184 protein-coding genes, 2 tRNA genes and 2 riboswitches (1 of these 188 cut by a window edge) are annotated in these 230686 nt (G+C 43.3%); of the genes, 90 read left to right on the top strand and 96 right to left on the bottom strand.

From position 1 onward, the window contains the following. Nucleotides 1-1097: the 3' portion of a TonB-dependent receptor gene (locus tag R8G66_05600; GenBank protein ID MDW3191813.1), read on the top strand. The gene continues 973 nt to the left of window position 1, outside the view; only the last 1097 of its 2070 coding nucleotides appear in the window; its start codon lies beyond the left edge, outside the window; it ends in the stop codon at nucleotides 1095-1097. 550 nt (nucleotides 1098-1647) lie between these two features. Here R8G66_05600 and R8G66_05595 read toward each other — a convergent pair. From R8G66_05595 to R8G66_05560, 8 genes are all read right to left on the bottom strand, one after another. After that, nucleotides 1648-29421 (bottom strand): DUF4347 domain-containing protein, encoded by a 27774-nt coding sequence (locus R8G66_05595; protein MDW3191812.1) that lies wholly within the window; start codon nucleotides 29419-29421, stop codon nucleotides 1648-1650. Between the two features lie 43 nt (nucleotides 29422-29464). After that, a complete protein-coding gene (locus R8G66_05590; protein ID MDW3191811.1) occupies nucleotides 29465-30301 on the bottom strand; it encodes a sulfotransferase in 837 nt (278 codons plus the stop codon). A 315-nt stretch (nucleotides 30302-30616) separates the two neighbouring features. After that, nucleotides 30617-31705: a histidinol-phosphate transaminase gene (locus tag R8G66_05585; GenBank protein ID MDW3191810.1), complete on the bottom strand. Its 1089-nt coding sequence runs from the start codon at nucleotides 31703-31705 to the stop codon at nucleotides 30617-30619. Between the two features lie 95 nt (nucleotides 31706-31800). After that, entirely contained in the window at nucleotides 31801-34020 is a 2220-nt protein-coding gene (locus tag R8G66_05580; protein ID MDW3191809.1) for a M1 family metallopeptidase, read from the bottom strand. Nucleotides 34021-34200: 180 nt separating this feature from the next. Then, nucleotides 34201-34273, bottom strand: a tRNA-Thr gene (locus R8G66_05575). Between the two features lie 104 nt (nucleotides 34274-34377). Next, nucleotides 34378-36612: a DUF349 domain-containing protein gene (locus R8G66_05570; GenBank protein MDW3191808.1), complete on the bottom strand. Its 2235-nt coding sequence runs from the start codon at nucleotides 36610-36612 to the stop codon at nucleotides 34378-34380. A 66-nt stretch (nucleotides 36613-36678) separates the two neighbouring features. Then, nucleotides 36679-37257: a YqgE/AlgH family protein gene (locus tag R8G66_05565; GenBank protein MDW3191807.1), complete on the bottom strand. Its 579-nt coding sequence runs from the start codon at nucleotides 37255-37257 to the stop codon at nucleotides 36679-36681. Nucleotide 37258: 1 nt separating this feature from the next. Beyond that, nucleotides 37259-37843 carry a tRNA-(ms[2]io[6]A)-hydroxylase gene (locus R8G66_05560; GenBank protein MDW3191806.1) on the bottom strand — a complete coding sequence of 195 codons (585 nt, stop codon included), beginning with the start codon at nucleotides 37841-37843 and terminating at the stop codon, nucleotides 37259-37261. A 55-nt stretch (nucleotides 37844-37898) separates the two neighbouring features. On the opposite strand from R8G66_05560, the gene pdxH reads away from it, so the two are divergent. Then, a complete protein-coding gene (gene pdxH / locus R8G66_05555; protein MDW3191805.1) occupies nucleotides 37899-38537 on the top strand; it encodes a pyridoxamine 5'-phosphate oxidase in 639 nt (212 codons plus the stop codon). After that, a complete protein-coding gene (locus R8G66_05550; GenBank protein MDW3191804.1) occupies nucleotides 38534-39757 on the top strand; it encodes a hypothetical protein in 1224 nt (407 codons plus the stop codon). The genes pdxH and R8G66_05550 overlap by 4 nt, the downstream gene beginning before the upstream one ends. A 288-nt stretch (nucleotides 39758-40045) precedes the next feature. On the opposite strand, the gene bshB1 is transcribed toward R8G66_05550, so the two are convergent. From bshB1 to R8G66_05515, 7 genes are all read right to left on the bottom strand, one after another. Further along, nucleotides 40046-40765, bottom strand: a complete 720-nt coding sequence (gene bshB1, locus R8G66_05545) for a bacillithiol biosynthesis deacetylase BshB1 (GenBank protein MDW3191803.1) — start codon at nucleotides 40763-40765, stop codon at nucleotides 40046-40048. Nucleotides 40766-40856: 91 nt separating this feature from the next. Further along, entirely contained in the window at nucleotides 40857-41813 is a 957-nt protein-coding gene (trxB, locus tag R8G66_05540; GenBank protein MDW3191802.1) for a thioredoxin-disulfide reductase, read from the bottom strand. A gap of 82 nt (nucleotides 41814-41895) precedes the next feature. Further along, nucleotides 41896-42759: a sigma-70 family RNA polymerase sigma factor gene (locus R8G66_05535; GenBank protein ID MDW3191801.1), complete on the bottom strand. Its 864-nt coding sequence runs from the start codon at nucleotides 42757-42759 to the stop codon at nucleotides 41896-41898. 85 nt (nucleotides 42760-42844) lie between these two features. Beyond that, on the bottom strand, nucleotides 42845-44986 hold the full coding sequence (locus tag R8G66_05530; GenBank protein ID MDW3191800.1) for a polyribonucleotide nucleotidyltransferase: 2142 nt from the start codon (nucleotides 44984-44986) through the stop codon (nucleotides 42845-42847). 108 nt (nucleotides 44987-45094) lie between these two features. Continuing rightward, complete coding sequence (gene rpsO / locus R8G66_05525; protein MDW3191799.1) at nucleotides 45095-45364, bottom strand: 30S ribosomal protein S15; 270 nt, start codon at nucleotides 45362-45364, stop codon at nucleotides 45095-45097. Nucleotides 45365-45439: 75 nt separating this feature from the next. After that, complete coding sequence (locus R8G66_05520; protein MDW3191798.1) at nucleotides 45440-47236, bottom strand: LptF/LptG family permease; 1797 nt, start codon at nucleotides 47234-47236, stop codon at nucleotides 45440-45442. A gap of 63 nt (nucleotides 47237-47299) precedes the next feature. Continuing rightward, entirely contained in the window at nucleotides 47300-47692 is a 393-nt protein-coding gene (locus R8G66_05515; protein MDW3191797.1) for an START-like domain-containing protein, read from the bottom strand. A 102-nt stretch (nucleotides 47693-47794) separates the two neighbouring features. Here R8G66_05515 and R8G66_05510 point away from each other — a divergent pair. Then, nucleotides 47795-47868, top strand: a tRNA-Met gene (locus R8G66_05510). A gap of 309 nt (nucleotides 47869-48177) precedes the next feature. Here the strand turns inward: R8G66_05510 and R8G66_05505 are convergent. The 4 genes from R8G66_05505 to R8G66_05490 form a co-directional block, all read right to left on the bottom strand. Continuing rightward, nucleotides 48178-48681, bottom strand: coding sequence for a hypothetical protein (locus R8G66_05505; GenBank protein ID MDW3191796.1), 504 nt, complete (start codon nucleotides 48679-48681; stop codon nucleotides 48178-48180). After that, entirely contained in the window at nucleotides 48671-48979 is a 309-nt protein-coding gene (locus R8G66_05500) for a helix-turn-helix transcriptional regulator (protein ID MDW3191795.1), read from the bottom strand. Before R8G66_05500 ends, R8G66_05505 begins: the two co-directional genes overlap by 11 nt. A 293-nt stretch (nucleotides 48980-49272) precedes the next feature. Next, nucleotides 49273-51636 (bottom strand): ABC transporter permease, encoded by a 2364-nt coding sequence (locus tag R8G66_05495; GenBank protein MDW3191794.1) that lies wholly within the window; start codon nucleotides 51634-51636, stop codon nucleotides 49273-49275. 580 nt (nucleotides 51637-52216) lie between these two features. After that, the gene (locus R8G66_05490) at nucleotides 52217-53419 is read right to left on the bottom strand and encodes a thioredoxin family protein (GenBank protein ID MDW3191793.1); all 1203 of its coding nucleotides are present in this window, start codon (nucleotides 53417-53419) and stop codon (nucleotides 52217-52219) included. 182 nt (nucleotides 53420-53601) lie between these two features. Here R8G66_05490 and R8G66_05485 point away from each other — a divergent pair, with 182 nt between their 5' ends. After that, nucleotides 53602-54039 carry a hypothetical protein gene (locus R8G66_05485; GenBank protein ID MDW3191792.1) on the top strand — a complete coding sequence of 146 codons (438 nt, stop codon included), beginning with the start codon at nucleotides 53602-53604 and terminating at the stop codon, nucleotides 54037-54039. Between the two features lie 7 nt (nucleotides 54040-54046). On the opposite strand, the gene R8G66_05480 is transcribed toward R8G66_05485, so the two are convergent. Continuing rightward, complete coding sequence (locus tag R8G66_05480; GenBank protein ID MDW3191791.1) at nucleotides 54047-54658, bottom strand: toxin-antitoxin system YwqK family antitoxin; 612 nt, start codon at nucleotides 54656-54658, stop codon at nucleotides 54047-54049. Nucleotides 54659-54797: 139 nt separating this feature from the next. On the opposite strand from R8G66_05480, the gene R8G66_05475 reads away from it, so the two are divergent. From R8G66_05475 to R8G66_05465, 3 genes are all read left to right on the top strand, one after another. Then, complete coding sequence (locus R8G66_05475) at nucleotides 54798-55235, top strand: response regulator transcription factor (protein MDW3191790.1); 438 nt, start codon at nucleotides 54798-54800, stop codon at nucleotides 55233-55235. Between the two features lie 109 nt (nucleotides 55236-55344). Then, nucleotides 55345-55872 (top strand): DUF4199 domain-containing protein, encoded by a 528-nt coding sequence (locus tag R8G66_05470; GenBank protein MDW3191789.1) that lies wholly within the window; start codon nucleotides 55345-55347, stop codon nucleotides 55870-55872. Between the two features lie 55 nt (nucleotides 55873-55927). After that, nucleotides 55928-57511, top strand: a complete 1584-nt coding sequence (locus R8G66_05465; GenBank protein MDW3191788.1) for a mechanosensitive ion channel family protein — start codon at nucleotides 55928-55930, stop codon at nucleotides 57509-57511. Here R8G66_05465 and R8G66_05460 read toward each other — a convergent pair. Together R8G66_05460 and R8G66_05455 are read right to left on the bottom strand one after the other, a co-directional pair. Next, complete coding sequence (locus R8G66_05460) at nucleotides 57480-57920, bottom strand: hypothetical protein (GenBank protein MDW3191787.1); 441 nt, start codon at nucleotides 57918-57920, stop codon at nucleotides 57480-57482. The two genes, R8G66_05465 and R8G66_05460, sit on opposite strands and share 32 nt — an antisense overlap. After that, nucleotides 57901-58365 (bottom strand): Lrp/AsnC family transcriptional regulator, encoded by a 465-nt coding sequence (locus tag R8G66_05455; GenBank protein ID MDW3191786.1) that lies wholly within the window; start codon nucleotides 58363-58365, stop codon nucleotides 57901-57903. The genes R8G66_05460 and R8G66_05455 overlap by 20 nt, the downstream gene beginning before the upstream one ends. 218 nt (nucleotides 58366-58583) lie before the next feature. Here R8G66_05455 and R8G66_05450 point away from each other — a divergent pair, with 218 nt between their 5' ends. The 5 genes from R8G66_05450 to R8G66_05430 all read left to right on the top strand — a co-directional run bounded on the left by R8G66_05450 (nucleotide 58584) and on the right by R8G66_05430 (nucleotide 62315). Beyond that, nucleotides 58584-59072 carry a hypothetical protein gene (locus R8G66_05450; protein ID MDW3191785.1) on the top strand — a complete coding sequence of 163 codons (489 nt, stop codon included), beginning with the start codon at nucleotides 58584-58586 and terminating at the stop codon, nucleotides 59070-59072. A gap of 118 nt (nucleotides 59073-59190) precedes the next feature. Continuing rightward, on the top strand, nucleotides 59191-59556 hold the full coding sequence (locus R8G66_05445) for a BlaI/MecI/CopY family transcriptional regulator (GenBank protein MDW3191784.1): 366 nt from the start codon (nucleotides 59191-59193) through the stop codon (nucleotides 59554-59556). Then, the gene (locus R8G66_05440) at nucleotides 59553-61007 is read left to right on the top strand and encodes a TonB family protein (protein ID MDW3191783.1); all 1455 of its coding nucleotides are present in this window, start codon (nucleotides 59553-59555) and stop codon (nucleotides 61005-61007) included. Before R8G66_05445 ends, R8G66_05440 begins: the two co-directional genes overlap by 4 nt. A gap of 134 nt (nucleotides 61008-61141) precedes the next feature. Continuing rightward, on the top strand, nucleotides 61142-61591 hold the full coding sequence (locus R8G66_05435) for a hypothetical protein (protein ID MDW3191782.1): 450 nt from the start codon (nucleotides 61142-61144) through the stop codon (nucleotides 61589-61591). A gap of 91 nt (nucleotides 61592-61682) precedes the next feature. Beyond that, nucleotides 61683-62315, top strand: a complete 633-nt coding sequence (locus R8G66_05430; GenBank protein MDW3191781.1) for a thioredoxin family protein — start codon at nucleotides 61683-61685, stop codon at nucleotides 62313-62315. Here the strand turns inward: R8G66_05430 and R8G66_05425 are convergent, their stop codons facing one another. From R8G66_05425 to R8G66_05415, 3 genes are all read right to left on the bottom strand, one after another. Further along, nucleotides 62316-63026 carry an SIMPL domain-containing protein gene (locus tag R8G66_05425; GenBank protein MDW3191780.1) on the bottom strand — a complete coding sequence of 237 codons (711 nt, stop codon included), beginning with the start codon at nucleotides 63024-63026 and terminating at the stop codon, nucleotides 62316-62318. 48 nt (nucleotides 63027-63074) lie between these two features. Then, nucleotides 63075-64532 carry a Gfo/Idh/MocA family oxidoreductase gene (locus R8G66_05420; protein ID MDW3191779.1) on the bottom strand — a complete coding sequence of 486 codons (1458 nt, stop codon included), beginning with the start codon at nucleotides 64530-64532 and terminating at the stop codon, nucleotides 63075-63077. Nucleotides 64533-64596: 64 nt separating this feature from the next. Further along, complete coding sequence (locus R8G66_05415; protein MDW3191778.1) at nucleotides 64597-66993, bottom strand: S8 family peptidase; 2397 nt, start codon at nucleotides 66991-66993, stop codon at nucleotides 64597-64599. 504 nt (nucleotides 66994-67497) lie between these two features. Here R8G66_05415 and R8G66_05410 point away from each other — a divergent pair. Beyond that, a complete protein-coding gene (locus R8G66_05410; GenBank protein MDW3191777.1) occupies nucleotides 67498-68343 on the top strand; it encodes a M57 family metalloprotease in 846 nt (281 codons plus the stop codon). Nucleotides 68344-68419: 76 nt separating this feature from the next. Here the strand turns inward: R8G66_05410 and R8G66_05405 are convergent, their stop codons facing one another. The 9 genes from R8G66_05405 to R8G66_05365 all read right to left on the bottom strand — a co-directional run bounded on the left by R8G66_05405 (nucleotide 68420) and on the right by R8G66_05365 (nucleotide 76942). Next, a complete protein-coding gene (locus tag R8G66_05405; protein MDW3191776.1) occupies nucleotides 68420-69463 on the bottom strand; it encodes an SMP-30/gluconolactonase/LRE family protein in 1044 nt (347 codons plus the stop codon). Nucleotides 69464-69465: 2 nt separating this feature from the next. Beyond that, the gene (locus R8G66_05400; protein ID MDW3191775.1) at nucleotides 69466-71367 is read right to left on the bottom strand and encodes an ATP-dependent DNA helicase RecQ; all 1902 of its coding nucleotides are present in this window, start codon (nucleotides 71365-71367) and stop codon (nucleotides 69466-69468) included. Continuing rightward, nucleotides 71364-73466: a ComEC/Rec2 family competence protein gene (locus tag R8G66_05395; GenBank protein MDW3191774.1), complete on the bottom strand. Its 2103-nt coding sequence runs from the start codon at nucleotides 73464-73466 to the stop codon at nucleotides 71364-71366. The genes R8G66_05400 and R8G66_05395 overlap by 4 nt, the downstream gene beginning before the upstream one ends. A gap of 35 nt (nucleotides 73467-73501) precedes the next feature. Further along, nucleotides 73502-74299 carry a M48 family metallopeptidase gene (locus tag R8G66_05390; protein ID MDW3191773.1) on the bottom strand — a complete coding sequence of 266 codons (798 nt, stop codon included), beginning with the start codon at nucleotides 74297-74299 and terminating at the stop codon, nucleotides 73502-73504. Then, nucleotides 74283-74732, bottom strand: coding sequence for a DUF4870 domain-containing protein (locus tag R8G66_05385; protein MDW3191772.1), 450 nt, complete (start codon nucleotides 74730-74732; stop codon nucleotides 74283-74285). The genes R8G66_05390 and R8G66_05385 overlap by 17 nt, the downstream gene beginning before the upstream one ends. Continuing rightward, entirely contained in the window at nucleotides 74729-75112 is a 384-nt protein-coding gene (locus tag R8G66_05380; protein ID MDW3191771.1) for a DUF2752 domain-containing protein, read from the bottom strand. The genes R8G66_05385 and R8G66_05380 overlap by 4 nt, the downstream gene beginning before the upstream one ends. Before the next feature lie 6 nt (nucleotides 75113-75118). Next, on the bottom strand, nucleotides 75119-75457 hold the full coding sequence (locus R8G66_05375) for a TM2 domain-containing protein (GenBank protein ID MDW3191770.1): 339 nt from the start codon (nucleotides 75455-75457) through the stop codon (nucleotides 75119-75121). A gap of 98 nt (nucleotides 75458-75555) precedes the next feature. After that, complete coding sequence (locus R8G66_05370; protein MDW3191769.1) at nucleotides 75556-75993, bottom strand: GNAT family N-acetyltransferase; 438 nt, start codon at nucleotides 75991-75993, stop codon at nucleotides 75556-75558. After that, nucleotides 75971-76942, bottom strand: a complete 972-nt coding sequence (locus R8G66_05365) for a PhoH family protein (protein ID MDW3191768.1) — start codon at nucleotides 76940-76942, stop codon at nucleotides 75971-75973. The genes R8G66_05370 and R8G66_05365 overlap by 23 nt, the downstream gene beginning before the upstream one ends. A gap of 90 nt (nucleotides 76943-77032) precedes the next feature. Here R8G66_05365 and R8G66_05360 point away from each other — a divergent pair, with 90 nt between their 5' ends. From R8G66_05360 to R8G66_05350, 3 genes are all read left to right on the top strand, one after another. Further along, nucleotides 77033-77815 (top strand): SAM-dependent chlorinase/fluorinase, encoded by a 783-nt coding sequence (locus tag R8G66_05360; protein MDW3191767.1) that lies wholly within the window; start codon nucleotides 77033-77035, stop codon nucleotides 77813-77815. A 2-nt stretch (nucleotides 77816-77817) separates the two neighbouring features. Beyond that, nucleotides 77818-78105 (top strand): antibiotic biosynthesis monooxygenase family protein, encoded by a 288-nt coding sequence (locus tag R8G66_05355; protein ID MDW3191766.1) that lies wholly within the window; start codon nucleotides 77818-77820, stop codon nucleotides 78103-78105. A 257-nt stretch (nucleotides 78106-78362) separates the two neighbouring features. Continuing rightward, nucleotides 78363-79034, top strand: a complete 672-nt coding sequence (locus R8G66_05350) for a metallophosphoesterase (GenBank protein ID MDW3191765.1) — start codon at nucleotides 78363-78365, stop codon at nucleotides 79032-79034. Here the strand turns inward: R8G66_05350 and R8G66_05345 are convergent. Further along, a complete protein-coding gene (locus R8G66_05345; GenBank protein MDW3191764.1) occupies nucleotides 79028-79534 on the bottom strand; it encodes a hypothetical protein in 507 nt (168 codons plus the stop codon). The two genes, R8G66_05350 and R8G66_05345, sit on opposite strands and share 7 nt — an antisense overlap. A 77-nt stretch (nucleotides 79535-79611) precedes the next feature. Then, nucleotides 79612-80679 (bottom strand): AI-2E family transporter, encoded by a 1068-nt coding sequence (locus tag R8G66_05340; protein MDW3191763.1) that lies wholly within the window; start codon nucleotides 80677-80679, stop codon nucleotides 79612-79614. A 123-nt stretch (nucleotides 80680-80802) separates the two neighbouring features. Here R8G66_05340 and R8G66_05335 point away from each other — a divergent pair, with 123 nt between their 5' ends. The 3 genes from R8G66_05335 (at nucleotide 80803) to R8G66_05325 (ending at nucleotide 83874) form a co-directional block, all read left to right on the top strand. Continuing rightward, nucleotides 80803-82107 (top strand): deoxyribodipyrimidine photo-lyase, encoded by a 1305-nt coding sequence (locus R8G66_05335; GenBank protein MDW3191762.1) that lies wholly within the window; start codon nucleotides 80803-80805, stop codon nucleotides 82105-82107. 165 nt (nucleotides 82108-82272) lie between these two features. Continuing rightward, nucleotides 82273-82662, top strand: coding sequence for a hypothetical protein (locus R8G66_05330; GenBank protein MDW3191761.1), 390 nt, complete (start codon nucleotides 82273-82275; stop codon nucleotides 82660-82662). A 99-nt stretch (nucleotides 82663-82761) separates the two neighbouring features. Next, nucleotides 82762-83874, top strand: coding sequence for an acyl-CoA desaturase (locus tag R8G66_05325; GenBank protein MDW3191760.1), 1113 nt, complete (start codon nucleotides 82762-82764; stop codon nucleotides 83872-83874). 172 nt (nucleotides 83875-84046) lie between these two features. Here the strand turns inward: R8G66_05325 and R8G66_05320 are convergent, their stop codons facing one another. Continuing rightward, the gene (locus R8G66_05320; GenBank protein ID MDW3191759.1) at nucleotides 84047-85756 is read right to left on the bottom strand and encodes an amidohydrolase family protein; all 1710 of its coding nucleotides are present in this window, start codon (nucleotides 85754-85756) and stop codon (nucleotides 84047-84049) included. A gap of 75 nt (nucleotides 85757-85831) precedes the next feature. Between R8G66_05320 and R8G66_05315 the strand changes: the two genes are divergently transcribed. The 6 genes from R8G66_05315 (at nucleotide 85832) to R8G66_05290 (ending at nucleotide 92393) form a co-directional block, all read left to right on the top strand. Next, entirely contained in the window at nucleotides 85832-86359 is a 528-nt protein-coding gene (locus tag R8G66_05315) for a DUF4269 domain-containing protein (protein ID MDW3191758.1), read from the top strand. A gap of 159 nt (nucleotides 86360-86518) precedes the next feature. Then, nucleotides 86519-87646: a hypothetical protein gene (locus tag R8G66_05310; protein MDW3191757.1), complete on the top strand. Its 1128-nt coding sequence runs from the start codon at nucleotides 86519-86521 to the stop codon at nucleotides 87644-87646. A 387-nt stretch (nucleotides 87647-88033) separates the two neighbouring features. Continuing rightward, the gene (locus R8G66_05305; protein MDW3191756.1) at nucleotides 88034-89107 is read left to right on the top strand and encodes a helix-turn-helix domain-containing protein; all 1074 of its coding nucleotides are present in this window, start codon (nucleotides 88034-88036) and stop codon (nucleotides 89105-89107) included. A gap of 442 nt (nucleotides 89108-89549) precedes the next feature. Further along, nucleotides 89550-89741 carry a hypothetical protein gene (locus R8G66_05300; protein MDW3191755.1) on the top strand — a complete coding sequence of 64 codons (192 nt, stop codon included), beginning with the start codon at nucleotides 89550-89552 and terminating at the stop codon, nucleotides 89739-89741. 351 nt (nucleotides 89742-90092) lie between these two features. Further along, on the top strand, nucleotides 90093-90908 hold the full coding sequence (locus R8G66_05295; protein MDW3191754.1) for a hypothetical protein: 816 nt from the start codon (nucleotides 90093-90095) through the stop codon (nucleotides 90906-90908). Nucleotides 90909-91082: 174 nt separating this feature from the next. After that, entirely contained in the window at nucleotides 91083-92393 is a 1311-nt protein-coding gene (locus R8G66_05290) for a hypothetical protein (protein ID MDW3191753.1), read from the top strand. Between the two features lie 13 nt (nucleotides 92394-92406). Here the strand turns inward: R8G66_05290 and R8G66_05285 are convergent, their stop codons facing one another. Beyond that, nucleotides 92407-93606 (bottom strand): acetyl-CoA C-acyltransferase, encoded by a 1200-nt coding sequence (locus R8G66_05285; GenBank protein ID MDW3191752.1) that lies wholly within the window; start codon nucleotides 93604-93606, stop codon nucleotides 92407-92409. Between the two features lie 371 nt (nucleotides 93607-93977). On the opposite strand from R8G66_05285, the gene R8G66_05280 reads away from it, so the two are divergent. Continuing rightward, complete coding sequence (locus R8G66_05280) at nucleotides 93978-94391, top strand: nuclear transport factor 2 family protein (protein ID MDW3191751.1); 414 nt, start codon at nucleotides 93978-93980, stop codon at nucleotides 94389-94391. Between the two features lie 72 nt (nucleotides 94392-94463). On the opposite strand, the gene R8G66_05275 is transcribed toward R8G66_05280, so the two are convergent. Beyond that, nucleotides 94464-95447, bottom strand: a complete 984-nt coding sequence (locus R8G66_05275) for a nitrate- and nitrite sensing domain-containing protein (protein MDW3191750.1) — start codon at nucleotides 95445-95447, stop codon at nucleotides 94464-94466. 451 nt (nucleotides 95448-95898) lie between these two features. Between R8G66_05275 and R8G66_05270 the strand changes: the two genes are divergently transcribed. Continuing rightward, nucleotides 95899-96255 (top strand): DoxX family protein, encoded by a 357-nt coding sequence (locus R8G66_05270; protein MDW3191749.1) that lies wholly within the window; start codon nucleotides 95899-95901, stop codon nucleotides 96253-96255. Nucleotides 96256-96667: 412 nt separating this feature from the next. Beyond that, on the top strand, nucleotides 96668-97408 hold the full coding sequence (locus tag R8G66_05265) for a hypothetical protein (protein ID MDW3191748.1): 741 nt from the start codon (nucleotides 96668-96670) through the stop codon (nucleotides 97406-97408). A gap of 123 nt (nucleotides 97409-97531) precedes the next feature. Here R8G66_05265 and R8G66_05260 read toward each other — a convergent pair whose 3' ends face one another. The 5 genes from R8G66_05260 to R8G66_05240 form a co-directional block, all read right to left on the bottom strand. Further along, a complete protein-coding gene (locus tag R8G66_05260; GenBank protein ID MDW3191747.1) occupies nucleotides 97532-97738 on the bottom strand; it encodes a hypothetical protein in 207 nt (68 codons plus the stop codon). A gap of 7 nt (nucleotides 97739-97745) precedes the next feature. Further along, complete coding sequence (locus tag R8G66_05255) at nucleotides 97746-97889, bottom strand: hypothetical protein (protein ID MDW3191746.1); 144 nt, start codon at nucleotides 97887-97889, stop codon at nucleotides 97746-97748. 131 nt (nucleotides 97890-98020) lie between these two features. After that, nucleotides 98021-98803, bottom strand: a complete 783-nt coding sequence (locus tag R8G66_05250) for a prohibitin family protein (GenBank protein ID MDW3191745.1) — start codon at nucleotides 98801-98803, stop codon at nucleotides 98021-98023. 20 nt (nucleotides 98804-98823) lie between these two features. Continuing rightward, on the bottom strand, nucleotides 98824-99228 hold the full coding sequence (locus R8G66_05245) for a hypothetical protein (protein ID MDW3191744.1): 405 nt from the start codon (nucleotides 99226-99228) through the stop codon (nucleotides 98824-98826). Nucleotides 99229-99364: 136 nt separating this feature from the next. Further along, complete coding sequence (locus R8G66_05240) at nucleotides 99365-99679, bottom strand: hypothetical protein (protein MDW3191743.1); 315 nt, start codon at nucleotides 99677-99679, stop codon at nucleotides 99365-99367. Nucleotides 99680-100356: 677 nt separating this feature from the next. On the opposite strand from R8G66_05240, the gene R8G66_05235 reads away from it, so the two are divergent. Continuing rightward, on the top strand, nucleotides 100357-100884 hold the full coding sequence (locus R8G66_05235; protein MDW3191742.1) for a mechanosensitive ion channel: 528 nt from the start codon (nucleotides 100357-100359) through the stop codon (nucleotides 100882-100884). Nucleotides 100885-101092: 208 nt separating this feature from the next. Here R8G66_05235 and R8G66_05230 read toward each other — a convergent pair whose 3' ends face one another. Beyond that, nucleotides 101093-101254, bottom strand: coding sequence for a hypothetical protein (locus R8G66_05230; protein ID MDW3191741.1), 162 nt, complete (start codon nucleotides 101252-101254; stop codon nucleotides 101093-101095). 99 nt (nucleotides 101255-101353) lie between these two features. On the opposite strand from R8G66_05230, the gene R8G66_05225 reads away from it, so the two are divergent. Then, nucleotides 101354-102433 (top strand): phospholipase D-like domain-containing protein, encoded by a 1080-nt coding sequence (locus tag R8G66_05225; GenBank protein ID MDW3191740.1) that lies wholly within the window; start codon nucleotides 101354-101356, stop codon nucleotides 102431-102433. Nucleotides 102434-102484: 51 nt separating this feature from the next. On the opposite strand, the gene R8G66_05220 is transcribed toward R8G66_05225, so the two are convergent. The 3 genes from R8G66_05220 to R8G66_05210 form a co-directional block, all read right to left on the bottom strand. Then, nucleotides 102485-104026, bottom strand: a complete 1542-nt coding sequence (locus tag R8G66_05220) for an amidase (GenBank protein MDW3191739.1) — start codon at nucleotides 104024-104026, stop codon at nucleotides 102485-102487. A 96-nt stretch (nucleotides 104027-104122) separates the two neighbouring features. Continuing rightward, a complete protein-coding gene (locus R8G66_05215; GenBank protein MDW3191738.1) occupies nucleotides 104123-104554 on the bottom strand; it encodes a hypothetical protein in 432 nt (143 codons plus the stop codon). 103 nt (nucleotides 104555-104657) lie between these two features. Beyond that, the gene (locus R8G66_05210; GenBank protein ID MDW3191737.1) at nucleotides 104658-105869 is read right to left on the bottom strand and encodes an NADH:flavin oxidoreductase/NADH oxidase family protein; all 1212 of its coding nucleotides are present in this window, start codon (nucleotides 105867-105869) and stop codon (nucleotides 104658-104660) included. A gap of 181 nt (nucleotides 105870-106050) precedes the next feature. On the opposite strand from R8G66_05210, the gene R8G66_05205 reads away from it, so the two are divergent. Further along, nucleotides 106051-106407 carry a hypothetical protein gene (locus R8G66_05205; GenBank protein MDW3191736.1) on the top strand — a complete coding sequence of 119 codons (357 nt, stop codon included), beginning with the start codon at nucleotides 106051-106053 and terminating at the stop codon, nucleotides 106405-106407. Between the two features lie 105 nt (nucleotides 106408-106512). Here R8G66_05205 and R8G66_05200 read toward each other — a convergent pair whose 3' ends face one another. Together R8G66_05200 and R8G66_05195 are read right to left on the bottom strand one after the other, a co-directional pair. Continuing rightward, nucleotides 106513-107130, bottom strand: coding sequence for a hypothetical protein (locus R8G66_05200; protein MDW3191735.1), 618 nt, complete (start codon nucleotides 107128-107130; stop codon nucleotides 106513-106515). 139 nt (nucleotides 107131-107269) lie between these two features. Continuing rightward, nucleotides 107270-107863: a hypothetical protein gene (locus tag R8G66_05195; protein MDW3191734.1), complete on the bottom strand. Its 594-nt coding sequence runs from the start codon at nucleotides 107861-107863 to the stop codon at nucleotides 107270-107272. 269 nt (nucleotides 107864-108132) lie between these two features. On the opposite strand from R8G66_05195, the gene R8G66_05190 reads away from it, so the two are divergent. The 3 genes from R8G66_05190 to R8G66_05180 are packed head-to-tail and all read left to right on the top strand — an operon-like array spanning nucleotide 108133 to nucleotide 112622. Beyond that, nucleotides 108133-108690: a sigma-70 family RNA polymerase sigma factor gene (locus tag R8G66_05190; GenBank protein ID MDW3191733.1), complete on the top strand. Its 558-nt coding sequence runs from the start codon at nucleotides 108133-108135 to the stop codon at nucleotides 108688-108690. Then, nucleotides 108677-109411, top strand: a complete 735-nt coding sequence (locus R8G66_05185) for a hypothetical protein (GenBank protein MDW3191732.1) — start codon at nucleotides 108677-108679, stop codon at nucleotides 109409-109411. Before R8G66_05190 ends, R8G66_05185 begins: the two co-directional genes overlap by 14 nt. Beyond that, nucleotides 109404-112622 (top strand): CHAT domain-containing tetratricopeptide repeat protein, encoded by a 3219-nt coding sequence (locus R8G66_05180; GenBank protein MDW3191731.1) that lies wholly within the window; start codon nucleotides 109404-109406, stop codon nucleotides 112620-112622. Before R8G66_05185 ends, R8G66_05180 begins: the two co-directional genes overlap by 8 nt. Before the next feature lie 64 nt (nucleotides 112623-112686). Here R8G66_05180 and R8G66_05175 read toward each other — a convergent pair whose 3' ends face one another. Continuing rightward, a complete protein-coding gene (locus R8G66_05175; GenBank protein MDW3191730.1) occupies nucleotides 112687-113031 on the bottom strand; it encodes a 4Fe-4S dicluster domain-containing protein in 345 nt (114 codons plus the stop codon). Between the two features lie 467 nt (nucleotides 113032-113498). On the opposite strand from R8G66_05175, the gene R8G66_05170 reads away from it, so the two are divergent. Together R8G66_05170 and R8G66_05165 are read left to right on the top strand one after the other, a co-directional pair. Next, a complete protein-coding gene (locus tag R8G66_05170) occupies nucleotides 113499-114569 on the top strand; it encodes an acyl-CoA reductase (GenBank protein MDW3191729.1) in 1071 nt (356 codons plus the stop codon). Between the two features lie 170 nt (nucleotides 114570-114739). Next, nucleotides 114740-117517: a bifunctional aconitate hydratase 2/2-methylisocitrate dehydratase gene (locus R8G66_05165; GenBank protein MDW3191728.1), complete on the top strand. Its 2778-nt coding sequence runs from the start codon at nucleotides 114740-114742 to the stop codon at nucleotides 117515-117517. A gap of 128 nt (nucleotides 117518-117645) precedes the next feature. Here R8G66_05165 and R8G66_05160 read toward each other — a convergent pair whose 3' ends face one another. Beyond that, on the bottom strand, nucleotides 117646-117837 hold the full coding sequence (locus tag R8G66_05160; protein ID MDW3191727.1) for a hypothetical protein: 192 nt from the start codon (nucleotides 117835-117837) through the stop codon (nucleotides 117646-117648). A 202-nt stretch (nucleotides 117838-118039) separates the two neighbouring features. Between R8G66_05160 and acnA the strand changes: the two genes are divergently transcribed. The 3 genes from acnA to R8G66_05145 all read left to right on the top strand — a co-directional run bounded on the left by acnA (nucleotide 118040) and on the right by R8G66_05145 (nucleotide 122462). Further along, on the top strand, nucleotides 118040-120745 hold the full coding sequence (gene acnA / locus R8G66_05155; protein ID MDW3191726.1) for an aconitate hydratase AcnA: 2706 nt from the start codon (nucleotides 118040-118042) through the stop codon (nucleotides 120743-120745). A 342-nt stretch (nucleotides 120746-121087) separates the two neighbouring features. Further along, nucleotides 121088-121888, top strand: coding sequence for a hypothetical protein (locus R8G66_05150; protein MDW3191725.1), 801 nt, complete (start codon nucleotides 121088-121090; stop codon nucleotides 121886-121888). 91 nt (nucleotides 121889-121979) lie between these two features. Further along, on the top strand, nucleotides 121980-122462 hold the full coding sequence (locus R8G66_05145; protein ID MDW3191724.1) for a nuclear transport factor 2 family protein: 483 nt from the start codon (nucleotides 121980-121982) through the stop codon (nucleotides 122460-122462). 12 nt (nucleotides 122463-122474) lie between these two features. On the opposite strand, the gene R8G66_05140 is transcribed toward R8G66_05145, so the two are convergent. After that, a complete protein-coding gene (locus R8G66_05140; protein MDW3191723.1) occupies nucleotides 122475-122825 on the bottom strand; it encodes a hypothetical protein in 351 nt (116 codons plus the stop codon). A 180-nt stretch (nucleotides 122826-123005) separates the two neighbouring features. On the opposite strand from R8G66_05140, the gene R8G66_05135 reads away from it, so the two are divergent. From R8G66_05135 to R8G66_05110, 6 genes are all read left to right on the top strand, one after another. Next, nucleotides 123006-123950, top strand: a complete 945-nt coding sequence (locus tag R8G66_05135) for a hypothetical protein (protein MDW3191722.1) — start codon at nucleotides 123006-123008, stop codon at nucleotides 123948-123950. Between the two features lie 173 nt (nucleotides 123951-124123). Further along, nucleotides 124124-125011, top strand: coding sequence for an NAD(P)-dependent oxidoreductase (locus tag R8G66_05130; protein MDW3191721.1), 888 nt, complete (start codon nucleotides 124124-124126; stop codon nucleotides 125009-125011). Between the two features lie 377 nt (nucleotides 125012-125388). After that, nucleotides 125389-127821, top strand: coding sequence for an ABC transporter permease (locus tag R8G66_05125; protein MDW3191720.1), 2433 nt, complete (start codon nucleotides 125389-125391; stop codon nucleotides 127819-127821). 178 nt (nucleotides 127822-127999) lie between these two features. Continuing rightward, nucleotides 128000-130435, top strand: a complete 2436-nt coding sequence (locus R8G66_05120; GenBank protein MDW3191719.1) for an FtsX-like permease family protein — start codon at nucleotides 128000-128002, stop codon at nucleotides 130433-130435. Between the two features lie 482 nt (nucleotides 130436-130917). Continuing rightward, nucleotides 130918-132870 (top strand): DNA topoisomerase (ATP-hydrolyzing) subunit B, encoded by a 1953-nt coding sequence (gene gyrB / locus R8G66_05115; GenBank protein ID MDW3191718.1) that lies wholly within the window; start codon nucleotides 130918-130920, stop codon nucleotides 132868-132870. An 84-nt stretch (nucleotides 132871-132954) separates the two neighbouring features. Beyond that, nucleotides 132955-134784: a M1 family metallopeptidase gene (locus R8G66_05110; GenBank protein ID MDW3191717.1), complete on the top strand. Its 1830-nt coding sequence runs from the start codon at nucleotides 132955-132957 to the stop codon at nucleotides 134782-134784. Nucleotides 134785-135069: 285 nt separating this feature from the next. On the opposite strand, the gene R8G66_05105 is transcribed toward R8G66_05110, so the two are convergent. After that, nucleotides 135070-136152 (bottom strand): DUF1573 domain-containing protein, encoded by a 1083-nt coding sequence (locus tag R8G66_05105; GenBank protein MDW3191716.1) that lies wholly within the window; start codon nucleotides 136150-136152, stop codon nucleotides 135070-135072. Nucleotides 136153-136302: 150 nt separating this feature from the next. On the opposite strand from R8G66_05105, the gene trpS reads away from it, so the two are divergent. Then, the gene (gene trpS / locus R8G66_05100; protein ID MDW3191715.1) at nucleotides 136303-137271 is read left to right on the top strand and encodes a tryptophan--tRNA ligase; all 969 of its coding nucleotides are present in this window, start codon (nucleotides 136303-136305) and stop codon (nucleotides 137269-137271) included. A 151-nt stretch (nucleotides 137272-137422) separates the two neighbouring features. Here trpS and R8G66_05095 read toward each other — a convergent pair whose 3' ends face one another. Then, nucleotides 137423-137905, bottom strand: a complete 483-nt coding sequence (locus tag R8G66_05095) for a hypothetical protein (protein ID MDW3191714.1) — start codon at nucleotides 137903-137905, stop codon at nucleotides 137423-137425. A gap of 71 nt (nucleotides 137906-137976) precedes the next feature. Here R8G66_05095 and R8G66_05090 point away from each other — a divergent pair, with 71 nt between their 5' ends. The 3 genes from R8G66_05090 to pgi all read left to right on the top strand — a co-directional run bounded on the left by R8G66_05090 (nucleotide 137977) and on the right by pgi (nucleotide 142505). Beyond that, on the top strand, nucleotides 137977-139704 hold the full coding sequence (locus R8G66_05090) for a phospho-sugar mutase (protein MDW3191713.1): 1728 nt from the start codon (nucleotides 137977-137979) through the stop codon (nucleotides 139702-139704). 141 nt (nucleotides 139705-139845) lie between these two features. After that, nucleotides 139846-140817, top strand: a complete 972-nt coding sequence (locus R8G66_05085; GenBank protein MDW3191712.1) for a calcium/sodium antiporter — start codon at nucleotides 139846-139848, stop codon at nucleotides 140815-140817. 35 nt (nucleotides 140818-140852) lie between these two features. Continuing rightward, nucleotides 140853-142505 carry a glucose-6-phosphate isomerase gene (gene pgi, locus R8G66_05080; protein MDW3191711.1) on the top strand — a complete coding sequence of 551 codons (1653 nt, stop codon included), beginning with the start codon at nucleotides 140853-140855 and terminating at the stop codon, nucleotides 142503-142505. Here the strand turns inward: pgi and R8G66_05075 are convergent. Beyond that, nucleotides 142492-143232 (bottom strand): RNA methyltransferase, encoded by a 741-nt coding sequence (locus R8G66_05075; protein ID MDW3191710.1) that lies wholly within the window; start codon nucleotides 143230-143232, stop codon nucleotides 142492-142494. The two genes, pgi and R8G66_05075, sit on opposite strands and share 14 nt — an antisense overlap. Nucleotides 143233-143268: 36 nt before the next feature. On the opposite strand from R8G66_05075, the gene R8G66_05070 reads away from it, so the two are divergent. Genes R8G66_05070 through R8G66_05060 form a run of 3 tightly spaced genes read left to right on the top strand, consistent with a single transcriptional unit; the run spans nucleotide 143269 to nucleotide 147202 of the window. After that, the gene (locus R8G66_05070) at nucleotides 143269-145740 is read left to right on the top strand and encodes a BamA/TamA family outer membrane protein (protein MDW3191709.1); all 2472 of its coding nucleotides are present in this window, start codon (nucleotides 143269-143271) and stop codon (nucleotides 145738-145740) included. A 5-nt stretch (nucleotides 145741-145745) separates the two neighbouring features. After that, nucleotides 145746-146642, top strand: coding sequence for an oxygen-dependent coproporphyrinogen oxidase (gene hemF / locus R8G66_05065; GenBank protein MDW3191708.1), 897 nt, complete (start codon nucleotides 145746-145748; stop codon nucleotides 146640-146642). Further along, entirely contained in the window at nucleotides 146642-147202 is a 561-nt protein-coding gene (locus tag R8G66_05060; GenBank protein ID MDW3191707.1) for a phosphatase PAP2 family protein, read from the top strand. Before hemF ends, R8G66_05060 begins: the two co-directional genes overlap by 1 nt. A gap of 4 nt (nucleotides 147203-147206) precedes the next feature. Here the strand turns inward: R8G66_05060 and R8G66_05055 are convergent, their stop codons facing one another. Then, nucleotides 147207-147803 carry a riboflavin synthase gene (locus R8G66_05055; protein MDW3191706.1) on the bottom strand — a complete coding sequence of 199 codons (597 nt, stop codon included), beginning with the start codon at nucleotides 147801-147803 and terminating at the stop codon, nucleotides 147207-147209. A 31-nt stretch (nucleotides 147804-147834) separates the two neighbouring features. Here R8G66_05055 and R8G66_05050 point away from each other — a divergent pair, with 31 nt between their 5' ends. The 3 genes from R8G66_05050 to R8G66_05040 are packed head-to-tail and all read left to right on the top strand — an operon-like array spanning nucleotide 147835 to nucleotide 149517. Next, on the top strand, nucleotides 147835-148503 hold the full coding sequence (locus tag R8G66_05050; protein MDW3191705.1) for a protein-L-isoaspartate(D-aspartate) O-methyltransferase: 669 nt from the start codon (nucleotides 147835-147837) through the stop codon (nucleotides 148501-148503). After that, a complete protein-coding gene (locus R8G66_05045; protein MDW3191704.1) occupies nucleotides 148496-149017 on the top strand; it encodes an acyl-CoA thioesterase in 522 nt (173 codons plus the stop codon). Before R8G66_05050 ends, R8G66_05045 begins: the two co-directional genes overlap by 8 nt. Continuing rightward, a complete protein-coding gene (locus tag R8G66_05040) occupies nucleotides 149017-149517 on the top strand; it encodes a DNA polymerase III subunit psi (protein MDW3191703.1) in 501 nt (166 codons plus the stop codon). The genes R8G66_05045 and R8G66_05040 overlap by 1 nt, the downstream gene beginning before the upstream one ends. Before the next feature lie 3 nt (nucleotides 149518-149520). On the opposite strand, the gene R8G66_05035 is transcribed toward R8G66_05040, so the two are convergent. The 3 genes from R8G66_05035 to alaS are packed head-to-tail and all read right to left on the bottom strand — an operon-like array spanning nucleotide 149521 to nucleotide 154755. Beyond that, nucleotides 149521-150648 carry a TlpA disulfide reductase family protein gene (locus R8G66_05035; GenBank protein MDW3191702.1) on the bottom strand — a complete coding sequence of 376 codons (1128 nt, stop codon included), beginning with the start codon at nucleotides 150646-150648 and terminating at the stop codon, nucleotides 149521-149523. Between the two features lie 24 nt (nucleotides 150649-150672). Continuing rightward, complete coding sequence (gatB, locus tag R8G66_05030) at nucleotides 150673-152118, bottom strand: Asp-tRNA(Asn)/Glu-tRNA(Gln) amidotransferase subunit GatB (GenBank protein MDW3191701.1); 1446 nt, start codon at nucleotides 152116-152118, stop codon at nucleotides 150673-150675. 6 nt (nucleotides 152119-152124) lie between these two features. After that, nucleotides 152125-154755, bottom strand: a complete 2631-nt coding sequence (gene alaS, locus R8G66_05025) for an alanine--tRNA ligase (GenBank protein MDW3191700.1) — start codon at nucleotides 154753-154755, stop codon at nucleotides 152125-152127. A 137-nt stretch (nucleotides 154756-154892) separates the two neighbouring features. Between alaS and R8G66_05020 the strand changes: the two genes are divergently transcribed. The 4 genes from R8G66_05020 to dprA all read left to right on the top strand — a co-directional run bounded on the left by R8G66_05020 (nucleotide 154893) and on the right by dprA (nucleotide 158633). Continuing rightward, nucleotides 154893-155876 carry a M23 family metallopeptidase gene (locus R8G66_05020; protein MDW3191699.1) on the top strand — a complete coding sequence of 328 codons (984 nt, stop codon included), beginning with the start codon at nucleotides 154893-154895 and terminating at the stop codon, nucleotides 155874-155876. A 103-nt stretch (nucleotides 155877-155979) separates the two neighbouring features. After that, nucleotides 155980-157179, top strand: a complete 1200-nt coding sequence (locus tag R8G66_05015; protein MDW3191698.1) for a CapA family protein — start codon at nucleotides 155980-155982, stop codon at nucleotides 157177-157179. Beyond that, the gene (locus tag R8G66_05010) at nucleotides 157180-157518 is read left to right on the top strand and encodes a MerR family transcriptional regulator (GenBank protein ID MDW3191697.1); all 339 of its coding nucleotides are present in this window, start codon (nucleotides 157180-157182) and stop codon (nucleotides 157516-157518) included. After that, entirely contained in the window at nucleotides 157464-158633 is a 1170-nt protein-coding gene (gene dprA / locus R8G66_05005) for a DNA-processing protein DprA (GenBank protein MDW3191696.1), read from the top strand. Before R8G66_05010 ends, dprA begins: the two co-directional genes overlap by 55 nt. A gap of 7 nt (nucleotides 158634-158640) precedes the next feature. Here the strand turns inward: dprA and R8G66_05000 are convergent, their stop codons facing one another. The 8 genes from R8G66_05000 to R8G66_04965 all read right to left on the bottom strand — a co-directional run bounded on the left by R8G66_05000 (nucleotide 158641) and on the right by R8G66_04965 (nucleotide 169380). Next, nucleotides 158641-160437 carry an SLC13 family permease gene (locus R8G66_05000; protein ID MDW3191695.1) on the bottom strand — a complete coding sequence of 599 codons (1797 nt, stop codon included), beginning with the start codon at nucleotides 160435-160437 and terminating at the stop codon, nucleotides 158641-158643. Between the two features lie 4 nt (nucleotides 160438-160441). Further along, nucleotides 160442-161284, bottom strand: a complete 843-nt coding sequence (locus tag R8G66_04995; GenBank protein ID MDW3191694.1) for a hydroxymethylglutaryl-CoA lyase — start codon at nucleotides 161282-161284, stop codon at nucleotides 160442-160444. Between the two features lie 56 nt (nucleotides 161285-161340). Beyond that, on the bottom strand, nucleotides 161341-162294 hold the full coding sequence (gene metF / locus R8G66_04990; GenBank protein ID MDW3191693.1) for a methylenetetrahydrofolate reductase [NAD(P)H]: 954 nt from the start codon (nucleotides 162292-162294) through the stop codon (nucleotides 161341-161343). 7 nt (nucleotides 162295-162301) lie between these two features. Beyond that, complete coding sequence (gene metH / locus R8G66_04985; protein MDW3191692.1) at nucleotides 162302-164950, bottom strand: methionine synthase; 2649 nt, start codon at nucleotides 164948-164950, stop codon at nucleotides 162302-162304. 7 nt (nucleotides 164951-164957) lie between these two features. Further along, entirely contained in the window at nucleotides 164958-165980 is a 1023-nt protein-coding gene (locus R8G66_04980) for a homocysteine S-methyltransferase family protein (protein ID MDW3191691.1), read from the bottom strand. Nucleotides 165981-166035: 55 nt separating this feature from the next. Further along, a riboswitch (SAM riboswitch) is annotated at nucleotides 166036-166144 on the bottom strand. A 102-nt stretch (nucleotides 166145-166246) separates the two neighbouring features. Continuing rightward, nucleotides 166247-166795 carry a hypothetical protein gene (locus tag R8G66_04975; protein ID MDW3191690.1) on the bottom strand — a complete coding sequence of 183 codons (549 nt, stop codon included), beginning with the start codon at nucleotides 166793-166795 and terminating at the stop codon, nucleotides 166247-166249. Between the two features lie 4 nt (nucleotides 166796-166799). Next, nucleotides 166800-167378 carry a sigma-70 family RNA polymerase sigma factor gene (locus tag R8G66_04970; protein MDW3191689.1) on the bottom strand — a complete coding sequence of 193 codons (579 nt, stop codon included), beginning with the start codon at nucleotides 167376-167378 and terminating at the stop codon, nucleotides 166800-166802. After that, nucleotides 167368-169380, bottom strand: coding sequence for an SUMF1/EgtB/PvdO family nonheme iron enzyme (locus tag R8G66_04965; protein ID MDW3191688.1), 2013 nt, complete (start codon nucleotides 169378-169380; stop codon nucleotides 167368-167370). The genes R8G66_04970 and R8G66_04965 overlap by 11 nt, the downstream gene beginning before the upstream one ends. Before the next feature lie 203 nt (nucleotides 169381-169583). Between R8G66_04965 and R8G66_04960 the strand changes: the two genes are divergently transcribed. Then, the gene (locus R8G66_04960; protein MDW3191687.1) at nucleotides 169584-170648 is read left to right on the top strand and encodes a Gfo/Idh/MocA family oxidoreductase; all 1065 of its coding nucleotides are present in this window, start codon (nucleotides 169584-169586) and stop codon (nucleotides 170646-170648) included. On the opposite strand, the gene R8G66_04955 is transcribed toward R8G66_04960, so the two are convergent. Together R8G66_04955 and R8G66_04950 are read right to left on the bottom strand one after the other, a co-directional pair. After that, entirely contained in the window at nucleotides 170640-171338 is a 699-nt protein-coding gene (locus tag R8G66_04955) for a hypothetical protein (protein MDW3191686.1), read from the bottom strand. The genes R8G66_04960 and R8G66_04955 overlap by 9 nt on opposite strands. A 42-nt stretch (nucleotides 171339-171380) precedes the next feature. After that, nucleotides 171381-174200 carry a triple tyrosine motif-containing protein gene (locus tag R8G66_04950; GenBank protein ID MDW3191685.1) on the bottom strand — a complete coding sequence of 940 codons (2820 nt, stop codon included), beginning with the start codon at nucleotides 174198-174200 and terminating at the stop codon, nucleotides 171381-171383. A gap of 270 nt (nucleotides 174201-174470) precedes the next feature. On the opposite strand from R8G66_04950, the gene R8G66_04945 reads away from it, so the two are divergent. The 7 genes from R8G66_04945 to R8G66_04915 all read left to right on the top strand — a co-directional run bounded on the left by R8G66_04945 (nucleotide 174471) and on the right by R8G66_04915 (nucleotide 181303). After that, complete coding sequence (locus tag R8G66_04945; protein ID MDW3191684.1) at nucleotides 174471-175304, top strand: PKD domain-containing protein; 834 nt, start codon at nucleotides 174471-174473, stop codon at nucleotides 175302-175304. A 12-nt stretch (nucleotides 175305-175316) separates the two neighbouring features. Further along, nucleotides 175317-176510, top strand: a complete 1194-nt coding sequence (locus R8G66_04940) for a family 16 glycosylhydrolase (GenBank protein ID MDW3191683.1) — start codon at nucleotides 175317-175319, stop codon at nucleotides 176508-176510. A 139-nt stretch (nucleotides 176511-176649) separates the two neighbouring features. Then, nucleotides 176650-178173: an arylsulfatase gene (locus R8G66_04935; protein MDW3191682.1), complete on the top strand. Its 1524-nt coding sequence runs from the start codon at nucleotides 176650-176652 to the stop codon at nucleotides 178171-178173. 65 nt (nucleotides 178174-178238) lie between these two features. Then, on the top strand, nucleotides 178239-179186 hold the full coding sequence (locus R8G66_04930; GenBank protein MDW3191681.1) for a phosphoribosylaminoimidazolesuccinocarboxamide synthase: 948 nt from the start codon (nucleotides 178239-178241) through the stop codon (nucleotides 179184-179186). A gap of 31 nt (nucleotides 179187-179217) precedes the next feature. Beyond that, nucleotides 179218-179595, top strand: a complete 378-nt coding sequence (locus R8G66_04925; GenBank protein MDW3191680.1) for an STAS domain-containing protein — start codon at nucleotides 179218-179220, stop codon at nucleotides 179593-179595. Nucleotides 179596-179598: 3 nt separating this feature from the next. Next, entirely contained in the window at nucleotides 179599-180519 is a 921-nt protein-coding gene (locus R8G66_04920) for a ribonuclease Z (GenBank protein MDW3191679.1), read from the top strand. Next, on the top strand, nucleotides 180509-181303 hold the full coding sequence (locus R8G66_04915) for a queuosine precursor transporter (protein MDW3191678.1): 795 nt from the start codon (nucleotides 180509-180511) through the stop codon (nucleotides 181301-181303). Before R8G66_04920 ends, R8G66_04915 begins: the two co-directional genes overlap by 11 nt. A 10-nt stretch (nucleotides 181304-181313) precedes the next feature. Here R8G66_04915 and R8G66_04910 read toward each other — a convergent pair whose 3' ends face one another. The 3 genes from R8G66_04910 to R8G66_04900 all read right to left on the bottom strand — a co-directional run bounded on the left by R8G66_04910 (nucleotide 181314) and on the right by R8G66_04900 (nucleotide 185192). Beyond that, a complete protein-coding gene (locus R8G66_04910; protein ID MDW3191677.1) occupies nucleotides 181314-181976 on the bottom strand; it encodes an ABC transporter ATP-binding protein in 663 nt (220 codons plus the stop codon). A 217-nt stretch (nucleotides 181977-182193) separates the two neighbouring features. Continuing rightward, on the bottom strand, nucleotides 182194-184860 hold the full coding sequence (locus R8G66_04905; GenBank protein MDW3191676.1) for an ABC transporter permease: 2667 nt from the start codon (nucleotides 184858-184860) through the stop codon (nucleotides 182194-182196). Continuing rightward, nucleotides 184857-185192 carry a PadR family transcriptional regulator gene (locus tag R8G66_04900; protein MDW3191675.1) on the bottom strand — a complete coding sequence of 112 codons (336 nt, stop codon included), beginning with the start codon at nucleotides 185190-185192 and terminating at the stop codon, nucleotides 184857-184859. The genes R8G66_04905 and R8G66_04900 overlap by 4 nt, the downstream gene beginning before the upstream one ends. A gap of 211 nt (nucleotides 185193-185403) precedes the next feature. On the opposite strand from R8G66_04900, the gene R8G66_04895 reads away from it, so the two are divergent. Continuing rightward, nucleotides 185404-186621: a hypothetical protein gene (locus R8G66_04895; GenBank protein ID MDW3191674.1), complete on the top strand. Its 1218-nt coding sequence runs from the start codon at nucleotides 185404-185406 to the stop codon at nucleotides 186619-186621. Between the two features lie 16 nt (nucleotides 186622-186637). Here the strand turns inward: R8G66_04895 and R8G66_04890 are convergent, their stop codons facing one another. After that, entirely contained in the window at nucleotides 186638-188413 is a 1776-nt protein-coding gene (locus R8G66_04890) for a S41 family peptidase (protein ID MDW3191673.1), read from the bottom strand. A gap of 99 nt (nucleotides 188414-188512) precedes the next feature. On the opposite strand from R8G66_04890, the gene R8G66_04885 reads away from it, so the two are divergent. After that, on the top strand, nucleotides 188513-190063 hold the full coding sequence (locus R8G66_04885; GenBank protein MDW3191672.1) for an L-serine ammonia-lyase, iron-sulfur-dependent, subunit alpha: 1551 nt from the start codon (nucleotides 188513-188515) through the stop codon (nucleotides 190061-190063). A gap of 36 nt (nucleotides 190064-190099) precedes the next feature. Here the strand turns inward: R8G66_04885 and R8G66_04880 are convergent, their stop codons facing one another. The 5 genes from R8G66_04880 to R8G66_04860 form a co-directional block, all read right to left on the bottom strand. Further along, on the bottom strand, nucleotides 190100-190825 hold the full coding sequence (locus tag R8G66_04880) for an alpha/beta fold hydrolase (GenBank protein MDW3191671.1): 726 nt from the start codon (nucleotides 190823-190825) through the stop codon (nucleotides 190100-190102). Between the two features lie 178 nt (nucleotides 190826-191003). Further along, nucleotides 191004-191222: a hypothetical protein gene (locus tag R8G66_04875; GenBank protein ID MDW3191670.1), complete on the bottom strand. Its 219-nt coding sequence runs from the start codon at nucleotides 191220-191222 to the stop codon at nucleotides 191004-191006. A gap of 247 nt (nucleotides 191223-191469) precedes the next feature. Further along, nucleotides 191470-192108 carry an alpha/beta hydrolase gene (locus R8G66_04870; GenBank protein ID MDW3191669.1) on the bottom strand — a complete coding sequence of 213 codons (639 nt, stop codon included), beginning with the start codon at nucleotides 192106-192108 and terminating at the stop codon, nucleotides 191470-191472. Nucleotides 192109-192110: 2 nt separating this feature from the next. Next, nucleotides 192111-193343, bottom strand: coding sequence for a DUF819 family protein (locus R8G66_04865; GenBank protein ID MDW3191668.1), 1233 nt, complete (start codon nucleotides 193341-193343; stop codon nucleotides 192111-192113). Then, nucleotides 193333-193968 (bottom strand): CoA pyrophosphatase, encoded by a 636-nt coding sequence (locus R8G66_04860; protein ID MDW3191667.1) that lies wholly within the window; start codon nucleotides 193966-193968, stop codon nucleotides 193333-193335. The genes R8G66_04865 and R8G66_04860 overlap by 11 nt, the downstream gene beginning before the upstream one ends. A 313-nt stretch (nucleotides 193969-194281) precedes the next feature. Here R8G66_04860 and R8G66_04855 point away from each other — a divergent pair, with 313 nt between their 5' ends. The 3 genes from R8G66_04855 (at nucleotide 194282) to R8G66_04845 (ending at nucleotide 196522) form a co-directional block, all read left to right on the top strand. Next, nucleotides 194282-194992 carry a hypothetical protein gene (locus R8G66_04855; protein MDW3191666.1) on the top strand — a complete coding sequence of 237 codons (711 nt, stop codon included), beginning with the start codon at nucleotides 194282-194284 and terminating at the stop codon, nucleotides 194990-194992. 82 nt (nucleotides 194993-195074) lie between these two features. Beyond that, nucleotides 195075-196019 carry a hypothetical protein gene (locus tag R8G66_04850; protein MDW3191665.1) on the top strand — a complete coding sequence of 315 codons (945 nt, stop codon included), beginning with the start codon at nucleotides 195075-195077 and terminating at the stop codon, nucleotides 196017-196019. A 65-nt stretch (nucleotides 196020-196084) separates the two neighbouring features. Beyond that, on the top strand, nucleotides 196085-196522 hold the full coding sequence (locus R8G66_04845) for a PH domain-containing protein (protein ID MDW3191664.1): 438 nt from the start codon (nucleotides 196085-196087) through the stop codon (nucleotides 196520-196522). Between the two features lie 6 nt (nucleotides 196523-196528). On the opposite strand, the gene R8G66_04840 is transcribed toward R8G66_04845, so the two are convergent. The 4 genes from R8G66_04840 to R8G66_04825 all read right to left on the bottom strand — a co-directional run bounded on the left by R8G66_04840 (nucleotide 196529) and on the right by R8G66_04825 (nucleotide 199602). Next, a complete protein-coding gene (locus R8G66_04840) occupies nucleotides 196529-197551 on the bottom strand; it encodes a tetratricopeptide repeat protein (GenBank protein MDW3191663.1) in 1023 nt (340 codons plus the stop codon). 62 nt (nucleotides 197552-197613) lie between these two features. Continuing rightward, a complete protein-coding gene (locus R8G66_04835) occupies nucleotides 197614-198294 on the bottom strand; it encodes a head GIN domain-containing protein (protein MDW3191662.1) in 681 nt (226 codons plus the stop codon). A 97-nt stretch (nucleotides 198295-198391) separates the two neighbouring features. Then, nucleotides 198392-198955, bottom strand: coding sequence for a DUF255 domain-containing protein (locus R8G66_04830; protein MDW3191661.1), 564 nt, complete (start codon nucleotides 198953-198955; stop codon nucleotides 198392-198394). Nucleotides 198956-199140: 185 nt separating this feature from the next. Further along, complete coding sequence (locus R8G66_04825) at nucleotides 199141-199602, bottom strand: hypothetical protein (GenBank protein ID MDW3191660.1); 462 nt, start codon at nucleotides 199600-199602, stop codon at nucleotides 199141-199143. A gap of 126 nt (nucleotides 199603-199728) precedes the next feature. Between R8G66_04825 and R8G66_04820 the strand changes: the two genes are divergently transcribed. After that, entirely contained in the window at nucleotides 199729-200997 is a 1269-nt protein-coding gene (locus R8G66_04820) for an aminotransferase class V-fold PLP-dependent enzyme (GenBank protein ID MDW3191659.1), read from the top strand. Between the two features lie 47 nt (nucleotides 200998-201044). On the opposite strand, the gene R8G66_04815 is transcribed toward R8G66_04820, so the two are convergent. The 3 genes from R8G66_04815 to R8G66_04805 all read right to left on the bottom strand — a co-directional run bounded on the left by R8G66_04815 (nucleotide 201045) and on the right by R8G66_04805 (nucleotide 203154). After that, nucleotides 201045-201773 carry an alpha/beta hydrolase gene (locus tag R8G66_04815; GenBank protein MDW3191658.1) on the bottom strand — a complete coding sequence of 243 codons (729 nt, stop codon included), beginning with the start codon at nucleotides 201771-201773 and terminating at the stop codon, nucleotides 201045-201047. A gap of 2 nt (nucleotides 201774-201775) precedes the next feature. Further along, nucleotides 201776-202519, bottom strand: a complete 744-nt coding sequence (locus tag R8G66_04810) for a hypothetical protein (protein MDW3191657.1) — start codon at nucleotides 202517-202519, stop codon at nucleotides 201776-201778. 119 nt (nucleotides 202520-202638) lie between these two features. Then, complete coding sequence (locus R8G66_04805) at nucleotides 202639-203154, bottom strand: hypothetical protein (GenBank protein MDW3191656.1); 516 nt, start codon at nucleotides 203152-203154, stop codon at nucleotides 202639-202641. 147 nt (nucleotides 203155-203301) lie between these two features. After that, a riboswitch (TPP riboswitch) is annotated at nucleotides 203302-203393 on the top strand. A gap of 39 nt (nucleotides 203394-203432) precedes the next feature. Here R8G66_04805 and thiS point away from each other — a divergent pair. From thiS to thiH, 6 genes are read left to right on the top strand one after another with little or no spacing between them, the layout of a single operon-like run. Next, the gene (gene thiS, locus R8G66_04800) at nucleotides 203433-203639 is read left to right on the top strand and encodes a sulfur carrier protein ThiS (GenBank protein MDW3191655.1); all 207 of its coding nucleotides are present in this window, start codon (nucleotides 203433-203435) and stop codon (nucleotides 203637-203639) included. 10 nt (nucleotides 203640-203649) lie between these two features. Continuing rightward, entirely contained in the window at nucleotides 203650-205521 is a 1872-nt protein-coding gene (gene thiC, locus R8G66_04795; protein ID MDW3191654.1) for a phosphomethylpyrimidine synthase ThiC, read from the top strand. Continuing rightward, on the top strand, nucleotides 205499-206110 hold the full coding sequence (locus R8G66_04790) for a thiamine phosphate synthase (GenBank protein MDW3191653.1): 612 nt from the start codon (nucleotides 205499-205501) through the stop codon (nucleotides 206108-206110). Before thiC ends, R8G66_04790 begins: the two co-directional genes overlap by 23 nt. Then, on the top strand, nucleotides 206107-206766 hold the full coding sequence (locus tag R8G66_04785; GenBank protein ID MDW3191652.1) for a thiamine phosphate synthase: 660 nt from the start codon (nucleotides 206107-206109) through the stop codon (nucleotides 206764-206766). The genes R8G66_04790 and R8G66_04785 overlap by 4 nt, the downstream gene beginning before the upstream one ends. Next, nucleotides 206763-207533 carry a thiazole synthase gene (locus tag R8G66_04780; GenBank protein MDW3191651.1) on the top strand — a complete coding sequence of 257 codons (771 nt, stop codon included), beginning with the start codon at nucleotides 206763-206765 and terminating at the stop codon, nucleotides 207531-207533. The genes R8G66_04785 and R8G66_04780 overlap by 4 nt, the downstream gene beginning before the upstream one ends. Next, entirely contained in the window at nucleotides 207526-208638 is a 1113-nt protein-coding gene (thiH, locus tag R8G66_04775; protein ID MDW3191650.1) for a 2-iminoacetate synthase ThiH, read from the top strand. Before R8G66_04780 ends, thiH begins: the two co-directional genes overlap by 8 nt. A 3-nt stretch (nucleotides 208639-208641) precedes the next feature. Here the strand turns inward: thiH and R8G66_04770 are convergent, their stop codons facing one another. The 3 genes from R8G66_04770 to R8G66_04760 are packed head-to-tail and all read right to left on the bottom strand — an operon-like array spanning nucleotide 208642 to nucleotide 212310. Beyond that, nucleotides 208642-209340 carry a nucleotide-binding protein gene (locus R8G66_04770; GenBank protein MDW3191649.1) on the bottom strand — a complete coding sequence of 233 codons (699 nt, stop codon included), beginning with the start codon at nucleotides 209338-209340 and terminating at the stop codon, nucleotides 208642-208644. Beyond that, nucleotides 209337-210764, bottom strand: coding sequence for a hypothetical protein (locus tag R8G66_04765; protein MDW3191648.1), 1428 nt, complete (start codon nucleotides 210762-210764; stop codon nucleotides 209337-209339). Before R8G66_04765 ends, R8G66_04770 begins: the two co-directional genes overlap by 4 nt. 1 nt (nucleotide 210765) lies before the next feature. Beyond that, the gene (locus R8G66_04760) at nucleotides 210766-212310 is read right to left on the bottom strand and encodes an asparaginase (protein MDW3191647.1); all 1545 of its coding nucleotides are present in this window, start codon (nucleotides 212308-212310) and stop codon (nucleotides 210766-210768) included. A 174-nt stretch (nucleotides 212311-212484) separates the two neighbouring features. Here R8G66_04760 and R8G66_04755 point away from each other — a divergent pair, with 174 nt between their 5' ends. Continuing rightward, the gene (locus R8G66_04755) at nucleotides 212485-213336 is read left to right on the top strand and encodes a nucleotide-binding protein (protein MDW3191646.1); all 852 of its coding nucleotides are present in this window, start codon (nucleotides 212485-212487) and stop codon (nucleotides 213334-213336) included. On the opposite strand, the gene R8G66_04750 is transcribed toward R8G66_04755, so the two are convergent. From R8G66_04750 to R8G66_04735, 4 genes are read right to left on the bottom strand one after another with little or no spacing between them, the layout of a single operon-like run. Further along, on the bottom strand, nucleotides 213333-214490 hold the full coding sequence (locus R8G66_04750; protein ID MDW3191645.1) for a hypothetical protein: 1158 nt from the start codon (nucleotides 214488-214490) through the stop codon (nucleotides 213333-213335). The genes R8G66_04755 and R8G66_04750 overlap by 4 nt on opposite strands. Next, the gene (locus R8G66_04745; GenBank protein MDW3191644.1) at nucleotides 214465-215574 is read right to left on the bottom strand and encodes a toll/interleukin-1 receptor domain-containing protein; all 1110 of its coding nucleotides are present in this window, start codon (nucleotides 215572-215574) and stop codon (nucleotides 214465-214467) included. Before R8G66_04745 ends, R8G66_04750 begins: the two co-directional genes overlap by 26 nt. 6 nt (nucleotides 215575-215580) lie before the next feature. Next, on the bottom strand, nucleotides 215581-216489 hold the full coding sequence (locus R8G66_04740; protein ID MDW3191643.1) for a 2OG-Fe dioxygenase family protein: 909 nt from the start codon (nucleotides 216487-216489) through the stop codon (nucleotides 215581-215583). Between the two features lie 12 nt (nucleotides 216490-216501). Next, complete coding sequence (locus tag R8G66_04735) at nucleotides 216502-217446, bottom strand: hypothetical protein (GenBank protein MDW3191642.1); 945 nt, start codon at nucleotides 217444-217446, stop codon at nucleotides 216502-216504. A gap of 189 nt (nucleotides 217447-217635) precedes the next feature. Between R8G66_04735 and R8G66_04730 the strand changes: the two genes are divergently transcribed. From R8G66_04730 to R8G66_04700, 7 genes are all read left to right on the top strand, one after another. Then, nucleotides 217636-217773 (top strand): hypothetical protein, encoded by a 138-nt coding sequence (locus R8G66_04730; GenBank protein MDW3191641.1) that lies wholly within the window; start codon nucleotides 217636-217638, stop codon nucleotides 217771-217773. A gap of 67 nt (nucleotides 217774-217840) precedes the next feature. Beyond that, nucleotides 217841-219967, top strand: a complete 2127-nt coding sequence (locus R8G66_04725; GenBank protein ID MDW3191640.1) for a sensor histidine kinase — start codon at nucleotides 217841-217843, stop codon at nucleotides 219965-219967. Further along, nucleotides 219960-220592 carry a response regulator transcription factor gene (locus tag R8G66_04720; protein ID MDW3191639.1) on the top strand — a complete coding sequence of 211 codons (633 nt, stop codon included), beginning with the start codon at nucleotides 219960-219962 and terminating at the stop codon, nucleotides 220590-220592. The genes R8G66_04725 and R8G66_04720 overlap by 8 nt, the downstream gene beginning before the upstream one ends. A 114-nt stretch (nucleotides 220593-220706) precedes the next feature. Continuing rightward, entirely contained in the window at nucleotides 220707-221249 is a 543-nt protein-coding gene (locus tag R8G66_04715; protein MDW3191638.1) for a TIR domain-containing protein, read from the top strand. Between the two features lie 25 nt (nucleotides 221250-221274). Next, on the top strand, nucleotides 221275-222264 hold the full coding sequence (locus tag R8G66_04710) for a caspase family protein (protein MDW3191637.1): 990 nt from the start codon (nucleotides 221275-221277) through the stop codon (nucleotides 222262-222264). Nucleotides 222265-222369: 105 nt separating this feature from the next. Then, nucleotides 222370-223137: a hypothetical protein gene (locus R8G66_04705; protein MDW3191636.1), complete on the top strand. Its 768-nt coding sequence runs from the start codon at nucleotides 222370-222372 to the stop codon at nucleotides 223135-223137. A 93-nt stretch (nucleotides 223138-223230) separates the two neighbouring features. Continuing rightward, on the top strand, nucleotides 223231-223992 hold the full coding sequence (locus R8G66_04700; GenBank protein ID MDW3191635.1) for a hypothetical protein: 762 nt from the start codon (nucleotides 223231-223233) through the stop codon (nucleotides 223990-223992). A gap of 350 nt (nucleotides 223993-224342) precedes the next feature. Here the strand turns inward: R8G66_04700 and R8G66_04695 are convergent, their stop codons facing one another. Then, on the bottom strand, nucleotides 224343-227216 hold the full coding sequence (locus R8G66_04695) for a response regulator (GenBank protein ID MDW3191634.1): 2874 nt from the start codon (nucleotides 227214-227216) through the stop codon (nucleotides 224343-224345). 152 nt (nucleotides 227217-227368) lie between these two features. Between R8G66_04695 and R8G66_04690 the strand changes: the two genes are divergently transcribed. Both R8G66_04690 and R8G66_04685 read left to right on the top strand, forming a co-directional pair. Next, nucleotides 227369-228037 carry an acetyltransferase gene (locus R8G66_04690; GenBank protein ID MDW3191633.1) on the top strand — a complete coding sequence of 223 codons (669 nt, stop codon included), beginning with the start codon at nucleotides 227369-227371 and terminating at the stop codon, nucleotides 228035-228037. Nucleotides 228038-228197: 160 nt separating this feature from the next. Continuing rightward, on the top strand, nucleotides 228198-229706 hold the full coding sequence (locus tag R8G66_04685; GenBank protein MDW3191632.1) for a hypothetical protein: 1509 nt from the start codon (nucleotides 228198-228200) through the stop codon (nucleotides 229704-229706). 196 nt (nucleotides 229707-229902) lie between these two features. Here R8G66_04685 and R8G66_04680 read toward each other — a convergent pair whose 3' ends face one another. Together R8G66_04680 and R8G66_04675 are read right to left on the bottom strand one after the other, a co-directional pair. Continuing rightward, on the bottom strand, nucleotides 229903-230283 hold the full coding sequence (locus R8G66_04680) for a hypothetical protein (GenBank protein ID MDW3191631.1): 381 nt from the start codon (nucleotides 230281-230283) through the stop codon (nucleotides 229903-229905). A 95-nt stretch (nucleotides 230284-230378) separates the two neighbouring features. Then, a complete protein-coding gene (locus R8G66_04675; protein MDW3191630.1) occupies nucleotides 230379-230612 on the bottom strand; it encodes a hypothetical protein in 234 nt (77 codons plus the stop codon). Nucleotides 230613-230686: the final 74 nt, after the last annotated feature.

Below are 230686 nucleotides of genomic sequence, written 5' to 3'. Positions count from 1 at the left end.
GAAACCGATTGATCTTCGACTTTTCTGAAAAAACTACCTGGATGATCGGCACTGAACTGTTCTGGGATCAGCACTCTTTCCAAACACTGGCCAACCTGTACCGGGACTTTCCTGGTATGGGCAGTGTAGCCGGTGATCAATTGTCGGACCTGAAAGAACGCAGGAATTACATCAACGCCTTTACGCAATTGGATCATGAACTGGCGGATGGATTGATCATGACTGCCGGTCTGAATTTCAATAAGACACAATACGTTCTGGAGGACCGGTTTGATGCTGCTTCGGGGCAAAATGGTGATTATGATTATCAAGGGGTGCTATCACCAAGGTTGGCCCTTAACTATCAGATTACTCCACGACTGAGCACCTACTTTGCTGTGAGTCACGGCTTTTCTCCACCTACCCTGGAAGAAACGTTGTTGCCTGATGGTGCGATCAATCCTGATATTGAACCAGAAACGGGATGGAATACGGAAGTTGGGTTAAGGGGTTTCTTTGGCCGGGCTACTTTTGACCTTACCCTCTATCGCATGCAGATAAGCAACTTACTGGTGGCCAGAAGAACGGCTGAAGACCAATTCATTGGCATCAATGCTGGTGAAACGAGCCATCAGGGAGTGGAGCTTTCCTTTCTACTGGAATTCATAAACACACCACGAATAGAATTATCCAACCAGGGATCATACAGTTTCTCGGATTTCACTTTTGATGAGTTTGTGGATGGTGAAAATACTTTTTCTGGTAATCAATTGACGGGTGTGCCGAAACAAACCTTCTTCAATCGTCTACAGTTTCAATTTAAGCCGTTGGTTTATTTGTATCTCGATCAGCAATACACTTCAGCTATCCCGATCACGGATGACAATACCATCTTCTCTAATCAATATTTACTGGTCAATGCCACTATTGGACATGCTGGTGAAATTGGTCCCTGGAAATATGACCTGGGATTCACTGCGAGAAACATCACCGAACAAAAATATGCCTCTATGTTGCTGATCAATGCGACTGGATTCGGGGGGGCTGCTCCAAGGTATTTTTATCCTGGACTCCCATTGAATTGGTTTACACGACTTAGGGTGGCATATACCTTTTAATTGGAGGTCTATCAGCGTTGGAAAACGGAGGAAAATAACCTGAAATAACTCACTGCTGGCCTCTCCCCGATGCTATAAGTAAAGTTTAATACGCTTCCGAGTACAGCCTAAGGGAGTCCTTGCTCAAATCATTAATTAATCATCCAATTATCAAAGATTCTCATTCGGGAATGATTAATTGGGATAGAACGTCAACCTCAACTTATTAGCATTGCTTCTCTCTATCGCGGAAATAGCATATTACTTAACACGATCCGATATTCACTTTTCACTTAGTACCATGACGATTTTCTGTTAAGACTATTGAAGTCATCTCTTCTTCGGCTTATGGATTATTGACAGTATTCCCGTGATCTTTCCCTTATCACACAAATGCACTTCAGCGTTCAATCGTAGCGATTGAACGAATCTGATAAAAGAACTACTCATTGTGGTTTTCCATGCCTTCGGCAGGAAATCCAGAACCCAAAAATCACTTTCTCAGAGGTAGGAAAAGCAAAAAGGCCCATCATAATCGATGGGCCTTTCCTATTTGTTTTTTATTGAATGTTTATCTAGATCCTTTCATGATCATCACTCTTTGGCTATCCCAAACATGATCATTGTTGTAGAGCTGGAAGAAGTATAAGCCGCTGGATAGATGATCGGTGATCACTTCTACCTTCTGAGCCCCTTGTCGGATATCACCAACTACCACCCTCTTACCAGTCTGATCAACCAACACCCAATTTAAATCCATCATGGTAGGTTTCTCCAACTCAACCGTGAAGACACTTTCCGCCGGGTTAGGATAAATCTGATAGGTCTCTTCAGTACTGAAGAAATCCGGATGGATACTGGTGACCGTCTCTGGTACCGCAACCCTTACCGTTTGCTCTACTACTTGCAAAATTTCTCTTGTTACTTCATTCTGAACGAATGCTACAACAACCATCGTCACACTATCTGTTTCCGTATTGGCAAAGATGCCGCTCACTTCCCAGTCATCCGTCCAGCTCACAAATTCAGTCTGATCCGCAATGACCATTCCTGACGTTGATATTCCACTGGAGCCAGTGACAATTTCTCGCAAGACATTGCGGAAAGTAATATCTCCTTCGACATTCTCGAGGACTTCCTGACCTCCCACAGATTCCTGCAGCACCATCACTCTTGTTGACAACTGCGATTCTTCGTCAAACGGTTGCACTCCTTCAGGGTAATCAGCTTGCACCGTCAAATTTAGATCAATGGTATTTTCATTCTCACGAAGCGTTGCTTCCAGCACCATGTCTATCGTAGTAGGACTAAGCAAGTCTGTTGCAAAATCACCTCGTGCAAAACCCAGATCACCAAATATCGCATCTGGATCTATAGGACCAACAGGTTCAAGATTTGTACCAACTTTTCCTCCCAGGACAGCTTTCTCAATTTCGCTGATTCCATAGTAGGTCGATCGGGCGTTCGGGTCAGAAGGATTCTGAGTAAAGATGATATCTTCAATTTCAGGATCAGTATCAACTTCTGGATCCTCCAGGTCCGTAAAATAATTGATCACAACCACATCCCCGGGGAATTCCATCTGAATAGCATCTGTAGCTACAATGGCTCGGGTTGTCCCATTTTGCAGGCTCCGTGTTGAAGTGAAATTCTCCATCAGTGTCGTACGGTCTCTGGAGAAGATCCTAAAATTGTCGAAAGCAAAACCTTCCTGATTATCCTTAGTGGCCGCAGCTCGGCTTCCTAAAGCAAATCTGAATCGTAGTGTGGTCAGGTCATCGCCTGAAATGGCATGTACTGCCTCATCCCACAGGTCTCCTTCATCTCCTTCCCAGGCATAGCGACTAGGATTACCTTCTACACCACCAGGATTCGACGCGATTCCCTCGCCATTGTACCAGGATACTCCGGTAGTTGGCTGCCCAAGGACAGTCCAGGTATTTCCATCATCAGTAGAGATCTGTAAAACAACTCCGTCATTCTCCACAAGGTCCAGGTAATAATCAAAGGAAACTGCCGGACGTTCAATGTCTACATTGAAAGAAGGAGAATAAACGTAAGAGACTTCACTAGGATTATACTCCCCTAATCGATTAGTTACCCACATAATGGATGTTCCTCCGTCTGCATCCTCAATGATGTTAGCCCCTTCTGGAGAATTCAACTCCCAGGAGTTACCCACCAGCTGTCTTACATTTTGCGCGTTTATCGTTCCTGATACGTTACGATCTTCCTCAGCAAACCAACTTTCCAGATTGCCTCTGTCGAAATCAATCAATGTGTCACTTGAGATGGTAACCTGAGGCAGAATGTTGAAGTCAAGGCTTACCGTATCTCTACAACCACTGGTGGAGGTTGTCGACATGGTAGCGGTATATGCTCCAGCATTAAAATCATTATTAAAAATAGATCCCAGGATATCAGAACCGGTACCACCTGCTCTTACCTGATTGAAAATATCCGAGTCATTATCATCTACAATGTCCATGGAAATGGTTTCAACCAGCGCATCAGTCACATCAGGATTATTATCACGCACTCGAATAGCAGTATTATTATTCTCCGTGATGTTGCTAATGGTAAAATCAGAGATTGGAGTGACGCCAATGATCCTGTTTTCACTGATCTCAGCAAAACAAAGGGTTGTCTGATCCTCAACGGTGATATCCAGAGAAACAATATTACCGGCGTTGTAATCCTCATCAATCGACAAATTGAAATCATTTGATTCACTTCTCAACTGATCATCTACTCTCCAATCTACGAAGTAGTTGGATTCGGTAAACGTATTCATGTTCTCAACAGAGATTTCCGCCGTAATACCTACCTCACATGCTTCCGTAATGTTGATCAATGAAGACCCATTGGCGAAAGACCTAAAGTTTGGATTAGGATGTACATCTACCCTGGCCAGAGGACTTTCACAACCTACAAAGTCTACCCCACCTTCACCGGAGAACGAAACTTGCGATATGTAAATCGTTGAGTCCCTTCCTGCGAGATAAGTACTGGATTCCATGTCAAACAAGATGGCACTTTGCGTGGAACTAAGTTCGGAACTGATGGTCGCCTCATCATCTAAATAGATTCTGAACAGATCTGGAGCAGAGACTGCATCTTCTGTGAATCCAATGGACAATTGTGAACTGACATCATCACAATAATCGCGTCCATTACTTGGATCATCCAATACTGGTGCTGCCGGTATTGGTCTCACTCTGATGCTGATTTCGGTCGTATCACTGATAGCGCCAACAAAAGGAAGGTTTACTGAATCCGGAGCAACGGAAGACGAATTCGTAGTTGTACTCACAATGTCACTCACCTGATAAACCTTAATGGTATACAAACTATCCTCCGGTGTGGAACCGATACCCAGATCAGAAGCAATGCCTGCAGTGAATGCGCCTGCTGTATTAGCAGTTTGCTCGAACAACAGGTTGTTATTCACATCCAACCATCGGAAAGTATTGCCTGCTTCTCCATTCATGGTCAAGTCGGCTACTGTTTCTCCTTCACAATAGAAGAAGCTGGTCGTACCAGTCGGTGCGGCTGGTTTCACTTTCACAGAGAATAGAATCACCACTCCATTGGACGTACATCCGTCATACAACTCAGTGGTACCATCTGCTGCCAGCACAATATTTGTCACCTCTTCCAGATAGATGTATCTGTCTGCGTCGGAAGTCAATCCTGTCAACTGCAATTGCTGAGCGGTAACCGTAGCCCCTGAAGTGATCTGGGTTCCTCTCGTACCATCTGCATTGGCCGTATACCATCGGAATTCATTGGTGATTGTATCAGCAGCTGCAACATCTGAAGTACTGGCAACCGGGTTGAAATCAGCTCCGGTAAATCCACCACCACTGGCAGCAGAGAAAGTCACAGATTCAGTCAGGTTAGCGGCATCATAGAACAATGTGAAATCCACATTATTATTATTCCCCGCGCTGACAGCCGTATTACTATCAAATACCGGCTCTGTCGCATCTTCAAATACCGTTATAGCGATAAGTGTCTCATCACTTGTCGTACCCAAGAAGTCATCGGTAGCACCTCTCACATGATGTACCCAGAAATAATAGATACCTGTAGTCCCATTTACGCCATCATCATTGGTATAAGTCATTGTCGTTTGACCAGTACCATCAATGGCCGTGTATGTGGTCGTTTCACCTAAGATATTTGCATTCGTCAGCGTGGTACTTCTTGTGATCTCCGTATCACCGGCATCAAATGTAAGGTCACCATCATCCACATACCATACGTACGTTGCCTCTTCCGCTGCGTCACTGGTCGTTATTGGAGCAACCGCATCCCCTTCACAAGTAAAGTATTCAGTGGCAAACTCTGTTTCCTGTGTCACAATATCATCCACAGGTTCAAATAGATAGAGATTCGTAGTGGTATTTACGGTAAGGTCCGCCGATGAAGTAGCATTGTCATTTGCTGTTATGTAAGCAATGACCAGGGTATCAATTACTTCTCTCCCAGTGGTCACATTCGCATCCAGGAAGGCATCAATTGCCGATGGGTCAATGTCCCAATCCGTATTTGCAGCTCCTGAAGGAGAACCGAATGTCTGGGCGGTACCGCTGTAAATAAGTGCATCACTTATTTCACCACCGGCACTTGAATTCACCCCCGCACTTCCAATGCTTGTCAGAATATTGCCGTCTTGCACATAGTAAATCTCCAGATCGTAGAAGTCTGCGTTTCCTTCGTCTGTGTCAGTCGCTACATCTACACCAGAAGGGTTGCTATTTACTAAGAGGTCTTGCTGTGCTTCATCACGACCGAAATTGATCTTCTGTCCATCATCAAAGAATGGTGAAACTACTGGAGTAATCGCCAGCGTAACAACATCTTCAAACCTGGCTGAAACGCCCGATGTAGCATTGATCCACTGAAAATCCAATGGATACGTACCCTGACCGACAATGCTCGCATTGAAGGTCGCTACTGTTATATTCGTTCCAGCTTCACCAGTAATAAAAGAGTTACTACTATTTGGCGTATCTTCTTCTCTATCCGGTGTACCAATGGCAACTCCGGAAATCTGTAATTCCTGATCTAACACGTTACCTACCCTTAGATCAGTTGTTGCATCTTCACCAACTGAGAAGTTGATCCGATCTTCGGTATTGTCAATGTTATCAAGGAAAGCAAGAGAATAAATCACAGAAGAGCCTTCACTATCCGTTTCATTCACTGCAGTTTCCGTGATATAGAATGTATATACACCGTTGATATCATTCGCATCGGCATCATAATCGCTTGAAGAAGTTCCTCCTAAAGTGAGACCTTCATCCGCCAGGAACACATCAATGGTTGGTGTCCACCCTGAGGCCTTCGTAACATTGATGGACTGAGCTCCAGTAACTGGGTCAGTCAAATCCTCATCACGATAAATGGTGATCGTACTTCCTTCTACAGAAGGTGTAAATGTTACTGGTGTACCAGTAAATAAGTTGATACCATCAGTTGTTGTTCTATACATCGCGACTTCATCATCCGTATCACCATCTGTATTGGTAGCAACCTCCGTCAGGCTTATTTTTCCTGTAAATGTTCTCTCTATAGTCGCAGTTACTGAAGTAGGAGCAGCATTGTTTGCTAAATCAAAAATCTCTCCATTACTATTGGTATAAGTTACTAGAAGGTCACCTTCAGCATTACTGAAATCAGCAACCGTCAATGCGATTTCGTCATCCTCTGCTGTATTATCTACCTGAGCAGAAACCGCGTAGTTATTTGAATCTTCATCAACGACCGTAAAGTCTGTAGGATTCGTACCATTTGTCGCCACATTCTCATTGAAGGTCACGATAATTTCCGTATTACTAGATCCAATCTCCGCAGTAATCGTAGATGTTGGCGCAGTATTGTCTACTACCACACTTGAACCATCTGTAATATCTGACTCAGATACCTGAACGCCTGTATTACCAGCGTCATCATTGTAATCTATCTGGAATGTGATATCACCATCGGTATCTCCCAAGTCTACATTGAAAACAATTGTCCAAATTTCATTCGTCACATCTGTTTCGGTAATCGTTTCTGTGCCAGAAGCTGCCATGGCTACACCGCCACTTTGCAAATTGCTAATGGTCGGGAAGCCACTTGATAGATCATCATTGAAGTTCACTGTGATCGTGACCTCATCTCCGTCCTGAACAAAGTCATCGCTACCAGAGGTGTTGTCAGTACCAGAAGAACGAACGATAGTAAGCGATTCAATTACTGGATCTGAAGCGTCTACTTCGATGGAACTTCCGTCTGTTGTCGCGGTAACCTGTGTTCCCGCGATACCTGCATCATCTATAAAGTTGATAAAGAAGGTCAAAGGTCCATCCGCATCCTTATCTACCCCATCAGAGGTACCATCACCATCTACCGTATAAGTCACGTCGAAATTCTGGAAGTCTGGTGCACCAGGATTATCATGAGCCACTGTAATCGGACCTTGAACATCAATGTTGCCACTTCGAATGGTCACCGTAGGTAAGGCACTCAATACATCAGACGATACGATATCTAGTGTTACAACGTCTCCGTTTGTCGCATGTTGATTATCAGTGGTGTTATTGCTCACTAAAGTTACTGTCGTAAGCGTGGGAGCATTGAAGTCGGCTTCTACAGATGTCGCATCAGTTGTCGTGCTTACCTGAGTTCCAGCAATGCCAGCATCATCGATAAAATCTATGGTGAAGGTAACTGCACCTTCACTTTCTGATCCCAACAGTGTATAAGTAGCACTGTAATTATTGCTGCCCAGGTTATTCAGCGTAGGAGTAACCGGCGTTCCTCCTATCGACATGGTCACAGCTGGATTGGAAGCTGCTGATGAACTTAAATCATCATCCATCGTGAAGGATAAAGTAATCTCATCACCTGTCGTTGCATGTTGATTGTCCGTACTGTTGTTGGTACTCAAACTAACCGTCGATAACGTAGGAGCTATGAAATCCGCTTCTATGGAGCTACCATCACCAGTTGCTGTTACCTGTGTTCCAGCATTACCTGCATCATCGATAAAGTCAATCGTGAAGGTAATTGCTCCATTATTCTCTGTTCCCAATAAGGTATAGATAGCCGTGTAATTTGGCGCTGAACCTGTATTCACCGTTGCAGTAACTGCTGTTCCCCCAATGGAGAGACCCACTACCGGAGTAGCACTAAGGTCATCATCAGCGGTGAATGACAAGGTCACTAGGTTGCCTGTCGTACCATGACTTGCATCTGCAAAGTCTTCCGATGCCGTCTGGCTACTGACTAGCGTAACTCCTGAAAGCGTAGGAGCTGTATTGTCTACTTCAACCGTAGTAGCATCTGTCGTAGCAGTAACTTGTGTTCCCGCAATTCCAGCATCATCTACAAAGTTGATGAAGAAGGTAACATCTCCATCTGCATCCTTATCAACACCATCAGAAGTCCCTACCCCATCTACTGCATAAGTCACATTGAAATTCTGGAAGTCCGGGGCACCTGGATTGTCATGGGCCACGGTTACAGGTCCCTGTACATCAATGTTTCCACTTCGCACGGTCACCGTTGGTATCGCACTCAGTACATCGGAAGAAACAATGTCGATGGTTACTGTATTGCCATCCGCTGCGTGACTGGCATCTACAAAAGTCTCTGATGCTGTCTGGCTACTCGCTATGCTTACTGTTGTCAATGTCGGTGCATTGAAATCTGCCTCTACTGAAGTTGCGTCTGTAGTAGCCGTAACCTGCGTTCCTGAAATACCTGCATCATCAGTGAAATCTATCGTAAACGTTACTGCACCTTCATTCTCCGAACCTAACAGCGTATAAGTCGCACTGTAGTTATTGCTTCCCAGATCATTCAACGTAGGGGTAACTCCTGTTCCTCCTATCGACATGGTTACAGCTGGGTTGGAAGCTGCTGATGAACTTAAATCATCGTCCATCGTGAAGGATAAAGTAATCTCATCACCTGTCGTCGCATGTTGATTGTCCGTACCATTGTTTGTACTCAAACTAACCGTCGATAACGTAGGAGCTATGAAATCCGCTTCCAAAGATGTAACCGTATTGATGGTCGCACCAGCATTGCCTGCATCATCCGTAAAGTCTATGGTGTATTCTATTACTCCATTGTTCTCTGTTCCTGCCAAAGTATAGGTAGCAGTGTAAGTAGGTGCTGACCCTGTATTCAAGGTTGGGGTGACGACTGTTCCTCCTACGGTTATCCCTACTGTCGGATCGACACTCAAATCATCATCTGCTGTGAAAGATAAGGTGATCAGGTTACCTGTCGTACCATGACTCGCATCTGCAAAGTCTTCCGATGCCGTCTGGCTACTGACTAGCGTAACTCCTGAAAGCGTAGGAGCTGTATTGTCTACTTCAACCGTCGTAGCATCTGTCGTAGCTGTAACTTGTGTTCCCGCAATTCCAGCATCATCTACAAAGTTGATGAAGAAGGTAACATCTCCATCTGCATCCTTATCAACACCATCAGAAGTCCCTACCCCATCTACTGCATAAGTCACATTGAAATTCTGGAAGTCCGGGGCGCCTGGATTGTCATGGGCCACGGTTACAGGTCCCTGTACATCAATGTTTCCACTTCGTACCGTCACCGATGGTATCGCACTCAGTACATCGGAAGAAACAATGTCAATGGTTACTGTATTGCCATCCGCTGCGTGACTGGCATCTACAAAAGTCTCTGATGCTGTCTGGCTACTGGCTATACTCACAGTTGTCAATGTCGGTGCATTGAAATCTGCCTCTACTGAAGTAGCATCTGTAGTAGCCGTAACCTGCGTTCCTGAAATACCTGCATCGTCAATGTAATCTATTGTAAACGTTACCGCCCCTTCGTTCTCTGAACCTAGAATGGTATAAGTCGCACTGTAATTGTTACTTCCTAAATCATTGATCGTCGGTGTTACTCCGGTACCTCCTATGGACATGGTGACTGCAGGATTCGAAGCTGCTGATGAACTTAAATCATCGTCCATCGTGAAGGATAAAGTAATCTCATCACCTGTCGTCGCATGTTGATTGTCCGTACCATTGTTTGTACTCAAACTAACCGTCGATAACGTAGGAGCTATGAAATCCGCTTCCAAAGATGTAACCGTATTGATGGTCGCACCAGCATTACCTGCGTCATCGGTAAAGCTTATCGAATAGGCAATTGCTCCATTGTTCTCAGTACCTGCTAAGGTATAGGTTGCCGTATAAGCTGGTGCAGATCCCGTATTCAAGGTTGGGGTGACGACTGTTCCTCCTACGGTTATCCCTACTGTCGGATCGACACTCAAATCATCATCTGCTGTGAAAGATAAGGTGATCAGGTTACCTGTCGTACCATGACTCGCATCTGCAAAGTCTTCCGATGCCGTCTGGCTACTGACTAGCGTAACTCCTGAAAGCGTAGGAGCTGTATTGTCTACTTCAACCGTAGTAGCATCTGTCGTAGCAGTAACTTGTGTTCCCGCAATTCCAGCATCATCTACAAAGTTGATGAAGAAGGTAACATCTCCATCTGCATCCTTATCAACACCATCAGAAGTCCCTACCCCATCTACTGCATAAGTCACATTGAAATTCTGGAAGTCTGGGGCGCCTGGATTGTCATGGGCCACGGTTACAGGTCCCTGTACATCAATGTTTCCACTTCGTACCGTCACCGATGGTATCGCACTCAGTACATCGGAAGAAACAATGTCGATGGTTACTGTATTGCCATCCGCTGCGTGACTGGCATCTACAAAAGTCTCTGATGCTGTCTGGCTACTGGCTATACTCACAGTTGTCAATGTCGGTGCATTGAAATCTGCCTCTACTGAAGTTGCGTCTGTAGTAGCCGTAACCTGCGTTCCTGAAATACCTGCATCATCAGTGAAATCTATCGTAAACGTTACTGCACCTTCATTCTCCGAACCTAACAGCGTATAAGTCGCACTGTAGTTATTGCTTCCCAGATCATTCAACGTAGGGGTAACTCCTGTTCCTCCTATCGACATGGTTACAGCTGGGTTGGAAGCTGCTGATGAACTTAAATCATCGTCCATCGTGAAGGATAAAGTAATCTCATCACCTGTCGTCGCATGTTGATTGTCCGTACCATTGTTTGTACTCAAACTAACCGTCGATAACGTAGGAGCTATGAAATCCGCTTCCAAAGATGTAACCGTATTGATGGTCGCACCAGCATTGCCTGCATCATCCGTAAAGTCTATGGTGTATTCTATTACTCCATTGTTCTCTGTTCCTGCCAAAGTATAGGTAGCAGTGTAAGTAGGTGCTGACCCTGTATTCAAGGTTGGGGTGACGACTGTTCCTCCTACGGTTATCCCTACTGTCGGATCGACACTCAAATCATCATCTGCTGTGAAAGATAAGGTGATCAGGTTACCTGTCGTACCATGACTCGCATCTGCAAAGTCTTCCGATGCCGTCTGGCTACTGACTAGCGTAACTCCTGAAAGCGTAGGAGCTGTATTGTCTACTTCAACCGTCGTAGCATCTGTCGTAGCTGTAACTTGTGTTCCCGCAATTCCAGCATCATCTACAAAGTTGATGAAGAAGGTAACATCTCCATCTGCATCCTTATCAACACCATCAGAAGTCCCTACCCCATCTACTGCATAAGTCACATTGAAATTCTGGAAGTCTGGGGCGCCTGGATTGTCATGGGCCACGGTTACAGGTCCCTGTACATCAATGTTTCCACTTCGTACCGTCACCGTTGGTATCGCACTCAGTACATCGGAAGAAACAATGTCGATGGTTACTGTATTGCCATCCGCTGCGTGACTGGCATCTACAAAAGTCTCTGATGCTGTCTGGCTACTGGCTATACTCACAGTTGTCAATGTCGGTGCATTGAAATCTGCCTCTACTGAAGTAGCATCTGTAGTAGCCGTAACCTGCGTTCCTGAAATACCTGCATCGTCAATGTAATCTATTGTAAACGTTACCGCCCCTTCGTTCTCTGAACCTAGAATGGTATAAGTCGCACTGTAATTGTTACTTCCTAAATCATTGATCGTCGGGGTTACTCCGGTACCTCCTATGGACATGGTGACTGCAGGATTCGAAGCTGCTGATGAACTTAAATCATCGTCCATCGTGAAGGATAAAGTAATCTCATCACCTGTCGTTGCATGTTGATTGTCTGTACTGTTGTTGGTACTCAAACTAACCGTCGATAACGTAGGAGCTATGAAATCCGCTTCCAAAGATGTAACCGTATTGATGGTCGCACCAGCATTACCTGCGTCATCGGTAAAGCTTATCGAATAGGCAATTGCTCCATTGTTCTCAGTACCTGCTAAGGTATAGGTTGCCGTATAAGCTGGTGCAGATCCCGTATTCAAGGTTGGGGTGACGACTGTTCCTCCTACGGTTATCCCTACTGTCGGATCGACACTCAAATCATCATCTGCTGTGAAAGATAAGGTGATCAGGTTACCTGTCGTACCATGACTCGCATCTGCAAAGTCTTCCGATGCCGTCTGGCTACTGACTAGCGTAACTCCTGAAAGCGTAGGAGCTGTATTGTCTACTTCAACCGTAGTAGCATCTGTCGTAGCAGTAACTTGTGTTCCCGCAATTCCAGCATCATCTACAAAGTTGATGAAGAAGGTAACATCTCCATCTGCATCCTTATCAACACCATCAGAAGTCCCTACCCCATCTACTGCATAAGTCACATTGAAATTCTGGAAGTCTGGGGCACCTGGATTGTCATGGGCCACGGTTACAGGTCCCTGTACATCAATGTTTCCACTTCGTACCGTCACCGATGGTATCGCACTCAGTACATCGGAAGAAACAATGTCGATGGTTACTGTATTGCCATCCGCTGCGTGACTGGCATCTACAAAAGTCTCTGATGCCGTCTGGCTACTCGCTATGCTTACTGTTGTCAATGTCGGTGCATTGAAATCTGCCTCTACTGAAGTTGCGTCTGTAGTAGCCGTAACCTGCGTTCCTGAAATACCTGCATCATCAGTGAAATCTATCGTAAACGTTACTGCACCTTCATTCTCCGAACCTAACAGCGTATAAGTCGCACTGTAGTTATTGCTTCCCAGATCATTCAACGTAGGGGTAACTCCTGTTCCTCCTATCGACATGGTTACAGCTGGGTTGGAAGCTGCTGATGAACTTAAATCATCGTCCATCGTGAAGGATAAAGTAATCTCATCACCTGTCGTCGCATGTTGATTGTCCGTGCCATTGTTTGTACTCAAACTAACCGTCGATAACGTAGGAGCTATGAAATCCGCTTCCAAAGATGTAACCGTATTGATGGTCGCACCAGCATTGCCTGCATCATCCGTAAAGTCTATGGTGTATTCTATTACTCCATTGTTCTCTGTTCCTGCCAAAGTATAGGTAGTAGTGTAAGTAGGTGCTGACCCTGTATTCACAGTTGGTGAAACCATCGTTCCTCCTATTTCAAAATCTACTGATGGTGTCGCACTGAGATCATCATCAGCAATGAAAGTTAAGGTGATCAGGTTACCTGTCGTACCATGACTCGCATCTGCAAAGTCTTCCGATGCCGTCTGGCTACTGACTAGCGTAACTCCTGAAAGCGTAGGAGCTGTATTGTCTACTTCAACCGTCGTAGCATCTGTCGTAGCAGTAACTTGTGTTCCCGCAATTCCAGCATCATCTACAAAGTTGATGAAGAAGGTAACATCTCCATCTGCATCCTTATCAACACCATCAGAAGTCCCTACCCCATCTACTGCATAAGTCACATTGAAATTCTGGAAGTCTGGGGCGCCTGGATTGTCATGGGCCACGGTTACAGGTCCCTGTACATCAATGTTTCCACTTCGTACCGTCACCGTTGGTATCGCACTCAGCACATCGGAAGAAACAAGGTCGATGGTCACTGTATTGCCATCTGCTGCGTGGCTGGCATTTACAAAAGTCTCTGATGCCGTCTGGCTACTCGCTATGCTTACTGTTGTCAATGTCGGTGCATTGAAATCCGCTTCTACTGAAGTAGCGTCTGTAGTAGCCGTAACCTGCGTTCCTGAAATCCCTGCATCATCAGTGAAATCTATCGTAAACGTTACTGCACCTTCATTCTCTGAACCTAGGATGGTATAGGTCGCACTGTAGTTATTGCTTCCCAGATCATTCAACGTAGGGGTTACTCCTGTTCCTCCTATCGACATGGTCACACCCGGTGTGGCACTCAAGTCGTCATCAGCAGTGAATGCAAGTGTGATCTCATCTCCGGTTGTGGCATGTTGATTATCTGTACTATTGTCAGTAGTTAGGCTAACCGTCGATAACGTAGGAGCTATGAAATCCGCTTCCAAAGATGTAACCGTATTGATGGTCGCACCAGCATTGCCCGCATCATCCGTAAAGTCTATGGTATATTCAATCGTTCCATTGTTCTCAGTACCTAACAAGGTATAAGTCGCAGTATAATTAGGTGCCGATCCTGTGTTCACAGTTGGTGTAACCATCGTTCCTCCTATTTCAAAATCCACTGATGGTGTCGCACTGAGATCATCGTCTGCAGTGAAAGATAAGGTGATCAGGTTACCAGTGGTACCATGGTTGGCATCTGCAAAGTCTTCCGATGCAGTTTGGCTACTGACTAACGTAACGCCTGACAAAGTTGGAGCAGTCACGTCAACCTCCATAACGCTTCCATTAGTGGTACTAGTCACTTGTGTTCCTACATTTCCCGCATCGTCCTCAAAATCGATAAAGAAGGTCACATCTCCATCTGCATCTTTATCTACTCCGCCAGTAACCCCTGTTCCATCCACTGTATAGGTGATATTGAAATTCTGGAAATCTGGGGCGCCAGGGTTATCATGAGCTACCGTTATGGAGCCTACAAAATTCAGTCCGCCACTCCTCAATACTACTTCGGGTAGTGCGCTTAGTACGTCTGACGCAACAACATCTAAAAGTATCGTATTACCACCTGTTGCGTGTTGATTGTCGGTACCATTATCACTAATCAGTGTGACTGTAGTAAATGTTGGCACAGTAAAATCAACTTCAACAGAAGTCGCATCCGTTGAACTAGTTACCTGTGTACCGGCATTTCCAGCATCGTCAGTAAAATCTATCGTAAAGGTCAAGGCTCCTTGATCGTCAACATCCGTACCTACCATGGTTCCTGTACCGTCGATCGCGTAAGTCGCAGAATACATGTTACTACCCAGGTCATTCACCGATACCGTACCGACAACACCGGTACCGTTGATGAACATATTAACTGTTGGTGTGGTAGACAAAGCATCATCTGAAGTAAAAGACAAGGTTACGATATCTCCAGCCGTAGCGTGTTGATTATCCGTGCTGTTATTGGTACTCAAGGATACAGGTGACAGGCTTGGATCGGTTTGATCAAACGTTACCGTAGTTGAAGAAGCCTCTACTCCAGCTGCACCAGGAAGTGAATTACCTGAAGCATCAATGATTGGAGAGGTTCCATTATTGTTCACATCAATGGATAGAGTACCATCTCCAACAATTTCACTAATGGTAAAGTGCCATACTCCAGCACCCTGGTCAGCAAGGACCGGATCAATGGTTGCACCAAAAGTCACCCCGGAAGTGTTTATCGTAATATCTGTTACATCAACTCCTACATCATAATTGAATTGCCCAACACCTTCGGAGAAAGTGATTACAAACAGGGCTGTATTATCCCCAGTGTTGGAGGTTGAGCCTAAAGTAGGTGTGATGTCTATAGAAGAAATAGTTGGTACATTACTATCTACTGTTACCGTACTGGCATCACCCGTAGCTACCACCTGAGTCGCGGTATTTCCTGCAACATCCGTGAAGTCAAGGGTAATTGAAATTGTTCCAGACTGGTCAGCGACATCCACCTCATATCTCGCTTCCCAATCGTTTCCAGATGGGTTACTATAAGATGTAGTGTTTTGAACATTGGCTCCATCACTTTGGAATACAACCATTGGATTACCTGAAAGGGTCTCGGACGAAGTAAAGCTCAGGATCACATCATCACCAACAGAAGCGCCCGCAGTACTTACCGCATTATTAGATTCAATATGAACCGTCGCTCCGGCATTTGGTGCAGTATTATCAATTTCATAATCACCGGCGTTGGTATTGGTCTGCGTTCCAATCGAATTTCCAGCTGCATCTATTACAGATATCGTCACCAACTCACTCGCATCGTCTCCAGAAGGTACCGTCCAATCGTAAGTCCAAACAAGCGCGTCGGCCGTGGCAGACATGGCAGTGGAGCCAACACTTGAACCAATCACAATTGTTGGAGTTCCATTCAAACCACTACTCTCAGTGAACGTAGCTGTGATGGTAACCACATCGCCCTGTTTAAAGGTATCGTCATTTGCGTCATCTGGATCCTGATGATCATCAGTAACGACCACAGTTGGTGCCAAATTGTCAATGGTCATGCTACTGGAATTGGTCACATCAGTCTCTGATGCAGTAGTTCCTGCATTACCTGAGTCATCCGTAAAATCAATATCAAATGTTAAGGCTCCATCTGTATCTCCAGCGTTCACGACATATGTAAATTGCCAGATATCATTGACCGCATCCGTCTCTGTAGTAGATGGTGATGCATCGTTGATCGCAACTCCCCCACTTTGTACGTTGCTGAACACAGGTGTTGCGCTTAGGTCATCATCAAAATCCACCTGAATGGTTACGGTATTACCTGTTATCCCATATTGATTATTCGTGCCATTAGTAGATGAAATGACTAAAGCTTCAATAGTCGGTGCCGTATTATCAATTTCCACAGTTTGAGAGGCTCCACCCCCATCAAGATCAGTATTATCTGCAGTGGTTCCACCTATCCCAGTATCATCATCGAAATCTAAAGTGAAATTAACCTGACCGTCATTATCAAGAGCCGATACCGTGTAGGTAGCAGTCCAAATGTCATTCACCGCATCTGTTTCCATCACTGTAACGGAGTTATTTACGGCACCACCATTACTGGTAAAGGAGACCACAGGATCTGCAGAAAGATCATCATCAAAATCCATGGTCAAGGTCACTGTATTACCAGTTCTGGCATGTGAGGCATCTGTACCATTATTTGAAGTAATAGACAGTGCTTCCAAAGTCGGCGCAGTAAGATCAACCTCCACAGAATTTCCTGGCAAGTCTGCCTCCGTAATGGCTGCACCTTCGGAATTGCCCGCAGCATCATCAAATGTGAAGGAGAAGGTGACATCACCTTCGGTATCGCCTGCATCCACGGTATAAACTGCAGCCCAAATGTCCTGCGCAGCATCCGTTTCAGTCACCACCGCAGCATTAGCCGTCATTACGCCCCCACTTTGTAAGTTAGCTGGAAGGAGATTTACGGCCTCCATGTCTTCATCAAAGTCCAGGGTGATCGTTACTACATTACCTGAAGTAGCATGTAGGTTATCTGCATTGTCTGAAGCTATTGTAACCGTAGGTGCATTTGGTGTGGTATTATCAATGGTCATCGAACTGGCATCGGTAACATTAGTTTCGGTTGCCGCAGCACCTGCATTGCCAGCCTCATCTGTAAAATTCAGATCAAAGGTCACTGCTCCGTCTGTATCACCTGCATTTACCACGTATGTAAATTGCCATATATCATTTACTGCGTCGGTTTCCATAATCGTAGGTCCTGGATCGGCGAATGCCACACCTCCACTTTCAACGTTGGTGAAACTTGGAACGGCATCTTCATTAAATTCTACCTCAATGGTTACAGTATTTCCCGTAATGCCTCGATCATTATTAGTTGAATTGTCACTGACAATTTCCAGTCGTTCAATCGTCGGAGCAGTATTATCAACTTCCACAGTTTGCGAAGCTCCACCTCCATCAAGATCAGTATTATCTGCAGTAGTACCTGCTAATCCTGCATCATCGTTGAAATCTAAGGTGAAGTCGACCTGACCTTCATTATCAAGCGCTGATACTGTGTAGGTAGCCGTCCAAATATCATTGACCGCATCTGTTTCCATTACCGTCACCGTATTATTGATTGCACCACCATTGCTAGTGAAAGCGACCGTAGGATTTGCAGAAAGATCATCGTCAAAATCCATGGTTAAGGTGACTGTATTACCGATTATGGCATGTGAAGCATCTGTTCCATTATTAGAAGCAATAGACAGTGCTTCCAAAGTCGGCGCAGTAAGATCAACCTCCACAGAATTTCCTGGCAAGTCTGCCTCCGTAATGGCTGCACCTTCGGAATTGCCCGCAGCATCATCAAATGTGATGGAGAAGGTAACATCACCTTCGGTATCGCCTGCATCCACGGAATAAACTGCAGTCCAAATGTCCTGCGCAGCATCTGTTTCAGTCACCACCGCAGCATTAGCCGTCATTACGCCCCCACTTTGTAAGTTAGCTGGAAGGAGACTTACTGCTGAGATGTCTTCATCAAAGTCCAATGTGATCGTTACAACATTACCTGTAGTAGCATGCAGGTTATCCGCATTGTCTGAAGCTATTGTAACCGTAGGAGCATTTGGCGTGGTGTTGTCAATGGTCATCGAACTGGCATCGGTAACATCAGTTTCGGTTGCTGCGGCACCAGAGTTACCTGCCGTATCGTCGAAATTCAGATCAAAGGTCAAAGGTCCATCAGTATCACCAGCATCTACAACGTAGGTAAACTGCCAAATGTCATTTACAGCGTCAATTTCCATGATAGTCGGGCCTGGGTCAGCAAAAGCAGCTCCGCCGCTTTCTATGTTGGTAAACCCTGGAACCGCATCTTCATTAAATTCCACTTCAATGGTTATTGTATTACCCGTAATGCCTCGATCATTATTGGTGGCATTGTCACTGAAGATTTCAAGTCGTTCTATGGTAGGTGCCGTACGATCAACGGTTACTGAACCACTTACAGCGCCATTCGTTTCGTCGGTTGAACCGGCATTTTCAGCAGCATCTGTGAAATTAATATCGTAAGTCACTACTCCATCAGTATCCAGGGCGTCAACCGTATAAGTAGCCGTCCATTCGAATGTACCCGCATTGGTTTCCACTGCGGTAACTGTACCCGAGTTGACGACATCTCCACCGGAAGCAAAATCTACTGTCGGGGCTACATCCTGATCTTCATCGAAATCCAAAATAAGCGTAATGACATTGCCGGTATTGGCCAAGGTATTAGTGCTGTAATCGGAAGTAATGGTGATCGCATCAAAACCACTCGCTGTGTTGTCTATGGTAAAATCTGCGGAAGTGACACTCGCAGCCAATGAATTAGGTATTGCTGCCAGGTCATCAATGTTGGGGCCTACTTCTATACCAATGGTTCCGTCTCCATCTATGTTATTAATGGTGAAAGTGAAGTTCATATCGTCACCGGAATTCACTAGTTCGGTATCATTCCCATTAGCGACATAAAGATCGGCTGTCTGAGATGTACCCACAGCTCCAATAGTGGTACCTGTTAGGGTAATGTCTATATCCGTTTCATCGAAGGTAGCATCATCAATTTCCTCTGAGAACTCCAGGTTAAATACGACTGTTCCTGAATTAGTACCATCTGATGTCCCTGTAGCCGGGTCTTCTCTGGTAATGGTCAAGGTTGGATCTATGTTATCCGTAGCAGTTACAAATGTCCAATCCGTATCCGTGGTAAAGCCTGCAAAATCCAGTGGGGCTGCATTATTAGGTGCATCGGTGAAAGCTCCAGCATCTACTGTTACATAATAGCTACCTGACCCTTTCAATAAAGAAGGTAAGGTAATCGTAGCAACATTATTGAGCACGGAAACATCTCCGACATCAATGGTGATCAATTCAGGAGGAAATACGTCTAATACGATATTGATATCACCTGTACCTACTACCACATCTTCATCGAAGGTCATTGTAAATGTACCGGTAGTCACCACAACTCCTGTTTGACCATCCTGTGGAGAGAGGTCAGCCATGGTGTCATCGATGGTTGGTGCCGTGGTATCGTCAATTACTACAGCGCTAGTTGCATCACCTGTGCTGAGGGTGGTAGCTCCTGTACGGCTACCGGTATTCGCATCATTATCAGCGATACTGAATACCACACTAGTTTCTTCCGAGAATACAGTGAAAGAAGTGGTTACTGTTCCGTTCACGAGCGTTACCACTTCCGTTGTTGTACTAGCCCCATCGAAATCCGTAGGGCCGGTAATGACCAGATCGGATCCTTCATCCAAATCAAGATTTCCATTAACATCCTGAGCTTCCAATGTGATACCAATATTGTCCGTATCTCTTTCATATGGAGATCCGGAAACAACCGCCGCATCATTGGTTACAATGATTCTATCTCCAACTACCTCCACTAGGTTATCACCGGTTTGTTTTACGGTCGTTGCCGGGGTTATTCCTGAGGATGTTCCTGCTACTGGTGTACCATCAGCAAGAGCAAAGCCCGATCTACCTCCACCTGTATCGGCAGTTGTTGAAGTCACTGTGAATGTGATTTGCTCCTGATCAGTAATATCAGCTGGCGCCGAGTTGAAAGAAGCCCTAAGTTCAACCGTCACAAAGCCATCATCTGGAATGTCGAAATCTTCGTTGAGCCCAAAGGTTCCATTAAGCGTAGATTTGTCAAGGTCAAAGGTCAAGATGTTAGATGCTGTAGAAACGTCGAATTCACCAACTTTTGTACCAGCAGTAATATCACTACCATCTGTCGCAGTAACGGTATATAATGCCACACGATCGAGGTTATTAGCACCGGAAGTTACAGTAACTTCAAAGTCCTGCATTCGTGTCACTTTCGTATCACTATCACCGGACTCTCCTCCATCCCGGATATCAAATTGCCCTAGAACAATCTCCGTTGCATCTCCATCAATTTCCCCGTCACCATCTTGGTAACTCAAGTATTCTACATATTCCGGATAATCAAATGAAGCATTTTCAATGACATCTGATCCCGCATCTGACGCTGAGATAACGCTAGATCTTACTGATAAAGGCGTCGCATAAGTAAAACCAGCAATTGTCACAGTATTGTCTGAACCATCAGTATCAATATCAAATTCGTAATCACCTCCGTTATTTACACTTAAACCTGAGAAGGTAAAAACACCAGAACTTGGAGAAATATTGGTTGTGGAAGCTCCATCAAAAGCAGCTCCACCAGGTCCTGAATGAATCGTGATATCAGCGAGTTCATCGAAATCAGTATCAACGTTTCCGTTTGCATCTTCCACTTGAGCAACGATAGAAAATGTCGCTGCTGTTCCTGTACCTCCTGTAGGTTCCGAGGTGATTACAAGAGCAGTACCTCCTACTACTACTGTATTTTCTCTTCCTGAACTAGCTGAATTTGTTCCTGAAAAAGTAACGCCAGAACTACCAGAAGTCGCTGTGGTCACACCTGTTAAATCGAACACGTATTGATCATTATCAACAACAGTATTCTCAAAGGAGACATAAATGGTGTAATTCTCAGTTCCTCCACTAGCCACATCAATGTCTGTGGTCAAAGAAATATTATTGCTTCCAGTGATTGTCCCAGTCTCGAATATGAAACTCATTGCAGTTTCATCATAGATACCGAGGGCTTTTAGATTGCCTTCGGTACCCGACGTAACATCAAGGACCAAATCTGTTATGGTTGTTCCAAGTGGATCCGCTGTAGCCGCATCTGCAACAGAGAAACGGAAAACAGAAACCGCATTTGAAGTGGTTAAAGAACCCGATGTTCCAGTGAAGCTAGTATAATCAATGTCATCCGTTTCCCCTCCCAGGTTGGCAATACTTGAATCTGTATCTTTTGCTACAACATTAACAGTTGCAGCCACTGAAAGACCTGTCACTTCATTGTCATCATCGCCTCCTGTTGCTCCATCGTCTGTAACAGTAGTAATAGTGACGACACGATTAGCCGCAGTTGGTGAACCTGAATTATTATCATAGGTCATTCCATCTATGATAGATTCAAATGATGTTTCTGTCTCCATACCAGCACTGAAGGTAATCGTAGCTGTACCTCCAGGGTTACTTACACTGAAGTTGTAATTACTGGTCGAGCCGGCGTTGGAATTAAGGGCTATTGCTGTACCATCTATGTTCAACTCTTCATCTGAACCACTGGTTCCATCTGTCACATTAGTGACGGTAATGACAAATCCGGCAACATTATCTCCTTCGATGGTATTCACATCAGAAGCGCTAAAAAGACTTACCGCGCCAAAACCTTCAGACCAGGTAGGTGTGGCACCCGTCGCAGTAAAAGTAGGTTCATCATTAGCTGCATCAACTGTTAAGCTGGCAGTAGCAGTTCCTGAACTAAAGGCTGTTGTGGTTCCATTGGTGGAAACATCCACCCCTGTAGATCCCGAACTTCCTGTAGTTTCATCCCAGGCACGGAAGGTCAAATTACCTGAGCCACCATTATAATTTGAATTAGGTACAAATCGGATCATGTTGGCTGCATCATCGTTAAGCAACACCGCACTTGCATCTGATACCGCACCGAAACTTGTCCAGCTCGCTCCTGAATTGGTAGAATATTCCCAGGTTCCGTTCGTAGTTGTTGTTCCTGTTACAGCGATTCCTTCATCTGCACTGGCATCTACGTCAGCAAGGGTGATGCTTCCATCAGCCAAAATTGAAGCGACAGTATTTCCGGCAGGATCCGCATCATCTTCCGTCACATTGGACATAGTCGCTGTTCCGGAAAGTGTGGGCGCATCATTCGCCGCATCAACTGTCAAACTAGCGGTCGCTGTGCCTGTACTAAAGGCGGTTGTGGTTCCATTGGTGGAAACATCCACCCCTGTAGATCCTGAACTTCCTGTAGTTTCATCCCACGCTCGGAAGGTTAAGTTACCTGAGCCACCATTATAATTTGAATTGGGAACAAAGCGAATCATGTTGGCTGCATCATCGTTCAATAATACCGCACTGGCATCCGATACCGCACCGAAGCTTGTCCAGCTCGTTCCTGAATTCGTAGAATATTCCCAGGTTCCGTTCGTGGTTGTAGTTCCTGTCACTGCGATTCCTTCATCGGCACTGGCATCTACGTCAGCAAGCGTGATACTTCCATCGGCTATAATTGAAGCTACTGTATTTCCAGCGGGATCAGTGTCATCCTCTGTCACATTCGACATGGTCGCTGTTCCCGAAAGTGTCGGTGCATCGTTTTCCGCATCAACTGTTAAACTAGCGGTCGCTGTGCCTGTACTAAAGGCGGTTGTGGTTCCATTGGTGGAAACATCCACCCCTGTAGATCCTGAACTTCCTGTAGTTTCATCCCACGCTCGTAAGGTTAAGTTACCTGAGCCACCATTATAATTTGAATTGGGAACAAAGCGAATCATGTTGGCTGCGTCATCGTTCAATAATACCGCACTGGCATCCGATACCGCACCGAAGCTTGTCCAGCTCGTTCCTGAATTCGTAGAATATTCCCAGGTTCCGTTCGTGGTTGTAGTTCCTGTTACCGCGATTCCTTCATCGGCACTGGCATCTACGTCAGCAAGCGTGATACTTCCGTCAGCCAAAATAGAAGCCACTGTATTTCCAGCGGGATCCGCATCATCTTCCGTCACATTGGACATAGTCGCTGTTCCGGAAAGTGTCGGTGCATCGTTTTCCGCATCAACTGTTAAACTAGCGGTCGCTGTGCCTGTACTAAAGGCGGTTGTGGTTCCATTGGTGGAAACATCCACTCCTGTAGATCCTGAACTTCCTGTAGTTTCATCCCACGCTCGGAAGGTTAAGTTACCTGAGCCACCATTATAATTTGAATTGGGAACAAAGCGAATCATGTTGGCTGCGTCATCGTTCAATAATACCGCACTGGCATCCGATACCGCACCGAAGCTTGTCCAGCTCGTTCCTGAATTCGTAGAATATTCCCAGGTTCCGTTCGTGGTTGTAGTTCCTGTCACTGCGATTCCTTCATCGGCACTGGCATCTACGTCAGCAATCGTGATGCTTCCATCGGCTATAATTGAAGCTACTGTATTTCCAGCGGGATCAGTGTCATCCTCTGTCACATTCGACATGGTCGCTGTTCCGGAAAGTGTCGGTGCATCGTTTTCCGCATCAACTGTCAAACTAGCGGTCGCTGTGCCTGTACTAAAGGCGGTTGTGGTTCCATTGGTGGAAACATCCACTCCTGTAGATCCTGAACTTCCTGTAGTTTCATCCCACGCTCGGAAGGTTAAGTTACCTGAGCCACCATTATAATTTGAATTGGGAACAAAGCGAATCATGTTGGCTGCATCATCGTTCAATAATACCGCACTGGCATCCGATACCGCACCGAAGCTTGTCCAGCTCGTTCCTGAATTCGTAGAATATTCCCAGGTTCCGTTCGTGGTTGTAGTTCCTGTCACTGCGATTCCTTCATCGGCACTGGCATCTACGTCAGCAAGCGTGATACTTCCGTCAGCCAAAATAGAAGCCACTGTATTTCCGGTAGGATCCGCATCATCTTCCGTCACATTGGACATAGTCGCTGTTCCCGAAAGTGTCGGTGCATCGTTTTCCGCATCAACTGTTAAACTAGCGGTCGCTGTGCCTGTACTAAAGGCGGTTGTGGTTCCATTGGTGGAAACATCCACTCCTGTAGATCCTGAACTTCCTGTAGTTTCATCCCACGCTCGGAAGGTTAAGTTACCTGAGCCACCATTATAATTTGAATTGGGAACAAAGCGAATCATGTTGGCTGCATCATCGTTCAATAATACCGCACTGGCATCCGATACCGCACCGAAGCTTGTCCAGCTCGTTCCTGAATTCGTAGAATATTCCCAGGTTCCGTTCGTTGTTGTTGTTCCTGTTACCGCGATTCCTTCATCGGCACTGGCATCAACATCCCCTAATGTGATACTTCCATCAGCTAATATTGACGCTACCGTATTTCCTGTGGGATCAGCATCATCTTCAGTGACATTAGACATAGTCGCTGTTCCGGAAAGTGTAGGCGCATCGTTCTCCGCATCAACTGTCAGGCTCACGGTCGCCGTTCCTGAACTGTAGGGTTCTGATCCTCCATTCGTTGAGACATCTACTCCTGTGGACCCTGAAGTTCCAGAGGTTTCATCCCAGGCGCGGAAGGTTAAGTTACCAGAGCCACCATTATAATTTGAATTGGGAACAAAGCGAATCATGTTGGCTGCGTCATCGTTCAATAATACCGCACTGGCATCCGATACCGCACCGAAGCTTGTCCAGCTCGTTCCTGAATTCGTAGAATATTCCCAGGTTCCGTTCGTGGTTGTAGTTCCTGTCACTGCGATTCCTTCATCGGCACTGGCATCTGCATCCGTCAGCGTAATACTTCCATCCGCAAGGATTGATGCTATTGTATTACCGGAAGGATCAGCGTCATCTTCAGTGACATTAGACATAGTTGCTGTACCTGATAGCACAGGCGCATTATTAGCAGCAGCAACGACATCAAGACTTACCGTGGCCGTTCCTGAACTAAATGCTGTAGTTGTTCCATTAGTTGAGACATCTACTCCGGTTGAGCCAGATGCCCCGGTGGTTTCATCCCAGGCACGGAAGGTCAAATTACCTGAAGTTCCAGTATACGATGCATTAGGTACAAACCGGATAAGATTCGCCGGATCATCGGACAACAGCAAGGCACTAGTATTGGTTACAGCACCGATGCTAGCCCAGGTTCCTCCAGTATTAGTGGAATATTCCCAGGTCCCATTTGTAGTAGTGGTACCAATTACAGCAAGACCCTCATCCGCACTCGCATCAACATCTGCCAGGGTGATACTTCCATCAGCCAAAATAGAGGCCACCGTATTTCCAGCGGGATCAGTATCATCCTCTGTCACATCGGACATAGTAGCCGTTCCTGAAAGCGTCGGTGCATCGTTCGCTGCATCTACTGTTAAACTAGCGGTCGCTGTGCCTGTACTAAAGGCGGTTGTGGTTCCATTGGTGGAAACATCCACTCCTGTAGATCCTGAACTTCCTGTAGTTTCATCCCACGCTCGGAAGGTTAAGTTACCTGAGCCACCATTATAATTTGAATTGGGAACAAAGCGAATCATGTTGGCTGCATCATCGTTCAATAATACCGCACTGGCATCCGATACCGCACCGAAGCTTGTCCAGCTCGTTCCTGAATTCGTAGAATATTCCCAGGTTCCGTTCGTGGTTGTAGTTCCTGTCACTGCGATTCCTTCATCGGCACTGGCATCTACGTCAGCAAGCGTGATACTTCCGTCAGCCAAAATAGAAGCCACTGTATTTCCGGTAGGATCCGCATCATCTTCCGTCACATTGGACATAGTCGCTGTTCCGGAAAGTGTCGGTGCATCGTTTTCCGCATCAACTGTTAAACTAGCGGTCGCTGTGCCTGTACTAAAGGCGGTTGTGGTTCCATTGGTGGAAACATCCACTCCTGTAGATCCTGAACTTCCTGTAGTTTCATCCCACGCTCGGAAGGTTAAGTTACCTGAGCCACCATTATAATTTGAATTGGGAACAAAGCGAATCATGTTGGCTGCATCATCGTTCAATAATACCGCACTGGCATCCGATACCGCACCGAAGCTTGTCCAGCTCGTTCCTGAATTCGTAGAATATTCCCAGGTTCCGTTCGTGGTTGTAGTTCCTGTCACTGCGATTCCTTCATCGGCACTGGCATCTACGTCAGCAAGCGTGATACTTCCGTCAGCCAAAATAGAAGCCACTGTATTTCCGGTAGGATCCGCATCATCTTCCGTCACATTGGACATAGTCGCTGTTCCGGAAAGTGTCGGTGCATCGTTTTCCGCATCAACTGTTAAACTAGCGGTCGCTGTGCCTGTACTAAAGGCGGTTGTGGTTCCATTGGTGGAAACATCCACCCCTGTAGATCCTGAACTTCCTGTAGTTTCATCCCACGCTCGGAAGGTTAAGTTACCTGAGCCACCATTATAATTTGAATTGGGAACAAAGCGAATCATGTTGGCTGCATCATCGTTCAATAATACCGCACTGGCATCCGATACCGCACCGAAGCTTGTCCAGCTCGTTCCTGAATTCGTAGAATATTCCCAGGTTCCGTTCGTGGTTGTAGTTCCTGTCACTGCGATTCCTTCATCGGCACTGGCATCTACGTCAGCAAGCGTGATACTTCCGTCAGCCAAAATAGAAGCCACTGTATTTCCGGTAGGATCCGCATCATCTTCCGTCACGTTGGACATAGTCGCTGTTCCCGAAAGTGTCGGTGCATCGTTTTCCGCATCAACTGTTAAACTAGCGGTCGCTGTGCCTGTACTAAAGGCGGTTGTGGTTCCATTGGTGGAAACATCCACTCCTGTAGATCCTGAACTTCCTGTAGTTTCATCCCACGCTCGGAAGGTTAAGTTACCTGAGCCACCATTATAATTTGAATTGGGAACAAAGCGAATCATGTTGGCTGCATCATCGTTCAATAATACCGCACTGGCATCCGATACCGCACCGAAGCTTGTCCAGCTCGTTCCTGAATTCGTAGAATATTCCCAGGTTCCGTTCGTTGTTGTTGTTCCTGTTACCGCGATTCCTTCATCGGCACTGGCATCAACATCCCCTAATGTGATACTTCCATCAGCTAATATTGACGCTACCGTATTTCCTGTGGGATCAGCATCATCTTCAGTGACATTAGACATAGTCGCTGTTCCTGAGAGTGTAGGCGCATCGTTCTCCGCATCAACTGTCAGGCTCACGGTCGCCGTTCCTGAACTGTAGGGTTCTGATCCTCCATTCGTTGAGACATCTACTCCTGTGGACCCTGAAGTTCCAGAGGTTTCATCCCAGGCGCGGAAGGTTAGGTTACCAGAGCCACCATTATAATTTGAATTGGGCACAAAACGAATCATGTTCGCTGCATCATCATTTAAGATGACTGCACTTGCATCGGAAACACTACCAAAACTCGTCCAGCTTGTCCCTGAATTGGTAGAATATTCCCAGGCTCCATTTGTCGTAGTGGTTCCAGTCACTGCGATTCCTTCATCGGCACTGGCATCTGCATCAGTCAGTGTAATACTTCCATCAGCCAGAATAGAGGCTACGGTATTACCTGTAGGATCAGCATCATCTTCGGTCACATTTGACATGGAGGCTGTACCCGATAGCACCGGTGCATTATTACTTGCTGCGGCTGAGACAACCAGATCGGTCAACACAAAATAGGTGGCTGACTTGCCTCCCATCCCATCACTCACGTAGATATCGAGATAGGTGATGTTCGAATTATTGGTGGACAATGGCACCACATTAGCATAGTTCTGGGTGACCGAAGATGTGGCTATAACCCCAAGGCTACTGCTGACTGTAAATGTTCTCGTCGATGAGTAATTACCAATTGAAAGACTGGTCGGTGTAAAAGCCGCATTGTCATCAAATCTCAAGCGGATATTCGTTTCATTGGTGCTCGAGTTTACTACCGTTGTACTTGAAATTCGAGGAGCCATTGGCCCTATCAAAGTGTACGCATAAGTACTGGCTGTAGTACCATCAGCTACCAATGTGTAGTTTGATTCTGGGGCTGACGCACCACCTAAAAATTCTGCATCGGTAGAAGCAGCACCACCAAGCGCACCTAAAACTGAAACTTCGCTAAAATCAAGCGTACCGGAAAACTGCAAAGTTCCTGTGAAATCTTTTAATGCAATTGACTCTGGCAGTGGCGTAGCTTCAATGTCTCCAGTTTGAATTTCCAGATCCCAATTAGCTTTATCCGCATCATTTCCTGTGATGTCGTTTGAAGCGGCAATATCAAAATCATAATCGCCCTTCACTACTTCCAGGAATCGCTGACCTTCAACACCCTTGGCAAGTTCGCATCCATAGAACAATAAGTCTCCACCAGATTTAATTGCTCCATTCAATGCCGCCAACGCACTTACATTTTCTTCAAAGGTTTTGGCATCAATGATGTCATTCCCTAATTGTAACTTACCAGAAGTAGCATGAGAGATCACATGGACCGCTTCCAGATTACGATACCTTGTCAAGGTAGCCAGCAGCTGCACAATACCGCTTTTACCCGATTCGATTTCGATAATATCTACACCTGGTCGATCCTGTGAAAGAAAAATCGACTTATTCTGGACAGCTGCATCCACGATCAGGAGCTCTTTGATCTTCTGCCCTTTTTCGAAATGAAAATCCAGATCAACTTCCGCGTCCATTCCTCCAACAGCGCCTGTTGCCTTATGCACGTCATAGAAATTGATACTTGAAAACGGAGTTAATCCTGGATCAGCCAAATATTGCTTATTCCCGGTATAACCTCCTCTTCGGGTCCGGTAGTAGGACGAAGGTCCTCCAATAACCGACAAGGAGGCTGTTAATGCCACCTGAAGGCAGGCTACCTTTAGGTTTTTAAATATACTGTTGTGCATCGTGTGTATTTATGTCTGGTGGTTTTCTTTAATCCTTAAATAATCAGCGCACTGCTGTCAACATATTTGATTTCGGCGCTATGACACTTGCCGCTGTTCCGGCTTTGTCCGTCCAGAAGGCCATTTCACTATACTTCTGAAAAAGATCAGGAGGTAAGATGGTCCTTCTTCTTTTATATTCTACTTTTCTTTTAACTGTGTGCAACCCTTTCACTCCTAAAGTGTAATCAAATTCATCATGACTGAAATCTACATTGTCAAAGTCATGATTAAATTTCGGCTCACCGATAAACTCATACAATAAGGACATGGTCTTCTCGGGATGCATGGCAAGGAGATCGTAATCAATCAGCAAAAGCTTATCTGAATAATCACCGTAGTAAGCTTCTTTCAAGGCCATCCAGGCTGCTCCGACAACTCCACCATTGATCATGGACTCGCAACGGGAATATACCGTACCCCTGTTTTGGGCGGCAAACATACGGCTATAATTAAAGGGGTTTTTGCGATAAATCTGCTCAAAGCTGTCCATCACCCAGGCTGGGTTCCTGACCAAACAAATGACTTTGAAATCATCAAATAGTTCGACTAACTGATGGAGGCGTGCTGCCCACATGCGATTGGTATCGAAAATCACATCCTTTGCCGGGCTTTCATCATAGTAAGCACGGAAGATGGCATTGCACATCGTCTTACGTTTATCCTCATCAAAAAAGCTGTAAAATTCACTACCAGCCCCTATTTGTTCAAGAATACCATTGACCAAAGAGCCAACAGGACTGCTCATATTTGCACTATATCCTGGGTTTTGACGAAGAATACCTGATAGCAAAGTAGATCCGGAGCGGGGTAAACCAGATATGAAATGAAACTTCGTCATTGAATACAGTCAGGTTGGGTAAGCAGCAATAAAAAACCGGTTGAAGGTACATTGAAAATTACTGCATTCCTAGGATCAGGAGGCAGATTAATGGGACGGTGGTCTAATAGCAGTGTCAAGGTTGAGAGTTTAAGCTTAATCTTCAGCAACGAATTTGCGAAATTCTTTTGGTATTAGAAAGCGTTTGCTGATTTTTTATTCAGAAAAATTATATTTTTTAACGATATAATGCAATTATTCTCCTTTGAATACTTCAATAAGTAATCAAATGAATACAATTAAAAGCATTAAAAGTTGGGTATTATAAGCTCAGAATTAGTCTCTAACCTTCATATAAGCCTGAATAAAGGCTTCGTTGGCTTCTCGATCGCCAATTGTTACCCTGACGCCCCTTGGATCGGACATTCCTTCGGCAGGTCTTACCATAACTTTTTCATCTGCCATTTTTCCTACAAAATCCGTTGAGCTCATTTCAGGTTTGATCAAAATAAAATTGGCCTGCGTCTTCCAAAATTGACATCCTAGTCGAGCTAACTCTTCGTACAAATATTCTCTTCCTTCGTGAACTACTTTCACCGTCTGGTTGATGAAAGCTTCATCTTTTAATGCGGCCATTGCTGCTTTCATGCTCAAAGTATTCACCATGAATGGCCTTCTCAGATTTCTCAGATATCCTGATATCTCCGGCGTACTGTAAGAATAACCCACTCTTAAACCTGCCAGTCCATAGGCTTTGGAAAAGCTATTGATCGCCACCACGTTTTTCCCATCCATTATATAAGGAGTAGCTCGAACATAGTCTTCAGCATCTGCGAATTGATAATAGACCTCATCAAATAGCAGCACAACATGATCAGGAAGCTTGTTGATCAATCCATCAATTTTGGATTTCGGAATGTGAGTTCCTGTAGGGTTATTGGGACTAGTGATCAAAATGAGACGGGTCTTTTCATTGATCGCCTCCAGAATACCATCCACATCCAATTCAAAGTGTTCCCCCACCAAAGGCACATCCACAGCTTCCGCTCCCATTTTCTCGCCAAAACCTCGATACGCGATAAATGCCGGACTTGAATAGATAAATTGTGTTCCTGGCTCCAGAAAGCCGCGCATCACCATCTCGATGTTCGCTACTCCACTATTTGTGGTGATGAATTGTTCTGCCCTGACTTTGCCATTATAAAAACTTTCCAGTGCCTCATGAAATTCCTGATTAGTAGCTTCAGGATATTCGAATGCCGTATGCGCATGTTTAGTTAACGCTTCAATGGCCAGCGGACTGGCCCCTATCGGGTTCTCATTGGAGGATAATTTGTAGATCTTTTGCTTAGAATCCTCATCTCGGGCTTTTCCCCCTTTATAGGTTGCTTGATTAAGTAGGTAAGGTTTAAAATGCAGGGGCATGATTATTATTTGTTAAGGCAACTATTAAATACCAAAACTACATAATCATAATAAAACACCATCAAAGAAGTTGTATTGAACAAACCGAAGAATGGTTATTCATCCTTTGACTTCTTGAATTTGTCAAACTTTGAATTGCCAGGCTCTCGTGGAAACACGTTATCTTCTGCTTCAGCATCACCTGTCATCAAGGACGGATCCAGCACAATCTTTTGTACCTGCTTTTTGAAAGCAAAGACTTTGGTTACCTCTTCTTCATTGTAGCGCCAGATCTCAGCAGGTACTTTTTTGATCTCTGTCGATCCATCCGCAAAATGAAATTCCAGTAAAACAGGCGTAACCAATCCTCCTTTGTTCTGAAGTTTTACCTGATAGAAATTCTTATCGGATAATTTCTTGAATATCGATTTGTCATCGGTTCTACTTCTGAACTCACCGCCATAGGGTGTATTCCTGACGAAAAACTCTTCAGGTTCACTGCCAAAATCATAAGTCTTTTCATTGCTCTCTCCGAGGTTGCCGGTTGCTACTGTAAGGTCTTTTTCTACCGATTTCTTATCATCCTTCAGTCGGTACCATTTCACTTCTTCGATACCCACATCCACAAAGTCCCTGGAATAGAACCAGCCATTCCAGAACCAGTCTAAGTCCACCGCTGAAGCATCTTCCATCGTTCGGAAGAAATCCGCAGGTTGTGGATGCTTAAAGGCCCACCGGACCGAATACTCCTTGAAAGCTGCATCGAACAGTTCAGGCCCCATGACTAACTCTCGCAATACTGTCAAAGCTGCTGAAGGCTTACCGTATGCATTATAACCCAATTGCATGACCTGCTCGGGATTGGTCATGATCGGCCGAATATATTTCTTATCCCCTTTCATGTAGTTCGACAATCCTTTCGGGGTTCCCCAGGTATCGTTCTCATATATCTCCGGATATAAAACCCTTTTCGTCTCTTTCTCCATGAAAGTATTAATCCCTTCATCCATCCACGCCCATTGTCTTTCATCTGAATTCACAATCATTGGGAAAAAGTTGTGACCTACTTCGTGGATGATCACTTCGATCATACCAGCCTTTTTCCTGGGTGAGTAAGTTCCATCATCGTTCGGTCGACCATAATTGAAGCAGATCATCGGATATTCCATACCAATACTGGCTGTATGTACCGAAATCGCCACTGGATAAGGGTAATCGAAGGTTCGTTCTGAATAAAACTCCAGGGTGTTCTTAACGGCCTTTGTGGATTCTTCTTCCCAAAGTGGATTACCTTCTTTCGGATAGAATGACATAGCCAGAGGTGTTTTACCATCAAGCTGCACTGCCTGAGCATCCCAGATGAATTTCCTGGAAGAAGCGAAAGCAAAATCTCTTACATCATCGGCTTTATAACGCCAAGTCTTTTGTTTGGAGGTTCCACTTTTTTCATTTTGACGCGCTTCTTCTTCAGTAACAATGAAGACAGGTTGATCAAAAGTGGTCTTTGCCCTGGTGAAACGCTCCAACTGTTCTTTAGACAATACTTCACTTTCATTTTGCAGGACACCACTGGCGGCCACAATATGATCAGCAGGAACAGTGATTTCTACTTCATAGTCCCCAAAAGGCAAGGCAAACTCACCATCTCCGAGAAACTGTTTGTTTTGCCATCCATTGACATCATCGTATACCGCCATTCTTGGGAAAAATTGAGCAATGGTGTACAGGTTGTTATCATCTTTCGGGAAGTACTCATAACCACTTCTTCCTCCATCGATCTGTCGATCATTGATGATATAAGACCAATCTATTTGTATTGCTACACTTTCACCAGTCTTCAAACCTGATTCCAATACCACTTTCATCATCGTGTAATTGATGATGTACTCCATATCCTTGCCCTGGGCATTTTTCACAAAATCTATCTGGTAGCCCCAATCAAAATCCAGTCCACCAAGGTAACCTTGAGTATACTTTGCCGGAATGGAGTCATAGATTCGGTTGGCTTTAGTCTGATCCGCCAAATTGTCATTTTGACGTACGTTTTGATCCAGCTGTAACCATAGATAAGTCAAGGTATGAGGGGAGTTGTTGGTGTAGGTGATGGTCTCACTTCCCTTGATCTTCTGCGCCTTTTCATCCAAAGACACTTTGATCTTATAATCAGCCTGTTGTTGCCAATATCCCTCACCCGGTGCCCCAGAACCCGAACGGTAGGTATTAGGAGCCGGCAGCATCGGATCGATCTGCTCAAATTTTCCTTTCCATTGATAGTCTTCCTGAGAGAATGCTGATAACGAAAGCACCAACAAAGTGAAGTATAGCGTGAATTTCATACTGCAATTATTTGTCTGACAGCTAAATGTTCTCACTAATGAGATTTAAAGTCTTTCAGATATTTCAGCGAAAGTAATGGATCGATCGGAAAGTTGTTATGCAAAATATATTATTGGTAGTTGATTGTTTTTGCATCTTGCTGAAAACAAAAAAACCCAATATCTCTATCGGGTTTTATGAGCCTCCTATCGGGATCGAACCAATGACCTACTGATTACAAGTCAGTTGCTCTACCAGCTGAGCTAAGGAGGCTTTCCTTACTTTGAAAGGGCTTTTTTGTTTCCCTGTTTTTCAAAGCGAGTGCAAATATAGAAACTCGTTTGAGTTTACCAAATGCTAAAATGAATTTTTATTCATTAAGAATTACGAACCATTCGAAGTTCCTTCTTCAACTCATCCAACTCCTCCGAGGCTTTCACAATTTTAGTCTCAAAATCCTGCTTCAACTGATCCGCAGCCTTGGATGAAGCAAAAAACTCCAGGTTATTTTTCCAGGTGCTGATATCACTTTCCAGGTTCTCAATTTTCCTCTTCAGTGAATTCTCCTTACGGAAGATCTTACGATCAGCATGAGGTCCACCTTTGATCTTGCCAACTTCGATGTTGATCTTCAGGTCCTGACGATCATCTTCTTCCAGAGAATCAATGCTCATCAGCTTTTTGGTCACTTCTGTAAATCGGTTCTGAACCTTCTTCATGCTGTGGCGGGGAACAAACCCTGCTTCATGGAATTGATCCAACAATCCATATACTACATCGAGATCAACCTTACCTTCCCCGGCAATGGCATCAATCGAATCACAAACCTGAAGCTTCACCTTGAGGTTGGCTTCCTGTTCCTGGTTTTGCTCCTGGTTTTGAGCTCGGCGCTGATCAAAGAAATGATCACAAGCGGCTTTGAATTCCTCATAAATACTCGTACGGTATTTCTCAGGAACTGGCCCCACTTCTTTCCAACGTGCCTGTAATCGCTTGTATTTATCGGTAGTCGCTACCCAATCTGTATTGCCCTGTAGTGCCTTGGCCTCTTCTACCAAACCTTGTTTGATCTTCAAATTATCTCCACGCTGGGCTTCAAACTTTTTAAAGAACGCACTCTTGTTAGCAAAGAACCCTTTGAATCCTGCCCAGAAGCGCTTGTTGACTTCCTTGGCTTTTTCACGTGGAATACCTCCTACAGCTTCCCACTTTTTCTGCAACTCCTGGATCTCCTTAGTTTTCTTATTCCAGGCACTGATTCGATCCGAATCAAATTTAATGAACTGCTCAACCTCTTCAACCAGTTGCATTTTCTTTTCAAGATTCTCTACGAAAGCTTTCTTGAGATCGTCCACATATCCCTTACGCTTCACGTAGATCTTATCAGAGGCAGTCTTGAATCTTTGCCAAACCTCCTCTTGTTGCTCACGTGGAATAGGCCCCACATGCTTAAATTCCTCATGCAATTCATTCAACTGAATGACTGCATCTTTCACGCTCTCAACCGCATCCAGCGCTTCTGCTTTGGCGCAAATGTCCAGCTTTAACTGTAGGTTCTTTTTTCGATCAAGGTCTTTTAATTCAAAGTAGATACTGCGAGCATCGTAGAACCTGTCCAGCAAAGCGTTATAATTTGCCCAAAGGGTCTTATTGTGCTGGCCTGGAACCGGACCTACCGTTTTCCACTCATTCTGCAGTTCTCGAACGGCCTTAATACTAATGTCCGTTTCTTCTCCGTCGATCAGCTCCCGGATTTTTTCGAGGATCTCTTCTTTGTGCTTTAGATTATCCTCTTTTCTTTTCTCAAACTCCGCGTGATGCTTATTACGTTTCTCCCTAAGAAGATCATAATAATCCTGAAACTTTCTGGATTCGTCATCTCCTCTGAATTCAAAATCATCGCGTTCGTTACCTTCCGCTACAAAAGCATCCAATGCGGTCTGTCGCTCTTCAATGAATACTTTGTCGAACCTCGCTTTGAGCGGCTTCAGGTATTTATCTAAGCGGCGGATCTGATCATGGTTATTGAGATCAATCGCAAACGCCAATAATTCAGCTTTGGTCTTAGCTGAAAAGTCAATTTCTTCAAGTTCTTCTTCCTCTACTGCTTCTTCGTCGGTTTGGGCCGTAGCTGGATTCTCGGCTGTAACCTCTTCTGCCACAACAGGATCGGTAGCTTCAGTTTGTTCCGAAACTTCTTCCGACTTTACTTCTTCAGTGGAAGTTTCAACTTCAGCTTGTCCCTCTTCCTGAGTTGAATCGGATGTCGTACCCTCTGGCACTGGTTCAACCGCTTCTTCCGCCCCTGAACTTTCAGCGGGAACATCTTCCGGTTGATCAATTTCTTGTGTTTCCGTTGATGAAGACTCCACATTTTCCTGCGGAGTTACCTCTTCAGCGACTAGTGACTGCTCTTCCACCACCGATTCCTGTACATCTCCTTCAGATGCTACAGAGGAATCATCAGACGTAGTGGGCTCCTCCTGAGGAACTTCTTCCGTTGAAGTTTCGGTGTTGTTTGTAATCTCTTCTTGTTTTTCAGCTTCTTGCTGAACGTTTTCCAAATTCTTAGGATTCTCCTCAGAATTCGGCATACCATCTTGCAATTCCATATCTCAAATCTTAATTCAAACCTGCGCAGTTCAAAATTAACATAATTAGCTCCGATCCAAAGCTTATTAATTCAATCGTGGGTCAACCGGGTAGCTTGCGATCATTTTAAACTTCCCTCCCATTCGTTTTAATACCGTACGCCACATGTCTTCGGGAGCCGTATCAAAAACAATCGACTGACCAACTCCCTTACAAACAATCCATGACTTTTGTTCTAATTCCTCCATCAGCTGTCCAGGAGACCATCCGGAATAGCCCAGAAAAAACCGGACATCTTTAGCATGAATCTGTCTGGTGTTGATTTTGAGCAGTAAATCATCGAAATCACCGGCCCAATAAACCCCTGGCAATATTTCTTTTTCTTTGTCTGCCATTTCAGATGCCCGATGAATAAAGTGTAAACTATCTTTTTGTACGGGGCCTCCTACAAAAACATTTGCATCAAACCCCTCGGCCTCCTCTACTAATTCTGAAAGGGTCAATTGGGATTGCTTATTCAACACGTATCCAAATGTTCCATTCTCATCGTGTTCACATATTAAGACAACTGTTCTCTCGAAATTCGGATCAGGTAAATACGGCTCGGAAATGAGCAAATCACCTTTAGTTGGCTCAATAATTTTGTCAGCGGAAAAGAAATCCATATTAATGCAACGCTGGTTTTAACGGTAAGTTTTGAATGACGCCTCCTTCGTATTCTGTCATTTCCTGCAACCTCGCATAAACTGGGGCTTCTTCAAAATAATTTAAAGTCATTTTCACAAAAATCTCACCATGCCTCGCTTCGGAAGCCCAAAGACGATGATAAAAGTCTTTCAACGGACCTGGGTCCAATGCTTCGTAAACCAACCGGAAACGCTCCGCGCCTCGTGTCTCCACCAGTGATGCCAACAACAAACGATCCATGAACCGTTCTTCACGACCTGAACGACAAAATGTGAGTAAGTCCTTGATATAAAAATCCTGTCCCATTTCTGGTGGCAACTGAATTCCACGCTCTTGCATGATCTGGTACACATCCTTGAAATGTTCCAGTTCTTCAATCCCTGTATCAATCAATTCAGGAATAATCTCCAGTCTATCGGGGTATTTTGCCACAAAACTCATGGCCATAGCGGATGCTTTCCTTTCACAATTAGCATGATCGACAAGAAAGGCATCAAAATCATTCATCACTGTATCTACCCACTCCTGACTACTTGGAACAGAAAGGTCAATTCTATACTGCATTCATATATCTTTGAACTTCAAACTTAAATGATTTCCCGTCCATATTGATTGTGAAATGAAGATAGATGTCGCCGCATTGAGAGAGGAATATTCAGGAGCTGATTTAGATATTGATTCTGCGGAACAATCGCCCTTTGCTCAATTCAAAAAATGGTTTGAAGAAGCGGTTTCAGGTGAGTTGTTGGAGCCCAATGCCATGGTGCTTTCCACTCAAGGGGATAGATTCCCGGATCAGCGTACCGTGCTTATGAAAGCCTATGATGAAAAAGGAATTGTTTTCTATACCAATTACAAAAGCAATAAAGCGCAACAAATAGACAAAAAACCTAAGGTGAGTATCCTGTTTCCCTGGTACGGGTTACACAGACAGGTCAAGGTCCTGGGTAAGGCCACCAAAGTATCTACCACTGAATCTCTGGCCTATTTCACTTCCAGGCCTTTTGGAAGTCAATTGGGAGCATGGGTCTCCCATCAAAGTGAGGTGATCTCTTCAAGAAGTATTCTGGAAATGAAGCTGGCTGAAATGAAAGAGAAATTCAAAAGTGGAAAAGTCCCATTGCCTGATTTCTGGGGTGGCTATCGTGTGGAACCTGAAGCCTTCGAGTTTTGGCAAGGTCGACCCAATCGACTCCATGACCGGTTGCTGTATGAAAAGACAGGTGGAGACTGGACCATCAAGCGACTATCTCCATGATCATGGATCAATGGAAGTACTTCGAAAGGTATGCTTACGGGCCTCCCATTTTTCCTGAGATTACCCCTCCTACGGATACTGAGCTTATTGTAGTTCTCCCGAGTTACAAGGAGCCACAATTACTACAAGCTGTTAGGTCGCTCACAGCTTGTAAGGCACCAGGTTTTAAAGTTTGGGTACTGATAGTAGTCAATGAGCCCGAACAGGCCGAAGAAGCAGCTACAGATCTCAATCAACAAGCGATACGGCAACTGGACCAACTAGAAATTCCAGATTTTATGGAATTAGTGGTGTATCATGCAGTACTACCACGAAAAAAAGCCGGAGTCGGCCTGGCCAGGAAACTGGGAATGGATGAAGCCGCGAGGTGGTTCAATGAAATGGGGAAGGATGGCATCATCACCTGTTACGATGCTGATTGCTTATGTGATCCGAGGTTTTTCCAAGTAATCGAGGAAACTTTTCGTCAGCAACAGCTTGGTGCAGGAGTGATTTTCTATGAACATCCCCTATCCAATAACGAGATCATTCAATATGAACTGTTCTTAAGGTATCACATCGATGCACTGCGCTTCGCGGAATTCCCATATGCCTATCAAACCTTAGGGTCGTGCATATCTGTTCGATCCTCTGTCTATCAAAAACATGGTGGCATGAACACTCGAAAGGCAGGAGAAGACTTCTACTTTCTTCACAAAATCATTCCACATTGCAAATTTGGAGAGATCAACAATACAATGATCTATCCCTCTGCTCGAGAATCAGATCGAGTTCCTTTCGGGACAGGAATAGCACTCGCGAAGATTTCACAGCTGGAACAATATGAAGTGTATGCCCCGGAAAGTTTTGTAGACTTGAAAGCGCTTTTTTCACAGGTCGAACAATTACACGAACATCAGGAGGTAAACTTACCTGAGACTATTGTCGCTTTTCATGAGGAACATGGATTTGAAGTTGCGTTAAAGGAAATGCACAGAAATGCATCTAATAGGGAAACTTTTAAGAAGCGGTTCTTCTCCTGGTGGGATGCTTTCAGAGCACTGAAATATGTTCATTTTACCAGAGATCATCATTATCCAAATATTCCTCTGGAAGAGGCCATTCAGTGGTTAGATGTTCAATATTGGAAATTGGGGCTTGAAGGGACGATGGAGGATAAGTTGGTTGAGATAAGGGATTGGGATCAGGGCTTCGATAAACTCAGCCTGACACCCAAATAGGTTCAACCTGACACTTGAATCTGTTCTTTGAAGTGGATTGAAACCATTTGAATTAGAGGATCACCTTATCGTCATAAAAGAATTCCCGTCATTCCGGCGATCACTGAACAATTGCCATCGGCAATAGAAGACCATTGATCTGCCGTAATCTCAATTTAATTTAGAAGATACTCTTTTGATTGAGATTCCGGTATTCCTTCACTACGTTACAGAAACCGGAATAACGATCAAGTTGATATTTAAATTTTTTGAAAGGATGATAGCTTATCGGCCATTTAAAATGCCTCCCTAAGCCAAATCAAAGAGGTTCTTTACTCCGATGAACTGATTTTGTTTGAAGCCTTCGCCGTACTGCACCTGAATTCGGTGACCGTACTCTATAGCGCGTGCTTCGATCATTTTCATGAACTGGGGATTGGAGATGTAAGTCTCCGGTTCCTTACTATTCGGATCAAAAAACTGTGACTTGTAAGCACGAATGGCTTCCAGCTTTTGATTGTGGCTATCGGATATGTCAACAATAAAGTCTGGTTCCAGGGACACGCTCTGGATCATATGATAAAGCTTCTTGGGCCTCCAGGGCTCTTGCTGCTCACCGTCTAACACCGTTTCAATCATCCTTAGGCCGGATTTAAAGAATGAATCCTCTACTAATCGAGAACCACGTCCATGGTCAGGATGTCGGTCATAAGGGGCATTCGTGATCACGATTTCTGGTTGATACTTTCTAATGACTTTGATCACTTCTAGTTGCGTTTCATTGTCATTTATGAAATGAGAATCCCTCAACCCCAGATTTTCTCGTGCCGTAAGGCCCATGGCTTTTGCGGCATCATCCGCTTCTTGCAGGCGTTGTTCGGGCGTTCCTCTGGTTCCCATTTCTCCACGGGTAAGATCCACAATTCCGGCCTTGTATCCACGCTTGATATGTGAGATCAACGTTCCGGCACAGGCTAATTCCACATCATCAGGGTGAGCGGCAATCGCTAACAAATCTAGTTTTTGCATGATCAAAATTTGGCAATAAAAAAGCTGTGAAAACGTCAATAAGACATTTCCACAGCTTGTTTTATGATAACTCTAAAAAGAGATGAATAGTTTACGCAAGTTCAGTTTCCTGAAGTTCGAGTTCTTTTTCAGCGAGGAATTTCTCGGCATCCAACGCACCCATACAGCCACTGCCCGCAGCAGTTACTGCTTGTCGGTAGATCTTATCTTGTGCATCTCCAGTCGCGAAAACCCCAGGAACATTGGTCTTTGAAGAATCTGGCTCTGTAATGATGTAACCACTTTCATCCATCTTTAACCAATCCTTAAAGATATCCGTATTTGGCTGATGACCGATCGCTACAAAGAATCCGGTGGCATCCAGATCTCTCTTCTCTCCCGTTTGGTTGTTAACCACTCGAACACCAGTCAATTCTTCATCTCCCATCAACTCATCAGTCTCAGTATTCCAAAGAATTTCGATGTTCGGTGCGCTTTTCACACGCTGTTGCATGATCTTTGATGCTCGCATCTCATCTCTTCTGACCAACATATAAACTTTGTTAGCCAACTTAGATAAGTAGGTTGCTTCCTCAGCTGCTGTATCACCAGCACCAACAATCACTACATCTTGTCCTTTATAGAAAAAGCCATCGCATACCGCACATGCAGATACACCACGACCATTCAATTTTTCCTCTTTATCGATTCCCAGCCACTTGGCAGAAGCACCGGTAGAAATAATCACAGATTCTGCTTCGATCTCGTTCTTCTCGTCGACAGTGGCCTTCAGTGGCCAGGAAGAGAAATCAACAGAAGTGACCATCCCATATCGAATGTCTGTTCCGAACCTTTCTGCCTGCTTTTGGAAATCTACCATCATTTGAGGTCCCATCACTCCTTCCGGGTATCCCGGATAGTTTTCTACATCTGTAGTGATGGTCAATTGCCCACCAGGCTGACCTCCCTGATAAAGTACAGGTTTCAACCCAGCCCGCGCTGCATAGATAGCTGCCGTAAAACCGGCTGGACCGGACCCGATGATTAATACTTGAACTTTCTCACTCATAACCTTCAATTTTCCTTCCTAACGTGGATAATCACATTTTGGGTCCACGAAAATACTGGAAATTCAAGATTTGTCCGGGTGTTTACCCTAAGTAAGTTTTCAACGACTTGCTTCTTGAGGTCTGGCGCAATCTTCGTATCGCCTTTTCCTTGATCTGACGTACCCTTTCGCGGGTCAAATCGAACTTTTCTCCGATTTCTTCCAGCGTTAAAGGTTCTGCGCCCGTCAATCCAAAATAAAGCTGAATGACGTCTGTCTCACGAGGTGTCAACGTTGAAACTGCGCGATCAACTTCTCGAACCAGGGAATCAGAAATGAGGGCATCATCAGGAATATGGTCCTCTTCGCAACGCATGGTATCTAGTAAGGTCTGGCCATCTTCATCTCCCATAGGTGCATTCATGGAAACATGCCTTCCTGAGATTTTAATGGTGTCCAACACTTCATCCTCGGATACATTCATCATTTCCGCGATTTCCGCTGGAGAAGGTTCGCGTTCGTAACGCTGCTCTAGTTCCGTGAAAGCCTTGGACATTTTGTTCAGCGATCCCACCCGATTGAGCGGAAGGCGAACGATGCGTGATTGTTCGGCAAGCGCCTGTAAAATGGATTGTCGGATCCACCATACGGCGTAAGAAATGAATTTGAAACCTCGGGTTTCATCGAAGCGTTGTGCAGCTTTGATCAAACCCAGGTTACCTTCATTAATCAAATCACCTAAAGTCAATCCCTGGTTCTGGTACTGCTTTGCAACAGATACCACAAACCTGAGGTTTGCTTTGGTCAATTTTTCAAGTGCTAGGGAATCGCCCTCCCGAATACGGCGGGCTAACTCAACTTCGTCCTCGGCAGTGATCAATTCGACTCTACCGATTTCTTGCAAATAACGATCAAGGGAGGCACTCTCCCTATTAGTAATCTGCTTACTAATTTTGAGCTGTCTCATAGTTTGGCGGTGTGTGTAGTAAGTGTGTTTAAATTATGAGTCACCCAAATAAAATTTTTATTTAGGTGACCTACCGCCAATAAATTTAGTCAGCTTTTGGTTTTCTTTCGGGTTTAGGCAATAAAACTTTTCTAGACAGTCTGAATTTTCCGGTTTTCTTATCGACATCCAGCAGCTTGATTTTCAGTTCTTCACCTACTTCAAGCACACCATCCATCTTGTCGATACGCTCCCATTTGATCTCAGAAATGTGCAGCAAACCTTCTTTTCCTGGCAAGAATTCGATAAATGCACCAAATGGCATGATCGATTTTACCTTCCCTTCATAGACCTCTCCTACTTCAGGAACAGCAACGATATTTTTAACCCACTGGTAAGCCGCGTCTAATGGCTCTTTGCCTGAAGCAAAGATGTTCACCAAGCCACCTTCCTTGGTTTCTTCGATCACTACAGTCGCTCCAGTTTCTCTTTGGATCTCCTGAACCACTTTTCCACCAGGCCCGATCACCGCACCGATCATGTCTCTTTCGATCTTGATAGAAACAAGTCTTGGCGCATTTGGCTTCAATTCCGCTCTAGGCTCAGTAATGGTCTCTGAGATCTTCTCAAGGATATGCAATCGTCCTTCTTTAGCTTGCATCAAAGCTTCTGTCAATACTTCGTAAGGCAGGCCATCTACTTTGATGTCCATCTGGCAAGCAGTGATCCCTTCTGTTGTACCAGTTACTTTGAAGTCCATATCACCAAGGTGATCTTCATCACCAAGAATATCCGAAAGAATGGCATATTTACCTGTCTCAGGATCAGAGATCATTCCCATCGCAATACCTGAAACAGGTCGCTTGATGTGAATACCAGCATCCATCAAGGCCATGGTTCCAGCACAAACAGTTGCCATAGAAGAAGAACCATTGGATTCTAAAATATCGGATACTACACGAATGGTGTAAGGATTGTCATCTTCAGAAGGAAGCATTGGTTTCAATGCTCTCATCGCAAGGTTACCGTGCCCTACTTCCCTTCTACCTGGTCCACGATTAGGACGAACCTCTCCAGTAGAGAATCCAGGGAAGTTGTAATGCAAGATAAATTTATTGTACCCTGACTTGGTAGCACCATCGATCATCTGCTCATCGAGCTTAGAACCTAGTGTTACGGTAGTCAACGATTGGGTCTCACCTCTGGTGAACACAGAAGAACCGTGTGCAGAAGGTAAGTAGTTGGTTTCACACCAGATTGGTCGGATCTCAGTCGTTTGACGTCCGTCCAAACGTACTTTGGTATCCAACACGCAGTTTCTTATCGCATCTTTCTCTACATCATGGAAATATTTCCCAATCAGGAAATCGCTGTACTCGTGCTCTTCGCCCAAAGTGGCAACAAACTCTTCTTTAACTCCTTTGAAGAGCTCGCCTCTTTTCTTTTTATCAGCAAGACCTTGCTTCGCAATGTCATATACTTTGTCGTAACAGGCTTCTTTGATTTTTGCCAACAGCTCTTCATCGCTGCTTTCGTGATTGTACTCACGCTTCTCCTGGCTACCTACAGCTTCCGCTAACTCGATTTGGGCCTGGCATTGTACTTTGATCGCATCATGAGCAGTTTTCAGTGCTTCGATCATGTCAGATTCCTGTACTTCTTTCATCTCACCTTCCACCATCATGATGTTGGTCATGTCGGCAGCAACGATCAGATCAAGAACTGCTTCGGCTGCTTCTTCCACGGAAGGGTTGATTTTGTACTCATCCCCTATTTTGATCACACGAACCTCAGAAATAGGTCCGTTGAAAGGAATGTCAGAGACAGCCAGTGCAGCAGAAGCAGCAAAAGCGGCTAGCCCATCAGGAGCTACTTTCTCATCATTGGAAATCAATGAGATCATTACCTGAGTATCCGCGTGGTAATCGCTAGGGAACAAAGGTCGAAGTGCTCGATCAACCAAACGGCAGATCAATACTTCATGATCAGAGAGTTTACCTTCTCTTTTCAGAAATCCACCGGGGATTTTACCGGCAGAGGCAAATTTTTCTTGATAATCAACAGACAGGGGAAGGAAATCAACGTCTTCTCCTGCGTCTTTTTTAGAAACTACGGTCGCTAGCAACATGGCGTCGCCCATTCTGACCATTACTGAACCATCGGCTTGCTTGGCCAACTTGCCGGTTTCTATCGTAATCTCCCGACCATCGGGCAGATTGAATGTCTTTTGCTTAAAATTAGGAAGCATGTAAAATGAATTTTCTTGTAATGAAATAGGTCGTGTAGCAGGGCTGGAAACCCGCCAAGAAGGGAAAAAACAAAAAAGGGAATCATCAGGATTCCCTTTCTTAAATTCTTATTTTCTGATATTCAGCTTAGCAATAATGCTTCTGTACCTTTCGATATCGTTCTTGTACAGATAATCTAGTAATCTTCTTCGCTTTCCTACTAATTTCAGAAGCCCTAGTCTGGAACCGTAATCTTTCTTGTTCGACTTCAGGTGCTGAGTAAGGTGATTGATACGGAAGGTGAACAAAGCAATTTGAGATTCAGGAGATCCTGTATCTTGCTGTGCCTTTCCAAATTGAGTGAAAAGTTCTTCCTTTTTTTCTTTCGTTAAATACATTATTTAGATTCTCGTTCTTCTATTCTTCTAAATCAAAGCGCAAATTTAGAATTATCCTTTATCAAAACCAAAGGTTTATTGCGCTCTCTTTTTCTGGAATTTTGTCTTGAATTTATCAATCACCACATTGTAGAAGTCAGTTTCGAACAATCTGGCATCAATTCTTGCCTGTCTCAGGAAAAATAAACCGATCGGAAGGAGTGTAAAATCAGCAATCCAAACTGAGAAGAATGGATCCGTAACTCCAGCCTTCGCCCACTTCTCGGTAGTAATGGTCAGCACATAGTAAATAATGAAAAAGAAGATAGATACGATCACTGGTACTCCTAACCCTCCCTTTTTGATGATGGCTCCCAGAGGTGCACCAATCAGGAACATCACCACACAGGCGAATGCCATGCTATACTTCTTGTATTTCTCTACCGAAAACTTGTTGTGGTTCAACCACAATCCATTTAGGTTGGAATTAACACTCCCCAATTGTGATTTGATCGAGCGGGCCTGACTCAAGGCATAATCGATCACTCCTTGTTTCTTATAGGTCTGCTTAAATTCTCTATCCAATATCTCATTCGTCAATTCAGGAATAGGAATCATCGCAATGGACTTGACTTTAGGCTTGACTTTAGTTCGTGTACGATTCTTCCGTTGATGCGGCGGCAAACTTTGCAATGCCGCGTTTCGAATCGAATCAACATTCTCCTGCGAAAGATCAAATTCATTTCTCAAGGTGGCTTCATCAAATTCGACATCATCCGCTCTTAGCTCTTCCTGCAATTCCTTCCGATCAAATTTTTTCAGGGTATCCTGCTTCCAAAACCAATCAATGAAAGCCAGGGAAAGTATAGATGCTTGCATCATCCTTGAGGTATCCGCTTGTATGCTATCAGCCGGGATACTGTCCATTGGAGCCTCTTCCGGTATTATTAGTGTGCGATCATAAATGGAAAGATCTACTTCCTCAAACAAATCTGCCACACTGTACCGGAGGCTGTTCCTCATAGAATTGCGGAATCGCATTAATCCCTTATCGTACATTCTTCCAAGGGAATCAATGTCTTCAGTTAGTTCTGCCACATTTTTCATCTGGCGATTATTACGAAACAGCTTTTCATCCGTGTCTTTCAATCCAAATGACGATAGATCAAACACGATCTCCATCTGATCAAAAGAGGTTCGGTAGAAATAGTCAATGGGGTCAGCATTCTTCTTCTCTTCAGCAACTGCATGTCCATTGAACAGTTCCAATTTCAGGTAGCGATCATTAAAGAACGTATACATTCTGGAGGAATCCGCAATGATCAACGACTTGTTACCCAGCTTCTGGGTATGATCGTAGATCAACACTTCTTTCAAAGTCTGATTATCAGGAAGCTTCTCCTTCACCTTGATGCTGTAGTCCGGAATTCCATTATAAAAAACCCCAGGTTTGATGTCTAATGCGGGCTTGGTATGTTTAATATCATAAAGCAGGCTGTACGCTTTGAGGTTTGCCGCGGGGACCACATAATTATTGAAATAGAAGGCTCCTACCGCCAATACCACCACGAAAAAGAAAATCGGTCTTAAAGCACGTAGCAACGAAATACCTGAACCTTTGATGGCCGTCAATTCGAAATGCTCCCCTAGATTCCCGAAGGTCATCAATGATGAGACTAACACACCCAGAGGTAGGGAAACGGACAGCATATTGAGACTGAAATAGAAGATCAGTTCTCCAAATACAGAAAACCCAAGATCCTTCCCAACAAAATCATCGAAATACTTCAACATGTACTGGATCAGAAGGATGAAGGTCGCGACAATCGTCGTTAGCAAAAACGGATTGATAAAAGACTTAATAATCAGCTTATCGATCTTCTTAATGCCCATACGTCACGTAGCTGTTAAATTTCATTCGTTGGTACAACGAACGCAAAGTTATTTTGTTGGACGTTACCCGCCTACAATTTCTTTGAGATCATGTATGAGGCTGTCCCAAAGTTCGCTGGCTTCCTCATCATCCATGTCTGAAAAGTCGGTCACGCGTAGAAAAAGCTCCTGTGTCATTTCACTCACATCGAACTTCATTTCCACATAGTTGACATCATCTTCATCAGTTTCCGTATCCAGGAATTCAAACTTCACGTGGTGGTTGGCGCGACTAGAGACCATCTTGGCCTTATTTTCCTCACCGTCCCAGATGATTGTGTAGACTTTGTCTTCATTATTGACGTTTACATCGTCAGCAAACCACTGCGAGAGGCCGGATGCTGTTGATATATAGGGGTATAGCATCTTCTTGGATGCACGAAAATCATATTCTCCTATAAACTTATTCTTAGCCATACACTAAAAAATTTTGATCAAGGTATAAAAAAAAACACTATCGCCAACTCCTCCTTGCAAAATCTCATTAGTTTTGCACCTCTTTTAAAAAGAGCCACATCTGGCGAGGTAGCTCAGCTGGTTAGAGCGTCGGATTCATAACCCGGAGGTCGGGGGTTCAAGTCCCCCCCTCGCTACTATTTCAAAAGTCGATTAAATTTCTACAAATCGGCGATAAGCGAGCTTCAGGAACATTTTTAGGCTAACATTCTTCAAATCGTCCCCTGTTTTGGAAATATACAGAAAACTTCGATTAATTCGGTTCTTGTTGTTGTTTTTTGGTTTAGCACTCCTAAATAATTGAAACTCAACGAAAAGGCAGATACTGCAAATAAGCTTAGATGTGCTTTTGGATTTTGGCTTATAGTTTCTAAAAGTTCCGCAACCAAAATCAATAAACCAGCAACGATAGAGTGCTTCTATCAAATTTGAGCAGCTGCAAAAGATTAATTATTTCTTGCCTTTTCCTTCTCTTCCTCAGCCGTAGGCATGCGGTAGAAATATCCTGATAGCTTGAATTTGTAAGCGTGATAAACAACGGAAGTGAAATTCAAGAAAAGAATCATATTAATCCACCAATTCTTGAGGCCTTGCTCCTTCATGTCTTGTTTAATGTCGTGAATGTCAGCGAGGTATTCTAGGCGAACTGTTTTTGGAAGAATATAAGCCAATGAACGAATGTACGCTTTTTTCTTGGTCTTGATACGATTTGATAATTCCATCCCTCGATCGGACCAGTTTGCCAGAATTGACTCATGCCCTTTTTCAAGAAATTTCTCCATTCTCTCTTCATCAAGAAGCTTTTCCAATTCCTTATTCAACTTCTTACTTTTATTAACCAGTTGTTGCCAATCATAAGCATAGTATTCACGTGAAGCATTGTTTCGAAGCATTGCAATTTCCCCTTCCAACTTAGCTACTCTACCTGACTTATTAGTTCTATTCCTCATAAGACACAGTTTGAACTCCCCATTTGACCATAAAAAACTCCTGAGCTTCTCGCAGTACTCTGCTACCCTCTCCGGTAATCTCATAATAACGTCGGCGGGCGCCTTCGGTAACTTCTTCGGTTCCCCAGCGGGATTTGACCAATTCTTTTCTTTCAAGTTGCTTCAGGACATTGTACAGTCCTCCAAGCAAAATGTTGTCCTCCAGTTCTTTCTTGATCTCATAACCATACATTTCACGACCTGCCACCAGTACAGAAAGGATCTTCAATTCTTGTAATGTAATTCGTATATCCGCCATCTTTCTTCAATGAACTTAATCAAAGATAGTATAATTAAATTAATTATATAATTGAAATACGAATATATTTAGTTTGATGTTACGATTGTGATGCATAACCCGTATTGGAATCCTTTTGATTAGAAAATAAAATATAATTGATCCGAAGGCGCCTTACAACTAAGCACAAAAAGGCTTTATACGTCATTCCCGGCTTGATCGGGAATCTCAAAATCATTTAGCACATCCATTATTGAGATTCCTGAACTACGTCAGGAATGACGGACCTTTTTGGGCTTTTGTTACGATCTTATTTACCCCTCCCGCAAAACCTTCACGGGATTGACCCTACTGAGTTTGAAGATTTGGATAGCAATGCTGCTGAAGGAAATAAACAATAAACCTGCCGCAGGGACCAGAATGTGCAGAGGTGTTACCTGAATGCGGTAGCTGAAGTCATTGAGCCACTGGCCAGTGAGGTAGTAGATAACTGGCAAAACAACCAGAATGGCCACCACAAAGAGGGTCAGGTATCTTTTCAGGAGGTGTGAGCCAATGATCAGTGAGGAGGCACCGAATGTTTTCCTTACGCCTACTTCGAGTTTGCTGTTGGCCATTTCAAAAATGGAAAGCCCGATCAGGCTAAAGCAAGCCAAAAAGATCGCCACGAAGGTGAAAACGCGCATGACACCCAGCAGTTGGTCTTCCTGGCCAAATTGATAATCATAATAGGAAGACAACAAGAAATACTCAAAGGGCATTTCGGCGTAGATGTCTCGCCAGATGGATTCCAGCTCTGCATACGATTGTTCTGTTGGAGGATTCTCTTCATTAAAATTGACTGTAAAATATCCGCGGACCGCATTGAACCTAAATATCATGGGACCGATCTTTTCCTTAGGAGAGGTTTTGTGATAGTCCAGTACCACACCGATGATGGTATACGTTTCCTGCTCTTCATCCACAATCTTTTGTCCGATCGCATTGGACAGTTCCAAGCCTAGCGCCTTCATGGATACTAAATTGATAAGTACTTTGCTGCGGTTGGATGGACCACCCTGCGATGGAAAATTCTCCCCGGCCAGGACCTCAATCTCATAAGCTGGCAGGAATTGGGGATTGATATTATTCACGTACATCAATACTTCATTTTCCGTTCCCTGAATATGGTAATTCACTTCCTGTCGATAGGCCTGCCCAGGAATTGTAGTGGATGAAGAAACATGATTAACCCAGGACAACTGGGACAGCTCATTGCTCAAAGCTCGTGCTCTACGCCCCTTTCCTTGCCACACATCTTTCGGCGGTTTGATGATCAGTTTGTTTTCCAAATTGACTCCTTTGCTCATTCCTGAAAGGAAATCCATCTGCAGATCAATCACATAGGTAAAGGTGATCATCATGATGGCGATCCCGAATTGCAATCCAGCCAGGACTTTTCTCCGACGAGCGCCTGCATTGAATCTGGCTTGCTTCGATTCCTGAAGTGTGGTTTTGTGCCGGATCAAGAACGTACTCATCACGTAACCAGAAGGCAGCAAAGCTCCGATGATAAAGACAACAATGAACAGCGTATTCAGAAAATATTCATCACCTAACAATGGCAATAGATGTCCATCGGTCAATCCCTGAAAGTAATCCTTTACGAAATAGAGCAAAACCAAGGATATGGCCAATGCGATCATCACAACCCCTCCTGTTTCTACTAAAAATTGTTTGACCAATCCTGAGTTGTCGGCACCAATGGACCGCCGAATGAACATTTCTCTTTGTCGCTGCATGAATTGCACGATGGAGAGGTTCGTAAAGCTGATCCAAGACAAAACCATGATCAGGATTCCTGTTGAGATCAGGAAAAGCTCAAACTTGGATAGTTCCGGTTTAATCGGATCGAGTGTGATGACAATGCTTCGATTCTCGTCCTGAAACATCGGTAAGGCATTGACCGCTCTGGTAATTTTCTCTGCCACCAATTCAGCATCTTTTCCTTCTCTAAGCAGCACAAACTGATTATACTCTGCATTTTCCCAGAGATTGGTCAGGTCTTCGTGACCACTGACCAGTATATTGAATCGTCTGGATGCACTTCGAGGCAGGTCCTCCACCACACAAGCCACCGTCCAGTTGGTTTCTGCTCCCCATGAGACTCTACCCTTAATGGTGCGTCCTATCACATCGATCGATCCGAAGTACTTTTCTGCGATGGAACGATTAATGATCACTGAAGCAGGCTCATCCAATGCCTTCTCCAGATTACCAGCAAGCGGCTGCAAATTGAATATGTCGGTAAAAGCCGTATCAGCGGAAAATATCCCGGTCTGATTGAACTGCTTTAATTCTCCTGTCTCATTTTCCACCGAAATCAAGTACTCTACTCCCCAGTTGAATTTGGTGAATGCTTCTACTTCCGGGATCTCACGCTGGGCCAGGATAGCAACTCCACGATAAGTTGCACTACCATCATAAGTGACGTTACCATCATTAGTTTCTATTTGACTTACATGAAAAATCCGATTACGATTTTCATAGCTGCTATTGAAAACAAGTGAATAACCGATGTACTTGGCGATCAGCAAGGCGGATACCATCCCAACGGACAATCCAGTGATATTGATCAAAGAGGACAGCCAGTTCTTCTTGAATACTCGAAAAAAGGTGCTTAGATAGTTTTGGATCATATGGATGATTAAATAGGTACAATTTAAATCAACTGGTTGCTTTCAACTCGTAATTTTCAATAAAAGGGAGATCACATTTATGGCACTTAATTTGTTGTATTTGAAAGAAAAACAACAACCGTGAGAATTAAATCAACCTCATCCCAACCTGTTAGGCTATTTGTCCTTACAGTTTCCCTACTCCTGTTACACGTTTCTTGTCAGGAAGAAGAACCTGCGCTGCTCAAGGATTTACGGCCGGACAGGTTTTACGTGCCCATCTCCGACCGAGTGGCATCATCGAAAGGTTAAGAGAAGAGCTACTCTTTCGGAATTGTGGAGAGACAAACTCCAGTCTTATTTGTCCGAACATTGCAACTGAGATTTTTTTCTAGCTGAAAACTTCTATCTCTTTAAGACAAAAAAAGCAACCCATTGCTGGGCTGCTCACACCTGCTTGACAATCAGACTCGCAATCGAGTCGATTTATTTTGAATGTTTTATCTGAGTAAGTCATCAGTCGCGCCGAATGAGATCACGGACATTTTTGAACCAAAAAAATCTTAGGCCCAAAAATTCCGAGATGACGCGACTATTTTAGTTATCCTCCAAAAGGCTCATCCATGGAGGCCAAAAGGTCCTCGATATCTGAACGGTTATCGTCATCACTTAAGGCCAGGGCCTTCTCTCCCATCTTCCGGGCATCTGGAGCTTCGCCTGCGTAGTGATGTACGACAGCTTTGGCCAGATAGCCTCTCCAACTTTGCTTTTCAAGGCTGATCAGTTGATCTGTCCAATCATGAACATCCTGATAATACTTCGAATCAAGCTCCAGTTCTGAGACCGCCTCAGCCAATCGCATGGATCGGGCCATCAATTCTTCAGCATCTTCCCAAAGGAATTTACGCACCAACTGATCGTATGTCTCAAAGAATTGGTCATGTGCATTGGTGTTATAATAGTAGATGTAATATGATTCAAGCTTATAGTAATCCCTGGGATGTGCATCCTGACCGAAAGCCGTGCGTGCTTCATATTCCAGGTCTATGCTTTTGTCCAGTGTCGCCAGATCCTGGTCCCCCACAGCAGAGCCAATCATATCACTGAGCACGTTACCCAAAATATACGATTCAAAGGCTTCGCCATAGCTATTATGGAATTGCGCTTTGTTTTTCCAGATGTACTGGAAAATATCAGAACTATGATCGAAATGATAACCAGCGATTAAGGACCAATTGTTGATACTGGCCAAATCTGTAACGGAAACTCCTTTCAGGTAGTCATTCACCAATTGATTGGCTTGCTCTTCGTCAGTGGCTTTTAAATAGTTCGCGTATTTCAGGAGTATATCCGGATCATCGGGATTGGCGGCATAGGCTTTTTCAATGCTTTCTGCGTTGAGGCCGCTGCTTCCAAAATTGATCAGATCATCGGTTCCTAATGCTCCTACGGAACGGGTAACTTCTATTCCTTCGGCATTATAAATGACTAGAGTAGGGAACGCATCGATGTAGGTTTTCTCAACTAGTTCCTGGAACTCCCTCTCTGCATCAATAGAGACATTAATGAATTTATCATTAAAGAATTGCCCTGCTTCGTCAGTGGTAAATACTTCTTTTGACATCCAGATACAGGGGCCGCACCAATCGGCGTAGAAATCAACGAAGATGTATTTCTGCTCTTTCTGAGCTTTAGAAATAATTTCTTCCCAACTTCCTTCGGTGAATTTGATCCCCTCGGCGGTAGCGGAATAGGAGATCAGCAGGCATAGCAATATCCTGGTGATTGTGTGAATCGGTCGCATAACATGGTAAGATTTTATTCGGTATAATAACGAAAAAGAAGTCATGTCTAGTATATGGCCAAAGTAATTATCAATTTGTATCGTAACTATATGCAAAAATGAAATGTCTGCGTTATTACTAGAGTTTCTACGGAAATGTCCGCAAGAATGACAAAATTTACATTTTAAACTCCTGAAACGTTATGCGATCGTATTTTTTGAAATCATTGGTACTCGTTGTTTTTGCCTCCTCATTGCTTTACCTGAGCTCCTGTAGCGAAGACGATGCAAAGAATGACCTATTGGGTTCATGGGTTGCTGCAACAATCGTCAACGGCTCCTGTTCTGATAGTGCAGATGATGGCACAACTACCTTGACATGCACTACCGAAGATTGTATGCGTTTGATCTTTACCGAAGGATCAGAATTCGAATTTCAAATCACGGCAAACAATGCCACCAGAAGACAATCTGGCACCGTCCGGATTGATGGCAGCACCATTGATCTGTGCGAAGAAGAAGAAGGCATGTCAATTTGTGATCGCTTTTCTTTCTCAGTGAACAGTTCCAGCCTAGTGCTGACCATGAACGATGAGCAAACGGGTTGTCAGGTAAGAACAACTTATACCAAAGAGCAGTAATCTTAGCTTACTCCCCTTCCGTTTTTGGTGGTGTGGTATCGGAGATGAACTGGCCATTCTCATATTCATATTGAATGGTCAGATTACCACTTTCATCAAACCATTTGGCGGTGCCGTGAATAACACCATTGCTGTAAGGCGCTTCTTCCAATACACTTCCATTGGGATAGAATTTTCGGGCCATACCTTCCAGCTGCCCACTGGCATAGTTTTTCTCTTCCTCGACCTTTCTGGATTTGAAGGTCAACAATTGCCCATGAAGCACGTCCTGATAGTAAGTCTGCTTGGATTTTAACTGGCCATTGCGTCCATCAAATACCAGCTCCACTCCGTGTTTCTTCCCTCCCAAATAATTGGTCACCTTCACTACAACGTTGGATTGAGGATCATATTCAGTCCAGGCGCCTTCTGGCTGGCCATTTAGATAATCTCCTTCACCAATAATTTTACCATTCTGATAAAGCATTACCCTTGACCGACCAGGCAGGTCATCGTAAGGATGAACAACAGCCCCCTTGGGTATGGAAGATTCACCACTTGTCTCGTAAGAAGACACTCCATCAGTGCAGCTTAACATCATCAAAAGAAACAAGGCACTAATACACTTCAATGGGCTCATGATTTGTGTGATTGATTCAGAATTCCGATTATGTTCAGTTGAACAATGTGTTTCATAAAACTATGCAGATAGCACACGAATACCAGCGAATTTAACGCTCAGATTCATATTTTTGAAGTGTTCTGAATTTTGTCAATCCTTGAAAACGAAGCGTAAAAACAAATTTATACTCAATCGGGAGTTCGTGATTTACGGCCTGATCATGGGAGTACTCATTGTGGTGCTTCAAGTGCTAAACTACGAAACCGTGATCCATCGATTATCTTCTGATGTATTCAGCGTGGCGATTGCTTTGTTGTTCACCGGAGTTGGATTATGGATTGGATTCCTTAATTTCAATAAAGCCAAGCCTGGCACTACTTCAAATGCAGAAGCAGGACAATCCTTTGGCCTCAGTAAAAGAGAAATGGAGGTACTGGTGCTTATCGCTGATGGGCACAGCAATCAAGAAATTGCGGATAAGCTTTTCGTTTCTCTGAATACAGTAAAAACACATTTATCAAACATTTTTTCCAAATTGAATGTCCAGCGAAGGACGCAGGCGGTGCAGAAAGCGAGGGATCATCAGATCATATAATACTACTCACCAAAAAGGACCAAAAACGTAAAATCACCCTTTGGTATGAGTGTTTTATTCTGATTGTGCACCTTCTTTGACCCATGACTCACACAAACCGCATATCATCATGAAAGCAAAAATATCATTCATTATCTACGGAGCCATTGCTGGCGTCATCACGATTCTCGGATTTATCCTTTGGATGGCGATTGCGGGAGAAGATCAAGATCTGAACATGAAGTATGGCGAATTGATCGGGTACACGTTCATGTTACTCGCTCTATCCACGGTCTTCTTTGCGCTAAGATCTTTTCGCGATAAAAATGATGGCGTGTTATCCTTCAAGGAGGGCTTCTTCAACGGCATGATCATTGTATTGGTTGCTTCCATTATCTACGTCGTTGGATGGATGATCTATTATCCCAATTTCATGCCCGATTTTGTAGACCAGTATACCCAGGGTCAGATTGCTCAATTAGAAGCTCAGGGTCTGAGCGAAGAAGAACTCAAGACCAAGGTCGATGAGATGAAGGCCTTTCAGGAATTGTATGAACAACCACTGGTAATGGCGGGATTTACGTTCATGGAAATTTTCCCGGTTGGCTTGATTGTCACACTGATCAGTTCCCTGATTTTGAAAAGAAAACGGAATTAGCAGTCTACCTGGCATTCGAAGGACCAGATGCATTTGAAGTTTTACTTTTGCAGTTATGAGAACAACACTGGTCCTGATCTTCTTTATACTCCAAAGCGTCCAGCTTTTCGGCCAGAACAGTCGCTACCTGGGCTCTCCTTTTCAGAGTGTCAGAACCAATTTGTATTACCTCCAACCTGAGACGTACAATGACTCACTGGCTTCCTTACCATACCTCAAGTATGGAGGAAACAAGGAAAAAGCTCAGTGGACCGCCATCAAACTCAAACAAATACTCGATGGAGAAGGGATCTACATTGATGTAGAATCTTTGCCCGCCAAACCTGACTATTTCGATAGTTTATCGGAAAAACACCAATATGCATTAACCAAAAAGTATCCGGACATCTATCTGGTTCTAGAAGATAGCGAATGGATCTATCCTAAATCTTCGATAGAAACCATTCACCGTATCCACAAGAAAGTATTCCGTTTCGGGACAGACCGCATCATTTCTCTTTTTCCCAAACAGGGCAATGACCTTTTCTTTGGACTTTATATTTTTCAATATGCTGGCATTCTGATCCTTGCGTTATTGAGCACGGTGCTTCACAAGATCATGACCTTCCTTTTCAGGAAGGCGATCTCAAATGCTCTAAAAAACAGTGGTTACGGAACCTTTGCTAAAAAGCTCCTTCAATCCGTAGCACAACCACTGAGTCTGTTGTTCATCATTTTATTGTTGGGAGTATTAGTCCCGGTACTGCTGTTGCCTCCAATCATTTCCAAGTATGTCATTCTGGTGCTCAAGGCCATGATCCCATTATTTGGGACCATCACCATCTATCGCCTGATCAACGTATTTGCACTCTATACCGAGCAGCTTGCGAAAAAGACCGATGGCACACTGGATGATCAACTGATCCCTTTGATGCGAAAGACTCTAAAGACGTTCGTCATTGCGATCGGAACACTCTTCGTACTGGACAATCTGGAAATCAACGTCATTCCCGTATTGACCGGTTTGTCAATAGGAGGACTTGCGTTTGCTTTGGCAGCTCAGGACACCATCAAGAATTTTTTTGGGTCCGTGATGATTTTCGTAGACAAACCTTTTCAAATCGGAGACTGGATCACCACCGGAGAAGTCGATGGAAACGTGGAAGAGGTCGGATTTCGTTCTTCACGGGTGCGTACTTTCCGCAATTCATTGACCTACATTCCTAACGGGAAACTGGCCGATGCGATCATTGACAATCATGGGCTTCGAAAATATCGCCGTTTTTATACCAACATTTCTGTCCAATACGACACGCCTCCTTCCCTGCTGGACGCTTTTATAGAAGGATTAAGAAAAATCGTGGATGAGCATCCTGAAACGCGGAAAGACTACTATAATGTCTACCTAAATGAAATGTCTGCTTCTTCATTGGATGTGATGTTCTACATCTTCTTTGAGGTACCAACCTGGCCGGACGAATTACGGGCTCGACATGAAGTATTGATGGAAGTAGCAAAACTAGCCGAACATCTTGGAGTGAAATTTGCATTCCCTACGCAAACGCTGCACGTAGAGACCATGCCTGATCAACATAACGGCAATTACATTGATCAAAATACAGCTCGGGTCAGGCTTGAAGAGTATTTTCATAAGCCGTAATGGGGAGCAAATCGGGCACTTGCCAAAACGCTCTTGCTTCCGGGTTCATTAAGTGATCTTTTGAATAAAATCTGAAAGGGAAATCCTTGTCCATAAAAGGCTGATCTTTCAATTTAATCCAATGCCTATCTGCCGCGGCAAAATCCGTTTGTTCGATATAGTACTGTAATATCCGGATGTAAAACTCAGAAATGGTCTCATGGTACCCGCTAGTTTCCGTATTTTCCCCTCCCTGACTCACATTGTATTGCCTGATCCCTTCTTTGATTTGAAAAGAAGCTTTGGCTAGTGGCATTTTCGACAAATACCATAGCGCCATATAGATGTGACAGTGATGGGTCCACTCAGCTGCTGGCCAGGTTCCGTCCTCGAAACCTTTGATCAATGCTTCAATTTCCTGATGGTTCATCTTTCGAAGTTCTATTTATTTTTTCCACATAAGTATCCAGAACGATAGTCGTACTGGTTCTGGAAATGCCTTTGATCACCTTGAGCTGTTTGGTCAGGAAATACTCCAGCTCGTGGGTGTCTTTGACCAATACTTTTAACAACAAGTCAAAATCTCCCGCAATATGATGGCATTCCAAAACAGGTGGACATGCCGTGACTGCCTGAACAATATTCTCTGCTAACTCGTGATCGACCCAGACTTTGATGAACGCCTTCAGGCGCCAGTCAAAGTGATCATTGGACAATTTCACCGTGTAAGATTCGATCACACCCGTTTCACTCAGCTTCCTTAACCTTTCCGTTACTGCTGGTAAAGAAAGATGTACCCTTCTGGCTATGTCTGCTCCCGATATGCGGCTATTGGCCATCAGCAGCTCTATGATCTTAGCATCAACGATATCCATTTCTTATATTCTCCTCACAAAGATTAATAATAATTTAACTAATTAGGTGATAATGATAAATTATCAAATATTATAAGTATTAATTACTCCATACCTAATTAATTAAAGCATAGAATCATTAAAGAACTTAAAAAGCTAAGATTCTTAATACCCTGACTTAAAGATCTCAAACTAAATTATTAGGTTTACAACTAAGTCATTAGTTTTAATTCTTTTTGATGTTCAAAACAATCTCAAAAGCACTGCTCCTATCAATACTGCTGATCGCTTGTAAATCCCGTCAGGTAGCTACACATGACAATATCTGTACTTTAAATTTTAAACTAACTCAGGAAAGTGCAGTTCTAATCGATCGTCCTTGGACCGAGACCAATATCACCATAATGAATTGGGACGAAAACGGAGATTCAAATGATGTCACGGATCAGTTCATGTCTTCTGATCTGGATGATGTGATCATCTTTAAGAAAGACGGAACCTTCGCTTTTGACGAAGGAGCCAGTAAAGCCCAACCGGAAAGTGCTCAGGTTTACGAATCCGGCAATTGGTCTTTGTACCACGAGGAGAAAAAACTGATTTTTTGCACTGATGGCCACAATACCATCTATAAGGTAGTGGAAGTGGCCCCCGAACTACTCGTATTACAATTACAGAAAAGCAAATCGGGTAAAAAGTATACTTACACCCTCACGTATTCCTCGAAATAAATCAAAAAATTGAGCTAATTAGGTCCATTTCTCGATGAAAACTAAAAAATTAGTTCAAATACTTTGCTACTTTAAACTAAAGCATTAGTTTTGAAACTAAGTTATTAGTTTTAATACAATGAAAGAACTTACCAAGGCCGAAGACGAAATCATGCAAGTGCTCTGGCAACTCGATAAAGCATTTGTGAAAGAGATCATCGAAAAGATGCCAGAACCCAAACCTGCTTACAACACCGTTTCAACGATCGTAAGAATCCTCGAGCAAAAGGGATTTGTAGGACATGAAGCCTTTGGTAAGAGTCATCGCTATTTTCCGGTGATCACCAAACAGGAATACAGTCAGAACTTCATGAAGGGGTTCATCTCCCGTTACTTCAGCGGATCGTATCAGCAGGTCGTCTCCTTCTTTGCAAAAGAGAAAGACTTGTCGGTACAGGAATTGGAAGAAATATTGAAAGAAATCAAAAACGACGAACCAAAATGATCACTTACCTCATAGAAGCCGGACTCATCCATTTGTCGCTGTACCTGATCTATTTGCTTCTGCTAAGAAAGGAAACTCAATACCAATTGCGTCGGTATTTCCTGATCGGATCAACTCTGGCAGCTGTTGCCGTGCCATTTTTGGATATCCCCTTGCTCCCAGCAAGCAATACACCCTCTGTTTCGGAAGCCATCAATACCCTGGAACCCATTCTTATTAATGGTAAAAAAACTTCTGACTTAGTGGCTTTTACTTCCGGCTACCAATTTGAATGGATACACGTGATCGGTCTGATTTCCGTAGTATTCCTGGGGTATTTCATCCTGGCCATCGGATCCATCTCGAGAAATTTGAAAAAAAGTAGCCGGTCCTCCCTTTACGGAATCCCCGTTTGGTTACAACGAGAGGAAAATCCAAGTTTTTCCTTTTTTAACTGGATCTTCATCGGTCGGGATCGGGAAGAATTGATTGTACTTCACGAAAAAGGTCACACCCTGCACAGACATACAGCTGACATCCTGCTGATGAACCTGTTCCGGGTCTTCTTCTGGTGGCTTCCCTCCTCCTGGTGGGTATTGAAAGAATTAAGATTAATACATGAATTCCAGGCAGACGCCTATGCCATGAAGCATGCAGATGCCGGATATTATAAAAAATTACTAATTGGTAATGCCCTGTCATCGGTGAATATGAGCCTGGCCAGTTCGTTTCATCATGGCACCCTATTGAAACGCTTAAAAGCAATGCAAGCAAAGAAGCAAATCATAAGTAAGTGGAAATTAGGGGTACTAGGTACCCTTGTAGCCACAGTAGTTCTCGTATTTTCATGCTCAGAACAACTAGAGCAGGACGTACAGGAAATTTCAGCCAATGCCAGTCTCGTTGTTGACTATCCATTGGCAGTCCAACAACGACTCGAAAAACTGAAGCACGAAACCGGGGCCGATTTTTCGGTACTGGAATTTCATTCAGAAACGGTCGACAAGAAGAAACTGGAGACGCTGGTTTCACAAGCAAAATTCGCCCAGTTCATGGAAGTGGATGAAGATGACACCAAATATCTTATCCTTTCTCAAGACGATGCGGCCTATGATGTGGTCATGGAAATGAGCAAATCTGAAGGTGAAGTTTATCAGATTGTAGATGATGAACCTGAATACGAAGGCGGAATCCAGAAATTTTATGAATACGTAGGTTCAACGCTGGAGTATCCCAAATCAGCTCGTGAAGCCGGCTATGAGGGAAGAGTATATGTGTCTTTCGTCATCAACAAGGATGGAACTGTTTCAGACGTTCAAGCCGTGAAAGGTGTGGAAGAAAGCATGGATGCGGAAGCAGTGAGAGTAATTGCCGGAAGCCCACAATGGAAACCTGGCAGAATCAATGGAAAAGTAGTCCGAACCCGTTTGATGGTACCGATCAGCTACAAACTGGATCCTGAAGAAGGCTGAACCTAAGGTTAAAAAACACTTTGGAAAGCTCCTTATTGCTTAGCAATGAGGAGCTTTTTTATTTAAAGGCTTACGCAAGCTAAATCGGCATGCATATTGGTAGATGATAGCTGATATACACAGAACAAGCAGATATGCAAAAGACAGCAACACTATTTATCTTCTTCTGTTCATTATTGCATTGTGCAACCACAACACAAGGACAAATGCAACTCATTTACGCGCATGACGAAGATGGATTTAAAATCGAGGGATCCAAGGAGGCTTTGATTGAGGCAGTTCGAAAAGGAAAACAAGTCCGGATTGGATGGAAAATGGGTGAAGGATCGAAAAAAGCGGAACACTTTGCCGACGCACAAATGGTCACCATCCTGAACGGTGAAGTTTATGCTCAGATCGTCCCTATCATTCATCAGCATACGAAACCAAAAAGAAACAATATTGTCTTTCGCTCGGGAATAGGATGGACTTTTATCGCCAGTACAACTGGAAATAATTCCACGTTAATTTACGATATGAGCGATGGAAGCGCACTTAAAAGTGTCCCAGGTATCTGGGGAAATCAATGGTTTGTGAGAGATTAAGACTGATAAATTGGAGTTGTGAATAAAAATTCAAATAATATGTAACTTTTAATGTTCTATTTAAGTATACCTTTGCATAAAGGAATTGAAAATGGAAGTCGAGCAACTCAAATCATTGATCAAAGACAGTCTGGCAAAGAGTGTTAGTTATGAAGATTATACAAGACTCATCGAGCAATTGGTGGTAGAAGAAAAAACCACAGGTCCAAAACAAAATGAGGACCTGGTCTACTATACCAAACTCAATGCACAGCGGTCGCGTAGACTGAACAAGACGGTGAATTTACCTGAGAATATTGCTCAGCAAATCAAGGAGATTGATCAACCTCAGACGTGGTTGGTGCTTACGGAAAGCTGGTGTGGCGATGCTGCTCAAAGTCTACCTTTGTTGCACAAATTGGCGGATGTCAATACCAATATTACATTCAGGTTGGTTCTGCGTGATGAAAACGATCAGCTGATGGATCAATTCCTAACTCGGGGAGGAAGGTCTATTCCTAAATTGATCATTCTTAATGAGGCACTGGACGTGTTAGGCACCTGGGGGCCAAGACCGGTCGACGCACAAACCTTGTACGATTCATGGAGAAATGATCCCAACAAACCTCCTTACAAGGAATTCCAGGTAGAAATGCAGAAATGGTACCTCAAAGATCGCGGACAGAGCACGTTTGCAGAGGTTTCTAAAGTACTTGCAACAGGGCAGCTGGTGGAGGAGGTTTAACTACCTCCCCTCTATCACAAAAACGATATTAACTGAGTCAGAAAAACTCAGATCTGCCGCTTCGAAGTTGGAGACGTCTGCTGCTAAGGCACTTTCTGCTCTGAAGTTTGCGTAAACAGGACCTCCGGGAACATTGGCAGAGCCTACCCCATAACGGATCTCTTTGATACCCGCAATCTGATAATTGGCCTGGGTAGCGATCAATTCAGCTTTGGCTGTTGCATCAGCTACTGCCTGACGGATCAATTCGTCTTTGACCTCTTTTTTCTGTTCTGCATCTAAATCGAAGGAAACAGCAATCTCTGGGTTAGCATTGCTACCTGCAGCAGCTGTTAATACCTGAACTAAACGCTCTTTGTCCTGCTTGAATTGGACTTTGAGGGTTTGCAAGCCATTGAAGCCTTTTTCCTTACGCTCTCCCTGTACATAGACATAATTCTTATCGATGGCGAAGTTGGAAGTAAAGATCTCTTGCTCTTTGAATTTCACACCCTTGAGTACTTCTGTGAGCACATCGATCCGATCTGTCAATTCTTCGACTGTCCCGGCATAAGTAGCACCTGATGACCGGATAGTCATGGTGATCACAGCAAGTGTGGGTTTTACGGAGATCGTCGATTCTCCCGAAATATGCAGTAAAGGTTTAGACTTTTCCTGGCCGAATACCTGGACTGACCAAAAAGACAATGCGATAAATAGATAAGCTTTCATAACCTGTTCTTCAATTATAGACCAAACTACAAAATCCAGGCCATTATCTCATAGCTCCCAACCTGCACGGTATTTCCTACCGACAAAATCATTCGCTTTTTCGAAATTGGTGATGTTCATATTTTCTCCATCCCAAAGCAACTTCATTCTACCGTTATAATCTCGGCCGCCATCCTTATTAAGCGTTCCATATTGATAGCTACGAATGGCCAAATTTCCCATCAATACGGATTCCGTCAATGGGCCGGCATAGTCAAAAGAAGAAGTGAGTGCCTGATGTTCTTTACTGTTAAATCCTGCTTTGATGGCATCCGTCCAGGCGACCTGATGTCCAAGTTCTGGCATTCCTGCATAGGGATTGTCCTGACCGAAATCTTTGGACATTTCCAGGATCTCACCAGAGTTTAAAAAGACCTTTGGATCACGGCCGTAGGTGTTACAGGTCATGATACCTTTCGTTCCTATGAGCATGGTTCCATTATTTCCTCCACCAAACAAGGACATATCCGATGGAACAAGGTCAGGAATAAAGGGCTTGATTCCGCCATCACACCACACGAGTGTCACATCAGAAGCGTTCTTATCAGTTGCTGGAAATTTGAGTTGGATCCGGGAGGAAGGCGGACAACCTTCCGGAATGTATTCCGGCACCCAGTCTCTGGTATAGACTTGTCCGACACTACATTCTACTTCCGTAGGGTAACCTAATCCCAATGTTTTGAAAGCCGGGTCGATCAAATGACAACCCATGTCACCCAATGCCCCAGTGCCAAAATTCCACCAACCTCGCCATTTGAACGGATGGTACAAGGGATGGTAATCCACATAGTCTGCCGGACCGATGAATAAATCCCAATCCTCCTTACTCAGATGGCCGGGTAACTCCATTGCTTCTTTTGGAACTGGAATTCCCTGTGGCCATACCGGACGATTCGTGAATGCTTCCACACGATCCACCGTTCCTATGATTCCGGAATCAAACCAGGCCCGCATTTGTACCTGCCCCGGATGGGAAGCTCCCTGGTTGCCCATCTGGCTAACGATCTTGTATTCACGAGCCGCTTCGGTAAGCATACGCGCTTCTTTGATGTTATGAGTCAACGGCTTTTGCACATAAACGTGCTTACCTAATTGCATGGCAGCCATTGCGGCAACACCGTGCGTATGATCCGGAGTAGAAATCGTTACCGCATCTATGTCTTTATTTTCTTCCAGCATACGCCGGAAATCTGAATAGAATGTAGCGTCCGGCCACATCTTGATTGACCTTCCAGCTTGTTTCGAGTCGACATCACATAAGGCTACCACATTTTCTTTTCCTTCGTTGTAGGCATTTCTGATGTCTCCAAACCCCTTTCCTCCTGCTCCTATCGCCGCAAGATTGAGCTTATCACTCGGAGCGATATATCCTGGCCCGCCGAGCACATGTCTGGGAACAATCATAGCACCCGCAGCGGCTACTGCTCCGGCTTTTATAAATTTTCGTCGGTTAAGAGGGGTTTTCATCAAAATATGGGTTGTAAATACGGAACAATTTAACGAGAATTGATCAATAGTGATGCGAATTACATCACCTCACCACGATCCTACCTCCTACATCACTTCCCAACCCGGAAACACGATAGAAATAGAGACCAGGCGGGAGTTCTCCTAAAGGAATACTTTCACTTTCCAGTACAATTGACCATTTGATATGGACCTTACCCTGCGCATCCATCAACTCAAATACCGGAGAATCTCCATCTTGAAAAACCCGTGTAAATACATTTAGGTCTTCTCCTTGATGAATCGGATTAGGAAAGGCCAATACTTTCTTTTCCGTAAGGAAATACGTAGCAATTGTATCGGTGTAGAGGGTGCGCCCATCCTTGAATACAATCCCCGCTCGATATCGATTAAGTCCTTGCCCAGGTGTTGTATCCACTACGTTCGTAAAATTGAGCACCTCATCTTGTTGAGCTAGTTGCTGAAATTGATCCTCTTCCAACCTTTCAAAAACGACTTGATCCACTTCGTAAGTAGATCCTAATTGCAGGATAAGTCCGACTCCTTCATCAGGCAATACTTCAGAAAAGAAGGAATTAAAATAACAGCCAATGCTCAACCGATCCAATTCAAAAGCCCCACTCCTCAGGGCAGGTTTGCCATCACCTAATATAGGTCTGACGGCATAAATTCCAGAATTGATCTCCTGATCATTGATCACAAATAGGGTGTCACTGACCTCAGCAAAAGGTTCCAGCGCATTACCCATCAATTCGAATAGCTGATAGCTAGTCGCTGCTTCAGCTTTGGGCCATTGCAATAAAGAAGAATCTCCACAATCAAAGCCTACAGATGGCTGAGTAATGGGTCCAATCACAAAGGGATCCGTCTCGAAAAACTGATCATCAAAACGCATCCTGGCCAAGGCAATGGTCACCGTATCCGGGGAGGTCCATCGCCATAAACCTTGATCCAGGTCCACTTCAGTATTCAGGACTTGCCAGGTATTTCCACGGTCATAAGAAACAGATAACTCTCCGGCATTCGTCGAATAGGTTGAATTCCATCTAAAATAACCATCTGATTCCCCATTAAATGGCATGAAGTCATTGACTCGCGGATACCGCCACTCGAACGTATCAACAAGTTCCCATTCGTAGGTCAGTGCGTAGGATTGTTCACCGACGAGTGAATTACCTGAAACATGAATGGTTATAGGCCCCTGCGGATCACTGATGGTTACTTGTTCTACATTATTCAGATGATCTTCTCCTCGTATAGCAGGCGCAGATAAGGCTTCCATGGAAGCACCTGTGTTCAACACCCATGGCAAAGTTACCGCTCCATCTTCTTGAGCAACCCGCAGATCTAAATCATTGACCAATGCTCTATCTACTCCTGCCTCCGCTGCAAGATCATTCCAAACCAGGGTCACTTTTAAATTAACCGCTCCTTCTGGTACATTGATCTCAAAACGATCCTCCGCTCCTACTTCAAGCTGGTCTTCCAGAAATTGCGCTTTTGAGATGATCCGCATACTACCAGCCGCGTCAATACTACCATAACCTGTCCTGTGATCGAGACCGGGACTACCTGCGTCATCTGCAGCGGTGATTATCGCACTTTTGATCAGCGATGAAGAAGCTGGTACCCCATGATCATTTTGATATTTCTCTTGTAATGCACCAGCCAATCCGGAAGTCATCGCCGCAGAATTAGAAGAACCGAATATACTATACGCCACTACCTCTGGTTTGACCCGACCATCGTAAGCGGGGCCATTGGAAACAAAAACATTGGTTCGACCGACGGTATCTACCGCACCGACTACCAGTGCGTTTTTCGACATCTTGTAATTGCCCGTCAGGTTAGCGTAACCGCTCAAATCAGCGTAGACACCATCTTCAGCTACTCCTTGCCCACTATTACCAGATGAAAAGACGTGCAGTAAATCTGGATTTTCATTGGCACTGATGTCGAATAACTGAGCAAAAGCACCATAGAAACTTTCAATCGCCGTACCATATGAATGGTTCTGCACCTGAATATCGAAATCCTCGTAATATGAATTTTGATCAGGAGTCGGCTCATCAAAACCAGAGGAAACCAAGGTTACTTCCGGCAACACTCCCAAACCAGAAATCAACGAATTGCCTGCTCCTCCAATGATGGTCGCCATTTGTGTGGCATGGTCATCAGTCCGGGGATCTGATTCTTCGGGATAGATGGTCCTACCCAGCAGATCAATATCTTCGTCTGAAAATCGTAGTTCCTGAACAGAAATATGCTGGCTGCTTCCTGATAATTCAGGAAATTCCTGTTTCATCACATTGAAACCATTGGCATTAAGGTTCATATCAAGTACCACGGCTTCTGTTTTGGCTATGTAAGACTCATATCCTATATAGGTTATCTCGTTCCACGCGAGCAACTCATCTATTGGGTCAAAGCCAGGTGGCAACCGCAAGTAGCCTTTTCCCAATCTTGTAACTTTCTGGCCTTTTGACTTTATTTTTTTAATGGTATGCTCTGGCAAAGCAGAGTAAACGATAAGTTTTTTGGACTTAAGGTTGCGTCCATGAACCTTCTTGACACGAACAGGATCTACGTTATTTTGATGATTAGTCCTTAACTCAATATCAGCTTCTTGGGCTACGCCCGACCATGATGAAAAAAAGAAGCACATAACATACAATAAGGAGACTTTGTTTAGCCTTTGTGTTAAAAATCCACAACAATATTTTATAAGGAATATCATTTCCAAACGCCTTTTCCAACAACTACGCATTAAATATACGCCATATATAATTCTTAATTATATTGAAAAATCAGTAGATAATTTTATAATTGTCATGATAAGTATAATCGATAAGTATAAAATTCCTAAATGACTTTATTTTGAAATATAGATGTTTTGACTACTTTACAAGCATAAAATCAACCTTTAATTTTTATGCTTAAGTTAAACTTAACTTTGCGGAATGCTATGTTCCTAGCATTAGCCGTATTCATTTTCACATCATGTACGCAGGACGGTCTTGAGTCGGAAATTGTGCCTGAATTACCTGAGATTTCTACTGAGGTAAAGACACAATTCACCAACTTGGGATTTGACGTTTCTGATATCGAGCTCACCAAAAGTGGTAATCACTTTGACGGATTCTCCGATGTATATGATGCGTACTTGCTGGAAGGTGACATTGTGATCACTTTCGATCAATTAGCAGCAATGACTGCAACATTGAACACTGTTGATGGTTTATTAGAGCTCCCAAATGGTGAGCAGTACCGAACCTCTAACCTGGTTACTGGCCTTCCAAGAACAATAAGTGTGATTGGTTACACAGGGTCAGGATTCGCTTTGACATCCAGAATGAGAACTGGATTGCAGTGGGCGATCAACAACTACAACAGAGAGAACCTGCGACTTAGCTTCACTTTGTCTTTCCAGGCTTCTACCAATGCGGATATTGTTGTGTACAACAATGGTGCTTCTGGTGGAGGAGGTAGCGCAGGCTTCCCTAGCGGTGGCAATCCTTACAAGTGGGTTCAGATCAATGCTGGAACTAACAGCTTCAGCACGAACGTGAACGAGCACGTGATCGGACACGAGATCGGACACTGCCTTGGTCTACGTCACACGGATTATTTCGACCGTTCTATCTCTTGTGGTTCAGGTGGAAATGAAGGTTCTGCTGGTGTAGGAGCAATCCACATCCCAGGAACTCCTACAGGTGCTGACCTTAACTCTTTAATGTTGGCTTGCTTTAACAGCGGTGTTGACGGTGAGTTTAGCAACTTTGACGTTGTTGCTCTCGAATTCCTGTATTGATCAAGTAGCTAACTAGGTTAAACGAATAGAGGTGGTGGCCCAAAAGGTCACTACCTTTTTTTATGCCTTGATAGGATCAATCTCGCTGCAGTACCAAAAAATGATCATCCATTACATTACCCACAAAGATCAAGTTATTATAAGGCACAGCCACCGTAGCACCAGACATCTTCGCTCCTTCCTCCAGATAAATACTCTCCACTGCGTAATCTGACTCTCCTCGATAATCGATGGTAATGATCTCAGAAGGGGCTATCTCGCGCTTGGCTTGCGAATAAGAGGAATAATCCAACAAGCTTGGATGAGCCCCTATCCATATTTTACCTTGTTCATCAAAAGCAATGTTGTCCACTCCGGTTGAACAGTCTATATCCTCAATATGGTCCAAATCACCCGAGGACAGTACATTATAAACTTTTACGAGGAACCCTCTAGGAGAGGCGACAAAAAGTAAGTTCCTGTCTGAATCATAGTTGATACCATTAGCATAGGCAATACCATCAGCTACTTGTCTGAATTCTTTTCCATCGAAATACCCAACATTGCTCGCTCTTAATCCACCGTAATCTTCCAGGATTCTGGAAAAGCCTTTCACATTTCCATGATCGTTCGTATAATAAAACCGATCTGCATCCAACGCAACTACATCATTGGGAGAAATCATCGTAGCATCTCGATGGCTTCTTAAATGCATCAATGAATCATTTCGCAGATCAAACACCTCAATAGAATGCACAGATCGAACGTGATTGACTACCCACAGCCTATGAACCGAGTCACTTAGCTTTTTCATGTAAATGCCATGCGGATTGAATTTTCCCCGGTAGGTACTGGGTAATCTTTGAGGTTCCAATACTAGGTCATTCAGGTCCATTTTGTAGATCGCACCACGTCCTGGATTGCCATCTCTACGGTCGGCACGGTCATCAGAGGATATCAGTACAAATCCTTCCTCATAATCGATTTGCATGTCCTCCGCTCCCACGATATCAATGGATTTCAAATAGTTACCGTCAAAACGGTTCTCGATGGTTCGAAAGAAACCCGTAGACTGAATAGTATAAATGACAAAGCCTATGATCAGCGTCAGGCAAGCAAGAACAATCTTAAGTATTTTCATTTTCAGGTTGGTTTTATGTTGATTACATCCCCATCAAGTTTGACTCGATCTTCCTCGATTAGGGGCCTGACCGCATCCAGTACATCCTCCATGGCAACTTTCTTCTGAGTCATTACTTCCTGCAGCTTGATGCTACCTCCTGTTTTGACCAGCTGATACAACTCATTGGGGTCCAGTAAGATCTGATTCCGCTTTTTTCGGTTTACACAATAGTCACAAACACCACAGTGCTCATCCGTAATTTCATCAAAATAAGCCTGCAACATCCGGGTTCGGCAAGTCTTCTGATCATTGATAAAGTCCAGTACTTTATGGGCCTTGCCAAGGATCAACTTTTTCCGATCTTCCAGTGCTTTGCCATCGATGGGTAAGGCATTTACATCCAGTCTGGGCACCAAAAAAGTCAGTTGACTTCTGGACGCAGCTGATTGATAATCAATTACTTCATATTGATGTAACATCTTCAATCGGCCCTTGATCTCCCTTGGATTGCTATTGAGCATTTTTGCCAACTCTTTTTCGGAGACCTTCCCATATTGACTGAAAAGTTCTCCTCCGTACAGCCGTAGAATACCTTTGATTAGAAGGTCCAACTGTGGATGTGATACCTGAAAGCGGTAAAGGTCTTCTTTCTGCAGACGGATCATGATCCTGGAAGCATGATTGAATCCTTCATTCATCTGAATCAATCCTTCCTTTTCCAGCCTGCTCAGTGCATTGTAAGTATCTAGTGGTGTCAGATTATAGGTATTGGCAAATTCTTCCATATCAAAATCGAGGCTACTCTCTGGTAAGCTACCTATTGCCAGCTTATAGAAATTGGATAACGCCTGATACGTGCGTTTCAATAACTCCAATGACACCTGGGACTTCTCGATCCTTTCCAGCAAGACCTCTTTGTCTGATTCATGGATCAGCATCACCGCATAGGCCTTCTTTTCATCCCGACCGGCCCTACCCGCCTCCTGATAGTACGCTTCCAAGGTATCCGGGATATCCAGATGGATCACAGACCTCACATCTGGTTTATCAATCCCCATCCCAAAAGCATTGGTTGCTACCATCACGCGAACACTTCCTTTGATCCACTTTTCCTGTTTATCGGCACGGTCATCAGGAGACAAACCGGCATGGTAATGATCCGCAGCAATCCGATTATCAGAAAGTATTCTGGCAATTTCACCCGTACGTTTACGACTTCTGACGTAAACCACACTGCTTCCAGGTACGTTATGAAGGATCTCGAGCATTTTTCTTAGTTTGCTCTCTACATGAAAGACCGAATAGGACAAGTTTTTACGAGCAAAGCTCTTCTTAAAAACCTGCGCCTCTTTCATGCCAAGGCGCTCCGTGATATCCAACTTAACCTCTTTGGTCGCTGTAGCAGTCAATGCCAGGACTTTCCCGATACTAAATTCATCGATGAAGTCCTTGATCAGCAAATAAGGCGGACGGAAATCATACCCCCATTGTGAGATACAATGCGCCTCATCAATGGCAATCATCGAAAAGTTCATCTGCCGTGCTCTTGTCAAAAAAAGATCGGATTGCAATCGTTCTGGTGATACGTATAGAAATTTCACCTCCCCATAAATGCAATTATCTAACGTAATATCAAGTTCTTTTTTGGACATGCCAGAATACAAGGCTTTGGCTTTGATCCCCCGATCTTCCAGTTGATCCACTTGATCACGCATCAGTGCAATGAGCGGAGAAATCACCAGACACAGTCCCTCAAGTGCAATGGCTGGTACTTGAAAGCAGATAGACTTCCCTCCTCCGGTTGGTAATAAGGCCAACGTTGGTTGATCGTCCAATACCGATTGGATGATATCCTCCTGTAGAGGCCGAAAGGCCTCATAGCCCCAATATTTTTTCAATATGTCCAGAGGGACGAGACTCATATCACGCGATCATTTGAAAAATCATAGGCCCAGTAACCATCTTGTGAAATGAAGTGTGCCTCAATACCCTGACGTTCGCAGAAACTTCTCATCTTCCTAAGGTACCAACCACTACAGTTGCCATCAAAGACCAAGTGGTCAAATTTAAATTTCAGTAACTGCTCTTCATTGATCACATTCCCGGAAACCAGCAGGATATCCGTTTGAATAGGTTGTTCAATCTTGTGATTGTTTAATCGTTCTCCAATATATAAAACCCGCAATCCCTTCCACACCATTCCCTGAATCTGCTCTCCGTCAAAAACTTCTGAAAATGAAACCAAATCGCTCTCGATAGGCAGTAATCCTTCATTGAGCCGATTGGGGTCAATTTGAAATTTCAATAAACTGAGGTCTTCAATGCTGTCTCGAACTACCAGTTGCGCATGGCCATCAGCTACCAGATCAATCGCCAATTGGTCCTTCAATTCGTAAATGACCAACGCTTCTTTATGCAGTGTTTGATATTGATGCAGCGTCTTTGAACCAAAAAACAGCAAGAGGCAGCCTGCAGCAACTGCAAAACTCGAGAAAGTACGATATTGAAAGGTCCAAAAAACACCAATCATCGCCAAATAAATCAGAAAAGTCTCCAAAGGCGTCGACATTAACCAATCTAATTTACTAGCTGGTAATGCCTCAATGTTTTGAACCAGGGTATTGAGTAACCAAATGAGCTTGCTTAGCACCCAAGCCAGGACACTTCCTGCTGTAGTAGAAAAAGTACCAATGGCCAACATCGGTAACCCAACCAACAGGATCACAAAAGCAGCAGGAATTACAATGAGATTGGAGATCAGGAAATAGGTAGGAAACTGATGAAAGTAGAACAAGGACAGGGGTGCCGTGCTGATCTGGGCTGCCAGTGAAACACTGGATATACCCCAAATTTTATCCAGCACATAGTTATTGACTTTGATCAGGCCATAGATTCTGGGAAACAGGTAAACGATCCCCAATACCGCCAAAAATGACAATTGGAACCCTACCTGAAACAAATACTGAGGATTCACAATAAGCAGCACAAAAGCAGCAATACCCAATGAATTGAAAATATTCCTTCGATTACTGGTTGCATCGGCAATGCTTAGGATCGAAAACATGCAAGCCGCGCGAAAAACAGAGGCAGACAGCCCCGTCACCAACGCATACAACCAGATAACAGCAATGGCGATCACCATAAACAGGTATCTCCCCGTACGATTGGATTGTAGTTTGCCCATCAGAAAACTGATGAAGACATAAATGATCCCCACATGCAAACCCGATACCGCCAACACGTGGGTGGCTCCGGCCGTAGAATAAGCCTTCTTCATGTCCTGATCCAAGTAGTCCTTTACCCCGACCAAAAGTGCCATGGCAATTTGTCGTTCACCCGCATCTGGGAAGTAAGCTTGTAGCTCCTGGCGGACCCATTCTCTGACTTCCAGACTAAAGTTCACAATAGAAAATTTTTGATTTCTTTCGACAATGCTCATGCGGTCAGCGGCAACAAATGTTTGCGAGAACACTTGATTTCTGCGCATGTAACTAGCATAATCAAACTCACTTGGGTTCATGGGAGGTGGAATCGGCGACAGATTGCCTCTTACAAAAATCCGGTCACCGTATGCAGGATTCTCTTGAACGGGTTTCTTCAAATAAAAATGAATTTTCCCGGTAGCAGATTGAATGGAATCTTCGGTCCGGATTTCATCGATCGTTACTTCGTACCTGAAATATTTTTCCTTCTCTAATACGCCACTGGAAATGCTTCCCGAAAATGCATCGATCTGCGTAATATGTGAATAATGCTTAGGATGAAGGTTTTGATTGTGGTATTTGGCGATCAAGCCACCCATGTAGCCTACCAACAAAAAAGCACAGCAGCCATTGAGCATGGCTTTATTGTAGAAATTATCGCGGTTACTCCAAATGATCAGGGCCAGAAAACTGATCAGTAGCATGGTCAACACACTTACCGAATATTCCCAAAGTTCCGGAGAGAAATCAAAGAGAATAATTCCAATTCCCAAAAAAATGCTGAAGCGAATGAAAGGAAAAGGCGTCCACTTGAACATCTAACTGAATGCTTGATCCATGGTAATATAAGCCTTTAGTTTCTTCTGATCTTCTCCAGCACCTGATCCCAGGGTTCCTGATTTATGACCGGAGTAGATTCATCCACCCAGTTCTCTTCGGACTCCAGCATCGCCTTTGCTCGTTCTTCCAGATCAGGATGTGTGCTGATCCAGGACAATTGCTTCATTAAATCATCCTCCTCCAAAGAGAGTTCATAGAAGAAGTTTGCCAGGTTTTCTGAACTGATACCTGCCCTATTCAGATAAATAATGGCCTTTTCATCCGCTTCTCTTTCCATCTCACGATCAAGCGCCGAGGAGGTCAGCATTTCAGATACTTGCTGAAAGACCACAGGACCCTGATCACCAGTAGTCATGGTAAGCAAAACAGACAGTCCTATTTCTTTAATCAGCGACTTCATCACATGACGTTCCTGAACGTGCCCCAATTCATGAGCAAGTACCCCAGCCACTGTAAATTGATCCTCTGCCTGATCGACCAACCCTGTAAACAGCAGAATATGCCCATCTGGTAAGGTCAAAGCATTGACATAATCCGCATCCATCACATGGAGTTTCACTTTCTTGGGGTTGATCCCATTTTCTTCTAGCAGATGCATCATCAGGTCCTCCATGACTTTATTCGTCAAAGAATCCTCTAATTCACCATATTCATCTTGCATGTTTTCATACAGCAAGTCTCCTAGCTTTTCTTCCAGATCAATCGTGTTTTCGTCGATACCAAACACACTCATCCAGTTCACTTGCATCAGACCAAACCATAGCATCAGGAATGTTGCCGCAATTGAAAGTCCTTTAAAAAGCGTTTTCATGCTTAATCTTTACAAGGTTGTTTGTCAAGTCACCATAAAACCACCATACGACGTGAATGCCTTTTCTGGTTTGGATGGCCGTGTAAATGGTCGCTATAAACTCTGTTAAATTGATCAGAAATGCAGCCATTACATAAGCGATGTAGCCATTGGTGATCTCCGTACCGCGCCAAATAACCGAAATAGTCCACCAGAAAGCCACGCTATTGACAAAAACCATCGAAAATTGTGATAACAATGCCTGTGTACAATGCCATTTGACGAAAGAGGTCGATTTCCGATTTCCCAGAAAAAAGATCAGTGTTGCTATCAGGTTTACAATTGGTAGTGGTAGTCCCACCACTAAAGCAATCATCGACATCAGGTAGCTACCAGATGCCCGTTCATTTTCACCTTCAGCTGGTTCGTATGGAAAAGTTGTTATTTTGATCATAGTCCTTTTTGTATGACCCCTATCCAATTGAAAATGACCAACAGGATAAAAGGTATGAAAACCAGTGGTTTTCGAAATATCTGCTCCATGATGCGCAAATCATTCCGTAACATATCTGTCGATTTACTGCGAATGAGAATCACAAAGATAATCGCCGCAAAAAGCATGCATAGGAGCAAATTAATTGGATTGAGAGTCATGGCGTAGGCAATATTTCCACGTAGCAGCGCATGCAACGTCCGAGTAGTCCCACTGGATGGACAAGGGATATCGAATAGCCAGGTCAGTGGACAAACTATGAGATCCAATCCATTCATGGTTAGTACGACCCAGGTAACAATCCCCAGCGCAGCAACCACCAATCCAATTCGTATATACATGCCTGTTTAAGACACGACCATTTGTAATTTCTGAAGGTTCTTATCCCGGGTTGCGCCCATGATCAAAAACCAATCGACAATGGTCCAGATACCAAAACCACCGCATGTAAGCAGCTTACCCACTCCTAATCCGGTATCACCAATCATGAACCGATCAATCCCTAAGCTTCCAATAAGAATAGAAATCACCAAAATCAAGGTTGGATCTTTGAACTGGAGCGTCTGAACTCGGTCCCATCTGCTCTCGTCTAACGTCAACAATTTTTCTTTAACCATCGGAACATGATGGCCTTCAAAAAATTTACCACTGGTCATGATAAACATGTCCACTTTATCTGCCTGCATTAAGTATAGGTTTAGGTTACTGTAAAAATTTAATGTTTTGAGGCTATTTCAATGCGAAATGACCATAGCCCGGCATGAAAGTAATCACAATAAATGAGTTAGTCAAGCAACTTCTCCATTTCGAAGTGCCAGATGTCGCATTCCAGGAATTGCTCTCCTTTCTTAACAAAACCAAACTTTGCATAAAGTGGAACCGCATCCAATTGCGCATGGAGATATAATAATTCTCCTGTGTTAAAGTTATTTCGGACATCATCCACAACCGCCTTCACTAAAGCCGTTCCCGCTCCTTTTCCTCTCCAGGGCTTTCGTACGGCAAAGCGTTCCAGTTTCACTCCCTTTTTAGTAGTTCTCCAACGTGCGGTGCCTACATGCTCGCTGTGCTCATCTACAGCTAAAAAATGTACAGAAGCCTCTTCAAATTCATCAAACTCCTCTTCACGATCTACTTCCTGCTCCACAATGAACACTTCCTCCCGTACCTCGAAAGCCAGCTTCAGATCATCCCGGGATTCAATTTTCCTGACGGTTATCATCTTTTTCTCGTTTGTAGGATTTCTCATATGCACCTATGATGCGCTTCACTAATTTATGCCGAACTACATCACTTCCATCCAGCTCCACAAAACCAATCCCTTCCACACCTTTCAATACATGCAGAGATTCTGTCAATCCGGATTTCTGGTTGCGTGGTAAATCAATCTGTGAGCGATCTCCCGTCACAATTACTTTGGAATCCGGCCCCATCCGAGTCAGGAACATCTTGATCTGCATAGTCGTGGTGTTTTGGGCTTCATCCAGTAGGATGTACGCATTGTGTAAGGTACGTCCTCGCATGTATGCCAGCGGAGCGATCTCAATGATCCCATTCTCCCGATAATATTTTAGTTTTTCGGAAGGGATCATGTCATTTAGGGCATCATAGATCGGTCTCAAATACGGATCGATCTTTTCCTTAAGGTCTCCTGGCAGGAATCCAAGGTTCTCGCCCGCCTCCACAGCTGGTCGTGTAATGATGATCTTCTTTACATCTTTGTTCTTCAAAGCACGAACGGCCAGGGCCACTGAAATATAAGTCTTCCCTGTACCTGCAGGTCCGATCGCAAAAACCAGGTCATTTTTCTCCGCAGCTTTTACCAGTTCCTTCTGATTGGCTGTCTTCGGAGCTATTTTAAGCCCCTTGGTCCCAAATACCAGGATATTGTCTTTTCCAGGTTTAGGTGGATTTTTATGATCATCAGCAATCATATTGATCACATTTTCATGGGTGATGTTCCCATAGCGCTCATAGTGCCTTACCAACGAATCAAGGATCTCATTGATTCTTAAGATCTGAGCCCCAGTTCCCTGAATTTTGATCTCATTACCGCGCGAAATGATTTTGCTGTCCGGAAAAGCTGAAGCGATTTCTTTAATGTTTTGATTTTGAACCCCCAGAAAATCAACCAGGGATACATTTTCCAGTGTAATAGTTTTCTCTAGCAAATGAGTTTTTGATTTAGTTTGAAGGTTACCCCCCTCTTCTTTTAATTTGTGGTTTTTAGAACAAATTAAACAAGAAATTCATTCGCTCGCATGGCAGTTGTCACTTTTATGTCTGATTACGGTTGGAACGATCATTATGTGGCAGCAGTAAAAGCCTCCATTCTCGCGGTAAATCCCAGCATCAATGTTGTAGACATTTCGCATCAGATCATTGCATTTGATGTGGCGCATGGTGCCTACGTACTGAGAAATGTATTTCGGGATTTTCCCAGGCATACGGTACATTTGGTAAGTGTGGATCCTGTAACCCGCGAACCACCAACGTTTGTTGCATTAAAATTGGAAGACCACTATTTCGTGGGGAATGATACAGGATTGTTTGGGATGCTTAGTGACCAGCCGTTCATGGCACAGGTGAAACTCAATGCCATCAATCAAATCCAATCTACTTTTCCAGGCAAAGACATTTTGGGCCCGGTTGCAGCCAAGCTGGCCAGTGGCGAAAACATCCATGAGATGGGTGAACCCGCCATGGAGCTGAAACGCCTTTTCGCGAGGCAGTTGAAGGCGACCAAACGCGAAATTGTGGGCAATGTGATCCGGGTGGATAAGTACGGCAACCTGATTACAAATATCCCAAAATCAGAATTTGATACGATTCAGAAGATCAATGGCAATGTACCTTACGAAGTGCAAGCCGGCCGTGAACTCTTCTATGAGTTCAACAAAAATTACCATGAAGTAGAGTCCGGCAATTGTTACTTGCTTTTCAATTCAATGGGATTGCTACAGATTGGAATCAACAAAGGAAATGCTTCCGAATTGCTTGGATTAAAATTAGACACCCCCATCGCCATACATTTCAAGATATAAGTATGCTAGTAAGAGTTGTCAGGATGGAATTCGAACCTGAAAAAGTCAGCGATTTCAAAAAGTTGTTTTATGATCGAAAAGCGAAGATCAGCGGATTTCCTGGCTGTCAGCAAGTGCAGTTACTGCAAGACCACACCTTACCTAACGTCTACTACACCCTAAGTCACTGGGATGGCCCCGAGGAGCTGGAAAACTACCGCACCTCATCTTTCTTCGAGGATACCTGGAAAGCGACCAAAGCCTTATTTAAAGGAAAACCCAAAGCCTGGTCACTGATACCGGATGAATAGTTATCAGGTTATTAATTACCCCGATAACTAGATAAAAAAGAAAGCGCCCGCCAGACGCCTTCTCAACCAAGTTACAATAAATAGTGAGTGATAATAATAATGTCCTTAAGGACTTATTTCCGCCTTATTATCACCGGTCAAAGTTTTGACTAGCAATCCAGCTTTTGATCCATCATCCGTAGGATTACGAGAAATACCACATAAGTATTAGGCTTACCTGCTTTTGGGTAGGTTTATTCCTTTACCTTGTCCATCAAATGGGCTTATTCGCCATAGGAGACATTCACGGAACTTCCGGCGCCTTGCAAACTTTGTTGGACCAACCAATTTTCGGAGCGGAGGATACGATCGTATTTCTGGGTGATTATGTGAACAAGGGACCGGATGTGAAGGGTACTATTGAGCGATTGATCGATTTTTCAAAAGATCACCAAGCCATCTTCCTCAAGGGCAATCACGAAATCATGATGCTGCAGGCAAGGAACAATCAAAATTTATTACCTCAGTGGCTATTTTCCGGGGGTGACACCACCTTAGATGCTTATCAAATTGGAGATATGTCTGATTGGCACCTGCGCATTCCTCAAGAGCATTGGGATTTCCTCGAAAGCTGTCAGCCTTATTACGCGTCAGATGGGAACATATTCGTACATGCAGGACTGGAAAGTGGAGTTCCTCTCAATGAACAGCATCGGGTCAATCTGTATTGGAAATCATACCCTGAACCCAAGCCCTACGTTCCTAACAAAACGGTCATTTGCGGGCATACTTCCCGAAAAAACGGTCTGATTGCTGATTTTGGTCACACGATCTGCATCGACACCTTCGCCTGGGGTGGGCAATGGCTTACTTGCCTTGAATTAGAATCTCGCCAATACTGGCAAACACGTGAAAATGGAGAAATAAGAAAAGGATCGCTGGATCAGTGACCCACGCAAACGGTAATACTATTGGGATCGTACTCGCGGCTATTCGTCCCGATGTTACCCGTCGCTACGGCAAAATTGCTAAAAGCCGAACCTTCTGGTACATTCATATGGATCTTGACACTACCATTTATTTCCTGAAGTAGGTCATAAGTAAGTTCAGAACCATCGGTTAATCTTTCGTTTTCAAGCATAGTGATGCTTTCGCCAGTGGCACCATCGACATCATTCAATCGGAAAGCAAGCTCTCCTGTTTCGTTAACCGTGCCAAAGTGCAGGTGCGCCGGAAATGGCAATCCCTCCTCCGTACCAGAAAGCGTGATCGCGACTTGAACTGTAGTAGGGCCCACTTCTGTAAAAGTCACCCGTCCTTCAATGGCTGTGGTAGAAACCCGATGCAAAATATATACTGATTCTCTTACCTGAAGTTCGTCGGTACCACTGGTACAACTCCAAAAACCTACCATTACCACTATCCAGATCAACTTTCCAAATGCCTTCATGCTTTCAATACAGTTCAGTTTGTATTTACCCTTGTTCTCTTAACAAAAATCCTGCCCAAAATGGTTTCAAATGTCACCTATGTTTCGATGGTTCCCTGTTCCGACAAGAAGATCGCAATATTTTTCGTGGATGGGAAATGTGAAATGATGATGACAATGACAGAAACAATCGGCACAGAAAGAATCATTCCAACAATGCCCCAAATCGATCCCCAGAATGAAAGCGCAAGGATCACAAACAGTGGACTTAAATTCAGGGTTTTCCCCATGATTTTTGGCTCAATGTAGTTACCAACGAAAATTTGGACTATTTCTACCGCTAGAAAAACCCAAAGGAACATCCAGAAGGAAGCAAACTGAAAAATTGCGAAAAGGGCTGGCAATAGTGTAGCGATCAAAGAACCAACATATGGTATATAATTAAACAGGAATATCAGAAAGGCCCATAAAGCCGCAAAGTCAACACCAAACAGGGTTAAAACGATGTAACTCAATACGCCTGTCAGTAAGCTCATAGACGTTTTTACAAAAAAGTAAGTATTGATTGACTTTCCAATATCAGATAGAATATCCTGTAAGGTGCCTTTGCGATCGGCATTTTGAAAGATCTTCTCAAGTTTTACTGGGATGAAATTCTCTTCCAGAAGAAGGAATATGACATATACGATAATTACTGCAAAGTTCCCAAAAACCAGGCTTAGTGAATTCACGATCCCTCCAATAGAAGCTTGAAGGTCGAGGCTGGACAAGTTATCGATGATGAATTTATCTACATCTTCTATCACCGGCAATTGATCCAGTAGTGGAATAGCGCCAAATGCCTCCACCATACCATTAATATTTTGCGTGTACTCACCGGACTTCTCGATGATCAGCTGAATGTTGTAAGACAAGATGGACCATAACCCATAAAAGGTACCGAAGATCACGACAAAGGCGATGATAGATGCTAAACGTTTAGGCATGGACTTCCCTTTGAGTTGAATTCTGGCAATCGCTCCTTTTGCAGCACTGATCAGGTACCAGGTAAACAAGGCAAGCACAAATGGTTGTAATAACCCCTTAAAGTAGATCAGACAAACTACTACAAGCGACAGGATGATGGTCCAGTTAGCTACACGGGAAATTTTCAAAGTTTTGTTCAAGGGCCAGGTGTTTTTGTGAAAATAGCAGGAATCGACGACAAAGTAACTTCGATCAATAAAAATCCATGAATTTGATTGAAAGAAAGATGAACAAAGGACCGACCTGCGAAGTTGGTAGACAAGATGACAAGATCCAAAATTTCCATCTTCTGGTTTAGAAGAGATTTGCGACTAGAAGACAATCACGGACTTTTTGAGGCCCTCAGTGCTGATTTTCCTGTTCAACCTATCTTCATTTTCGATCGCAATATTCTTGACAAGCTGAATGATAAGAAAGATGCCCGGGTACATTTCCTTCACCAGGAATTACATCGGTTGCAGCAAGTTCTTCAAGAGCATGGCACTACGCTGGATGTACGCATCGGGACGCCAAAGCAGGTCTGGAAACAACTTTTAGAAGACTATGACATAGGTCGTGTATACGCCAATAAAGACTATGAACCTTATGCGCGAGAGCGAGACAAAGCCATCTATGACCTCCTCAGCGAGTATGGCATCACTTTCAAGGCCAAAAAAGACCATGTAATCTTCGAGAAAAGTGAGGTGGTCAAAGCGGATGGCAAGCCGTACACTGTCTACACGCCTTACAGCAAGCAATGGAAACTAAAACTTACTGCGGAACAAATACAGGAGTATCCTTCCGTTAGTACGCAAAACTGGCATAAGACCCCCGCAAAAGCGATTCCTGAATTGTCTTCTTTTGGTTTTCAAGCGTCGGATATTCCCATACCTGATCGTGTACCAGACTTAAAAGTGATTGGCAAGTACCATGAAACAAGAGATATTCCAGCGATCAAAGGAACCTCCAGAATTGGGCTGCACCTGAGATTTGGGACAACTAGTCTCCGGGCGCTCGTACGACAGACCAAAGATGTAAACGAAAAATTCCTGAATGAGCTCATCTGGCGCGACTTCTACCAGACAATTCTTTGGCATTTTCCAGCGGTGGTGGATCATAATTTCAGTCGCAAGTACGATGGTATTGAGTGGCGTAATGATGAAAAGGAATTTCAGCAGTGGTGCGATGGAAATACGGGGTATCCTATCGTAGATGCCGGCATGCGGGAATTGAATGCTACAGGCTTCATGCACAACCGCGTCCGCATGATCGTGGCGAGTTTTCTAACGAAGCATTTACTGATCCACTGGTCATGGGGTGAAGCCTATTTTGCAGAAAAGTTGCTCGATTTCGAGTTGGCTTCCAATAACGGCGGATGGCAATGGGCTGCAGGTACGGGAGTAGATGCTGCCCCCTATTTCCGGGTATTCAACCCATACATACAAACAGAAAAATTTGACCCAAAGCTCAATTATGTCCGGCGGTGGGTGCCAGAGTTTCAATCATTGGATTATCCAAAACCAATTGTGGATCATAAATTAGCCCGGGAAAGGGCAATTTCAACCTATAAACAAGGCCTCGGCACTTAACCTTTAGGAGACTTACTTTACCGGGCAATAAAATCGCTTACCTTTGCAGCAGTACTACTACCTATCCGTTCGTTTGATAATTCCTGGAGTGAAAAGACTCAGGTCTTTTTGTGCTATTCATCTCTTGACTGTTAGGTATTTGAATTAAACATAGTAAAACTTAACATGTCAGCATCTAACGCGAGTGCCGGAAAATACACACACATTTGGCAGAAGTATCGCCCCGTACTCCTTAATTTGATGGTTGCCTCTTCTTCAAAAGGCCCACAGACCTATGACCTTTCCAGTCACGAATTTATTGACGTCAACAATAAAAAAACCACTGGTTATAGTTTCGCTTTGAAAATCTTTCAAAACCGAAATAATAGCGAGAAAAAAGTCAATGTTGCAGGATTGGACCTACTTGCTGTTTTGCAGCAATCACAAAAGTCTCAGCAATTAACCCAGGAAGCTGCCTATCGCTTTGAAATGGATAAGAACTTCAAAATCCAGGTCAGTTGCGAACCGGTAGAAACGGCCACTGAAGAGACTTCAGAGGAGCCAGAAGAAGCATAATTTGTTTACTTCCAGATATCTTTTCAAATCAGGAGTAAGCTTGTCGCCGATTTCAAGGTTTAGTCCCATATTAAAATCACATCGGCATGACTTGTGCTCATGATTCATTACACCTTTTCAAATACCCATTCCCGGGATTTTGCAGAAACGCTTAGATCTCGGGTAAATGGATATTTTAGAGATCAAAATATCTCTAGAAATGCCAACCAAACCATGAAGGTTAAATCAGCAATAGCTTTAATCTTTTATGTAGGCATCTATGTTTCCATCCTTTTTAGTGGAATCACCAGCATCCCTCTCCTTTTTGTCTTATGGGCCTTATTAGGTTTGGGCCAGGCATTCATCGGCACTAATGTAATGCACGATGTAATTCATGGCTCCTATAGCAAAGACAAGGATATCAATCGCTGGATGCACATTTTTCCATTGATTATCGGTGTGGAGCCACTCACCTGGAAGATACAGCACAATGTATTACATCACACTTATACGAATATCGAACACGCTGACGAAGATATAGAAGTGAGATTTTTGTTGCGCATGACCCAGAATCAACCCCGAAAGTGGTTTCATCGGTTTCAGCACATCTATGTCGTCATACTGTATAGCATACCAATCATCATTTGGGCGACTGCCAAGGATTTCATCAAAATGTTTAAGTATCGAAAACTTAAACTTGTTGAGGGAGGTCGTTCGTTTTGGATAACTGTCGCTGGCATTGCCTTCCGCAAGTTGCTATTTCACACATTTTTTATAGGTGTTCCGGTACTTGTATTAGGCATCAGCATTGGATGGGCCGTACTCATGTTGGCTACTATGCTGATCGTAACGGGTCTAACACTAAGCCTCATCTTCCAAACAGCACATTTGGTCTCTGACCTGGATGTTATTGAAACTGAAAACCCAGAGATTGACGAAAATTGGCTGGTTCATCAACTACACACGACCACTAACTACGCGACCAACAGCCCATTCTTTTCCTGGTTTTATGGATCGCTCAACTTTCAGGTTGAACACCATTTATTCCCAAACATTTGCCACGTACACTACCCGAAAATTTCATCGATTGTAAAATCTACTGCAGAGGAATTCGGGCTTCCGTACCATTGTCAGGGTTCTTTTGGCAAGGCTGTTTACGAACATTTTAAGCTGCTGCGATTGTTAGGCAAATACGATGAACTTCCTGATACGAAAACGGAGGTCTTTGCCTAGCACAATGAACGGCATTCGTTGCCATCATCCCAATCGGAAAATAAGGATTCCCGCTTCTGACGCTGCAAGGCGGTTATTTTATGTTGTCTCTAAAGAGGGCTTACCAGCAGTGCTAAAAAGACAAAGAGGCTGATCTGATCATTGTTTTGTGATAACTTTCGGTGATTTTTATCTAACGAACAAAAGTCACTTTTGATATTTTTCCATCGGTCACTTCATATATGGCCACCGCCTCCAGAGAATTATCGTTGAAGCGAACCTTTTCCTGATCAATCACCTTGTTATTGATGACAATACGATTGACAATTTCACAATACAAGTTCGTCACCCTTTCGAACATGAGCCCATATCGTTCCCGCATTTTTGCATGACCTTTCAGGGTCATTTCACCTTTCTCATTATACACTTTTACATCAGCGCTATAAGTATCAAGAAAAGCATCAATATCCCGGGCATTATAGGCATTGACTTGTCTTTGAACAATCTGCGCAGGACTTTCTACTAAAATCTTATCGGGAGTGAGTAATTCTCCACCTTTCATGACCCATTCAATGGCATTGAGGTGCTGCAAGTCTTGCAATGGATCGGCACCCAACAAAACCAGATCTGCTTCTTTTCCGACTTTAATTGATCCTAGCCGAGCATCCAATGAAAATCCTTTGGCTGCGTTGATGGTACTGCTTACCAATAAATCCCAAATGGACAATTCGGACTTACTCATGGCTTCCAATTCAGGCAAATAAGAGGAAGCATGCATGGTACCAATATTTCCAGCGTCCGTACCTGTTGCCACATTAACACCCCCATTAAAAACGTTTCTGAGATTGACCCTCATGATGGAGTCTTGTTGTTCTAATCTGGCAGGTCTTTTCAAACCATACAGCACTTTCAGTCTTTCGGGCCAGGCACTCTTGTCCAGTTTGTTTGGGTCCAGAAGGCTATTATAAGCGGCGGGGTTAGCCCACTTAAGATCCTGTGGATGATGATCCATTACTCCGGTGAAGGTTTTGAAATAGCCATCACCCACGATCATGGTAGGGATATAGGTGACTTGTTTCTTTTTCATCTCACTAATGAATTCCTGCGGTATCAATACATCATCGATACTATGTACCAGTATGTTGGCACCTGCTTTCACTGCGAGCTTAGCTGTTTCCAATTGGGTCGCGTGAACGGCTAGCTTCAAGTTATTTTCTCGGCACAACTCTCCGAGATAGGCAACCAATGGATATGATTTTTCAGCAGGAAGATCCGGCGTTACCACATACCATACTTTCATGAAGTCAGGTCGGTAGGGTAATTGTTGATTGAATAGCTGTAATACTTCTTCTTTGGTAGTGACTTGTATGATCGGTGGGTCTCCTTTATCCAGTTGCGGGCGTGATACCATGGAAAAAAGAGGGCCGGTCACCAACACATTTGGTGAAAGGGAATTTTCTGCCAACGAATCTCTTACCTCATAATTCCAAAGTGGACCACCTACATCCATCACTGTCGTGATGCCATTTCGTAAATATCGCTTCAAGTAGTCCACCGCATTGTCTTTGGCAAATTGAATTTCCTCCTCATAAGAAAATACATGGGTCAAATCCAAGGCATCCGGTCGGGTGTAAATACCACCGGACTGAAAAAAATGAATATGTGTATCCATCAAACCAGGGATGAGATACTTCCCGGTTCCGTCTATGATCGAATCTCCCGTGTCAATGCTCATTTTCTTAAGCTGGTCCATCTGAGTAATCTTACCATCGGTGATTTTCACGGACATATTTTTCAGCACCTTGCGTTTTTCTACATCCAACAGGTTTACATCTTTAATGACTGTGGATTGTCCAAACAAGTAAAAAGGCAGCAAGGTGAGTAGAAGGAGGCGAGCTTTCATCGAATTCGTTAATTTCCGGGTTAGAAGGTACTAAAGTATGAATTTGTAACGCAACATTTTCCATACCCGTTGAAGATGATCACTAATTTTAAAGATCCCTCCTATTTGCAAATGGGAAATAATCGACAGCAACATGCGTACAATACACTTCAGAAATTGGAGATATTTGCCACATTGGCTCCTTTCGATCCAGTCTTGACCGGAACCATTCCCATTGAGGTCGACATCTCTAGCAGTGATTTGGATGTGATCTGTGAAGTAAAGGATGAACCAGCTTTCGAAAAATTGATCATGACGCGGTACAATCACCATGCCGGATTTGTGATTCGAAAAACGAAGAAACAGGGATTACCAACGATTATTATCAACTTCCGACAAGAGGCATACGAAATAGAGATCTTCGGCCAGGCTCTTCCTGTGATCGAACAAATGGCTTACCGGCACATGGTCAAAGAGTATGAGACACTGCAACAGAAAGGACCGTCTTTCAAAAAACAAGTAATCGAATTAAAGGAACAAGGCTTCTCGACAGAAATAGCGTTCGCACAACTACTAGGCATTGAAGGAGATCCTTATCTGGAGTTGCTCAAATATGCATTATGATAAATGGATTATCAAAATCGTTATGATCAATTGATAATTAAAACACAGTTGATATATGTATGTGTTATTCTAAGAAATTTTTGTATCTTTCAAGTAAGGTTGTGGTCTCAACTACGCAACCCTGAAACAATTATCTTATAAAAACAAAACGAATTTCTAATGAAAAAGCTATTACTCTTATTTTTTGTCATTGCATTGAGTATGCAGGCAAATGGACAATGCCAAGGAGTGGTTTGTCTGGGCGGTGATTTTACTAATGTTGATGATGAGCAACTGTACTCATTGGGCGCCGTTAGCGGAACACTTGTGATCACTTCAGTATCCGGAAATTTTATTACTGGATTTAATGTAGAGCAAGAGGACACCCCGAATCTAGCGGGAGTTACGGTGCAATTCTCACAGGCCAATTGTGGTATAAGAACCACAAGCATGACCATTAATTACACGTGGAATGGAAACAGTGCTAGTTTTACTGAGACAGTCACTATTGCCCCACTGAACCCCACAGTCGGGACACCTAGTCCTATATCTCTTGGTTATTCTCAGCATCACAGATACACCATGAGTACAAGTGCGGCAAACGCATCGAATTATTCCTGGACAGTGACTGGAGGCTCCATTATTGGATCAACCACTGGTCCTTCCGTTGTAATTCAGCCATACAATGGCTCATGCAGTATCACCGGAACTGTCATCGGCAATGGTGCATGCCCTTCTAATCCGGTAAGCAGAACGGTCAACATTCCCAGCCCATCCATATTCGGCAATATTGCCGGTCCGTCAAGTGTGGGTTCAAGTTATGGTGATTATTCAACGTATAGTATCTACCCAGGAAGTGCAGGAAACGCTAATAGATGGTGGGAATGGTCCGTGACAGGCCCATTCTCATTAGGTAGCGGTTTTAATGCGAGCAAGACTGTTTTTGTTAACACTTCCTCCGGAATGGGAGGAGGAACATTATATGTTTATGCAAAAAATTCATGTGGACAATCCTCGGTCAGAAGCAAATTTATTACCGTTAGTGGCACGCCAGGTCGTGCGGCAGAATGGGAAGAAGTAATTGATCCGGTACTTATCTCTGCTCAAGGGGTCAATAAACTAATTGTGCCTTATTATGAAGACGTAGAAAAGGTAATCATCTACAACATGGGTGGAGAAGTAGTTGAGTCACTCACTCCTAAAGGAGTAGAAGTAGCGATGCAAGGCCTATCCAATGACATATATGTGGTAAAAACCATTCGCAGCAATGGCGAAGTAACCACAACTAAAACCAGAATCAGTAATTAAGAGCTATCCAATAGTTGAGAGAATAGAGGGCCTGGTGCCCTCTTTTTTTGTACTAAGCATTATCAAGGGGGTAACCCGTCTTGTAATTGTAATTTCATATAGGTGAGTTTTACGATCACTAAAATCTATCACCAAAAGACAATTATTCTTGCTTGATATTGCTGATCTTAGTAGTCTGAGTTCGATAAGCGAATACTCCAAACCGTCCCTATCGTCACTGCGAACCTGCTTGTGCGGGATAAGCGGCAGGACAGGTGCGGCAGTCTTTAATAAACCTAATTAAGATTGCTTCGGCCTATAGCAGTTTTGTTATAATCTGGCCTCGCAATGACGGTATTCGAGCATTCATAGTCGATTCAAGTAAGTAGTCAATGAAGAGAATGGCACATGCAAATCCATGAGGTAGTTCATTTGATTTTTTTCGCCGCTGCAGCACAAGGCATTGTGCTTTCGCTGGTTTTTTGGCGATCAAATCAAGCAGGACATGCCTTCAAATTACTCGCGGTGATATTTGGCACATTCGCCCTGATCCTATTGCATTGGATCGCTTTCTGGCAGGGGCTGTATCAAACCGGATTTCGCAGCATAGGCCTGATCGCAGGGACGTTAGACTTTCTGTTGGCGCCAATGATCTACTGCTTTGTTAAAAGCCTGCAATCCTCGACTTTCCAATTCAACAAAAAACAAGGCTGGCACTTCCTCCCCTTTTTGATTTTCTTTTCCATCGCCTTAATTACAGCGCTGACCACATCAGAAACAGGAACTTCAGCAACTCAAAATACACCAATACAGCGTTGGTACCGGTTGGTTTATCTGACTGTAGAAAACGGGCAGTTCTTATGCTATGGTGGTTGGTTGTTCTTACAGGTTCTAAGAAGCGAACAACGGCTATTGAAAACCATTAGCCTACTTTTTGTCCTGTATTTCTGCGGACGTCTGGCATACTCCGCACTTGCTTTAACCTCACTGATCACACCTGAGATTGACTATGTGCTATCGGTAATGATCAGTGCCAGTATTTTCTCAGTAGCCTATCTCAATCAACTTAAACCCATTCAATTGCGGAGCCGCCAATCCTATGAAAAAAGCTCACTCAGTAAAGCGCATGAACACCTCATCAGCGATGAAATCGTTGACCATATTGTTGTCCAACGTCGATTTCTGGACAATGACTATTCTATTGATTTGCTGTCTAAGGAACTGTCGATTCCCCGGCATCACATATCCCAGGCCCTGAATCAGCATTTGGGTAAGTCCTTCAGTGTACTGATCAATGAATTGCGAGTGGAAGAATCTATGCAGCTATTACAAGACCCGACGAAACATCAGGAAAAGATCATGGGCATTGCGATCGCTTCCGGCTTCAACAACAAAGTCTCTTTCAATAAATATTTCAAACAAAAGACTGGTGTATCACCGCTCGAATTCAGAAAAAGGCACTTAGAAGCAGTAGAAAAATAATCTCCACTTTCACTGATGTTATCACCTTCAGCCAAAGGACAATACAAGAAAATCATTTGGAGATAACTCCAAACGAGGCGGTAAAGGGTAATTCACAAAATCTTTTAAATACCAGCCTCTGCTGGTGTTATCACCTGCAGACAAAGAACAATGCAAGAAAACGACTCCAAATGAGGTGGTCGTTAACGCCAAATCGAACATTAAATAGGCCCTAAAAACCAACAGAAAGGTAAATTCCGCTAATTATTTACCCTTTCTTATTCAGTCAATTGTTCTTTTGAGTGAATGGCAATCAGCACGAAGACCAGGCGGTCAATTGCTGATATGATCCAGATAAACTCAAAATATGAAACCGGAAAATCACAGGTCAATGATGTTTTTATTCTTTAATCTCCTCTCCTTTTTTATTGCTTGTTCTTCAGAGGAAACTCCTCCGACAACAATGAAATTTGCACTACCCGAAGGTCATCAGGTCTATGTCAGCGACGTTCCCAATTTTGATCAGCCCTCATGGAAGATCATCAAGTACGATCACAAAGGTGAAAATCCGGAAGTATTTACCGAAGAAGAACTCCAGCCTCTGCTGGTGTTATCACCAGCAGACAAAGAACAACAGAAAGGTAAATTCCTCTAATTATTTACCCTCCAGCCTCTGCTGGTGTTATCACCTGCAGACAAAGAACAATGCAAAAAACCATTTGGAAACAACCACAAAAGGGGCTGTATCTAACTCCAAATCGAACAGTAAAAGCCCCTAAAAACCAACAGAAAAGTAAATTCCGCTAATTATTTACCCTTTCTTATTCAGTCAATTGTTCTTTTGAGTGAATGGCAATCAGCATGAAGACTAAGCGGTCAATTGCTGATAAGATCCAGATAAACTCAAAATATGAAACCGAAAAATCACTGGTCAATGATGTTTTTATTCTTTAATCTCCTCTCCTTTTTTATTGCTTGTTCTTCAGAGGAAACTCCTCCGAAAACAATGAAATTTGCTTTACCCGAAGGTCATCAGGTCTATGTCAGCGACGTTCCCAATTTTGATCAGCCCTCATGGAAGATCATCAAGTACGATCACAAAGGTGAAAATCCGGAAGTATTCACCGAAGAAGAGCTGGCCTGGCCGCAAGACCTGGTCTTTTTAGAGGACCGGGACGAAGTATTGATTTCCAACCTTTCGTCTGGAAAGATCAATCGTCATAACAGCACGACAGGCGAATTCATTGCAACTTTTGCAGCAGATATCAGTGGCCCCACCCGAACCAGGATTGGCCCCGACGGCTTGCTTTATGTCTTGCAGTGGGCTGGCAGTGGCAAAGTGCTTCGATATGACCTTGATGGTACACTTGTAGATGAGTTTACGGAAACGGGCGTCCCACAATCCATCGGTCTTGACTGGGATGACGCTGGCAATCTCTATGTCTCTTCTTTCCAAAACAATCAGGTGATCAAATTCGATACGGAGGGCAAAAGTCATGGAGTTTTCACAGAAAGTGGCAATACACAGGGACCAACCAACATCTGGTTCACCTCCGATGGGAATCTCATGGTCAATGACTGGAAAGCCGGAAAAATCGTAGTATTCGATGCAGCAGGACAATTTATTGAAACTTTCGCCACAGGCCTGAGTCAGGTAGAAGGCGTGAGTGTACTTTCAGATGGCAGCGTATTGATTGGAAACGGAGGCACGGGTGCAGTAAAGTTATATGATGCCGAGGGCACCTTCATCGAAGATTTTGTCGCCGCACGATCCGGAGGCCTGGGTAAACCGAATGCGGTGATTGTGCGAACAGGAAATTAAGGTACTTCGAATTGTTCTTTTACCTTTAGATTAGATGGGAGCATCTAAACTGAGTCGGCCATAACCATTGTTGTGGCCGTAATTTTTTACACAGATCGATGAAAGCATTACATGGCACTTGCGAGCAAATGACGATAATGATGTACACTTGCATGCTCACTTTTTGCAACTATCATGTCAGCACTCGAATCCCAGCATCAACCCTGGCCCATTTACCAGCGAATTGTATTCAGGATCTTTTTCATCTACTTTCTACTTTCAACAGCCATATGGGGCTGGCTTGGTAGCATTCCCTGGCTATCATTTCTAAGTACCTACAGCAGCGAATTCACTACCTTCTATACGGAGCTGTTCAATGACTATATCTATACCATCAAGGAAGAGTTAGTGCCTACCCGAGGCAGTGGCGACACGTCGATGGGATGGGCAACCTTATATGCACAATTGTTTCTTTCTCTGATTGGCGGATTGATTTGGTCCATCATTGACCGAAAGCGACCAAGCTATAACTGGAGCTTTCTGGCGCTGCGCAACGTCGTTCGGTATTACGTCATACTTTTCGCATTTATTTATGGTGCCATTAAGGTATACGGCTTGCAAATGCCCTCCCCTTCCAACAGTTATTACGCAACTGACCTGGGGCATTTTACAGGTATGCGTTTCTCCTGGAATTTCATAGGCTACAGTAAAGGTTATGAATTTTTCAGCGGATTGATGGAAGTCTTTGTGGGCGTATTTCTGCTCTATCGAAGAACGATCGTACTTGGGGCCTTGCTGGGAATAGGTGTTTTTGCCAATGTCTTTTTATTGAACATCAGCTATGACATTCCTGTTAAGATCTTTTCCTTCCAACTGCTCTTCGCCTGTTTGTTCCTCTGCCTGAATAACCTCCAAAGGATCAGTCAGTTTTTCTTACTGAACAGACCCGTCATTTCGGATACCTCCTGGAACATTCCCAACTTCAAGCCCTGGGTAAGACCAACACGCATCATCCTGAAAAGCATATTTGTGCTTGTTTTTACTTTATATCCCTTCTACAACTACTACGAATTCTATCAAAGTGTAAACAGTCGAGCAACCACCCCGCCTTTTTCCAGCGGCTTCTATGAGTTACAAAATCTCATCATTGATGGAGACACCATCGCTTCGCAACTCGATTCCAACATCCACTGGAAAGATCTGGCCATTGATCAATCCGGCAGGGGCAGCATGGGGCTGATCGATTCTACTTTGCGGGTCCGATATGGTCGATCGTACTTCAGCTATAGCCTGGACTCCACCGAAACTACCTTATACCTCAAAAGATCGTCGAGTGACTCTATTGCCTATTTCGAGGGTACTTTCGAATACCTGACAGAACAGGATTTACACCTATCAGGTACCTACAAAGGTGAACAACCCATGCAAGTCGATCTGATCTGGAAAGACCGGGATTATCCTTTGGCAAGGAAGGAATTCAACTGGATGTTGGAAAGTGTCCCTTAGGCTTTTGGAAAGTTTATACGCGTTCTATTACCGTAGCATACCCTTGTCCCACACCCACACACAAGGTACATAGGGCGTATCTGGCGTTGCGTTCGTGCAACTCAATGGAAGCGGTTTGCAACAATCGAGTGCCAGTCATTCCGAGCGGGTGCCCGATGGCAATGGCGCCTCCATTAGGATTTAATCTTGGATCCTGATCTTCCAGCCCCCAGGATCGGGTGCACGCCAGCACCTGCGCCGCAAATGCTTCGTTCAGTTCGATGATGTCCATGTCGTCCATGGTGAGCCCTGCTTTCTTTAGCGCCTGAAGTGACGCTTCTACCGGGCCCACACCCATGATACGAGGTTCTACTCCGACCACCTGAGAACTGACTATTCTGGCTTTTGGCGTCAAATTCATGTCCTTTACAGCCTTTTCGGAAGCAATTAACATGGCCGCTGCTCCGTCATTGAGTCCTGATGCATTTCCTGCCGTCACCGAGCCATCTCGCTTGAAGGCTGGTTTGAGCTTCGCTAATCCCTCTATGCTTGTGCCTGCTTTGATGAATTCATCCTGATCAAAAACAATCGGATCTTTCTTTCGTTGTGGAATGCTAACCGGAACAATTTCTTTCGCAAGACGACCATTAACTCTGGCCGTATCTGCCTTCTGTTGGCTCCATACGGCAAACCTGTCCTGGTCTTCACGACTGATGGTATCACGTTCTACCAGGTTTTCGGCGGTTTGTCCCATGGCATCGATGCCGTACTGTTCCTGCATTTTGGGGTTCACAAATCGCCAGCCAAAGCTGCTGTCATAAAGCTTCGCATCTGCTCCATAAGGCATTGCGGATTTTGACATAACCAAAGGCCCACGGGTCATTTGCTCGACACCACCAACAATGAACAGGTCTCCGTCTCCGGTCTTGATGGCCCTATGTGCATGGATAGCAGCTGACATTCCTGAAGAACACAAGCGGTTCACTGTCTCACCAGGTACCGTGATAGGCAATCCAGCCAACAAAGCCGCCATTCGTGCTACATTACGGTTATCCTCCCCTGCCTGATTTGCACATCCAAGAATCACATCAGCAATCTGAGCAGGATCGATATCGTTGCGATTCATCAATTCCTGAATAGGGATCACCGCAAGGTCGTCAGCTCTGACTGGCGCAAGGGTTCCTCGAAATTTTCCAATAGGGGTACGAACAGCGTCGACAATGTAGCTTTCCATCAATTGACTGGGGTTAATTCAATTCAGCAGCAAGGTACGACGATTTACCCCACCTCACCAAACACCCTTTGGAATTCAACCCATCAATTCCCACAAACCACATGATACACTATCAATATTGAATTATTCTACAAGAAAGTTTGGGCGACCTCTTCTGAACTCATTCATTTGATCTTCGCAAACTCCAGACTCCAACTCCGATGTGTGGGCTGAAATAACTATGTTTAATTCTGACTGGAGTCGTAGCAATAAGTAACCACTGCAACTCGTAACTCAGCTGACATATCCCTCTCTTCCATATCTGACCAAGAACCAATTCTTTCAGTGTTCATGTTGACTGGTTTTATCACTCAAATTGGACTTTTAGCACCATGGAAATCAGACAACCCGTTCCTCCTTTTACGCTCGAAACAGCGAAACAAAAAATACAAGCTGCAGAAGATGCCTGGAACACGAAAAACCCGGAAAAGGTAGCGTTAGCTTACACACCAGACAGTGTGTGGCGAAACAGAGACCTCTTCATCAATGGACGGGCTGAGATCGTTGCATTCCTCACCGACAAATGGCAAAAAGAACTCAACTACAAACTAAAGAAAGAATATTGGGCACATACAGACAACCGCATTGCCGTACGGTTCGAATATGAATACCAGGACAAAGACGGGCAATGGTGGCGAGCTTACGGTAATGAAAACTGGGAATTCAATGAACAAGGGCTGATGCAAAAACGATTTGCCAGTATTAACGACTTAGCCATTGAGGAAAACGATCGGAAGCTGAAGTAATTCAGTTGACCCATCTATATGGTCCGAAAACCTCTCAATAGGGATCTTCTGTAAACAAAAACCTATCCCGGTCTACACCGAGATAGGTTTAATCATTTCTTTAAGTTTCGTTTCCGAGCAGATTACTCCCCTTTCCCTTCGAAAAGTGCCGGCTTGAATGTGATCATTGACCACCACTACCTGATCGGTCAAAAAGTCCTCGACATTCTTCAGTAATTCAATCTTCTTAGTGATCGTTGCGAACCAATAAATCGGGTCTTCATCCATATCGGCATTCTGATACATCAAGTCACGCATCCTCTCTACCTCATCCACCGCACTTCCTTTCACCGTATTTTCGTAATGCGACTTACCATCTGCGTTTACAGTTACCAGAAAAGCATCGATGTATGAATTCTGGGCGGCAACCAGGGTAGAAAATCGACGATAAAGTTCTGCGTTCAAAGTTCCCAGGGAAAAGGCCTGTGACCCAACCGCACGCTCAATACCCGCACGTTCTTTGGACTTAAGGAAGTTGATGTATGCTTGCACTTCTCGTGTAACATCCGAGTTCTCACTGGTTGGGATCACCTGATCCAATGCATTCAGCGCGAATGTGTTAATTTCCGTATATCGGTCAATGGCCTGGTTAGAGGTCAAACGAATTTGATCCACCTCGGTCCTGATCTGCTCGATTTCTCTTAACAGCCGATTGAGTTCATTGATCGTTTGTTGATTTTCAGCAATTATTTGAGCCAAATCCGGATCAGCCAAAGCTGATTTATAGTTGTCATATTGTTCGTCCGTCAATATTCGTTGATCATTCAACTGATTTCGGAAAGACTGGTCCTGATTCGCCAGGAAACCGGAAGAGTTACCCCGTTCTTTCTGGATTTCATGCACCAGATAACTGACACGAGTCGAGAGCGTTACTCCCTTCTCCAGTTTGTCCATGGATTGAGACAGGCTCAAGCTGTCCAGTGTTCGAATTAAGATTAGATAAAGTACCCCCGCCAATAGCGGGAATGTGATCAATAGGATTTTAGCCCTGATCGAAAGGTTATAAAGTGACCGCATGTCTGTAAGTGGTTAAGTGGTTGATCTTACTTTCCTATAGTTTCTGGCTGCTGGCTTTGCTGGTTCAGTACTGCTGGAAATAACTAGTGAGGCTGGATGAAAGTTAATTAAATTAATTCAGAACTTATGTTAATCAACCCCACATAGATAGCGTGCTAATCTGTACAAGTCCTGAAAATTCGGTGAACGGGAAAATAAACAAGATGAAAGGGTGAAAATATCCAGTAAAGGAAATTACTTAACCCAAAACCTCTACGTTAACAGTCATTAAGCGTACGCGAATCATCAAAAAACCTACCCAAAACGCCATAAATACACCGTAGAGGCTATTTTAATGAATTACAAACGTTTTCATTTCGAAACAGATTGACTTCCATGTGACACCCGGTCATTTAATAAGTATACCGATAACCAGGATATCGTAATCTTGTGGTCTTTTAAGCATCAACTTATGAAGATCAACAAAATTCTTTATTGGCTCGGCACGATCGTCATGGGGATGATCATGGCCTTTTCCGTCACCATGTATCTCACCAAAACGGCAGCCATACAAGGTGCTTTTGAAGGATATGGCTATCCGGCCTACCTAGTTATTCCCCTGGCCATTGCCAAGATCCTCGGCATGGTCGCAGTAATCTCCGGATTGTCACGTACCCTTAAGGAATGGGCCTATTTCGGATTTTTGATCGACTTTGTATTGGCAGCTACTGCACACCTGACCAGCGGTGATGGCGGCGGTCTTTTTTCATTTATTGCGCTAGGTGCCTGGGTGGTCTCTTATGTGTTTTGGAAAAGGAAAGAGGGGTAATTTCAAAATCTAACAGCGTTAAGCTGTATGCTGCAGCATGCTGCGCTTGATTGCGTCACGCTTCCGCAGCTTCGCGGAAGGCTGCGCGCCATTGTTTCACCCTTCTGCAAGCTTGCGGAATGTCGCGCGCGTTTGTTTCTGGGTTCTGCAAGGCTGCAGAAAGCTGCGCGCGATTGTTTCGAGGTTCCGGGGCGATGCGGAAAGCTGCGCGCCATTGTTTCGAGGTTCTGTGTTGATGCCGAAGGATGGGCGGCGATGTTTTGACGAGACCATATGGGCACGCCCTACTCTTTCATATCAAAATCAGATCAACCAAACAGACCTACCCGACTTATGATTTTTTAACAAGGGCAACAGGCACATCACCAGTAACCCGGCGTTGTTAGGGTGTCAAAACTTTAACAACAATCAAATGAAGCAATTACTGTTAAGCCTTTTTCTATCCGCTGGTTTTCTATATTCATATGCACAGGATGCGCTTACACTCGATAACCGAATTTTAGGAGGAGGTTTGTCTTTTTCTCAAAACGATGCATCTGATGTGTACCCCTTTTCGAATGATGTGATACCAGGCGAAAATCGTAACAATAAGCACACTGCCTTTTCATTCACTCCTTATTTCGGAAGGTTTTATCAGGATCATAAAATGATTGGATTACGTCTTCACCTAAATCGATCGGAATCGCAATCTGAAAACTTATTCGATGATAGAGAACATACCCATCAAGTTTCACGCAATGCGATAAGTCTGGGTGGATTCCTGCGTCAATACATTCCATTTACAGATAAATTTGGCGTTTTCCTGGAAGAAGGGATCGATGTAGGAAGAAGTACTTTCGAAGCATCTAATAGAAGTCTGGACCTGGAGGACCCTGCCTTTCCCAGGGTTTTTCGAAATGACCGGGAAGAAACAAAGGCCTGGAACGGATCCATTGATGCGGAGTTTGGGATCTACGTATTTGTTTTGGATAGACTGTCCATCGAGACACGTTTGGCTCGATTTTACCTTGCCTATTCCGATACTAAACTCACGCGTAGTGATCTCTTCAATGATGAAACCAGAACTGGAGAAGGAAGCAACACCAGCGTTAATTTCAATCTGGTGAATAACTTCTCTTTTGATCAGCTATTCACTCTGAATTATTATTTCTGATCAGGTCGTTTAGTATTTGAATTGATTAAAAAACAAGAACCGGGGGCATTCCGAGGAGTAGCCACACCGGTTCTCTATCAGTAAACCTCTACCACTACTGATTCTATGATCTTAACCCTCGGTTTACCGATCAGCCCACCAGGCGGTGAGTCGTTTGCGTTTGTTTTTTAGGGCCATGTCCATCAACAGGATCAGGGCCGTCCACCAGATCAACTGATCAATGATGACCCGGGACAGTTTCATTTTTTGCTTTTTAGAACCAAACTGGTAGCTGACACCCTTCCTGTTTACACTTTGCTGATTGATCAAGATGATTGTATTTACTCCCATATGTAAATCAACTTTCAGGATTCATCTCAGATTTATAATTACCCTGATTGATCATTCGTTTGTTCTGCTCATCGAAGATCCATTTGCGGTCCTTCATTTTCAGGTAGACATACCTGCCATATGCACTTAGATAGACATCACCACTTTTCATTTTTATCCATTTTTTTAGTTCTGGTTATTTTCCACTCCGATTTAAATGAGGGGCACCCGGCGACAGGTACCCCCACCACTTGTCCAGACAGTATCGTCCGAACGCTAAACATGCTATGATAGCATGCACCACTATCTTCCGCCCGGATCTACCAGCATGGGTGATTGCCCATCGGTCATGATCACCTTGGTATTAGGCGACTTGCTCAACTCTTTGAACGCCTCAATGCTCTGCCACTGAATGATCTCCCCAGTCAATCCTTCGGAAATGATGCGCTGAGCATCTCTGATCCCTTTGGCTTCAATGATCTTTCTTTCTGCTTCCAGTTTTTCACGATCCAATAAGAATTTCATACGTTGGGCATTTTGCTCCGCTTCCAGCTTGTCCTCTACCGCTCGCGCCAGTCCTGGAGGCAAGGCGATGTTTTTCATGAGCACTGCCTCAATCTCAAAACCACGAGGTTCCAGCAATTCGTTCATTCGCTTGGTGATCTCCGTTTCAATGTTCGCTCTTTGTGCAGAGTGCATGTCTTTGGCATAAAACCGGGAACAAACATCTGCTGCAGCAGAACGGAACACACTACTGATCACTCCAGGTTCATTACCAATGCCGATCTGTTCAATGATCAGGGGCACCATCTCAGGTTTCACCCGATACAGTATAGAGATCGCTGCCTGCACATTCAACCCCTCTTGCGAGGGTAAGTGGGCCGTAATCTCCATATTAAGGGTTCTAATCGGCATCTTGAGCACCCGCGTGACAATTGGATTATATCCTACTGCTCCGGGTGTAATGATCTCCTGATCCAGCCTTCCTACCTTGCGCTTCACACCAACTTCACCTTGCCTGATCACTGAGCAACTTGCCAGTCCTGCTATCACCGTTAGCATGATCATGATTCTTATCTTTCTCATAATTTTCATTGTTTAGATGTTTAAAATGTGATTTGAATTGAAGGTGCCAGATTGTTTCGATGATTGATTGGATGGTTCGAGGAATTCACCTGAGAAACATTGACGATTCTCATTACTGGTGTTGTATCACTGGAATCTGAGAGGATGCCCGGTACAGGTTTACCTATATAAGCATAGGTCATGGTTAATGGCATCTCTTTCAGAAAATGGGGGCTATCCACCCCCAATCGCTGATACACCTCTTTTTTGAATAGATTTTCATTGATAGCCTCCCGCTCAGCAAATGTTCGATCCACTTTGAAGGTAAGTAACTGACTATGATCAGCAGAAGGCGGTTGCCCTTCGTTTTGGTTCTCCTGCGCTACAAGGATCATAGGAATTGACACCAATAGCCACAGGCTGAGGAATATATGCTTATCAATCATGGTTTTGGTTATGTTTTTTGTGCGATCAGCTGTAGAAATATTTCACTGAACGGAAGAATAAGCTTAATTCAGCTAAATAACATTTCAGAACAGTTGCGCTGATTTAGAATCGATTTAACAGAAATTATGGATCGACCTAATTCCGGAAAGTGCAGCATTGAATGAATCTCGGTGTACGAGATAATGCTGCCTGAGATGTGTTTTTGATAAAAATTGGGTTGAACGAAGAAGAACGGTCGTACGTTGATTTCATGGACTGATTGCCCTTTCTGACAACTTGTCTGGACCGAGCCACGAATTCGCGAACCTCCCCTTCTTCTATGGTTTCAACCTCGATGCGTGATTCCGATGAGGAAGCATGAGAAAAAGCATGATAAGCCACCAGATCGCCTGACATGAGCAGCGCCCCTATCATGACAATCATTTGACTTATTTGTTTGATTTTTCTCATATCATGGTTGAACGAGAAAAATGATTGATCGGATGGATTTACACAATAAATATACTTTTATATTTATTATAGAAATTATAAGCGTATTTTATATTTGAGTAAATCCCAAGGCTATACCCGGGCTATGCTTTTAATTTAAGGAAAATGCATCGTCATTGCGATGGCACCGGCCACCGGCTGGCGATCGGACCGCCGAAGCGTCAATCTCAAATTAGCTTTCGAAGCACAAATGCAGAATAGACTGCCGCTCGGCGGTCCGATTCAGTTCTTCGCAGTGACGTATCTTAACTTAATAGCATTGTGTACTGGGGTGGGGAAAGAATTGTCTACTGGAAAAGCCAGTTGGATGACTTTGGACTTAGTTGTTTTACGGAAAACATGCTCATTGGTATCGACTGAAAGTTAGTGTACCAATGAGCACTAGTGCTTACTCGTAGAGTGATTTGGTTGCACCTTTCACACTTACTGCCTGTTTTTTCGTCAACTTTTTCATAGTCATTTCCTTTTAATATTACTATTGGGTAATGTACCGATAAATAGACACAATGAAAAGAAGATCCGAACTTCCTTCAGAGGAACTAACCATTATTATGGATTATCATATGACGGTGAAATTACTCCAATAAAAGTCTTATTTTCACTTTAACGATAAACCTAAGACCGATAAAATACTCAAGATGCTTGAGCAACTCAAATCCAATGATCAGCTCGTCCAGATTGGTCTGACGCTATTAACCGTCTTGCTATTCCTACTGCTACGACTGCTGTTTTCCCGTCGGGTGGTGAAGCGAGCACTACGGTACAATTTTGAAGATACACGCACCATTTATATCAAAAAAGCCATCAATGCAGGCCTGACAGTATTAATGCTCGTTGTATTGGGCATCATCTGGGAAATCTCGTTGAAAGGTCTTTCGTTGTATGTCGCTTCCGTACTTACCGTAGTTGGTGTGGGATTGTTTGCCAACTGGTCAATCGTCAGTAACATCACCGCATCTGTAATCCTGTTTTTCTTTTTCCCGTTCAAGATCGGCTCCAAAGTCAAGATCATGGATGGCGATAACTCTGCAGAAGGAGAAGTATTGGGCGTCTCTCTGTTCTCCATACAAATTCGGAGGGCTGACGGGCAGGATATCTACTACCCCAACAACCTGGCTATCCAAAAATCGATCGTTCACCTCAAAGAGTCCAAATCGGAATCTTAGTCAACCCATAAAACTGTAAACGTTATTTAGTAATCAATAATTAGTACAATTTATCGAACGATTATTACCAATCATCGATTTCACGTGTCTTGAATCATTTTTTGTGCGAATTTGGTAAAACCCAAACCACCAATAACCGATGAATAATCCGTCGAATATTCAAGAGCATCTTACTGCCTCCGAATGGAGAGATGTAATATTATTGATCTCAGGCCTGGTGCTGTACTTTATCGTTGGCTAATTTCGGATCAAACCGAATTTCTGGCGAGGAATGTAATGCTTCACTGATCTCCAGGTGATTGAATTTATCGGTTATTTCTACACGGAAATCCGCATGATCCCTAACTTTTGATGCAAAGAGCCATTTCATTTGGAAGATTTATAATCCAAACAGCTATTTTACCCAAAATCGGGTATTGCACGTCGCCGCTTTTTTAAGGAAATTAGGAGTTCATAAATTCGTCTTGCTATGCCTGTAACTATAGGAAATGTTAATCTCTACATGGGGCCACATACTTTGGGAGCTCCGGACAACCTGGAAGAAACCATCGTTGATTTCATTGAAGGTGCTGAAAAACGGCTTGAAATCGCTATCCAGGAAGTGGATAACTGGAACATCGCCAATGCCATCATAAAAGCCAAACAACGTGGCATCACCACCACTGTAGTGCTGGAAGGAGATTATCTGAAGTCTTATCCTGGACTGAAGAACCCATATCGCGAAGGAGGAAGCCTGCAACACAATAGAGAGATCATGGCCACCATGATGCGGGCAGGGGTGAATGTCAAACTAGATTTTAACACAAGCATCTTTCATCAAAAGTTCATTGTCAGAGACAGGGTATCTGTCCTTACAGGTTCTACCAACTTTACTTACACGGGGGTAACGAACAATCTCAACCATATTTTCGTCATTCATGACAAAAAAATTGCGGTTCTCTATTATCGTGAATTCAAGGAGATCATGCAGGGTCATTTTGGGAAACTTAACGAAGGACACGACAAAATTCCGGATATCGAGGAAGTTTCGGAAATCCCAATAAAAGTGTTGTTTGCCCCTGATCACAATCCCGAGATGGAAATCATGAAGCAAATGGCCAAAGCGACGAATCGGATCGACTTTGCCATCTTCACGTTCTCGCAATCTTCAGGAATTGATGATCAAATGTTGTTGAGTGCCAGAGCCGGAGTAAAAATCAAAGGTGTCTTTGAAAACAAAGCAGGTAATCAGAAGTGGGCTGCTACCAAAGTTTTGGACAGAGCAGGTATCGATACGTACTTGGCTTCTAAACTGGTGCATGATGAATTTCCTGAAAAGCTGGGAAAACTTCACCACAAATTGATGATCATAGATGAGCAGGTCGTGATTGGGGGGAGCTTCAACTATACGGGCCCTGCCAACGCGTTGAACGATGAAAACATCATGATCTTCGGAAATCTGCATGAGACCGATCCAGCCAAAATCAGCAAGCAAAAAGAATTTGCATCTTACGCCCTGAAAGAAGTAAACCGCATCATCGAAGTGTTTGGCAGAGAGGTATACACTTAAAAATCATCATTGCTCAGCGCCATCGATAAAGTGGCGCTGAGTAATTTCACTTTACTCCGAAGCTACCAAAACAGGCGATTTCCTCCATTTTGTGCCTTGCTCGTAAGCATAAGTCAATTTGATCAGTGTAGGCTCATCATACATGCGACCCAAGAACTGCAGGCCGGCTGGCAAACCGACATCATTGTATCCCATAGGTACAGTAAACGCGGGTTGGCCAGTATGTGGTGAAATCACCTGATTGTTGTCCCCTTTGTATTCTTCTGCGAAATGATCAATCCGGGCGGGCTGATTGTTCCAGGACGGATAGATGATCGCATCCAGCTGCAATGAGTCCATGACCGATTCTATGGCTTCCCGAAATGCTACTCGATGAACATCCTGGTACACATCCTGGCATTCTGCATCTGATTCGCCCCACCTCCCACTGGCGGTAGTACTGTTGGATAATTGTCGGCGTGCATATTCCGAGGTAGTTCCGATACGAATGATATCTTCCAGCGTTTGGATCGTGTCACTATTCACGTAAGTCTGCAGAAAATCTTCTAAATCCGTCCTGAACATGGCACACCATTGATTTTGACGCACCGCTGCAAAATTTGGAACAACAACCGGATCAATTACCTCTGCTCCTAAAGATCTCAGGTCCGCTATGGCCGCTTCAAACATACGTTGGATATCGGGATCGGTATCCTCATCACTCAACTCACGCAATACCCCGATCCTTGCATCCTGTAATCCATTTTTATCCAGATACTGTTGGTAATTGACTTGTGCTTTTCCCTCAGAATAAGTTGTAAGCGGATCTTTGGGGTCTACCCCAACCATGACTTCCATGATCCGAGTCGCGTCCTCAACCGTACGGCACATGGGGCCTACCACGTCATTTCTCAGGAACAGTGGCACAATGCCTTCTCTACTGATCAATCCCAGGGTAGTCCTAAAACCGACCAAAGCATTGTGTGAAGAGGGTCCCCGGATTGAATTACCTGTATCTGTCCCTAATCCGCCGAGCGCAAAATTGGCCGCAACAGAAGCTCCAGTTCCACCGCTCGAACCTGCGGGTACATGCGCGAGGTTATAAGGATTTCTAGTTGTCCCTATGGTAGAACTCTCCGTATGCATCGCAGAAAATGCCCACTCCGCCATGTTGGTTTTTGCCAATACGATAGCCCCGGCATCCTCTAATTGTTGGATGATATAGGCATTGTCCTCAGGAATGAAATCCTTTAATGCCAATGCTCCTGCTGTGGTAGGCAAACCTATGGTGTTGATATTGTCCTTCACCACAATTGGAATCCCGTGCAGTGGCCGGAGTACTTTTGTCTCTTGAAATTCCTTATCCAGTGCTTGGGCCTTTGCGATTGCCTCAGGATTGATAATCGAAATGGAATTAATCGCCTGGTCAGAAGTTTCAATTGTTTTGATGTAAGCCCGAACCAACGCCTCACTACTAAAGGTTCCGTCAGCATAAGCTGCATGTATTTCAGTAATGGTTAGTTCTTCCAGATCGATTTCCTGCGAAGCTGGTGCTTCACAAGAAAAAAAGAAGAGGCAAAGAACCAGGTAAGCGTATAAAAATGAATTTCTCATGAGATAAAAAGCCAGGCAATGTGGTCATCAAATATAGTGACCTGGTCCACATGATTGAGCCAGACAATTGATGAAAGGATTTACCCTTTTACCAAATCACCTGGATAATCGATAATACTTCTCGATGTTATAATACTTGACATTCAAGTCTGCCACCTCCTCCACTCCTCTGGTGATCAATGTGTCCCCATCGATGGTGAATGTCAATTCAAAGTGATTACCCTCCCATTCACGCAAAGTGAAGTATTCGAGGTGTTCTGTATACACATTTCCTTCGAGGGTATATGTACCTCCACCTGCTACAAACAATTTACTGGTATCCTCTGGTGCATTCAGGTCATGTCTTAGGAATGCGAAATGAGTAGCGTTAATGATTTTGATCATTTCCTGGTCCGTGGTGTAATTTGTAACCGTGGTGTCCCCATCCTGAATGATTGTTCCGGAGATCAACTTCCAGGTGCCCACGATTAGATGTTGTCCCTTTTCGGAAACTTCAAGCTTCTTAGGGTCTTTTATACACCCTATCAAGAGGATAATTATGATAGTATTAAGTAGTAGTTTGACTTTAACCATAATGAAGTGAATTACAAAGTAAGAGCGGATATATAAAGAAGGAGTTGCCTACTTGTGATCAAAACCACCCTTTCCGCATCTCATTCCAGGTGAGGCGGAGTACAGCCAGATAAGGACTGTAATTAGGCCTCAAAGGTTTATCTGAAGCCAGTTGATGGATCTGATAATCGTAGAATCCGCCTTCAGCAAAATCTTTGAGCATCTTGATGGGCATATGGAATTTAGCATCGGCTACTCGTCCATCAGGGTTTTCTACGAATTGTTTGGGAAAGTCACGATCCACCAGAAACGGCCGGGCAAAGCCAATCATTTCCAATTCCTCATTACCAAGCACTTCTTCACAGAAAGCTCGGGTTCTGAATCCACCTGTAATCATCAAAGGTAGTTTTGTTTTCTCACGCACTTGCTTCGCGAAATCCATAAAGTACGCCTCGCGTTGTTTCGTCGATTCCTTCTGATAGCGTTCGGTCAGGAACTTCAGGTTTTCATAGGTTCCGCCAGATATCTCTAACAAATCAATGCCTAATTTTTCCAACTCTCCGATCACATACAAAGAATCTTGTTCATCAAATCCACCTCGTTGAAAATCAGCACTGTTTAACTTGACCGATATTGGAAAAGCATCTCCAAGTTCAGATCGCAATCTCTTCACCATATCAAACAGCAATCTTGCTCTGTTTTCAATGGCCCCACCATAGTCATCACTTCTTTGATTGGTCAGAGGTGACAAAAACTGACTCAACAAATAACCATGGGCAGCATGTACCTGTACGCCCGTAAAACCTGCTTGCTGACAAAGCAGTGAAGTACGCACAAACCGATCTTCCACGTCCTTAATTTGCTCCAGGGTCATGGCTTTTGGTTTTGCAAACAGGCCCATTTTCTTCAACTGAATAGCAGAAGGGGCAATGGGTTTAAACGTGGAAAATATGCTCGCCTGTCGACCGGCATGACTGATCTGCGCCCAAATGTGGGTGTCGTTATTCTTTCCTTTGGCCACCATTTTCGACAAAGGTTCCAGGCCAGATCCATCTTCCAAAACAATGTTACCGGACGCTTCTTTGTATCGAGGGTCGACCAGAATGTTTCCCGTGATCAACAGGCCTGCCCCATTGGACGACCATTGATCATAGAGATTCACCAAGGCTCTTGTTGCTTGTTGCTTACGATTGGCCAATCGTTCCGTCATTGCCGCTTTGGCAATCCGGTTCTTGATTGTTACCCCACATGGAAGGGTTAAGGGTTGATTTAATGAATTGGAATTTGACATAAAGCAGGGTAAGCCTTAAACATATGCAATGAAGTGCGATTCCTCCAAATTCAAGCTCCCGATCTATAAAACCTTAGTTTTAAATATACCCTGATCACCCAGGCAATATTCCCATTTAATACTATCAGATTTATACATGTGATAGTATTACCTTTTTTTGATGTCACATTAATCCGTCTAAATGTCCGTCAACATTATCTCACACAAAGGAAAGTCCATCGTCCAGGCAGATTATTCTGTTTGCACCAATCAGGAAGAACTACTCGCCAAACACCTCGAAGTGGAGCAAGTGATCAGAAAACAAGGTAAGGAAGTTTTGACCCTGGTAGATGTAACAGGCACCAGCCTCAATTCTGAATTCATGGCCGCGGCCAAAGATCTTGCCAGAAGAACATTGAACGACCATGTTCCCAAAGGAGCTATTTTAGGTGTGACTGGGCTTAAAAAAGCATTGCTTTTGGGATTCAATGTAGTTGCTACGATCAAGTGGTTGCCTTTTGATACCCAGGAGGAAGCCATGGATTACCTCATAGAATGAAGTAGATAAACATGAAAAAGCCCCTGATCTCTCAGAGGCTTTCATTTCAATTATTTCACAGCGATCTTAGGTGCATTGAAATGGCCACATAAACAACGGACCTACTCAATAGACACTTCTGAATTTCACCTTATCAAGAAAATGCCCTCCTACTTTACCATATCCACCTTCTTGTGGAAACGGAGGATTTGCAACGATGGTACCTGTCCCCTCACAATCTTCATATCGGGCGGTGATGGTCACTTCCGTTATTTTGTTGTCAAATGATGCATCTACCATTCTGGGTACTTCAGCGGAATGAGGATAGTAGTTGGTCGTTCCATCCTCATACTTCAGCAACCATGCGTAAGTTGTTCCTGAAGGCCAACCTCCGGTAACCTCCAGAAAAACAACATCATGACCGGATTCAACCCCGGAAATGTAGGTATCTGCATTCCAGTATATACTGGCTTCCTCATAGTCATCACACGTGAGAGGAGGAAGAGGATCACCAGGATCTCCGCCAGGTCCACCACCAATCGGATCAATTGGGTCATCTATCGGAAATCCATTGTCATTAGGATCTACCCCATCGTCCGCATCTATGTCATCATCGATAGGTCCTTCTTCAAAACCCATTCCTTGTGTGGTATCCAATCCATTGGGGCCAACCTCTTCTACACCACAGGCATAAAAGCCCAATGTGGCAGCAAAAACAAACAACGCGATTACTAGTTTTCTCATTTTACTAATTATTTAATGAATAAAAGTTTTACTGTAATTGCCGTAGCTGCAAAAGGTAAACACCCCTGGACTAAAAAAATCAAAAAAAAGCCCCTGATCTCTCAGAGGCTTTCATTCTTTAAGTGACTATATCACGTTCTTATTTCCGTTTGAATTTGATCTTATCCAGGAAATGAGGACCTATTTTGAATTTCACTCCTTCGCTTGGAAATGGCGGATCTGCAACCATAGTACCCGTTCCTTCACAGTCTTCGAATCGGGAGGTAATCGTCACCTCAGTTATTTTGTTGTCAAATGACGCATCTACCATTCTGGGCACCTCAGCAGAGTGAGGATAATAATTGGTTGTTCCATCCTCATACTTCAGCAACCATGCGTAAGTCGTTCCTGCAGGCCAACCCCCAGTAACATTTAAAAAAATAACATCATGACCTGATTCAACTCCGGAGATGTAGGTATCAGTATTATAGTATAAACTGGCTTCTGGATAATCGTCACAAGTAGGATCAGGTTCAGGGTCTTCACCTCCACCCCAATCTATAGGATCAACCAATATCGGATCACCATTAGTCGGATCTGCTCCTTCGCCATCCCCTTCAAATCCAGCACCGGGATCTCCGAAATCCATACCTTGAGTGGTGTCTAATCCTGTGGGACCTACTTCTTCAACGCTACAGGCATAGAAGCCTAGCGTGATGGCAAAAACAAACAACGCAATTACTACTTTTCTCATTTCACTAATCATTTATTTTAACAAAAGTTTTACTGTAATTGCCGTAGGTGAAAAAGGTAAACATAAAATTTTCATGAATTTTAAATATCGCGTAGAGTAAGGATTAGTATAGCTCGAAACCCGGCCCAGGAACCCATTAAAACCACCAGGTTCAATAGGAAAAATTTGGATAACATCAGATATCCCAATGGTGATCCCAAGAAATTGGGATCACTCAAAATAATTAACAATCCTTCCAGTTTCTTGTTATTATTTCAAACCCTGGGGAAATGACACTCACCGAAATAACGCATTCTTTCCTTAATGGAGACAATAAGGCATTCGAATACATGTATGTAAAGCATGGCAGCTATTGCATTGATCGGTTGGTGATGAAAAGAGGCTGTCCAAAAGATGATGCGAAGGATTTATTTGTAGATGCTGTGCTTATCTTCAGAAGGAAAATTCTGAAAGGAGAAATCGGCTACCTGACCAGCCTGGAATACTACCTGTATCGAACCTGTGAAAACAACTACTTAGCGGCTATCAAGAAAGAAGTTTCAAAAACTAATAACCAGTACAATGTTGAGCAGTTTCTCTACTCCGAAAGTGAAGAAGTCTCTGTAGCTCAGAAGGAATCCGGAAAAATCTCATGGAGAAAGCTTTCAGAAAAGTGTAAAAACATGATTTACCTTTTCTATGTAAAGTCAATGAGTATGGAAGAGATCGCTAACCGGTTGGGACTTTCAAATGCCGATACAGCGAAATCCTCTAAATCCAGATGCATGAAAAAGTATGTTGCAGAAGCAAAAAAACATTACAACGTAATTAAAGATGTCGTTGAATAAAGAAGATATTGACCTGATTGACAGACATTTTGATCGACAACTTGATCAATATGAAGAGGAAACATTTGATGTTAAATACCTAACATCTGAATTGTTTAAGGATGAGGTTGATCTACGTAAAAACTTAATTAAAAACGTCGAAGCGTTTAGAGAGGATGACTTGAGAAAACAATTCACCGCTCACATGCAGGTAATAGACGAGAAGAAAAAGGAAAGGGCTCAAATAAGAAAAAAATCATTGGTCGCGGCCTCTTTTTTACTGATCCTCAGCTCGATAGGCATCTATATGTCCAGCAGTAACACGAAAGGTCCACAAGCACTTTTCGATGAATATTATGTAGCCTATGATGGCATTGTTCTTTCAAGAAATCAGTCGGATCGAGTATCAGAAGGGAGAATGCAGTACCTCAATGGTAATTATGAGGCAGCTTTGGCCCCATTGGTCAACCTGGAGAGTCACAAGAACGCTGACCTACTGATGATAGGTATCTGTTATCTGGAAATGGATCAGCCAGAGCACGCCTTGAATTGGTTTTCAAAAATTGAGGCAAATGCTACTCAGGATATTCAATCTGTACGGGATTGGTACATCGCATTGAGTTACCTCAAAAATGGGAAACTCACAGCATGTGAAGAGATTTTGAGAGGCAAAACCATCTCCGATTCCATTTACTCTAAACGAGCGAAAGCACTCTTAAACGAAAGGCTATTCGATGAATAAAGCGATTACATATTTGCTGGTCGCATTATTCACAAGCGCATTCGTCAATCTTGCCTTTTGTCAATCCCCGAATACAATTGTCCCACATACCATTCCGATTGACTCTGCTTTATTTCAAGAAAACCCTAAGCAAGCGCTAGAAGAAAGTATCAATCAAGTGACAAGCTTATTCCAGGCTGGTAAAGATTCAATTGCCACGCAATATAGCCTGACCTACTGTGACCTGTTAGAAAAGGCCGCTCAAATCAATTATGCGCAAAATTTGGCAAAAACCGTTAAGGAATTGGCTCCCAAAAACAGCCAGTCAGAGACAATCGCACTAAGTCTTTTCGGGACAATTAACTCGAAGCTTGGAATTTTCGATCAGGCTAAACAGGATCTGGAAAAGGCGCTCGAACTATCTGATCAAATCAATGGAGATCAATCAGATCAAGGCGCTGAAATCATGGCCAATTTAGCTTCTGTGTACATGAGGCTGGGAGGATTTCAGGAAGCCCTATCGTACTACCAGCAGAGCCTGACTATAAAAGAATCTCTTTTCGGGATAGATGATCCCGGAACTCGAAACACACACGACAATATCGGGATCATCCACACTTATATGGGGAGATTTGATGAAGCGATCAAGTCCCAAAATAGAGGTATCGAACTTTTACGCCAACAACCAAAAGTCGATTCAGTAGAACTGGCAACCTCTTATTCCAATCTCGCCTTTTCTTATGGACAAATGGGTGATAGTTATGAGGCACTTTCGCTTTACATGAAAAACCTGGAAATCAGTAGAAGACATTTACCTGAGGGGCATTATTTAGTAGTAAGGGCTTATAACAACGTCGGTGCGATACTCACGAGAATGGGTGATTTCAATCGGGCATTGAACTTTCATAAAGAAGCCCTCAATCTGATCCAATCTAACAATGAGAATGTTTCCACCCCAGACCTTGGAGTGACCTATGTCAATCTTGGCGCCTGCTCTTTGCATGCGGGGGATCATGAAAAAGGCCTCTACTATTATAAAAAAGCATTGAATTTTGATTTAAAGTCTTTACCACCAACACATCCGTACATCGCTGAAGACTTAAGTTTCATTGGAGATTCATACTTTGATGGTGCGCAGTATGACTCAGCTATTTTTTATCATAGAAAAGCTTTGGATATCAATCTTTCCCAGTTTGGTCCAAAACACCAGGCTGTGGCAACCTCTTACAACAATCTCTCAAAAGATTATGAATTCATACAAGATTACGAGGCAGCGTTGGATTTTTCAGACAAAGCAATAGCTGCCGCGCAAAACAATCAAAAAGTCAACCATAAATTAGCGCAAACCATCAATCGAAAGGTTCAGGTTTTATTAGAGAATGGGGATGCTGAAACTGCACAAAAAGAACTTCAAAGGGCTTTTATTGCAAATGCGACTGACTATCACTCAACTTCACCTCTAGACTACCCAAAAACAGGTCAAGTCAATATCATCACTTTCATCACTTCACTGACACTCATGAATGAGGCACTGTGTGATCTGAGTGAACCTTTGTACACACAAATAACATTAAACAGCCATCTTCAATTGATCGATTTCATTGATTCTCTGGTCGTGAAAAGAAGGCTGAGTTATCACCATTTTGATGATAAGATCTATTTTTCCAAAACTTCCTCCGAATTCTACAAGGAAACAGCCAATCATCTGATCAAACTTTATGTAACCAAAGGGCATCCTCAATTTTTGGAGCGGGCCTATCTATTTACCATCAAAAGTAACAATGCCATTTTAAGGGAAAACCTGACCATCAAAGCTGCCCGGCAGTTTGCAGGCATTCCTGAGGCGTTGAACGCAAGAGAAAGTAGGCTAAAGTCCCTGGTATCATTCTATCAAAACCAATTGAATCGTATCCAGGAAAGTGATTCAACTACTCTTCCAACACTCCAAAAAAAGCTATTCGAATATGAAGAAGAATTGATCAAATTAAATGATTCAATTGCTTCCAGCTTCCCTGAATACTATCAGCTGATCAATCCAAAGCAAGTATCAATGGATGGTATCCTAAAGAGCATTCATAGCAATCAGCTACTCATTGAGTATTTTCTTTCGGACAGCACCTTGCATATTTTCCAATTGAGTGAAAACCAAATCCAACACAGTAGTATCAATTATGATGAAACAATAAAGTCAGCGATAGAAGAGTTGATCAATCAGATCAATTCACCTTTTGAAGCCAGCTCCATTACGACGTTTAAGCAAGTATCCCACCATCTGTATGAGAAACTACTATCCGGTCCATTATCAGGGATTGGTGAAAACATTGAAGAAGTGGTATTGATTCCATCATATGACTTACCTCCTTTTCCATTTGATGTGTTGCTATCTGATACTACCGGCAGTAATTACAATGCGCTCCAATACGCACTCAAAAAGTTCAACTTTTCTTATGCTTATAGCGCAGAGATCAAATATCAAAAACAAGTTGAAACTGCCCGAGCCATCGCTTTTGCCCCTGGTTTTGATCCCGATGATACATTGACTAGCAGCGGAACAACATTAACAGCATTGTACTGGAACAAGTCCGAAGTAGAAGGAGTAAAAACACATTTTTCAAGCGAGATATATACCGATGAAGCAGCTACTGAACAAATCTTAAAAAGCAAGCAAAGTGAATTTAGTATACTTCACTTCGCCACTCACGCCGTACTTGATCCCGAAAATCCAATCAATTCCAGAATAGCCTTTTCAAAAGATAAAGAGGACAAAAAAGAAGACGGATATCTGCATGTATTTGAGATCCTGAACATGAACATCAATGCCAATCTCAGTGTGCTAAGTGCTTGCAATACTGGTCTTGGTGAGTATCAAAAAGGAGAAGGGATCATGAGCCTGGCAAGGGCTTTTACCTATGCGGGTTGCCAGAGTGTACTCTTAAGTCACTGGAGTATCGACGATCAATCTACACCGCAATTGATGGACCAGTTCTATGCTAATCTGAAAGCTGGCAAAAGCAAGAGTTCGGCATTGAGAAATGCCAAATTAAGTTTTCTGGAAACGGCAAGCGAAATCAGGTCTCATCCGTACTATTGGAGTGGATTATCGATTTATGGAGACATCAATCCCATACAGCCAAAATCCAATAAGCAGCTTATGATGATCGTTTTCACGATGGCATTTTTAGGACTCGTATTGGCTGCTTTCAATTTTAGGCGAAGAAAAATCGCTGCTTGATATTTCTGGCCTACCAACAAAAAAGGCTCCCGAAGGAGCCTTGATATCTTAAATCGACTGACGATCAAAGGTGCATCCAGTCCTTCTTGGCCACTAGCTCTTCTTCCGTTTCTACATAGTCAGGATCGTCGACACAACAATCCACCGGACATACCGCAGCACATTGCGGCTCTTCATGGAAACCTGTACACTCCGTACACTTTCCGGAAACGATATAATAAAATTCATCAGAGACAGGTTCTTGCGATGCTGAAGCGTCTACAGTAGTTCCGTCTTCCAATTCTACTTCTTTCAAATCTGTACCGTCAGACCACTTCCACTCCACACCACCTTCATAGATGGCAGTATTCGGGCATTCTGGCTCGCAGGCACCACAATTGATGCACTCATCGGTAATAATTATTGCCATAGCAAACTATTGTTTTTGTTCTTAGTATAGAATCTGGGCTCGAAGTTAATAAACAGCTTTGGTGCGAAAAAGATTTAAAAAATATAATTAAAAGCAATACTTCAATTCTAAAACTCCCAATAAAACCACGAATTTAGGTCAAAGAGAAAGGTTTTTCATGGATCACAATTTTTCAACTAGCCGTGCACCCCACCTCTAAGGAGTACCAGAAACCTCCCCCCGACCAGGTATAGCTCAATACAATTAAGTTAAGGTTGAAATTTCAATGTACAGAAGTCATTCCATGGATGGAATCTTTGAAAATCAGTATTGAACATATCCTATTGAGCAAAGAATCCCCTGGCCGTCCGCGGAAGCGGAGTGACCTTAAGTTAATAGCATTTGGGTATCGCTTTAGGGAATAGAAGAGTCTCATTCACAGACACATAATCAACTTGAAAAGCCTTTCCAGGTCATGATCAAAGAATATGATTTCACGAAAGTGTATTTATCATACTTCAGACGGTTTTCCCGACGATATTTGCAGGATCATGTTATTGGAAGAAAGAATAGAAGCCTTCGACAAACTGGAGCAGCAATTGAGCTCCTGGGAAGGAACCGAGAAATACGAGACCCTGAAAAGACAGGCCCAACACAAAAACAATTGGTTTACATCTGAGCATATTGACTTTTCAATAACAGGTATTCGGAAAATGATTACCAACGCTTCTTTAGAACAATGGGTCAGCAAATACCAATTGGAGCATATTGAACCAAAGACCGTTGGCATTGTCATGGCAGGTAATATTCCATTGGTTGGATTCCATGACTTACTAAGTGTACTGATCTCAGGGCATAAAGTAGCGGTCAAAATGAGTTCCCAGGACGAACTGCTCATGGGTGCTGTAATCCAGGAGTTATTGGCCATGTCGCCGGGCATGAAAGAATTCATTGAAATAAGAGCTCAATTGAAAGACATTGATGCCGTCATAGCCACAGGAAGTGACAACTCCAGCCGGTATTTTGAGTATTACTTTTCCAAAATACCGAATGTCATCCGTAAAAACCGCACCTCCGTTGCCGTGATCACGGGAAAGGAAACACCCGCAGAATTGGATCAACTTTGGTCAGACATTTATCTTTATTTCGGCATGGGTTGTCGTAACGTTTCAAAGCTGTTTATTCCAAAAGGATTTGATCTCACTCAGATCTTTCGAACCTGGGAAAACAAAGGTGACCTGGCCAATCACCATAAGTACTTCAATAACTACGAGTATAATAAGAGCATCTATCTGGTGAATAAAGTGCCGCACCTGGACACTGGATATGGGCTTTGGCTCGAAGATGAGGCGTTGGTCTCCCCTATTTCGGTGACTTATTATTCGACCTACGAATCAGAACAGGAATTAGCAAACTGGTTCACAGAAAACGCAGAGAAGATCCAGTGCATTGTGGCAAGTGATACCCTTAGATATATTCCATTTGGGCAAGCCCAATATCCGGAAGTCTGGGATTATGCCGATGGCGTGGATACCCTGGCCTTTCTGGAACGTTTATAATTGACCATAATTCTGGCAGCTTCCTGTTAGGTGTATTAAATTTGCGCTTCGAAATTTCAACCTGTCGATGCGTTTTGTACACATCTAAATTCCAAGGCTGAAATATTGAAAGCATTTGCCTTACTTCAGACTAATAAGAAGTCTGTCTTTAACCTTGAAAAGAAGTTTATATGAACATGTACCAGGATTACATCAAAGAAATCGAAGAACGAAAAGGCCAGGGACTGCACCCTAAGCCCATTGATGATGGTGCCTTGCTCAGTGAAATCATAGAGCAAATCAAAGATGCCGGTAACGAATACCGCGCAGATTCACTCAACTTCTTTATTTACAATACCCTTCCGGGAACCACTAGTGCGGCTGGTGTGAAAGCAAAATTCCTGAAAGAAATCATCCTGGGTGAATCCGTCGTTGAGGAAATTTCTGTGGAGTTTGCCTTTGAGCTACTTTCGCACATGAAAGGCGGACCTTCAATCGGAGTATTACTGGACATTGCTCTGGGGGCAGACGAAGCCATCGCTGATCAGGCGGTTGCCGTCTTGAAAACTCAGGTATTCCTATATGAAGCAGATACCGCTCGCTTGGCCGATGCAAACGGAGCAGGTAATGGCAAAGCAAAAGAATTATTAGAAAGCTACGCACAGGCGGAATTCTTTACCAAGCTTCCTGACGTAGAAGAAGAGATCAAAATCGTCACCTACATTGCAGGAGAAGGTGACATTTCTACCGATTTACTTTCTCCTGGTGCGGATGCGCACTCTCGTTCCGATCGCGAATTGCACGGTCAGTGCATCTTCGAGCACAACAAAGACATGCAGAACGAGCTGTTGGCACTCAAGGAACGGCACCCTGACAAGCGCGTGATGTTGATTGCTGAGAAAGGTACTATGGGTGTGGGTTCTTCACGTATGTCAGGAGTGAACAATGTAGCACTCTGGACAGGTATTCAGTCAAGCCCTTATGTTCCTTTCATCAACATCGCTCCAATCATTGCTGGGACAAATGGCATTTCGCCTATCTTCCTTACCACCGTGGGTGTAACGGGTGGTATTGGGATCGACCTGAAAAACTGGGTGAAGAAAACCGATGAAAACGGCAAAACTGTCGTGGATGCGGATGGTGAACCCGTGCTGGTAGAAGCTTATTCAGTAGCCACTGGCACCGTATTGACCATCAACACCAAGACTAAGAAATTATACAATGGTGATCAGGAATTGATCGACATCTCCGCTTCACTGACGCCTCAAAAGGTAGAATTCATCAAAGCTGGTGGTTCTTATGCAGTAGTCTTCGGAAAGAAACTACAGACTTTCGCAGCTAAGACGCTAGGCATGGAAGCGCCAGTTGTTTTCGCCCCATCCAAAGAAATTTCACAAGAAGGCCAGGGCTTGACTGCCGTTGAAAAGATCTTCAACAAAAATGCGGTAGGCACTACCACAGGCAAAACTTTGCATGCTGGTTCGGATGTCCGAGTAGAGGTAAACATTGTAGGATCACAGGATACCACTGGTTTGATGACTTCCCAGGAATTGGAGTCCATGGCGGCGACTGTGATCTCTCCGATCGTGGATGGTGCTTATCAATCAGGCTGTCACACAGCTTCTGTATGGGACCGAAAAGCACAGGCAAACATTCCAAAGCTCATGAAATTCATGAATGACTTTGGACTGATCACAGGTCGTGACCCAAAAGGGCATTATCATGCAATGACCGATGTGATCCACAAGGTATTGAATGACATTACCGTCGACGATTGGGCAGTAATCATTGGTGGTGACTCACACACCAGAATGTCCAAAGGAGTGGCTTTCGGTGCAGATTCCGGAACGGTTGCGCTGGCACTGGCTACAGGAGAAGCTTCCATGCCTATCCCAGAATCGGTCAAGGTAACTTTCAAAGGCGAAATGAAGCCTTACATGGACTTCCGTGATGTGGTTCATGCGACGCAAGCACAGATGCTCCATCAATTCGAAGGTGAGAACGTATTCCAGGGTCGAGTGATTGAGGTGCATATTGGAACCTTGACCTCTGACCAGGCCTTTACCTTCACGGATTGGACAGCAGAAATGAAGGCTAAAGCTTCTATCTGTATTTCTGAAGATGAGACCTTGATTGAATCATTGGAGATCGCAAAAGGCCGTATCCAGATCATGATTGAGAAGGGCATGGACAATGAGAAGCAAGTCCTCCAGGGCCTGATCGACATTGCCAACAAAAGAATCAAAGAGATCCGTTCCGGTGAGAAGCCTGCCCTGGCACCAGATGCCAGTGCGAAGTACTATGCTGAGGTAGTGGTAGATCTTGACCAGATTGCTGAACCCATGATCGCTGACCCGGATGTCAACAATAATGATGTATCCAAGCGATACACGCATGACACCATCCGACCCCTGTCCTACTATGGTGGGGACAAGAAGGTAGACCTAGGTTTCGTTGGGTCTTGCATGGTACACAAAGGAGACATGAAAATCCTGGCGCAGATGTTGAAAAACGTCGAAGCTCAACAAGGAAAAGTAGATTTCCAGGCACCTTTGGTAGTGGCCCCTCCTACGTATAATATCGTCGATGAATTAAAGGAAGAAGGCGATTGGGATGTATTGGAGAAATACTCTGGCTTTGTCTTTGACGATGCGGCCCCAAAAGCAGCGGCAAGAACTTCCTATGAAAACATGTTGTACCTGGAGCGTCCCGGTTGTAACCTGTGCATGGGTAACCAGGAAAAAGCAGCTCCCGGAGATACCGTAATGGCTACTTCTACCCGACTCTTTAAGGGGCGGGTGGTGAAAGATTCGGATGAGAAAAAAGGTGAGTCCTTACTCTCATCTACACCGGTGGTAGTACTGTCTACTATACTGGGAAGAACACCAAATATCGAAGAATACGAAGCCGCTGTTGATGGTATCGACTTGACTAAATTTAAGCCTTCGACCAAGCAATTGGTGCATTAAGAGACACCTCTGTTAGGAGTTCAAAACTCTAACAGGGCTTTTATAAATACGAAAAAGCCCACCTGGAATAATCCAAGTGGGCTTTTTTGATGATGATCGATCCAAAACAAATTGAATCGATCTGATGATTATTTATGTCGCACCATGAATCCCAAGGTATTGTTCTTCAGAAACTGATCACAGTCTTGTTCACTTCCCATGTACAAGATTTTGTTTCTTTTGGTTACGACATACTTCTGAATGGATTTGTCAAATTCAACATTGACAGTGAGGTTGAGGAGGTCGCCAGCTTTTCTGGCAACTTCATTCAGTTTTCTCATAGCGATGGTTTTAAAGGTTCTTAATCTTAAAGGTTCTTACTACAATTATACGATTCCAAGACAGAATTGATTTATTCTTTTTTGATTATTTCCATATTCAACTGTTATATCTGATAAATTGTTGAATAAATGTTCAAGAACTAATTAAGCACGCTTCGGTGTTTAATTTTAAGAGTAGATGAAACATTAAAACAATTCACATATGGCACAGGATTTCTTTGGTATAAAAAAGCAACTACCAAGCGCACTTGGTTCTCATAAGTATTATAGCTTGTTTGATCTGGCAAAATCAAAACCTGTGGTTAATACCCTTCCCTATTCCATCAGGATCTTGCTGGAAAATGCCATTCGGAATTACGATGGCTTTTCAGTTACTGAAGAACACCTGAACACCCTGTTGAATTGGAAAGCAACCGCAGGCGTGAAGGACATCCCCTACTCACCTGCCAGGGTATTGATGCAGGATTTTACCGGTGTTCCTGCAGTCGTTGACATTGCCTCGATCCGATCAGAAGTAGCCAGAAAAGGAAAGGACACCAGCAAAACCAACCCGGTCGTGCCAGCCGACATTGTCATTGATCACTCGGTAATGGTGGAGTATTTTGGCACACAAGACTCGTATCGTAAAAATGTAGACCTTGAGTATCAAAGAAATGAAGAGCGATACAAAGTGTTCAAATGGGCGCAACAAGGCTTTTCTAACCTCAGTGTGGTACCCCCGGGAATGGGCATCTGCCACCAGGTAAACCTTGAATACCTGACCAAAGGCGTCATCGAAAGAGATGGCTACTTATTCCCAGACACGTTAGTCGGCACAGATTCTCATACTCCCATGGTCAATGGCATCGGTGTGTTGGGCTGGGGCGTCGGAGGAATTGAAGCGGAAGCAGCGATGCTGGGTCAACCGATCTACATGATCTTACCGGAGGTGATCGGTCTCAAGATATCTGGTCAAATGCAAGAAGGAGCTACTTCTACAGACCTGGTACTAACCATTGTGAAGTTATTGAGAGATTATGGAGTAGTTGGAAAGATTGTGGAAGTATTTGGTGATGGACTGGACAATCTGACAGTAGCGGATCGAGCAACGATCTCAAACATGTCACCAGAGTTTGGCTGTACCGACACACACTGGCCCATCGATGATCAGACACTGGCCTACATGCGAAACACCAACCGTCCAGAAAAGCACATTGATATGGTGGAAGCATATGCCAAAGCCAACTTATTATGGAGAAATCCTAATGACCAGATCGAATATACCGACGTGATCGAGTTGGATCTATCAACAGTTGAACCTACCATATCAGGACCAAAACGCCCTCAGGACAAAGTTCTGCTAAGAGAAGCTAAAGAGACCGTCAAAGGCTTATTGAACGTATCCTATCAACGCGAATACATACCAGTAGATGAACGTGATACTTCCATAGCTCCTGCAGCAGGACAGATCAAGTCTGTACCCATGAAAAAAGGAGACTTGCGATTCGACCTTTCAGATGGTGCGGTGGTCATTGCGGCCATCACTTCCTGTACCAATACTTCTAATCCTAGCGTGATGATCGGTGCGGGTATGGTAGCCAAGAAAGCCGTAGAACTCGGCTTGAACATCAAACCCTGGGTAAAAACTTCTCTGGCACCCGGATCTCGCGTGGTAACGGAATATCTGAAAAAATCGGAGTTACTGCCCTATTTGGAAGCCTTGAAATTCCATGTTGTAGGCTATGGCTGCACCACCTGTATTGGAAATTCCGGAGACATGATGGAGGATGTTCAAAAGGCTGTAATTGAAAATGATCTGATCGTATCGTCTGCCCTTTCAGGAAACAGAAATTTCGAAGCGCGCATCCACCCAAACATCAAAATGAATTTCCTGGCCTCGCCTATGCTAGTTGTGGCTTATGCCATTGCCGGGCGGATGGACTTTGACATGCAAAATGAGCCTTTGGGACAAGACCCGAATGGAAATGATATTTTCCTGAAAGACATCTGGCCTACACAGGCCGAGATCAATGCCATGATGGAAAAGGTGGTTACTCCGGATGATTTCAAAAAGTCTTATAGTACGATTTTTGAAGGTGACGAGGCCTGGAAGGCGCTTGATGCTCCTACAGGACAGACCTATGCTTGGGACAGCAATTCCACCTACGTTCAGGAAGCACCATTCTTCAAAGACATTTCCACGGATGTGGAGGAACCCAAAGACATTGAAGGGGCCAAAGTGTTGTTACAACTAGGCGACATGGTCACCACAGACCACATCTCTCCTGCTGGCAAGTTCCAAACCGAACATCCTGCCGGAAAATACCTCACTTCAAATGGAGTGGCACAGCGGGATTTCAACTCTTACGGGTCACGACGTGGCAATCACGAGGTAATGATGCGAGGCACTTTTGCTAATGTTCGTATCAAAAACAAACTTGCTTCAAAGGAAGGTGGATACACAACCTACCACCCCACAGGTGAAGAAATGACAGTTTACGATGCTTCCATGAAATACCAGGAAGATCAAACACCTCTGGTGGTCATCGGCGGAAAGGAATACGGATCAGGCTCTTCACGGGACTGGGCTGCCAAAGGGACCAATTTATTGGGTGTGAAGGCTGTGATCACCGAAAGTTTCGAGCGCATTCACCGATCCAATCTTGTTGGCATGGGTGTACTTCCCATGGTATTTTTGGAGGGTGAAAATCAGGAAAACTTAGGACTAACAGGAGATGAGACCTACCATATCTCAGGACTGTCCAACAACCTTACTCCCGGCAAGATTGTTGACGTTTCTGCCACATGTCCGGATGGGTCATCTATTAATTTCAAAGCCAAGTTAAGGTTGGATTCTGGTGTGGACGTGGAATACTATAAACACGGTGGTATTTTACATTACGTACTTAGAAAATTCCTTGAAGAATAATCCTCGTTCATTGAAGAAAATCAAGCCTCCCCCGGGAGGCTTTTTCAATTTAAAGCAATACAAAAAAACCTTCCAAGATAAATGATTATCACAATACGATAACGTTTTCCAAACTAAAAATTCCAAAGTTTTTATCGGAAAAATATTTGATTTACATTTAAAGCTTAATCAACCTAAATTCAGAACGGCATAAGGTCTTAAGTGCTTAACAGATTGTAATAGTCCATGGGGCAGCCCTTCTATCAAGGGCTGCCTTTGTGGTTTTTAGGCCTTCTAAACCTTCCTACTGGAATTCGTGTTTTCTTATCGCTATTTTTAACGCATAAAAATATTCTTAACCTGATGAATACCAGAAAATTCACCTTCCTAAGTGTCATATTATCATTCTTCATGATTGCTTGCGGTCCTGGCAAATCAACCTCCGAGGAATCCGCCGAAGCTAAAACCGAGCCCGCGCCAAAAATCACCCTGACCGATGACGTTCCTGCTTCTCCAGCCTATGAGAATGCAAAGCTGAATTTGGGCTCAATGGACATCACCAAATCAGATGATGGGTTCAATGCCAAGTTTGATTTTGAAGTGAGTGACTATGAACTAGGTGTTCAGACTGAAGGAGCAACTACGCGAGGAATTGCCAACTCTGGCAAAGGACAACACATCCACTTCATCGTGAATAATGGGCCTTATTCCGCACACTACGCCCCCTCCTTCGAGAAGCCAATGGAAGAAGGAAATTATGTCCTGTTGGCTTTCCTTTCCAGGTCTTATCATGAAAGTGTAAAAAATCCGGATGCCTTTTGGGTCGACGCAGTAACCGTTGGGGAGCCTGAAGAAACCCTGGAAGTAGACTTCTCTGCGCAACATATGTTCTACAGTCGTCCTAAGGGGACCTACTCCGGGGCAGATACGAAAAAAGTCATGCTTGATTTCTACTTGTTGAACACTGAGATTTCTGCCGATGGCAACAAAGTACGAGCAACCATCAATGGTGAGGAATTCCTGATCACCGAGTGGAAACCAATGTACATTAACAATGCTCCACTGGGGGAATTGAAAGTGAAACTGGAATTGATCGATGCAGCGGGCAATCTGATCCCTGGTCCTTTCAACTCAGTTGAACGTACGGTAACACTTGCCGAATAGCAGGAGTCAACATCGAAAAAAGATAACCTCCGTAAATAATTGCGGAGGTTTTTTTATGTCTATATCATAAACTTATTTAACCTTTCGAATCATGAAAAGTAGCCTGATCCTCTTTTTTATCTTTACGATTTCAATCATCACTCTTCCAACCATGGCACAAGACCTAACTGCCGACGAAGAAATTGAAGAAAAGACCATCAGTTTACTGAGAACCATTGACCTATTTAACCTCTATTTCAAGAAAGCCGATGCTAATCAACTAGACCCATTACTCGCTGACAGGTACATGCATACCAATGGATCATCAGCTCCCTATACGAAGAAAGTTTGGTTGAATTACATCCGTAGCAGAAAAACTAAATTAGACACCAAAGCACTCGTCATCACCGAATATGGCATGACAGACATTACATTGACTTTTTATGATCAAGTGGCCCTGGTTAATGGAGTGGTCTTTTCAAAAGGGGAAGAAAATGAAGTTCCCTTCGATAAGAAATTCCGAGTTACACACCTATGGGTAATGGAAAATGATCAGTGGAAGAGAGCCGGATTCCACGATGGCAATATCGAATGAATTACGGATATCCTAACGATTGTAAAGCGTCCAATGTACAGCCGCAGTTTCACTTCCCCTGGGTATAGAGGCCGAAACAAACCCTTTATCAGCCAATAACCGGATTTCGTTACCTGGTTTCAGCGTCGTTTCCAGATGCTCGCCCTGGTATTCGAATTTAATGGTCACTACCGCACTCCCTTCTTGATGCCATAGTTTGAAGTCGGTTTGCCTTCCAACCATGAAGAGATTTTCCTCATTTCCTCCTTCAATGATTGTACTGCCAGACACGGTGGCTTTTGGCTCTTGAGGAACTGCTTTAAACGAAAAAACAGTGAATAAGACTGCACAAAGGGTGAGCGTGAATACAAGTTGCTTTTTCATAATAGTCGTATTTGTCAGCAAAATAAGCATAATTCGGAAATCATTGTAGCCAGACCTCTAAAATAGCTTTTCATTAGATTATTATACTCGATCTCGGTTAAGTGTGTGATTAACACTCATTAACGCTGCTTAACCCTGCTCCTCTGTTCAAAGGACTAGTCTTGCATCATGCGAAATGCCATGATCATTCTAGTAAACATGTTGCCGTGCTGGCTATTGTCCCAATGTCCCGACACGAAACAACAGGTTTTGATTGAAACCTATCGATCCGTCGCTGATCACCTTTACGACAGCTATTGGCCCTCCTGGAAAGAGGTCCCGGGGCATTTATTACTGGTTGATGATGAACGTGAATACCTTTTCAACACGTCTTACACCGATTCCACTTTTCAGGATAGCTGTGACGGGATTCCTTCTCGTTCTGCAACCATGAATAAGCACTTTCTGGCCACTTTCCCTTTCATTAACTATCAGCCGACAATCATTATCGGCACTCCCGAAAACACCAATAAGTCTCCATTGGCCTGGACGATCACTTTACTGCACGAGCACTTCCATCAATTACAGTTCTCACATCCAAACTACTATGCCGCACAAAAATCATTGAATCTGGACAAAGGAGATCAGACTGGTATGTGGATGTTGAACCATCCTTTTCCTTATGAGGAGGCTGGTGTGATCTCAAAGATCAATGATATGGCAAAAAACCTGTTGAGCCTATATGAAAATTCCTCAATAGAGGAGGTACTCGTCAGGCACAAAAAGCTAAAAGAAGAACTGAAAACGATCATTGGGGAGGAACACTATCGTTATTTGAACCTGCAGCTCTGGCAGGAAGGTTTTGCACGATTCCAGGAGCTCTCTATACTTACCTATTGGATTGAAAGCTTCGATCAGATTGAACAAGACCGATTTGAAAAAAGTGAATTAGTCAGTTATCTTGAAGATTATCAGTCAAAGATCTTAGCTAGCCTTGAAGACACTCCTATCAATGAAAGTAAAAGGGTTTATTTCTACGCCTTAGGCGCTGCCGAAGCCATGCTGATCAAAGCAGTAAATCCTGAATGGAAATCTGCCTACTTTGATGATTTGTTCAATACTGATCATTTGCTGGTGCAGCATTAACCTCTCGCTAAAGTTTGTGTCCCCATAAACTTTCATACACGCTCCGCCAAAGTTTGTGTCCTCACAAACTTTCAAAAAGCCATAAATATCATCTTCATGTTAGGACTTATATAGAAGCAATATTCTCATAAATGCTTAGGTCTTCCAGATCGAGTAAGGCTTAACTTAGCTACATGGAAAAAGTAGTGATCACAGGAAGCAGTGGCCGAATTGGCCGGGCGCTGCATTGGCAATTGAGTCAACACGCTCAAGTCACCGGCATTGACTTATCTCCTTCCTCTGCCACCACACACATTCAAGATATTACTAATAAAGAAGCCATGCTTCAGCTCTTTGAAGGAGCAACCACAGTGTACCATGCTGCTGCTCTCCATGCGCCCCACGCTGGTGTGGCTACCGACATAAAATTCCATCAAATCAATGTTGAAGCCACGCAAAAAATCTGTGAAGCGGCCATGGCCACGGGTGTCAAACAATTGATTTTTACCAGCACGACCGCACTTTATGGTTATGCCAACTTCGGAAACGATACCTCCACCTGGATCACAGAATCGACTATTCCTCAGCCCAGAACGATCTACCATCGCACCAAAGTAGAAGCTGAAAACTTGCTGAAATCATTGGCTAGTAATCAACTCAAAATACGGGTAATCCGTATGTCTCGTTGCTTTCCAGAGCCTGCTCCTACTATGGCCGTTTATCGCTTGCATCGTGGAGTAGATTACCGGGATGTAGCTTCTGCTCATTTATTAGCAGCCACCACTTCCGATGAAAATCCGTATGATGTATTCGTGATTTCGGGAAGTACCCCTTTTCTTCCTGAGAATTGTGAGGAATTGTATCACGATGCACCTGCTGTCATCCGAAAAAGACAGCCTGAACTAGCTCAGGAATTTGATCGCCGAGGCTGGGTCCTTCCACAATCCATCGACAGAGTATATGATGCTTCATATGCGAAACAAAAATTAGGCTGGGAAAATACCAGAGATGCTTTCAATGTACTGCAGCAGTATGATGAAGGTGATTTTGAGGTGTTGCCGGCGGGTAATTGTAAGACTTAATCCAGGGATTTCTACTTTCTTCTTAATTAAATTTATAAGATTTCAAATAGTCTCAATGAAGATATCTAATAGGTTTCTCTAAAAATTTCCAAAAAACCCTCCATAGTATTAAGTCCAAGACCTTATTCTATTATCAGTTTCATCATTTCTTAGAAAAAGTCAATATCGTCTAGCTACGCAGATTCCCGATAGAATTTGATTCCCCCAGACGGGAATCTGAATCAAATTCTTCGAGAATGAGGATTATTTTTAATAAAAACACAACCTTGTAATGCCAAGTAGTGTATAATACCAGTAATTATGCATTACCGATGCAACCTTTTGAGAGACTTTGGCATCTCATGCATAATCAAAGGTCAAAAAACTCAAAAACTATCATGTTTAAGAACTACGTCACCACCGCATTACGTAACCTACGCAAGCATTCGTTTTACTCCCTGATCAATATCCTGGGGCTATCCATCGGCCTGAGTTGCTTCATCCTGATCGCTGTATATGTGCAGGATGAAATGAGCTATGATCAGATGCACAGTGATCTGGAGCACATCTACCGCATGGATTTTGCTGGTAATATCAATGGCAGTGATTTCAACACGGCACTTGCCAGTGTCCCAGCTGCAGCTACGATGAAAAGTGAGTTTCCAGAGGTTACAGAAACAGTCCGTCTGCGCGGACAGGGAGATCGATTGATCAAATGGAAGAAAAACAACCAGAACTTCAAAGAAGAACTGGTGACGTTTGCCGACCCGAACTTTTTTCAATTCTTTGATTTCAAGGTAATCAGTGGCGACGTTGCTACCATGCTGGAGCGCCCTAACACCATTGCCATTAGTGAAAGCGTAGCTAAAAAGATTTTCGGTGATGAAGACCCAATTGGACAAGAGGTCAGCCTGGACAACCGAACCGACTATGAAGTGACTGGTATTTTCGCCGACATGCCCAGTCAATCGCACATGCACTGGGATTTGATTCTATCTATGGAAGGACTGGAAGAAGCCCGCATGACACAGTGGATGAGCTTTAATTTTCAGACCTACTTAAAGCTACAACCTGGTACTGACCCGAACACCATTAACGCAAAATTCCCGGCATTGATTGAAAAATACATCGGCCCTGAGGTGGAACAATTCATGGGTGCGAGTCTGGAAGAGTTCTATGAAGCGGGTAACAAAGCTGGGTATACACTTTTCCCCATGAAAGACATCCATCTACATTCCGCCAAGCTGGGAGACATTGAAGCCAATGGCGACATGAAGTATGTCTACATCTTTTCGGCCGTTGCTATTTTCATTTTGCTTTTGGCATGCATCAACTTCATGAATCTGGCCACAGCCCGATCTGCCAGCAGAGCCAAGGAAGTAGGGGTTCGCAAAACCATGGGTGCTTATCGTTCAAATCTGATCAAACAATTCCTGGCCGAGGCCATATTGATCTGCCTGATCGCATTCGGTATCTCTGTCGCTTTATCGTCTGCAGTACTGCCCCTATTTGAAGAGCTGTCGGACAAGACCCTGGCGATGGGTCAACTCTTCTCCCCCGTTTTTCTGGGAACCATGATCATCATCATGGTGGTCGTAGGCATGTTGGCAGGTAGCTACCCCGCCTTGTACTTGTCACGTTTCAAGCCTGTAGAAGTGCTGAAAGGAAAATTGAACCTGGGCATGAAAAGCGGTGGTATTCGCAGTGTATTAGTGGTTCTACAATTCAGTATTTCCATCATCATGATCGTAGGTACGGCCATCGTTTTCGATCAGTTGAATTATATCCAGAACAAAAAATTGGGCTTTGACAAAGATCAGGTGATCATGATCCACGATGCCTGGCTGTTGGATGACAACATTAATGCCTTTAAAACAGAGGCTTTGCGCAACAGCAATATCATATCCGGAACCATTGCCAATTTCTTACCCGTGGGCACGACCAATAATAACAACGCCTGGTTTGCTGGTAAAACTACAGGCACTGGAAATACCTATGTTTTCAACAACTACGGTATTGATCTGGATTACATGGAAACGTTGGGAATGGAAATCACGGAAGGTCGAAATTTCTCGGCTGAGTTCCCAGCAGACACAACGAAGGTGCTGATCAATGAAGCGGCGGTTGCTCAACTAGGGTATGAAAAGCCAATTGGTGAATACATCTCCACATTTGGAGGCTCCAGAGAAACCCCGGAAACGATCACCTTTCAAATTATCGGTATCGTTAAAGATTTCCATTTCAACTCAATGAAAAAGGCCATAGATCCGTTGGTATTTACACTGGATGAAAGAAGAGGCTTTGCATCATTCAAGCTGAGTGCGAACAATATAGATCAAACAATCGCTTCTTTGGAGCAAACCTGGGAACAGTTCGCGCCAAGCCAACCATTCGAATATAGTTTCCTGGATGATCGATTCAACCGTATCTACGAAAATGAACAACGGATTGGGGACATCTTTGGTGTGTTTGCCTTCTTATCCATCTTTATCGCCTGCTTGGGTTTATATGGATTAGCCTCCTTCACAGCTGAGCAACGAAGAAAGGAGATTGGTATCCGAAAAGTACTGGGTGCTTCAGTTCCCAGCATATTGGCTCTGCTTTCGAAAGAGTTCATCAAGTTGGTAGTTATCTCCTTTGTACTGGCTGCCCCTGTGGCCTACATCTTCATGAATGAGTGGTTGACCGAATTTGAGTATCGTACGGAATTGAAGCCCCTGACCTTCTTTGTATCAGGTGTGCTGGCATTGTTCATCGCCTGGTTGACCATGAGTTCACAAACTTATTTGGCGGCGAAAGCCAATCCTGCTACTTCTCTAAAAGACGAATAATTATTAAAAGATTTAAAATAATGGAAAGAAAGATTTTTCCGGAATTTCATATCTACCCCACCCCTAAAGGGAGTTATAGCCACTTCCCTTTAGGAAATCCAAGGGTGAATGGATTGAAATACCATGAATCGAAAAATCTTTCCTGAATTTCACTAATTCACCTCCAAACCCAACTATCATGTTCAAGAATTATTTCAACATCGCTGTACGAAGCCTGGCTCGGTATAAGTTCTATTCTTTGCTCAATATCCTTGGATTGTCCATCGGACTGGCCAGCTTCATCCTAATCTCGCTTTTTGTAGTTGATGAACTCTCCTATGATAAGCACATCGCCGGATGGGAAAAGATCCACCGGATCAATTTCCATGCAACATTGAATGGAACGGACCATAATTCTGCTACAGTGGGCTCGCCAACCGCTGCCGCATTGGTGAATGATTATCCTGAAGTACTGGAATCCGTGCGGTTGAATGGACACAGTACTTGGTTCATCCGCAAAAAGGATGACCTGGAGACTTTCAAAGAAGAATACGTTTTAACAGCAGACTCGAATTACTTTGAATTTTTCGGTACGGAATTGATTCACGGAAACGCAAAAACGGCCCTGGTCCGTCCTAACACCATTGCGCTCAGTGAATCCATCGCTAAAAAAGTATTTGGTGATATCAATCCCGTGGGCGAAACGGTAGTATTGGACAACCGAACGGATTATGAAGTAACCGCGGTATACCCAGATCTACCCGGCAGCAGTCACATGCGACATGACATGTTACTCTCGATGAGCACGTTTGAGTGGGTTCGAGGTGGACATTGGCTGAGTACAAACTTCCCAACTTATATCAAATTGAAAGAAGGGGCTACGGCCGAAAGTCTGGAAGCAAAATTCCCTGACATGATTGATCGCTACTGCGCGCCACTAATCAGTCAATTCCTGAACATGAACATGGATGAGTTTCGTGAAAGTGGAAATGCCTTAAATTTCACCTTGACACCCATGGCAGATATTCACCTCCACTCCAATCTGGAGGGCGAAATAGGAGCAAATGGCGACATCAAATACGTCTACATCTTTAGTGCCGTTGGACTGTTCATCCTGCTATTAGCCTGTATCAATTTCATGAATCTATCTACTGCTCGTTCTGCTAAACGTGCCAAAGAGGTCGGTATTCGAAAAGTAATGGGTGCTTACCGACAACAGCTCATCGGACAATTCTTATCAGAAGCCATTCTTCTCAGCATGATCTCCTTCATCCTTGCTTATGGATTGGCCGTATTGACACTCCCTGCCTTCAATCAGATCAGCGGAAAGGCGCTGGTAATGAGTTCAGCACTCTCCCCTTCCTTTATCATACCGATGCTGATCATTATGATCGCAGTTGGGTTATTTGCAGGAAGCTATCCAGCGTTCTATCTCAGCTCCTTCCGACCCGTACAAGTATTGAAAGGAAAAATCGCTCAAGGACTTAAAAGTGGAGCTATTCGAAGCACGCTGGTTGTATTTCAATTCAGCATATCGATCATCATGATCATCGGCACAGCAATTGTATTTGATCAACTTTCCTATATCCAAAATAAGAAAGTAGGGTACGATAAAGATCAGGTGATCATTGTAGAAGACACCTGGCTGTTAAGAGATCAGGCAAGCACCTTTAAAAATGAGTCTGTCCGACATGCTGGAGTCATCAGTAATACGATGACCAACTTTACCGTAACTGGAAACTACAGCAATTCAGACTTGTATTTCAGAAGTCCGGCGGTAGCTTCTGACGAAAGTCAGGTGATCCGAAAGGCGTTCGTTGATTACGATTTTATTAGTACCATGGGTATAGAATTGCTTGATGGAAGAAATTTCTCCAAAACATTTGGGGCAGATTCAGCGGCTGTGCTCATCAATGAAGCAGCTGTGCGTTTATTTGGCTATGAGGATGCTTTAAGTGACAAGCTATACACCTATGGAGGAGAACAAGACGCTCCTACCATAGACGGCTATAACATCATCGGTGTGGTGAAAGATTTCCATTACCAATCGTTAAAAAACAGCATCGAGCCGCTTGTCATTCACTTGAATGAACATGCGAATGGGCAAGCGATGTTTAAGGTTAGCGGAAGTGATGTAGATGGGACATTAGCACACATTGAGCAAGCTTGGGAAGATGTTGTCCCCGGGCAACCCTTTGCTTACAGCTTTTTGGATCAGAAATTTAAGGCACTCTATGAGAATGAAAAACGAACAGGCGATGTATTCGGTGTGTTTGCTTTCTTATCCATTTTCATTGCGTGTCTAGGGCTTTTTGGACTGGCATCATTCACTGCCGAACAACGCACTAAAGAAATAGGCATTCGCAAAGTGCTTGGCGCATCCATAGCAGGTATCATCACCTTGTTGTCCAAAGAGTTCATCAAATTGGTGATCATTGCCTTCGTTCTTGCCGCTCCGATCTCCTACTATTTTATGGATCAGTGGTTGACAGATTTCGAATATCGCACCACGCTAAAACCCCTAACATTCATCGTCTCTGGAATCGTGGCACTGGTCATTGCCTGGTTGACCATGGGTTCGCAATCCTATATGGCTGCCAAGGCGGATCCCGCGAAATCTTTGAAGGATGAATGATTTGGTAATGAATTAAGGGTCCGTCATAGTAAAGTCATGAATTAATCCGATAGTAAATATTAGAACAGAATGTTAAATAGATTGCTTCGTAAAACTCGCAATGACGGTCCTTTCCACTTAATTCATCTGAGTTTCAAATAAGTACAACTAAAAAACTGAATCTATGAAAATATTACTCTGGTTCATCTTACTGGTACTGTGCTGGCCTTTAGCACTTGCACTGTTGATATTTTATCCAATTATTTGGCTGCTATTACTCCCCTTTCGCATCCTGGGATTTGCCGTAGAAGGCGTTCTAAGCTTCATCAAAGCAATCTTTTTATTGCCCTCCAGAATACTGCGATAACGGCCTTCTATTTCAATAATTTGTAACGCAAGAAAAGACAAGTCCAGCCGCTTGTCTTTTCTTGTTTTTGTCCCTCAATTTTATCCCTCCGGTGGAGGATAAATTGATTAATTTTGTGTGTTTTGAAATACACAATATGGCAGACGAAACCCCGCAGCAGAAAGGCGATTATTCAGCGAGTAACATACAGGTTCTGGAAGGACTTGAAGCGGTCCGAAAAAGGCCCGCGATGTACATTGGAGATGTAGGGATAAAAGGACTTCACCACCTGATCTGGGAGGTAGTTGACAATTCCGTCGATGAAGCCCTGGCCGGACACTGCGATCACATCAAAGTAGAAATCAATACGGATAATTCCATTACTGTTAAAGATAATGGTCGAGGTATTCCAACCGATATGCACCCCAAGGAGAACAAGTCGGCCCTCGAAGTTGTAATGACTGTCCTGCACGCCGGTGGTAAGTTTGACAAAGACACCTACAAGGTATCAGGGGGTCTTCACGGCGTAGGCGTATCCTGTGTGAATGCCCTTTCTATTGATCTTACCGCCACTGTTCACAGAAATGGCAAGATCCATCAACAGTCTTACAGCCGAGGTATACCTCAGGGACCTGTTGAAGTCATCGGTGATACGGATATTACCGGAACCACGGTTCACTTCATGCCTGATAAGGAGATATTTACTGAATCGGTATATATCTATTCAAAAGTCGCTTCCCGTCTCCGTGAGTTGTCCTTCCTGAACTCAGGAATTCGAATTGACCTGACCGATCACCGGGAGTTAGAGGATGGCAAGCCAATGTTCGAAGAATTCTATTCTGAAGGCGGCCTGGCCGAATTTGTTGAGTACCTGGATGATACCCGTGAAAAACTGATTCAGAAACCTATTTTCATTGAAGGAGAAAAAGCTGGCATTCCCGTGCAAGTGGCGATGAATTACAATACTTCTTTCTCGGAAAATGTGGTTTCCTATGTCAACAACATCAATACCATTGAAGGTGGTACGCACGTTGCTGGTTTCAGAAGGGCTTTAACAAGAACTTTGAAGTCATACGCCGATAAGTCAGGACTCTTAGAAAAAGTAAAGGTAGAGATCAGCGGAGATGACTTCCGTGAAGGCCTTACTTCCGTCATTTCGGTAAAAGTCGCTGAACCGCAATTTGAAGGTCAGACCAAGACGAAACTCGGTAACTCCGATGTGAGCGGGGCCGTGGATTCTTGTGTTTCTGATATGCTCAATGAGTTTCTGGAGGAAAATCCAAGAGAAGCTAAACAAATTGTGCAGAAAGTCATTTTAGCTGCTCAAGCCAGACATGCCGCCCGCAAGGCCCGCGAGATGGTCCAGCGTAAAAACGTGCTTTCAGGAACGGGCTTACCGGGAAAACTAGCTGACTGCTCTGAAAAAGACCCTGCCGTTTGCGAAATCTATCTGGTAGAGGGTGACTCTGCAGGTGGTTCTGCCAAGCAAGGCCGTGATCGAAAATTCCAGGCCATCCTACCCTTAAGGGGAAAGATCCTGAACGTAGAAAAGGCGCAGGAGCACAAGATCTATGACAATGAGGAGATCAAAAATATGATCACCGCATTGGGCGTGTCATTTGGCACCGAAGATGACGAAAAAGCCTTGAACACCGTGAAGCTACGCTATCACAAGATCATCATCATGACGGATGCGGACGTTGACGGTAGTCACATTCGAACCCTGATCCTGACCTTCTTCTTCCGCTACATGCGTGAATTGGTTGAAAAGGGATTTGTATATATCGCTTTGCCTCCTCTCTATTTGGTGAAAAAGGGGAAAACAGAACGATATGCCTGGAGTGATGACGATCGGGATAATGTGATCAATCAAATCGCCCCGGAAAAAGCTGAATCTGTGAATGTTCAGCGATATAAGGGTCTTGGAGAGATGAACCCTGAGCAGCTTTGGAGCACGACCATGAATCCTGAAAACAGAAGCTTGAAGCAAGTAACCATTGAGTCTGCAGCAGAAGCTGATCACTTGTTCTCGATGCTAATGGGCGATGAGGTTGCTCCTCGTAGAGAGTTTATCGAACAAAACGCAAAATATGCGAATGTAGACGTTTGATCCGTAGCAATCGCTTTTCAAATTATTAGACCACTTAACCTAGTTTAATGAGCGCCTTGAGCGCTCATTTTATATCTTTTCCCCATGAACATGATAAAGAAACACTACCTTTTGATGGTCGTGCTATGCACGATTTCACTAAGTAGTTTTTCACAGGCCTACTGGCAGCAGGCCGTGAACTACAAAATGGACATTGATTTCAATGTAAAAACCAATCAATTTACAGGGACCCAGGAATTAACCTATACCAACAATTCACCTGATACCCTCAATAAGGTTTTTTATCACCTTTATTTCAATGCCTTTCAACCCAACAGTTTGATGGATGTCAGAAGCCGATCCATTGAAGATCCGGACAGAAGAGTTCAGGATAGGATCTCCAAGCTATCTGAGGAAGAAATTGGCTACCACAAAGTCACTTCTCTAAAGCAAAACGGATCAGATCTTTCATATGAAGTGGAAGGCACCGTCCTCGAAGTGATGCTCAATGAAGCGATCCTTCCAGGCGCCACAGCTACATTCAACATGGAATTTAACAGCCAGGTGCCCGCGCAGATTCGAAGAAGCGGTCGGGATAACAGAGAGGGCATTCGTTACTCCATGTCTCAGTGGTACCCGAAAATGGCTGAATATGATGAAAAAGGATGGCATGCTCACCCATATGTTGGCCGTGAATTCTATGCCCCATGGGGAGATTTCGAAGTAAACATCACCATCGACAAGAAGTATGTCATTGGAGGAACAGGACTCCTGCAAAATGCTGATGAGATTGGAAAAGGATACCTTCCTGAAGGAACCAAACCTAAGAAAATGAAAGGCAAAACCCTGACCTGGAGATGGAAAGCAGAAAATGTGCATGACTTCATGTGGGCTGCAGATCCCGATTACATCCATACGACAGCACAAGTACCAAACGGCCCTACCCTGCACTTCTTTTATCAGGGAGATACATTGACTGAAAATTGGGAAGCGCTGCCTGAATACACCATTAAGGCCTTCCAGTACATTAGCGAAAACTTTGGAGAGTATCCTTTCCCGCAATATTCGGTCATCCAGGGTGGTGATGGTGGAATGGAATATCCCATGGCAACCTTAATCACTGGTCACCGATCGATCAGAAGCCTGGTAGGCGTTACCGTCCATGAAGCACTTCACAGTTGGTATCAAGGGCTCCTGGCCACCAATGAGAGTTATTACGCCTGGATGGACGAAGGCTATACCAGTTATGCCACGAGCCTTACCATGACGCATCTGTTCGGAGGCAATAATGCAAGAGCACTGGAAGGCAATTACAGAGGTTATTTCGCGATTGCGAAAAGTGGCAAGGAGGAACCATTGAGCACGCACGCTGACCACTTCATGACCAATTTCGCTTATGGTGCAGGCGCCTACTCTAAAGGTGCGGTAAGTGTAGCACAATTAGGCTACATCATTGGCGAAGAATATATAAACAAAGGGCTGAAACGATACTATTATCAATGGCGCTTCAAGCATCCTGATCTCAACGATTTTGTAAGAGTAATGGAAAAAACCACTGGTCTGGAATTGGATTGGTACTACGAGTATTGGGTAAATTCTACGCACCAAATCGATTATGCAGTCGCCAATGTCCGAAATGAGGGAGACAACCTGGCTTTCACTATTGAGAAACAAGGTGTAATGCCCATGCCTGTTGATGTTCAGGTGACCATGAAAGACGGTTCTGTTTCTAACCTTTATATTCCTTTGGATCTGATGCGAGGTGAAAAACCAGTTGCTGATGATGTGAAGGTGCTGGATGACTGGGGATGGACTTACAACAGCTACGAAGTAAGTATTCCTGGAAGTATGGATAATGTGCAATCAATTGAGATCGACGCCAGCAAGAAAATGGCGGATATTGATCGAGACGATAATACCTGGGAAGGAAACTGATTATTGAGTTTCAACCCTAATAAGAGAGAGCCACTGGTATTGAATCAGTGGCTTTTTTTATTTTCTGATGACACGTACATAAACTTAACTATCGAGAATGCGATTGATCGATCCTGTTAGATCTTACTTAAGCCCAAGAAATTGAATGATATAAGAGGCGGTCAGGAGCGAACAAAAAATACACTCAAAGGATTGATTTCACAGGAAGATAAAAGTCTTCAACATTAAAAATCCCGGCACGAAGGCCGGGATATAAGATTATTTTCCTTAGTATTTCTTCGAATATTAAGTCCTGGGCACTTCTGCTCTCAATGAAAGTACTTGTGTTGGCGCAGTAGGGTCATTACTAAATACCGTTACGGTCTTGTACTGACGCCCTCTCCTGCCCTTCGAGTCAAATTTCACTTTCATTTTTACGGTTTCTCCGGGTTTGATATCTTCTTTTTCCAGATCAACCACCGTGCAACCACAATTTGATTTCGCCAATCGGATATTCAAGGACTCACGACCATTATTGGTCAACAGAAACTCAGTCTCAGCAGCCGCATCTTTGGCCATCTTACCAAAATTATGAGCTGTTTTATCAAACGCTAATCGAGGCGCTTTCGCCAAATCCTCATCACTCATCGGCGGAAAATATTCTACTACTGTGCTGAGTACATTGAATTGCTTCCTGTTTTTACCTTCCTCTTCCGAAGTATATAATGATATTCTAGATGAGTTAAATCCGAATTCTGCTACCTGACTCGGATCATATGTGATCCAAATCTTACCTTTTTCCTTAGGTGCCAATGAAACAGGTTCATAAGCTACCTGAATAAACTGAGGAGATGCTCCTTTATCCTCCAGGAAAGCAATGGTTTCTTCGCTATCATTATAAACATCAAATGACTTTCTGATGGGTTCATGATTTTTGATCGTTCCAAAATTGAAAGAACGATACTGCACCCTGATACCGTCCATTTTTGTAGGCAGGTCATCCGCAATGGTTCTCGGTTTCGGGTTGACAGTCCCTTTGATAAAAAGTGTTTTCTTCAACGTGGGAATAGAAGTAGTCACTTTGAGGCTTTTTCTAAAAGCACCTGGGCGATTCTTAGGATCATACCGCGCCATGATAAATCCGGACTCACCTGGTGCTACAGGTTCTTTGGACCAATCCGGGGTGGTACAACCACAAGAAGCCTGAACCCTGAGAATGGTCACGGGCTCAAGTCCCCTATTGACGAACGTGAATTTATGATCCACCGGACCTTCTAATTCTTCGACGGTCCCGAAATCAAAATCTGGATTATCAAAATCTAAACTTTCTTGTGCAAATGCCTGACATACTACGAAGACTGCAAACAATGCGCTAATTAAGCTTTTCATACTTCTGAAATAAAACTTTTGGTAAATCTAATAACGTGAACTTCGAGGATTTAATATTTCTGCGTCTTTTAAGCTTCATTAACATCAAACGTGGCGATAGTATGAAGGTTGAATTCAATTTATTGATAGGTTTGCGCAAAAATCTGAAGCATGGCACGTATTCTTACCGGAATTCAAAGTTCGGGCAAACCTCATCTGGGAAATTTATTAGGCGCTATCCTCCCTGCAATCGAGTTGTCCAAAGACTCTAAGAATGAGTCATTCTTCTTTATTGCCGACATGCATTCGTTGACCAGTCTCAAAGATGCCGAGATGCGGATCATGAATACACGAGCAGTTGCCGCTGCATGGATTGCCTTCGGATTTGATATCGACAACAACCTTTTCTATCGTCAGTCGAAAGTACCCATCGTTACAGAACTTGCCTGGTACCTCAATTGCTTTGCTCCGTACCCAATGCTGGCAAATGCGCACTCTTTCAAGGACAAGGCGGATAAACTGGCAGATGTGAATGGAGGCATTTTCACCTATCCGGTTTTGATGGCAGCGGACATTCTGTTGTACGATGCCAACATCGTTCCGGTAGGAAAAGACCAGAAGCAACATCTCGAAATGACCCGGGTTATTGCTAAGGCCTTCAACCGAGAATACGGTGAGATTTTCGTAATACCGGAAGAAAAGATCAATGAAGAATTGATGACCATACCCGGAACAGACGGCAAAAAGATGAGTAAATCGTATGGCAACATCATCGATATATTCCTTCCCGAGAAAAAGCTACGGAAAAATGTGATGCAGATCGTTACCGATAGCACACCGATGGAAGCACCAAAAAATCCAGATACTTGTAATGTTTTCCAACTCTACAAATTGCTGGCAGACGATTCACAAACGGAGGTAATGGCCAACAATTACCGAGGAGGGAATTATGGCTATGGCCATGCGAAACAAGCTTTATTTGAGCTGATCATGGATAAGTATGCCGGGCCAAGGGCGGAATACGATCGATTGATGGATGACGTAGCTGAGTTAGAGAATGCGCTTCAAAAGGGAGAGGAGAAAGCCATGGTTGTCGCTTCTGGTGTACTTGACAGAGCTAAATCCAAGTTGGGATTTTAGTTTAACACTTTAATACCAAGGGAAGACATAATATTTCAGTTTGCCTTGACTTAGCCAAGTATTCTGCCCCCCCTACACAGCTGTCCTTGTCTGAAAAGGGAACTTCAAAATGAGTAATTGATTATATAAATCCTTAATGGGGCGAGTGAAACTAGCTTGCTATCCAGACTGTTTCCTTGAATTCACTTTTCTCACCTTGAAGGATCAGTCGCGTCGGTCCTGGAATCAAAACCAGCCTGGCTTTGACGCCCGGAAAATCGTCCGCTTCTACGATGATTCCCTGATCATTTTCAACATCATAAACCACTCGATCATTAGAACTCCTTAGATATGCTGATGCCATGTATGCACTGGGCAACAATACTTCATTGTCCGGACAGTACTCATCATGTACGTTAAAGAGTACCTCTTCGACATACGTACCATACGTAAGTTGAAAATTCTCTTCCATCGTGTGTATCTCGGCAAGTACAGCATCATACTGTGGTTCTTGCACGTCAAATCTTGTGAGTTCGATTTTCTTTTCAGCGATCTCAACAAAAGCTTGATTTAGTTTTTCTATATTCATACCCGGAAAAAAAGTACCGAAAACGTTTTCATTGGCAAATTTTATAAGAATTTCAATAATTCTCATAGAAAAAATGAAAATTTCAATCCAATAACGAAATACAATCCTTGTTCTGATAAATTCATAATTAAAATTCGATGAATCTAGTTGAAAAAGCCGATAAATGGTTGAAAAGTGAAAAGGTTGACGCGCAAACGAAATCAACCATCGAGGAAATGATCTCCGCTTCTGACGACTCTTTATTAACAGAGTGCTTTTATAAAGACCTTGAGTTTGGAACGGGTGGTCTGCGTGGCATCATGGGAGTCGGCAGCAACCGCATGAATAAATACACGATCGGAATGGCCACTCAGGGCCTTGCCAACTACTTAAAAAAGACCTTTCAGAACGAGCCAATCAAAGTAGCGATTGCACACGATAGCCGAAACAATAGTAGATTCTTCGCAGAAACAACCGCCGAAATATTTTCAGGAAATGACATTGAGGTATTTCTCTTTGAGGAACTTAGACCTACTCCTCAATTGTCTTATGCAATCCGTAAACTGGGTTGTAAGAGTGGTGTGGTAGTTACGGCCTCACACAACCCGAAAGAATACAATGGCTACAAAGCCTATTGGGAAGATGGGGCACAGATCATTCCTCCGCACGATAAAAATGTGATTGATGAAGTTGGAGCAATTACCTCTATCGACGATGTGATCTTTGAGCCTAAATCCGAATTGATCAAATCCATTGGGAAAGAAATTGATGATGATTATTTGGAGATGATCGCCGGCTTGTCATTATCTCCTGAGGCCATCGCATCCAACAAGGACCTCAAGATTGTGTTTTCTTCTATCCACGGAACGGGCATTACCCTGGTCCCACCTATTTTGGAAAAGCTGGGATTTGAAAATGTCCATGTCGTTCAAGAACAAGCGGAGGCCGACGGAAACTTCCCGACAGTGGTCTACCCTAACCCGGAAGAGGCTGAAGCGCTTTCAATTGCATTGACACAAGCCAAGGAATTAGATGCCGACCTTGTAATGGCCACAGACCCGGATTCTGATAGGGTTGGAATAGCGGTCAAAAACAATGAAGGTGATTTCCAACTGCTCAATGGTAATCAGACAGGTTCTTTACTGATTTACTACCTATTGCGAAAGTGGAAAGATAATGGTAAGATCGATGGAAAACAGTATGTCGTAAAGACCATTGTTACCACGGACTTAATCGTGAAGATTGCCGATAGTTTTGGGGTAGGATCTTACGAAACCCTCACCGGTTTCAAATACATCGCGGCATTGATCCGTGAATTGGAAGGCAAAGAAAAATTCATTGGAGGTGGCGAAGAAAGCTATGGATATCTCATCGGCGACGAGGTGCGAGATAAAGATGCCATAGCGAGTTGTGCCATGATTGCGGAGATGACGGCCTGGGCCAAAAGTGAGGGTAAGTCCTTGTTTGACCTGTTAGTCGACATAGCCAAAACTTACGGGTTGTATGTAGAATCGCTCAAATCGGTCACTAAGAAAGGAAAATCCGGTGCGGAAGAAATCAAAAGCATGATGGAAACCTTCCGAAGCAACCCTCCGGCTTCACTGGGTGGCCAAAAAGTGACGGTATTGAAAGACTACAGCACTGGCATCAGTAAAGAACTGGCTACCGGAAATGAAGCGACGATGAACTTCCCAAAATCCAATGTTTTGCAATTTATCACGGAAAATGGTGGAAAAATTTCAGTGAGGCCCTCTGGAACTGAACCAAAAATCAAATTCTATTTTTCTGTCAATAAAGAGGGAATTAGCGGATTAGAAGACTATTTTTCTTCTATTGAGGAACTAAAAGAAGTCATTGGAAACATGACGGAAGCACTGGATAACTGAAAAATCCATTCTTTCTCATGGAAATTAGACAACAGAATGTTTAATTTGCGAGGATTTTGAAAACATATTCTGGAAATAATTATATTTCAAAATCTGTAAATTCGCTGAATTACATTAATCGCTAACACTAACCGATTCGCCTTGGGGATCTTTGTTAATTTACTACTGGTAGCTGTAGGATTTGTCCTCCTCATAAAAGGAGCCGATTTTCTTGTAAACGGTGCATCCAGTCTTGCTAAGCGCTTTAATATATCTGACATTGCCATCGGACTGACCGTGGTAGCGATGGGCACCTCTGCCCCTGAACTTGTAGTTAACATCATATCAGGTGGAACTGAGAACCATGACCTGGTTTTCGGAAACATCATTGGTTCCAATATCTTCAATATCTTTCTGATTCTCGGGGTATCCAGTGTGATCTACCCGTTGACGGTTCAGAAAAATGCGCTGTGGAAAGAAATTCCTTACAGCTTAATTGCCACTGTCATGTTCTTCATTCTGGTCAATGATCAGCTCTTTTTCGAAAGAGATACGAGTTCTCTCGGCCTTTATGATGGAGTTGTATTGATAGGTATGTTCATCGGATTTCTGGTTTACATCTTCCTGAACTTACAACGCAATCCTGATTCTGAAGATGATGAAGAGATCGTCATGTTCGGTAGTGTAAAAACGACCATCATGATTGTTTTGGGAATTGCAGGTCTTGTCTTTGGCGGACGTATGATTGTTGACAATGCCGTTGAGATCGCAGAATATTACCACGTAAGTAAGAAGTTAATCGGGTTGACCATTTTAGCAGCGGGCACTTCACTTCCGGAATTGGCCACTTCAGCAGTTGCGGCATTCCACAAGAAATCGGATTTGGCTGTAGGAAACATTGTTGGTTCTAATATCTTCAACTTGTTATTGGTGCTCGGAATGACTTCCATCATTCACAGTCCATTAAATTATTCACCAGAACTGAATATTGATCTTTCTCTGGTCATGATTGGAACCTTGCTGCTGTTCGTTTTCATGTTCACTTTCAACAAGTACAAACTGGACCGAGCAGAAGGAATCTTATATCTTCTCGGATTTTTGGCCTACACGTACTACTTATTCGTCAGGTTATAAGTTTAATTTGCCGCTAATTCTGGCAATCGACTACCATGCTTCCACGTATTAATCCCGGAGAGAAAGCCGCCTGGAAGGCGCTATCATCTCACTATGACACCATAAAAAATAAACGACTAAGTGCGTTCTTCGAAGAAGACGCTAGTCGTTTTGATACATTGAATTTCCAATTCGAGGATTTCCTCTTCGATTTCTCCAAGCATTTCATCACAAAAGAGACATTGGATCTTTTTGAGCAGCTGGCTAAAGAAACCGGATTGGTAGCAGCCAAAAAAGCCATGTTTGCGGGCGAACCTATCAATCAAACCGAGGGACGCGCTGTATTACATGTCGCACTACGAAAAATTTCAGGTGGCAGCATCGAAGTTGACGGAGCAGATGTAATCCCGAAGGTGAAGGACGTTCTCCAACAGATCAAAACTTTCACCGAACAATTACACGGAGGTGCATGGAAGGGATATAATGGTAAAAAAATCACCGATATCGTCAATATTGGTATAGGTGGATCGGACTTAGGTCCTTTTATGGTGACCAAGGCGCTTAAGCCTTACCAGGTAGCGGGTATCAATGCCCATTTTGTTTCTAATGTAGATGCATCCGACTTACTGGAAAAAGTCAATGACCTGAATCCGGAAACGACGCTGTTCATCATTGCTTCAAAGACCTTCACAACTCAGGAAACAATGACCAATGCCACGTCTGCACGGGACTGGTTCCTGAAAACAGCGGGCGACATGTCGCATGTCAGCAAGCACTTTGTGGCGGTATCTACCAATGCCGAGAAAGTTGCTGAATTCGGGATCGACACCCAGAACATGTTTGAGTTCTGGAACTGGGTCGGTGGTCGTTATTCCTTGTGGTCAGCCATTGGATTGAGTATTGCCTGTGCGGTTGGGTATGATCACTTCGAAGACTTATTGAAAGGTGCCGAGGCCATGGACAATCATTTCCTGGAAAATGATGACGTTGCCGCGAATATCCCAACCTTCATGGCCATGCTTGGAGTTTGGTACAACAATTTCTTTGGGGCCGAAACACAGGCCATCCTACCCTATGATCACTTACTGAGCCACTTCAGCCGCTACTTACAGCAGGGGGATATGGAAAGTAATGGTAAGGGTATTGACCGGAACGGACTTCCTATTAAACATCAGAGTGGTCCTATCATCTGGGGAGAGCCTGGCACCAACGGTCAACACGCCTTCTATCAGTTGATCCATCAAGGAACCAAATTGATCCCCTGTGATTTCATCGCAGCCGCACAACCACCACACGAACTGGTTGATCATCAGGATAAGTTGATTGCCAACTTCATCGCACAGACTGAAGCATTGATGATCGGGAAGAGTGAAACCGAAGTTCGCGCAGAATTGGAAGGCAAAGGCATGTCCGCTGAAGAAATCGAAAAGATTCTGCCTTTCAAAGTTTTCGAAGGAAATAAGCCCACGACAAGCATCTTGATGAAGAAGCTCACTCCAAGGGCTTTAGGGTCTTTGATCGCATTGTACGAACACAAAATTTTCGTCCAAGGGATCATTTGGAATATTTTCAGCTTTGACCAATGGGGTGTCGAATTAGGCAAGCAACTGGCCGGAGCCATTTTGAAAGACATTCACGGTGAGGATTCCAAACACGACAGTTCTACTTCAGGCCTGATCAAACAATACCTGGCCTTCAAACAGGCGTAGCACGCATCGCATATAAAAGAATCGTAGTAGCCATTGCCACATTAAGGGACTCTGCTCCGCCGAATTGGGTGATGGCTATTTTATTTTTGACAAAAGGAAGTAGAGGTTCACGTATGCCATGGGATTCGCTGCCTAGCAGATAAGCTGCCTCTTCTGGTAGCGGCATGCCTTCCATAGGCTTTCCTCCCAACAACATGCCATACACGGGCAGTTCCGGCCGATCTGAAAGGTAGGATTCCAGATTCATATAATGTGGTACCAGTCGTGTAAAAGAACCCATGGTGGCCGCCAATGTTTTAGGATTATAACAATCAGCACAATCAGGAGAACAGATCAGGGTTTTGAAACCAAACCAATCCATGCTCCGAATAATCGTTCCTAAATTACCAGGATCCCTGACTCCATCCAGAATGATCCTTGGTCCCTCTTCTTGTAATTCATGATCAATGATGGGCGCCACCGCCACTCCTGTATTATTTGACTGAAAAGAACTTATGCCTTCCAACGTTCGCTGGTTTACTGATTCAAAAGAAACATCAGTCAGCAAGGCATTTTTCTCAAGCCAGATCCCGAAGGATTCCGTACCAATCACCTGTTCAATGGGAAGTCCCGACTTCAACGCTTCCTCTATTCCTTTCCTACCCTCAATGACATAGTACTTTTCCTGCTGACGATATTTTTTTAATTTCAGTGATTTGATGAATTTTAAGCTGCTTTTAGTGACCATAGTTTGAGGAGATTAAGCCCGGCAAATTTATTTATTTTGTTAGCCTTCCTGGCAAGTTCTTGCCTTGGCACCAGATATCTGGAGCAGGATGAGCGATTGCTTACAAAGCAGAAAATAAAAGGCACCAGTCGGTTGAATCAGGATGATGTCCAATCACTTATCAATCTTGAACCAAATGCCCGTCTGTTAGGTCTACCTATCTCCACCGAAGCCTATTTATTCGAATGGGGTCAGAAAAACCACGACACAGCCTCTTATCAAGCTAAAATACAAAAGATCCGAAAGCGTTTCGACCAGAAAATTGATAAGGCAAGAAGGCAAAGGAAGAAAGCCAGACTGATCAGTACCCGCGAAAAGAAAACGGGACAGTTGATCCGAAAAATCGAGGAAGGCAACTGGCGCATGCGACAGGGTAAACCCCTGGCTGTTTATGACAGTACTTTAGTAAATATCTCCGTAGAAAGTCTAGCCAACTACCTAAAAACGGAAGGATACTTTGATAGTGAAGTTCGGACCAACACGACTCTCAAACGTGAAAAATACATTGAAAACGAATATGTATTACTTAAAGGAACACGCTACCAATTCGATTCCATTGAATATCAAATTGCCGATGAAAAATTAGCGAAAGTCCTGGGTGCGAGAAAAAGCCGGATCAATAAAGGAACTCCTTATAGTCAGAAAACGCTCAGTTCGGAAAGAGATGAAATTGTAGATGAATTACGCGACAATGGCTATTTCGATTTTGGCAGACAATACGTCTACTTCGAAATCGACACCATCACCCTTGGGCAGAAACGTATTTTGCTGCGACAGATCATTACTAATCCCAATGATCAAAATGGACACAAAGTCTTTCGCATCGATTCGGTGGTTTTTGTGGACAACAACCCCGACATCCCCGATCGAAAAATCAATTCACATCATAAGAACATCTCTTTTCAGTTCAGTTCAAATAAATATAACCGCGACCTGCTGAGTCGTCGGATTTTCATCAAAAAAGACAGTCTATACCGTCATTCCGATGCCCTGGAAACTCAGCGACAACTGGCAAATTTGGATGCCTTCAAATTCATCAACATCAATTTTGATACCACCGGAGGGAAATTTATTTCTAATATTTTCACCAGCCCTTTAAATAAGTTCGAGACTTCCAATGAAATTGGCTTGTCCTCTACCGCTCAACTGCCTGGTCCGTTTTTCACCATCGGGCTCAAAAACAGAAATACATTTAATGGACTGGAACTGTTAGAGATCAATGGAAACATGACCCTGCAGGGCATCGGAAACATTGCGAATGAGGAACGGAACTATACGCTTTTGCAATACGGAGGTCGATTGAGCTTGCACTTCCCACGCTTCCAGGTTCCTTTTCTTTCAGAACGTGTCAAAAACAGGATCAGCCGCTACAATCCGGCCACTTCTGTAACCTTTCAGTACAATTTCGAAGATCGTTTCACAGAATATGAACGTGAAATTTTTAACGCCTCCTGGGGATATAGCTGGCAAGTCAATGAACGTCTGAGCTACAAACTGACACCATTTAGTGTAGGTTTTGTCGAGTCCACCCTTGAACCCGACTTTCAGGCGTTTTTAGACACGTTACAAGTCAATGGAAATGGTTCATATGCCGCCTCATTCCAATCCGCATTCCTGAGCACGGCCTCGGCAGAAGCGGTGATCAATAATAACAACTATGGCAATAAGATCTCAAACTCTTCCTTTCTTCGATTGTTTGTAGAATCCGGTGGCAACCTGACTACTGCGATCAGTAGAGAATTTCTAAAATTAGGTCAAACGCAATATCGCTTTTTAAAAGCCGTACTTGATTATCGAAATAGTCACGTAATCAATCGGCGATCCATTCTCGCCACACGACTTCATATCGGAGTAGGTAATCCCATAGGAAGTGATACGGTGGCCTTGCCTTATGAAAAGTATTTCTATATCGCTGGGAGTAACAGCATACGTGCCTGGCCTGCCCGACGATTAGGTCCTGGAAGTTTTGCTGTATACAATGATCCCGATGTGGATGTAGGCCTCCGTACTGTCAATTACACCTTAGAGCAAGGAGGCGAGTTGATCATCGAATCCAGTATGGAATACAGAAGCAGAATTACTGGTTTTTTGAATTGGGCATTCTTTATCGATGCTGGAAACATTTGGCAATTGCGAAGTTCACCCCTACTCCCATTGGATTCTGATTCATATAATGAAAGTGATGGCAAGTTTTCTCCAAATTCATTTCTAAGCGAAATCGCAGTTGGAGCTGGAATAGGTCTCCGCATTGATTTTGGGTATTTAATTTTCCGAATAGATGCAGCCACACAAGTTGTGGATCCAGCACAGCCGCTGGGATCTCGGTTCATCTTAGATGACATCAATTTCTTCAGTGCCCTGCAACGGATCAAAGAACCAAACAGCCTCAAAGGCCGACGAATACAGGAGGATAAAGACTTTTTAAGCAATAAGACAAGAATAAACTTCGGGATCGGATTCCCTTTTTAGGTATTATGGTAGATAAACAAGCCATTCAGGAATGGTTCAAAGGCCTTCAAGATGATATCTGTTTGGCACTGGAACAAGCTGACGGAAAAAGCAAATTCCATGAAGATGCATGGGAACGGCCTGGCGGTGGTGGAGGAAGATCGAGGGTACTCACCGAAGGAAATGCAATCGAAAAAGGTGGCGTGAACTTCTCTGCGGTTCATGGACCTACTCCTGAAAAAATCCTGAGCGCACTTAATCTGGAAGCTGCGGATTTTTTCGCTACCGGAGTATCGATTGTTATGCACCCGGTCAGCCCCATGGCCCCCATTATCCATATGAACGTCCGGTACTTCGAAATGAGTAACGGTACCCATTGGTTTGGAGGAGGCATCGACCTTACGCCCCACTACGTGGTAGAAGAAGATGCAAAGATGTTCCACGGAGCATTGAAAAATACTTGTGACCAATTTGACACAGCTTACTATCCCAAGTTTAAAAAATGGGCTGATGATTACTTCTACATCAAACATCGACAGGAAACACGCGGTGTTGGTGGCATTTTCTTTGACCGACTGGCTGGAAAAAGTGAAGCTGACAAATCATCTTATTGGGAATTTGTGAAGGCCGTGGGACAGACTTTTGCTCCTGTCTACACCCAATTGATCGCAAAAAATAAAGACCTCCCCTATGGCCCGGAACATGAATCGTGGCAACGGCTGCGTCGTGGCAGGTATGTTGAGTTTAATCTGGTTTATGACAAGGGTACCAAATTTGGTCTGGACACAGATGGAAGAACAGAATCGATTTTGATGAGTATGCCCCCATTAGCACGATGGGAATACGATCATCAACCGGCAGCCAATAGCGCAGAAGCTAAAACGCTTTCACTGTTGAAGAAAGATATCGACTGGACTGATTGATGGAAACACTCATCGATTGGGATTATCAAGTATTCTCACTGATCAATGGGTCAGGATCAGCCTTCATTGATGTAGTAATGATCCTGCTTTCGGACAAAGTCATCTGGATTCCACTGTATCTATGGATCATATTCAAGCTCACTGAACAATATGAATACCGGGTTTTATGGGTATTGGTTCCTATCATTCTGGCCGTAACGATCAGTGATCAGGTCACTTCCTCTTTCATGAAACCTTTCTTTGAACGACTTAGGCCTTGCCGCGACCCTTTGTTAGCAGATACGGTTAATATCGTTTCAAGGTGTGGCGGAAAATATGGTTTTGCCTCTTCACACGCTGCCAATACTATGGCATTGGCCAGTCTGTGTTGGCTCTATTTACGTAACAGATTTGGTATCGCTCTTTTTGGCTGGGCAGTTCTGGTTGGTTTTTCCAGAATTTATCTGGGTGTTCACTTCCCCGGAGATGTTATTGTTGGGGCTTTAGTCGGTTTTCTGGCAGCTACTATTAGTTACTACCTGTTGAAAGTCTGCTTCCCACAAAAACTCAGGACGACTTAGCTCCTCAAAGCGGTAACTCTCTTTTTTCCAGCATCCGACTGACATATTTGCCAATCACATCGAATTCAAGGTTTACCTTGTCTCCAACCTTCAGATCTGAAAAAGTAGTGTGTTCATAGGTATAAGGAATGATCGCCACACGAAAAGAATCTTCGGTAGCATTGAAGCAAGTCAGACTTACCCCATTGACACAAATACTTCCTTTATTCACCACGACTTCTTCTCCCGGCTCAAAACTGAAATCAAACAACCAGCTGCCCTCTTCTTCTTTGATGCCCGTTACGGTGGCTGTCTGATCTACATGACCCTGAACAATATGACCATCAAAGCGACCATTAGCAGGCATGCACCGCTCAATATTCACCTGGTGACCTGCTTCTACTTGTCCGAGATTAGTTTTCTGTATGGTTTCATCAATGGCAGTTACCCAATGACCCTGATCATCCAATTCGGTCACTGTAAGGCAAACGCCATTGTGGCTTACACTTTGATCTACTTTAAGTTCATTCGTCAGTGAGGAGGTCACATAGAAGTGGATGTTTGTCCCTTCTTTTTTCAATTGCTGTACCGTTCCCAGTGTCTCAATAATTCCCGTAAACATTGGCCCTTTTTATTCTAATTTTATGCCCGAAATGGACCTCAAAGATAATCTAGAAGATAGCTATCGCCATCGCGGCATGCGAAAGATGTTGGTAAAAGAAGTGCAACAAAAAGGGATCACCTCACTACCAATCTTACAGGCCATTGGAAAGATACCCCGTCATTTCTTTTTTGAGAATGTTTTTCTGGAACATGCGTATGAAGACAAGGCATTCCCAATCGGGCAGGGACAGACCATTTCTCAGCCTTATACAGTAGCTTTTCAGACTCAATTACTGCAAGTAAGGCCAGGCAATAAAATCCTCGAAATAGGTACCGGTTCCGGATATCAGGCATGTGTATTGGTCGAATTGGGTGCAGAAGTACATACAATCGAGTACAATAAAGTACTTTTCAAGCAAACCAGTCACTTCCTTCCTCAACTTGGCTACAAACCTCACTTCTACTATGGAGACGGGTCCAAAGGCATACCGGCCGCCGCACCGTATGATGGTATTGTCGTTACCGCGGGGGCTCCTTCGGTACCATCAGCTTTGATCGAACAGTTGAAAATTGGTGGCAGGCTGATTATTCCAGTTGGGAATAACAAAACACAAAAGATGCTGGAAATACAAAAAACTGCCGAACGTCGGGTAAGAAAGAAAGAACATACCAACTTCAGCTTTGTACCTTTGCTGGGGCAACACGGATGGAATGAATAAGAAAAAGAAAAACTGTAAGGATTCGCACGTTATCATGACGGAGCTTGTCCTTCCCAATGATACCAATACCCTCAATAACCTCATGGGAGGTCGTTTGATGCACTGGATGGACGTGGTTTCGGCCATTGCTGCTCAAAAGCACTCCAACCGCATTGTTGTTACGGCTTCTGTTGATAATATCTCCTTCAAAAAGCCGGTCCAGTTGGGTAATGTGGTTTCATTGCAAGCTTTTGTCACCAGGGCATTCAACTCTTCGATGGAAGTGTACATTGAGGTTACAGCAGAAGACATCCCTTCTGGTAAAAAAATCGAATCCAACCGGGCATTCTTCACCTTTGTCGCAGTAGATCAGTCAGGCAGACCGATCGATGTTCCTGAGGTGGTTCCTGAGACCAAACTGGAAAAGGAATTGTATGATGGAGCGCTAAGAAGACGGCAACTTAGATTGGTACTGGCAGAAAGAATGAATCCTGAAGACGCTACCGAATTGAAATCACTTTTCCAACCAACCTGATGGAAGAAGCACATCTAAAACTTTTTCTAACGGAGGAGCTTTATCTGTTACCGGATGATCAAAAAAAAGCTCCTCAAAAGCTTGAACCCTCCCCTCAGCCTGAAGCAGTTGTCGAAACTGTAACAAGCCCTGAACCGGAACCTGTTGTTCAACATGCCTCTGAGCCTGCGGAAAAAGAGGAAGTAGTGAAATACCCTGTCATTGTGATATCAGATGCTTTGAGTAATGAAGAGAAGGAATTGATGAACAATATCTTAAAGGCGGTGAACATCAAACCCAATCAAATTCATCACATTGTGGGACAACCTCAATCCAGCATTTCATATGATAAACTCATCGTCTTCGGCGCATTTGAGATAGCAGGTGTAGATAGTGAATACTACAACGTCTCCAGAACCACACAAATGAGTCTAAGAGCCCGGCCCTTGTCTGAAGTCAATGGGAATCGTGAGGAAAAAACGAAGCTCTGGAATTCCCTGAAAACCTGGTTTGGATTATAGTACTTATCCGAAAATCTCTTCCAGTTTGGCTTTGAGGCTCTCTCCACGCAATCCTTTGGCCAGGATCTTACCATCGGGGCCAATCAAATAAGTGGCAGGAATCGCGTCTACGCGATAGGTCTGAGCAGCCTGAGAATTAAAATATTTCAAATCAGAAACGTGCTTCCAGATCAGTCCATCATCCTCGATGGCTTTCACCCACGCTTTCTTAGTTCGGTCTAGAGAGACACCCAGAATTTCAAAGTTTTGGTTCTGATACTTTTTATAGAGTCGTACAACATTTGGGTTCTCTGCACGACAAGGTCGACACCAAGCCGCCCAAAAATCAATCAAGACATAATTTCCTTTCAGCGAACTTAGGGACACCACATCACCATCAGGGGAAGGTAATGCAATATCCGGTGCATCTGCTCCAACAGCCAGTTTCCTAATCGTCGCCAATCGATCATTCAAACTAATCGTAAAGGGATGATCAGCCAATGTTTCATTGAACTTCTGTGAAAGACTATCGATGAATTCCAGGTCTGTTTCCAAGTCCAGGTAGTTAACCCCAAAAATGGCCGCCAACGATGGTGCTGCTTCCCAGATTTCAGCTTTTAGCGCCGTTCGATTCTTGGCATCAACTTGCTGATATTGCTGAACAATCTCCTGAAAGAGCTTACCATCACCATTCATTCTTGCCTGAATAGCTTCATCATTCAATAATTTTTCATCACTTCGGCGTTTGTCCTCCGCATCATTGATGGCCTGCAACAAATCCGTATCTCTTGAACCTTCAACTATCGCTAATCCGGTTGGACGATCGCCATCCACTTCGATAGATATCTCTGTTTCAGCTCCTGTGAGGATCAAATTAACAAATTGACGATTGAAGAAATTCAATCGATAAAAGGCGGCCTCATTCACTTTAAGAAAAGCAATAAATTTTCCATTGCTCTTGAATTCTATGGTATCCACAGTTTCAATGCTTGCCCCAGTCAGTTTTTCTACAAGGACCAACTCATCGGTAAACGGATGATTAATGGTTCCCGAAACTTTAATGCCTTCGCGGGAAGGGCCTGAACAAGCCATTATTCCAGCACTGAAAAGCACGAACCAAACAAATGATCTAAATTGATTTATCGCTTTCATCCTATCTATTAATCTTCAATTTTATCATGGTTTCAACGATTCTTCCAACATCTTGCTAGCCACCTGAGCATCGACCCTGCCTTTTGTCTTCTTTACTAATTCTCCCATGAACATCCCTATAAGTCCCTTTTTACCATTTTGATAAGCTTTGACCTTATCGGGATGAGCTGCCAGAATTTCATCAATAACCGGCTGAAGTTCAGAATCGTTCTGTTCCAGAAGTAAATTTAACGTGTTACAGGCATCCAAAACTCCCATCCGTGGATTTTCCAACAAGAATGGAAATAACTTTTGAGCGGCACTGGTGTGACCTAATTGTTTGGTCTGTAACAATTCCAGCATTTCACACCATTGATCCACTGTGATAGGAAATTGATCGATGGTGGTTTTATGTTCATTGAGCCATGACTTTACAGGCCCCATCAGCCAGTTGGAGGCTTGTTTCTTGAAATCCGTCGCTTTAAACAGATTATATGCATAGGCTGCTAAACCTGGTTCCTCGATCAACACCTCTGCATTATATGCCGGCAAATGATATGTAGTTGTGAACTGATCAAATAAATCCTGCGGTAAATCTGGCATTTCCGACTTCCATCCTGCTAATTCCTCATCAGTTATCTCCGCTGAACTCAGGTCCGGTTCCGGGAAATAACGGTAATCATTTAATTCCTCTTTCATCCGCATGCTTGCTGTAGTTCCAGTATCAGCATTGAAATTCCGGGTTTCCGAAACGATGGCTGCACCTGCTTCAAGTAATTTGATCTGTCTCGCCTTCTCATGTGTGATAGCATGAGCCACATTACGCATGCTGTTCATATTTTTGATCTCGACTTTCTTCCCCAGCACGTCGCTTTTTGCAGGGCGAACAGAAATATTTACATCACATCGCATGCTCCCCTTCTCCATATCGCCATCACTGATACCCAGGAAACGGATCATCCTGCGCACTTCGGACAGTACGGATACCGCTTCTTCCTCCGCATAAATATCTGGTTGTGTGACTATTTCAATCAAAGGCATCCCTGCACGATTGAAATCTACAGCTGTAAAAGACCCAATATTGTGCATAGATTTACCCGCATCCTCTTCAAGGTGAATTTTGATAAGTTTTACCTGCCTAGTTTCATTACCCTGTAATCGAGCAGATATAAAGCCACTCCTGCAAATGGGTAATCTATCTTGCGTTAGCTGATAGCCTTTCGGCAAATCGGGATAGAAATAGTTCTTGCGATCGAAAAGAAGGTTCTGACTAATATCAGAGTGACAAGCCAATCCCATTTTCACTGCAAACTCAATGACTTTCCGGTTTAACTTAGGAAGTGTTCCCGGATGCGCGAGCGTTACTACTCCGATGTTCTCATTGGGCAGCTCACCAAAGGAAGCAGGATCTGCGGAAAAGATCTTGGAATTGGTTTTGAGCTGAACGTGAATTTCCAGCCCGACAACCACCTGATAGGCCTGATCACTCATCCATTTTTACTCACTTAATTTCTCTTTCACGACACTTTCTCCATGTTTCAAGGCGTTATCAAGTCCTGAAACATCCTTCCCTCCTGCCGTAGCATAGAAAGGCTGTCCACCGCCTCCACCTTTGATGTTCTTGGCCATTTCTCGCACCAATTGCGATGCATTCAATTCGAGTGATTCCAGCAATGGTTCATCAATCATTACCGTCAATTGAGGTTTACCGCCAATCTCTGCTCCAATTAATTGGATCAAATTGGGAAACTCTTTTTTGAACTGAAAGGCAATTGATTTTAGACTATCAGAATCCGGCAATTCTGTTTTGGCCACCAATAGCCTGGCCTGTCCCAGGTCTTTGATCTGTGCTTTTAGCGCTTCTTTTACCTGCGCCACTTTCTCCAACTGTAGTTGCTCGATTTGCTTTTTGAGCGCTTGTCGCTCATTCATCAAATCAGTCACTGCTTCTACAGGGGCTTTGGGGCTTTTCAACAAATCATTGATCGTGTTCAACGTATCGAATTGCTCCTCCAACAGCTGCTCTGCTCCTAATGCTGAAATGGCTTCAATCCTACGCACACCAGCTGCTACCGAACCTTCACTAATGATCTTAAAAGCGCCTATTTGCCCTGTTTGCTTCACGTGCGTTCCTCCGCATAATTCCACAGAATAGTCAGCATCAAAAGTGATTACACGCACAAAATCTCCATATTTTTCCCCGAACAATGCCGTGGCCCCCATTTCCTTCGCTTGTCCAATCGGCACATTGCGTTTCTCGTCCAATGCGACATTCTCCCGTACTTTTCGGTTGACGATTCGTTCTGTCTCTTTGATCTCTTCGGGTGTCATTTTGGAGAAGTGAGAAAAGTCAAATCGCAAGATCTTTTCATTTACAAAAGAGCCTCGTTGCTGAACATGGGATCCTAATACCTGACGAAGTGCGGCATGCATCAAATGTGTAGCAGAGTGGTTGTTTTCAGTCAGCATGCGCTTTTCAGCATCAACCTTCGCATCAAATTCCGCTTCAACTTCTTTAGGCAACTTCGGAAGTATATGAACAATCAGCTCATTTTCTTTTTTCGTATCAATAACTTTTACCCGGTCCTCACCATTAATCAGGAAACCTGTATCACCCACCTGGCCACCGCTTTCGGCATAAAATGGGGTTTGATCCAGTACAATTTGGAATAGAGATTTGTTTTTTTGCTTGACCTCTCGATACTTCACAATTCTCACTTTAGCTTCAAGATGCTCATATGCAAGAAAACTGGAATGTTCCGAATCAGGCAGCAACTCTATCCAATCACCAGATTCTTGTTTTGCAGCATTTTTGGAACGCTCTTTTTGAACGGCCATTTCGGCATCAAACGCCTCCTTGTTGACCTCCAGGCCATTTTCTCCTGCAATCAGGGCAGTAAGGTCATACGGAAAACCATAGGTATCATACAATTCAAAAGAGGTGGCTCCATCAATGACCTTATTTCCGGTATTCTTGAATTCATCCAATCGTTTTAGGCCTTTGTCCAGGGTTCTTAAGAAAGCAATCTCTTCTTCTGTAATCACCTTCGTGACGAATTCCTTTTGATTGATCAACTCCGGAAAAATGTCTGAGAATTGTTCCGCAAGCATTGGTACAAGCTTATTTAGGAATGGTTCCTGAAAATCTAAGAAGGTATATCCATATCGAACAGCTCTTCTTAAAATTCTACGGATCACATAACCTGCTTTGGCATTGCTTGGCAATTGTCCGTCAGCAATAGTAAAAGAAATGGCTCGGATGTGATCGGCAATTACCCTGAGGGCAATGTCTTTCTTCTCATCATCTCCATATTTGATCCCTGCCCAATTGGCTACTTCTGTAATGATTGGCTGGAATACATCAGTATCATAATTGGATTGCTTTTGCTGGATGGCCATGACCAATCGCTCGAATCCCATTCCGGTATCTACATGCTGTTCCGGCAAATCGATTAGGCTTCCATCACTCATTCGATTGAATTGCATGAAAACCAGGTTCCAGACTTCAACCACCTGGGGATGATCCTTATTTACTAATTCACGGCCTGAAAGCTTATCTACCTCTTCTTGAGGTCGTAAGTCAATATGAAGTTCAGAACATGGCCCACATGGACCAGTATCGCCCATTTCCCAGAAATTATCTTTCTTGTCCCCAAACAAGACCCTGTCTTCGGGTAAAATATTCTTCCAAAGCTTTAATGCTTCCTCATCGGTAGCAAGGTTGTCTTCTTTACTGCCCTCAAAAACCGTGGCATAGAGTCTATCTTTTGGTAATTCAAATTCCTCAGTCAGCAATTCCCAGGCCCAGGCTATGGCCTCTGCTTTGAAATAATCCCCAAATGACCAGTTGCCCAACATTTCGAACATGGTGTGGTGGTAGGTATCAAAACCTACTTCTTCCAGGTCATTATGTTTTCCAGAAACTCGTAAGCATTTCTGAGTATCTGCTACTCTCTTGAATTCTGCTTTTTTATTGCCAAGGAAGTAATCTTTGAACTGATTCATTCCGGCATTGGTGAACATCAATGTCGGATCGTCCTTTACTACAATGGGGGCTGAAGGCACAATTTTGTGCGATTTCTCTTCAAAAAATGACTTAAACTTTGCTCTGATCTGCTTGGAATCCATGTAACCTATTGATATTCAATCCGTTGTATTACTATTCTTGCTTTTAAGATGCGAATATGATAAAATTGTAGTTGAATTTTGCTGTCAACCGCTTTTTTCAAAGTTCAAAATTAGAGCATACCAACTTTCAATACTCAATGGCCCGTATCAAATATTACTATGATACTGAATCGTGCAGATATGAACGAATCACTGTATCTACCTGGGATATTATACTGAACTCGCTAGGATTCCTGACAGTAGCACTCATGCTGGCAGGTGGAATGACGTGGATTTACATCAAGTATTTCGAGTCTCCTGAGGAAGCGATGCTGCGAAAAAAGCTGAGTCAATCAGAGTACTACGGGGAACTTCAGGACAAACAGCTTGCTGAGATGGAGCAAATGCTACTGTCACTGGAAAACCGGGATGACAATATCTATCGAGTCATTTTCGGCGTTGAACCTATCTCTGAACAAATACGAAACGCTGGTGTCGGTGGTACCGATAGATATAAGGAGTTACTCGAAGACGGAGTAGATCGAGAATCCTACCTCATGCAGAATGCCAAAAAAATAGACGAACTGAAACGTAAGATGATGATCCAGACGACATCTTACGATGAAATCATCAAATTAGCGAAGAATAAAGAGGAATGGTTAAGAGCAGTTCCAGCTATTCAACCTGTTTCTAATAAACAGTTGAAGCGACTTTCAAGCGGCTTTGGAAGAAGAATCGATCCGTTTACGAAAGTGAGAAAACAGCACAATGGGATAGACTTTTCTCTTCCTATCGGTACTCCTGTATACGCCACAGCTGATGGCGTAGTGAAAGTTGTGAAAACCAGTTTTGGTGGTTATGGTAAGTTAATTGAAATCGACCATGGCTTTGGTTACAAAACCAGGTATGCTCACTTGGATATGTACAACGTGAAAAAAGGACAAAAAGTAAAGCGGGGTGATCAAATTGCGACTTCCGGAAATTCTGGAAGGTCCACTGCTGCACATCTGCATTACGAAGTTCGTATTGATGGAAAACCTGTCAACCCCGTGCATTATTTCAGCAGGGACCTGACGGACGAAGAATATGAAGAGATACTTCGCCTGGCCTCTAAAGAAAATCAAGCCTTAGGTTCCCTTTAAATACAAGAAGTTAATATTTAAGCCGCAGCCAAATGGTTGCGGTTTTTTTATGGCTATGAGCTAATAATTACAGGCTAATCGTCATCTTTGCGGTCTCCTAACCATGAAAAAGGCGCTTCAGTTTTTCTGTATTTTTATGATCATACTTATCGGTTGTAAGCCACAACGTGTGATTGTTCAAACACCCGTGGAACCACAACCTAAGGATACTGTAGTTGTCGTTCCCGCTAAGCCTATATTTATAACCAGCGAAGGTGACACACTGGAATCTTTAGAAAAGGAAGTTGATCTCAGTTTAACTACTGTACAACCTGATACGATCTCAATTATTGCAGTTGGGGACATCATGATGGGCACCAACTTCCCCAATAAGTCCTACCTCCCTGCCGACAGTGGAAATCTGTTGTGGAAAAGTGTCGGTCCACTGTTGAAAGATGCAGATATCACTTTCGGGAACCTGGAAGGTGTGATCCTCGATGAAGGTGGCGAGGCCAAAGAATGTAAGAATCCAAAGGCATGTTATCTTTTCAGAACACCGGATCATTTGAGTAGACATTTTACCGACAATGGCTTTGATCTACTTAGCCTGGCTAATAATCACGCCAACGATTTTGGAGCTACTGGTCGTAAAAACACGCAAAAGGTGCTTGATTCAATCGGTATAGCCTTTGCGGGCAGCATCGAACTACCTTCAACCCGATTAAACAAAAAGCGAGTTCGTATCGGAATGGTTGCGGTTTCGCCAAATAAAGGCACCTTACTCATTCACGATGAAGCAAAAATTCTAGCCATTGTCCAACAGTTGGACAGCCTGAATGATCTGGTGATTGTTTCTTTTCACGCTGGTGCGGAAGGATCAAAAAACAAGCATGTTACTCGTAAAAGGGAGTACTACTACGGGGAAGATCGTGGTAATGTATATGAATTCTCTCATCGGATGATTGACCATGGTGCAGATCTTTTGATTGGACATGGTCCTCATGTACCGCGAGCGATGGAGATTTATAAGGATCGCATCATCGCTTATAGCCTCGGGAATTTTTTGACCTATGGCAGGTTTAACCTGAGAGGCACCAATGGTGAAGCCCCCTTATTAAAATTGTGGTTAACCCCTGAAGGCAAGTTCCTCACTGGTAAAATTGAATCCTTCTATCAGGACTACAGCCTGGGCCCCAGACCGGACAAAAAATTACGAGCCTTGAAATCAATTAAAAACTTAACACAAGAAGATTTTCCAGAAACTCCATTAACCTTTGATGATTCTGGGAGAATTATCTATCTTCAAAACGAAAAACAAAACTGAGTGCCTTACAAGGAAAAAGAAATAGAGAAGAAATACTTCACCATCGGTGAAGTAGCCGATCAGTTAAACGTGGCCACGTCTCTAATTCGGTTTTGGGAAAGCGAATTTGATATCATCAAACCAAAGAAAAATCGTAAAGGAAATCGACAATTTACGAAAGAAGATATCAAAAATGTGAAATTGATATATTACCTTGTGAAGGAAAAGGGGTATACCCTACACGGCGCCAGAGACTTTATCAAAAGTGACGTGGAAGCAGCTAAAAACAAAATTGAACTAATAGAATCATTAAAGAAAGTCAAACATTTTTTACAACGGATGCGGGAAGACCTACCGTAGTATCAGAAGAAACATTTCTACATCTGGCACTGAATAGAACCCCCGGAATAGGCTATTCAACAGCAAGAAATTTAATCAGTTATACAGGATCAATTCAGGAAGTATTTTCATCATCCAGAAATACCCTGCTACGCATACCAGGAATAGGCACAAAAACTATCCAGGGCATTTTAAATAAATCTTCCTTCGCTGAAGCAGAAAGAATTATTGATGAATGCGAGCAGTCCAGCATCAATATTGTTCACTTTCAAGACCAAGATTACCCTCGGCAATTAAGAGATGTATTTGACGCTCCTACCCTACTTTTCATCAAGGGTGACCTAAGTACGCTGAAACAACGCAGTGTTGCAATCGTCGGCACGAGAAAAGCGACTCCTTACGGCAAAGAAGTCACACGAAATATGGTGGCTGAATTGAGCAAATTGGATACCGCCATAGTAAGTGGGCTTGCCTATGGCATTGATATAGAAGCACACAAAAGCGCACTTCAACATCAATTAACCAATCATGCAGTCCTGGCAAGTGGACTCAATGTAATTTACCCAAAAGCACACTGGTCAACTGCACAAAAGATCAATAAAACAGGATGTCTCATCTCCGAAAACCCTCCAAGTACCCAACCTGATGCCCGACTATTTCCGGCTCGAAACAGGATCATTGCGGCGCTGGCTGATGTAACTATCGTCGTGGAAGCTGCAGAAAAAGGAGGGGCATTGATCACTGCTAATATTGCTTATTCTTACGATAAGCCCGTTTTTGCCGTACCGGGCAATCTGACCAATTCTGTTTCCGTAGGATGCAATAATCTTATCAAACAACAAAAGGCATTGATCTATACCGGGATCAATGATCTACTATATCATCTAAATTGGGACGGAAATATCAAGGAAACTGACCGCACGAGCTATGAAACACTCAACCTAACTCGTGAAGAAAAAGCCATCCTTATGGCCATTAGAAAATCACCTGAAGGTATGGCTGTTGATGAAATCTCGTGGAACTCGCAAGTGCCACTTAGCCAACTAGCCTCCCTATTGTTGGCGCTTGAATTTTCCGGATTGATCAATTCGTTACCAGGTAAAAAATATCAAGTTAAACGGCCTATACCAGCTTAACAGTGTACTAAAACGGATAAATATACGGAATCAGGAATGTGGCAATGAGCCAGAAAAGAATGTTCAACCCCACTCCTACTTTCACAAAATCTAAAAATTTGTATTGTCCGGCATTAAAAACCATCGTGTTGGTCTGGTAGCCAATAGGGGTCATAAAGCTCGCTGATGCTGCCAGCATGATCGCAATCAAAAAAGGAATAGGGCTAACTTCCAATTGATTCGCGGTGGCAATAGCTATAGGAGCAAATAATGCAGCCGTCGCATTATTCGACATCATTTCGGTTAAAATGGAAGTTGCAATGTACAAACCTGACAAGACGGCCAATGGTCCCCAAACACTTAAATTTTCTACTATAGCAGTAGCCAATTGATCGGACAAACCAGTCTCATTCATGGCCTTTCCCATGGATAAGGCACCTGCCAATAGGAAAATAACTTTCCAATCTACCGACCGATAAATTTCTTTGGGTTTGAGGCAATTCATTAAGACCAATGCTACGGTCCCTATCAACAGGCCTGCCACAATGGGAACTACTCCCATCGCAGATAACACGACTACTAAACCAATAACAGAAATTACTTTCAGAAATTTTGTCCTTTGAAAATCGATGATCCCCTCCTCGGATAAGACCACAAATGGACTTTTGGATTTCATCTCTGCCCTTTTCAAATTATTGACACGATGTGATTTGATTTCTGTCAGAATGATGTCCCCAGCACCTAAGGTCACTTGATGTAGTCTCTCTCGAACAATCTCCTCACGGTGTAATATTGCCAATGGTACAGCTCGGTACCGTCTACGGAAGTCCATCTCTCTCAATGTCTTTCCAATGAACTCAGATCCATTGGTAATGACTAATTCAAGTAAAGTTGTATTCCCTTTTGGCATTTGGGTATCACTAAGACTTACTGTGGCTTTGTTTAACTCCACACGCAATACATCTCTCAGGTCTTTGAGTTTTTCAAGGTCGCATCGGATTTTCAAAATGTCACCTGAAAACAGCGTGATATCACCTGCTGGAAGTGTAAAGACAGCTTCTCCGCGAGTAATCTCTACAACATCCAGATCCAAGTCTTTCACCAATGATGTATTCATCAGCAACTTCCCACTTAGAGATGATCCTGTTTTAATCTCAATTTCAGTGAGGTAACTCCTAATACCAATTTTCTTTTGCAAATAGTCTTCCGAAAGGCGGTCTGGCAAAATCTTCTTACCAAATAAGAACAAGTAGATGGTACCTACAATGAGATAAACGAGACCTATTGGCATTGAAAGAAACATGGAAAAGCCTGGAATCCCATTGCTCTCCGCAATCCCGCTTACTAAAATATTGGTCGAAGTTCCAACTAACGTGCATGTTCCTCCAAGAATGGACGCATAGGAAAGTGGTATTAGTAATTTGGAAGGACTTACCCCTGAACGATGCGACACGCTGATCATTACAGGAATAAACATGGCCACAATTGGTGTGTTATTCAGGAAAGCCGATGAACACCCGATAAACAACAGTGTCACCAATAACCCAAGGTTAAAACTCTTTTTATATACCTTCCCTAGGTACGGAGCAATACGTTGCAAAGAGCCTGTATTAAGCAATGAGTTACTTAATACAAACATTAACATAACCGTGATCACCGCCGGATTACTAAAACCTGATATGGCCTCCTGAGGGGTCAGGATACCAAAAAGAATGAAAGCTCCCATCAGGCCAAAAGCGATGATATCAACGGAAATCCAATTGCTGGTGAATAGCACCAGCGCGACAATGATGATTACTGCAACAATGATGGCTTCAATACCCATTCAATTAGTTGAAAAATACTTCATTTGAAATGGCCATGGCATGATCGAATGCTTTTTGATTCACAGTGTTCTCACCTTTGTTATTTAAAAACCGGACAATCATCTCTGTTGGCATATTGCCAACTAAGTCGTCTTTTGCCATTGGGCATCCTCCAAATCCCCGAATGGCACCATCAATGCGTTGGCAACCTGACTCCAAAACCGCTTCCAATTTTGCATCGACTGATTCTACCTGACTATGTAAATGAGCTCCAAATTCGATTTCAGGATGTGCATTTACTAACTCCTGAAATAAGGGCTTGATCATTTCAGGATCAGCAACGCCAATGGTATCCGATAAGGAAATAATCGACACCCCCAATTCTGCTAACTGACCTGAGAAATCTGATACTAATTGAACACTGTAATCATCCCCATAAGGGTTCCCGAAACCCATACTGAGATATACATTGAGTGATTTATTAAACTTTTCGCAAGCATCTTGTGCTTGTTTCACCACTTCGAAGGCGTCATTTATCGACCGGTTGGTATTACGCTGTTGGAAAGTTTCTGACAAGGACAGTGGAAACCCCAGATAGGAGACTTGCTCGTACTGCACAGCTGAATTGATCCCACGCTCATTGGCAACAATCACTGATAGTTTCGTATCACCATTGACATCCAATGCATCCAGTACCTCCCCTGTATCCTTCATCTGTGGGATGGCTTTCGGAGAAACAAAACTGCCTACATCCAAGGTATCAAAACCCACTGACAGAAGTGAGTTAGCATACCTAACCTTAAGGTTAGTTGGGATAAACTCATGCAATCCTTGCATGGCATCACGTGGACATTCAATTATTTTCATGCTCTAAATCCATAAAACAAACTGGGACAGCACAATAGAACCAGTACGCAAAAGTACTAGAATAATGCCTGTGCGATGGTCTTAGTCGCAGCAGATTTACTCATGGTATAGTAGTGTAAACAAGGAACATTTCTTTCCATAAGTTCCTTGGACTGTTTGATACACCACTCAATGCCTACTTGTTTGATTTGCTGATTATCCTTACACTTTTCCAGCTCATTGGTTAATGCTTCTGGTAGGTCAACATGAAAAATACTTGGCAACAAAGTCATTTGCTTTCGGGTCGCCAAAGGCTTGAGGCCAGGAATTATTGGAACAGTTATTCCCGCTTCATGACATTTATCTACAAACTCGAAATATTTTTCGTTATCGAAAAACATTTGTGTGACAATATATTCTGCACCCATATCGATCTTTTTCTTCAAGTATTTAAGATCAATATTGAGATTGGGCGCTTCAAAGTGTTTTTCAGGATAACCCGCCACACCTACACTGAAATTGGTTTTCGACCCTTCTACTTCTTCATGTAAGTAATTACCGTGATTCAGGTCCATTACTTGTTCCAGTAGGTCTGAGGCATAATGATGGCCATTTTCTTCCGGAACGAAACGACCTTCTGTTTTAATGGCATCTCCTCTCAAAACGAGCACATTCTCAATGCCCAAAAAATCCAGGTCAATTAGTGCATTTTCCGTTTCCTCCTTGCTGAACCCCCCACAGATGATATGCGGCACGGGATCTACCTTATATCGGTTAATGATAGCAGCACAGATACCTACTGTTCCTGGTCGCTTCCTGGTAGATATTTTCTCCAACAATCCATGGTCTCTCTTTTTGTAGATATATTCTTCACGGTGATAAGTCACATCAATGAATGGCGGATTAAACTCCATTAACGGATCGATTGCACTCCAAATAGAATTGACGCTCTGCCCTTTTACCGGAGGTAGTATCTCAAAACTGAATAAGGTCTTACCATTAGCCTTTTTGATATGATCTACGACTTTCATGTATTGCTTATTTGTAGCCTAAATTTGGTGCCAGCCATCTCTCAGCTTCTGCCAAAGGCATATTTTTTCGTTTTGAATAATTTTTGACCTGATCAGCATATATCTTACCCAGTCCAAAATAACCGGATTGAGGATTCGCGAAATAGAAACCACTTACTGAAGCTGCCGGGTACATGGCATAAGATTCAGTTAAGGATATCCCTGTATGTTCTTTCACCTGCAATAAATCAAAAAGCGTCTGCTTTTCGGTATGATCAGGACAAGCAGGGTAACCCGGTGCTGGCCTGATCCCCTGATAGTTTTCTTTGATTAATTCTTCGTTACTGAATGATTCATCAGGCGCATACCCCCAAAGCTCTTTTCGAACTTTCGCATGCATCAACTCGGCAAAAGCTTCGGCCAATCGATCCGCAACGGCTTTCACCAAAATGGAATTGTAATCATCATGATCTGCTTCGAATTGCTCAATCAGTTTTTCGATTCCAATTCCAGCCGTTACTGCGAAACCGCCTAAATAATCTTGCAAACCACTGTTCTGCGGAGCAATATAATCAGCGAGGCTTATGTTCCGAATATTCGTCCCCTTTTTCCCCTGCTGACGCAAAAAATGGAACGTTGGCCCTTCTTTGAGGAGCACATCATCTACGTCTGAATTGGCTTCGTAAATTCCAACAACCGCATGGGCTTTCAGTTTTTCATGGGCGATGATATCGTCCAGCATGGCATTCGCATCTGCATATAATTTCTTTGCCTCCTCCCCAACAACTTCATGATCCAGAATGTTGGGAAACTTTCCTTTCAGCATCCAGGTAGAAAAGAATGGCGTCCAGTCTATGTATGATCTGATTTCCTCAAGTGAGTAATTCAAAAAGGCTTTGTTACCTAAGAATGAAGGTTCCTTTGGCTGAAATTCAGACCAGTCTATTTTGACCTTATTGTCGATGGCAGCTTCGTAAGTGATGTGCTGCTTTTCCTTTTTCCGATTCGCGTGGTTGTAAGCAAGCTCTTTGTATTCCGCTCGAACTTCCTCTGTATAGCCTTGCTTACTTTCTCCCAAAAGTTGTGAAGCTACGGTCACTGATTTGGAAGCATCCAATACATGGATGATGTCTCCGTCATACTTTGGAGCAATCTTAACGGCTGTATGTACCCTGGAAGTTGTCGCCCCACCAATCAGCAATGGCTTCTCTATACCTCGTTTCTGCATTTGCTCGGCAACGTAAACCATTTCGTCCAGCGAAGGAGTAATTAATCCGGACAAGCCAATGATGTCAACCTCTTCGGCCTCAGCCGCGTCGAGTATCTTGTCTGCGGGGACCATAACCCCCAAATCAACTATGTCATAATTATTGCATCCAAGGACTACTCCAACGATGTTTTTGCCAATATCATGTACATCGCCCTTGACAGTTGCTAACAAGATCTTACCCTTACTTGATTTTTGTCCCGATTTTTCTGCTTCCAAATACGGAATCAAATATGCAACCGACTTTTTCATCACACGGGCACTCTTTACCACCTGCGGCAAGAACATTTTACCGCTCCCAAAGAGGTCTCCCACTGTATTCATTCCATCCATCAAAGGACCTTCGATGACATGAAGGGGTTTATCATATTTCTGACGAGCTTCTTCAGTATCCTCCTCAATGTGATCGACTATCCCCTTAATAAGCGCATGACTTAATCGCTCTTCGACAGAACCTTTACGCCATTCGTCATCAACTTTCTTTGTTTTCCCTGCTCCCTTTACCTTTTCAGCAAAGTCAACTAGTCTTTCTGTTGCATCTTCCCCCCTGTTCAACAGGACGTCTTCCACCTTTTCCAGAAGTTCTTTGGGTATCTCATCATACACTTCAATCATTCCCGCATTAACAATGCCCATGTCCATTCCAGCCTGAATGGCATGATAAAGGAATGCGGAGTGCATTGCTTCCCGAACCACATTATTTCCACGGAACGAAAAAGAGACGTTACTTACACCACCACTCACCTTCGCTCCTGGTAAATTCTCTTTGATCCATTTCGTGGCTTCAAAGAAATCAACCGCGTAATTGTTGTGATCAACAATTCCTGTTGCTACCGGGAATATGTTAGGGTCGAAAATGATGTCTTGTGGTGCAAATCCAACTTCCTGAATCAACAAATCGTAAGATCGCTTACAAATATCAATTCTACGGTGATAGGTATCTGCTTGCCCATCCTCATCGAAAGCCATCACTACCGTAGCGGCACCATACATTTTAATTTTTCGTGCCTGGTCCAGAAACAGTTTTTCCCCTTCTTTGAGAGAAATTGAATTCACCACTCCTTTTCCCTGGATACATTGCAATCCAGCTTCAATGATCTCCCACTTGGAGGAGTCAATCATGATAGGAATTCTGGCAATTTCTGGTTCTGAAGCAATCAAATGAAGAAATTTGATCATGGCCGCTTTGCCGTCGAGCATTCCTTCATCCATGTTAACATCCAGGATCTGAGCCCCTCCTCTCACTTGATCCAGGGCCACGTCTAAAGCAACATCGTATTGATCTTCCCTGATCAAACGCGCGAATCGAGCCGATCCTGTAACATTGGTTCGTTCCCCAATATTTACAAAATTTGTCAGTTCATTGATCACCAGGGGCTCTAATCCTGACAACCTAAGCGGGGGTATCATGGTCATATTAATGGGCTTCTACTGCTTCATGGTGATTCTGGAAAACGCGTGGTTGGTATTTCGATGCCACATTGGCAATAGCTGCAATATGGTCCGGGGTTGTACCGCAACAGCCACCAACGACATTAACCGCCCCTGCCTTCAAATATTCATTGATTTGTTCTGCCATCTGTTCAGGAGTTTCGTCATACTCCCCGAATTCATTGGGTAACCCAGCATTGGGGTGCGCACTGACATTGTAGGCGGCTTCGTTGCTAAGAATTTCCAAATAAGGTTGTAATTGGCGTGCACCTAACGCACAATTCAATCCAATGCTAAACATGTCAATATGTGAAAGCGAGATCAAAAATGCTTCAGTTGTTTGTCCAGATAGCGTTCTTCCACTGGCGTCTGTAATGGTCCCAGATACCATTATAGGGATATCTATTCCTCTTTCAAATTTCAATTCCTCAATCGCTTTTAGCGCAGCTTTAGCGTTAAGTGTATCGAAAACCGTTTCAACCAACAGGAGATCTGATCCCCCTTCTACTAATGCCCTTGCTTGCAACAAGTAGGCCGTTCTTAAATCTTCGAATGAAACCGCTCTGAATCCAGGGTCATTCACATCCGGAGAAAGTGATGCGGTCTTATTTGTAGGCCCCATGGATCCAGCTACAAACCTAGGCTTCTCAGGTTCTGTTTCTCTGAACTCAATAGCTACTTCTTTCGCAATCTTTGCCGATTGAAAGTTCAATTCATAAACCCACTCCTCAGCTTGCAAGCCATAATCTTCTTGTGCAATGGAAGTAGAGCTAAAAGTATTGGTTTCTGCTATGTCCGCACCTGCCTGAAAATATTGCCGATGGATATCTTTGATAATTTCAGGTTGTGTGATGGATAGTAAGTCATTATTCCCTTTTAAAGGCAAAGTGTGATCCTTTAACCTATCATTCCTGAAATCTTCTTCTTCCAGTTTATGACGCTGGATCATGGTACCCATGGCACCATCGAGCACTAAAATTCGCTGCTTAACCAGTTCCCTAATATTCATGTGTCTTTCAACTAATGTCTATCTTATCAGAGAAGGGGAACCTGCTTATTGTTCACGCTTATCTGTTTCTGGAACTAACCAGAAAGGGAATTGGCACCGAAATCCGGGTGGAAAGGTTGCCAAGGTGTCACAGGGCCCAGTCCCTCGACCTTTCTCGATAAGTGAAGCAAATATAAGGGCTTGGAAGTAAATGAAGCAATGAGTGACAGGAATTCACAATTATCCTTTACACTTAATGCTTTATTAAGTAGTCTGAGGGCATAAGATCAACGTCCACTCACTAATATGTCTTTGATATCTGACTGATCAGCCAAAGATTTACCTTTCGATTTTCGTTCTACAGCTAAAACAGGTGCTTCTTCAGCTTCCTCTACCACTTTCACATAAACTGGTTGTTCCACGATTCTTTCAATAAAAACAGTATCTGGCTGACTTACCACATACACAGTATCTATGACAGGCTCCTGGGCAATGAAGGTCTCTACAATGCGTTCTTTCTCTGGCATGAAAGTAATAAGGGTTGTAGCAACGAGCATTAACATCAGCACAGCGGCATATGCTGGTACTTTCCACTGAAGGACGAGTTTCCAACCTGGCTGATGCTTTTCTTTGAATTGCCGCATCAAATCCTGTTTCACTTTTGATCGAACTGGCAATTCCTTCTCAGTACGAGCAATAATCGTTGCTTCTCTCAGCTGATCAAAAGTTTCTGGACTTCCAAGGTGATCCTTGATCCAAAATTGATCTTCGGCACTTAAGGTATCGAAATCCCCAGCCTGAAGTAAACGTTCTATTTTATCAAATTCTTCATTCATGATGTTATCTCTTTAGGTGCATCAGGGTTTCGGTCAATCCTTTTTTAATATAAAACAACCTGGACTTAATCGTTCCCTCGGAAACTTCATAGTGCGCGGCCAATTGATTGATACTCATTTCTTGTTGAAAACGAAGTAGGAAAAGTTCACGTTTATCTTCATCCAGTTGATCAAGGGCACGCGAAAGGGCATCGCGCTTTACTTCCAAATCTATTTTCTGATCAATCGTAGAAAATTCAATGCCTTCAGACTCCAAATGGGCCAGGTACTCTCTCTGGAATTGGCGCTTTCGATACATATTTTTACACATATTGATCGCAATCCGAAATACCCATGGTTCAAACGCAAAACCTTGCTTGAACAATTCAGGCTTTTCAATCAACTTGGCAAAGAGATCGTGTACTTGATCTTCTGCCAATGCTTCTTCCTGCCAGAGCATCCTTAGGAAGAAGGCCTTTATCCGGCCTGCATAACGGTCATAAATCACCGAAAAAGCCCGATGGTCCCCGTTTTGCACGAGGACCATCAGCTCTTCTGATGACTTGCCTTTATAGTTGGTAAAGAATCCCAACTTACTCTTCAATTACGTCCATAAACAACCGGATTCCGACCGAAATATCCGAACCTTCATAACGATTGATACTTGTGATGGTACTTTCTTCCGCAGGGTGGTTCCAGCTCCCTCCCATCGCAATTCCATTCAAATTGGTCATTTCTGCTACATTTCCTACGACATCATATAGCCCCATGTTGTTGGCGAAATAGGTCATAATCGGTGACGTCAATGTAAATCCGTCTCCTTTGATACCAGCGGGACACGAAATTTCATCCGGTGCTTTGATATTCGCCAGGTAGCATTTGTGCTCATTCGTAATGCTATTTCTTTGATCAAAGCGAGCCATAGCCCACGGGTAATCCACCTGATATTGACTTAAATCATAGGTATTCGTTATCTTCTTCTTTCCCTGACGACTGTGAACAATAACCTGATTTTCAGATAACTCCCAACTTTGAAAGGCTTTGTAACCCAATGCTGCAATGGTCCACTCTTGTCTTGTAGGCAATCTGAACTTTACTTTCTTATACTTCCTCGAAGGTTGATTGTTGTACTGAAAGGTCAACCACTCACAATAAGCTTTGGCAGCCTCATGACTCATGTCCATTGCAGGATAGTCATTGTAGCGCTTCATGTAAGTCTTTTCGACTTTTGACTTCTGGGCTTCGGAGTTGACTGGACTGTAGTGATAGTTGTCTAAAAAGGAAGCCGTCAACGGATCGTACTTAGACTTATCTACGACCGATTTTTCATAAATCTCTTTGTATTCATTTCGATACAGGTAATCCAGGAAAAACCAGTAGTCTTTATTAGATACTTCGCTATCAGCAGCATATAGGTTCCCTTTGACTTGCTTCATTCGTTTGTCAAAGACCTTCGTAGGGATTTCCACCACTTTAAAAACAGCAGGTTCGGCTTTTGATCGTCCCTGATCCATCAATTTCTGAACCCGATCTTTAAGGTCTGAACGTTCGGCCACTTCCAGGATCTGCTCTCTCCACTTTTCCGCATTGGCCTGATCACCAATCTCATCGTAATACTCTTTTAGGAGTAGAAAGGGTACAATGTAATTGGTCTCGTATACGCGTCCTGTAGAAGTTTTAGGCTCTCCATTAAAATTTACCGTTAGGTAATCCATCAGGAATTTCTGCTCTACATTTTGTTGTAAAACCTGATAATTGTCGAATTCATTTTCGGTATGCATGGAAGCTAACCCAACTACATATAACCGCTCTTCCACTGGGATCAAATCTTTATTTGAAAGCGTCAGTGCATAATAAAAGTCTTTGTTCGGATTGGCCAATGGCAATTCTCTAAGCAATACTGATTTCTCGATATTCCCAGACGCATTCAATCCTTGCAATTGATTCTCCTGCATCCAGGCGCTAAGGAACTCACGATGTTCAGTAAGGTCCAAATTCAACACTTTGACATCCGTTCGAACGCCCATCACATCTTGCAATACCCACAAGGGGATCGTACTATGCTCGCCTTCTACCACCAGGATACCTTCTTCTCCTGTAGACATGAGTACGTTATAAGAGTAATTGAGCAAGCTGGGATAGATGACTTTAGCATCATAGACCATTTTAGACAATTGTGTTCTCTGATCCGCATCAAGCAGTACCTCTGCCAGCATGATCTCTTCAGCCAGAAACGATTTCGCGCCTTGATCTTGTCTGATGGCTTCTTTCAAATAATTCACGCCATTGGCATTCCATCCATTGGATCGAAACTTCACATAATTGGATTCCCGTGATTCAGGAAATAAAGTCTCAATCTCTGACTGTATCTTTTCTAATTGCCCCTGAGTAGCTTTCCCAAATGAAGCTGCCTTGTAATATTCTAACCATCCGTTTTTGTCCTCTGGGTTTCGGGCGAGAAAATCCATCCATCTTTCGCCAGTTTGTTGGTACCAACTGAGACTTTTAAGCTCAGTCAACTTGCTTGGTATTTCTTCTGGCCGGTTTTCAGCAATTGATGTACCCATCATCAGAACAAATAACAGCATACAAATTATATTTTTCATCTCATTCAACTTTTGTAGTGTGGTGACAACATCCCGGGATCGTCGATGGGCTATACACTTGACTAAGAAGGAGGTTCAATAAATTTCGAAAAAAAATTTAAATATGTCCGTTTTTAATCACATGGAAGTCTTTTGAAACATAAACCCATCCGATTTGAATTGGCTTTTTCACATAAAAGGGAAGAAAATCAGAACTTTAACCCATGGAAAAAGTCAGGGTACTGGTAGTTGGATGTGGCAATATGGGCACTTCACATGCACGGGCTTATCACCAATTGCCTGATTTTGAAATAGTAGGACTCGTCAGCAGAAATCCTGCATCCAGAGAAAAATTATCTAAAGAACTAGGTGGATTGTCTACCTATGATAATTTTTCACATGCACTGCAAGAAACAAAACCAGATGCGGTATCAATCAATACCTACCCGGACACACATGCCGCTTACGCAAAAGCAGCATTGAATGCTGGTGCACACGTATTTCTGGAAAAACCGCTCGCTACTACCGCGAAGGAAGCCCATGAACTGATTGACCTTGCTCATTCTTCCGGAAGGCAGCTTGTGATTGGCTATATACTACGCGTACATCCGGCATGGAAGGAATTTGTAGTCAGCGCCAGGAATTTAGGAAAACCACTGGTGATGCGTATGAATCTCAATCAACAGAGCTCCGGTCCACAATGGGAAACGCATAAACAGCTCATGCAATCTATGTCTCCGATTGTGGATTGCGGTGTTCACTATGTGGACATCATGTGTTCAATGACTCAATCCAAACCTGTATCCGTTTTTGCCAATGGAACTAGGTTGAGTGATGAAATTGCGCCAGACATGTACAACTATGGTCAACTTCAGGTAAAATTCGAGGATGGGTCGATTGGCTGGTATGAAGCTGGTTGGGGCCCTATGATGAGCGAAACTGCTTTTTTTATTAAGGATGTGATCGGACCTAGGGGAAGTGTCTCTATCTCTGATCAGCCTAAAGGGGCATCTGATGATATCTCGGGACATACCCAAACCGGGGGCTTAAAAATCCATCATGGATTGCTCAATGATTCCGGAGAATTTATAAAACAGGATGAGTGGATAGGTATCAAAGATGAGCCAGACCATGATGAGTTATGCTTATTAGAGCAGGAACTCTTTTCTAAGGCGATAAGAGAACAAATAGACCTATCAGAACATCATCAGGCGGCAGTAGATAGTTTGAAAATTGTTTTGGCAGCTGATGAATCTGTTCGTACCGGGCAAGTCATTTCATTATCGTGACTTTCTCAAGTTGTAGATCAGTTCCATCGCATTGTTAGATAATCGAAGTTCTTCTCCAAAGAACCAGGCATCCCAGGCGGTATTATGCCCCTGGAAATAGACCTTACGATAGCGGGTATTGATCGTCGCTGCGCCGGATTCATAGTGATCGGGCCCAGCAATGGCATATTCTCCGTTTTCAATTTTCATCCAGGTATCAGTCAATTGTTCCGAGTCGCCCTTTTCCCTGATCTTGTACAATTCCCATCTGCCCTGGATGGCATCCTCAAATGCCTGGAAACTCGGGATGGATTCGACAGGAGTAAATGTCAATCGGGTGTTCAAAAATCCTTGACGGTATCCACTGTAATAAGGCGTTTTCCCATAATAGCCTTTACCTGTTAATCTGATTTTTTCTCTAAGAATCTCTAAGGCCCATTGTTTATTGAACCAAACCACATCTGTGCTCTTGAACAAGATCTGACTTCCGTTGATATCATAAAAGCCTCGCACATCTCCTGTTCGCTTAGCGACAGCAAAACTGCCATCCGGATTCATTTGTAAAAAATAAGGAGAGTGAGGTTCTTCTACCCCATCTACTTCAAATACCTCCAATTCCCACAGTCCCTGTAACTTTTCTGTTTCTACGGTTGATCGACAACCCATTAGGCAAGCTATACCCAATAACAGCATCAAACTCCTGACCATCATTTTGTCCTGTTTATGCAAGCTTAATGCATAAAAGGGTTATAATCAATTAGCACTTACCATTGCTTGTTCTGTTCCGTATTTGATCATGAAATCCACAAGGTTTTTATCGTGGTTCAAGGCCAGTTTCTTTCTCAATCGGTAACGTGCAATTTCCACTCCACGAACAGATATCTTCAGGAGATTGGCAATTTCCTTAGTGGTCATATTCATTCGCAGATAAGCACAAAGTTTCAAGTCTTGTGGTGACAAAACTGGATAATCTGACTGAATGGTCTTCAGAAAATCACCATGTACTTCATCAAAATTGATCTCAAACTGTTTCCATGCCCGGTCCTGATCAATGTTTTTATCAATGTCCTTGACCAAACGATTAAGGTTTTTCATGATCACAGCATCGCCATCGAGGGATTTTTTGATCTCCAACAAGTGCTGTTTGATCTGATTCATGAATTCATTTTTATCGATCAGATGCATGGTCGAGGTAGCTAATTCTTTTCGCTTAGTATTGACCTCTGCTCTTAATTTCTCATTGCGTAATTGAATGAGTTCTTTGTCCCTCAAATCCAATTCTTGCTTTTGCTCTGCGATGAGTCGTTTTTGGATACGTTTATGTCTTTGACGATACCAGTTGGCACTGAAGAAAATCGTCATAACGATGGATAAGACCATAATGCTATAAGCGATGGTCGTTCTGAACCAGGGAGGATCCACTTCGAATGCATAAGATGTCATTGGAGAAACATTGCCCAGTGCATCCTTGGCCTCTACCTGAAACTCGTAATCTCCTTCGTATAGATTGGTGAATTCCTTGAATGTAGCACCCGACCAGGAAGACCATTGTTCGTCTTTGTAACCAACAAGTCGATATCGGTATTCACAGTTATGAAATTGATAATCGATCGAAGAATAAGTAAAAGCAACAGAGTTTTGATGATAGGGAAATGAAACTTCTCCCGTGTGATCAAAACCTCCATAACCTCCATAGAGCACACTATCCGCATGTATGGAATAAACAGACCTAATCAACACATTGATCTCCTTATTCAACAAGCCATAATTATTATTGTAATGTAAGAATCCTTCATTAGCAGAAAACAAGATATTATTTTCATCGATAACTGAAACCTGAATCAGGTCATCGTTTAATAAATGATGTACACCAATAAAGGGGTTCTTGTCCATACTGATCCCCGTCCATTGACTGGATTTCATCACAGCTGAAAAATCTCTGGTGATCACAAAGGTTTGATCATTCGAAACTGGCTTTATGATTCGTGTATGTTCTCCATGACCAATCAGGGTATCCAAAAATGTATGTCGTTCAAACATTTCCGTGGCTTTGTCAAATTGGTAAACCCCTGTCTCACCTGTAAAAACCAGACCTTCAGAAAGGGAAAAAACATTGTTCAGGTATTGTGACGGCAATCCGGATTCCGGACCGAAATAACTAACTTCCTTGATTTGATCATAGCTTTTGCTCATACGAAAGCGGTATACACCTCTGTATCCATGAGCCATCCAGAGGTCGCCAGACTGATCAAATGCCAAGACGCGTGAAGACTCACCAAAACCTTCATAACGTTTAACCACTTGCCATTCACCATTCTTTCGGGATAAGAGCCCCAATCCTTCATAAGTCCCCGCAATGAAATATTCAGGATTTTTCGTAGGAATCACGGACCACCAACCTTCTGATTTTTCGATGGGTTCGATGCGCCCATTTTCCACTAAAAACACGCCTTCATGCGCTGAAACAATGATCTGACCATCAACTTTCTGGATGGTATTGATCTGGCCTTCGATCCCTTCTACTCTCTCAAAAGTCGGAAATGGCATATCGCCAACATACAAACCCGTATTTGTCCCCAGATAAAGTTTGTCATTGGACATTTGAGCCGTGTAGCCTGTTCCTGGCACATTGAGGTTACTATTGATAAAACTGAACGGGTATGACCATGAAATTCTTACAATGTTATTGGTCATGCTTAACCAAAGTGATCCATTGCGATCTTCAATTACATCGTACACCGTGTGCCCTACCAGGCCATTGTTTTCGTCCATATGCAGGTCCAATGCTCCCGTTTCACTATCAATAATGAACAGACCTTTTGCAATAGTGGCAATGGCAATGCTTCCATTGAGCAATCTTATGGCCTTCGAAATATCTGCATCTTCCAGTCGTTTAACCAAATCAGCATTCAAAAATGGCTTTTCCTGATCCCCATCAAGCATTTGGATCCCTTGCCTTGAAACCCATAACTCGCGATCATTCCCCAGATCGACAATCGAAACTAGTCCTCCGGTCATTTTGGGCTGACGAGGCCTTACGGTCCACTTTCCATCCTTCCACAAATGCACGTCTGAGAATTTATGTTTTGTGAGCAATTCTCCTTTGTACTCCAGTGCAAACCCAGGTTCAATGGAAGATTCTATGAACGTGATCTGCTCATCTTTAAAAAAATACGTCCCACCCGTCGTGGTAAAGCTGATCCCATATTCGGTATCACAAATTTTCCAAACATCCTCAAAACTTCGATGATCTTCCGGAATGAGGTCTGTCAACGAATTATAACTCAGGAAACCATTAGCTCCCGGAGCGAAATATCCAAATTCATTTTGAGCACCTACATAGACCTTCCCGCTGGTATGAGGATATACGGATCTCACTTTGGTTCCCCCATCTATGCTATCCGTATGCCAATACGTACCATCGAAACTTAGCAATCCAAAATTATTGGCGATGTAGATCAATCCTTCCTCTGATTGACGGATCTGATAATTTTGACCACCAGCGGAATAGTCTTTAAAGCTGTAAATCTCGATCGAAGGCAAACCCAGGAATTGACCTTTCAAGGGATTCATCAGGATCAATAACGCAAGACATAAACATCCTTTGATAATACCAGATAAGTGAAATATGGTAGAGAACAACGATGTAGTGGACCTTAATCGGAATGCTAGCATTTAATCAAATGAAAACGTTGATTTTCTCAAATTTAAGCCCATTTAATGAATAATGATGTAGTAGTGAGAAAGTAAGAATTAATAATTGATGTAGCCATGAGCAATAAATAAATGTCATTTATCAAAATTTTGAAAACATATTTGAGCTACACATTAAAACGAGGAGTTATGAAAACAATAACATTGACGAAAAGATTATTAATGTTGACACTAGTAATAGGAATCCTGGGCGTAACCAGTTGTTCTGATGACGAGCCTAGTGTTGATGCACCAAATGCAGCGTTTACTTCTGCAGCTGACGGACTAACCGTAACATTCACCGATGGTTCTGTTGGAGCTGACACTTATAGCTGGGATTTTGGTGATGGTAACAGTTCTACTGATGCCTCTCCTACCCATACATACGCAGAAGGCGGTACTTACACAGTAGCATTGACTGTTACTAACGCTGGCGGATCTGATACTGAATCAGAAGACATCACTGTTGAAGCTCCTTTCGCAAGTAACCTTGTTGGAACGTGGAGAGTAGCTACTGAAGAGGCAGCACTAGCTGTTGGTCCTTCTCCAGGAAGCGCTGACTGGTGGTTCCTTCCAGCTGGAGACTTAGAAGCCCGAGCTTGTTATCTTGATGATGACTATGTATTCGGAGCTGACGGAACTTTCAGCGTGAATCAAGGAGATCAGACTTGGGTAGAAGCATGGCAAGAAGGTGTTGATGCTGATGGTTGTGGTGCAGGTGTTGCTCCATTCGATGGCAGCGGATCTTACACATTCTCTGCAACGTCTTCAGAAATAACAGTAACTGGTGAAGGAGCCTTCATCGGACTGGCAAAAGTGACCAACGCAGGTGAACTTGCTACTGAAAACGTACGTAATGATGTGCCTCTTCCTGCATCAGTAACCTACAACATCGCTGAATTCGCAGCTGATGGGAACTCTATGACCCTTCAAATCGATGCGAATGGTGTACACTGGCAATACAGATTAGTAAAAACTAACTAATCAATTGATATAATGCGCCGTTTATTAGGCCTTATCATAGCGGGAATCCCCCTTCTCTTCGCCATTTCTTGCGGAGAGGATGGGGATTCCTCTATTACACCCACTGTATCGGTTTCCGGAGGGAGCATAACAGAGGAGGACATTGACGTTACCCTTACAGTAGACATTAACCTTTCTCAAGCGTCTACTTCTGACATTTCAGTAGAAGTTTCAACAATCGAACGCACTGCAACAGCTGAAGATTTCACCCCAGTAAATACGATCGTTAGAATCAATGCAGGTGAGACTTCTGCATCCATTGACATTACCATTCTCGGTGACGATCTTACTGAGGATGACGAAACTTTTCAGGTTGTACTGTCAGATCCATTCAATGCCACACTGGGTGTTGAAGCGGCAACATTTACCATCAGAGATGACGACCCTCATGAATTTAGCATTCCAACGACGGGTTTTGAATCTCCTACAAGCTACGATGGCATGACTCTGGTTTGGGCAGACGAGTTCGATGGAACTGACATCAATTCGGATACTTGGTCCTTTGAAATAGGTGATGGATGTGCAGAAGGCATCTGCGGTTGGGGTAACGTTGAATTGCAATATTATCAAGAGGAAAATGCAAGTATTGTTGATGGAAATCTGGTCATTGAAGCCCGACAACAACCTCGTGGAGGAAGATCTTACACCTCCAGTAGAATGATCAGTAAGGACAAAGTTACCTTCCAGTATGGCCGTATTGATATACGGGCAGTAATGCCAAGTACACAAAGTATGTGGCCCGCATTATGGATGTTAGGCGCCAATATTGACGAAGTGGGATGGCCCGCATGTGGTGAAATCGACATCATGGAAATGGTTGGTGGCGGAGAGGATGATGAAATTACTCACGGTACAATCCATTGGGACAACAATGGCTCATATGCCAATTTCGGAAGAAGTTTTCGAAATACTTCGGGTAAACTGAGTGAAGAGTACCATGTTTATTCCGTCGTTTGGAACGAAGAATCAATCACCTGGTTATTTGATGATGTACAGTATAATGTAGTTGACATTACTCCCGATGCATTATCTGAATTCCAAAATGAATTCTTCATGATCCTGAATATTGCCGTAGGAGGAAACTGGCCTGGTAATCCTGATGAAACTACTTTGTTTCCTAACTGGATGATTGTGGATTATATCCGATACTTCCAGGAAGCGAATTAAAGATTCTTTTTTTAATCATAATCGATAAAGCACCGGATGCGCATTTTGCCGTTCGGTGTTTTTTTGCTACCTACCTCTACTCTATCTTATTTTTTGGAGAGAAGAACACTTCTACTATCTTGTTCGGAAATCACCGAATATGAGGGCTCTTTCCGTACTTTTCTTATCCTTTATTTTCTTCACTTGTTCATCACCCAAGCACACTGAGCAACCCCCCAATGTCATCATTTTCCTGGCAGATGATTTGGGATATGGAGAGATCGGCATTCTGGGACAGAACAAAATCAAAACGCCACACATCGACGCACTTGCGAGCAGTGGTATGCTTTTCACCAATCATTATTCAGCGGCTCCCGTTTGCGCCCCTGCCCGCTACATGCTGTTGACTGGACTACACAGTGGCCATGCATTTATTCGGGGAAATGATGAATGGGCGGAAAGAGGCCCAGTCTGGGACTACCGAAAAGCCTCTGCTGATCCAACACTTGAAGGTCAGCGCCCGATACCAGCAAATACGGTTACACTTGCCAAATTACTTCAACAAAATGGCTATACAACCGGCCTATTTGGAAAATGGGGACTTGGGGCTCCTAACACGGAAGGTGCGCCTAACCTACAAGGATTCGATACCTTCTATGGGTACAACTGCCAGCGACAGGCACACAACCTATATCCCCCACACCTATGGCATAATGACAAAAAAGATTTGTTAAATAATGAAGTGATTCCTCCACGCACCCCGCTGGATTCCCTGGCCGACCCACTGGATGAGGCAAGCTATGCCAGATATGCGCAACCCGATTATGCTCCTGAAAAAATTCACGAGCAGGCAATGGCCTTTCTTGATGATCACAAAGAGGATCCCTTCTTTCTCTATTACGCCTCTCCACTGCCCCACTTGCCCTTACAAGCTCCTGTAGCATGGGTAGACCGATATCGAAAGGAATTCGGGGAAGAAGATCCCTACCTCGGAGATCGGGGTTATTTTCCTAATCGATACCCTAGGGCCACTTACGCCGCCATGATCAGTTATCTCGATCATCAATTGGGGGAGATGGTAGCAAAACTGAAAGCTAATGGCAACGATAAAAACACCGTCATTTTCCTTACCAGTGACAATGGTCCTACTTACACGGGAGGAGTAGATTTTGATTTCTTCGAAAGTTCCAAACCCTTCACCAATGGATATGGCTATACCAAAGGCTTCGTCCACGAAGGAGGCATTCGCGTACCTTTGATCGTCAATTGGCCAGATCAGATCGCTGCAGGTGCAGAGAACCAGCACATTTCTTCCTTTTATGATCTCTTGCCTACAATTTGTAAATTGACAGGCAGCAAGATCACTGCACAGGTGGATGGGATAAGCTTCGCTCCAACCCTATTCAATAAGTCACAACCGAAACATGACTATTTGTATTGGGAATTCCCAAGTTACAAAGGGCAACAAGCGGTAAGAATGGACCATTGGAAAGGCATTCGCAAAAACATGCAGGACGGTAATCTCAATATTGCTCTATATGATCTACGAGAAGACGAAAAGGAACAACAAGATGTGGCTGCTGACCACCCAGATGTCGTGGCGAGCATCTTGGAGATCATGGAAAAGGAACATGAGCCTTCCGAAAACGAAAAATTTAAAATCGCAGCGCTTGGAGAGAAATGAGGATTTAAGTGTTCTTAAAAAAATAGCGCATTGCCATTTGCGGAAGACCTCTATCTTTGCCGCCGATGGAAAACGGAATCGCTTCAACCACATTTCAATTCCCTGGCCAGACAGACAAGTACACAGGCAAAGTTCGTGAAGTCTACAGCTTTGGTAAGCACGTGGCCATGGTGGCCACGGATCGCATTTCTGCTTTTGATGTGGTTTTGCCACGCCCTATTCCATTCAAAGGTCAGGTACTGAACCAAATTGCTGGTCACTTTCTGACAAACACAAAGGATATCGTCCCGAATTGGGTATTGTCCATCCCCGATCCAAACGTGACTTATGGCTTGAAATGTGAGCCCTTTCCTGTAGAAATGGTCATCAGAGGTTATCTCGCAGGCCACGCATGGAGAGAGTATAAGGCAGGCAAAAGGAAAATTTGCGGAGTGGATATGCCCCAAGGCATGAAAGAAAATGATCGTTTTCCGGTACCCCTAATTACACCGACCACCAAGGCCCATGAGGGACATGATGAAGACATCTCCCGGGAAGTCATTCTTTCTCAGGGCTTAGTTAATGAGGAATTATATTTCCAGTTGGAGCGTTATACCCGTGAGCTATTTACCAGGGGTACGGAAGAAGCCCAAAAGAAGGGATTGATCCTGGTTGACACCAAGTATGAATTTGGTCTTTATGATGGCCAAATCTATTTGATCGATGAGATCCATACGCCTGATTCCTCCAGGTACTTTTATGCGGACTCCTATCAGGAACTATTAGATAAGAATCAACCGCAGAGACAGTTATCGAAAGAGTTTGTTCGGGAATGGTTGATGGAGCATGGTTTTCAAGGGAAAGAAGGACAGACGATGCCAACGATGGATGATCCGTTTGTAAACTCCGTATCAGCACGTTATATTGAGCTCTTCGAAAAAATCACAGGAAGAAAATTCGAAAAAGCACCACAAGAAGACATCAGCACACGTATAGAAAATAACATCTTAAAAGCGATTCAGGAAGATCTCTGATTCGCGACAAAGAAGCCTTAAATCAAACAAAATGAAATTTTCAGTAGATAGACAAGACAAATACACCATCATAAAACTGGATGAGGAGAAACTGGATACAACCATCGCACCTGAGGTAAAATCCGAGTTGGTGAAATTAGAGTCAGACGGTGTAGAGAACTTGATCATCAACCTGGGTAATGTCAAGTATTCAGATTCTTCAGGATTGAGTGCTTTGCTGGTGGCCAACCGACTCTTCGGCAATAAAGGTTCTTTTGTACTTTGTGAGGTACAGGAGCATGTATTGAAATTGATCAAAATCAGCCAATTACATAAGGTAATGGAAATCACCCCTACCCAGGAAGAAGCGGTAGATATGGTATTCATGAACGCACTGGAAAAAGGATTCAACGACGAATCGGCAGAATAAGACTTGTCGATCGCACTACAAATACTCGGCTCGAATTCGGCCGCCTTCGCTCACGGTAGACATCAAACTTCTCAAGTCCTTAAAATACAGGACCAGTATGTCTTGATCGATTGTGGAGAAGGCACGCAACTGCTGATGCGTAAACATCAGGTGAAGATCTCCAAGATCAACATCATCGTGATCAGTCATCTTCACGGAGATCACTATTATGGACTCATTGGGTTGTTGTCTACATTGCATCTTTTTGGGCGAAAGAAGGACCTGATGCTTATAGGACCTCCCGGATTGTCAGATGTGATCAGCCTACAATTGAAGTATTCAGAGACTTCACTGAACTTCAAAATCAACTTTACCGAGTGGGAACCGGGCGAAACCCGACTGGTTGTAGACCACCCTAAGTTCACGATCACGACCATTCCTCTGGAGCACAGGGTTCCCTGTTCAGGTTATCTGTTTCAGGAAAAGCCAAAAAAACGTCGCATCGACAAGACCAGACTTCCGGATAAACTTCCACCTTCGGAAATCTACAAGCTTAAATGCGGAGAGGACCTGACGGACGAAGCAGGTAATATTCTTCACAAAAACGAAGACGTGACGCTAGATCCGCTACGAGCATTGAGCTACGCTTTTTGTTCGGACACCCGCTACAAACCGGAATTGATCACAAACATTCAGGGAGTAGACATGTTGTATCATGAGGCCACCTTCACCAGCGAAATGGAAGAAAGGGCCAAAAACACCTATCATTCTACGGCAAGACAAGCAGCTACTTTGGCTAAAGATGCCCAGGTAGGGCGATTGTTGATCGGACATTTTTCTACGCGTTACAGAAATCTGGAACCGGTTTTGAAAGAAGCCCTGGAAGTCTTTGAAAAGACGGAAATCGCTGCTGAAGGTCATATCTTTGAAATTGATGAGCAATAACGTCGAAAAGAAAAAACAGAACTTATTCATCATCCTTACTGCAATCTTTCTGACCAATGCGGTGCTCGCAGAAATGATTGGCAATAAGATCTTCTCTTTTGAAGAAACCGTGGGCTTAACACCCAATACCATCAATATTTTTGGGTTTTATCCTAGTTTCAACCTTACTGCGGGGGTCGTGATCTGGCCAGTTGTTTTCATCTTCACCGACATTGCCAACGAATATTTTGGCAAACGAGGTGTCAGAAAGATGTCCTTGTTAGCAGTAGGTATGATCACGTATTCCTTCTTCGTGATCTGGATTGTATCAGGCCTGAGCCCTGCTGAATTCTGGCTCAATGTGAATGCAACGGATGATGCAGGAAACCCGTTCAATGTCAATTTTGCCTTTAACAAGATTTTCATACAAAGCAATCGGATCATTGTCGGATCATTAGTCGCTTTTATGGTGGGTCAATTGTTGGATGTATTGGTCTTTCAAAAACTAAGGAAACTGGCCAATGGCAAAATGATATGGCTCAGAGCCACAGGATCTACACTTATCTCGCAGCTGGTGGACAGCTTTGTAGTTTTGTTCCTTGCCTTTTACTTTCTGGCTCCAAGCGGTACCAGTTGGTCGGTGGGACAAGTCTTGTCAGTAGGAACTTCTAACTACATCTACAAGTTTGTCGTCGCCTTGAGTATCACGCCACTGATCTATTTGGCACATTGGGTCATAGATCGCTACCTTGGTGATGCCGCAGAGCAAATTAAGGAAGAAGCCTCTTCTCAAGGCTTCCTCTGACCAATCTGGTTTAACTCGTTACCGTTCCATCCTCTAGTCTGATGGTTCTGGACCCGAACTCTGCATTCTTTTCGGAGTGCGTTACCTGAATGATGGACATACCTTCTTTATTCAGCTCGGTGAAGATTCTCATGATCTCTTCTCCTTGCTCCGAATGTAGGTTTCCAGTGGGCTCATCTGCCAGGAGAAGCTTGGGTTTACCAATGATTGCGCGAGCTATACCTACCAGCTGTTGCTGACCTCCGGACAACTGTTCAGGAAACAGGTCTTTTTTCGCCACCATCTGAAAACGATCAAGCATTTCCGCCACCATGCTGGCACGTTCCTTTTTCTTGACACCACGGTACAACAATGGCGTTTCAATGTTCTCATAAACATTGAGTTCATCGATCAGGTGATAAGCCTGGAAAATGAAACCAATATGCTCCTTATGGATCTTGGAGGTTTTCCTTTCATTGAATTTATGTACTGGCTCATCCAAAAAGTAATATTCTCCGGCCGAGGGTCGGTCGAGCATACCGATCAAATTCAGTAAAGTTGACTTACCTGAACCACTGGGGCCCATGATACTTACGAACTCTCCTTCCTTGATTTCCAGATTGATATTTTTAAGAATAAATACCCTTTGGTACTTTGAATCGACATACTTGTCGAGATTAACCAGCTTGATCATATATGAAAAATTTCCTCAATTTAATGCGCTCAATTTAAGGCTGCAATGTCTAATACCGCACAAGACATGCCATCAAACACAAAGTATTGATTTTCAGGTTTTTAAAATAAAATAAAAGACGTAAAAGTGTCCGTTTTTGTTACAGTTCGGACGATCATTTGTCGCATTTATGGATAAAAATTGTTTCTAGAGCAATCGACCTAAACTGAAAAACACTCTACTCATATCGCAAGGCTTCCACGGGATTGGTCTGAGTAGACCGATAGACCTTGGAACTGATGGCGATTAGGGCGACGATTAGTGAGGCAATCCCTCCTACGGCATAAACCCACCAGGAGATATCAATCCGGTAAGCAAAAGAATCCATCCAATAATCGATGGCGTAATATGCTACCGGTACAGCCAAACAAAATGCGATCAAGGTCATGATCAAAAATTCGCTGGTGATCAAAATGCCAATTTGCAGCACTGAAGCACCTAATACTTTCCTGATGCCCACTTCTTTGGTCCGATGAACAATCGTCAACGAGACCAAACCGAAAAGTCCCAAACTAGAAATAAGAATGGCAATAATTGTTGTGAATCCCGACAGTCTGGAGGTTTGTTGTTCAGCTTCATAGTACTTTCCGATGCTTTCATCAAGAAATTTGACTTCTGCTGGGTCATCAGGGTATACTTTTGACCAATGACTTGAGATTTGTTCTATTGCCTCCTTCATTTCACTGGTTTTAATCTTCATGGCAACAGAACTTTCCCAGCCATTAAGTGGCACGTACATGACAGGCAGGATTTCGGTGCGTAAGGAACGTGTATGGAAATCCTGCATGACGCCTACGATAGTAAAAGACTTATCTTGCCAGCCTTTCAGTGACTCGCCTACCGCATCTGCCGGGTGCTTCAAACCCATTTTCCTCACAAATGCCTCACTAACCACCAATTGATCTTCACGGTCTTCAGATGTCCAGAGCTCTCCGGCCAGCAATGGGATTCCATAAAAATCCAGATAGCCAGGAGCTGCTGCTTTCCGTTCCACTTCTATTTCATACTTTGCTTCGTCAGTAACGTAGGTCAGTATGTCGGTGCTATAACCTCCCCCTCCTGCCGGTGGTCCCTCTTGAAACTGTACTTGCGCAATCTTAGCATCAGACTCCAGGTAATTGATCAGGATTTCCTGTTTGTTCTTAGGCTCTCCCCATGGTGTCTCTAAAAACAAAATATCTTCTTGTTCGAAACCCATGTCTTTCTTCAACATAAAACTCAACTGCAAGGAAGCTGCAATGGTGCAGATGAGGAGTAGCTGCGAAAATGCAAACTGAAAGGAAATGAACATGCGCCGAAAGAATGGGAGACCATGTTTACCCTGAGCATTGTAGGATGAAGCTTTTAAAGCATTAGACGTTTTCACCGACGAAAGTAAAATGGCCGGATACAAACCGGAAAGGATCCCCACCACCAAAAAGATGATTCCTAACAGTAACCAGAAGTACGGGTCTTCCCAGTTCAACGGAATGGGATTGGGCAGAAAGTTTTCGAAATAGATCAAACCAAAATATGCCAGCGGAATCGACAGCAGAACTGCCATAAAAGTGACCACCAGACTTTCTGTTAAAAAACGCTGCAACAGCAGCCCAGTGTTGCCGCCGATCACCTTCCTCACTCCTGCCTCCCTTGATTTCGATGAAACCTGCGCTGATTCGAGATTTATGAAGTTGAACACCGCAATTAACAGCACTGCCAGTGATACCAAAGAAAGGATCAATAAGGTCTGTTTATCCGCGGGAGAGCGATCGCTGAAATCGAAGATTCCGATATCTCCCCAAAAATGAAGTTCGGAGAGCGGCTGCAAATGGAAATGCTTATAATAGGACTCATCCTTTTCTAACTCGGCAACATGCGCATTGGCAGCCTTTAGGAACTGTGCACTGTCCAGGTCGGTAACTGGCTCCGGCATTTTCACCCAGGCCTGGGAATTGCTACTGGTACCACTCCAACCGATCTGATAGCTGTCCTTGATCCATGAGACTCTTGCGGTAGACATGGAGATAACATCTGTAAAGATAAAATCGCTGTTCCCTAAAAATGGTTTAACAATTCCCGAAACAGTAGTCGTCAGGGAATCCTGATAAGTCATTTGCTGTCCTATTACTTGCTCCAATGGCTTGTCTCCAAAGTATTTATTTGCTTGCTCTTGGGTCAAAACCACTTGATATGGTTCATCCAGGGCCGTTTCCTGGTCCCCATGAAGCCATTCATATTGCCTAAAAACTTTGAAAAACATCGAATCAGCAAATATCGATTTGATGCCTTCATACTTTTCGACGGATTGGCCATCAATAGCTGCAGGAGCTCCTTCAAATCGTCTTGTATAAAAAGCCGTTATTGTTTCAAAATCTGATTCATTTTCTCTGAGATACGGTACCAATGCCGTACTAACACCTCGGTTTTGACCATTGAAGATACCAGTAAACCGGGTGTGAATACGATAGATACGATCCCCGTCAGGTATGTGATGATCAAAACTGCGTTCATAATTCACCACATTTATGATGGCGATAAATGCACTGATTCCAATGGCCAGTCCCAGCACATTGATACTTGTAGTAACCTTGTGTTTCCTCAAATTCCGATTAGTGACCTTGAGATGATGTATAAAGAACATAATGAAGCCTGATTTATATTGAGTTTTATTCCTTTTCAAAGCAAAGCGCCGTAAACTCCGAAATACCAGCCACCAGTAAAGCCAGTTGGCCTTTGATTGATTGGAAGCCTCGAGTTGTTCCCACCAGACCTCAAACAAGTCTCCCTCCACCTCTTCCAATCGTTCTTCGGTGCAAAACCAGCGCAAAAAATGCAATGGAAGCTTTGGTGGGGTCTGCGGCATCATCCGAGGTTCTTAAAAGCGATTTCCGGAATTTGATTTCTCATGCTATTGCGCAATTCGTTTGCCTTGTCAAGGGCTACTTTACCAGTCCTAGAGATGGTAAACAATCGCTTTCGCTTCCCTCCTCTGGTCTGGCTCTGCTCTCCCATCCTCGAATCCAGCAGTCCTTTTTCCTCCAACCGATAGACAGCCGCATGCACGGAACTGATGGTGATGTGCCTTTTGGTTTGCTCGATCAATTCCTTTTGAATGGCTACGCTATAGGCATTATCGTAAAGGATGCCCACTGTCAGCAAAACGAGCTCTTCAAATTCCCCCAGATTCGTGCCTTTCATCTTTTCGTTTTCTGATTTATTTCGTAAATGTAAGGAATATATTTCGTTTAATTTCGTATTTGTAAGTAAAATAATTTTGTACGGCTACTTAACCTATCTGCTTGTCCAAACTTTAGCCTGAATCAATCTTTTCAATTTTTGATGAAAAAATCTGACCAAACCTTCTAGCCAGACAAAGTGCCCGTATTACTTTTGCGTAATTTGTCCATATATGAGTCACGACCTTACCCAACGCTTTAGCGACCGTTTGAAAAGACCTAAAAAAGTCAAAATCAACGATTTTAAGTCCAACAATTCACTGGATCACATGATTTTCTCGGATCAGCTGGACCGGGAAACATTAGATCATTTGTGCCATCTTGCCGAGCAGATCAAAGTATTGCGGCGCGATGAAAAAGGCGGTAAATTCCTGAAAGGATTGCTGGATAACAAAGGAGCAGAGCTGTATTTCACGCAAAGTTCTACCCGTACTTTCAAGTCTTTCGAAAAGGCCTGTCAGATCCTCGGACTGGAAATTTCGGAAACTCGAGATACCAGTATTTCATCGGAGTACAAGGGAGAATCTATCTATGATTCTATTCGCATGTACACCAGCTATGCCGACATTCTGATCATGCGGAGTGTTCGCCCTAATCTCGCTGAGTGCTGTGCTTACCTGATGAACGACCTTCATTCCTTCAACAACAAAAATGTGCCAATCATCAATGCCGGTTCAGGAGCAGATGAGCACCCTACACAAGCGTTGCTGGACATTTACACCATCTACCGAAGCTTCGAATTTGCCGACCCGACCAATAAAGGCACTTATGAGTATGATCGTCTACTCAAGAAGTACCCGGAGCTGGAAGAAAAGAAAGGCGGACCAGACAACAAAGTTTATGGATTTTGCGGAGATGTAGGACGCGGACGTACGGTTCGATCTCTGGTTTCCATTCTAGCCAACAACTACAAAAATGTTGAGGTCTACTTCATTTGCCCTGACCATCCGAAACTGGGTGTGCCGGACGCTTTGACTTCACAACTGCGGAATGCAGGCATCAAAGTTCACATCAAAAATGAGCTGAGCGAAGAAGTGGTCGGTAAATTGGATATCCTCTACATGACGCGGATCCAAAATGAGCACAATGACGATGAAATGAACGCTTACCTGACGCACGAACTGAAGAGCAGGTTTTTTCTTACAGAGGACCTGGTTTACAAAATGAAGCGTTACGCCAAGATCATGCACCCATTCCCCCGAAACGAGGAAATCGAGACAGAAGTTGACAAGGACGAACGTGCGATCTACTTCAAGCAGGCGAAAAATGGTGTATGGATCCGAGCGGCCCTGATTGCTCACTTATTGGAGCAGGACATCAAGATCAATAACTATTATCGGGAGTTTACCAAGGACAAGCATAACTACAACGAGGCAGTATTACCGAAGTAGTTTTTAGCATAAACGGCTATTCTTTTTGAAGGAATTGAATAGCCGCTTCCAATTCTTCATCTCTTCCTTCCCGAATTCCCTGAATTGTAGGCCTTACTACTATATCCGGTACTATACCAATTCGTTGAGTTGGTGTTCCATCAGGGTAGTAAACCCCGATACCACTATACAGTAATTTGACCCCTCCGGGCAGAAAGAATTTGGACACATTTCCATCAGCTCCAGCTGTATTATTCCCCATAATAGTCGTATTATGGCCTGCTTTGAAAGCCATGGTAGTATACTCTGCCATGCTTTGAGTAAATTCATTCACTAACACCACGACTTTTCCTTTTTTATAAGGTTGCGTGGTGTAGTACAATTTAGTTGGATCAGTGAATGTAAACTGTCCCGGAATCGACACGCTTCCACTGGTAAATTTGGAAAATGTCCTTGTCTTTTTAATGAAAAATGCGCCTAGATCAAATCCAACATATGTCGAGGGGTAATTACGAATATCCACAATGATCCCCTTCGCTTCTTTGAATGTTTTTCGAAGCTCCCAAACATCATCCTCCGTGATGTTTTGCAAGGTGACATAACCAATGCTATCCTCCAGCCAACGATAAGATGGCCCTTCTACAGGAGGGTAAGATCCGTACCGTTTGAACTTTCCTTTTTCAAATAGCTGCAACTTCAGTTTGCGTGAATTCCCAGAATCCTCCTTGATCGTAAGGGTGATCTCTTTATCATTTGACTTCAACATGTCTGGGGCCATATCCCGCATCAGCGCTCCTTTATTGGATGCTGGATAATAAGGCATTTTTTCCTTAACAATATCAGCCACCAAACGACCATTGATGTGAGTGATTACTGTTCCTAACGACAAATCAATTGTGGCTTTAAATTCGTCTTTGTAGAAATCCGTCACAACTAATTGCCCTTCAACAAAACGGACATGGATTGGTGGCACATATCGTCCGAGCCACTCTACATATCTTTCATCGCCTTCAATGGTCCACCCGTGACTATCCCCAATTTCCGTCATAAATTTCATGATCGATAGTTCGTAAGCCAGCTCATCTTTCGCTCCTAAAAAAACAGTGATGTATTCCTCCAGTACATCATCCCAATTTTTATGCGTTAAATACTTATAAGGAGAAAAATATTCGATGATGTTCCAGTAACGAAAGAGACTTAATAGTCGGTAACCTTCATCCGGATAGGGCATGTGTTCATAGGATAACTCATTGGTCAAGTTTGGATTGCCGCCTCTTGATGGAAAACTAACATAATGATGGGTTGATGGTGGCTCAGACTTCAATATCACCTGCAACCTTTTAGAAACTTCATTATCCAACTCATTGATCCATGAATGGTCCGGATGGAGATAAGCCTCAGGATCGAGTTCACGACAAGTAGCACAATTCGTTACCTCTCCCAGTTTATCCAGCCAAGCTATTAACAGTGCATTGTGGTCCTTCTGTTGCGTCTCTTGAAAAGCTGAAAGGATCTGAAATAATTCATAATCCCAATTGAACGTACCTTTTGCTACTTCGGGGTGGTAGTATTTTAAGAAACCCCAGACCTTTCCAAGAAGTACTAAATCTTTCAGTTGCTGATCTTTAACAGGGTTAAGTAAGATCCCAGATCCGTTAGCATATTTTTCAGTTAAGTCTACTGAGTTATGATCTTGTGCTGTACTACAAGACAGCATTGTTATGAATGTAAGGCTGATCAGGGTTTTCAAGGATGTTTTGTCGGTTTGTAATTGTTGTAAAGACGTGCATGCGGCTGAATTATTTTGCAGCATTTCCCTTTGAATGCATTTTACAACCTTTTTTAACAAAATGCTGCTTTTGACCAAAACCGCTAAATGAAGTAGCTTTGATTAGGTTCAATATCCTTTCCAATGGCCATTTCCAGTATTTTCAATGATGTGATCGGACCAGTTATGCGCGGCCCATCAAGCTCACACAGTGCCGCAGCCTGCCGCATAGGTCTCCTACTCAACGACTTGATGTCAGGGGAAATCACTAGAGTAGAAATTGATTATGATCCGAATGGGTCACTGGTTACAACCCACGAAAGCCAGGGCACGGATATGGGCTTGTACGGTGGGCTGATGGGCTGGCAAGCTGATGATCCTCGGATGATGCATTATCAGGGGCATGTTGCACAATCCGGAATTGACATTCAGGTTAATTACGTTAGTTACGGTGCCACGCATCCCAACAATTACCGGATCAGGATCAGTAATAGCAAAATCAGTCACAAAATCAACGCGATCAGCACCGGTGGTGGCATGATGGAAATCCAGGAGATCGACGGTTCCAATCTCAGTATCTGCGGAGATTTCCATGAACTACTGATATTCAGTCCCAATCCTTCTCAATTGATGAAGTCCATACCGGATAACGATCAATCAGAACCCTTTCTACACAAGACCTTTGTGCAAATCAGGCAATCAATTCCCTTTTCAACGGCTGAGGTCCAGTATTTTGAGGCGCTTACGGATGTACATCAGGTATGTTATTTAAAACCTGTCCTCCCTACCCTATCTCGAAAAGACTTAAAAGTTCCCTTCATCACCTGCAAAGAAATGCTGGAAATAGGCGAACGTGAAAACCTGGAATTATGGGAATTGGCATTAGAATACGAAAGCGCACGAGGCAATGCCACTAAAGAAGAGGTCTTTCAACAAATGCGTAACATCGCTCAAATCATGCAAGCGGGAATAGCAGAAGGTTTGAAAGGCAAGGCCTATGAAGATCGCATTTTGCCGGCGCAATCACCAGGTTTTAAAGATAAAATGGAAGCCAATCAACTGCTCGATGGAGGCATGCTCAACACCATCGTCCTTTTTACCACAGCCATGATGGAAGTCAAGAGTTCCATGGGTGTCTTTGTGGCTGCACCTACTGCGGGTTCGTGCGGTGCCTTGCCGGGTGCTATCCTGGGAGCTGCCGAACACCAGAATGCCTCCGAAGAGGCAGTGGCCAAAGCCCTTCTGGCCGCTGGGATCATGGGCGTTTTCATTTCAGAACATGCCACGTTTGCGGCAGAAGTAGCCGGATGTCAGGCAGAAACTGGCGCAGGTGGCTCCATGGCTGCTGCGGGTTTGGTTAGCCTGATGAATGGCTCTTTACATCAAGCAGTAGCTGCGGCTTCTCTGGCGCTTCAAAACGCACTAGGCATTGTCTGCGATCCGATAGGCAATCGTGTAGAAGCGCCATGTTTAGGAAAAAATGTGATGGCTGCTTCTAATGCCCTGTCCTGTGCCAATATGGCACTAGCCAATTATGAATATTTGATCCCCTACGATGAGGTCGTTCAAAGCATGAAAGAAGTAGGTGATATGATGGCCCATGAATTGAGTTGTACCGGGCTTGGTGGATTGGCAACTACTCCGACTGGTCAGGCAATTCTGAAAAAGCTACAAGGTAAAGCGCAGTATTGTTAATCTTGGATCAAGAGAAAAATCTGTTCGCTCCTTAATTTATTGATGCATCCAACGATGGATGATCTTCGCGACTTCCTGCTTTTGGGTATCGATCATGAGATCATGTGCGCCTCCCGCAATGATGTCCAGATCGGCTCCATATTTTTTTGCGGTTTGCGCCATCTCCCGGGTAGTAAAGATCTCATCTTCCTCTCCTCCTATGACCAGCATGGGTCCTGAATAATTGGATTTTCCCAATGGAAACAACAATTGCAGGTAGGCGATAAAAGACTCGGCACAAAGCTTCTTTCGATAAGTACTTCTCTTCTTGTCCGAAATTTCTGTACCAAAAAACAGTTGGTCATAAGCACGGGTAAATCCCAGGAGGTCTCCTTTCAATAAGTATTTGATGGAACCTGGATGTTTTTTGATCACTCGTAAACTCGCAGCAAGTGCACCCTTAGCAGGAACGGTGGCTAGCAAAACAGCTTTTTTGCAGGTCCCTTTCCTCAAATAGCGTTGAACCGCCATACCTCCCATAGAATGTCCAATGATGATGGGTGGTTCCTTTATGGCTTTTACTGCTTCCTTAATATTTCGATCAAAATCTGAGAGTCTTACATGTCTAATAGACTCTTCATTTCCTTCTTGATGACCTTCCAGTTCAATGGCCAAGCACTGATACCCCTTGCTCTCAAAAAAGGGAATAAAAGCATCATGCCAGCACCAACTTCCATGACACATGCCATGCACAAACAAGAGGGTTCCTTTTGAAGCACTCATGTTTCAAATATGAGAAGGAACTCAATATGGGTCAAGTAAAGGTGTGTCTATCTCTATACCGTTCAGCAGGCACGATATTAGTTGCCTAGAAAATTAGCTTGTGAAGTAGCCTGCATTTAATCTTTTTCGTTGCGTTTAATGCGTAGTATTCCATTACAGGACTTTGAATCCTGTAAATTCAAACAAAAACCACCTCATTGACTCGAAGCACGCATTGGTCTTTGGTATTCCCTTCCAGCAAGGGCGTCGCTACCACACGTTTTTCGTCCGGTAGATTATTAATGCTTTCATGATATTGATTGATCAATTCCAGGATTTGATTGTAGTCCTGTATGCCAATGGAATAAAATCGGTGGTCAAACCTCCCTTTTACGACAACATTCTCGTTTGTATTCATGGCAAGCTCTCTTTGGTTCCTAAGCAATTTACCAATTATGCAAACGATTGAAAAGTCATGAACACTGACTTTTATCAGGACAACAACAAAATTAATCACCTGTGAAAAGGTTGATTAGAATCTGATGAGACCTTTGCGAGCATGAGATCTGGCCCAAGAAACAATAGGTAATCCCAAAACCCTTTCTCTAAAGCAACAGGAGTTGCCAGAAGTTTGGCTGAATTTTCTGAACCTATTACGTGATCAATTAAAGGTTAAAATCTCCGAGAATCTCGGCTTTAACCTCATGCTTTCCATGAAAGACCAACTTGTTGGCCGGCCGTCCAATAAGTGCTTCGAATTTCTGATGTTCCTGATCAAACTGGCCATTGGAATCAAATTGATCTTCATCTCCGTAAACAAAATGCGCCTGTAAATCAGACCAATGTACTACCATTTCAGGAGTAAGTTCAAGAGGAATAGTACCCGCCCAAACAATCATTTTATTGAAAGTCAGCTGAGCATGCTTCGCATAACGCATCATGGTAGCTGTACCCTGAGAGAAGCCCAGGAGGACTATTTCGGCTGAGTGATCCCCAAGTTCGGCTTCAACGACTGCATCAACATACCGGGCCTGATTCTCAATTTCTGTCAGTCGATCTTCTTTGGTCATCCAGGAAGCACCTACCCGCCCAGTAAAGCCATTGAGGTAATATTTGGAAAGTCCCTGCGGCGCAATAATGAAATGCTCATTCGGATCCAGTACTTCAAATTTTTTCAGGAAAAACTCTGTCAGCTGACCTTGCCCATGAAAAACAATCCAAATCTTCCTGGTAGTGGACTTTAGCGAATTAAGCGTACGATAAGACGTCTTAAGTGTTACGTCTATGTGTTTTTCAACTGACATGATTATTGCGCTGCGGCTTGCATCATGATCCCACAGAGGTAAGCGCCGTAGGTACCCACCACATAGCCCATCACAGCTAATAATACCCCTACAGGTGCCAGGGACGGGTGAAATGCAGCTGCAACAATTGGCGCAGAAGCTGCACCTCCAACATTCGCGGTACTTCCGACTCCTACAAAGAAATAAGGTGCTTTGATCAGCCACGCTACCAGGACCATGAGACCCACATGGAACAACATCCAGGTAATCCCAACCAGAAACAGTCCGGGATTTTCGAAAATGGCAAACAGGTCCATCTGCATGCCTATTGTAGTTACAAGCACATAAACAAACACCGACCCTACTTTAGATGCTCCCGCACCTTCAAGATCTCTTAGCCTCGTAAAGGACAAGCCTAATCCTATGGTGGTTGCGATGACGACCAGCCAAAAGAATCCGGAAGTCAGGCTGTATTGTTCCAATGCAGGAAAGTTCTCTTTTATGGCTGGTGCAATGATATCACTGAGGAAATGCCCGACAGCTGTAGCGGCAAAGCCCACCATAAGGATGTTCATCAGGTCTTTGGTGGTAGCTAACCTGGTCACACGCTCCTGAAAGTCTTCCATCTTTTCTTTCAGAGTGACAATGGAGCTTTCATCGGCCTTCAGGAACTTATTGATTTTTTTGTTGTAGCCCACACCAACGAGTAAGGTTCCGATCCAGATATTACCAACGATGATATCGACAGTTACGAACTTGGCAAACAAGTCGTTACCTACTTCAAACACTTCTTTCATGGCGGCCTGATTGGCGCCTCCACCGATCCATGAACCCGCCACAGTGGTCAGCCCGCGCCACATTTCTTCGGTGGGTGGTAATGCAATGATGTCCTGGGGAATGGCCGAAAAGATCAATAATGTTATGGGTCCGCCGAGCATGATCCCCAATGTTCCGGTCAAGAAAATGATCAACGCTTTAGGGCCCAGCTTCAACAATTCTTTAAGGTCTATGCTAAGGGTGAGCAAGACCAAACTTGCTGGCAACAAATACCGGGACGCCACGAAATACAAACGGGATTCTGAAATATCGATGACACCAAAAGTGGACAATAGTGACGGCATCAGGTAACAAACGAGGACTGCCGGAACGACGGAATAAAAACGCTTCCATCCGGGGCGATCACTTGCCGCTGTGGTGAAGACAAGACCAAGGACCAACATCAGCAATCCGAAGATCACCGCATCATTACTGACCATAGATATTTTTGGTTAGGGTTACAAATTCGCTTAGCATCATCGCCGTAGCTCCCCAAACGACTTTTCCATCCAGATCGTAGTAGGGTGCATCAAATGTAATGCCTTCCGCGGGAGTTATCTCTTTTTCCTTGACCGTTTGGGGGTCCAGCATGGCTTCCAGGTCAGCTTTCACAACACCTGCCACTTCACGTTTATCGGGAATGAACTGTGGGAATTCTTTTGCATAAGCCACCACAGGAAGGATCTGAAAATTACTTGCTGCTACGAAAAAGGAAGTCAGGCTACCGACGATCTCAATCTTTTGAGGATCAATGCCCAGCTCCTCATGTGCTTCACGAGTGGCTGTCTCGATGAGGTCAGCATCTGATTCTTCTGCTTTTCCTCCAGGCAACGCAATCTGACCACTGTGTACCCCTCGATATTCAGAACGCTGGATCAGCGGAAACTGAATATTGCCATCTTCTTCATACAGTAAGATCATCACTGCACCGGGTCTGGGTGGCGTATCGAATTTCATTTTGAAACCCGGACGATGTTTAGGGGACATGATTTGATGTGCCTCTGCTCCCGGTAACGCTCCTTTCAATGTTTTCGCCAGTGCAGCGACTAACTCCTGTATGGTCATGGATTTCAAATCTAAAATGGAACAGTTAATTAATGAATAGGATTTGAGACACAAATCATTAATTGTGCAAAATGCTCTTGTGCTAAAACAAAATAGAAAGTCGTCATTTCCATCGCATGCGGGAATCTCAAACTCATTTCGTACATCCAAACATGAGATTCCTGAACTACGTTTCGACCGGGAGGGGCAGGAATGACGATTAACACGAGAACATGAATAGGCACCAAGTTTCAAAAATCAAAGACGAAGCTTATTGCACTTCGCACCAAACCACTAAGTCGATTTTACTTACATTTAAAGTACTTTTTTACTCATGCTTGAACTACCGGCTTTTATACCCTACATCTTTGTGGCCATCACCATTGCCACACTACTATTCATTATTGCGGCAGTAGATAAAGCCACTCCAAAGAAAACCAACTTCACTGCTACCATCGTCGGCACAGCTATTATCCTCTGGCTGTTTTTGATCGCCCTGGGAGCTTTCTATGGCTTTTTTGAGGATTACGAGGCTCGCCCTCCGCGGCTGTTTCTTTTGTTCGCGGTGAATACGCTCGTAATGATCGTGCTGTTTTCAATCAAGCGATCCAGGGCATTGATCCAAAAGCTACCGATCACGATTTTAACATTCATCCATATCATCCGCATCCCTGTGGAAATGGTCCTATGGTGGCTGGCTAATGAAGGAATGTTAGATCATAAACTCACGTTCGAAGGATCCAATTTTGACATCCTGATTGGGATCACAGCGCCCTTTGCGGCCATTTTTATGCTGGGACTAAAAAGTAAAAGCCGCTTCGCTGCCATTATCTGGAACATCGTGGGCATCCTCATGCTGGCCAACATCGTGATCATGGCCATCCGAGCAAGCCCTTATTTCTATGATCCAGCCCTATTTGGCAAACCCAACATAGCTGTCTTCTATTTCCCTTTCATTTGGTTACCCGGATTTGTTGTACCTGCTGTGCTGTTCTCTCATATTACTTCTTTGTATCAGCTATTTACTGATACAAGAGAAGATTGATGTGATTAAGTCGACAATCAATCAGGTTTAACTAGCAACAAAATACAACTAGCTTTATTCTAAACATCGACCTTAAGCATCCATGAGAAACACATTCTTTTTAATCCTAATTGTGCTTTCAATCCAAGTCTATTCGCAAGAAGACAAAACGTTATGGACAGCCGCCTGGAGTCCTGATGATGAACTCATCGCCATTGGAGGTAGTCAGGGTGAATTGAAGCTTTTCGATGGAACGTCTTTTGAACTACTAAAAACCTATTCGGTTGGTGATGTGATCCTAAGTCGGCTAAAATGGCACCCTACCCAAAACAAATTGGCCGTAATCACCCAAAGCCAAAGTTTCAAGGCTAAAATCCTTGATTTGAATGAAGAGAAATGGATTGAGTTGGAAGGACTGGAGAGCAGTATCCGAGGACTTGACTGGAATCAGGATGGCGAACTATTGGCGGTATCCGAATTTGAAGGAGAAATTTCCATATTTGATACAAGTGGAAAGAGAGTTTCCAGGTTCATCGCTGATGACAAATCTGTGGCCGGTATTGATTGGCATCCATCCGAAAATATACTGGTTGCGGTAGGATCTACGATAGGACTGTTCACTCATTTAGGGGATTCCATCAAGATCTTTAGCCCTCGCGAAAAAGAAGTATTTCTTTTATGCGTCGAGTGGCATCCATCAGGAGAATTCTTTGTAACAGGCGACTATGGCGAATTCGAGGACGGGGAAAACAAACTCCTTCAATACTGGAGTAAGGAGGGCGAAAAACTAAATGAAACAGGAAGAAGCATCGCGGAATACAGGAATATCCGATGGAGTCCTAATGGTAAATCGCTCGCCAGTGCCAATGATGCCCTAAACATTTGGGACCATGACGGGAAACTTCTTCATCAATCCGAGCGCTCCGATGATTACCTATGGGGGGTAGATTGGAATGCTGATGGTAGCCAAATCATTACAACGAGTGACCGAGGCGTCATTGCCCTTTGGGATAGTGAGGCGAACCTCATTCAACGAATTGAATACTGAAAGCACCAACACTCTATCAAACGTGACCACTCAACCTGAAGTATACATCTCTCGTTCAATCATGTATGAAACCCACTACTTATCGATCCAGCATCAGTCCAATTTTATGGACATTCATTTGGTTGATCATCGGGGTGGTTTTTTACCTCACAGTTAAGCCAGCATTTTCTCATCCGAATATTTTTCACGCCATATTATTGATGTTGATCTGGGTCCCGATGCTTGGATTCCTTGTGACAGTAATGTTGGGCACACGATATCGATTAAATAGGGATGAACTTACTATCAAGGTAGGACCAATCACAGAAGGAAGGATTTTACCTGAAGATATCTGGATGCTGGAACGTACTTATCATGCCATGGCCTCCCCAGCGAATGGATTGAAAAGAATCAGAATCACTCATGCAGAAGGTGAATTACTCGTATCCCCAGCGAACGAGCGGAAATTCATTGAACACCTGAAGGCTATCAATCCAAAGATCGAAGAAATTGGACTAACGTGAACGAAATCAGTTTCCACAAGCTGATACCAATCTTTTCTCCGCCCATTGATCTCCTTCCTCTACACCTTGTTTCCAGGCCTCACAAGCTTTTGATGAGTTTCCATTTTGGAAATAAGCCTCTCCGAGATAGCCGTATATATTTTCTACGAAGTTTTTTGAATCTCGAACCTGCTCCAGGTATCGAATTGCTGAGGCAGCATCTCCTTTTTTCAAGTTGTAAATACCCTTGTTTCGGTAAGCCCACATGTTGGTACCGTCTAATAAAATGCTTCGATTGATGTCAGCGATCCCTGATTCGAGCGAATCCATTTCAAGCCAGGTCTTCCCGCGATTATTCAAAAAATAAGGATTGTCTGGCTCAAGTTCCAGGGCTTTGATGATGCTCTCCATTGCACCTGTATAATCTTGGTTGGCCAATTGGATTTGATTGCGTGTATTGTAAGCATGGGCATTGTCCGCATTGGCTGCCAGCGCCTTTTCTAACCATTCCAGCGCTTCTTCATCCTGCTTTTGATAGTGCCGAAGGGTACCCATGTTCACCATGGCTTCATCATTGGCTGGCTCCAATCGAAGTACTTCCTCAAAGGCTTGCGCTGCTTCACCGTAAGCCCGGCTTTTGGTCAAAACGATGGCTTTGGACTGGTGCAGGAAGGCAGAATCGGGAAAGACCTGGATTAGTGCCTTCCAATCATTCAGCGAGGGTGCGAATCGATTGACTTGCTCGTAGGCATAAGCACGATTGCCGATCGCTTCGTAGTACCTGGGATTGATGTTGATGGCTTCGTTATAGTCCAGGATGGCCTCGGCAGCACGGTCATCATTCATTTTAGCCACACCGCGGTTGTTATATGCTAATGAAAAGTCCGGATCAATGCGGACCGCATTATCAAAGTAATGGATCGCTTTGTCATAATCTTTGAGTGAAAGGGCATCGTTCCCCTGAAGAAAAAACCGGTCTCGTCGGGTATCATCGTTATCGAGGCAGCTGGCCAGGAATAACAACACAGAAAAGCATAAGAGAAATCGCATAAAAAAGCCTGTGCAAATCTACACAGGCTAACTCCTTAGTATACTGAAAATGTTTCAGGAACTTAAGACTTTCTTACGCGCCCGCCACTACTTGAGTCCGCATAGACTTTAGTTGGATTGCCACGGTAATAAACAGAACCTGAGCTGCTCGCATCTGCTTCAAGTTCTTTGGTAACAAAAACGCGTGCATCTCCTGAACTGCTGGCATCTACTTCTGCTTCTTCACTTTCCAGATCGTAACCGTCATAATCTCCTGAGCTGCTAACTCTCACATATTGCTTGATCGCCTTTCCTTCAATGGTGAGGTCACCCGCACTACTGACGCGGACCTCCAACTCTTCTACATCCACTTCTACTTCCACATCGCCTGCACTGCTCACTTCAATTTCCAGGGATTCCGACTTAATTGGTCCATCTGAAGAAAGATCTGCAGCTGAAGACACATCAATCTCTTCCAGCTCTTTGTAAGTCACATAGACACGCACACTCACGTTTCTCCAATTGCCCTGACGCATTCTGATCTTCAGACGACTGCCAAAAACCTCCGTCAACACATTGTCTGGGCTGGTACCATCTACTTCGACAATGGCCTTTTCTTCATTCCCGGCTTTCACTTCTACATCAATGGCCTCACCAACTGAAATAGATGAAAAAGACTTGAGTTTTCTGGTATCTCGATCCTGCGCTATCACAGCGGTCAGGCAGAAGAAAAGACAAATTGAATAGGCAACTAATTTTTTCATAATACTCGTTTATTCTGATCGTGCATTTCCTAAATGACAAGGCACAAAAAAAAGGGTTGCAAGAACCCTTTAAAAATATTTTTTATCACAGGTCTTATCAAGGTCCAAGAGGACTGTCGTAAGAGTTCTGAAAATCTTGCCAAGGCGTATTTTTATATTTATCTCCACCAATGTATTTGATGATCGTATCAAAAAATGGTGCTTTTTGATAGCCAGGAATGGCCTGGAGAGGGTTCAATTCCTCATCAATAAATACGGTCATTGGATAAGAGGCCTTTTTATTCATCAAAGCATAAGCCAACTCGTGGATACCATTTCTGCCTCCTTGTGGTGGTGGAACATATTTAAACGTATGTCCATGAAATTCAATGTCTTCTTTGTATTTCTCTGCATTGAACTTAACTGCGTAGAAGTTGTCGTTCAAGTACTCCGAGATCTCGGCTCGTGAATAAACGTCCCGATCCATGCGTTTGCACCAGCCACACCAGTCTGTGTAGAAATCCACCAGGATCTTACGAGGCTCTTCTTCATTTCTTTTCAGCGCTTCCTCAAAGGAAATCCACTCGACCTCACCCGCACGGGTCTCTTCTTTTTCCGGGTTATCCGCCGAGATGAAGGAAATCATCAACGCCAAACCCAACATGTATCTCAAGATCTTCATAAAACCCTAGATTAATTATTCCTTAAAAGTATCATAATCCCTACAGTTTTCCGAGCTAAATAGTTTCAATCGCTCCATGGAATGACGTGAGGCTTACTTTTCAGCACACGATCAATTCAACGTACTTGTTTTGAATTAAGTGCCTTTTTCGACCAATGGCTCCAGCCTTTCGCTAAAACATTCGATCAATTCCCTCCACCAAACACGAAATCCGTGCTGTTATAAGTCGTACCGAAGGTCTTGCTAAGCGTGATCACCTGATCCAGCGCGTCTTTGAATTGCTCCACTTCCAATTCGGCCAGGGGATGGGTAAAAACCGACCATACAACACCATCGAATACAGCGTATTTTGCATCTAAAGCACGGTCAAAGTTGGCCTCCAGCATCAATTTATACTGCTCCTGTTTGATGTCTTTCTCTTCAATGATGGGACTCATGATCCGCATTCGATTGGCATTTTCATCGGTCAGGATCATGGTCATTAGCTCCTGATAGGTAAATTGCCAGGCACCGAGCTGACCTTTCACATCTTGTGCCTCCCGATAGAGAATCTTCTGGATCTTTTCATTCGTCATGTCATCAAAGGCATTCTGAGCGATGGTCATGTGAACAAAAAGCAGGAAACAACAAGTCAACAAGGATTTCATAATTCAATTGTTTCCGGTAAGGTACCAGATATTGAGAGAATTACTTAACGCGTTAATTGAATAATTCTAAAGGGTAGGCTTCACGACCTTCTTCCAATTCAAACCATAAGTCCTTATCTTTCAAACATGGATAAGCGCACGTTCATCAAACAGTTTTCTGCCCTCAGCATGGGGGCACCATTCACCTTGCAGCATCTGGATCAATTAGTAGCAACCAAAGCCGATGTGACTCCCGCTCAATTGGCTCAGGATGAAACATTCTGGAAAACCATTCGAAAAGGCTATCGATTGAAAGACGAGTACATCAATCTTGAAAATGGATATTACTGCATTCAACCTGAGGAAACGTTGGAAAATTTCATCCAGCATGTTCGAGAGGTGAATTATCAGGGCTCCTATTACATGCGCACGGTCCAATGGGAAAACAAGAAGAAAAGCTCCGAAAAACTGGCCGCGATGGCTGGATGTTCGCCCGAAGAATTAGTGATCACCAGAAACACAACTGAATCTTTGGACTTGATCATTGCTGGTGTTCCCTGGCAGGAAGGAGATGAAGCGGTAATGGCAGAACAAGATTATGGTGCTATGCTCAACCAATTCACATTAATGGAAAGCAGACATGGCATCGTTGCGAAGCGGGTTTCTCTGCCTAATCACCCAAATAATGATGAAGAAATCGTCGATTTGTATGCCGCTGCCATCACTGAAAAAACCCGACTCTTAATGGTTTGCCATCTGGTGAACATCACCGGTCAGGTGCTGCCTATTCGTAAAATCTGTGACATGGCACACAGCAAGGGTGTGGAAGTCATGGTAGATGGCGCTCATGCTTTTGCTCATCTGGACTTCAATATTCCGGACCTGGATTGTGATTACTATGGAACAAGTCTGCACAAATGGCTTAGTGTTCCTCTTGGAGCTGGTTTTCTTTATGTGAAAAAGGGGAAAGCCAATAACATAACCCCACTGCTGGCCGAAGGGCCGAGGGATGCTGATGACATTACCCGTTTGAACCACATTGGTACTCATCCAGTGCATACGGATCTCACCATCCTCAATGCCATTGACTTTCACAACAAGATTGGAACGAAACGCAAGGAAGCTCGACTGAAATACCTGCAAGACTACTGGACTTCTAAAGTCCGGGACTTGCCTCAAGTAAATGTCAACACGCCAAAGGAAATGGAGCGTCATGGTGCCATTGGGAACGTAGGTATTGAAGGCATGGAGCCCTCAACATTAGCGAAGAAACTCCTCGATGAACACAACATCTGGACCGTGGCCATCAAACGCATCAATGTAGAAGGCGTTAGGGTAACACCTAATGTGTATACCACTACGGAAGAACTGGATGCATTCGTGCAGGCGCTTAAGGTATTGAGTGGAAATGCTTGATTGGTTTTTGGTTATAGTTAATGATCAGGCTGTAATCCTATTTCCCGTCATGATGACGGAGATTTATCTAACAAAACCTCTTTAACCAATTGACTGATCTCCTCCCCTCTCGTCAGAGTGATCATGTGGCTACCTCCAGGCACCAAAATGTCATAATCGACTTTTCGAATGGGAATGGTATGGTCTTTATTGCCATGGATGTGAATGATGTTTTTAGGAGCATCAGTTCGGTCCCAATGCATGATCATCTCAATGGTACGTCTAAGAAAAATGGCGTCTTTGTCCCGAAGCATCGCTTTGAAAGTTTCCTTTTCTTTTTGTCGGTCTGGTTCGACGATGGGTTGTAGCAGCTTTGCTCCGAACTTGGCAGTCTTCGGTGACACCAATTTGTAAATCGGAACCTTACTCTGGAATGTATACCTACCCGGAAGTTCGTGGCGTCCTTTGGCACTAGAAATGATGATTACTTTTTCGGCATCCACCAATTCGCTCATCTCTGTGGCCAGCATGCCACCAAGAGAAACGCCTAGTAGAATAAACTTATTTGTGGTATCTATCTGCCGCGTCAGCTGTTTCGCGTAATCCTGCATGCTCATCCCAGCCTCTGGTCGTTCATACACCACGTGCCGAGCCTCGAAACCTTTAGGCAAAGTCAGGTTATTGAACAAACGACCATCTCCGCCCTGACCAGGGATCAAATAAACCGGTATGTTTTCTTGCGCATTGGTCATAGAACTTATGCTATAAAATAACCAGAGGAATATTATACGATTCATCCTTAAAAAGTTCGAACGATATACCAATCATTGATCAGGTCATACTTATTCCTTCGGATAACCAATCCCAATCGATGCAACAGATAACTCAAACCACCCAGGACAACTCCTGCAGCCATCAACGGACCTGAAAAAGCATTGGAAAAGGCTTCATCACTCTGGGTCCAGACGACACCTACTCCAAAGAGAAGACCTGAATAACCAAAACTTACAAAGCTGGCTGTATTGACCATGTCTCCAAAAACACGGGCACCAATGTCATTGTACACTTTTACCTGATGAAGGTTATCAATATCGAACTTCAGCTCTTTTCCTGACCTGATCAAAGTCAGGGTATCCCCCACCAATGATACAAAATGGCCCCGATAAACATCCTTGCCCGATAAAAATGATTTTTCGTAGGATAACCCCACGGAATCTGCCGGAAAAGGTATTACAAAAACTTTCATGAGTGTCCCCTTCTTCACCCATTTCCTTTTGGTTCCACCATACCGCTGTATCACCAGAATATCACGATTCACAAAGGCTTCAAGAGAATCTATTTGGCTTACCGAACCTTCTGCAGTGATATTGAATTGATGGTCAAATCTGATGGAAGTTCCGAATACTTCTGAAGAAGCACAGAGAATAATGCAGGCAATTAAAAAAGCAACGATTGCGTGTGTTGAATTGATCTGTTGAATGGCTTTAGTAATCATATAAGAAAGGTTAGAATTGCCTAAAAACAGCTCCAAGGCTAATTTCATTAAACATGTTATTGTGAATTGCAGATTTCCGTCATGAACTATATATGATCATTCCGAACGAATCATTCATCTTTTCAGAAAAGAAAAATCCGGCTCAGAAAATACCACATTGTAATTTTTTAAAAATTATACCCCAAACCTACCCCTAGGCCTAACGTTCCAATGGTCGTTTTGAAGGTAATTCCTCCATTCGGAGGCTGATAACGATAACCAATTTCCAGTAGAGGCAAGGGAATCAGGTCTGGGCTTTCGGTCAATACATCCTCATAATCTCGGAGAGAATCCACCAATAAAAACAAGCCTAATCCAGATTCAAAGTGGTGCTGACGTTTCCCTGTTAACATGGTGACTCCCGCCAAAACCCCGGATCCACCCTCCCCAAACGCTACAGCGATCCCTCCTATTCCGATTCTGGAATTGAATTTAATTCGCTCATTTGAAACTCGGGCAAACGTATATTCCAGGTTAAACGTCCCAGTATGCAGAAATACCATCGTTCCAGTTTGAAGGTAGACTGATATACTGGATTGTTCCACGTCCTTTAATTCCTGGCACAATACTTCATTAGCGCTAAAGAAGCATATCAAACAAAAACAAATCCGGTAAATGCCTTTCTTGGTGTTCTGCAAATTCATGAATGAATAAAGTTGATCATTTCGTAAACCTATGATCAAGCTGTAAGCTCATTGTAGTAAATTTCCTTAAACCATTATATCTAAGATGCAAGATTCCTTCGGTGAATAAACCCATCTCCTTTTCATGGAATTTCTTATATATATTTGCCACGACTTTAGGGGTGCCGTTCCAGGCTGAGATCATACCCTCAAAACCTGATGCTGGTCATGCAGCCGAAGGGAAAAGCGAGAAATCTACCGTAACCGGTGGCTCCTGAAGCGTATTAATTCATTTGCTTATGAACATTAAGCTGAACGATAAGGAGTTCTCTTTGCCCTCTGAAAACTTGTCACTAGGTAATTTTCTAAAAGACCAGAATCAACATTACGATACAGGTGTTGCCCTCGCGGTTAATGATCAGATTGTACCTCGACAACAATGGGAGGACTACCTTTTAAAACCAAACGATAATATTCTCATCATCACCGCTGTTCAAGGCGGATAAAACAAATTCTATGAGTAGAACGGACAAAATTCCAGCAGCTGATGTGATCACCCGTGATCCATTCCCGGCTTCCAAAAAAGTGTATGTCTCTGGAGAAATCCATGACATCAAAGTGGCCATGCGGGAAATCACGCTAAACGATACCAAACTCAAGTTTAATCCTTCTGCACCGGTGGAGCAAAACCCCGCTGTGACAGTATACGATACCAGTGGACCTTACACAGATCCTAATGTAGATATTGATGTGAAGCAAGGGTTACCCAAGCTACGTGAAGAATGGATTGATGGTCGTGGTGATATAGAAAAACTAGAAGGGATCACTTCTCAGTATGGCCAGGAAAGGCTCAATGATAGTTCACTGGATGCTTTGCGATTCAAACACCTGGCCAAGCCTAAAAAAGCACAAGCGGGTAAAAACGTGACGCAGATGCACTATGCCAAACAAGGCATCATTACCCCGGAGATGGAGTATATCGCGATCCGTGAGAATCAAAAAATTGAAGAATGGAATCACCTGAATGAGCAGCATCCGGGTGAAAACTTTGGGGCGAATACGCCTAAGGAGAAAATCACCGCCGAATTTGTCCGTGAAGAGGTTGCAAAAGGTCGTGCGATCATCCCAGCGAACATCAATCACCCGGAATCTGAGCCAATGATCATTGGTCGTAATTTCCTAGTGAAGATCAATGCGAACATTGGAAACTCTGCGGTTACTTCCAGCATTGAAGAGGAAGTAGAAAAAGCCGTGTGGGCGTGCCATTGGGGTGCGGATACCATCATGGACCTGTCTACTGGAAAAAATATCCACGAGACCCGTGAATGGATTTTAAGAAACAGCCCCGTACCAATCGGAACCGTGCCTATCTACCAGGCATTGGAAAAAGTTAATGGTAAGGCCGAAGACCTCACCTGGGAAATTTTCCGAGACACCTTAATTGAACAAGCTGAACAAGGCGTGGATTACTTCACGATTCATGCGGGTGTCCGTTTACCATACATTCCTTTGACGGCCAAGCGCGTAACAGGAATAGTCTCACGTGGTGGCTCCATCATGGCCAAATGGTGTCTGGCACATCACAAAGAAAGCTTCCTATATACCCATTTTGAAGAGATCTGCGAAATCATGAAGGCCTATGACGTTTCCTTTTCATTAGGAGATGGCTTGCGTCCTGGTTCTTTAGCGGATGCCAATGACAAAGCGCAGTTTGCGGAATTGGAGACTTTGGGAGAATTGACCAAGATCGCCTGGAAACACGATGTACAGGTGATGATCGAGGGTCCCGGTCACGTGCCCATGCACATGATCAAAGAAAACATGGAAAAGCAATTGGAAGCGTGTGATGAGGCACCTTTCTACACGCTCGGGCCATTGACCACTGATATTGCTCCCGGATACGATCACATCACTTCAGGAATCGGCGCCGCCATGATCGGATGGTACGGTTGTGCGATGTTGTGCTACGTGACACCAAAGGAGCACCTGGGATTACCCAATAAGAAAGATGTGAAGGATGGTGTAATTACCTACAAGATTGCGGCACATGCCGCGGACCTGGGTAAAGGACATCCTGGTGCCCAATACCGGGACAATGCGCTGAGCAAAGCTCGATTTGAATTCCGATGGGAAGATCAGTTCAACCTTTCTCTTGATCCGGATACGGCACGTGAATTCCATGATGAGACATTGCCTGCCGAGGGTGCAAAAGTGGCTCACTTCTGCAGCATGTGTGGACCAAACTTCTGCTCGATGAAAATCACTCAGGATGTGAGAGAATACGCTGCTGAGAAAGAGCTGACTACTGATCAAGCACTTGAAGAAGGAATGAAGCAAAAAGCAGCCGAATTTGCGGAAACGGGAGGTGAAATCTACATCGACCAATAAAGCTTTCGAGATCGTGGTGATCACTGCTGAAGGATCGGTCAGCGAAGAAGCAACCACCTGCAATGCCTTAATGGAGGCAGGTCTTAGGAAGCTTCATGTACGCAAACCACATGCTTCAGCAGCACAAGTCAAAACGCTGATCCGGGAAATTGATACTGATTTCCGGGATCGGCTCATTGTACACGAACACCACGAACTAGTTGAGGAAATGAATTTGGGCGGATACCATATCAAAAGCACCGGCAACGCTCCGGAAGACACACATGGAAAACATGTTTCCTGGTCTTTTCATGCATTTGAAGAGATTCAGGCTTGTTCACAAACGCTGAATTATGGTTTCCTCAGCCCTATTTTCGACAGTTTATCAAAGTCCGATTATCAGGCCCGTTTTTCCATTGAATCCCTGAAAGCCTTCCTATTAAAGACGCCTCACTTCCCGATTTTCGCTTTAGGCGGCATATCTGTGTATAATGTATCAAGCACAAAAGCCCTTGGATTTAAAGGCGCTGCTGTACTCGGAAGTATCTGGCAACAAACTAAGGTATCTGATCGACTGACACAATATCAAAAATTAATCAATCAGGCATGATTTCCCGGTTGCATTATATCTCACAAGACTTACCTGAAAAAGATCACGCTACATTGATCACCGAAGCATGTGAAGCTGGGGTTCGTTGGGTACAGTTGCGATTGAAAGACCTTCCCAAAAAGGAAGTGAAGGCTATTGCTTCAGATGTGCGACAGATCTGCAATGAATTTCAGGCTACTTTCATCCTAAATGACCATGTGAAAATCGCTGCGGCAGTAGAAGCCGATGGCGTTCATATTGGAAAGAAGGATATGCCACCAGCAGAAGCCCGTGAAATCCTCGGTGAGGATATAATCATAGGCGGAACAGCCAATACACTGGAAGACATCCGCAGACTTAATAAAAGCGGGGTGAATTACATTGGTCTGGGTCCTTTGCGATATACCTCCACGAAAGCGCAGTTGAGTCCGGTGTTGGGCATAGAAGGCTACCGACACCTGATCGGTCATGCCAAATCAGAAGGAAATAAGTTGCCAATTATAGCTATTGGCAGTGTTCAGCTAAAAGATATCAATGACCTGCTGGATGCCGGAGTTTATGGCATCGCTGTAGCCTCCCTGATCAATAAGGCGGAGGACAAAGAAGCAATTGTGAACAATGCCTTACAACGACTGGCTCCAGACATTCCTGCCCCTCAAACCATGATGAATTTATGAACGAATTAATCGTAGGTAATAAAACTTTCAAATCCCGCCTTTTCACCGGTACGGGTAAATTCAGCAACAATCAGCTGATGAAAACCGCTTTGGAAGCTTCAGCATCCGAATTGGTCACCGTTGCCCTGAAACGTGTGGAGGTCAACAACAAGGAAGACTTACTACTCGACCAATTGAACCACCCGCGGATCAATTTACTGCCCAATACTTCTGGTGTTCGCTCTGCAAAGGAGGCTGTATTTGCAGCACAATTGGCCCGGGAAGCCCTGGAAACCAATTTCATTAAACTCGAAATTCATCCAGACCCTAAGTACCTGATGCCAGATCCTGTGGAAACCTTGAAAGCGACCGAAGAATTGGCAAAACTGGGTTTTGTGGTGATGCCTTACATCCATGCAGATCCGGTATTGTGCAAAAGACTCGAAGAAGCCGGAACGGCAGCGGTCATGCCATTGGGGTCCCCTATAGGCAGCAATAAAGGCCTAAAAACGATCGATTTCCTGGAAATCATCATTGAACAAGCCAAAGTACCGGTCGTCGTAGATGCGGGCATAGGCGCGCCTTCTGATGCAGCCAAAGCCATGGAAATTGGTGCGGATGCCGTACTGGTCAATACGGCCATTGCTGTATCAGAAAATCCCGTAGAAATGGCCATTGCCTTCAAAATGGCGGTAGAAGCAGGTCGTATGGCCTATGAAGCCAAACTGGCCTCTCCGGTGGTTCATGCGGTGGCTAGTAGTCCATTAACTTCTTTTCTGAGTGAGTAGCTTCAAGGACATATTCGATCGCCATTCCTGGGACCTGGAAAAGGAATCCATTTATGGTAAAACTGCTGCGGATGTAGAACGTGCATTGACTAGTCCCGCCCGTGATCTCGAAGATTTCAAAGCGCTGATCTCCCCAGCGGCCACTCCATACCTGGAAGACATGGCACAATTGAGTCAGCAGCTTACCCTTCAAAGGTTTGGAAATACAATCCAGTTGTATGCGCCTTTCTACTTGTCCAATGAGTGCCAGAACATTTGCACCTATTGTGGCTTTAGCCTGGACAATAAGATCCGTAGAAAGACCCTTTCTGATAAGGAAATACTGGCGGAAACAGCCGCCATCAAAGCCATGGGATTCCAACATGTACTGTTGGTCACCGGAGAAGCGAACCGTACGGTAGGCGTCCCCTACCTGGCCAATGCCATCAAACAAATCCGCTCGCATTTTGCCAATGTGAGCATGGAAGTACAGCCGTTGGATCAGCATGAATATGAGGAATTGATCCCCCTCGGATTACATGCCGTATTGGTCTATCAGGAAACTTACCACAAGGCCGATTACAAAAAGCATCATCCTAAAGGCAAGAAATCCAATTTCGATTATCGACTGGAAACCCCTGATCGTTTAGGCAAAGCTGGCATCCACAAAATGGGCCTCGGCGCTTTGTACGGCCTGGAAGACTGGCGAGTGGACAGCTTCTTCGTTGCCCTGCATTTGGATTATCTGGAACGAACCTACTGGCAGACGAAATACTCGATTTCCTTCCCCAGGTTGCGTCCCTTTTCGGGAGGTCTGGAACCGAAAGTAGAAATGACTGACCGTGACCTGGTGCAATTGATCTGTGCCTACCGCCTCTTTGACCAGGAAGTGGAGCTTTCCTTGTCTACCCGAGAAACGGAAGTTTTCAGGAATAATGTCCTTAAACTGGGCATTACCTCGATGAGTGCGGGATCCAAAACTAATCCTGGAGGCTATTCAGTAGAACCTCAATCCCTGGAACAATTTGAGATCTCCGACGAAAGAACTCCCGAAGAAATCAGCGAACTCCTGCTGAAACAAGGCTATGAACCCGTTTGGAAGGACTGGGACCTGGTGTTGGAGTAGAAGCTATTTGATAATGGTAGTCTGCGTAAGGGCATTTTTGATCTCCGCGTAGGCCGCCTTTATACCATTAGTCACATCGATGTATCGCCAGCCTTTCACATCTGAGGGCATTTTTACCTTGCCTTTTCGTAAGACAATTACTTTTCCACTGAGCCGTCCCAATGCTCCAACAAAATATCCAAATTCGAAAGTCACATTCTGTCGAGGTAAAAGTATTTCCTCACCCGACTCATCCAGACATGGATCATCTCCAGTCAAAAGGACAAAAACAACTGTCGCTTTTGATGCGTAATCTTCGAAAAGTTCTATTAGGGTCTTGCCACCTGGAGCCTGCTGTTGTAGCGAAATCGGCTCTTGAAAACCAAAATCATTTTGAAGGAGGTCCTTCAATTCAAACAAGGCTGCAGAATCATGCCCATGCACAATGAATGGTCTGACTTCAGAGACAATAAGTTTTTCTTCAGGAGCACTTTCTTCCACAGTAGTCTCAATAGAATTCAACATATTGAGTATTTGGCCCTCATATGGTTGTCCTAGTTTTTGAGCAATCTTGTTGACGACCGCATCCAAGTTTTCTTCTGATTGCTCTAATAATTCTACAGCAGTAGAAATTAAAGACTTATAGTGTTCGATCAAATCACCACTTAATGTACTTACCGTATCAAGGAAGTTTAATAACTTATTTTCATCTCTTTCACTCATTTGATTCGTTCCTGAAAAACGGGATTTGGAGTTAATTCATACTTGTACTTTTCATTTACTTCACTTTTTATGGATTTCATTTTCTCCATATCAGTTTCAATCAAAAAAATGCAGTAATTCTGTCCCGGCTGGAACTGTTCACAATGGTTCAATTTTGGCTTATGTTTAATCTTTAAAGGTAACTGTACTACTTTTTCTAGCACACCTTGAATATAACCTGCTATGAAACTACAGAGGTTTACATCATCATTTCCCCTTTTATAAACCACAAAATTATCTGACAGTTTTATTTCGAAAGTTTTCTCTGGAGACTCTTCAAAATCAGCTGGGATATTATCCTTAATCAGTTCTAACTTTCCGAAACCAACGTCAGAGTCAAAGTCACACCACTTTTCAATTTTTTCAATCAAATCCAATCTCTCATTCTCTTGCTGAATAATTTCATGCATTGTCCATCCGAAACTTAGCCCACTCAGATATCCAGCATTCAGAATAATATTTTTGGGCATTTGAGCAATTACCTCTTGTGCTTTTTTTCCACTATTCTCTTTTTTGAAATCATCTGACACAACTGTCTTTAACACATCTTCTACACCGTGAAAAATCGTGGATAAAATGTTATTAAAAGTTTCAACTTTAAAAGCGATGTTTCGACTTTTATCAGATGTATTGATGAGCATACCACGTAATTTCAAATATTGAAAAACACGCGTCTCGCTCTTCTCTTCTCGATCAACAAAAACATAGTCCATTACGCTTTTGTCGTCATTTATATTCCTATGATTCAGTTCGATCCTATGGGCCTCTAACCTAAGGTGTTCATAATTAGCGAGTAAGTGAAAGGGCTGTATCTGCAAATCTTTACGGCGAGCTAACAACAATGCTGTAATGGCATTTAAAATTTGTTGTACTGCCAATTTCCGTCCAATATCTGAGGTATTTGGAAGTAAACAATAATCAATCAACCCAGCAACTTCAGCAAACTTGTAAGACTTTAGCAGCGGAGAATGAGTTTCATAATTCTCCCCGGCTAACTTGAAATAATTGACTGATGGATCATCTATCAATTCACAGATTTTTCTCAATTCCTGATCTTCCAAATTGATATTTTTGTCAGGATCACCATGAATATCATCAAATTTTGGGCGATAACTTTTATTTCTTGATAGCTTTCTATGATTTTTATCAATTATGTTGATTATCAGCCTTTTAAGAAGATTTTGGCATTCTTCAGCACACTCTATGTATTTTGAAGAATTATCCCATCCCTGATCAAAAAGTGCTCTAACTCTTCTATACTCTTTCTCAAAAGAGGATAATTCATAGTTTTCGTCTATCGAAGAGCCGGTTTCAGATGGTTTTACATCGGTCTCTTCAACCAAGTTATCTTCAACTTCCTTAATAGGTTTTGCGGGCTTACTCATATCAATGAGAATCAGTGTAAAGACTTAGGAAAATAGACCGGCATTTTACTTTTGCCCCAATAGCTACAATGGTCACGGACACAGTACCACCGGTATCTATCACTGTTTTGGCTGTATTAGATGCATCACAAACCAGATTCGAGTTTTCACTTATCTCTTCAAGGTCTGAAATAGATTTCACAAACTCGGCCGATTGAACTGGTGTATCCACATCTGCATTGGGTTCATTGATAAATATCCTAACCTCAAATGCCTGATCATTTGCCGGCTCGATCTCCATTCCCTGAATTCTTAAAATCGCGCTATTCAACCTATCTGACTGATATTTACCAGGAATTGACTTGCCATTTGTAAGGATAACCTTGTCATCTGAAGAATCATGGTATTCTACTTTGGTCCATTTAATATCATGAAGGTTTTTTGATTGTTCGCCACGTACAGAAAATTGTAATTGTGCTTTTGCTTCCTCTATATCTTTATACCTTGTTAGGGCCCAATTGAGTTTGATCAGCGCTGCTTCATAGGTGAGATCAAGTCCGCTTGAAACTCCTGCTTCCAGTAAACCACTACTTGCTTCATAAAGCCCCATTTCCACCGTCCCTTCCGAGCATTGTGTTACATTCAAAACAGGAATTGGTTTCGCATACCCTTCTCCTCCTTTAACTGCAGTTTCGATGACCTCAATGAATTCTGGTGAAGTCTGCATATTTCCCGTACCATAGGTCAATAAGATTACCCCATCAATCCCTTTTGTTTTGAGGTCTCTTTCTAATTGTTGTGGAGTAATATTAGGATTTACAGGAATTACCTTGATGTCCTTGTCTAATTTTTTTGTAGCAAAGAATTTCCTTTCTTCATTATTAACTGGCTTCAAGATCACATTCTCATCAATATCTATATGTTCCCCAAGTTTCCCAAGAGCAGGAAAATTGGGGCTCATAAACCCCCGAAATCCAGAAGAACTAAATTTCGTACTTCTATTACCTCTTAACAAGTGGTCTCGAAAACACAATGACACCTCCGGAATGAGGGGTTGACCAGTTGCTTTATACCCTGCAATCTTTACTGCACTCACCAGGTTCTGAACTGCATCGGTTCGAGGATCAGTAATTGGCAATTGTGACCCAGTTACGACAACAGGCTTGGCCAGGTTATTGAGCATAAATGACAAAGCGGAGGTGGTAAAAGCCATCGTATCCGTACCATGTAAAATGACAAAACCATCAAATTTTTGGTAATACATATCAATGATATTAGCCATCGCCATCCAATGCCTTGCTGTAACATCAGAAGAATCCACCAGATCATCGAAGGATATCATACCTAGCCTTATCTGATCCGCCTTTCCAAGTTCCGGAACGACCTTCATCAAGTCTTCCAATTCAGCGGGTTTCATTTTTTTGATATTGGGATTATTGGGATTTTCAGGGACCATCCCAATTGTACCTCCCGTGAAAACGATACAAACCCTGCTCTTGGGCTCATCATTATCCTCATCCCAAACGCTCCATGTGATGTCACTAAATCCTACTTCTTCATCTATCATAATAAAATACAATTAATCTTAACGAGACAAACCTATGAACTGGGATAGCCAATTAAATCACACTTAAAAATGAAATGGTGCTTAGCCTATATTGACTAGCCATTTATCATTGTTTTTGGGGATAAAATAGTGTCGTTATCAAACTAGTTTTCTAGCCTTATCACACGTAAGGAAATGGACACAATAACCTACTTGAAATCAGAATTTCTAAACAAAATCAACAATAGTGAATTCCATATGGATCATTTCAAGCTTGAGACATCCAGTGATTCTATTTCGTTAATTCATAAGAAAAGCAAGGGTTTCTTTAAACTGGACTTGATTGGTAAACTATATGCTGTAGTCACCTGTGCACCCATGAAACATGTACCTGAAATATTCAGTTCTAAAGAGCATTTCAATCACATTAATGATCTCTGGGTCCATACAGAGAATCTTCTCCGACTGTGGCTCAATTCATTGATGGACTTCCAAGGGCTGTTCGCAGAAAACTCCATCTCTCAAAATCACTCGATTTTTCTTATCCACGGAAGGAATGACGGCATTAAAAAGCAATTGGCTATCCTTCTCAATAAATTAAAAATAAACTACAAGGACTGGAGTAGTTATCTCGATACCATAAAGAAATCCGCTCCTTTGACTACTGAAATCCTGGACACAGCATTCAAAGAAGCGACTATCTTTTTAGTGCTCTTGACGCCAGATGATGAAGTACGATTAAATCCCAACTTTCTGAATTCAAATGACTCCCTTGAAGAACAAAATATACGTCTGCAGGCCAGGCCAAATGTGATCTTTGAAGCAGGCATGGCTTATGGTCGAAATCCTAACACAACCATCTTCATCAAGGTAGGTAATCCTTCGCTATTTACAGATATTGAAGGTAAACATGTTATTACCTTATCTAATGATGTATCCTCTAAGTTTGAATTAGTGAAAACACTCGAAAACCTGGGATGCGAAGCAGATACCTCTCAGACCGATTGGATGAATTTTGGAAATTTCGAACTACCTGACAGCTTTTAAAGTGTAGTTTGATCCAATACTTCGTCTCTCAAATTCTTCATGAATTGATACTTATTATGATCAATAATGACCACTACATTTTTAAATATCTTGGCAAACTGATGATCAATCAAGTGTTGCTCAACATCAGTGTGAGTTAATAATTTTGATAATTTCTTTACATCCTTATCAATTCTTTGCAATTCGATTTGAGGAATTCCGTTGATTTCGGTAAGTGCACCTGAAAAAGATTCTACCAGTTCTAAAGACTTCTTGTCCACTAATGCTTGATCTCGCTCCAAAGACGCATCTAAACTAAACTGCATTACCTCTTTGTATACTAACTGGTACTTCTCGATAATATCTACTAGCTTGAAAAGCTCTGTCAAACAATCGGCAATTAAGTCATTGGCAACAAAGAGTTTTCTCTCTTCCTCAAGGCTTTCAGCTTTGCTTCTGACACTATTGGAAATAGCCGATACAAAATCATCTTTTTCCGTTTCTCTACTCAAATCCGTTACATTTTCCGAATTGAAATACAGTTTCTGCGTCTCCAATTCACTGATCAAGCCTCTTTTGCGATGAAAATTGAGCATCGCGCGAGAATACTTTAGTTGGGTTTCATCTAATCCAATCTTTAACCCATCAGTATTGTCATACAGTATGCAAGCCACATATAATGCAAGGTAAATCGGAATGATGATCAACAGGGATATCGAAATATGGACAATGGCACATAAGATTACCACCAATAAAGTCATGCTTAAAGAGAAAGACAAAAACATACAGCTAGTAATCAAAAGCGCACTATTAATGTAGTTAGAAGGTATTCCTCCAAATGAAACACTGAACCATGCAGCTCCTGTAATCATTGCAGGTGCCAATAAACCTGTCACGACGATACTCACATCAAAACTGGATTGATACAGGATATAATCAAGGCCTAAGAAATACATGAAAATCGCCAACGCTATGTTTACCCATGCAATCCATCTATGTTTCAAAATGTTATCCAATAACATCTCTTCGTCAGATTGTGGAATTGGTATAATCATACCATTCTTCTTTGGGCGAAACATGCCATCGGAAATTGCCTTGTCCAAAATGATGTAGACAGGATCAAATCGATTATGAATTACACGTGAGTTTTTATTTCTTAATTGTAGGTTCTTCATCTGCAACAAGTTTATCTGGAAACATAAATTTCATTACTGGTTCTTTGTAGCTGCTTTTCAGTTTAGCAACGAGTTCAGTTAATAGGCTTTTATCCAGCCTTAAAAACAAGTCTTCTACTTGGTTGTCATTTTGGAAAGAATACTGCACATAACCCCAGGTTCTTGGGGACTCCATAGGGTCATAGATCACTAGTTCTTCAAAAGGCATTACTAGATCTTCATCAATCTCTATGAATTTATACAGCCCTTCAAACTCCTTTTTACCAGGCAGCTCCGCATATTCCCGAGCCCTATCAATTGCTAAATCTGAGGCTTTGGGAATAAAATAAACATATTTTCTGCTCTCCTTTAAATTAGCGTTGACTCCATCAATAATTTCCTCAACATTCAAATCATTATATAAAAACCTGGTCAGAACCCAGACATGTTTATGTACCGTTTGTTCTCTGAACTTGATGGTAATAGGTGATAGTACATGTTCCTTTGCAGCTATAGCGTTGATCACCTCGCTCAATCGTTTCTCCACACCAGACATGGTACTATCAATGAGTTTGGTTAACCTATCGTCATACACCTCCAACATTTTCTTATTGGAAGCCTCCGTAGATGTACCCTGATAGGAATGAAGGTTGTGTTTTCCCTTAAAAAAATCGGCTGGAAGAGGGGGGCCTTCTTCCCTACAAGCTAAATCAATTGCTTTTCTGGCCGTATATTCAAAATCAGAGTTAACCCTTGCGTCAACAAATTCAAAATAGTTAAAGAAAGTGGGATATGACTGACCTACAATATCTTCTAAATAAACAGGCATGAGATAAATCTGCCTCTCCCACATTTGATCAATGGCTACCGAAAACTCCACACGAAACCACTCGGAGCTAAGGCTATCTTTTGATACCAATAAGATTAAAACTGATATATCGCTCATCTCATGTTGCAACCTATCTCTTGAAATCGAATTAGTTGATCTGTCATTACTAGTACATGTGACATAGTCACTTCCAATTTTAATGACTTGCTCTTGTAGCGTTTCGGCATCTTCCTTAGAAGACTCTGAGTAACTAATGAAAATTTTGGGCAAACTCATCACAGATTAATTTTTAAAAACCATATCGAAACCAATGATGGACCGATATGCTTCCTCCTCTACATTTATTTTCTTGATACTTGAAACCGAATGCCAGTACAAGTTTTCTTCATCTGCTTGAAATAATCCTTCTCCAGGGTTCAATTGTCTCGAGAACACTTGCGTCTTCCCATCTGCCAAATAAACTGTACTTGTACCTCCAACAACATTCTTCCGATTCAGTACCAAGCCAGAGACTATGTAATTAGCTCCATCCCGATGGACTCCTTCCGGCGCGGGATTCGAATCAAATCCTTGTTGCACATAAGTCCGCATCATATGACAGGTCAATTGAATTTTAGGGTGACGAATAGGTCGCTTGAAAGTCAACTCGGCTACCCAGGCCAACAGTTTTAGAAAATCATCATTTCTACGATAAGAAACAGGGATTTCCGTGTATTGTCTCGGTTTACTCCTAATATCCTCAACTTGTTGTTCAAATAAAGGATTGCCATTTTCTTGAATTTTCCAAAAGTCATTTTCACTTCTAATACAATTATATGTGAAACATCCTCTCTTTCGAAAAGGTTGAAAGTCACGTATGAGTTCTAACAACTTCATGTCTTCAACTCTGGAAAGCCAGAAATTTTTATACTCGTTAGGGCTACCCCACAGATTGTTCCAATCTTCTTTAAAAGTGTGATAGACGGTTGGGTCAAGCTCTTTTACTTTTCTGTCAATAAACAAGAAGCTATCATACGTATCAAAATCCAGATACTTTTCGAAACACTGATCCATCCATTCCAAAAATTGCTGATGATCATCTAATACATCTTTGATATGAACTGTCTGAATATCAGAAGTTATCGCTTGCCGGGCATACTTACGGCTACTTTGATCAATTGGGACCAGATATTCTCGTAGATCGGTTATCATCACTTATTCTATCTATGCCTTTTTGAAAAGGGACTCCCCTTTATCTTCCATCAATGCCGCCATTTCTTCAAAGACCACTGATAGCCTAATGTCTTTCATCTCCTGGTTTTCATCCGAATTGTCCATAAGGCATTTCAATTCATCACTGATCGCCCTGTAGGGTTTGTGTTCCTTTTCATCTGATGTTAAATCACAAAGTGTCAAGAATCTTCGAATCATATCCATCGCAATGACATCAGCTTCTTGTTGGGGCATCGCAGGAAGAAAGATCAGGTTGTTGGCCTTCTCGACTTCCTCTGTCAATTTCATTCGATCAAAAATTTCGAAAAAGCATATCCCAATTAAATAATTTGCCACTTGCAAGTTTCGGTGTTCTCTTAATCCTTCTGCGGTTTTATGTAGCACCGAAAGTGCCTTTTTGAAATACAATTCGGCGGCCTCGTTCTGCCCCGTGAGCATGGCATCATTAATATCGTACTTTAATGACCCCAGAAATATTTGATAAAGCAAATACCCTACAATAACAATCCCCATTCCTGCTGAAGCCAGGGAAGCTTCAAACTGATATGGTAAATTATTAATGAATGATTCCCAAAACGGCCTGGTAAGTGAGAATACGGTTACTAATAATAGCATAAGCAGGGAAATGACAAAGGCACTGAAAAGACTCCTGGTCAATTCCAACCCAAACCCTTCAAATTTTCGCTTCATACTGGCCAAAGACACTGAGAACCATGCGGTACCTGCGACCATGGTGACCGGGATCAATACAGAAACAATAATTCCAGCATCCAGAAACAATAACGCGGGAATGACCAGAATTGCACAATATGTGCCTTTAACTAAAGCAGGACAGTACTTCCCTTCTACTGAACTATTAAATATCTCTTCTTCCTGCTGCGACAGGTCTACCTTCAGGAAATTCTTAAGTACCCTTTTCCTTAAGAATTGGCTCATGAATCGCTCAATCATAATCAATGCTATTTACTTTTTTCGGATGTAAACTTATTTCCTCATAGCAAGGAAAAAACCCTCGAAATACATTGAACTTCTTCTCCTAAAAACTGAGGATATAACATTGGTTAATTATTGGGATTCAATTAGTTACAATACAACAGAACTTTGGTGAAATCAAATTTTAATACCATGGACAAGAAAGTGAACAAGGATCAAATTGATATTAAAGATCCTACGCCAAATCAAGGCACAACATCTACTTCCAATAGTAGTGGAGACACGAAACCAGGAGGTCCGAAATCCAATAAGCCAGTAGGTAAATCATAACGCCTGCCGTTTGTTTGAAAAAAGAAAGATCTTAATTTCAGGTTAGGATCTTTCATTAATGTGAGAAATGAAGCGTAATTATATCTCATTTGCATTTTGCTTATCTATCTGCCTACACGGGGTAGCCAATCAACAACTAACGGATAGTCTTATTCTGCTCTATCAAAAAGCCCAACATGACACAACAAAAATTGATCTACTTAATGAATTAGCATGGATCAATCGAAATTCTAACCCTGACCTTGCCATCAATTACAGCAGTCAGGCAAGAACTTTGAGTAGCAACCTGAATGATTCAGAACGACTAATAACCAGTTTAAACAGATTAGGTCTGGCGATATTCTATAACAATGACTTCATTCAGGCTAAAAGCATTTACCAGGGCATTTTGAGGCTTGAAGGACAAAAAGATGAACAAACCTATGGCCTGGGCAGAGCAAGTCATCAGTACAGCAAGATTCTCCTGGAATTAAATGAGTTAGATTCTGCACTCATACATGCCAATCAGGCAATTAAAAGCTTCGAAATCACCCAATCCAATGCTCAACTCGGAAATGCGTTAATCAACCAGGGCATTATTCTTAAAAAGCAAGGAGCGTATGATGCTTCGCTTAATTGCTTCCTGAAATCCCTGGATTTGGGAAATTCCACTAATAATACAAGCTTGAAAGGATATGCCTTACAAAATCTTGGCAATTACTATTTGGCCGTCGATAATCTACCAAAAGCATTATCCTTTCTTGCCCAAACCGCCCGACTTTTCCAGCATCATGACAATCCGATAAACTTATCTAACGTCTTCAACGACATGGGTATCGCGTATTTCAAGCTAGGAAATTATGATTCAGCTCGATATTACTATCAACACTCCATTGACCTTTTGCTTCAAACAGGTGTAGAAGTTGATAGTAAGAGGTTAAATAATATGGGTGTTTTGAGTATGAAAATGGGCGAATTAAATGCCGCACTGAATTATTTCAATGCTAGCATCAATAGTTACCGCGTTGCATCGGGCGGCATTAATTTTAGTGAGTCGTATATCAACATGGGTGATATTTATTATCGTCAGGGGAAGTATTCGAAAGCTATCCAACATTATGAAACCGCACTGAACAGCACAGAAGCAAATAAACAATTAGAGTATCTAATTGACATTTACAATGGCCTTTCATTGTCCTATGATGCGCTGGGAAAATTCAAGGAGTCACTTGATTATCGCAACAAATTTCTGGATATAAAAGACCAACTAATCAACAGTTTCAAAGCATCTGTGAAATTGCAGGAAGACTATATCCAGGAAAAGAATGAGAAAGAAATACTGAGAAGGGATAAAAAAATTGCCGAAGTAGAAATGGATAAGATCAGAGCAGAAAACCAACGGCAAACAACACTGATCCAATTCCTCACGGTGGCTGTGATTCTCATTATCATACTCTTCTTTCTGATTTTTTTATTCTATCGACAGAAAAAACAAATTCAAATCGCGGAGAAGGACACCATTCTTGCACAACAAGAAAAAATAGACCTTATCAACAAACAGGAAAAGGAATACAATTACGCTCGTTTAGAGGGTCAGGATAAGGAACGCAATCGAATTGCAAAAGACCTACATGATCGTCTTGGGAATACCCTAACCATGGTGAAAATTCACTATCAATCGGTATTGGATGATCTTGAAAAGTTGAAGGTATCCAGTATCAGTAGTTACAATGAAGCCATAGGCTTAATTGATCAGGCGCGTGAAGAGGTAAAGAAGATTGCCTACAATATAAATTCTGGTGTAATTGCACAATTCGGGCTCATTGCCGCCATTGAAGATTTGGTTCATACCATTGAAAAAAGAAATCTCGTCAAAATGGACTTTGACCATTTCGGCATTGATGATCCTTTAGACAGGGAGCGCGAAGTGACACTCTTCAGAATCATTCAAGAGCTCGTCATGAATGTTCTCAAGCATGCCAAAGCAAATCATATCGAAATACAATTCGTATTACAAGAAGACAACTATAACTTAAGCGTCTCGGATGACGGCATAGGATTTAACCTCAATAACCGAACAAGTCCTGGAATGGGCTTATCTAATGTTGCTGCCAGAGCTGAGCAGTTAGGTGGTTCTTTACACATTGATTCCAATCCAGGTCGAGGCACTTTTATTTCAATTGATTTTCCACAAACAAATTTGTCTGATGATTAAGATTCTATATGTTGATGATCACCAACTACTTCAAGAAAGTGTAAAAAAGATTCTCGGCTCAGACCCTGAAATTGATATTCTTGGTACTGCTTCCAATGGTAAAGAGCTAATCAACTTAATCAAACGAAATTTAGAAGTTGAGGTAATCATCATTGATATTGAAATGCCTGAGATGTCGGGGGATGAAGTAGCTGTCTATGTCAAAAAAGAATACCCCCATATAAAGATTGTTGTGTTAACACAGTATGATACGATGGGTTATGTAAGACAACTCATGGAAATTGGAGTAGACGCGTATGTGTTAAAAAAGTATGGATTCGATGAACTCCTGACTGCCATTCATCAAGTTAAGAATGGCAATTCGTATATGGGCAAAGACGTGCAGCAATTACTACTAGAAAGCTTAAAATCAACTAATATCGTTGGCGAAATCAAACTTACCCGAAGAGAAAAGGAGATCTTACCACTCATTGCAAACGGGCATACAAGTTTGGAAATATCCGAAATGTTGTTCATTGCTCCCACCACAGTAGAAACTCACAGAAGAAATCTCATTAGCAAAACAGGAAGTAGAAACACAAAAGAACTAATCAAATTCGCTTTCGAAAAAGGTTACTTTAGGTAATTAGGTAGTTAGCAAAAACTACTTGATACTAACGATATTCAAAATCCCATTTTTCAGTGTACCGCTAGCGTTAAGATCTTCCAAGCTTTGTATAAACAAGGAACGATCAGAGCTATGGCATTTTACACGAAAGAATATTTAAGGAACAGGTTAGACGGGACATCATCGGAAGAAATACAACAACTCATTAATTCTTTTAGAGCTAAAAACTCTTACGATGTTTTTCTCTCACATAGTTACAGCGATAAGGAGTTTATCCAATCTCTTATACTAGAGTTAGAGTCAATCAACCTTGACGTCTATGTAGACTGGATTGTAGATCCTGAACTGAAAAGATCATCCATTACAAAACATTCAATTCAAATCATTCGAGAAAGACTAAGGCAGTCCAAATGCTTAATCTATGCTACTTCCGTTGCCTCTTCACGATCAAGATGGATGCCTTGGGAACTTGGATACATGGATGGACTTGTGGGTAAATGTGCCATTTTACCCATTCTTGAACGTAAGAATGCTATTTATCAAGGTAAAGACCTGTTACAAGTTTACCCTTACATCACACTGGATGAAACCAGGGATCAGGTGGATATGAAACGTATCCGAATACATGAATCTACACATGATTACACACGAATTGATTCATGGCTCAACAAGTAATAATTAAAAAACTAAATAAAAAGTCATGTCCAGAAAAGCGATAGTTATTGGAATAGATTATTACCAAAATTTTGATTCACTCCATAGTTGTGAATTGGACGCTCAGGGAATGAGTGAAGTTCTTTCATTTGATGGAAACAGAAAAAAAGATCGGAATTTCCAGGTTGATACCTATGTAGCCAATTCACCTGAAACAGCATTGAACAAAAAAGACCTGGGACAAATCATTAAAGAATTTCTGGAAGAGCCACGAGAAGTCTCCCTGCTTTACTTTTCCGGGCACGGATTCATTAACAGCTTAGGAGGTTATTTAAATACCAGCGAAAACCTCGAGGGTGAAGATGGATACTCCATGGATGATTTGCTGAAGCTTGTAAATCGATCAAAAGCACTGAGCACAATCGTAATCCTCGATTGTTGCTATGCTGGAAAACTTGGAGACGATCAGACTTCCTCAGGCTATTCACAATTGAAAGAAGGGGTAACCATTCTGGCCGCCTCATCTAGAGGTCAAGTATCCAGGGCAAAGAAAGGCCAACGAAGTATTTTTACGGATTTAGTTATCGATGCAATGAACGGAAGCGCAAGCAATATTCTTGGAGAAATAACACCTGGAAGTTTATACGCACATATCGACAAGTCTTTAGGTAAAAATGTGCAAAGGCCCATCTTTAAAACGAATGTTCGGAGGTTCACTGTTCTTAGAAAAGTCGCTTCTCAAATCACCAAAGAACAGCTCAGAAAGCTTCCTATACTATTCAAAGATTCCAATACTCATTTTAAGCTTGATCCATCATTCGAACCTGATATAGCAAACGTTCCAGGCTTTGAGGATTGGACGCCTGACAAGGAGAATGTCCGAACTTTCAAATTACTCCAAAAATTCAATAGAATCGATCTCGTAGTGCCAAGTGGTGCGAAACACATGTTTTTCGCGGCTATCAACAAGAAGAAATGTAAATTGACTCCTCTCGGGAAATTTTATAGGCATTTGGCGTCCAAAAATATGATTTGAAACCGTCCTAAAATTTTACCAGAGACTTTGCAGACTAGATGTTAAAAAACTCTTATTTTCTGAATAAGTGGTGTATTTTCGAACCAAAGCAACTTATTCATGACAATGACCAAACTGATAGGTGCATTTCTGCTGTGCATGGCGTGTAATTTTACATTTGCACAGGACAGTGATTTCCAATTAAAAAAGTCCAGGCTCAAATTAGTCAAAGGACATTTTTTCGACCAACATTATGACTGGGAAAACCCTGATATTAATCTCCTACTCGAACTGACAGGAAAGCGAAGAAAGGTAGGCAATGTACTTCTGGTGAGCGGATTGGTATCTACCCTGTTCGTGGTGGGTATCATCGCAGGCCCCATCGCCGTTACGGCAGGATTGATCATCAAGGGTAAGGGTAGAAAAATGTTTTGGCAGGCCACCATTACAAGGAATTATCAACTGACCAATGGCCAGACATATTCAGGTTCAGAGTTCTTCAGAGAACGTCCTAATGCCCGGTGGTTTTACCGAAAAAACTTCCATGTCCAGTATTACGATGGTTCCAATCCTGCCATTAACGACGAATTATTATTGTCAATCAAACATCACCAGATGGCGCGAAAGCAAAGCAAATGGATGACCATATTCGGAGGGGTCGGCACCACCCTGGCGATCATCGCTGGCGATAAATTTTTCGCTAATGCGTTTGCAAGAGATAACCGAACGGATAGGAACGTTTTAGTCCCATTCATTTCCTCCGTAGTTTTAGGCAGCATCGGATTAAAGTTCTTTTCCTTATCCGGTAAATCAAGTACCAGGGCTTACCGGCATTTACAAACGGCTACTTATCAATGGTATGACGACATGAATGAGGTAAAACGAACCAGGTGATCAGAATACGTTCTTAGAATTTCTTTGGAATCCTGATATGTTTTGTGGTTTGCAAAAAAAGCCTCATCTTGAATTTCTTAAACAAAACTGGCTATGCTTAGAAAACTGATCATACTTGCTTTAGTACTCAATACGGCTTATTTACAGGCCCAGGAATACTATTTCAATCCTAAAAATCGTGAATTGAAATTGCTCAAGAGGAACAATTTTGATCCATTCTACGAAGGAGAAGATCTTCAGGTCAATGAGTACTTGCATAAAGCCTTCATTAAGAATCAGAATGCCAATGGCTGGCTTATTGCAGGTGGAGTCATAACATCTATTCCGGTAATATCTTATATCGGCGCACCAGGTTTAGCTTATGGATTTGTGCTCAAGACCCAATCTCGTAAGCAAATCCAAATTGCAGCTGCATTACGTCTTTCGGAAATCACTGATCAGCTCTACTCGGGATCGGAAGATTTTCGACGGCCAGAAAGAAAACGCTGGTACCAAAAAAAGAACTTTTATGTGGAATTCTACAGTGGACAGAATGAAGCGGCCAACCAGGCATTAAACCTGGCCTGGGATCTCAATAGAAAGGCAAATACAGAGCAGTTCTATGGCGCACTAACCGGGTCAGTGGGTACAGTAATGCTTCTTGCGTCGCTGTTCAATTTTCTTGTAAGTACCTTCGATGAAGGTGAAGATCGCCCGGTACTATGGCCATTTACCGCCGGGGCGGCACTCACAACAACTGGCGCCGTACTAATCATCAGGGCGGATAGGAAAAAGAATCAAGTGGAACTCAACCTTTGGAATGCTACTGAACAATGGTATTCCGAGTTGCATGGAAAACCCTTGAATGGTCAATAGTAATAAATTGACAGCCTTTGTCCATCTTTTGGCAGCATCTGAAAAGTAAATAGTGGCACCTTAGTACCCAACTATAAAGGTCCCTATGATCCGCCAAAGCCAAAACCTACATCCACTGATTAAGTACATCAAGCACTGGAGGGAATTCAATGCCCACACCAAAAAAGCACTGATCGCACGTCTCACTCACACCTATGCTTTTCTATTGGGTTTCCTTCTCTTGATGTACTTATTGGTGGGGTAATCTTCGAAAAATGTTTACTGATTGAGATCGGTTGCTCTCGAGATACTGTAGATTTAAACCTATAAGGTCTTAATCTACAGTATGAAAAGACCTTATAGGTTTACAACTATACTTTCACTGAAGGCTCCTCATCATAGTACTCCTTGTATTGCGTACGGAAACGAGTCACATTGGTGATCCCGATGGCCTTCCCCGCATCGTTCAGGCTTTTCACTTTGCCGCGGGTAAGGAGTTTGCGAGCAAACTGATACTTCAATTGTTTTACATATTCCAATGGAGTTAAACCGGTCAAATCCTTCATCATGCGGAACAGGGTTCTTTCGCTTACTGCCAATTCATTGGCCAGCATCTGGTTGGTGATCCGTTGATCGATACGAGAAGTTACTATCTCAGAAAGTTTGGTCAACCACTCTTGCTCCAGTTTCTCGAGGTTGTAATTCTGAAGTGGTTCTGGTAATTGCTCAGTAGTTTGCTGCGTCTGTACCGTATTGGCTACTTTCAATTTGAATTCTCGTGCATTGAATGGTTTGATCATGTAGTCATTGACCCCCATTTCCAGTGCCTTTTCCCGATCGCCAACAGAAGAACGGGCAGAAACCACAATCACAGGAATGTGTTTGAAGTCTGGCTCCTTCTTCAAAGAAGTGATCAAAACAAAACCATCCATGACGGGCATCATCAGGTCAGTAATGATTAAACTGATCTTTTGCTTTTTGAGCAATTCCAGGGCTTCCCAGCCATTGCTAGACAGGTAAATATTATAATCGTCAGCAAGGACATCCGAGATGTAGTTTCGAATTTGTGGGTGGTCATCTACAACCAAAACCGCAGGCTTAGAGGGATCTCGAACAGGTTGGATCGGTTTCTTGTTGGTCTCCTCTCTTAGTGAAACATCAGGAGTTTCTACCTCTTCCTGTGCGAGAGGAATTTCGGCTGTTAAACCTATTCTAATTTCGAAAGTAGTCCCAACTCCCAACTCACTCCGTACCGAGATATCTCCGTCATGCAAGTCCATCAATTCTTTGCAAATGGCCAAACCAATACCAAGTCCCTGTCGGATATTATATTCCTTATGATCCACCTGATAATAGCGATCAAAGATGTGAACCAGGTGTTTTTGTTCTATGCCAATTCCTGAATCCTGCACCTTGATGATGGCTTCACTTCCCTCCTGCGATAAGGACACCATGATCTCGCCTCCGCTACTCGTGAATTTCAATGCATTCGACAGTAAATTAAAGATGATCTTTTCAAATTTAGATACGTCAATTTTTGACCAAACTTCCTTTTCGCCAAACTGAGTTTCGAGGATAATCTCCTTCTCCTCAGCTGCCGATTGGAACAAGCCAACCTGCAAAATCAAAAAGGCACGTAAGTCATAAGGAGTGGTATCTACTTTGATATTGCCTGAATCCAGATTGATCAATTCTCTAATCTCTTCCGTCAGGGAAATCAGCTTATTGTTGTTCCAGCTAATTTTTTGAATCCTGGAAAGCGCATCTTCAGGCAGGATATCCCGATAGTCATCCAACAACAAATGCGTTTGTCCACTAATGAGCGTCAGCGGCGTACGAAAATCATGTGAGATATTCGCAAATAGTTGAGACTTGGCCTCATTGATCGCTTCCAGTTTCTGTGATTGCTCGGCTATCGTATGATTAAGTCGTTGGGTTTTCCGCCGTGACCAAAAGAAAAACCCAGCACAAATGGCCAAAGCACCAGTCACAACCAATATAGCAAGATTCACATCCTTTTGTCTGGCAATCTGGGCCTCCTGAATTTCTTTATCGTGTCTAAGCTTCTCATTTTCCGCTTCTTTTCGACTCAATTCATACTTCTTTTGCAGCAGTCCTATTTCCTTTTTGGTTTGTGCGCGGCGTGCAGAATCCTTAAGGTGAAGTGAAGTAATGGCCGCATCATAAGCTGCTTCAAATTGCTTGTTTCCAGCGTAAGCTAACGCAAGGTCATTGAATACGGATCCTGAATTCCCCAGTCCAAAATAATCAATACTGTCACGTACATTTTCTAATAACGTAATAGATTTATTGTAATTCCCTAGCTCATAATAGATCTCTCCAAGATGATACTTCGTGATCCCAATCCCGTAGCGATCTTCGATGCTGGTAAATATTTTGTTTGCCGTTTTTACACGAGGTAGCGCTTCTTCGGCTCGTTTCATGTCAATCAGTAAATCTCCAAAATTGATATTGAAGAATGCATTGGCCAGCACCATATCAGGTTCAATGATCTTTTCTACTTCTATGAATTCTCGATAAGCCTCCTCTCGTCGATTCAGTCGACTCAAACTTAAGGCCGAGTTGATCCGTAACCTGATTTGCATCATTACATTGCCTACCTCTTTAAAATAGGTTAATGCGTTTCTGAAATATACCAGGGACTTTTCACTGTCTTTGTTATTGGAATACAAGATCCCTAGTAATAAGTCCAGGTCTGCCAATTGAAGCTCGTTTTCCAATTCATCGAAAATTTCCCGCGCCAGCAATAACTTCTCAATGGCCCTTACCGGATCAGCATCAACATGCTCGATCATACTTCCCCAGGCTTTCAAAGCCACACCTTCCATTAGTCGGTTGTCACTGGATCGGCTAAGTTCCAGGGCTTCTTCAATCATTGCCGTCCCTTTTGGACCATCCATTTTGATCCGGTATTGATCTGACCAATCTATTTTGCAGGTAATCAGCAGCTCCATGAAATGTCGGCGTTCACTGATTTCTTCCGTTTTGCCAAGATGGAATTCAAGCAATTCTGTGTCAGCTACATCGCGAGCATGGTCAGATTGGCGATGGTGCCAGACTGCTACAATGCTGTCGCTCATCCTGTTGCTGAGGTCTTGTTGCTCAACATACTCATTGAGCGAATCGAGCGTTGAAAATTTTAAATAGGGATCAAGATCCGTTAGTTGTGCAATGGTATGTATATAGCAACATACGATGCACATAGTGGCAAGAAGTAGTCTCATGGCGGTGGCTAGGTCAACCATTTAAAGATAAGCAAGGAACACCAAAACTGGCAGGATTTGTAAATTCTAATGGCTAGTGACAGTTCATGTCAGGCATTTGGCAGCATTTGAAACGCATAGTTACCCTCGACTTGCCCTAATTTTGAAAGAGAATGACCAAACACAAACTCATCATTGTTGGTGCTTCGGGGCACGCGAAAGTGATCATCGATGTATTCGAACAGATAGGGAATTACAAAATCCTGGGCCTGTTTGATGACCGAATCTCGAAAGACACGGAAGTTCTTGGCCATAAACTACTGGGAAAAACGGCAGCCATAAGCTCCTTTCTCACCGATAATACAAATATTGAGGTCTTCATAGCCATCGGAGACAATTGGACCAGGTCGAGGGTTAAAAAGCAGTTGGAACAAAATAATGCAAATATTCATTGGGCCAATGCGATTCACCCCCAGGCTCAAATTGGAAAAGGGACAGTCTTTGGCAAAGGCGTGGCCATACTTGCAGGTGCCGTCATTAATAGCGATGCTCGTATAGGTGATTTTACCATTATGGGTTCCAATAGCATCCTGGACCATGACAGCCATTTGGGAGCCTACGCAAGTCTCGCCCCTGGCGCTACCGTGGGAGGTAATGTCCAAATTGGAAATTTCTCTACAGTAAGTCTAGGGGCAAACATCATTCATGGAATAAAGATTGGGGCTCACACGGTAATCGGAGCTGGCACTACGGTATTGCAAAACTTTGGAGAAAATCTTGTAGTTTTTGGTAGTCCGGCCAGAGAAATTCGAACGCGAGAAGAAGGCGAGAAATACTTGTGATCCGGGAATTAAGCATTGTTTCAAAAAATGCACATTGGATTGCACCATAGTTGGTAAACATTCATTCCACCAAGCCAAAAGATTGACCACTGCCAAAATTTTCATTTCACTGGAATGATTTGGTATTAACTTTCCCTCGATTAACCTAACCAATCAAATTATGCGTCGCTCTTTCCCCGTTTTCGCTCTTTTGTTCCTCATTTCTTTCAGCTTTTCCTTCGCAATTGAAGCACAATCACCTGAAACTTCTTTGGCACAATTTTTTGCCGAATGGCGAAGCTTCGAGAAGCCCGCAATGCACAACGGAGCTCCTGATTATCGAAAAGAGACGTTCGATCAAAGAATGCCCGCTTTCAAAGCGTTGCAGGAAAAACTAAACGGCATAGACACCACAGGATGGTCGGTTCCTGACAAAGTAGATTGGACGATCATCTGGGCAGAGATGAATGGTTTCGACTTTAATCATCGGATACTTAAGCCTTGGGCTAGGGATCCCGCATTTTACAAATCTGTATGGACCTATCGAAGCGATGTTCCGGCCCATGAAGGACCCACACACCATGCCACCACTGAGCTGTGGACTTATAATTTCCCACTGTCCGACGAAGCTGAACAACGGTTGATCAAGGATTTAAGCGTGATCCCACCACTAAATACACAAGCCAAACAAAACCTCACTGGTAATGCGCGTGACCTCTGGGTCGCTGGAATCAGAGACATCAAGACACAATCATCAGTATTGACGGATATGAAAAATGCAGAGGGGGTGGCAAAAAGGAAAAAACTAATGAAAGCCATCAATGCAGCCATTGCCGCATCCAACGATCTTGTCAACTGGCTTGAAGAACAGGCATCTTCAAAAACCGGCCCATCAGGTATTGGCAAAGAGAATTATTCGTGGTACATGCAAAATGTACACCTGGTGCCTTTATCCTGGGAGGACGAAGTAATGATCCTAAAAAGAGAATTGGCCCGGGCATGGTCCAGCCTAAAATTAGAGGAACATCGTAACCGTAAACTTCCTCAACTTGAAGCAGTTGATTCCCCGGAAGCGTATAATGCCTTGGCAGAAAGGTCTGCGGCCAGCCTGATGAAATTTCTGAGTGAAGAAGAAATTGTCACAGTTGCAGATTACTTCGGGCCGGCATTGCGTCGACATCTTGGGGGATTTGTTCCCAGGGAAACCCGAAACTTCTTCTGGATTACGGCGCACCATGATCCCAGACCCTTGTATTGTCATTTTTACCATTGGTTTGAACTGGCCCGAATGGACATCACCCCCAATAAACGAGCAGTTCGAAAAGGCCCTTTGTTGTATAACATCTTCGACTCGCGTAATGAAGGAACTGCCACAGCCGTGGAAGAAATGTTCATGGATGCGGGCTTATATGATGATAATCCACGTGTTCGAGAGATTGTCTATATCATGATTGCACAGCGTGCCGCCCGAGGATTGGGTTCATTGTATGCGCATGCCAACATGATGACCATGGAAGAAGCGGGTGGCATCCATTCTGAATACACGCCCAGAGGATGGATGAAAACGGAAAAAGGAGTTATTGATATTCGAACAACACCTTTACCTACGGCAGCCTGGATATGGTACGAGTTATATCACCGGAAAATATCTCCTGGAAAATGCAATGATGGAGTATGCCCGAACTCGTGAGCTTGCAGGCGAAAGCTTTGAATTAAAGGCTTTCTTTGACCTACTCAATTCCATCGGCAATGTTCAATGGCCATGTAGGTCAGGAAATGACCGGTAATTCTGCTTTTGATCGACCAAAAATAAGGTTGGAACTCCTTAAATCCGCAATAGTAAAAAACACGTGTTACCCGAGGGCAACACGCGTTTTTCACTGAAATTAAATTTTTGGGCCTGATCCGGAGCAATTCTGTATGTTCCCTCCCCAGATCGTACTGGTTCGGACAGCTGACCTCCGGGTAACCGCTCCTGTACATCTATCTACACTGACGCATCGATAATAGGCGTTCAATTGGATGTGCATGGCACTTCCGGCGCCACCAGTCGCCTCAAATTCCACGTGACTCTGATATTTCGAATAGCCCGGAGCAAGTTGCATCACATTGGATGGAAATATCCATTCATGACGATAAAACCCTTCACCTACATTTTCGGTAGCGTACGCTTCGAAAATATCTCCAGGACATACTTCTAAATCAGTGTTTACGTCAACGAAAAAAGTTGGTGTTATGGGATCAATCTCGCAAGGAGGTTCAGGCAATTTCTCGGATGGTTAAATTCACATCGTAATTAGTATTGGTTCCTCCAACTTGCTGGCCTCTCTACGACAATTTCTCATTCTTCAGTAAAAAATCCTCACCAAAAAATATGGTGAATCGCAAAATCAGTAGTTCTTGAAATGGTAAAATCACTGCCGCTTTCGATGGTCCAATTAAGAATTTTCCCAGTCACGCTTTGACCTGCGATGTTCAAATTATAGTAATACGTTTTGGCAGTTCCGGGTGCCACGTAATCAATACCGGTGATCCCGTTGAGTGTGCAGGTAGTACGAGACTGGTACTCGGGCGCCAGCTGATTTTGTAGTTTCACTTAATTGTGAATCCTCAATTGTCTTGCCGTCATCAAGAACAGTATCGTGAGCTCTTCCTGTTAACCGTACGTAG

It is taken from the genome of Cytophagales bacterium (genome assembly GCA_033344775.1).
In the GTDB taxonomy this organism is placed as follows: Bacteria; Bacteroidota; Bacteroidia; order Cytophagales; family Cyclobacteriaceae; genus JAWPMT01.
The sequence above is the reverse complement of the archived record's forward strand: the minus strand, read 5'-3'. Positions and strand labels throughout refer to the sequence as shown.

Bases quoted from the DNA above. Each gene is read 5' to 3' on its own strand.
- R8G66_05585 (MDW3191810.1), bottom strand. From the start codon at position 31,705: ATGCCCCTGCATTTTAAACCTTACCTACTTAATCAAGCAACCTATAAA.
- hemF (MDW3191708.1), top strand. From the start codon at position 145,746: ATGGTAGATAAACAAGCCATTCAGGAATGGTTCAAAGGCCTTCAAGAT.
- R8G66_05110 (MDW3191717.1), top strand. From the start codon at position 132,955: ATGAACATGATAAAGAAACACTACCTTTTGATGGTCGTGCTATGCACG.
- R8G66_04705 (MDW3191636.1), top strand. From the start codon at position 222,370: ATGACCAAACTGATAGGTGCATTTCTGCTGTGCATGGCGTGTAATTTT.
- pdxH (MDW3191805.1), top strand. From the start codon at position 37,899: ATGAAGATAGATGTCGCCGCATTGAGAGAGGAATATTCAGGAGCTGAT.
- R8G66_04715 (MDW3191638.1), top strand. From the start codon at position 220,707: ATGGCATTTTACACGAAAGAATATTTAAGGAACAGGTTAGACGGGACA.
- R8G66_05370 (MDW3191769.1), bottom strand. From the start codon at position 75,993: ATGATAACCGTCAGGAAAATTGAATCCCGGGATGATCTGAAGCTGGCT.
- R8G66_05375 (MDW3191770.1), bottom strand. From the start codon at position 75,457: ATGCAGGCAGATAAAGTGGACATGTTTATCATGACCAGTGGTAAATTT.
- R8G66_04700 (MDW3191635.1), top strand. From the start codon at position 223,231: ATGCTTAGAAAACTGATCATACTTGCTTTAGTACTCAATACGGCTTAT.
- R8G66_04945 (MDW3191684.1), top strand. From the start codon at position 174,471: ATGAAAACAATAACATTGACGAAAAGATTATTAATGTTGACACTAGTA.
- R8G66_05595 (MDW3191812.1), bottom strand. From the start codon at position 29,421: ATGCACAACAGTATATTTAAAAACCTAAAGGTAGCCTGCCTTCAGGTG.
- R8G66_04760 (MDW3191647.1), bottom strand. From the start codon at position 212,310: ATGATAGATGAAGAAGTAGGATTTAGTGACATCACATGGAGCGTTTGG.
- gyrB (MDW3191718.1), top strand. From the start codon at position 130,918: ATGGCAGACGAAACCCCGCAGCAGAAAGGCGATTATTCAGCGAGTAAC.
- R8G66_04830 (MDW3191661.1), bottom strand. From the start codon at position 198,955: ATGAAGATCTTGAGATACATGTTGGGTTTGGCGTTGATGATTTCCTTC.
- R8G66_05300 (MDW3191755.1), top strand. From the start codon at position 89,550: ATGAAATTTGCACTACCCGAAGGTCATCAGGTCTATGTCAGCGACGTT.
- R8G66_05090 (MDW3191713.1), top strand. From the start codon at position 137,977: ATGAATCTAGTTGAAAAAGCCGATAAATGGTTGAAAAGTGAAAAGGTT.
- R8G66_05315 (MDW3191758.1), top strand. From the start codon at position 85,832: ATGATCACTAATTTTAAAGATCCCTCCTATTTGCAAATGGGAAATAAT.
- trpS (MDW3191715.1), top strand. From the start codon at position 136,303: ATGGCACGTATTCTTACCGGAATTCAAAGTTCGGGCAAACCTCATCTG.
- R8G66_05410 (MDW3191777.1), top strand. From the start codon at position 67,498: ATGTTCCTAGCATTAGCCGTATTCATTTTCACATCATGTACGCAGGAC.
- R8G66_04825 (MDW3191660.1), bottom strand. From the start codon at position 199,602: ATGAAATCCTTGTTGACTTGTTGTTTCCTGCTTTTTGTTCACATGACC.
- R8G66_05345 (MDW3191764.1), bottom strand. From the start codon at position 79,534: ATGAAGGCATTTGGAAAGTTGATCTGGATAGTGGTAATGGTAGGTTTT.
- R8G66_05425 (MDW3191780.1), bottom strand. From the start codon at position 63,026: ATGAAAGCTTATCTATTTATCGCATTGTCTTTTTGGTCAGTCCAGGTA.
- R8G66_04685 (MDW3191632.1), top strand. From the start codon at position 228,198: ATGCGTCGCTCTTTCCCCGTTTTCGCTCTTTTGTTCCTCATTTCTTTC.
- R8G66_04710 (MDW3191637.1), top strand. From the start codon at position 221,275: ATGTCCAGAAAAGCGATAGTTATTGGAATAGATTATTACCAAAATTTT.
- thiS (MDW3191655.1), top strand. From the start codon at position 203,433: ATGAACATTAAGCTGAACGATAAGGAGTTCTCTTTGCCCTCTGAAAAC.
- R8G66_05060 (MDW3191707.1), top strand. From the start codon at position 146,642: ATGGAAACACTCATCGATTGGGATTATCAAGTATTCTCACTGATCAAT.
- R8G66_04955 (MDW3191686.1), bottom strand. From the start codon at position 171,338: ATGATGGTCAGGAGTTTGATGCTGTTATTGGGTATAGCTTGCCTAATG.
- R8G66_04815 (MDW3191658.1), bottom strand. From the start codon at position 201,773: ATGAATCGTATAATATTCCTCTGGTTATTTTATAGCATAAGTTCTATG.
- R8G66_05385 (MDW3191772.1), bottom strand. From the start codon at position 74,732: ATGATCAAAATAACAACTTTTCCATACGAACCAGCTGAAGGTGAAAAT.
- R8G66_05160 (MDW3191727.1), bottom strand. From the start codon at position 117,837: ATGAGAAAACTGAATGAAGTTGCCAGAAAAGCTGGCGACCTCCTCAAC.
- R8G66_05380 (MDW3191771.1), bottom strand. From the start codon at position 75,112: ATGTATATACGAATTGGATTGGTGGTTGCTGCGCTGGGGATTGTTACC.
- R8G66_05455 (MDW3191786.1), bottom strand. From the start codon at position 58,365: ATGGATATCGTTGATGCTAAGATCATAGAGCTGCTGATGGCCAATAGC.
- R8G66_05205 (MDW3191736.1), top strand. From the start codon at position 106,051: ATGTCCGTCAACATTATCTCACACAAAGGAAAGTCCATCGTCCAGGCA.
- R8G66_05230 (MDW3191741.1), bottom strand. From the start codon at position 101,254: ATGAAATGGCTCTTTGCATCAAAAGTTAGGGATCATGCGGATTTCCGT.
- R8G66_05405 (MDW3191776.1), bottom strand. From the start codon at position 69,463: ATGAAAATACTTAAGATTGTTCTTGCTTGCCTGACGCTGATCATAGGC.
- R8G66_05130 (MDW3191721.1), top strand. From the start codon at position 124,124: ATGGAAAAAGTAGTGATCACAGGAAGCAGTGGCCGAATTGGCCGGGCG.
- R8G66_04975 (MDW3191690.1), bottom strand. From the start codon at position 166,795: ATGAATGAAGAATTTGATAAAATAGAACGTTTACTTCAGGCTGGGGAT.
- R8G66_04845 (MDW3191664.1), top strand. From the start codon at position 196,085: ATGAAACCCACTACTTATCGATCCAGCATCAGTCCAATTTTATGGACA.
- R8G66_05015 (MDW3191698.1), top strand. From the start codon at position 155,980: ATGAAAAAGGCGCTTCAGTTTTTCTGTATTTTTATGATCATACTTATC.
- R8G66_04835 (MDW3191662.1), bottom strand. From the start codon at position 198,294: ATGAAAAAATTAGTTGCCTATTCAATTTGTCTTTTCTTCTGCCTGACC.
- R8G66_05480 (MDW3191791.1), bottom strand. From the start codon at position 54,658: ATGAGCCCATTGAAGTGTATTAGTGCCTTGTTTCTTTTGATGATGTTA.
- gatB (MDW3191701.1), bottom strand. From the start codon at position 152,118: ATGAGTGATCAGGCCTATCAGGTGGTTGTCGGGCTGGAAATTCACGTT.
- R8G66_04960 (MDW3191687.1), top strand. From the start codon at position 169,584: ATGGAAAAAGTCAGGGTACTGGTAGTTGGATGTGGCAATATGGGCACT.
- R8G66_04925 (MDW3191680.1), top strand. From the start codon at position 179,218: ATGAAATTTTCAGTAGATAGACAAGACAAATACACCATCATAAAACTG.
- R8G66_04935 (MDW3191682.1), top strand. From the start codon at position 176,650: ATGAGGGCTCTTTCCGTACTTTTCTTATCCTTTATTTTCTTCACTTGT.
- R8G66_05180 (MDW3191731.1), top strand. From the start codon at position 109,404: ATGAATAAAGCGATTACATATTTGCTGGTCGCATTATTCACAAGCGCA.
- R8G66_05355 (MDW3191766.1), top strand. From the start codon at position 77,818: ATGCTAGTAAGAGTTGTCAGGATGGAATTCGAACCTGAAAAAGTCAGC.
- R8G66_04880 (MDW3191671.1), bottom strand. From the start codon at position 190,825: ATGAGTGCTTCAAAAGGAACCCTCTTGTTTGTGCATGGCATGTGTCAT.
- R8G66_05145 (MDW3191724.1), top strand. From the start codon at position 121,980: ATGAAAAGTAGCCTGATCCTCTTTTTTATCTTTACGATTTCAATCATC.
- R8G66_04965 (MDW3191688.1), bottom strand. From the start codon at position 169,380: ATGAAAAATATAATTTGTATGCTGTTATTTGTTCTGATGATGGGTACA.
- R8G66_05295 (MDW3191754.1), top strand. From the start codon at position 90,093: ATGAAATTTGCTTTACCCGAAGGTCATCAGGTCTATGTCAGCGACGTT.
- R8G66_05275 (MDW3191750.1), bottom strand. From the start codon at position 95,447: ATGCGGTCACTTTATAACCTTTCGATCAGGGCTAAAATCCTATTGATC.
- R8G66_04765 (MDW3191648.1), bottom strand. From the start codon at position 210,764: ATGAGTAAGCCCGCAAAACCTATTAAGGAAGTTGAAGATAACTTGGTT.
- R8G66_05075 (MDW3191710.1), bottom strand. From the start codon at position 143,232: ATGGTCACTAAAAGCAGCTTAAAATTCATCAAATCACTGAAATTAAAA.
- metH (MDW3191692.1), bottom strand. From the start codon at position 164,950: ATGATACCCCCGCTTAGGTTGTCAGGATTAGAGCCCCTGGTGATCAAT.
- R8G66_05170 (MDW3191729.1), top strand. From the start codon at position 113,499: ATGATTTCACGAAAGTGTATTTATCATACTTCAGACGGTTTTCCCGAC.
- R8G66_04780 (MDW3191651.1), top strand. From the start codon at position 206,763: ATGAACGAATTAATCGTAGGTAATAAAACTTTCAAATCCCGCCTTTTC.
- R8G66_05240 (MDW3191743.1), bottom strand. From the start codon at position 99,679: ATGAGAAAAATCAAACAAATAAGTCAAATGATTGTCATGATAGGGGCG.
- R8G66_05490 (MDW3191793.1), bottom strand. From the start codon at position 53,419: ATGCGACCGATTCACACAATCACCAGGATATTGCTATGCCTGCTGATC.
- R8G66_04865 (MDW3191668.1), bottom strand. From the start codon at position 193,343: ATGGTCAGTAATGATGCGGTGATCTTCGGATTGCTGATGTTGGTCCTT.
- R8G66_04890 (MDW3191673.1), bottom strand. From the start codon at position 188,413: ATGCTGCAAAATAATTCAGCCGCATGCACGTCTTTACAACAATTACAA.
- R8G66_05050 (MDW3191705.1), top strand. From the start codon at position 147,835: ATGGACCTCAAAGATAATCTAGAAGATAGCTATCGCCATCGCGGCATG.
- R8G66_05505 (MDW3191796.1), bottom strand. From the start codon at position 48,681: ATGAGGAATAGAACTAATAAGTCAGGTAGAGTAGCTAAGTTGGAAGGG.
- R8G66_05190 (MDW3191733.1), top strand. From the start codon at position 108,133: ATGACACTCACCGAAATAACGCATTCTTTCCTTAATGGAGACAATAAG.
- R8G66_05520 (MDW3191798.1), bottom strand. From the start codon at position 47,236: ATGGGCATTAAGAAGATCGATAAGCTGATTATTAAGTCTTTTATCAAT.
- R8G66_05235 (MDW3191742.1), top strand. From the start codon at position 100,357: ATGCTTGAGCAACTCAAATCCAATGATCAGCTCGTCCAGATTGGTCTG.
- R8G66_05535 (MDW3191801.1), bottom strand. From the start codon at position 42,759: ATGAGACAGCTCAAAATTAGTAAGCAGATTACTAATAGGGAGAGTGCC.
- R8G66_05265 (MDW3191748.1), top strand. From the start codon at position 96,668: ATGAAGCAATTACTGTTAAGCCTTTTTCTATCCGCTGGTTTTCTATAT.
- R8G66_05515 (MDW3191797.1), bottom strand. From the start codon at position 47,692: ATGGCTAAGAATAAGTTTATAGGAGAATATGATTTTCGTGCATCCAAG.
- R8G66_05330 (MDW3191761.1), top strand. From the start codon at position 82,273: ATGTCAGCATCTAACGCGAGTGCCGGAAAATACACACACATTTGGCAG.
- R8G66_05045 (MDW3191704.1), top strand. From the start codon at position 148,496: ATGAATAAGAAAAAGAAAAACTGTAAGGATTCGCACGTTATCATGACG.
- R8G66_05440 (MDW3191783.1), top strand. From the start codon at position 59,553: ATGATCACTTACCTCATAGAAGCCGGACTCATCCATTTGTCGCTGTAC.
- R8G66_05000 (MDW3191695.1), bottom strand. From the start codon at position 160,437: ATGGGTATTGAAGCCATCATTGTTGCAGTAATCATCATTGTCGCGCTG.
- R8G66_05500 (MDW3191795.1), bottom strand. From the start codon at position 48,979: ATGGCGGATATACGAATTACATTACAAGAATTGAAGATCCTTTCTGTA.
- R8G66_04885 (MDW3191672.1), top strand. From the start codon at position 188,513: ATGGCCATTTCCAGTATTTTCAATGATGTGATCGGACCAGTTATGCGC.
- R8G66_05105 (MDW3191716.1), bottom strand. From the start codon at position 136,152: ATGAAAAGCTTAATTAGCGCATTGTTTGCAGTCTTCGTAGTATGTCAG.
- R8G66_04940 (MDW3191683.1), top strand. From the start codon at position 175,317: ATGCGCCGTTTATTAGGCCTTATCATAGCGGGAATCCCCCTTCTCTTC.
- R8G66_05040 (MDW3191703.1), top strand. From the start codon at position 149,017: ATGGAAGAAGCACATCTAAAACTTTTTCTAACGGAGGAGCTTTATCTG.
- acnA (MDW3191726.1), top strand. From the start codon at position 118,040: ATGGCACAGGATTTCTTTGGTATAAAAAAGCAACTACCAAGCGCACTT.
- R8G66_05245 (MDW3191744.1), bottom strand. From the start codon at position 99,228: ATGATTGATAAGCATATATTCCTCAGCCTGTGGCTATTGGTGTCAATT.
- R8G66_04910 (MDW3191677.1), bottom strand. From the start codon at position 181,976: ATGATCAAGCTGGTTAATCTCGACAAGTATGTCGATTCAAAGTACCAA.
- R8G66_04875 (MDW3191670.1), bottom strand. From the start codon at position 191,222: ATGAATACAAACGAGAATGTTGTCGTAAAAGGGAGGTTTGACCACCGA.
- R8G66_05550 (MDW3191804.1), top strand. From the start codon at position 38,534: ATGATCATGGATCAATGGAAGTACTTCGAAAGGTATGCTTACGGGCCT.
- R8G66_05055 (MDW3191706.1), bottom strand. From the start codon at position 147,803: ATGTTTACGGGAATTATTGAGACACTGGGAACGGTACAGCAATTGAAA.
- R8G66_05360 (MDW3191767.1), top strand. From the start codon at position 77,033: ATGGCAGTTGTCACTTTTATGTCTGATTACGGTTGGAACGATCATTAT.
- R8G66_04905 (MDW3191676.1), bottom strand. From the start codon at position 184,860: ATGATGCCGCAGACCCCACCAAAGCTTCCATTGCATTTTTTGCGCTGG.
- R8G66_05225 (MDW3191740.1), top strand. From the start codon at position 101,354: ATGCCTGTAACTATAGGAAATGTTAATCTCTACATGGGGCCACATACT.
- bshB1 (MDW3191803.1), bottom strand. From the start codon at position 40,765: ATGCAAAAACTAGATTTGTTAGCGATTGCCGCTCACCCTGATGATGTG.
- R8G66_04980 (MDW3191691.1), bottom strand. From the start codon at position 165,980: ATGAATATTAGGGAACTGGTTAAGCAGCGAATTTTAGTGCTCGATGGT.
- R8G66_04860 (MDW3191667.1), bottom strand. From the start codon at position 193,968: ATGACCATACAGGAGTTAGTCGCTGCACTGGCGAAAACATTGAAAGGA.
- rpsO (MDW3191799.1), bottom strand. From the start codon at position 45,364: ATGTATTTAACGAAAGAAAAAAAGGAAGAACTTTTCACTCAATTTGGA.
- R8G66_05590 (MDW3191811.1), bottom strand. From the start codon at position 30,301: ATGACGAAGTTTCATTTCATATCTGGTTTACCCCGCTCCGGATCTACT.
- metF (MDW3191693.1), bottom strand. From the start codon at position 162,294: ATGAAAGTCGTAGATCATATCAAAAAGGCTAATGGTAAGACCTTATTC.
- R8G66_04740 (MDW3191643.1), bottom strand. From the start codon at position 216,489: ATGATAACCGATCTACGAGAATATCTGGTCCCAATTGATCAAAGTAGC.
- R8G66_04810 (MDW3191657.1), bottom strand. From the start codon at position 202,519: ATGAAATTAGCCTTGGAGCTGTTTTTAGGCAATTCTAACCTTTCTTAT.
- R8G66_04785 (MDW3191652.1), top strand. From the start codon at position 206,107: ATGATTTCCCGGTTGCATTATATCTCACAAGACTTACCTGAAAAAGAT.
- R8G66_04820 (MDW3191659.1), top strand. From the start codon at position 199,729: ATGGATAAGCGCACGTTCATCAAACAGTTTTCTGCCCTCAGCATGGGG.
- R8G66_05390 (MDW3191773.1), bottom strand. From the start codon at position 74,299: ATGAAAACGCTTTTTAAAGGACTTTCAATTGCGGCAACATTCCTGATG.
- R8G66_04855 (MDW3191666.1), top strand. From the start codon at position 194,282: ATGCTTGAACTACCGGCTTTTATACCCTACATCTTTGTGGCCATCACC.
- R8G66_05560 (MDW3191806.1), bottom strand. From the start codon at position 37,843: ATGCAGTATAGAATTGACCTTTCTGTTCCAAGTAGTCAGGAGTGGGTA.
- R8G66_04695 (MDW3191634.1), bottom strand. From the start codon at position 227,216: ATGAGACTACTTCTTGCCACTATGTGCATCGTATGTTGCTATATACAT.
- R8G66_05285 (MDW3191752.1), bottom strand. From the start codon at position 93,606: ATGGAAAGCTACATTGTCGACGCTGTTCGTACCCCTATTGGAAAATTT.
- R8G66_05420 (MDW3191779.1), bottom strand. From the start codon at position 64,532: ATGAAAACCCCTCTTAACCGACGAAAATTTATAAAAGCCGGAGCAGTA.
- R8G66_04840 (MDW3191663.1), bottom strand. From the start codon at position 197,551: ATGCGATTTCTCTTATGCTTTTCTGTGTTGTTATTCCTGGCCAGCTGC.
- R8G66_05255 (MDW3191746.1), bottom strand. From the start codon at position 97,889: ATGAAAAGTGGTGATGTCTATCTAAGTGCATATGGCAGGTATGTCTAC.
- R8G66_05570 (MDW3191808.1), bottom strand. From the start codon at position 36,612: ATGGAATTGCAAGATGGTATGCCGAATTCTGAGGAGAATCCTAAGAAT.
- R8G66_04725 (MDW3191640.1), top strand. From the start codon at position 217,841: ATGAAGCGTAATTATATCTCATTTGCATTTTGCTTATCTATCTGCCTA.
- R8G66_05260 (MDW3191747.1), bottom strand. From the start codon at position 97,738: ATGGGAGTAAATACAATCATCTTGATCAATCAGCAAAGTGTAAACAGG.
- R8G66_05310 (MDW3191757.1), top strand. From the start codon at position 86,519: ATGAAAAAGCTATTACTCTTATTTTTTGTCATTGCATTGAGTATGCAG.
- R8G66_05325 (MDW3191760.1), top strand. From the start codon at position 82,762: ATGATTCATTACACCTTTTCAAATACCCATTCCCGGGATTTTGCAGAA.
- R8G66_05465 (MDW3191788.1), top strand. From the start codon at position 55,928: ATGAGAACAACACTGGTCCTGATCTTCTTTATACTCCAAAGCGTCCAG.
- R8G66_05350 (MDW3191765.1), top strand. From the start codon at position 78,363: ATGGGCTTATTCGCCATAGGAGACATTCACGGAACTTCCGGCGCCTTG.
- R8G66_05320 (MDW3191759.1), bottom strand. From the start codon at position 85,756: ATGAAAGCTCGCCTCCTTCTACTCACCTTGCTGCCTTTTTACTTGTTT.
- R8G66_04690 (MDW3191633.1), top strand. From the start codon at position 227,369: ATGACCAAACACAAACTCATCATTGTTGGTGCTTCGGGGCACGCGAAA.
- R8G66_05450 (MDW3191785.1), top strand. From the start codon at position 58,584: ATGTTCAAAACAATCTCAAAAGCACTGCTCCTATCAATACTGCTGATC.
- R8G66_05165 (MDW3191728.1), top strand. From the start codon at position 114,740: ATGAACATGTACCAGGATTACATCAAAGAAATCGAAGAACGAAAAGGC.
- R8G66_04995 (MDW3191694.1), bottom strand. From the start codon at position 161,284: ATGAAAATAATTGAATGTCCACGTGATGCCATGCAAGGATTGCATGAG.
- R8G66_04755 (MDW3191646.1), top strand. From the start codon at position 212,485: ATGGACACAATAACCTACTTGAAATCAGAATTTCTAAACAAAATCAAC.
- R8G66_05220 (MDW3191739.1), bottom strand. From the start codon at position 104,026: ATGAGAAATTCATTTTTATACGCTTACCTGGTTCTTTGCCTCTTCTTT.
- R8G66_05435 (MDW3191782.1), top strand. From the start codon at position 61,142: ATGCAAAAGACAGCAACACTATTTATCTTCTTCTGTTCATTATTGCAT.
- R8G66_05580 (MDW3191809.1), bottom strand. From the start codon at position 34,020: ATGAAATTCACGCTATACTTCACTTTGTTGGTGCTTTCGTTATCAGCA.
- R8G66_05530 (MDW3191800.1), bottom strand. From the start codon at position 44,986: ATGCTTCCTAATTTTAAGCAAAAGACATTCAATCTGCCCGATGGTCGG.
- R8G66_05290 (MDW3191753.1), top strand. From the start codon at position 91,083: ATGTCAGCACTCGAATCCCAGCATCAACCCTGGCCCATTTACCAGCGA.
- pgi (MDW3191711.1), top strand. From the start codon at position 140,853: ATGCTTCCACGTATTAATCCCGGAGAGAAAGCCGCCTGGAAGGCGCTA.
- R8G66_05335 (MDW3191762.1), top strand. From the start codon at position 80,803: ATGACAAGATCCAAAATTTCCATCTTCTGGTTTAGAAGAGATTTGCGA.
- R8G66_05430 (MDW3191781.1), top strand. From the start codon at position 61,683: ATGGAAGTCGAGCAACTCAAATCATTGATCAAAGACAGTCTGGCAAAG.
- R8G66_04900 (MDW3191675.1), bottom strand. From the start codon at position 185,192: ATGAAAGGCACGAATCTGGGGGAATTTGAAGAGCTCGTTTTGCTGACA.
- alaS (MDW3191700.1), bottom strand. From the start codon at position 154,755: ATGGATTCCAAGCAGATCAGAGCAAAGTTTAAGTCATTTTTTGAAGAG.
- R8G66_05125 (MDW3191720.1), top strand. From the start codon at position 125,389: ATGTTTAAGAACTACGTCACCACCGCATTACGTAACCTACGCAAGCAT.
- R8G66_05400 (MDW3191775.1), bottom strand. From the start codon at position 71,367: ATGAGTCTCGTCCCTCTGGACATATTGAAAAAATATTGGGGCTATGAG.
- R8G66_05210 (MDW3191737.1), bottom strand. From the start codon at position 105,869: ATGTCAAATTCCAATTCATTAAATCAACCCTTAACCCTTCCATGTGGG.
- R8G66_05200 (MDW3191735.1), bottom strand. From the start codon at position 107,130: ATGAGAAAACTAGTAATCGCGTTGTTTGTTTTTGCTGCCACATTGGGC.
- thiC (MDW3191654.1), top strand. From the start codon at position 203,650: ATGAGTAGAACGGACAAAATTCCAGCAGCTGATGTGATCACCCGTGAT.
- R8G66_04930 (MDW3191681.1), top strand. From the start codon at position 178,239: ATGGAAAACGGAATCGCTTCAACCACATTTCAATTCCCTGGCCAGACA.
- R8G66_05185 (MDW3191732.1), top strand. From the start codon at position 108,677: ATGTCGTTGAATAAAGAAGATATTGACCTGATTGACAGACATTTTGAT.
- R8G66_04915 (MDW3191678.1), top strand. From the start codon at position 180,509: ATGAGCAATAACGTCGAAAAGAAAAAACAGAACTTATTCATCATCCTT.
- R8G66_05395 (MDW3191774.1), bottom strand. From the start codon at position 73,466: ATGTTCAAGTGGACGCCTTTTCCTTTCATTCGCTTCAGCATTTTTTTG.
- R8G66_04720 (MDW3191639.1), top strand. From the start codon at position 219,960: ATGATTAAGATTCTATATGTTGATGATCACCAACTACTTCAAGAAAGT.
- R8G66_04750 (MDW3191645.1), bottom strand. From the start codon at position 214,490: ATGAAGAACCTACAATTAAGAAATAAAAACTCACGTGTAATTCATAAT.
- R8G66_04870 (MDW3191669.1), bottom strand. From the start codon at position 192,108: ATGTCAGTTGAAAAACACATAGACGTAACACTTAAGACGTCTTATCGT.
- R8G66_05280 (MDW3191751.1), top strand. From the start codon at position 93,978: ATGGAAATCAGACAACCCGTTCCTCCTTTTACGCTCGAAACAGCGAAA.
- R8G66_05095 (MDW3191714.1), bottom strand. From the start codon at position 137,905: ATGAGAATTATTGAAATTCTTATAAAATTTGCCAATGAAAACGTTTTC.
- R8G66_05305 (MDW3191756.1), top strand. From the start codon at position 88,034: ATGCAAATCCATGAGGTAGTTCATTTGATTTTTTTCGCCGCTGCAGCA.
- R8G66_05460 (MDW3191787.1), bottom strand. From the start codon at position 57,920: ATGAACCATCAGGAAATTGAAGCATTGATCAAAGGTTTCGAGGACGGA.
- R8G66_05020 (MDW3191699.1), top strand. From the start codon at position 154,893: ATGGCCCGTATCAAATATTACTATGATACTGAATCGTGCAGATATGAA.
- R8G66_04850 (MDW3191665.1), top strand. From the start codon at position 195,075: ATGAGAAACACATTCTTTTTAATCCTAATTGTGCTTTCAATCCAAGTC.
- R8G66_05470 (MDW3191789.1), top strand. From the start codon at position 55,345: ATGAAAGCAAAAATATCATTCATTATCTACGGAGCCATTGCTGGCGTC.
- R8G66_05445 (MDW3191784.1), top strand. From the start codon at position 59,191: ATGAAAGAACTTACCAAGGCCGAAGACGAAATCATGCAAGTGCTCTGG.
- R8G66_05195 (MDW3191734.1), bottom strand. From the start codon at position 107,863: ATGAGAAAAGTAGTAATTGCGTTGTTTGTTTTTGCCATCACGCTAGGC.
- R8G66_05485 (MDW3191792.1), top strand. From the start codon at position 53,602: ATGCGATCGTATTTTTTGAAATCATTGGTACTCGTTGTTTTTGCCTCC.
- R8G66_04805 (MDW3191656.1), bottom strand. From the start codon at position 203,154: ATGAATTTGCAGAACACCAAGAAAGGCATTTACCGGATTTGTTTTTGT.
- R8G66_05140 (MDW3191723.1), bottom strand. From the start codon at position 122,825: ATGAAAAAGCAACTTGTATTCACGCTCACCCTTTGTGCAGTCTTATTC.
- R8G66_05270 (MDW3191749.1), top strand. From the start codon at position 95,899: ATGAAGATCAACAAAATTCTTTATTGGCTCGGCACGATCGTCATGGGG.
- R8G66_05565 (MDW3191807.1), bottom strand. From the start codon at position 37,257: ATGGATTTCTTTTCCGCTGACAAAATTATTGAGCCAACTAAAGGTGAT.
- R8G66_05175 (MDW3191730.1), bottom strand. From the start codon at position 113,031: ATGGCAATAATTATTACCGATGAGTGCATCAATTGTGGTGCCTGCGAG.
- trxB (MDW3191802.1), bottom strand. From the start codon at position 41,813: ATGAGTGAGAAAGTTCAAGTATTAATCATCGGGTCCGGTCCAGCCGGT.
- R8G66_05035 (MDW3191702.1), bottom strand. From the start codon at position 150,648: ATGAAAGCGATAAATCAATTTAGATCATTTGTTTGGTTCGTGCTTTTC.
- R8G66_04730 (MDW3191641.1), top strand. From the start codon at position 217,636: ATGGACAAGAAAGTGAACAAGGATCAAATTGATATTAAAGATCCTACG.
- R8G66_04895 (MDW3191674.1), top strand. From the start codon at position 185,404: ATGAGTCACGACCTTACCCAACGCTTTAGCGACCGTTTGAAAAGACCT.
- R8G66_05250 (MDW3191745.1), bottom strand. From the start codon at position 98,803: ATGAGAAAGATAAGAATCATGATCATGCTAACGGTGATAGCAGGACTG.
- R8G66_04745 (MDW3191644.1), bottom strand. From the start codon at position 215,574: ATGAGTTTGCCCAAAATTTTCATTAGTTACTCAGAGTCTTCTAAGGAA.
- R8G66_05150 (MDW3191725.1), top strand. From the start codon at position 121,088: ATGAATACCAGAAAATTCACCTTCCTAAGTGTCATATTATCATTCTTC.
- R8G66_04950 (MDW3191685.1), bottom strand. From the start codon at position 174,200: ATGAATCCCTTGAAAGGTCAATTCCTGGGTTTGCCTTCGATCGAGATT.
- R8G66_04735 (MDW3191642.1), bottom strand. From the start codon at position 217,446: ATGAGCCAATTCTTAAGGAAAAGGGTACTTAAGAATTTCCTGAAGGTA.
- R8G66_05120 (MDW3191719.1), top strand. From the start codon at position 128,000: ATGTTCAAGAATTATTTCAACATCGCTGTACGAAGCCTGGCTCGGTAT.
- R8G66_05495 (MDW3191794.1), bottom strand. From the start codon at position 51,636: ATGATCCAAAACTATCTAAGCACCTTTTTTCGAGTATTCAAGAAGAAC.
- R8G66_04770 (MDW3191649.1), bottom strand. From the start codon at position 209,340: ATGAGTGAAAGAGATGAAAATAAGTTATTAAACTTCCTTGATACGGTA.
- R8G66_05135 (MDW3191722.1), top strand. From the start codon at position 123,006: ATGATCATTCTAGTAAACATGTTGCCGTGCTGGCTATTGTCCCAATGT.